Genomic DNA, 230,686 nt, shown 5'->3' with positions numbered 1-230,686 from the left:
AGATCGCCTGATCCGCCTCGTCCCAGACAAAGTCGTATTCGCTGCTCTTGCCGGCGGCGATGATCTCGAAGCCCAGCGTCTGGGCCCAGGTCACCAGGCCGATCAACAGACTCGGTTGATCACCGTCCAGTGGAGTGAACAGGCGACCATGGCGGTTGCCCAGGCGGGTCAGGTAGGGACCGACCACCGATTCGGTTTCCTTGGTGGCGATACCCACGTGCTTGCCGGCCTTGAGTGCACTGGCCGCGTGGGTGGCACCGGCGTTTGGTATACCAGTACTTTCCACCAGGATGTCGAAATCCAGGTGCTTGACCACTTCGAGATCGCCACAGGCGACAAACTTGCCTGCCTGCCAGGCGTCGCTTGCCTCGTCCTGTGTTTGGCATACCGCGATCTGCGAGGCCGGAATACCGGCCTTCTCGAACGCCTGGGCGGCCGTCTCGGCGCTAATGTCCACCGCGATACGTGCGTTCATGCCGGGCATCTGCTGGGCCTGACGGAGGATGCCGCGACCGAAATCGCCAGCGCCCGCGACGCATGCCTCGACGGTGGTGGCGGTATCAAAGTGGTGAAGGTAGTTCATGGTCGTAGAGCGTCTCCGTGCTGGCCTGGCCCACCGCTGGCGCGTTGCCGGGGGCTGCCTGAGCGGGTTGAAGGCCTCGGTCTGGAAGGATCGGGCGGGATCAAGATGCAGAGAAATGTAGTGGTATACCATTTTGATGGTCAAACGATTGGGACATAGACCTTGGTCGCATAAGGCAAAAGATGTGCGTTATATCATTGAATAACAACGAATAAATGTAGTGAGATAAACCGCGTAAATGTTTGCCCGTCAAAAAACGGTATGCCATTCTTTAGGCATCGAAGACCATGACGGCAATAACGATGGACGAAGCGGCAGTGGACGCACGCGAAGGACTGGTGGAGAAGGTCGCCAACTACCTGCGTGAACATATCGTGATGGATCACTTCCAGCCCGGACAGCGGCTGCCCGAGCGCAAGCTGGCCGAAGAACTGGACGTCTCGCGCACCCCCATGCGCGAGGCGTTCAAGATCCTCGCAGCAGAAGGGTTGGTGGTCATCTCCCCGCGACGGGGTGCGGTGGTCGCCGACGTCAGCCCCCAGGACGTGCAGGAAAAGGCCTACGTGCTGAGCGTACTGGAGCAGTCAGCCGCGGAGCTCTGCTGCGCCAATGCCAGCGACGATGACATTGCCGAGCTGCAGGCGTTGCACTTCGAGATGAAGGCCGCCTTCCTGCGTCGTGACCGCCAGAACTACTTTCGCCTGAACCAGGCGATCCACAACCGCATCGTCTCGCTCTCCGGCAACAACTCCCTGATCGAGATCCACGCCACCCTGAGCCGACAGCTCTACCGCGTGCGCTATCTCTCCAACCTGAAAAACGAGAAGTGGTCCGTGGCCATGGATGAGCACGAAGCCATCATGGCCGCCCTGGAAGCCCGCGACGGCAAGCAGGTGGGCAACGAACTGCGCAACCACCTCGGCAAGACCTGGATGAAGTACGCCAACCCCGCACCCAAGGACCAGCCCCTCGCCGATGTCGACACCGAGAGCGGCTAGTAGGTGAGCCAGGTGCGGCAGGCGACGCCGGCCAGCCAAGGGCGTGATAGCGAGACACTGATGGGCAGGATGCAGAGCAGGTGAGGTAATGACGCTTAACGGATATCGAGCGAAGGGGAGGGGCCGGCTGACTCCGTCCATCAGCCGAGCCAAGAAGATACGTCCGCTTCGAGCCTTTGCGGTCAGAGAGTGATTAGCCGTCAATCGGCGGGCGGAAATTGCTGCTTTTGGTGGAGGACGCGCAGAATCCTGATATCTGAGCCTACCAACTGATAGGAAATCAGAAGCGATACTTCCGTTAGGATTAGCAAGCGACCAGGTATACCTTGGCGCTCTACGCCGAGTAGCGGTTGCAGCACCAGCAGTTCTGCCCTTTCCTCGATCAGGTCATCAGTCCGTTCGGCAACCACAGGATTGAACTGGTAGAGGAAGTCGAAAATGGCTTCACGCCTTGTCAGACCCTCTTCTTCCCTTGGAATCGCCGATTACCGGGGCAAGGTCACGGGCGCGGATCCGTGACTTTCGTTCTGCCATCCGGGATTTTGCGGTTTCATGATCGACAAAGGTCGCTGCACCGGCTTCGAGCCTGTCAAATGCTCGCTTGACCTGAAGCGATAACCAGTCATGGTGTGAGGTTGCTTGGCGCTGTTGCTCGGCGAGTTGTTCTGCCAATTCCCTGCAGGCGCCACTGAGCGTACGCCCCTGGCTCTCTGCCATCTGCTGGGCTAGGCGCTTTGTCTCTTCATCGATACGAAACTGTATACGGGTATCCATCTGAAGCCTCGCAGCTCATTCTGACGTATTCACGTATATTGGCTCGTTTTGGTGCTCAGTATGGCAACCCAGGCCCGTTTGCTGCGGTGGGTGTGAAGACGCCTCCTGGTAGCGTTACCTCACAGGCGCGCCGAGTCGTTCCCGTCAATTGCGGCAAGGTTCGGTGGTGGATCAAAAACGCATCGCGGTTACCTGGCGCCGAGCTGAACAAGCTATACCACCCATCCGCCATATGCGAGTGATTGCTTGCTCGCGCTGGGCAGGGCAGTCGTATCAGCTTCAAATCTCTATCCCCGAATTTTATTCGAGCAAGTGCTTTCAAAAAGCAGTTTCCGAAATTCAACAGTTTGTAAGACTTAAGCCAAAAAACGCGTAAATTCGTTCCCATTCCTCACATCTTTTGTCTATTCTGCTGCTAATGGCCAACGCCAAGCTATAAACAGTGCCGCTACGAGCCCGAAAACAACGATCACGCGCAGGGATAGGAAAGCCGACGATGGCCAAGGGATGACCAGCCAACGCTAATCTGACGTTCAATGCGGGCGCCTTACCGCCTGTATGGCAGCGTGCTGCCGTTTCGGTTACCCGCCCTAAATTCCTTCCGTACTCGTGATCGCACAGCGGCAATCGCCGCCTGGGTGGTCATGTCGTGTGGCCGCCGTGGCGGTAGCGTGCCTGGTCGGTAGTTTATAGGTGACGGGGAGGTGTGCCTTTCGACTGGCGATATGCCTTCGCCGTTTCTCTGGGTGCAGTATTCATTCGTGTATACGAAATAAAACACAGGATTTACAGGCACGCTCGAAGTGATGTATCAGAGCGCGTGTTTATTGCGAACAGGCGCTATAAAGTTACGAAAAATCAATGGCTTTGCAATCACGACAGAGCGATTTTGGGCATGCGCGCTTTGAACATAAGCATGCACGTTTTATCCCGGGTTACTCCGCCGTTAAGTGAGAAAGTTACGGAAGAATGCAAAGGTATAGGCTGCAATCTTGGCAGGTTCGTGCGGAAGAAAAAAGAGCATTCCGTTGAATAAAAAAATGTTAGGCGTAATGACGACCCATCGCAGGCAGATTAAGGTAGGGTATGAGTTATATAATCGCATTTGTATCCTTTTCTGAATCCGGAAAGGACTTTCCTGTTCAGTGCTTTCGTACAGATTTGAGAGCCGGTGACGAGGTTGTGGTGCGGAGAACTGATGGAAAATTAAGAATAGCTACTATTTCTCAACTTCAATACTTGAACTGGGAATGTAACGGAAGAATTGAATGCAGAAGGGCAGAAGCTTCACTAGATGAAACAGGAAATATTAACCCTCCTAAAGGCTCCCCACTGCACGTAGGTATATCAACGCTAGACGCATTTACTAAGTCCCTGAAGGCTTCAGGTTGGTTGCCAATAAAATCTCGCCAAAAAATGTATAGAGCGGTTTTTGCTTTTGTTAATAAAAGCAGCATTTCTTATATTTTCACAAGAAAAAATGGCATAGATATTCAGGTAATCCCCAAAGTTAATGGGAACCCAGTAAAACCATATAGCTATTATGAAGGCTCCCTCGGTGATGGAAGGGTAGTTCGACATTCCCTGGCTCACACCAGATTTAACTTATTAGAGGGCGTACTTCGTTTCGCGAATAGTTTTCAAAATAACGAAGAACACTTGGATCGTTATTTTGTTCCTCAAGGTTCTAGGGACAAAAGAACAGTAGAATTGAAGCAAAAAGCCAAAGAAAGGAAAGCTTCTAAGAACGAAATGTTAGATATCTACGATGCGTGCTCGGACGGGAGTGGAGGTCCTGCTTATTTAGGTGATGGAGTCTGGATAGGTTCTGGTGGAAGCTTGCATGACTGGGGTAGGTAGTACGCCTAACAAGGCCATTAAATTCGCTCCCTTCGGTCGCCGGACGCTCGCAAGCTCGCGCCGTTTATGGCGGCGTTAAATTTAAAAAAGGAAGTTTGTGTCCATGCTCCCAGTTCAGACCATTGAAGAGCTAATTAGCGAGTCCTACGTCAGTGCTATTGTCGCTCGGTCTGGCTTTGTTCCAAATTCGATATCAAAGGATTTTGGTATTGATCTTGAAGTTCGCACTATTGCTTCCTATGGAAACAAGCGTATTGATATGGGCGCATTTCTTTCGCTGCAGCTTAAAGCAAGCGTAAATTGGTCTCTGGAAGATGACTATGTTGTCTACGATATGGAAGCCGATGCATTCAATCGACTTGTTTTTAGGCGGGACCAGTCAGTTTTGCCATGTGCTTTGGTTTTGTGCTGTCTACCAGATGATAAATCTTTGTGGATGGCTGCGTGTGAAGACGAGTTGACTATAAAAAAATGCTGTTATTATTACTTCGTCGAGGGGCCTGAATCTCCCAACTCAAGCTCGAAGCGTATTAGAATACCTAGAGATCAATTGCTTACGCCGGAATCATTGCTGGGCCTTAAAGACAAGCTACTCATGGGAGCTGTCTCATGATTCGCTCGGGCAATACTAATGTGGAGAATATAGATCGAGTTAGGTTGTTTGACCTAAAAAACTACCTTTATAGAAAAGGGTGGAAGCAATATGCAACTAACGGCGAAAAATGGCAGCTCTTCAAGCTTGATGTGGATGCGGATCAATCGCTGGAGCTTATCCTTCCAAGCAGCGAATCATTTATTGATTTTAGAGAGCGTGTTCAACAATCGATAGAAGCTCTTTCTCAGATTGAAGATAAGCCAGTATCTGAAATACTTTCAGGATTGATAGTTGAAAATTCCGATTCAGTGAAGCTGCGGCTTCAAGTCCCTGATTCTGTCAGCTCGTTGCCTATTGATGACGCTTCTAAGCATATTAAGGCAATTAGAAATCTTTTTTTATATTCTGGCTGCTCTGAAATAAAAAGCTTTCCTCATTTTGAACAGTCCTTACCAGCCGCTCAAGGGTATCTTGGCGACTTTGAATTTTGCCATACTTTCCGAGGAAGCTTTGGATTTGAAGTGTCTAGTACAATTATAAAAGAAAAAGAGGATCGAGACCTATTTGAGCTTCCAGTAAATAGACGTATTGTTGAAAGGATAGCTAGGGGCCTATTAGCTCTCGAAAGTGCAGTTCGTAATGATGATCCCGATATCCTGATTTCCTCCTACGAAAGAGCACTAAATTCTCGTATGTGTGATGCATTAGCTCAAATTGGTCTTGGTGGAGAGCTTAAATTTGGCGTGGACATTGATTGGGCCACCATATTAGAACCGTCTGAGGATGTCGTTTCGTTCCGCAGCGCAGCTGTAGGAGAAGCTCACGTTAGCATGCTCAGCTATGCATCCGAAAAATTGAAGATTGTCGAGCCAACAGCGCAGCAAATATCTGGGCGAGTAGTTAATTTACATTGTATTGCGAACCCCTCGGAGGGGAGTGCGAGACGGACAGTAGCTATTAAAGTTGATCATTCAGATTATGGCCTGATTGAGGTTCGTTTGGCACTGGGTCCTGACTCCTATTTGAAGGCTTTAAAAGCACATTCCGAGGGGAGCGAGTTGGTAGCGTCCGGTCTGTTACAAAGGAAAGGCAACACCTGGAGTTTGGACGCAATAACTTCGGTCCAAGAAGGCCAACAATCTAACAAGTGAATGAAGCCGACCAATTTTCCGCTGCCGCTCACAATTGGCGGCTTATTCAAAGCGCTAATGGGATATCTATGTTAGGAACATTTGATGATCTGAAGGCTAAAGTCGATGAGTATTGTTCATGCTACCGACATCCGAAGATGGGCGATTTAAGCTCCGGCCCTCTTTACGATTTGTTTCCAGAGCGAGAGGGAGGTGCATTGAAAGCGAAGTGTTGTTGGAACGACACTTGGCCAAGTAATGGTAAAGCTGGAATCTATGCATTTCTTGATGATGATGGTCGCGTTGTATATATAGGAAAATCTTCAATGAAGAGTTCTGTGAGTGCTCGGCTGAATTCGTATTGCCAGTACGGCCAAAATAAAAAGTGTAAATTGAAGCACGACCACTGGAAAGTACAGCCACGCTACGTTTGGATTGTTGGTGTCCCCAACGAAACGTCATTCGAGGCTGCCGCTCTTGAAGAGTTCTTGATTCGAGAAATTGTAACCTCGTGCAATGTGAATGGGGTTTCAGCGTCCCCCTAAAAAATCGCGCAAGGCGGATGGCTTTCAGCCGCCTCTTCGCTCAGCGTTAAATGGTAATAAATTTCAATCTCAAGGGGTGAACATGAGAGAAGTAATAATCACAGACCTAACAAGATTTTCCACAGATGAGAATGTCTGCACTGCTGTTATTGATGTGAATACAGGTGAATGTTTACGGCCAATGCCTTACTTAAAAAGCGCGACTTGCCAAGAGCTAGGCATTCATCCAGGCGCAATTCTAAAAGGGAACCTAAATTTAAAGCCCAATAGTGAAAATCCCCACGTAGAGGACGCAAGCTATTCAAATCTTATGTTTCACGGAGCGTGTAGCGGTGAGAAATTCCTTCAAGTTTTAGAGACTTCATTAAGTGATTCAGTATCTGAAGGTTTTGGTGTCGACTTCGGAAATAATCAGAAATATATCCCGCACGATCAAGTAGCGAACTGTTCGATAATCACCATTAAAATCTCACCGAATCAGTTAAGTATCCATGAAGATCGGTATAAGCCGGGGAAAATTAAAGCTACATTCACAGACAGTAGTGGCCATATGTACAGCTATCTATCGATTACCGATAGAGGTTTTCATGACTATGCTAAAGAGCACCAGAATGATGGTAAGCTTCATGAAGTAACTGAGTTAATCAAAGAGCAGGAATCTGTATATCTGCGAATAGGTTTAAGTAGAATCTGGGCTGTTGGTGACAGAAATGGATTCTGGCTTCAAGTGAACGGAATCTATACGTTTCCTAAATTTCATGAGGAAATAAGAAGCTATGGATAGTGCGATTGACATCTATACAATTGGATTCACAAAAAAGAGTGCTGAAACATTCTTCAATTTTATAAAGCAGTTTAACGTAAAGACTCTAATTGATGTTCGCTTAAATAATGTTTCTCAACTTGCTGGTTTTGCTAAAAGAGATGACTTGAAATTCTTTTTGAATGAACTGTGCGGTACAGAATATATTCACTCACCTGAACTAGCACCAACTAAAGATATTTTAAATGCTTACAAGAAAGGCGATATGCCTTGGGAGGTATACGAGGATAAATTTCTAAATTTGATGGGGCAGAGGAATGTTGAGAAATTGATAAAGCCAGCATTGCTTGACCACGGCTGTTTACTATGCAGTGAGCATGAGCCTCACCTTTGTCATAGAAGACTTGTAGTTGAATATCTTAATCAACATTCAGACTTAGACTTAAAAGTTGAGCATTTGTACTAATGGCTACCGTATTAATTCTTTATCCGAAGCTTTTTAATTGCTACTCGAAGTTCTCGAGAAAAGTCAAAAAAATAACCTCGAGTCTTAGCGGAGCCACATTGATATATCCATCCGATCCAAAAGGTTTAATTGCAAAGCTCTGTGCCGAAACCTCAGAGACGATGGAAAGTAAGGAGCTTTCTAGCTGGACTCCTGACGACATAACTCATGCAATTGTTTTTGACGATGGTGAAGAGTTCATAGAAGAAACAGCACAATTAAAAGAAAGCGGAAAGCCATTAAGGATTGTTGGTATCTCTATAACAAGGGTTATAAATATCAAAGTTGAGACGGAATACCAGTCAGAGAAAAGCACCCCGAGTTATGAGTACATAGGAAGGGGGTCTTATTGGGGAAATCCTTACTCTATGTATGAGGAGGGGGATGATCGTGAAGAAGTTATAAGAAAATACAAATATGACTTTGATTATGAGAAATTCCCAAATAAAGAAAAGTCTGAAGTGTATAAATTAGCAGGAAAGCGTTTGGGCTGCTTTTGTAAGCCACAAGCCTGTCATGGTGACGTTCTTGCTGATTTTCTAAATTCGTGGGATGACGGCAAGTAAGCGCTTAACAAGACGCTGCTGTCGGACAAATTTTCCGATGCGCTCCAAATTTTCCGCAGAGCGCGGCGTTAGATATCTATATATGCATCACTAGAACCTTGCTATCGCCAAGTCGAGTGCGGCGACTAATTCATCTCGTATGTGTTCTACAGAGCCTATGGGTGTTTTTAGAACCCTGGCAGGCAATGATTAGATTTGTTGTACAAGGATCAACAGTGCTGCGCTGTCGAGGGCCACTGTTGGCTTAGGGAGGGTCAACTTTCGTACTTTTAGAAAAATATTTGCGCCCAAAGGGTGCGGCGCTTAGGGTGGTCAACGCTGAGAGGGTGTTGCTCGGTATGAGAAGGTAGGGGTACACCCTTTTCGTCGACGCGCTGGGGTTAGCGTACACGTCAAGCAGGGGCATTAGAATGTCTTGTACTTTTCGGCGAAGCACCCATGCTCAGCGACAGCATCGTTGTAAGCTTTGATAGCGTTGCTGTTTTCCCTCTGCCATTGTTCGGCTTCGCTCTCGGCGAACTTTTCCTCCAGTGCTTTCTCTCGCGTAGCCGAGATTTTGGCCTTCAGACGCGCGGTCTTTTCGCTCAAATCACTGTTGGTGCTGAGGTTTGTGGCTTTTTTAAGAACTCTCTGATCAGATCGCCTTCGCATCGTCGTGTCTCCTTTTTCGGTAACACCATCAATATGGTTAGCCGTATGGGCGTTGGCAACTACTGTAGTGAGGTTGGCTTGGAGAAGGGGGCACTTCAGTTGCGCTCAGTAACCGCATCTTTCCATCCTCTTGATTGCGCTCTGACAAACAAGGCGGGACGAAGGTGAGAATCCTACTCTGGTGTGTTGCCGTGCTGTTGCTCGTGTTGATGCTGCTGAGCGGTGCAGGGTTCTTGCATGGCTCGCTGGAGTTGTTTCCGACCGAGGAGCAGCAGCGTCAGGTTCGATGGGTCTACGGGGCGGCGTTTGTGGGCTTCGCCTTGCTCGAACTCCTGGTCGCGGTATGGCTTTGGAGGGAGAGAAGAGTGAGAAGGGCTGTTCGCCGTTAGTTGGCGATGGTTGGTTTCAGATCACGTCCATAAAAAAGCCGGGGCTCGATGCCCCGGCTTTTTCATTTTGCTTGCGGCGATACGTTTTTTGCCGCTTAGCCTTTTACCGCGTACTGCCAGCTCGGGCCGAGTTCGGCGAAGTCGAGCAGGATTTCCGCTGACTCCTCGACCTCGGCGCGGTCGACGGGCTGTTCCTCTTCCGTCTCTTCGTCAGCGAGGTCTGCGTCGTCGCCGCTTTCGCGGGCGTCGCCCCATTCCTCGAGGATGTCGAGGCCGAGGGCTTCGCGGCGCTCGTTTTCGAGTGCCAGCATTTCGGCGTCCTGGGCGTCGGCTTCACGCTGACGCTGCTCGCGGTTCAGGCTGACGCTGGTGTGCTGCTCGCGCAGACGGCTCGCTAGCTCTGCCCGCTGTTCCAGGTAGTGGAAGTTGGGGTGCTCGTCGGCACGCTGCTGGTGGCGGGCGCGCAGGTCCTTCAGGTACTGGCGCGGGGTGCCGTAGCTGCGGTACTGGACGTCGCGTACGGTGTCCCAGGGCAGGGCGTTGTCCAGCGCACTCTCGCCGATGATCTCGGGGTCGAGCAGGCTCGGGTACATGATGTCCGGCTTCACGCCGCGGTTCTGGGTGCTCTCGCCAGAGATGCGGTAGAACTTGGCGCGGGTCAGCTTGATCTGGCCGTAGCTCAGGTCATTAAGGGTCTGCACCGTGCCCTTGCCGAAGGTGTTGGAGCCGACGATCAGGCCGCGACCGTAGTCCTGGATGGCACCGGCGAAGATCTCCGAGGCCGAGGCGGACAGGCGGTTGACCAGCACCACCAGAGGGCCGTCATACAGGGTGCCGCTGTCGGTGTCGCCGTACAGGCTGATGCGGCCACGGGCGTCACGTACCTGCACGGTGGGGCCACGGTCGATGAACAGGCCGATCATCGAGTTGGCTTCCTGCAGCGCGCCGCCGCCGTTGTTGCGCAGGTCCAGCACGATGCCCTCGATGCCTTCGGCCTTGAGTTTCTCGACCTCGGCGGCGACGTCACGGGTGGTGGAGCGGTAGTTTTCCTCGCCGGCCTGCCAGGCGTCGAAGTCGACATAGAAGGCGGGCACCTCGATCACGCCGACCTTGTGCACGCCGTCTTCGCGCTGGATCTCGATGACCTCGCTGCTGGCCGCCTGATCCTCGAGCTTGACGGTGTCACGGGTGATGTCGACCACGGTGGAGCGGGTCATGTCCACGGCTTCGCCGGGCACCACCTCGAGGCGTACCTCGGAGCCCTTGGGCCCACGAATCAGTTCGACCACGTCGTCTAAGCGCATGCCGACCACGTTGACGATGTCTTCGCCTTCCTGGCCGACGCCGATGATGCGGTCGGCGGGCTTGAGCGCGCCGTCCTTCTCGGCCGGGCCACCGGGCACCAGGCTCGCGACCTTGACGTACTCGCCGTCGGCCTGGAGCAGGGCACCGATGCCCTCGAGCGAGAGGCGCATCTGGATGTCGAAGGACTCACCCTGGCGCGGCGACAGGTATTCGGTGTGGGGGTCCACGGTGCCGGTGGCGGCGGCCATGATCAGCCCGAACACGTCCTCGGCGTTGGTCTGCTCGAGGCGATGCTTCTGGGTCTCGTAGCGCTCGCGCAGGGTGTCGATGACCTCGTCGTCTTCCTGGCCGCTGATCGACAGCGTCAGGGCGGCGTTGGCCAGGCGCTTGCGCCACAAGTCGTCGAGGCTCGCCTGGGAGGCGGCCCAGGCGGCGTCCTCGCGGTCGAGTTCGAGGCGGCCTTCGCCGTTGAAGCTCATGTCGAGGTGGTCGATCTCGTCGAGCATCCACGTAAGGCGCGCCTCGGCACGATCGTGGTAGCGCTCGTAGAGGTCGTAGGCCCGCTCCAGGGAGCCTTCGAGCATTGCCTCGTCCATGCCGGTACGCAGATCAGCGAACTCATCCACGTCGTCCTGCACGAAGTAGGCACGCTGGCCGTCCAGCACGTCCAGATAACGCTGGAAGGCGCGGTTGGACCATTGGTCGTCCAGCCTCACGTCCGCGTAGTGGCCGTAGCGTAGTGATTCGGCCACCTCCATGGCCGCCTGACGCTGGTCGTCGCCGGGCGTGGGAGTAGCCAGCGCCGTAGGGGCCGCGATCAGCAGGGACAGCGCCAGGGCGCGACCCGCAGACTCAATCAGGCTCATCAATGAAGCACTCCAGGATTCGTGTACACTCGTCGGTCTGACACCGACTCGGTCGGCGGGTCCCTTGGACCGGATTCGCATTGTAGCAGCTTGATGTCAATCCTTGACCCTTGCCGTTGTGCGACATTTAGGGTCAATCCTTGAACCACACTATCATGCAACAGAGGACGCCCATGTCACAGGAGTGCTTGCCAAAGGATGATGCCGGATGCGCCAAAAGGCTCAGTCGGCTGCTTGAGTTTCTTCACCGTTCCCCCAGCCCTTGGCACGCCACCGCGAACATGGCTCAGCGGCTCGAGGACGCCGGCTACCGTCGTCTGTTGGAGACCGATAGCTGGGATTTGGTTCCCGGTGACCGCTTCTACGTGACCCGCAACGATTCTTCGATTATCGCCGTCAACCTGCCGAAGGGCCAGCCGGTCACCAGTCTGCGCATGGTCGGCGCCCATACCGACAGCCCCAATCTCAGGCTGAAGACCCACGCCGGCCAGACCTCGGCGGGCTGGCTGCAGCTTGGCGTGCAGGTCTACGGCGGGGCACTGCTCGCGCCCTGGTTCGACCGTGACCTGGGCCTGGCCGGGCGTCTGCATGTCCGTCACGCCGATGGGCGGGTCGAGGGCGTGCTGCTCAACGTCGCCGAGGCCATCGCCATCATCCCGAGCCTGGCCATCCACCTGGATCGTGAAGCCAACGACGGCAAGGCGATGAATGCCCAGACCCAGATGGCGCCGGTGGTGCTGCAGGGCGGCAAGGACGACGACCTCGATCGCCTGCTGCTGGCCTGGCTGGAGCAGGAGCACGGTCTGACCGGGGTGAAGGTGCTGGACTTCGAGCTGGGCTTCTATGATCTGCAGCCGCCGTCGCTGGTGGGCGTGGGCAAGGAACTGATCGCCAGCGCCCGCCTGGACAACCTGCTGTCCTGCTTTATTGGCCTGGAAGCGATGCTCGACGCCGACGGCGAACAGGGCATGGTGCTGGTCGCCAATGACCACGAAGAAGTGGGTAGCGCCAGCGCCTGTGGCGCCCAGGGCCCGTTCCTCGCCGACGTGCTCAAGCGGGTGAATGGCCAGGTGGGCGAGGGCACCGAGGAAGGCTATATCCGCCTGATCCAGTCCTCGCGGATGATCTCCTGCGACAACGCCCATGCGCTGCACCCGAACTTCAAGGACAAGCACGACGCCCAGCACGGCCCGAGCCTCAACGCAGGCCCGGTGATCAAGACCAACGCCAACCAGCGCTACGCCACCAACAGCGCCACGGCGGCGATGTTCCGTGACCTGTGCGAGAAGGTAGAGGTGCCGGTGCAGACCTTTATTACCCGGGCGGACATGGGCTGCGGCAGCACCATCGGCCCCATCACCGCAACGGAGCTTGGCGTGCCGACGCTGGACGTGGGGGTGCCCCAGTGGGCGATGCACTCGATCCGCGAGACCGCCGGCAGCCAGGACGTGGAACACCTGACTCGGGCACTGACGGCCTTCTTCAACAGCGCCGAACTGGTGTAGGGCCAGCGCTCGCAGCGCTTGCTGAAAGACTGAAACGACGATAACAGAGCGCCTGGCGGGCAACCGCCAGGCGCTCTGTTTTTTCTGCGTCGGTGTTGAACCGTTGCATTGGAAGGCACAACGAAAAGGCCCGTCGATCGATGATCGACGGGCCTTTCGGTATCTGGTGGCTACGCCCTGACTCGAACAGGGGACCCCATCATTATGAGTGATGTGCTCTAACCAACTGAGCTACGTAGCCTTTGGATGGCGCCGTATTCTACGGATTGCCGACTTGTTGTCAAGCGCTTGGGTTGCGGCAATGGCCCCGATGCTGGCCTTGGTGATGGCCCCGATGACGGCTCTGGTGACGGCCCCGGGGACGGCGACGCCAGCGCAGCGCGCTGGAAAGCCGGCTACCACCAGTGTGCCGTGTAGCGCGAGTTCTGTGCTGGCGTGACGGAGGCCGCTGGAAAGGGCGCTACCGCCATGTGCTCGTCAAGTGCGCCAAGTGTTTGAAAAGACGTGCTTCCCGCAACCTGGCACGGGATTTGCCCCGTATATAAGGGAAACAACAACAGGCGATCTGGATGGCCTGGCGCGCAGGCTTTGAGTCGGCTTCTGGCCTTGGCCGTACCGAGGGCAGGCCGCCTCCAGATCAGGGGATCACGCCGGTGGCGAGATCCAGGACCACGACAGGGGAGTCGTTGCCGATGGAGCCCATCGAAACCTTCTACGACGTGATGCGGCGACAGGGGGTCACGCGTCGCTCATTTCTGAAGTTCTGTTCACTGACGGCGGCGGCGCTAGGGCTCGGGCCGGCCTACACCGCCAGGATCGCCCACGCCATGGAGACCAAGCCGCGCACGCCGGTGATCTGGGTGCACGGGCTCGAGTGCACTTGCTGCTCGGAGTCGTTTATCCGTTCGGCCCATCCGCTGGTCAAGGACGTGGTGCTGTCGATGATCTCGCTGGACTACGACGACACCCTGATGGCGGCGGCGGGGCATCAGGCCGAGGCAGCCCTGGCCGACACCATCGAGCGCTACAAGGGCAACTACATCCTGGCGGTGGAGGGCAACCCGCCGCTCAATGAGGACGGCATGTTCTGCATCGTCGGTGGGCGGCCCTTCGTCGACCAGCTGCGCGAGACCGCAGAACACGCCAAGGCGGTGATCTCCTGGGGCTCCTGTGCAAGCCACGGCTGTGTCCAGGCGGCGCGCCCCAACCCCACCCGGGCGACCCCGGTGCACAAGGTCATCACCGACAAGCCGATCATCAAGGTGCCGGGCTGTCCGCCGATCGCCGAGGTCATGACCGGGGTCATCACCTATATGCTGACCTTCGACCGGCTGCCGGAGCTCGACCGCACCGGCCGGCCCAAGATGTTCTATTCCCAGCGCATCCACGACAAGTGCTACCGCCGGCCACACTTCGACGCCGGCCAGTTCGTCGAGTCCTTCGATGACGAGGGCGCCCGTCGCGGCTACTGCCTGTACAAGGTGGGCTGCAAGGGCCCGACCACCTACAACGCCTGTTCGACCATCCGCTGGAACGAGGGCGTGAGCTTCCCGATCCAGGCCGGCCACGGCTGTATCGGCTGCTCCGAAGACGGCTTCTGGGACAAGGGCTCCTGGTACGCCCGGCTGCAGGACGTGCACCAGTTCGGCATCGAGGCCAACGCCGACCAGATTGGCGGCGCCGTGGCCACCGGGGTGGGCGGTGCGGTGGCGGTCCACGCCGCCGTCAGCGCCTTGAAACGGGCGCAGGTCAAGCGCCAGTCGTCAGCCAACAGGGAGGAAGCCTGATGACGCAGATCAACACCCCTAACGGGTTCAATCTGGACAGAAGCGGACGGCGTATCGTCGTCGACCCGGTGACCCGCATCGAGGGGCATATGCGCTGCGAGGTCAACGTGGATGACAACAACATCATCCGCAACGCGGTGTCCACCGGCACCATGTGGCGCGGGCTCGAGGTCATCCTCAAGGGCCGTGACCCGCGCGACGCCTGGGCCTTTGTCGAGCGCATCTGCGGCGTCTGCACCGGCTGTCATGCGCTGGCGTCGGTGCGCGCGGTTGAGGACGCCCTCGACATCCGCATCCCGCGCAACGCCCACCTGATCCGCGAGATGATGGCCAAGGTGCTGCAGTGGCATGACCACGTGGTGCACTTCTATCACCTGCACGCGCTGGACTGGGTCAACCCGGTCAACGCGCTGCGGGCCGACCCGCGGGCGACCTCGCAACTGCAGCAGTTGACCGGCCCCAACCATCCGCTGTCGTCGCCGGGCTATTTTCGCGACGTCCAGAATCGCCTGAAGACCTTTATCGAGTCGGGGCAGCTCGGGCTTTTCAAGAACGGCTACTGGGACAATCCCGCCTATCGGCTGTCGCCGGAGGCGGACCTGATGGCGACCGCTCACTATCTCGAGGCGCTGGACCTGCAGAAGGAGATCGTCAAGGTCCACACCGTGTTCGGCGGCAAGAACCCCCACCCCAACTACATGGTCGGCGGGGTGCCCTGTGCCATCAATATCGATGGCGATCTGGCGGCCGGGGCGCCACTCAACATGGAGCGGCTCAACTTCGTGCGTGCGCGGATGGAGGAAGCCTTCGCCTTCTCCAGGAACGTCTATATTCCCGACGTCATCGCCATCGCCAGCTTCTACAAGGGCTGGTTGTACGGCGGGGGACTGTCCGCCACCAACGTGATGGACTACGGCGACTACTCCAAGGTCAACTACGACAAGTCCACCGACCAGCTCAAGGGCGGCGCCATCCTTGGCGGCAACTGGAACGAGATCCACGAGGTGGACCCCACCGACCCCGAGCAGATCCAGGAATTCGTGACCCACTCCTGGTACCGCTACGCCGACGAGTCCCGTGGCCTGCACCCCTGGGACGGCGAGACCGAGCACCACTACGAACTGGGCCAGGGCACCGTCGGCACCCGCACCCGGATCGAGGAGATCGACGAGGCCGCCAAGTACTCCTGGATCAAGTCGCCACGCTGGCGTGGCCACGCCATGGAGGTGGGGCCGCTGTCGCGCTACATCCTCAATTACGCCCAGGGCAATGACTTCGTGATCGACCAGGTGGACTCGTCGCTGGCTGCCCTGAACCAGCTCGCCGGCACCCGCCTGACCCCGAAGCAGGCGCTGCCGACCACCATCGGCCGTACCCTGGCCCGTGCCCTGGAAGCTCACTACTGCGCGTCCATGATGCTCGATGACTGGCATGAGCTGATCGCCAACATCCGCGCCGGCGACCTGGCCACCGCCAATATCGAGAAGTGGGACCCGGCGTCCTGGCCCCAGGAGGCTCGCGGTGTCGGCATGGTCGCCGCACCCCGGGGCATGAACGGCCACTGGATCCGCATCAAGGATGGCAAGATCGAGAACTACCAGTGCATCGTGCCGACCACCTGGAACGGCAGCCCGCGGGACCCGGAGGGCAACATCGGCGCCTTCGAGGCGTCACTGCTGAATACGCCCATGGAGCGGCCGGATGAGCCGGTGGAGATCCTGCGCACGCTGCATTCCTTCGATCCGTGCCTGGCCTGTTCCACCCACGTGATGAGCGAAGACGGTGAAGAGCTGTCTCGCGTCACCGTCAGATAGCCGGGGGAGGGTGTCTCATGTCCCATGACTCGAAAGCGTCACCTGCTGCAACGGCCAGTCCGGAGGACCCTCAGGCTGGCAAGCTCGGCCCCGGGGAGGAACGGGTGCTGCCTTCCTCGGTCAAGCAGACGTCTGTCTACGTCTACGAGGCGCCGCTGCGGCTGTGGCACTGGACCAATGCGGCGGCCATCCTGGTGTTGATCGTCACCGGCTACTTTATCGGCAAGCCGCTGCCGACGGTGTCAGGTGAGGCCAGCGATCACTTCGTGATGGGCTATATCCGCTTTGCCCACTTCACCGCAGGCTACATCCTGGCGATCGGTTTTCTGTTTCGCTTCTACTGGTCGCTAGTCGGTAATCACCACGCCAAGCAGCTGTTTCGCTTGCCGCTGCATCGTGGCCAGTGGTGGCGTGAGGTGTGGTTCGAGCTTCGCTGGTACCTGTTTCTGGAGAAGCGCCCGCGCAAGTATGTGGGCCACAACCCGCTGGCACAGTTGGCGATGTTCATCTTCATCACCCTCGGCACCCTGTTCATGATCGTGACCGGAATGGCGCTCTACGCCGAAGGTGCCCTGCGCGGCAGTTGGCAGGACACGCTGTTCGGCTGGGTCATCCCGCTGGTGGGCCAGAGCCTGGACGTGCATACCCTGCATCGTCTCGGCATGTGGGTGATGATCACCTTCATCATCATCCATGTGTATGTGGCGATACGCGAAGACATCATGTCCCGCCAGAGCATCGTCTCGACCATGATCTCAGGGGAGCGCACCTTCAAGGACGACGACCCTTTGTAGTGAGTTGTCGTTGCTCGCCGTGACTTGTCATTGCTCGCAGTTGCTCGTTAGCCCTGTCGTTGAAGGGCGTAAGCGCTGACCGTTGGCGCCGGAGGCTTCACCGAGAATATCAGGTGAGGTCTCCGGCGCTTTTTGTTGGCGTTCAGGGAGGGTGGCGAGGCGTGTGCATAGGCCGGTGGGAGAGGTGTCGTGGTCGAGCATTAATCAGGTAATCACAAGTCACCTTTTGAAGCATTATTGCCTGGTGTTTTATGAGAAAGATTCTCTTTGAATCGGCGGTTATTGGACTTTTGTAGGGCCATATACCATATGGCTGTGCCGAAACGATGGGCATGTTTTTTATTGAAAGGTTGCGGCGTTATTCTGCGGAAATGGTCGGGATTTTCTTCAGGTCGTCGTGGGTATGTGCATGTAAGTGGCTGTTTTAATGTAAAAAATAGATTTCGTATATGCCATGGATGGCAGATGGAAGCGTTTTCGGCAGTTTTTTGGCAGCCTGTTTTTCATCGTCTTGTTTTTCGGTGCCTTGTTTGTCGTTGTCTTGTTTTTCGGTGTCTTTTTTACGGTGAGCAAGGCGCTTCGTCGCTAGCCTTTGGCTTTCATGCTGCATCTTGATGTTTTGATGGCGAATGCACCCAGGAATCATACGAAGAGCGAGCCGCTGAAAGAGGCGAAGAAAGGTCAAGGAACGAGCGAAGAACGAGACGCAGGATAAAGCCAACCAAAGTAGCGCAGGCAGATATTCGGCGCAGCGAAGGAGCCGGCATGAATACGGATGATCACGAGGCGACACCATCGATTCTGGTGCTGGGTATCGGCAATGTGCTGTGGGCCGACGAGGGGTTCGGAGTCCGCGCAGTGGAGGCGCTTCACCAGCGCTATACGTTTGCCGAGGAGGTGACCGTGATGGACGGCGGCACCCAGGGACTCTACCTGCTGCCCTACGTGCAGTCCTGCGAGTGCCTGCTGATCATCGATGCCATCGACTACGGCCTGGCCCCGGGCAGTGTGCATGTGGTGCGCGATGACGCGGTGCCGAGCTTCATGGGCGCCAAGAAGATGTCGCTGCACCAGACCGGCTTTCAGGAGGTGCTGGCGGCGGCGCAGCTACTCGGCTGGCAGCCACAGCGGGTGATGCTGGTGGGTGTTCAGCCCTCGGTGCTGGACGATTATGGCGGCTCGCTGCGACCGGAGATCGCCGCGCGAATCGACGAGGTGATCCGCCTGGTGGTCGATGAGCTGGCGTCCTGGGGCGCCAGGCCTGAGCTTCGCTCCCAACAGAGCCCCGAACACGGCTCTCAACACAGCCCCGGACACAGCCGCGATCACCAGGCCCCCATCGCCGAACTGGCGCCTTCGGCGCTCGCCCTTCACCACTACGAAAACCTGCGTCCCTCGCCGCGCGAGGCCTGCCGTGTGGGTGATCCGCGCTTTCTGGCGAGGGACATTGGCCATCCTGACGGGGCGCACGGCGACCCGTCTCGCGAGGCGGGAAGCGAGCAGGATGGTGTAGCCGAAAGCCCTGCAAAGGAGTAGCCGCGATATGTGCATTGGCATTCCCATGCGGGTGCTTGAGGCCAGCGGGACGCTCGCCATTTGTGTCAGCGACGGGGCAGAGGATCGACAAGAGGTCGATATTTCCCTGGTCGAGGCGGTGAGCCCCGGCGATTGGCTGCTGGTATTTCTGGGAGCGGCGCGCCGGGTGCTGGAGGCCGATGAGGCGCTGCGCATCAGCGACGCGCTAAGGGCCATGGCCATGGCGGCCGAGGGAGGGACGGTCGAGGCGGGACTGTTTGCAGACCTGGAGCAGGGCGAACCCCGCCTGCCGCCGCATCTGGAGGCGGCGCGCAAGGCGGGTGCCTCCACCGGCTGAGTACGCCACGGGTCACAAAGAAAGCGGGTGATCGACAACACAAGCGAGTGAGCGACAAGGGAGTCACGCCAATGACGGGGCCATTGCACCGGCTGATCAATGAACTGGACTATCCCTGCCTCGCCGGGGAGGAACTGGCGGCCTTCGTGACGGGGCCAGGCGCCCGGGTGCTGTTTCTCAGTGGCGATCCGGCCACCAACCTCGAGACCAACGATGTGGCCGCCATTCTGCCGGAGTTGGTCAAGGCCTTCCCGGGGCGGTTTGAGCCCGCGGTGGTGGATCGCGCGGAAGAAGACGCCACCCGCGAACGCTTTCAGGTGTGGCCGGTGCCTTCACTGCTGTTTTTCCAGGACGGGCGGATGACCGGTGTGATCTCGAAGGTGCGCGACTGGGACGACTACCTGGGCGAGATCCACGCCATTCTTCAAGGGACGTCTGCCAGCGCCAATATCATCGCTCGCGACGGGAGTGTTCGAACATGACCCAGGGATTCATGCCGTCATCGCCGGGTATCGGGCCTGGCAGCCAGCCCGAGGAGGCCGTGCTCGATTACCTGCCGATGCCATCGGGAATGAGCACCTTTCAGCCGAGCTTTCCCGAGGTGGAGGACCCCGAGCGCATCCGGCCGGCGCTGGATGCCCTCAGCGCTCTGGCCTACAGGGCCGCCCAGTGGACGCCGGAGGGCGGCAACCTGGTGGTCGAGCTGCCGTCGCTCGATGCCGAGAATCGCAAGGCGCTGGCCGATGCGCTCGGCGAGGGTGAGGTCGCGATCAAGGTCGGTGGCAAGAATGCTGTCGAGATTCAGGAGTCGGTCTTCGCCGGTCTGTGGCGGGTGACGTCCCGGGATGTGGATCACGCCACGGGCAGTGTGCGTGAGCATATCGAGATCGGCGTGGTGCCCCTGGCGGTGGTGCAATGCCGCCAGCAGCGCATCTTCTGCCCGCCGGAGGCCGGCCAGGGTGTGGTCAACGGGCCCTTTATCGTCTCGGAGCTGATCGAGCGCTGCGAGGAGCGTGTCCCGGGTGGCGAGCCTTATGCCATCAACCTGTCGCTGTTGCCCCATACCCCGGAGGATCTGGCCTATCTGGACGAGGCGCTGGGTCGGGGCGAGGTCACCATCCTGTCGCGGGGCTACGGCAACTGTCGTATCGACAGCACCGCCCTCGATCACGTCTGGCGGGTGCGCTACTTCAATTCCCAGGACTCGCTGATTCTGGACGTCATCGAAGTCTCCGATGTGCCCGAGGTGGCCTGCGCGGCGGCCGAAGACATCGCCGATTCGGTGATTCGACTCAAGCAGGTAGTGGAGGCGATGGCGTGACGGCACGATTCGAAGGTTCGTTTCTCGGAGACCTGGCGCGCCTGGACGACGACGCCCGGCTCGAGTGCAAGATCTGCTGGTACTGCTATGACCCGGCCGTCGGTGACACCGTCCGTCAGGTCGAGCCGGGGACGCCGTTCTCGGCGCTGCCCCAGGACTGGCGCTGCCCCCAGTGTGACGGTGAGCGCAACCAGTTTATGGTGCTGGATGATCGGCAGGGCGTAGGGGGGGCGTCCGCCGCGTCCGCCGCACTCGCCACACCCGCCGGGGCTGCGACGGCGGATATGGGCGCCGTCAAGCGACTGGTCGAGACCTTTCGCGAGATCCAGACCACCGGCATGAAGGATTCCCCCTTCAACAATCTGTCGCTGCACGTCGAGGCGGTGGGGTTTATCCCCTGGGAGGGTGGGCTGCTGGGCATCCTGGTCGCGCCCTGGCTGATGAATCTGGTGGTGATCCCAGATCCCGATGACGACGCCCAGCGCCTGCGTCCCGGTGACAAGCGGGTCTACTCCTTTGCCTCCGGCGACTACGAATTCATCTTCAATACCCGGGTGCCGGTGGGCGCCTTCCTGGCCTGTTCGCTGTTTTCCGACATGAGCGAGTTTGCAAGCCAGGCCTACGCCACCGAGGTGGCTCGTGCCGCCATGGAGGCGCTGTTTGATCCCGCCAACCGCGCCGAGACGGATCGCCACGCCGATATCGCCGCGCTGAGCGTGGCCGGGGAGGAGGGTATCGCCGGGGCAGATGCTGACGCTGACGCGGAGGCTGAAAGCACCGCGGCGCCCTCGGCCGACCCCGAACCCCTAGGCGACGATGGTGAAGCTGGCGTAAGCCAGTGGTCTCCCCCGGCGCCTGGGCTCGAGTCACGGCGAGACTTCCTGACCGGGCGCACGTCGAGCACCGCTGCCGGCACCAAAGCCGCCCCCAGCAGTGCAGCGTCCTTGGATTCTGCGTCAGGGGACGAGGACGAGTCGTCATGATGCCGACGCTGATCATCAGTCACGGCCAGGGCCACAACCCCGGGGGGGAGCCCGGGTTTCGCGTGAGTCAGCGAGGACGGATGCCGACCCAGTGGCTGATCGATCGAAATCGTCACGAGGCGATGACCATGGTGGGGTGTCTGTACAACCTGTGCGCCGCCGCCCAGAGCGCTGCGGCGGCCAAGGCCATGGACCTGCCGCTTGCCCCTGACTGCCACCGTCATATCCAGCTCGAGACCCTGCGCGAGCATGGCCTGGTCATGCTGCGGGACTGGCCGGGGGTGCTGGGCATGGCGATGGACGCCGACTCCCTGAAGGGGCTGGCGGGGCTTTCGCTGTCCAGTCTGAATGTGCTGGAGGCGCGGGTGTTCGCCGGGTCGGCCGAGCGCGCCCTGGAGGATATCGAGGCGTGGCTCGAGCGAGCGCCGAGTCGGCCCGCCGAGGTGCTGCGACAGGTCGCCAACTGGCCGCGGGAGTTCGGGAGAATCGCCGTGGCGGACGACCCTACCTTCGTGGGGCGCGTGGGCGGGCATGCGTCGCTAAGCGGCGTCATCGCGAGGGATGGTTGGAGCCTGTATGCGCGGATGCTGGCGCGGGTGGTGGAGGTGGCGCAGTTGATACTTGCGCTGCGCGCCGGCGCTGGCAACTGCACCGCTGGGGAAAGCAGCGATGCCGGCAAGCCACGCTGCGGGCGCGCCGCCGATGGCAGTGGCTGGGCCGAGGCCGCCCGGGGACGTCTGGTGCATCGGGTGGCGTGCCGGGACGACCGGGTCGTCGACTACCACATCATCACCCCGACCGACGCCATGCTCGACGGTGCTGTCGGCCCCGATGGCGAGCGGCAACAGGGCTTCCTTTCCCGCTTGCTGGAATCCGCCCACGGCCAGGGCGAGTGCCGTGGCTACAGTCATGGCCTCAGTGATGGCGACAACCGGGCCCGGCAGCGGGTGGCGATGGCGCTGAGCTGTGCCGATCCCTGTCTGCCGGTGGTGTGGCAGGAGTCGAGTGAAGGACTGTACCAGGCGCCTTCGCAGGCGCCATGCCGGAAGGCAGGGCCGCCCAAGGGGAGGTCATCATGCACGAATTGAGCCTGTGTCAAAGCATCGTCGAGCTGATCGAGGAGCAGGCCAGCGTCCAGGCGTTCGAGAAGGTGACCCGGGTGTGTCTCGAGATAGGGGCCTTGTCCTGCGTCGAGCCCGAGGCCCTGGCGTTCGGTTTCGATCTGTCCACCCGTGGCTCCGTCGCCGAAGGGGCGACGCTGGATATCGTCAACATACCGGCCACGGCCTGGTGTTTCGGTTGCAATCGCACGGTGGATATTGCCCAGCGTGGCGACGATTGCCCCCTGTGTTCCAGCGCCCGTCTGCACGTGACCGGCGGAGAGGAACTTCGCGTCAAGGAACTGGAGGTTGTCTGATGTGTACCGTCTGCGGATGCGCCGAAAGCGGTGACCAGAGTCACGCCCATCATCACGAGCACGAGCATGCTCATCCCCACGAGCACGAGCACGCTCACTCCCATGCTCACCCCCACACTCACTCCCATGCTCACCCCCACACTCACTCCCATGCTCACCCCCACACTCACTCCCATGCTCACCCTCATTCGCACGAGCACGAGCACGAGCACGAGCACGAGCACGACCACGCCCACGCCCACTCTCATGATCATGTGCGCGCCCATGATCATTCCCATGACCACGGCGACCACACTGGCGCTGCCGAGCCGGATGCCTCGCCGCATCTGGACTGTGGCGCAGGGCCTGCCGGGGTCGAGGTGGCGGGGATGTCGCAACGCCGTCTGGTAGAGATCGAGACCAACATCCTGGCCCGTAACGATGCCATCGCCGAGGGCAATCGGCGGCGCCTCGAGGCCGACGGTGTGCTGGCGCTGAATCTGGTGTCGAGCCCGGGTTCCGGCAAGACCACGCTGCTGGTGGATACCATCCGTCGGCTTGGCGCCGAGGGGGTGGGGGTGATCGAGGGCGACCAGCAGACCGCCAATGACGCCCGGCGCATTCGCGAGACCGGGGTGCCGGCGCTGCAGGTCAATACCGGCAAGGGCTGCCATCTCGACGCCTCCATGGTCGAACGGGCGCTGCCCCAGGTAAGTCCGCCCGGGCTTGGCCTGTTGTTTATCGAGAATGTGGGCAACCTGGTGTGTCCGGCGGGCTTCGATCTGGGCGAGGACGCCAAGGTGGTGATCCTGTCGGTGACCGAAGGCGAGGACAAGCCGCTCAAGTACCCGCACATGTTCGCCGCCGCCTCACTGATGCTGCTGAGCAAGGTCGATCTGGCGCCCCATGTCGACTTCGACATGGACGCCTGCGAAGCCTACGCCCGTCGGATCAATCCCGAACTGGAGATCCTGCGGCTGTCGGCCACCAGCGGTGAGGGCATGGACGCCTGGCTCGACTGGATCGACGCACGCCGTGAGGCGCTCAGGCAGCGCGCCTTGAGCCGGGCGCGTCAGCACCTTGCCATGCTCGAGCAGCGCTAGGGGTCGCCATGTCCACCTTGGTCGAGGGTCCGCTGTTCGATGGACGGGGTGTTGCCGCCGAGTCGCTGCCCAGTGTGCTGGTGGTCGGTGTCGCCAGCGAGCGAATCGACTCGCTCGAGGGCGTCACGCAAGGGCGCCTGGAGTGCCTAAGGGCGACGCACTGGGAAGAGGCTCGGGCGCTGCTGGTGTCCGAGTGGATCGGGCTGGTGATTGTCGAGCTTGCACCTGAGGGCGACGCCGCCAGGGGCACGGGGTTGTCCCCTGACGGTGGCTGGGCCAGGGAACTGGCCCATCGCTGGCCCGAGGTGCAGTGTCTGGTGATCGCCGATCATGGGCCCACCTCGGTCGGTGACTGGCCCAAGGCGTTTCACCTGCTTTGTCGCCGTAGTCCGGTTGAGGTGGTGGCGCGAACCATCGATGTCGCCCTGCGTCAGTACCAGCTCGAGCGGGAGTGTCGGCGGCTGCGCGCGGAGCGTGCCCTGTACCAGCCGACCGTTCAGGCGCGGCTGGCGGCCCACCGCCGGCGGATGCGCGAGGCGGGGGGCTTCGAGACGATCATCCGGGCGCCGGGGTCGCCGCTGGAGCCGCTGTGCGACATGGCGGCGCGCATCGCCGGCTTCGACGTGCCGGTCCTGGTGACAGGAGAGAGCGGCACCGGCAAGGAGTTGATGGCCCGGGCGATCCACGCCAGCAGCCTGCGTTCGGAGATGCCTTTCTACGCGCTGGACTGCGGCGCGGTGACCGATGAACTGCTGGAGAGCGAGCTGTTCGGCCACTGCAAGGGGGCCTTCACCGGAGCGAGTTCAAGCCGCGTCGGACTGCTGGAGCGGGCCCACGAGGGCACCCTGCTGCTGGACGAGATCGGTGACACCTCCAGCGCCTTTCAGCTGCGCCTGTTGCGCTTTCTGCAAGAGGGAGAGGTGCGCCCGGTGGGGACCAACGAGGTGCGTCAGCTGGATGTTCGGGTCATCGCCGCGACCAACCGGGATCTGATGGCCGAGGTGGCGGCGGGGCGCTTCCGTGAGGACCTCTACCATCGCCTGACGGTCGCCCCGGTTCAGTTGCCACCGCTGCGCGAGCGCGCCTGTGATATCGCGGCCCTGGCCGAGGTGCTGCTGGCGCGGATCGCTTCCCGCCACGGGGTCAGGGTCGGCGGCTTCACCGATGCGGCGATGGCGTGTCTGTGCGCCTACGCCTGGCCCGGCAATGTTCGCGAGCTGGAAAACCAGATCACCCGCATGGTGATGCTGGCGACCGGCGAGAAGCTTGGCGTCGAACTGCTGGCACCGCACCTGCGAACCGATGAATGGCGTCAGCAGCCAGTCGAGCGGTGCCAGGACCTGCCTGAGCCGCCGAAAGCGAATACGACAGCCGATCCGGTCGAGGATGACGAGGACGCCGGCACCCTGCGCGAACGGGTCGAGCGCCTGGAGGCGAGCTGCCTGGCCCGGGCGCTCGAGCGTCATGGCGGCAACAAGTCGCGTACCGCCAGTGAACTGGGGCTATCGCGCATCGGCCTGAGGGCCAAGCTGCAACGCTACGGGATCGGCGAGGCGGCCGGCGATCCCGAATAGGCCGAGATTCGAATCGGCCCGGAGCAGACCACCATCAGCGTGTCAGCACCGCATCAGCAGATGCGCGGTAGCTGCTCTCCCACCAGCATGTCGACGATGCGCTGGCCGCCAAAGCCGGTGCGCAGCGTCACCCGTCCCGGTTTGCCGTCAAGCGCCTGACCGATGATCGCGGCTTCCTTTCCCAGCGGATGCCCGCGCAGGGCGGCCAGGGCCGCCTCGGCCTGAGCCGCGGGCACCACCGCCACCAGCTTGCCTTCGTTGGCCAGGTACAGTGGGTCCAGCCCCAGAATCTCGCACATCCCCCGGACCTCCTTGCGCAGCGGCAGGGCCAGGTCGTCGAGCTCGATGGCAAGCCTGGAGGCCTCGGCCATCTCGTTGAGCACCGTGGCGACGCCGCCCCGGGTGGCGTCACGCAGGCAGCGTGTGTCGGGGGCGGCGGCCAGCAGCGCCTCGATCAGGCCATTGAGGGAGGCGCAGTCGCTCTCCAGGTCGGTGTCCAGCGACAGGTCGCCACGGGCCGCCAGGATGGCGGCACCGTGATCGCCGAGCCAGCCGTTGACGATGATCACGTCGTCGGCCTGGATGCGCTCGATACCGAGCTTACGCTCGGCGGGAATGACGCCGATGCCGGTGGTGGTGATGAAGACGCCGTCGCAGGCCCCGCGCTCGACCACCTTGGTGTCACCGGTGACGATCTCGACGCCGGCCTCGCGGGCCGCAGTAGCCATGGAGCGGGCGATGCGCCTCAGGTCATCGATCGGCAGGCCTTCTTCCAGGATCACCGCGCAGGACAGGTAGCGGGGATGGGCGCCCCCCACGGCCAGGTCGTTGACGGTGCCGCACACCGCCAGCTTGCCGATGTCACCACCGGGAAAGAACAGCGGGTCGACCACGAAGCCGTCGGTGGTCATGGCCAGCCGGTCGCCCAGGCATGCCAGCTCGGCCAGCTCCAGCCGCGCCTGGTCCTCGAGCACCTCGGGAAGCGCGGTGAATTCCCTGACGAAGACGTCATCGATCAGGTCCTTCATGGCCTTGCCGCCGCCTCCGTGGGCCTGGGTCACCGCGCGGGCGGCAAGGGTGGGAAGCTGTCGTCGCGTCGTATCGCTCATGATTCGGCCTGGCTTGTGCTGTGGTTCGGGCTATCGACGTTGCCCCCGCCGTATTGATAGTAGGCAGCGCAGGCGCCTTCGCTGGAGACCATCAGCGCGCCCCGGGGTTGATCCGGTGTGCAACGCTTGCCGAACAGCTCGCACTGCCAGGGCTTGAGGTTGCCGGTGAGCACGTTACCACAGCGGCAGTTGTCCGGGTCGGCCACCTGCTGATTGGGCACGGCGAACTTGCGTTCGGCATCGAAGGCACCATAGGCGTCCTTGATCTGGACACCTGACTCGGCGATCGATCCAAGCCCGCGCCACTCGCAGCTCTCGCGGGGCTCGTAGACCCGATGGAAGGCCTCCAGCGCGGTGAGGTTGCCGTCGCTGGTCACCAGACGCTGGTACTGGTTCTCGACCTCGGCGCGGCCATCGTGAAGCTGGCGAACGACCATCAGCAGCGACTGCAGGATATCCAGGGGCTCGAAGCCGGAGACCACCACCGGGCAGCCGTAACGCTCGGCGATGAAGCGGTAGGGGTCGGTGCCGATGATCATCGACACGTGTCCCGGCCCGAGGAAGCCATCCAGGCGATGGTCAGGATTGTCGAGGATCGCCTGTAACGTCGGGATGATGGTGATGTGGTTGCAGAACACCGAGAAGTTGCTGACCCCTTCGCGCTCGGCCTGGGCGATGGTCAGGGCGGTGGAGGGAATGGTGGTCTCGAAGCCCAGGCCAAAGAACACCACTTCCCGATCCGGATGCTTGCGCGCCAGTGCCAGGGCGTCGGTGGGAGAGTAGACGATGCGCACGTCGGCGCCGTCGGCCTTGGCCTGCATCAGGCTCTTGCGTGAGCCGGGAACCCGGATGGCGTCGCCGAAGGTGGCGAGGATCACCTCGGGACGCTCGGCGATGGCGACGCAGTCATCGACGCGACCCATCGGCAGCACGCACACCGGGCAGCCGGGGCCGTGAATCAGCTCCAGTTCCGGCGGCAGCATGGCCTCCAGCCCATAGTGGAAGATCGCGTGGGTGTGGCCGCCACAGACCTCCATGATGCGCACCGGGCCGCCGCGCTGCTCGGCCAGGCGGGCGACCAGGGTGGTGATGTGTTCGAGGATCTGCCGGGCGCGGGCGTGATCGCGGAATTCGTCGATGAATTTCATGAAGAGACCTCCTGGTCGCCGGTCAAGGTCAGAGCGTCGAACTCGTGGGTGTCGCCCAGTTCGTCCAGCAGCTCGAGGGTGCGCGCCGCAGCCTCGGCGTCGATACGGTTCAGGGCGAAGCCCACATGGACCAGTACCCAGTCGCCCACGCAGCGTTCGGGCGGGTGGTCGTCATCGACGATGCAGGCGATGTTGATCTGGCGTCGGACCCCGCTCACGTCCACCGTGGCGAGCCGCGCGTCGGCGTCATCGAGGGAAATGATCTGTCCTGGAATTCCCAGACACATGGGCGGTCTCCTGTGCGTTATTGGATGCTGTGGTGGCGGTAATGACAGTGGCAATGGAGGGAACGGTTGTTGTTGTCGAGATCGTCGAGATCGTCGAGATCGTTGAGGTTGCCGAGGTCGGACGATCCGACGCCTGGTCGGAGGCCAGCGGATGCCGCCGCGCCGCCGCGATCAGCGCCTGGCCCAGGGCGATGCCGCCGTCGTTGGCCGGCACCTGGCGGTGGGTCAGCACCCGAACAGGCAGGGGTGCGAGGCACTTAAGCGTCAGTTCCAGCAGGGTGCGGTTGTGAAAGCAGCCGCCGCTCAGCGCGACGGTCTTGACGTTGCGCGTGCTGGAGAGGCGTCGGGCATTGTCGTTAGAGACTTCGTCGAGTGTGTCGTCCTGCATGTCGCCATCGACGTCGCCCAGCATCTCGCCAATGACCTCGCCAAGCCCCTTGGCCAGTCCCAGATGAAAGCGCGCCGCGATCAGCGTGGCGTCCTTGCCGGCGGCCAGGTCGTCAAACAGCGCCGTCCACATCGGTGCCGGATCGAGAGTCCGGTGACCGCCTTGCGCCCGGTGAAGGGCGAAGGGATAGGGCGCAAGGGCGCCAGAGGTGCGTGACGTAGGCGGCGGGGTTTGAGTCAGCGCGCGGGCGGCCAGGGCTTCCAGTGCCATGGCCGCTTCGCCTTCGTGGTGCTGGCGATCGAAGCACAGCTCCAGGGCGGCGGCGACGGCGTCGAACAGGCGCCCGCAGGAGGAGGCGAGGGGGCTGTTGAGCCCGGCCTCGATCATCCCGCTGAGGGTGTCGATCGGCTTCTGCTGCAGTCGCTTCAGTACGCCAAGGTTTGGGTGGCGGCGCTTGAGGGCGGCCACGCCGGGACCGGCGATGAGCTGCGCCAAGAGGTTGCGCCAGGGCTCGCGGGAGGCGGCGCCAGCCCCCGGCATGGCCACGGACTTGAGCGAGCCCAACCGCTGGCAATGGCGATAATCCGCCAGCAGGAACTCACCGCCCCACAGGCCGCCATCCTCGCCAAGGCCCAGGCCGTCCAGGGCGATACCCAGTACCGGAGCGGCGTCGCGAGGATAGCCGTTGTCGGCCAGACAGGCGGCGATATGGGCGTGGTGATGGCCAATGGCATCGAGTGGCAGGCCGGCGTCGTCGGCCATTCGCCGAGCCATGTCACTGGTACGGTAGTCCGGGTGAGTATCGCAGGCCAGCCAGGTGGGACGGTGGTCATAAAGCGCCAGGAAGTCGTCGAGGTTGCGTTCGTAGTCGTCGAGGGTGGCGGCGTCGTCCAGGTCACCCTGATGCGGGGACAGGATTGCGCGCTGGCCATCCACCAGGCAGAAGGTGGCCTTCTGTTGCGGACCCAGGGCAAGCCCCGGCGAGATGTCCTCGAAGCCAGGCGGCAGCGGCAGCGATGCCGGGGCGTAGCCCCTGGCACGACGCAGCATGCGCACCTTGCCGGCGGCCAGCTGTACCAGGCTATCGTCGATACGCCGGGCGATGGCGCGGTTGTGGGTGAGGGCATGACTGGCGATCGTCGACAGGCTGTCGCCGAGTCCGCCATCGTCGATCAGCTGGGGCTCCCCGGAGACGTTGCCGCTGGTCATCACGATGGGAAAGGGCAGCCGCTGGCACAGCAGCACGTGCAAGGGGGTCGATGGCAGCATCACGCCGAGCCGGTCGAGTCCCGGGGCCAGGGCCTCGGCGAGTGGCCGGCCTGTACCCTCGTCGCGGCGCCGCTCGAGCAGCACGATGGGCGCGGCGGCTGAGCAGAGTGCCTGTTGTTCGAGCTCATCGAGCCGGCAATAACGCCTGACCATCTCCAGGTCTTTTGCCATCAACGCCAGCGGGCGTGTGGGGCGATGCTTGAGTCGTCGCAGGCGCTCGAGGGCCTCGGTGCTGGTGGCGTCGCAGGCAAGCTGGTAACCGCCGAGTCCCTTGATGGCGAGGATCTGGCCCTGGCGGATCAGCGCGGCGGCCTGGTCGATGGGAGCCTCAATGGCGGGGGTGGTGTGAGCGTCGATGGCGTCTTCGCCCGCCAGCCAGGGCCCGCCGTCCAGCGCCACCAGACGCACCTGGGGCCCGCAGGCCGGACAGGCGATGGGTTCGGCATGGAAGCGACGGTCGCCGGGATCCAGATATTCGGCGCGACAGCACTCGCATAGCGCAAAGTCAGCCATGGTGGTGGCCGCCCGGTCGTAGGGCATGTCACGAATGATCGACAGGCGCGGGCCACAGTGGGTGCAGTTGGTCAGGGCGTAACCGGAGCGTCGCTGGTGCTGGCTCAGTATTTCTTCTGTGCAGGCTGCGCAGATGGCGGCGTCCACGGCGATATCGGTGCGCGTTGCGCCCTCGAGACTATCGACGATGGTGAAGCCGACTCGGTGCAGCGGCGCCAGGCCCGAGCGAACCTCGATGTCGGTGATCTGTGCCAGTGGGGGCGGGTCGCGCTTGAGTTGTTCGATCAGGCTCTCGAGGCGTTCACTGGGGCCGGTTGCCCGGATCAGCACGCCTTCACCGTCGTTGAGCACCTCACCGACCAGCGCTAGCCGGTTGGCCAGTTGCCATACCGTCGGACGAAACCCCACACCCTGCACACAGCCGCGGACCCGGATTTCTACCGTGGTCTCTGGGGTGCATGGCGGTGTCGTGGGGGGGTGAATGGTCATGACGTCCAGCGGTGAAGAAAAGACCTGCCTGACTATTTCACAGCTATCGCAAGCCAAACTTGAGCTGTGACAACCTTCTACGACCACCATACCCCTCCCCGGGGAAGCCTCCGTGGCGCTTCTGTGCTGGTGTGCGCGGATGTGCCGCTTTCCTGACCCATCGTCAGATTGCCCTGGCGCTGCATTGCCGACTTGGCATTGGACGAGTACTGTATAAAATAACAGTATTCGGTATATTGGCGTCCGCCCGCTAAGGCCAGGGCGTGGACCTGAAACCTGGACCAGAAATCTGGGTTAGAAATCTGAGCCGGGCTGGAGTATCTAGCGGTCCAGGAGCGCAGGTCGGCAGCGAACGCCCGCAGCGAACGCCAGCAGCAAACGCCAGCAGAGAAGGTCGGCAGAGCAGGCTAGTTGAGCAGACCAAGAGCGGAGCGGGACAGGAGCGGGAGAGGAGCGATGAAGGCAGCAGACAACCAGGCCCGTGACAACGCAAGTGATGACCTCTCGCGCTTGATGCAGCGAGGCAGCGTCTGGCGGGCGCGGCGACAGTGGCACCGTGATCAGCCGGAGGGCGACACGAGGCGCGGGATATCCACCGGGGTGGAGGCCCTGGACGAGGTGCTCGGCGGTGGCTGGCCCCGGGGAGAGCTGCTGGAACTGCTGCTGGATCGAGCGGGTTGCGGCGAGATTCGTCTATTGCTTCCGCTGATGCATAGCTGCGAGCGGGTGGTGTGGTTCGACCCACCCTGGCAGCCTCATGCGGCGGCCCTGGCGGCGGCGGGCCTGGATCTGTCGCGTCTGGTCATCGTGCGTACCCGCCATCCCAGGCAGCGGCTGTGGGCCATGGAGCAGGCATTGAAGAGTGGCTGCTGCGATCTGGTGCTGGGCTGGTTCGCCGCGGTGCAGGGGCAATGGCTGCGGCGGCTGCAGCTCGCCGTGGCGGCAGGAGGCGGCCATGGCGCGCTGATGCGACCGGCCGACTTCGCCAAGCAAGGGTCAGTGGCCCCCTGGCGACTGCGGCTGTCGGCTCCTGACCAGAGCAGCGGTGACGAGACGGCACCCTTGTCGCGCCGCCTCAAGGTCCATGCCTTCAAGCGCAAGGGGGCCATGCCAGCCAGGGCCATCGATATCACCCTGGCTGACTCTAGGCTGTCGCCCCCGTGCCCGCGGCCGACTTCGCTGCCGTGCGCACCCAGTGGGGAACGTCGATCCCGCCCCGTGTTCCTCGTCTCCGAGCGCAAGGGCGCGGGGCGATCATGAAGGGGCTGTGGCTATGCCTTCACTGTCCGCAGCTTGGGCTGGAGGTGCTGAGCGCCGGCGATGACGGACCCCTCGCGTTGCTGTGCGAGGACGGGGAGCGTATCGCCCTGGTCTCGGCCGGGGCCTGGCAGGCCGGTGTGCGGCCGGGCATGACGATCAATGCCGCACTGTGTCTGGAGCCAGGACTCCGGCTGTTGACGCCGGATCCTGAGGTGAGCCGACGTCGTCTCGAAGGGCTGGCGCTATGGTGTGCCCGCTTCAGCGCCCGGGTCAGTCTCGAGCCGACGGGGGAGAACGCCGCGTCCTGGGGCGTGGTGATGGAGATCGCCTCGATGCTCGACTACTTCGGTGGACTCGAGGGACTGTGGCGGCGCTTGCACGAAGAATTGGCGACCCTGGAGCTTGAGGTGTCCAGTGCCACCGGGCATACCCCGCTGGCCGCCTGCCTGCTGGCCCGGACGGGGGACTATTGTGGTCAGGGCGAGGCGGAGCATATGGCCAGGCTCGGCAGGCTTCGCCTCGACCGGCTGGGGCTGTCCGCACGCCAGCAGTCGCGCCTCAAGGGACTCGGGTTTACGCACCTCAACGACCTGCTTGTGCTGCCGCCAGCCTCGCTGGCCTCGCGCCTGGGGACAGACCTGCGGCGCTACCTTCAGCGCTTGACCGGCGAGGTCGCCGATCCCCCGCCGGTATTCGCGCCACCACCGCGCTTCGATCGTGAGCGGGAGCTGGTCCATGAGATCGAGCTGGCCGCCGGCATCGTGTTTCCCCTGCGGCGCCTGCTGGCGGAGCTCGAGGGCTTTCTCAAGGTGCGTTGCGTCAAGGCATTGTCGCTGACCTTGACCCTGTATCACCGGGAAGGGGCCCAGCACCTCAGCGTGGGGCACGCCGGGGGCGAGCAGGCGGCGGAGGCCTGGCTCGAGCTGTGCCGGCTGCGCCTGGAATCAGTGGTACTGGACGCGCCGGTGTTACGCCTGCGCCTGGAGGTCAGCGAGGTAGCTAGCCTGCAAGAGGTGGCAACGGACCTGTTTCAGGCGGCGCCGCCCAGAGACACCCCCGAGGCGCTGTTCAGCCGGTTGCGTTCTCGTCTCGGTGATGGCGCCGTGTTGCAGCCCATGGCGCTGGAGGATCATCGCCCCGAACGGGCCTCCCGCTTGGTAGCGCAGCCGGGGACCGCCCGTAGGCCCCCGGCTGAAACCCGGACCGCCAACCATCCGGCCTGGCTGCTGGAACACCCCGAGCCGCTGACGCCGGCGACTCTCGAGCGTCTGGTCTGGGTCGCCGGGCCCGAGCGACTGGCCAGCGGCTGGTGGGATGACGCCCCGGCGCGACGTGACTATCACGTGGCCTGCTGGCCGGACGGTCGCCACGGCTGGGTCTTTCGCGACGCCGAGTCGCAATGGTGGTTGCATGGCTGGTTCGGTTGAGCGTGTCGGCGAGCCACCTGACGCTGCCGAAGTCGCCCCGGCCCCTGGCTACGCTGAGCTACATTGCCTGTCCAACTTCACCTTTCTCAAGGGCGCGTCTCACCCCCATGAGCTGGTCGCCCGCGCCGCCGAGCTTGGCTATCGCGCCCTGGCGATCACCGACGAGTGCTCGGTGGCCGGCATCGTGCGCGCCTGGGAGGCTGCCCGAGACCACCGGCTCGCGCTGATCGTCGGTGCCGAGTTTCGCCTGGCCGACGAGGTCGTGGTCGTGCTGGCCGAGAACCGCTGCGGCTACGCCAGCCTGTGCCGGCTGATCACCCTGGGCCGTCGCCGTGCGCCCAAGGGCAGCTATCGTCTCGACTGGGAGGACCTGGAGGCGCTCGAGGACTGTCTGCTGCTGTACCTGCCGGGCAACGACGACGCCCGGACTCGGGAGAGAATGGACGGGCTGAAGCAACGCTTCGACGGGCGCTGCTGGGTGGTGGTCCAGCGCCACTTTCTGGCAAACGAGGAGGAGCGATTGACAAGGCGGATGAGGCTGGCGAGTGCCGCAGGCCTGCCGCTGGTCGCCAGCGGTGGCGTCCTGATGCACCAGCCGAGCCGCAAGCGATTGCAGGACGTGCTGACCGCACTTCGGCATCGCACCAGCGTGCAGCGCGCCGGTTTTCTGCTCGAGCCCAACGCCGAGCACTGCCTGCGACCCCTGTCGCGGCTGGCGCAGTGTTTCGCGCCTGCGCTGCTCGAACAAAGCCTGCGTATCGCCGAGCGCTGTCGCTTCGACCCCGGTGAGCTGCGCTACGAGTACCCCGAGGAACTGGTCCCCGACGGCCATACGCCGTCGTCCTGGCTGGCGCACAAGGTGCGCCAGGGCGAGCGGCTACGCTTCCCGGAGGGTACGCCTTCGGATATCGCCGAGCAGATCGCCCGCGAGCTTGAGCTGATCGCAAGGATGGCCTACGAGCCGTTCTTTCTGACCATCGAGGACATCGTCGCCTTCGCCCGCCGTCAGGGCATCCTGTGTCAGGGGCGTGGCTCGGCGGCCAATTCGGTGGTCTGTTACTGCCTGTTTATCACCGAGGTGGACCCGCGTCAGGTGCAGCTGCTGTTCGAACGCTTTATTTCCGAGGAGCGCGACGAGCCGCCGGATATCGACGTGGACTTCGAGCACGAGCGCCGCGAGGAGGTGATCCAGTACATCTATCGGCGCTACGGCCGCGAGCGGGCCGGGCTTGCCGCCACCGTGATCAGCTACCGCCCCAGAAGTGCACTGAAGGACGTTGGGCGGGCGCTGGGGCTGCAACCTGGCTACCTGGCCTGGCTCGCCAGTCGGCTGGATCGACGCGAGGGCGAGGGCGCCTGGCTCGAGGCGCTCAAGCAGACGGTGGGGGAGACGGTAGGCGCGGGAGGTGAAGAGGGCGCCTCCACCGCCGTCCCGGAACTGCTGCGCCATCTGGTCGAACTGGTGGAGCAGCTATTGGGCTTTCCGCGACACCTGTCTCAGCACGTGGGGGGCTTCGTGATATCGCGAGGGCCGCTGCACGAGCTGGTGCCGGTGGAGAACGCCGCGATGGAAGGGCGCACCCTGATCCAGTGGAACAAGGACGACCTGGAAAGCCTGGGGCTGCTCAAGGTCGACGTGCTGGCGCTGGGTATGCTGACCGCCATTCGCAAGACCCTGGCGCTGCTGTCTGACGGAGGCGAACACCGGGACGACGACAGGCGCTGCTACGAGAGCACGGGCGAGAGCGAGGGCGAGCATCAAGCGATGGCCATGTCCCGGGTGCCCCGGGATGATCCTGAGGTCTACGCCATGCTCAGTCGCGGGGACAGCGTCGGCGTCTTCCAGGTGGAGAGCCGTGCCCAGATGAACATGCTGCCGCGCTTGAAGCCCCGCAACTACTGCGACCTGGTGATCGAGATCGCCATCGTTCGTCCGGGGCCGATCCAGGGCGACATGGTGCATCCCTACCTGCGGCGTCGCGACGGCATCGAGGAGGTCAGCTATCCCAGCGACGAGGTCAGGGGCGTGCTCGAGCGGACCCTGGGGGTGCCGATCTTCCAGGAGCAGGTGATCAAGCTGGCCATGGTGGCGGCGGGCTATTCCGGTGGCGAGGCCGACCAGTTGCGGCGGGCCATGGCGGCCTGGCGACGGGCCGGCACCATCGCCGAGCACCAGCAGCGGCTGACCGACGGGCTGCGTGCCAGGGGCTACAGCGATGAGTTTGCCAACGCTATCTGCCGCCAGATCGAGGGCTTTGGCCAGTACGGCTTCCCCGAGTCCCACGCGGCCAGCTTTGCCCACCTGGTGTACGTCTCGGCCTGGCTCAAGTGTCACCACCCCGCGGCCTTCTGCTGTGGCCTGCTCAATAGCCAGCCGATGGGCTTCTATAGTCCCTCACAGCTGGTGCAGGATGCCCGTCGTCACGACGTCGAGGTGCGTCCGGTGGACATCAATGCCAGCCACTGGGACGCCACCCTGGAGCCGGACGGTGCCCTGCGACTGGGCTTTCGCCTGGTCAAGGGGCTGGGGCGTGGTGCCATCGACTGCCTGCTGGCGAGGCGTCCGGCCAACGGCTATGCCAGCGTCGCCGAGGCCAGGCGTCGCGCGCCGATGTCGGCCCGCGAGTGGGAAGCGCTGGCGGCGGCCGGGGCGCTGTCGAGCCTCGGCGGCCATCGCTACCAGGCACGCTGGAACCTGCTGGCGCCGGATCCGGCACTGGCGCTGGGCGAGACCGATATCCTCGACGACACCACCCCAGAGCTGGCGCCCCCCAGCGAGCAGGCCGACCTCGAGGAGGACTTTCGCCATCTGGGGCTGAGCCTTGCCCGCCATCCCATGGCGTTGCTGCGCGAGCAGGCCGCCATGGGGCGGCAAGGACTGGCGCGTTGCCTCAAGGCCACTGAGCTTGCCGAGCTGGACCACGGCCATCTGGTCCAGGTAGCGGGGCTGGTGACCACCCGCCAGCGGCCGGGCACCACCTCCGGGGTCACCTTCGTGACCCTGGAAGACGAGACCGGCAACGTCAACGTGGTGGTGTGGAAGGATACCGCCAAGGCCCAGCGCCAGGCGCTGTTGAACGCTCGGCTGTTGAAGGTCACTGGCCATCTGGAGCGCGAGGGCAGCGTGATCCATGTGATCGCCGGACGGCTCGAGGACTTGAGCGGCTTGTGGGCCGAACTCGGCGTGCCCTCGCGGGATTTCCGCTAGGGCTTGTCTGAAAAGTGCCTGCGCTCGGTAATACGGCGTTAAAAATCGGATCAACATGCTCATTTACACCCCGTAAACTGCGCTGTCTCACCGATTTTTGCCTTGTCTAACCTTCGCTCGTCGACTTTTCGGACAGCGCCTAGGGCTTAATCGAAAAGTATGCTGCCATCGTGGTCGAGTTGGACGCAGCCCTCACGGTGATTTTGGCGCGCTTGCTGCCAGCCAGCGGAAGGAGCGCTTGAGAAAGCCTTCCGCGTCATGCTCGATGATCTCGCCGTGGGCCATGATGATCCGAGCGGGCCGCCAGGAGAGCAGGGTGCGCAGATGTTCGCTTGCCAGGTAGCGTCGGCCGAGGAAGCTCAGTCGCCACTCCAGCGGCATCCTGCCATCCGGCGCCAGGATGCCCGAGAGCCTGGCCAGTCGACGCTGCAAGGGCGTCAGGGAAGCTGGGGGCAGATTGCCGATCAGATCGGCCACGATCAGGCTGCGGCTGGAACGATGCAGGAACACCGCTTCCTGCATGCGCGATGAGCCGGTGAACAGGCACTGGTCGATATCGTCACCCCAGTAGCGGTTGGGCGTGCCATCCAGGGTGCTTTCGAACACCAGGTCGCCGCGCTTGGCGATGACTTCCCGGGTGCCGAAACTGCGAGCCATCGGGTAGGCCATCTGCCATTCGCGCATGAACAGGTGGTGACAATGGTTGGGAGCGATCAGGTAGTGAACCTGGCCCAACTCGTCGAGGGCGTCACGCAGTGGCTCGGTCAGCGGGACGGGGCTGTGGACCCACAGCCGGTCGCCGCTCAGGCGTACCACCACCATGCGTGTCGGATAGGGCAGCAGCTTGCCTCTGATGACGGGCCCATCGGCTATCCATAGCTCAGGCGCCATTGCCTTGAGCGGTGGAGAATCGTTCGAGAGTGTCACGCTCTTGTTCCTGCGCTTGATGACATCTCTCGAATATAACCTCTTTGCGATAGAGTTGCTGCATGTGACTGGCATGTAAACGACAACACCGAGGCATGCCTCGGTGTTGACACAGGAAACGTGATGTTACGTCGGACGCTGCGGTGAGCCTCAGACGTTGAAGCGGAAGTGCACCACGTCGCCGTCCTTGAGCACGTAGTCCTTGCCTTCCAGGCGCCACTTGCCGGCGTCCTTGGCACCCTGCTCGCCGTTCAGGCTGACGAAGTCGTCATAGGCCACCACTTCGGCGCGGATGAAGCCTTTCTGGAAGTCGGTGTGGATGACGCCGGCGCCTTCCGGGGCGGTGGCGCCGACCTTGACGGTCCAGGCACGTACTTCCTTGACCCCCGCGGTGAAGTAGGTCTGCAGACCCAGCAGGGCGTAGCCGGCGCGGATCACCCGGTCGAGGCCAGGCTCTTCCATGCCCATCTCGGCCAGGAACATCTCGCGTTCCTCGTCATCGAGTTCGGCGATCTCGGCTTCCAGCTGGTTGCACACGGGAACCACCACGGCGCCCTCGGCCTCGGCGATGCCCTTGACCACGTCGAGGTAGGGGTTGTTGTCGAAGCCATCCTCGTTGACGTTGGCGATGTACATGGTCGGCTTCAGGGTCAGGAAACCGAAGCTCTTGATCTGCTTCTTCTCGTCATCGCTCAGATCGAAGCTGCGCAGCGGCTGGCCTTCGGCCAGGTGCGGCTGGATCTTGTCGAGCACCGCCTTGGTGGCAATGGCGTCCTTGTCGCCGCCCTTGACCACGCGAACCAGGCGCTGGATGGCCTTCTCCACGGTGTCGAGGTCGGCCAGGGCCAGCTCCAGGTTGATGGTCTCGATATCCGCCGACGGGTCGACCTGGTTGGCCACGTGGATGACGTTGTCGTTGTCGAAGCAGCGCACCACGTGGGCGATGGCCTGGGTCTCGCGGATATTGGCGAGGAACTGGTTGCCGAGACCTTCACCCTTGGAGGCACCGGCGACCAGGCCGGCGATATCGACGAATTCCATGGTGGTGGGCACCACCTTCTGCGGCTTGACGATCTCGGCGAGCTTGTCGAGGCGCGGGTCCGGCATGGGGACGATGCCGACATTGGGCTCGATGGTGCAGAACGGGAAGTTCTCTGCATCGATGCCGGACTTGGTCAGGGCGTTGAAGAGGGTGGACTTGCCGACGTTGGGCAGACCAACGATGCCGCAGTTGAATCCCATGGGTGGTTCCTGAAGGCGTGAAGTGAAAGAAGTCGGCGCACAGTGTATGACGTCGGGCCAGGCGGGGACAGCCCGGGCGGTGCAACCACCTGCTGCCCCGGTTGGCGCCCGCCGGGTCAGGCAGAGTGGCTGTGCAGGCGGTTCATGGCCTTGGCCCAGTCGCCGGATAGCGCCTGGGGCAATGTCGCCAGGCACTCGATCAGGGCGCCGTCGATGGCCTCGCGCTCGGTCTTGCCGGGGCGGCCCAGCACGTAGTTGGTGACCAGCTTGGCGCTGCCGGGATGACCGATGCCGATGCGCGCACGATGGAAGGACTTGTCGTTGCCCAGGGCGCTGATGATGTCGCGCAGGCCATTGTGGCCGCCGTGGCCGCCGCCCTGCTTGTAGCGCGCGCTGCCGGGGGGCAGGTCGAGCTCGTCGTGGGCGATGAGCATCTCGTCGGGGGCCAGCTTGAAGAAGTTGGCCAGCGCCGCCACCGAGGCACCCGAGCGGTTCATGTAGGTAGTCGGCACCAGCAGGTGCAGGTCGCTGCCTTCGACAAAGGCCTTGGCGTAGAGGCCGAGAAACTTCTTCTCCGGGCGCAGCTCGGCGCTGGACTGACGCGCGACTTCCTCCACCAGCCAGGCGCCGGCGTTGTGACGCGTCGCCTCGTACTGGGTGCCAGGGTTGGCAAGGCCGATCAGCGCCTTGATCCTTGTCATGGTGGTCTCTCCGGTCAGCGGTGCGGGGCAAGCGCTTTGCTCAGGGCCTTGGCGACGAGGCCATGGGCAAAGCCCTCGGAAACGAAAAGGGCCACCGCAGTGGCCCCTGAATCCGGCAGAAAAGGATTACTCCTTGTCGCCTTCTTCGTCTTCGTCCTTGGCTTCGTCCTTCGCTTCCTCGGCGGCAGCTTCTTCGCTGGCCTCGGCGGCGGCGGCTTCTTCCTCGGCGATTTCTTCCTCGGTCTGCATGACCTTGGCCTTGGTCACGTTGACGATGGCCTGGTCGTGCTCTTCACCGTGGCTCAGCTCGACGATGGTCACGCCAGCCGGAACCTTGAGGTCGGACAGGTGCAGGGTGCTGCCGATCTCGAGGTCAGCGATGTTGACCTCGAGGTAGTCGGGCAGGTCCTTCGGCAGGCAGCTGATCTCGACTTCGTTGGCCAGCTGGTGCAGTTCACCGTCCTGCTCCTTGATCGCCTTGGACTCGTCCTGACCGACCACGTGCAGCGGAACGCGCATGGTGATCTCGTGAGTCGCATCGACGCGCAGGAAGTCGGCGTGGGTCACCAGCGGCTTGTACGGGTGACGCTGAAGGTCACGCACCACGACCTGCTGGGACTTGCCGTCAACCTCAAGGTTGATGACGGAAGAGAAGAAGGCTTCGTCTTCCAGCGCCTTGTAGAACGCAGTCTTGTCGACGGCGATCGGCTGCGGCGTCTTTTCACCACCGTAGATGATGGCGGGGACTTGCTGGTTCGCACGACGCAGGCGGCGGCTCGCACCTTTCCCAAGGTCGTTACGAACATTGGCGGTAAGTTTGTAGTCAGACATGAAATTGCCTCTTGGCTAAAGTAAGGAAGCCACCGAGCCCGCGACCAGACCTCGGTGGTTCCAGATGCCCCGGTTGTCGGGGCGCGTTTCCCGCGCGATATGTCGCTTAGTGGAACATCGCGCTGACGGATTCCTCGTTGCTGACGCGGCGGATCGCTTCGGCGATCAGGCCGGCCACGCTGAGCTGGCGGATACGTCCGCTGCGACGCGCGGTGTCGGACAGCGGGATGGTGTCGGCCACCACCACTTCGTCCAGCACCGACTCGGAGATGTTGTCCACCGCAGGGCCCGACAGGATCGGGTGGGTGGCGTAGGCGACCACGCGCTTGGCGCCGTGTTCCTTGAGCGCTTCGCCCGCCTTGCACAGGGTGCCGGCGGTATCGATCATGTCGTCCACGACCACGCAGGTGCGGTCCTGGATATCACCGATGATGTGCATCACCTGGGCCTGGTTGGCCTGGGGGCGACGCTTGTCGATGATCGCCAGGTCAGCGTTGAGCTGCTTGGCGATGGCACGGGCACGGACCACGCCGCCGACATCGGGGGAGACCACGACCAGGTCGTCGTAGTTCTGACGCTCGATGTCGTCGAGCAGGATCGGCGAGCCGTAGACGTTGTCCACGGGCACGTCGAAGAAGCCCTGGATCTGGTCGGCGTGCAGGTCCATGGTCATGACCCGGTCGACGCCGGCCTTTACCATCATGTCGGCCACGATCTTGGCCGAGATCGGCACCCGGGCGGAGCGCACGCGGCGATCCTGGCGGGCGTAGCCGAAGTAGGGCACCACCGCAGTGATACGGGTGGCCGAGGCCCGGCGCAGGGCGTCAACCATCAGGATCAGTTCCATCAGGTTGTCGTTGGTCGGTGCACAGGTGGACTGCAGGATAAAGACATCCTTGCCGCGCACGTTCTCGTTGATCTCGACCGCGACCTCGCCATCGCTGAACTGGCCGACCGTGGCATTACCCAGTCGGCTGTCCAGGCTCTCGGCGACCTTACGGGCGAGTTCGGGGTTGGCATTCCCGGCGAAAACCATCAATTTTGACACGCGCAGCCACCTTTGCTGTGTTGGGTCTTCAGTGTGAGCCTGGGGGAGTGAGTCCAGGACTCAGAAGGAAGTTGGCTGGGGTAGGAGGATTCGAACCTCCGCATGGCGATACCAAAAACCGCTGCCTTACCGCTTGGCTATACCCCAGCATACGTCCTGCCTCACGCGGGCAGGGCGTCGAGGAGAGGCGATCGATTCAGGCCCAGGGCCTTGAAGGCGTGCCAGGTCGGCTGTTGGCATCGGACCTCGTCCAGCAATTGGACGGCCTCGGCCTCCGACTCCAGACGGGCAAAAACGCACGCGCCGGTACCCGTCAACATTGACGGCGCCCGGGCGTTGAGCCAGTCCAGGGCACGAGCCACCTCAGCATAGGCTTGCCTGACGGTGTCCTCGCAATCGTTGCGCCAGCTTGACGCTCCCCCCTTGAGTGCGCGCGCCATGGTAATGGCGGGGGTGTCCCGTGTCAATTCCGGCGCAGTGAACACGGCAGGGGTGGAGACCGCCACACCCGGGTGCACGACCACGAACCAGGGGGTGTCGAGTGCCACCGGAACAAGGCGTTCACCGACGCCTTCCGCCCAGGCGGCCTGGCCGTGGACGAATACCGGCACATCGGCGCCCAGCGTCAGGCCCAGTTCGGCCAGACGCCGGGTCGTCAGTCCCAGGCCCCACAGATGATTCAGCCCGACCAGCACGCTGGCGGCGTCGCTGCTGCCACCGCCCAGACCACCACCCATGGGCAGACGCTTGGTGACGCCTAGATCGGCACCGAGCGCGCAGCCGGTCTCGCGCTTGAGCAGGTCGGCGGCCCGCCATAGCAGGTTGGCCTCGCGGGGTACGCCCTCGAGACGGTCTGTCAGGGTTATCTCACCGTCCAGGCGCAGGCGCAGGTGGATATCGTCACCGTGGTCGAGGAACTGGAACAGCGTCTGCAGCTCGTGGTAGCCGTCGTCGCGACGGCCGACGATATGCAGCATGCGATTGAGCTTGGCCGGCGCCGGCAACGTCAGGGTCTGCTGCGCGCTGGCATCGGTAGAGAAAGAGGTGTCGGGCATGGGGGAGTCTATAAAGGGTGCTGTCCAGGGATCGGCTGAGCGAAGTGATGGCGATCGGTGGCTGGGGGCGGCGCCTGCCATCGGCGATCGGGATCGATGATGGCTCTCGTTGCTTCTCTCTATAGGGAGCTTGCTGCAAGTAGCACGTCGACAGGAGGCAGAGGGCGATGGTGCTTCATTTTACCCGGGAGACAGGCTCCCGCCATCTGGGGCGGGAGCCGGCGCGACTACTGTTCCAGTGGCTGCCACTGGTTCACCACCAGGGTGGCGCGCAGGTCGTCATAGGTCATCACCAGCCGGTTGGGTAGCCAGGTGCCGTTCACATCCTTCCAGCCGCGGTAGTCGATCTCCCAGCCGTCCTGTTCAAGTGAAGCGGGGAAGCCGAGTTCGTCGTCGGTCATCTCGAAGTCACTGTCGTCGGCGGGCAGGCCGCGGACCCAGTCGGTGAGGCTCGAGACCGGCAGCGACCAGCCCAGGCGCTGTTCCATCAGGGCTTCCGGGCTGTCGGCCTCGAAGCGACCCTCGCTGGTGGTCAGCGAGACGCGACCGTCGCGTCCTTCCAGGGTACTGCGGCCGGCGCCCATGGGGCCGGTGACCAGCAGGCGATAGTGGTAGGGGGTCTGGCGCCAGTCGAGGTTGGCGCTGGTGGATTCCTGCGGAGTGCGCAGGCCCACCTTTCCGGTCAGGTTCCAGGAGGTGAAGGCTTCCACCTGTTCGGTCTGGGCTTCCCAGTCACCGGCCTGGCGCTCCTGGCGCGGCTCGGTGACGCTCTGGGAGGTGGCGCAGCCGGCCAGCAGGCCGAGCCCCAGGGCGGCGGCGGTCAGGCGAAAACAAGACATCATCGCGGGGTCCTTGCGGGTAGTGGTCGTGGTGTCGGGGCGGTCAAGGCGCTGTTGCCGTTGGCTCAGGCCTGATTTCGGGGCGCCGATCGAGGAGATCGACGATCAGCGGGCGCTCGGGGAAGCGTTGCTGGGCTTCTTGCAACAGCTCGCGTGCGCGCTGCTTCTGGCCCAGGTCCCACAGCACCTCGATCAGGTGGGCGGCGACCTCCTGGTCGGCGATCTCGCGCCAGGCGCGCTCGATCCAGGGTAGCGCAACCTCCGGTTTGCCCTCACGGTAGGCGACCCAGCCCAGGCTGTCGAGGATGGCGGGGTTGTCCGGCGAGAGTTCGTAGGCCCGCTGGATCAGTCGCCTGGCCTCGTCGAGGTCATCCGGATCGCCGGCATCGGCCAGTGTGTAGCCGAGGGCATTGAGCGCCACGGCGTTGTCCGGCTGCTGTTCGACCAGGGTGCGCAGATCCTGTTCGGAGGTGTCCAGGTCGCCTTCGCTCCAGGCACGCATGGCGCGGAAGTAGCGCAGGTCGCCATCCTCGGGGCTACGTGCCAGCTCGCGGTTGAGCAGCGCCTCGGCCTCGGGCTCGAGACCTTGCTGGTCGAGCAGTTGCACTTCGGTGATGACCAGGCCGGTATAGGCGTCGTCGTGACGCAGCCGCTCGACCCGTAGAAAGGCCCGGGCGTCCAGCAGCCGGTCGGCCTCGATCAGCATGCTGGCCGCGCGCTGTCGCGACAGCAGGAAGTCAGGGCCCGGCGGTACCCGGCGATAGTAGAGCAGGGCGTTGTCGACCTCGTCTTCCTGCTCGGCGATGCTGCCAAGCAATAGATAGAGGGCGCTGGGTGCCTGGGGATCATCGACCAGCGGCAGCAGCAGCCGGCGCGCCGGGTCGTGGTGGCCTTCTTCCAGATAGAGCTGGGCCAGGCCGACCCGCAAGAGGGGGTTGTCGCCACGGGTCTCGAGCAGGGTGTCGGTGCTGCTCTCGGCCGACACCAGGTTGCCCAGGCGAATGTCGGCCCGCGCCATCAACAACAGAAAGCGGGGGTCGCCGGGAGAGAGGTTGAGGCCGCGTTTGGCCGCCAGGCGGGCCTGGTGGTACTTGCCGGCGTCCAGGGCGATGCGTGATTCGGCGAGAATTCGCTGGGGGTTATCGCGACTGTTGTTTCCCAGTGCGGCAATTCGTCGCTGGGCGCCCTCATGATCCCCCTGGGCCGAGTCGGTCAGGGCCAGCGCCAGGCGCAGGTCGTCTTTCCTCGACTCTGGGAGTGTGGGCTCGTCGAGCGCCTGTTCGAGGGTGGCGGCGAGCGCCACCGGATCGCCGCCACTGGACAGGGCGGTATCGACGAAGCGCGTGATGTCGGTGCCGTCATCGGCCGCGATCAGCCGCTGTTTCAGGGCTTCGTCCCAGTTGCCGCGTCCACCGGCGAGGTTGCCCAGGATCTGGGCGGCCACCGGCGCCTCGGGCGCCAGCTCCTGCCAGCGGCGCGCGGCGCGTTCGATCAGGGCGGTGTCATCGGTGAAGCGTGAAGCCAGGGTCGCGCGTTCGACTAGGGCAGCGGAGTGATAGCGCTCGGCTGCCTTGAGGTAGCCTTCGGTGGCGCGTCGATAGTCGCCCCGCTGACCGGCCATTTCGGCAATCAGCAGCGTCGACAGGCCGTCGGCATCGAGTCCACGGGTGATCGGTGGAGCACCGGCCATGGGGTCAGCCTGTGACGCGCTGCCTGGGCTGTAGGAAAAGCTCTGACAGCCGGCGAGCCACGCCGTCAGTGACAGGGTGGCCAGAGTGCAGGTCAGCTTTCCGTGGCGCGCGTTCGGGGGCATTGAGGCGTCATCTTCTCCATGAGAATTCTCAGCATAACGGCTTGGAGAGTCTTGGCAAAGGTCAATGCCCGGGGGAGCGAGGTCAGAGCTGCCTATGGTAGGATATGCGCCTTGCAGGAGCGGCCTGGTTGGCCACTCCGGACATCATCTGATGAAGACGTCGAACGCATGACCCTGCTTGCCCTTGGCATCAACCATCGAACCGCGGCCGTCGAGGTGCGCGAAAAGGTGGCCTTTGGCCCCTCGCAACTCACCCGGGCGCTCTCCGAGCTGCGCGCGCTGCCGAGTGTGCATGAGGCTGCGGTGCTGTCGACCTGCAATCGCACCGAGCTTTATTGCGTGACCGAGTCGAGCGGGGAGAGCGAGGTGCTCGACTGGTTGAGCCGGTTTCATGCATTGCCCCGCGAGGACCTGCTGCACTGCGCCTACCACTATCTGGAAGGTGACGCCGCGCGCCATCTGATGCGCGTCGCCGTGGGTCTCGATTCCATGGTGCTGGGCGAACCCCAGATCCTGGGCCAGCTCAAGGACGCTTACCAGGCGGCCAGGGACGCCAGCGGGCTAGGTGGGGAGCTGGAGCGGCTCTTCCAGCATACCTTCGCGGTGGCCAAGCAGGTGCGCACCGAGACCGCCATCGGCGAGAACCCTGTTTCCGTGGCCTACGCGGCGGTCAGTCTGGCCAGTCGAATCTTCGACGATTTCTCGCGCGCCAGGGCGCTGTTGATCGGTGCCGGCGAGACCATCGAGCTGGTGGCGCGCCACCTGCATGAAGCCGGGGTGCACCAGTTGACGGTGGCCAACCGCACCCGCGAGCGGGCCAGTGCCCTGGCCGGCAGCCTGGGCGGTCAGGCCATCAGCCTCGACGAGATCCCCGTCGCCCTGGAAAAGGCCGACATCGTCATTTCGTCCACCGCGGCGCCCTTGCCGATTCTTGGCAAGGGCATGGTCGAGCGGGCGCTCAAGCGTCGCCGCCACCGTCCGGTGTTCATGGTCGATATCGCCGTGCCGCGCGACATCGAGCCAGAGGTCGGCGAGCTCAGCGACATCTTCCTTTATACCGTCGATGACCTGCACGAGGTCATCGAGGAAAACCGACGTCACCGCCAGGTGGCGGCGGACCAGGCCGAGGCGCTGATCGAGCACGGCGTGGCCCACTGGCACAAGGAACGCCGGGTGCGCGGGGCCGGCGAGGTGATCCGCGACGTGCGTGCCAAGGGTGAACGGCTGCGTGACGAGGCCCAGACCCAGGCGCTGGAGCGCCTGGCCAAGGGGGAGGATCCCGAGGCCGTGGTGCGTCGCCTGGCCCACCAGTTGACCAACCGCCTGATGCATCAGCCCACCCTGGCCCTGCGTGGTGCCGCCGCCGATGAGCGCCAGGACCTGCTCGAGGCTGCCGTCGAACTGCTGTTGGGCGAGCCCGAGTCCCGGAACTAGCCGGGCCTGGCTTGACCGCAATGCGCCTTCTTACATGATTTCAAGGATTTGCCGATGAAAGCTTCTCTGCGTGAGCGCCTCGATGCCTTCGTCGACCGCTTCGAGGAACTCTCTGCCCTGTTGTCGGAGCCCGACGTGATCAGCGATCAGCCACGTTTTCGCGACTACTCCCGCGAATACGCCGAGCTCGAGTCGCTGGTCGACGCCTGGCGCCGCTATCGTGGCGTCGAGGAAGACGTGGCCACCGCAGAGCAGATGGCCGAGGACGCCGACGCCGACATGCGCGAGCTTGCCCAGATGGAGCGCGAAGAGGGCTTGGCCAAGCTCGAGGAGCTGGAGGCCGAACTCAAGCGTCTGCTGGTGCCCAAGGATCCCGATGATGGGCGTAACGTCTTTCTCGAGGTGCGCGCGGGAACCGGCGGTGACGAAGCGGCGCTGTTCGCCGGCGACCTGTTTCGCATGTACTCGCGCTACGCCGAGAACCAGGGCTGGAAGGTCGAGGTGGTCAGTGCCAGCCACGGCGAGCAGGGCGGCTACAAGGAGATCATCTCTCGGGTGAAGGGCGAGGGCGTCTACGCCCGGCTCAAGTTCGAGTCCGGTGCCCATCGCGTTCAGCGGGTTCCCGCCACCGAATCCCAGGGCCGCATCCATACCTCGGCCTGCACCGTGGCGGTGATGCCCGAGGCCGACGAGGTCAGCGACATCGACATCAACCCGGCCGACCTGCGGGTGGACACCTTTCGCTCCAGCGGCGCCGGCGGTCAGCACGTCAACACCACCGACTCGGCAATCCGCATCACCCACCTGCCCAGCGGTGTGGTGGTGGAGTGTCAGGAAGAGCGCAGCCAGCACAAGAACCGGGCCAAGGCGATGTCGCTGCTGGCGGCGCGGCTAAAGCAGTCGGCCCAGGACAGCCAGCGCCAGGAACAGGCCGACGCCCGTCGCTCGCTGGTGGGCTCCGGCGATCGCAGCGAGCGCATACGTACCTACAACTTCCCCCAGGGGCGGATCACCGACCATCGCATCAACCTGACCCTGTACAAGCTCAACGAGGTGGTCACCGGCGACGGCCTCGACGAGGTCATCGACCCGCTGATCCACGAGTACCAGGCGGAGCAGCTAGCCGCTCTGCAACAGGACGGCTGATGCGCTGTGATGTGCTGATCGCCCGGGCGACCCGCCGCCTCGAGGCCGCCGGCAGCCCGACGCCGCGACTCGACGCCGAGGTGCTGGCCATGGCGGCGATGAAGGTCGATCGCACCTGGCTCTACACCTGGGGCGACAAGCCCATGTCGACGCTGGCCCGGGCCCGCTTCGAGGCCTGGGTGGCGGCGCGTGCCCAGGGCATGCCGGTGGCCTACCTGACCGGTGAACGCGAATTCTGGGGGCTGGCCCTGGCGACCTCGCCCAGCACCCTGATTCCCCGGCCCGATACCGAGACCCTGGTGGAGGCCGCGCTGGCCCGGGCCGATACCAAGCCCGATGCCAGGAGCGACGCCCACACCGGCGCCTTGCTCGACCTGGGCACCGGCACGGGCGCCATCGCCCTGGCGTTTGCCAGCGAGCGCCCCGGCTGGCGGGTCGAGGGCGTCGATCTGTCCCCTGAGGCGGTGGCGCTGGCGCGGCGCAATGCCGAGCGACATGGTCTGGCGGTACGATTTCGCCAGAGCGACTGGTTCGATGCGCTCGATGACGAGCGCTTCGACCTGATCGTGGCCAACCCGCCCTATATCGACCCGCAGGATCCTCACCTGGGGCAGGGCGATGTGCGCTTCGAGCCAAGCTCGGCGCTGGTGGCCGCCGACCATGGCCTGGCCGATCTGTTTGCCATCGCCGAGCGCGCTCGGAGCTTCCTCCAGCCGGGCGGCTGGCTGTTGATGGAGCACGGCTACGAGCAGGCCGAGCGGGTGCGAGAGCATCTTGAAGCGCTGGGCTATGTTCGCTGCGACAGCGTGCATGACCTGGGGGGCCACCCTCGGGTGACGCTGGGGCAGTGGGGCATGCAACGTTGAAGCCGGGACTGGAGTCTGTTGGGGGCATGTGATACTGATTATCAGTAAAATGTTTTGCCACCAAGCGATTGGGCGCGAGAGATTGTCGTGAAATGCTTTGCGACCAGGCCTTTTTGGTCGATTCTTTCCTTGCGTGCCCCTCGCCGTCAGACCAGCGTTCAGGACCACAATGAAAACCAAGAACCGCTCCCTCGACCGTATCGATCTGAAGATTCTGCGTTGCCTGCAGGAAAACGCCCGGGTGTCCTACGTGGACCTCGCCGCCCAGGTGGGCTTGTCCACCACGCCGTGCCTGGAACGCGTCAAGCGCCTCGAGCGCTCCGGGGTGATCCGTGGCTACAAGGCGATCCTCAACCCGCGCATGCTCAAGGCCAATCTGCTGGTGTTCGTCGAGATCAGTCTGGAGACCCAGTCCCCGGCGGTGTTCGACGAGTTCCGTCGAGCCGTGTCGAAGCTGCCGCAGATCCAGGAGTGCCACCTGGTGTCCGGGCAGTTCGACTATATTCTCAAGTGCAGAATTCCCGAGATGTCCGCCTATCGTCAGCTACTTGGCGACGTGGTGCTGACCCTGCCCGGGGTCAAGGAATCCAAGAGCTACGTGGTGATGGAAGAAGTGAAGGAAGATTTTGCCCTGCACGTGCCGGATATCGAAGAGTTCGAGGACAAGTGAGTTTTCATGAATGACCAGGACCTGCTGCGTTACAGCCGCCAGATCATGCTTCCCCAAGTGGACATCGACGGCCAGGAGCGCTTGCTGGCGTCGCGCGCACTGATCGTCGGTGCCGGTGGCCTGGGCTCGCCGGTGGCGCTGTACCTGGCCGCCGCCGGAGTCGGACAGCTGACCATCGCCGACGCCGATATGGTCGAGATCTCCAACCTGCAGCGCCAGATCGCCCACCAGGAGCAGGACCTGGGACGCAACAAGGCCCTGTCGGCCGCCGAGTCTGCCATCGCCCTCAATGCAAGCTGCCGGGTCAGCGCCATCGAGCGCCATCTGGACGCCGAGGGGCTGGTCCAGGCGGCGCGGGAGGCGGACGTCATCCTCGACTGCACCGATCGCTTTTCCAGCCGCTACGCCATCAATGCCGCCAGCGTCGCCGCCGGGGTGCCGCTGGTCTCCGGCGCTGCGATCCGCTTTTCCGGGCAGTTGGCGGTGTTCGACCCGCGTGACGAGGCGAGCCCCTGCTACGCCTGCCTGTATCCGCCGGATGACCAGGGTGACGAGGCCCTGTCCTGCGCCGAGAGTGGCGTCATCTCGCCGCTGGTGGGGCTGATCGGCTGCTTCCAGGCGCTGGAGGCGGTCAAGCTGTTGTCCGGGGCCGGCACGCCCCACCGGGGGCTTGCCACCTTCGACGGCCTGAGTGGTGAATGGCGTCACTATCGGCTGGGGCGCGATCCACGCTGTCCTGCCTGCGCAGACCGAGGGCGGTCCGGCGGAGCAAGCGCGTGAGCCGGCAGAGCCCGGTCACCGACTTCGATATTCGTCTATTGCGGGTGTTCAAGGCGGTGGCCGAGTGCGGTGGATTTTCCGCCGCCGAGAACGAGCTTGGCATCAGTCGTTCGGCCATCAGCCTGCATATGGGCGACCTGGAAAAGCGCCTGGGGCTCAAGCTTTGTCGGCGGGGGCGGGGCGGCTTCGCCCTGACCGAGGAAGGACGGGAGGTGCTGGAAGGGGCCCGTCGTCTGCTGTCGGGACTGGAAGCCTTTCGCACCGAGGTCAATGCGCTGCACCACAGCCTGCGCGGCGAACTCAATATCGGCATCACCGATACCCTGGTCAGCTCACCCGAGATGCGTATCACCCATGCCCTGGCAAGCCTCAAGGCCCAGGGCCCAGAGGTGCGCATCAACATGCACATGGACCCTCCCGGCGAGATCGCCCGCGGGGTGCTCGACGGACGCCTGCATGTCGGTGTCGTTCCGGCGGTCAACCTGCCTGCCAGCGTCGATAGCCAGGCGCTCTACAGCGAACGCTCCGGGCTTTACTGTGGCCGGGGGCATCCGCTGTTTGCCGAGCCATCGACGGCGCTGGTGGCGCTGGGCGGATGGCAGGCGCTGGGGCAGTGGGACGCCGTGGTACCGTCCTATCCGCTGTCGGAAGCCGGCCGTGAGCGCCATGTCGGGCTCAAGCCCAGTGCCACCGCCTCCGACCGGGAAGGCGCGGCCTTTCTTATCCTGACCGGGGCCTACATCGGCTATCTGCCGGATCACCACGCCAATCTCTGGGTCGCGCAGGGTAGGCTGCGCGAGCTGTGCTCCGAGAGTGCCGCCTACGAGACGCCGTTCGTCGCCATCACCCGCCGTGACCGCCGCCCGCATCGGGTGCTGGAAGCCTTTCTGGCGGCGCTGGGGAAGAGCGATGCGAGTGTGTCAGGCGACTGATGGCGCCTCCTGGATCTTTGATCAAACCGCCAACGTCTTCGCTTCGCTGACATGATGTCTCGCTTATACTCTTGGCGATGAAACGAGAGACTGACGCTCTGTCATTGCTCTGCGTTGAGTTTTCCACGTCTGGCATCTTGGATTCGAGCGCTTCCGGGCGAGCCGGCTTACGTTCGAAGCGTGAGCGTCGCCAAGGCGACTTCTATCGAGCGGGATGCGTGACGTGAAGTGTTGATGTTGGTGCGTCAGCCGCTTTAGGTATCGAATCGCTGACGTTGAAGTCAGGAATTTAGTGTTATTGGATACTTGACGCCTGGTGGCGAGAAAGTGGCACACTGTCGGTGTCACCTTCATGCGAAGGTGCGAGATTCAATAACAACAAGCGCATTGCGCAACCAATACGGACTCTCTATGACAGATTCCTCCACGTCCGAGGCCGCCTCCTGGTACCGCGATTCCGTCCGGGTCGAGCTGTTGCCGACACCCAGGCTAGAGGGCGACGTTCGCGCTGACGTCTGCGTGATCGGGGCCGGGGTGACGGGCTGTTCGGCGGCGCTGCATCTGGCCGAGCAAGGCTACAAGGTGGTGGTGCTGGAAGCCCATGACGTCGGCCATGGCGCCTCCGGTCGCAGCGGCGGCCAGATCCTGCCCGGGCTAGGTACCGACATGGACACCGTGGAACAGGCGCTTGGCCTGTCGGCGGCCCGCGATATCTGGGAAATGAGCCGCGAAGCGGTGCGCCTGACCGCACAGCTGGTCGAGCGTCACGCCATTCCCTGCGACCTTGCCTGGGGCTACCTGCACGCGGCGGTCAAGCCGCGCCATGTGCGCGAGTTGCGCGCCTTCCAGGAGACCATGGCGCACAAGTACGACTACCAGGCGCTTGAATGGCGCGAGGGCGAGTCGCTGCGCGAACATGTGGTCACCGACGCCTACCCGGCGGCCCTGTGGGAGGCCGAGGGCGGGCACCTGCATCCGCTCAACTATACCCTCGGCTTGGCCAGGGCCGCCCAGCAGGCGGGGGCGATCTTCCACTCGCACAGCCCGGTCACCGCGGTGACCAAAGGCGAGCCTGCCCGGGTGAAGACCGCCGGCGGAGAGGTCACCGCCGATAGTGTGGTGGTGGCGACCAACGCCTACGGCATCGACCTGCTGCCGGAGATGCGCGGGCGCATCATGCGCTGTGCCAACTACATGATCGCCACCGAGCCGATGAGCGAGCAGCAGGCGGCCCAGGTGCTGCCGAAGAATGACGCCCTGGCCGATGCCAATTTTGTGCTCGACTACTATCGGCTGTCGGCGGATCGACGCCTGATCTATGGCGGTGAAGTCAGCTACGACGGGCGCCCGCCCAAGGGGCTCGAGGCGCGCATCGACGGCAAGATCCGGCGCCTGTTCAAGGTGCTCGATGATGTCGAGATCGCCTACCGTTGGGGCGGTGACGTGGCCATCACGCTCAATCGCGCCCCTGACTTCGGCAGACTGGCCGCCAACCTCTACTATGCGCAAGGCTACTCCGGTCATGGCATGGCCATGGCGGGACTGGCCGGCAAGTTGCTGGCCGAGACCATTGCTGGGCAGAGCGAGCGCTTCGACGTCTTTGCCGCCATGCCCCATCGTCGCTTCCCCGGCGGTCGCCTGTTGAGAACACCGCTGTTGCTGCTGGCCACCCACTTCTACAAGCTTCGCGATCGGCTGTGAGCTGCCGACAAAGACGAGGAATGCCCCTATGACCGAGACCTCCACCGCCGAGCGCCACTCACAGCGCCGGGATGAGCCCCATGATGGCGCACGCCCGGGCGTCGCTGCCGCCGGCTCCGAGCGGACCGCCTCCGCGATCCACATGCAGGGCCTGCACAAGCGCTTCGGTGCCAGTACGGTGGCACTCGATGGCGTCGATCTGACCATCGAGGCCGGCGAGTTCTTTACCCTGCTGGGCCCATCGGGCTGTGGCAAGACCACGCTGCTGCGCATCCTGGCGGGTCTGGAAGACGCCGATCAGGGACGCCTGACCATCGGTGAGCGCGACGTCACCGAGGTGGCGCCGCACCATCGCAGCGTCAATACCGTGTTTCAGTCCTACGCGCTGTTTCCCCACCTGTCGGTGCGCGACAACCTGGCCTTCGGCCTCAAGATGCGCGGTGTCGATCGTGCCGAGCGCGAGGCACGGGTCGAGCGCATCGCCCAGTTCATCCAGTTGGGCGATCTGATCGATCGGCGCATCGATCAGCTCTCCGGCGGACAGCGTCAGCGCATCGCCCTGGCCCGGGCGCTGGTCTGCGAGCCCGACGTACTGCTGCTGGACGAGCCGCTGTCGGCGCTCGACGCCGGCCTTCGCAGCCAGCTACAGGTCGAATTGCTGAGGGTACAGAAGCGCCTGGGCATGACCTTCGTCTTCGTGACCCATGATCAGGACGAGGCCATGGTGATGTCCGACCGCATCGCCGTGCTCAATGGCGGGACCATCCAGCAGGTGGGGCCTCCTCGAGAGGTCTACGAGCGCCCGATCAATGCCTTCGTCGCCCGTTTCATGGGCCATGCCAACCTCTATCCGATCAGCGCCCGCCAGGGCCAGCGCGTGACCACCGAGCTTGGCGAGCTGGAGCTCGAGCCCGATCTCGACACGCCACAGCAGGGAGGCGGTGAGCTGTTGCTGATTCGCCCCGAGACGCTGGACGTGCGTCTGGGGCGTCATCAAGGGGTGAACCACCTGGTCGGGCGGATCACCGAACGGCTCTATCGTGGTAGCCACGCCGAGTTCCGTCTCGCGGTCGGTGACACCACCCTGCAGGCCACCATCAACAATCGCGGGCGCCGACTGCCCGAGGTCGGCGACGAGGTGACCCTGGTGGTCGCCCCGGAAGACCTCGTCACCGTGGCCAACTGAGGGGGCATGTCATGACCGATACCGCTGTCCTCGGACGCAGCCAGGGCATGGTCAGAGAAGCGCGCCATCTTCTCTTTACCGTGACACCCGGCGCGGCCTGGATCATCGTCTTTCTGGTGCTGCCCAGCGCCTACCTGATGGGCGTGGCCTTCATGACCAACGGGCCCTACGGCCTGCCGCAGATGCCGCTGTCGCTGGATTCGTTCAAGCAGCTTGCCGGCTTTGGCTTTCTGGGCTGGAGCCCGGGCAACCTCTACACCCTGTTGAGGTCGCTGTGGCAGACCCTGGTGGCGACCGGCCTGGTCGTTATCGTGGCCTATCCGATCGCCTACTACATCACCACCTGCCGGGCGAAATGGCGGCCGATCATGCTGCTGCTGGTGGTGGTGCCGTCCTGGACCAATCAGGTCATCCGTACCTTCGGCTGGATGAATCTGCTGGCGCCGGGTACGCCGCTTTCCAGCGTCGCCGAGTCGCTGGGGCTGATCGCCCCCAACATGGGGCTCTACCCGTCCAACTTCGCGGTGACCCTGGGGCTGGTCTACAACTTCCTGCCGTTCATGGTGCTGCCGCTGTACGCCGCCTTCGAGAAGCTCGACACCGCCCAGGTGGAGGCCGCCCAGGACCTCTACGCCACCCCGGTGAAGGCGTTCTGGCACGCGGTCTTTCCCCAGACCTTGCCGGGGCTGCTCGCCGGGATCGTGCTGGTGGCGATTCCGGCCTTCGGCATGTACGTGATTCCGGAACTGCTGGGCGGCGGCAAGGCGTTGATGCTCGGCAATCTGGTGGCCAACCAGTTCTCCGGTGGGTCGAACTGGCCGCTGGGCGCCGCCGGCGCCATCCTGATGCTGCTGGCGACCTTCGCCGGACTCTATGCCATGCGCCGGATCGGCAAGCGACTCGGCGGCGGTGAGGAGGTGGTGATATGAGAAAGCGCACACTCAAGCGAGGTCTGAGTGCCTTCTGGTGGCTGACCCTGGTATTTCTTTACCTGCCGCTGGCGGTGGTGGTGCTGTTCTCCTTCAACGCCGCCAACAGCGCGGCCAGCATGACCGGGCTGTCGCTGCGCTGGTACCACCAGCTGTTCGCCAATGACCAGATCATGAGCGCCTTCGGCAACACCCTGGTGCTGGCGCTGACGTCCTCGCTGATCGCCCTGCTGATCGGCTGCTTGATCGGTTATGGCATGTATCGCCACCGTCACCGCAAGCTGGGCTGGCTGATCGTGCTGATCTATCTGCCGATCGTGCTGCCGGATATCGTCTTCGGTATCTCGGAGATGGCCTTCTTCGTCAAGGTGAATGAGCTGACCGGGCTCCTGGGGCCGGGGCTGGGCACCATGATCATCGCCCACGTCACCTTCCAGATTCCGTTCGTCGCGCTGATCGTCTACTCGCGCTTCGTGGGTCTGGACCCGTCCTTGTTCGAGGCGGCCAAGGACCTGTATGCCTCGCCCTTGAAGCGGGTGGTGCACTTCATGCTGCCGACCATCAAGCCGGCGTTGATATCGGCCTTCTTTCTCTCCTTTACCCTGTCGGTGGATGACTTCGTCATCAGCTTCTTCACCTCCGGCCCGGAGAGCGCGACCCTGCCGATCTATATCTGGGGCGCGATCAAGAAGGGGGTGTCACCGGAGATCAACGCCATCGCCACACTGATGATCGCGGCGGTGGCGCTGGCCGCCCTGGCAAGCCTCGTCGTCAATCGGCGCAAGGCATGACGCCTGTGCCATCGGCGGACACAGAGGCGATCTCGGAACAGATCGATCAACACCTGACGTACCCGGACAAGACCAAGCAATACAAGGAGAAAGCAACGATGCTCAACAAGACTCGCAGCGCCCTGGGCCTCGCCGTGGCCGCCGCCATGCTCGCAGGCGTCGCCCAGGCTGAAGAGGGCAAGCTGTACCTGTTCAACTGGACCGAGTACATGGACCCCGAGATCATCGAGGCCTTCGAGGAAAAGTATGACGTCGAGGTGGTGACCAACTACTTCAACTCGAACCCGGAGATGATCGCCAAGCTCAATGCCGGTGGCACCTCCCAGTACGACATCGTGGTGCCGTCGAACTACTACATTCCGCGGATGATCGAGACCGGCCTGATCCAGAAGCTCGACCGCTCGCAGATTCCGAACTTCGACAACCTGATGGCGCAGTTCAAGGATCCGAGCTTCGATCCCGGTGCCGAGTACTCCGCCGCCTACCAGTGGGGGACCACGGGCCTTGTCTACAACACCGAGACCTTCCCCGATGCGCCCAAGAGCTGGTCGTTGCTGTTCGACCCCGAGGTCAACGGCGACTATCCGTTCTCGATGATCCAGGATGGTCAGGTCGCCACCGGCAGCGCCTGCGCCTACCTGGGCGCGAACTTCGACTGCAGCGGCCTGGATGACCTGAAGAATGCCGCCAGACTGCTGATCGAGACCAAGAATCGCGACAACTTCTCGGGCTTCACCGACGGCACACCGACCCTGCAGCAGCTGGCCCGGGGCGTCACCCACGTGGGCATGTCCTTCAACGGCGACTACCTGTACTTCAAGGATGAGGACCCGGAGACCTTCGAACATCTGGACTTCGTGATTCCCGACGAAGGCGCCGAGATGTGGGTCGACTCCATGGTCATCCCCTCCGAGGCACCCAACCCGGAGCTCGCGCACAAGTTCATCGACTTTATCCTGGACGCCGAGATCGGTGCCCAGCTGTCGAACTACAACTACTACGCCAGCCCCAACGAGGCGGCGCGCCCGCATCTCGACGAGGTGCTGACCCAGCCGCCGACCCAGCCCAGCGAAGAGGACATGGCGCGGCTTGTCTTCACCCCCAGCCTGTCCGGTCAGCAACTGCAGACCTTTCAGCAACTGTGGTCAGAGGTAAAGGCTCGGTGAAGGGATTGGCCCAGGGGCGTTGATGCGCCCCGGGCCGCCCTGCAAGGAAAGAGCCCCGGCGATGTCGGGGCTCGGCCACCGAGTGAGACACTCACGTAACGGAACACTCTCATGAGTAACCGCCAGGAAAGCCCAGCGCTCAGCGACTGGTTCAAGCAGTACGGCATCACCGAGGTCGAGTGCCTGGTCACCGACCTTACCGGCATCCTCAAGGGCAAGATCATGCCCGCGGGCAAGTACCTCAACGGCGGACGACCGCGCCTGCCGGACTCCATCTTTATCCAGACCGTCACCGGGGGCTATCCCGACGATGACGACATCCGCTTCTGGAATCCTGCCGAGCGGGACATGGAGCTGGTGCCTGACCCCAACGCCGTCTTCCTGGTGCCTTGGGCCGACGATCCTACCGCCCAGATCATCCACGACTGCCACTATCTGAGCGGCGAGCCGGTGGAGCTGGCGCCGCGCTATGTGCTCAAGCGGGTGCTGGAGCTGTACCAGGCACGTGGCTGGGTCCCGGTGGTGGCACCGGAGGTGGAGTTCTTCCTGGTCAAGACCAACACCGACTCCGACTACCCGCTGGAGCCGCCGGTGGGGCGCACCGGTCGCCAGGAAAGCAGCCGCCAGAGTTTCTCCATCGATGCGGTCAACGAGTTCGATCCGCTGTTCGAGGAGATGTACGACTACTGCGAGGCGATGAACCTGGATCTGGATACCCTGATCCACGAAGAGGGCGCCGGGCAGATGGAGGTCAACTTCCAGCACGGTGATCCGCTGGCGCTGGCCGACCAGGTGGTGCTGTTCAAGCGGGTGCTGCGCGAGACCGCGTTGCGCCACGGCATGTACGGCACCTTCATGGCCAAGCCCATGGCCAATGAGCCGGGCAGCTCGATGCACATTCACCAGAGCCTGATCGACCCGGCCAGCGGACAAAATCTGTTTGCCGGCGAGGATGGCCAGCCCAGCCGTCTGTTCCACCACTTCATCGGCGGCCTGCAGCGCTACCTGCCCTCGGCGATGCCACTGCTGGCCCCCAACGTCAACTCCTACCGGCGGCTGCTGCGTACCGAGACCTCGGGCTCGGCGCCGATCAACGTCGAGTGGGGCATGGACAACCGTACCGTGGGCCTGCGCGTGCCGGTCTCCGGGCCCGAGGCCACCCGGGTCGAGAACCGACTGGCCGGTGCCGACGCCAATCCCTACCTGGTCATGGCGGCGTCACTCGCCTGTGGTTACCTCGGCATGCTCGGCCAGGTGGAGCCACGCCCGCCCATGGTCGGCTCGGCCTGGTCCGGCGGCAACAAGCTGCCCGACGATATCGGACCGGCGCTGGACCTGCTGCACGAGTGTGACGCCCTGGCAGGTATCCTCGGCGAGCGCTTTACCAACAGCTACCTGGCGGTAAAGCGGGCCGAGCACCGTGAGTACTTTCAGGTGATTTCGTCCTGGGAGCGTGAGCACCTGCTGCTGCGGGTGTGAGCCGCCGCTTTGGAGGACGTCCTGGGGTGGCGCAAGCCTGAGAAGGTGGCGCGAAGCTCAGAGAGTGGCGTAGGCCTGAGAAGGTGACGCGATCCCGAGAAGGTGGCGCAAGCCCGAGACGGTGGCATGAGGCACCATCAGCGAGCCAGGCCAGGTGCCTGGCTCGCTGCGTTGTAGAGCTATGGCGTCGGTGCGTGGTGGTGATTATTCCATGTCTTTATCTTGAAGATGTCTCCTTCCGCCGCGTAGAATGCGGTCTAGTGTTGAATAAAATAACCGCTTTGGGAGTCCGTCATGTCCAGCCGTTCCACCGCTACCGATCCCCGTGGAGGGGCCGCCGAGGTCCAGCATGCCGCGTCCTGGTATGCCGCCTCGGCCAATGCCTCACCCCAGCGCCCGGCCCTCGAGGGTGAGGTGAGCTGTGATGTCTGCGTGGTCGGGGCCGGCTTCACCGGCATCTCCGCCGCGCTCCATCTGGCGGAGCAGGGGCTCAAGGTGGTGGTACTGGAGGCGGCCAGGGTCGGTTACGGCGCCTCGGGCCGCAACGGCGGTCAGATCGTCAACAGCTACAGCCGCGACATGGACGTGATCGAGGACAAGTACGGCGCCGACACCGCGCGTGCCCTCGGCGACATGGCCTTCGAGGGCAATCGCATCATCCGTGAGCGCATCGCCCGCTACGACATCCAGTGCGACCTGCGTGAAGGCAACCTGTTCGCCGCCTGCAACGAGCGCCAGCTCAAGGGGCTGCGCGAGCATCAGGCGCTGTGGCAGCGCTACGGCCACGACGGGCTGGAGCTGTTGGAAGGCGACGCCTGTCGCCGCGAGGTGGGCAGCGATCGCTACACCGGCGCCCTGGTGGACCACTCCGGCGGTCACCTGCATCCGCTCAACCTGGTACTGGGCCAGGCGGCGGCGCTGGAATCCCTGGGCGGTGTGATCTTCGAGCAGAGCCCGGTGGAGTCGCTGGTGCACGGCCAGCCGGTGGTACTGAAGAGCCGCAACGGCAGCGTTCGCGCCGAGCGTGTGGTGATGGCGGGCAACGCCTACATGAGCGGCGTGATGCCGGAGCTCGAGGCCAAGTCGATGCCCTGCGGCACCCAGATCATCACCACCGAGCCGCTCGGCGAGGACCTGGCCCGGGAGCTTCTGCCCAACAACATGGCGGTGGAAGACTGCAACTATCTGCTCGACTATTTCCGCCTGACCCGCGACAACCGCCTGATCTACGGCGGGGGAGTCAACTACGGCGGCGAGGACCCCCAGGACATCGAGGCGGTCATTCGTCCCAAGATGGAAAAGACCTTCCCGATGCTCAAGACGGTCAAGGTGGACTACGCCTGGAGCGGGACCTTCCTGATGACCCTCAACCGACTGCCCCAGTTCGGGGTGATCAATGACAACGTCTACTACGCCCAGGGCTACTCCGGTCATGGCGTGACCTGCACCCACCTGGCCGGTCGCCTGATCAGCGAGGTGATGACCGGCCGTGACGAGCGCTTCGATGCCTTCGCCGGCCTTCCGCACCTGCCGTTTCCTGGCGGCCGCATGCTCAGGGTGCCGCTGTCCGCCATCGGTGCCTGGTACTACCAGACCCGGGACAAGCTGGGTATCTAGCCGCTGGTCGGTGTCACGGGGCCTTGCCATAGGCCGCTGCCACAGGCCGTTGCCACTGATAGTGCGGGCAGCGGGATCGCTCCGTGACCCGCGCTCCCGGCTTGTGAGCCCCATTAGCACGTCTCCCCCAACGCCTCGCTGCCTCCGGCAGCGAGGCGTTGTGATGTGTGGGCAGGGGGACTGCCAATGGCATGAGAGGCGAGGGCAGCAGCGCCCGTCGTCGCCGATTGGGGGCACCTTCGTCGGTGAGTTGCGACAGCCTCACAAACAACTTGCAAGTGGCTCCATGATGCTTCGAACGCTGTTCGATAACGGCTAGGATAGTGTCATCGCATCGCCAAGACATCTGCCGTGGCGCCTCTCGCACGCTAAGCGAGCGCTCTGGCGGAGCAAGGAGAACAGCATGAGCAAGTCGATCATCGTCGGTTCCACCCTCGCGGTCTTTGGCCTTGGTGGCCTGGCATTTGGCGCCTGGCAGGTGCAGCAGGCGCCCCAGGGGCCGCAGTTCGCCGATATTACCGCCGTCACGCCGGTTACCGAGACCGTCTCCACGCCGCGAGAGGTCTGCGAGAACGTTCAGGTGACACGCCAGGCGCCGACCCGGGACCCGCACAGTATTCTGGGCAGCGCTGCCGGTGCGGTGGTCGGTGGCCTGGTGGGCAACCAGATCGGCGGTGGCAGCGGCCGCAAGATCGCCACCGTGGCCGGTGCCATCGGCGGTGGCTTCGCCGGACGCGAAGTGCAGCGTCGGGTCGAGGCCGGCCAGACCTATACCACCACCGAACAGCGGTGCCACACCGTCAACGACACCCGTGAAAAGACCCTGGGCTACGACGTGGCCTGGGAGTATGACGGCGTGCGTCAGGTGGCGCGTCTGGAGCAGGTCCCCGACGGCGAGCGTGTGCTGATCGAGCAGGGTCAGCCCCAGTGGGACGTGGTCCGGGGTGCCCCCGACAAGTCCTGATAGAGCCCTGATAGAGTTCTGACGGGAACCTGGTTCCGGTCTTCAGCCTTCGGGTAAACACCCAGCCCCCGTCAACCGGTATCTTTCGATGCTGGCTGGCGGGGGCTGTTGTCGTCGCTGTAGTTGTGAACCTGAACGTGAACGAGGGCGAGGGCGAGGGCAGGGGCGCTGGTGCCGGGCGCCCTACAGATCGCTGTTGGTCTTGTTGACCACCTTGCCGAGGGCGTCGATGGGCTTGCTGGAGGGGTACTTGTAGGAGGCGAAGCGCACCGCCAGCACGGATAGGGCCAGCAGGAAGATGCCGCCGCACAGGTACAAGAGACCGGCGTCGGGCTTGGGGTGGTGGGAAATGTCACCGATCAGGTAGCGGGTCAGGGCGGTGATGGCGACGTACAACAGGAAGCGAATCGGCAGGTGATTGGTTTTGAAGTAGATGCCCACCATGGCGCCCAGCTCAAGATAGATGAATAGCAGCAGGATGTCGTCGACGCTGGCGTGGCCACTGGTCAGCATGTCGAGGAAGGCGACCACCGAGGCCCAGGCGATCATCCCGCCGATGACGAAGAGTCCCAGGTAGTGAAAGCCTTCCACGAGCAGGTTGCCGATGGTATCGGCGTGATGGTGCATCTTGTCACGGCTGGTGCGAGCCCATTTCACAGGCGATTCCTCATCGGTGTGGTGGCGTCTTTCACGCTAGCCCGGTGTGGTAGGCGTGACAAGCCGATACTCCGTTGGTTCAGGGCGGTTTGTTGACGCAGTCACGCGGATTGCGCCGCTTTTCGCCGGCATACTGAAACGCCGCCGTATCGACAAGGAGCCCGTCGATGGTGACGACGCTGCCCCAGGCCTTCTTTCGCAACTTTATCGGTCCCTCGCCGGACTGGTACAAGACCGCCATCCTGGTCTGCCTTGTGATCAATCCGCTGGTCTACGCCTGGTCTGGGGGATTCGTCGCGGGATGGCTGTTGCTGGTCGAGTTTATCTTCACCCTGACCATGGCGCTGAAGTGCTATCCGTTGCAGCCTGGTGGGCTGCTGGCACTGGAAGCGGTGGCCATCGGCATGACCGGCCCCGACAGTGTGATGCACGAGGTGGCGCTCAACCTGGATGTCCTGCTGTTGCTGGTGTTCATGGTGGCGGGCATCACCTTCATGAAGCAGCTGTTGCTCAAGGCGTTCACACGCCTGCTGATCGGCGTCACGTCCAAGCGTCTGCTGTCGCTGTGCTTCTGCGTGACGACGGCAGCGCTCTCCGCCTTTCTGGACGCCTTGACGGTGATCGCTGTAGTGATCAGCGTGACGGTGGGTTTCTACGCCATCTATCATCGGGTGGCGTCGATGAAGGGGCAGCACGACGATCATGACCACAGCGATGATAGCGGGCTTCCCGAGGTCAACCACCAGGACCTGATCGACTATCGTCGCTTTCTGCGCTCGCTGCTGCTCCACGCCGCCATGGGGACCGCGCTTGGCGGTGTCATGACCATGGTCGGTGAGCCCCAGAACCTGATCATCGCCGAGCAGGCTGGCTGGGGCTTTGGTGAATTTGTGCTGCGCATGGCGCCTGTCACTCTGCCGGTGCTGGTGGCAGGCCTTGCCACCTGCCTGCTGGTGGAAAGCCTGCGCTGCTTCGGTTACGGCCAGCGTCTACCGGCCAAGGTACGCGCCATCCTGGTCGAGCACGATCGCCAGGAGCGGGCAGGCCAGTCGCTGATCGAGGTGGCCAGGTTATGGGTGCAGGCGGCGGTGCTGGTCTGGCTGGTGGTGGCACTGGCTCGCCACGAGGCGTCGGTGGGGCTGATCGGGCTTGCCGTCATCGTCCTGGCCAGCGCCTTTCTCGGCGTCACCGAGGAGCACGCCCTTGGCAAGGCCTTCGAGGAAGCCTTGCCCTTCACCGCCTTGCTGGTTGTGTTCTTCGCGGTGGTGGCGGTGATCATCGAGCAGGATCTGTTTGCACCGGTGATCGAGCTGGTGCTGTCACGCCAAGGCAGTGAGCAGCTGGGCCTGGTGTACGTGACCAATGGTCTGCTGTCGATGGTCTCGGACAACGTCTTCGTCGGCACCGTCTACATCAGCGAAATTCGCTCGGCCTTAAGCGCTGCGCGCATCGGCGCCGAGCAGTTCGACCTGCTGGCCGTGGCGGTGGCCTGCGGAACCAATCTGCCGTCGGTGGCGATGCCCAATGGTCAGGCCGCCTTCCTGTTTTTGCTGACCTCGGCGGTGGCACCGCTGATTCGCCTTTCCTACGGCCGCATGGTGTGGATGGCCGCCCCCTATACCCTAGCACTCAGCCTGGTGGGGTTTGTGTGCGTACGCTACGTGCTGGTGCCTGCCAATCAGGCGATGCAGGCCATGGGGTGGCTGTAGGGTTGGTGTGCTCGCAGATCCAGGTTGCGTCAAGCCTGGCGCAGGTCTCCTTGAAGGACCTTCTTCTCCGCCACCAGCGGTGCGCTCTTCTGATCGAAGGCATGAAAGTGGTCGGTGTCCAGATGCCATCTGAAGGCGTCTTCGTCGCGGTAGAGCTCGTAGAGGACGAAGGTGTTCTCGTTCCGTAGTCGAACCACATCGAAGCGCTGGCAGTGACGTTCCTTTTCCAGGCTATCCGAGGCTTGGCGCAGCAGTAGTGCCTCGAGGCGATCGGCACACCCTTGCTGCGGGGTAAAACGGACAATGACGGCGTGCACGCTGAATGTCTCCTGACTGGGGTGGATGAGGGCGGTGACTGATGAGAGTGGGGTGGATGCGCGTTGGTGTCGGCTGCTCGGTGCCGACACCCGTCTCCTTGTCGATGTGACGCTACTGAGGGTCGTCGGCGCCATGCGCTGGCTTGTCAGCTAGCGCACGCCCTCTGAATTTCTTCCACAGGCGGCTGCGATAGCGCTTCCAGGCCGGGATCTGAGACGCGATGGTCAGCACGATCACGGCGATCAGCAGTAGCGACACCGGTCGTTCGAAGAATCCCAGCAGGCTGCCCTCGGACACCATCAGGGCGCGGCGAAGGTTTTCATCCGCCATCGGGCCCAGAATGACGCCGATGACCAACGGCGAAATCGGATAGTCCATCTCTCCCAGGACGTAGGCGGCGATGCCGATCGGCACCATCAGGTAGAGATTCAGCAGGCTGAGGCCCAGCGCGTAGGACCCGATAACCGACAGCACCGCGACAATCGGCAGAAAGATCGACGAGGGTACCCGCAGCACCTTGATGACGTGCTTGGCCAGAAACATGCCGTTGATCCACATGGCCAGGGAGGCGAGGGCGATGATGGCGGTGAGCTCGACCAGGAAGTTGGGCTGGGTGATGGCGATCATCGGACCCGGGTTCAGGCCGTGCAGCATCAACGCGCCAAGCAGCATCACCGCCGGCGGGCTACCTGGAATGCCGAGGGTCGTCAGAGGAATGAGCGCACCACCAATACAGGCATTGTTGGCCGTTTCCGACGAGACCAGGCCGGCAGGTTCGCCCTTGCCGAAGCGTTCAGGGTGGGCAGAGGAGTTCTGGGCGGTGCCGTAGGACACCCAGCCGGCGATATCCTCGCCGACGCCGGGGACGGCACCGATACCCACGCCGATGAACGCCGAGCGGATGACGTGGCGCAGATTGCGGAAGACCGCACGGAATTCGGGCAGCACGCGCTTGACGGGCTGGGGACTGCCGAGGGCTACCCTGTCGCGCAGGGTGCGAATGATCTGCGGGATCGCAAAGGCGCCGATCAACACCGGAACGACCTCGATGCCACCGTCCAGCTCCGGCAGGCCGAAGGTGAACCTGGGGAAGAACTGAAGCTGGTCGCGACCGATCGTCGATAGCGCAAGGCCCAGCAGTCCGGCGATCCATCCCTTGTAGACCAGGTCCTTGCTCGTCAGGGTGCCGCTGATGATGATGCCGAAGAGCGCCAGAAGAAAGAATTCATAGGACGTGAACTGCAGTGCAGCCTCGGAGATCAGCGGTGCCAGGGCGATCAGCGCGACCATGCCGATCAGGGTGCCGATAAAGGACGCGGTGGTGGTCATGCCGAGCGCCTTGCCGCCTTCCCCCCGTTGGGCCATGGGGTAGCCGTCCATGGCGGTGGCGGCGCCTGCCGCGGTGCCGGGGATATTGATGAGAATGGCCGGGTAGGACCCACCGTAGACCGCCCCTACGTACATGGCGATCAGCGAGATCAGTGCCGTCTGAAGGTCCATCGAATAGGTCAGCGTGGTCAGCAGGGCGACCCCGAGCGTCGCGGTCAGGCCGGGAAGCGCCCCGAAGATGATACCCAGGAAGCTCGACCCCAGCAGTAGCGCCACCATCGCGGGGTTGGTAAGGATCTGCCAGATGGCGTGCGCGAATACCGAAAGCTGCGCGATAAAGTCCATGCGAGTGTCTCCTTAACCTTGGGCCGTCAGCTGGCTTACGAGGGCTTGCATGGTGTCTATCACCAGACCTTCCACCGGGAGTGGTACCAGCAGGAAGAAACGGAAGATCGGTACCAGCACCAGGGGAACGCCAATGCTGACCAGCACGACGGTGCGCAGTTTCCTGCATTCGCTAGGCGCATGGCGCAGCAACCACCAGGCGATGGTGGCGACTGTCAGAAGCGTGGCGATAGCTACCAGATCCAGGGCGTACTGCTGAGATGTTGGCCGATGGCTCAGTAGTGTAATGAGCACGCAAGCGATGACGGCGCCGACCAGTGTCAGGGGAATGAGAGCCACCTTTTCGATATAGAAAGGTGTGATGAAGAGAAAGAGGAAGAGGGCGCTGGCCAGTGCAAAATCGACGCTGGGAACGAACGAGTAAACGTACAGACCGATAAAGGCCATGATCACGGCCACACGACAGGAAGCAGATGCTGGAAAGGACGCCTTCGATCGGCCCTTCGAGGCGCTCTCTCTACGTCTGGCGCCGCCATCGAGGATGGCGCGTCGCAGCAACAGCAGCGACACCAACCCCAGGGTGACGGCGATCGACAGGGGGAACAGCGCGGGGGAAACGTACCAGGCGTTGGTGACACCGCCGTAGCTGTCGGTCATGGGGAAGGTGAGGGATTTTGCGAGCATGGCGAATGCCAGCAGCAGCAGTGCCAGGCTCGTGAAGAAATCGCGGCGTCGCCGCTGGATGAGTTCGTCGTTCCCCGAGAAAGCGGCGCCTGCCTGATTCTCGGGTTCAGGGAGCTGTTTGCTGTCAACCATGATGTGTCCAGTGAACCTGATGTTCTACGAGGTATTGACGTGGCCCGGAAAATGCCCGGAGGCAACGATTGCCTCCGGGCCTTCGGTTATCGGGAACGAAGAAGTCGAGATCAGGGCCTTGGAATATTCAATTCCTCCGGATTGATGGAAGCAGACTCCAGGTCATACAGCGTCCATGAGAAGAGGGACTCGAGCCGAGAGAATTCCTCCGAGGCTTCTTCTCCCGTCTTGCCGGACAACTGGAAGTAGTTGTCCTCTGCCCACTGTTTTACCGCGTCGGTTTCCAGTGCCTGCTCGAACGCCTGTTCAAGGGTCTCCTTGACCTCCTCCGGGGCATCGTCGCGGACGGCAAAACCGATGGTCTGTCGAATAGGCAGATATTCCTTCAACTGCGGATAGCTGTCGAAGGCAGAGGGGATTTCACCGGTTCCCTCGATGTCGACCGGGCTATCGGTCAACACCGCCAGGGGCCGAAGTCGATTGGCCGCAATCAGTTGCTGCTGCTCGGCAAGAGAGGTGATGACCACGCTGACTTCACCCGTGATGGCGGCGTTCTGGCCCGGCGCGGAACCCGGGTAGGGAATGAAGTTGAGATCTGCCCCCGTGCCTTTCTCGAAGGCGAGCAGATTGAGGTGATGAACGGAGCCCGAGCCCCCCGCGGCTGCCTTGATGGTGACGTCGCCGCTGGAGGCCGCCTCCACCAGTTCTTCCAGGGTGGTATAGGACGAATTGCTGCCCACGGAGATCAGGTCCGGCGATCCCCCGATGATGAAGGGGTACCAGCTGTCGAAGGTATTTTCCCAGCCGCCCTGGACCGCCGCGGCGACATTGGATTCGGACAGACCTGCCAACGTATAGCCGTCGGCAGGCTGGTTGCTGACATGGCTCATGCCGATGGAGCCGGCGACACCGCCCGGTTTGTTGACCACGTTGATGCGCCTTGGAAGGAAGGCATTCATTTCTGCACTGACGACCCGGTTTGCGACATCGGTGCCGCCGCCGGCCGACCACACGACCACATTGGTGATGTCGCGTTCGGGGTAGTCCGCGGCGGCTGCGTGAAAGGAGAGACCCATGAGCAGGGCGATTGCTGGCGTGACATGACGTTTCATTTGGCTTCCTCGTCGCTTGTTGTTGTGCCGGTCGCCCGGGTGGCTGACGCGGTCTGGTCTTGACCGGCTTTGTGCATGTGTTAATGTATACGTTAACGAGTTGGTCGTCAAACGCTGGTGAAAGGGCCACGGAAACAGTCCCTCGGAACATCGAAATCCCGGAACAACAAGAAGACTGACCAACGCAAGAACAGAACAACGAGACCCAGGAACAACATGATCGAACTCGAAGCGCTGGACTATAGCGGTGGCGACTTGAGTCGGCCCGAATGCGTGCTGACACATTCGAGTGGCCTGCTGATGACCGCAGACTGGACCGACAGCGGTGGCGTGGCGATCTTCCGCCATGCAGATCGCGCGCCGGCCCTTCGCATCCTGTCGAACCAGCAGGGCTTCCAGCTTCGTCCCAACGGTATTGCTCTGGAAGACGACGGCGGTGTGATCGCGACCCATCTGGGCGAAGACCAGGGGGGCGTCTTTCGGCTGCACGTCGACGGCGCCCTGGAGCCATTGGTGACCGAGATCGACGGTGTCGCCCTGCCTCCCACCAACTTCGTTCATCGAGACGGCGCCGGTCGCCTCTGGATCACCGTCAGTACCCGTCAGCAGCCCCGCGCCAAGGGATACAGCGCGGCGGTGGCCGACGGTTTTATTGCTCTGGCCAACGCCGATGGCAGTGACGCCAGAATCGTCGCCGATGGCCTGGGTTACACCAACGAGTGCGCCCTGCACCCCGATGGCCGGTGGCTCTACGTCAATGAAACCTTTGCCCGCCGGCTGAGCCGTTTTTCCGTGGAGGAAAAGGGACGACTCGGCGAGCGCCAGACCGTCTGTGAGTTCGGCCCTGGCACCTTCCCCGATGGTGTGACCTTCGATGTCGAAGGCGGGGCCTGGATCACCAGTATCGTCAGCAATCGGGTCATCCGGGTCTCGCCGACCGGGGAGCAGAGTGTCGTGCTGGAAGACAGCGACGAGGCCTATCTCAAGCAAGTGGAGGAGGCGTTTGACGCCGGTCGGATGGGTCGCCCTCACCTGGATGGCGTCGTCAGTCGTCGACTCGGTCACGTATCGAGCCTGGCATTTGGCGGCAGCGACCTCGATCGGGCTTACCTTGGCTGCCTGCTGGGGGACCGCCTTGCCTCGTTTCAGGCGCCAGTGCGCGGCGTGGCGCCGATACATTGGCGTGCTCCCTTGACCCGATTGCGTTCGGCACTCGCCGGCGCCGATGCCTGACTTCTTCAAGTAACAACCAACAATAGCGAGAGGCTGTCAAATGACCAACAAGACCCACTTTTCCATCGCTGTCTTTCCCGGTGACGGCATTGGCCAGGAAATCATGAAGCCGTGCGTCACGCTGCTGGAGGCAGCCATGGCGCGGGTCGGGGGCGTATCGGCGAGCTTCGAGGAGCTGCCTGCCGGTGCCGCCCACTTCAGGGATACAGGGGAGTCGCTTCCCGAGGCCTCGTTGAAGCGTGCCGATGAAGCCGATGCGATCCTGCTGGGTGCCATGGGGCTGCCGGACGTTCGCTATCCGGATGGCACCGAGATCTCGCCACAGATCGACTTCCGCTTCCGTTTCGGCCTGTACGCCGGGGTCAGGCCGGTGCGCACCATCGCCGGGCTTCAGCCGATGCTCAATAACCCCAGCGCCCACGAACTCGACTTCGTGATCGTGCGGGAATCCACCGAGGGCCTGTTTGCGTCTCACGGCAGGGGCGAGATCAAGGGAGACGAGGAAGCGCGCGATACCCTGGTCATCACCCGGGATGTGAGTCAGCGACTGTTCGACTTCACCCTGGCGCTGGGCCAAAGCCGCCAGGCCCAGGGGGGGAAGGGCAGGGTGACCTGTGTCGACAAGGCCAATGTGTTCAAGTCCTTTGCCTTCTTCCGCAAGATCTTCGACGAGCGGGCCGAGGCGCATCCGCAGCTCGACTGCGACCACATGTACGTGGACGCGGCGGCGCTCAACATGGTCACCAGGCCCTGGGATCTCGACGTGATGGTCACCGAGAACATGTTCGGCGACATACTGTCCGACCTGGGCGCCGGTCTGATCGGTGGCATGGGTTACGCGCCTTCCGCGGACATCGGCGATGATCACGCGGTCTTTCAGCCATGCCATGGCAGTGCGCCGGATATCGCTGGCAAGGGCCTCGCCAATCCAACGGCCATGGTGCTGTCCGGTGTGATGATGCTGGAGTGGCTGGGAGAGAAGCACGACTGTGAGCCGGCGCTGAAGGCAGGCAAGTTGCTGCGAGAAGCCGTGGACGCTGCCTTTGCCACTGGCACCCTGGTGACCTGCGAGCTGGGCGGGGATGCCGGTACGACCGCGGTGTTCGAGGCAGTCATGGCCCAGTTGGTCGAGCTTCCGATCCAGTAGCTTTTGATGGTTGGGTGGTGCGCCGCTCACAATGGCAGGTCGCAGGAGGTAGGTTGTTGATGGAAAAGCTAAGGGTCGCAGCGGTTGGCGCCGGATACTTCAGCCAGTTTCAATATGACGCCTGGTCACGCATCTCCGAGGTTCAGGTGGTGGGCGTGTGTGATCAAGACACCTCACGTGCTCGGGAGGTGGCCAAGCGTCATGGGGGCTGGGAGGTCTACTCGGATGTCCTGGCGATGCTGGAGGAAGCGCGCGCCGACGTGCTGGATATCATCACGCCGCCCTCTTCACACCTGGCCTTGATCCGCCTGGCGGCGGAGCGCGGGGTGAACGTGATCTGCCAGAAGCCGTTCTGCAAAAGCCTGGAGGAGGCGCGCCAAGCCGCCGCCCTGGCCGAGCAAGCCGGGATTGAGCTGATCGTTCATGAAAACGTCCGGTTTCAGCCCTGGTACGAGGAGCTCCAGCGGCAGATCGCCGCGGGCAGGCTGGGACAGATCTATCAGGCGACGTTTCGGCTGCGCCCGGGAGATGGACAGGGGCCGGAGGCCTATCTGGAGAGGCAGCCGTACTTTCAGAAGATGGAGCGGTTTCTGATCCACGAGACCGGGATACATTGGATCGACACTTTTCGCTATCTCTTCGGCGAGGTGTCCGCTGTCTATGCCGAACTGAGGCGCCTCAACCCTGCTATCGCCGGTGAGGATGCGGGGCATGTCATCATGGAGTGTGCCGGTGGGGTTCGCGCCGTTCTGGATGGCAACCGCCTGTCCGATCATTGCGCCGAAAACCGGCGGCTGACCATGGGCGAAATGACCATCGAAGGAAGCGAGGGTGTGCTGGTGCTGAGAGGCGATGGCACCCTGGGTTACAGAAGGCACGGGGAGAATCTGTGGCAGGATATCGACTATGAGTGGGTGGATCACGGTTTTGGCGGGGACTGCGTGTATCGGTTCAGCCGCCATGTGGTGGACGGCCTGATGGGGCGGTCGAGGTTGGCAAATACCGCGTCTGACTATCTCGCCAACATGAACATCGAAGAGGCTGTCTACACCTCTGCCAGAGAAGGCAGGCGGCTTCGTGTGTCCAGTGACGTCTGTGGAAGCTGAGGATTTGCAGCGATGAACTCAAGAGACACGTCTTCTCGATCCGTGCCGGCGAGCAGGGGCGAGGGGCCTCCGGGGGACAAGCTGTCGCTGCCGGAAAAGGCGTACTACGAGATAAAGCGTCGGATACTCGACAACGAGTTTTCCTCGGGATCCTTCCGCCTCGAGAAGGAGTTGGCGGAACTGCTCGACATGAGCCGGACGCCCGTGCGAGAGGCAATGATTCGGCTGGCCAATGAAGGGCTGGTGGAAATCAGGCCGCGCCACGGTATGCGAGTGTTGCCGGTGTCGGCCGAGGATATGGTCGAGATATACGATGTGTTGACGGCGCTCGAGACCCAGGCGGTCGAGTTGCTGGCACGACGTGGATTGTCCGACGAAGAGCTCGGCCAGTTGATGGATGCGGTGGATGAAATGGACGATGCCCTGGCCGATGACGACCTGACCCGGTGGGCAGCGGCGGACGAGCGATTCCATCTGCTGCTGGTGGAGTTGTGCGGCAATCGCCGCATCGCCACTATCGTCAACACCTATTGGGATCAGTCCCACCGTGTGCGCATGTTGACCCTGGGACTACGGCCACGGCCGACGTCATCGAACAACGACCATCGGGCCGTTGTCCAGGCCATTCAGAATGGTGACGTCATCGCCGCCAGGGACCATCACCGGGAGCACCGGGTAAATAGCGGCAGGATGCTGGTGGAGCTACTCGACAAGTACGGTCTTTCTTCGATCTAGGCGTGTGTCGCGATACGAAAACCGGGAGCGCATTGCGCTCCCGGTTTCGTTACACCAGCGCGTAGCCCAGCGCCACGAAGCCGAGGCTGGTGACGGTTGCCCCGATCAGGGTGTAGGGCAGCTGGGTCAGGGCGTGCTGCATCGGCAGGACGCCGCTGCCCTGAGATGACAGTACCGAGGAGTCCGAGAAGAAGCAGGCGTGGCTGCCGAAGCTCGAGGCGGACAGCAGGGCGCCCACCACCAGTGGCATCGACACCTCCATATGGGCGGCCATCGGGATCACGATGGGGATCGAGATCACGAACACGCCCCAGGACGATCCGGTGGCGAACACCACCACCGCCATGGAGATGAAGACGATGGCCGGCAGTAGCGCCGGGGTGATGTAGGGCGCCAGGGCGTCGATCATGAACTGGGTCATGCCGAGCTGGTCGTTGACCTCCTTGAGCACGAAGCCAACGGCGACGATGGCCAGCGGCAGCATCATGGTGCGAAAGCCGTCCATGATCGAGTCCATCAGGCTCGAGAAGGTGGATAGGCGCTGCACCAGGAACAGCACGATGGTGAACAGGGTGGCGGCGATGACGCCCTTGAGCAGGTCGATCTCGAAGTAGGCGCTGGCGCCGATCAGCACCGCCATCGGGGCGACGAAGTTGAACAGGCCAAGCCAGGGGTTGCCACGCGGGGTGTCGTCGCCAAGCGGCTCATCCGGGGCGCCGTCGGGAATCGTCTGGCCGGCGCGGGCGCGGGCCTCGGCGGTCTTCATCGGGCCAAGGTCAGGCACGATGCTCATGGCCACCAGAAAGACCAGGCCCATGGCGACCCAGCCATACAGCATGTAGGGAATCGACTGGATGTACAGCCACATGCCGGGGCCATCAGTGGCGCCGTTGGTTTCCAGCAGCTCGGCAAAGTACACCGCCCAGGTCGAGATCGGCACCAGGACGCAGATCGGGGCGGCGGTGGAGTCGACGATATAGGCAAGCTTTTCCCGCGATACGCCGAAACGGTCGGTCAACCGCTTCATCGCCGCCGAGGTCGCCAGCGCATTCAGGTAGTCGTCGATGAAGATCAGGAGTCCCAGTACCGCAGTGCACAGCAGTGACTGACGGCGGGTCTTGACCAGGCGGCTCATGAAGTGGCTGAAGCTCAGGGTGCAGCCGGACTTCTCGAGCATGGCGATAAAGCCACCCATCAGGCCGCATACCAGGATCAGCCAGGCGATGGTCTCGTTCATCATGACCGACAGCGAGACGTCGGCCAGGGCACCGATATAGTCGCTCGGCTCGATCAGGATAAGCCCGGACAGCGCGCCGATTGCCAGGGCCTCCAGGGTCCTGTGGGTGGCAATCGCCACCACCAGCACGATAAGCGAAGGCACCAGGCTGATCCAGCCGAAGGGGGTGCCGGCTTCGTGGTGGAAGGTCAGGCCGGCCACCAGGGCAATAAGTCCTGCGACCATGGCAAAGGTGCGACCCTTGCCTTTCTGGCTGGGCTTGCCTGGGGCGAAGGGATGGGTGGACGGTGCGTTGGTCTGGGTCATGGCGTCACCTCCAGTGCGAGGCCTGGATCGATGACAAGGGGCGTTGTGGTTGTCATGAGGGGGCTACCCGTGATTGCTGTGAGTTATATCGGGTGTGGCTCAGGGCGTGTCTGAAAAGTGCCTGCGCTCGGTAATACGGCGTTAAAAACCGGATCAACATGCTCATTTACTGCTAGTAAACTGCGCTGTCTCACCGATTTTTGCCTTGTCTAACCTTCGCTCGTCGACTTTTCGGACGGGGCCCAGTGGTCTTGCGGTCTTGCGGTCTTGCGGTCTAGCGTTCGTGCCGGGCGAGCGCACAGGGCGTCCCTGCCCGGTACGGGAGTCCGGGGCGATAGCGTCGTGATTTCCCGCGCTCAGACGTGGCGCAGGTACCAGTCGTACTCCAGGCGACTGACGCTTTGCATGGCCAGTTCGCGCTCGGCGCGACGGTTGGCCAGAAACACCTTGAGAAACGCCTGGCCGAAGGCTTCCCCGAGGGGTTCGCTGTGCTCCAGCAGGTCGAGGGCCTTTGACCAGCTGTTGGTCAGGGTGGGCTCGTACTGGCGGTAGGCGTTACCAGTGACGGACTCCCCCGGCGAGACAGCGGTTTCCAGACCGTGACAGACCGAGGCCAGCAGGGTGGCCAGCAGCAGATAGGGGTTGGCATCGGCTCCGGCTACTCGATGTTCTACCCGGCGGGCGGCGTTGGCTCCAGAGGGGATCCGCAGTGCCACCGAGCGGTTATCGTAGCCCCAGGTCGGCGTCATCGGCACATAGAGGCCGGGCTGGAAACGTCGGAAGGAGTTCAGGTTGGGCGCGAACAGCGCCATCGAAGCAGGCATCAGCTCCATCAGGCCGCCGATGGCGTGACGCAAGGCAGGGGTCCCCAGCGGGTCACCATCGCTGTCGGCGAAGACATTGTCGCCGCTTTCGTCGATCAGGCTCATGTGGACGTGCATGCCGTTGCCGGCCTCGCCGCCGTAGAGCTTGGCCATGAAGGTGGCCTCGAAGCCGTGGCGCAATGCCACGCCCTTGATCAGGCGCTTGAGCAGCACCGCGCTGTCGCAGGCCTTCATCACGTCATCGCCGTGGATCAGGTTGATCTCGAACTGCCCAGGAGCGCATTCCTTGAGCGCGGTGTCCAGCGGCAGTTGCTGTAGCTGGGCGGCGGCGTGCACCTCCTCGAGGAAGTCGGCGTACTCGTCGAGTTCGTTGATCGAATACAGCTGGCTATCGCTCGCCCGCTCGCCGCTGGCCGGGGAACGGCAGGGCTGGGCCATACCCATCTCGTCGCGTTGGCGATCGACCAGATAGAATTCGAGCTCCAGCGCGACCACCGCCTTGAGGCCGCGCTCTGCCAGTCGCTCGACCTGGCGCGCCAGCACGTTGCGGGGATCGGCGAAGAAGGGGCCGTCCTGGTCATCGCGCATGTTCATCAGCAGTTGCGCCTGGCGTCCCTTGCGCTGCCAGGGCGTGACCATCAGGGTGCCGGGAATGGGGCGGCAGACCTGATCGCGATCGCCGATGTCGAGCCCCAGCCCGGTTTCCTCGACGGTATTGCCGGTGATGTCGAGGGCGAACACTGAGCCGGGGAGCTGGATGCCGCTTGCGTAGGCCTTTTCGAGGTTGTCACGGGGGATGCGCTTGCCGCGCAGCACGCCGTTCATGTCGCTGATCAGCAGGTCTACGCTGTCGACCTCGGGATGTCGGGCCAGAAAGTCGCGAGCTTCGTCGACGCTGGGGGTGCCCATGCTGTCACCTTTTGTTGGTTCGTTGTGATGTGGCTAGTGTTTCGCTGACCGGGCCATGGTGTCAAATTATTTACGCGTAGAGGTGAGGGGTTTGTCGAGGTGTCGAGTGGTCTTTTGTTTTATCTAAGTCTGTAAAAACAAGTAGTTGGTAGTCTTTCTGTCAAGATTTCCGGCGCCGGGCTTGGCAAGAAAATCCGACCAAGGTATGTTGAGGAAACCATAACAACGGATAGAGCTGCGAGGAGTTCGATGAACATTCGTCCGCTGGTTGGCGTCATCGCCTGCCGTCGAGAGGTCGAGGGTCACCCGGCCCACATGGTGACCGACAAGTATCTGCGCGCCCTGCGTGACTACGGTCTTGAACCGATCATGCTGCCGGTATGGCAAGGGCAGGGCCAGGAAGATGCCCGGGCGCTGCTGGCGCGCCTCGATGGACTGGTGCTGACCGGCAGCTACACCAACGTACTGCCCGAGCGCTACGGTGCTGAACGCGAACCGGAGAATACCCGGGACGACGTGGATCGCGACGCCGCCGCCATGAGCTGGGTGCCGCTGGCGCTGGAGCAGCAATTGCCGCTCCTGGGCATCTGCCGGGGATTTCAGGAGCTCAACGTGGCCTTCGGCGGCAGCCTGCACCAGGCGGTGCAGCGGGTGCCGGGGCGGCTCGATCACCGCGAGCCGGAGGGTGAAAAGGCCGAGCAGTATGCGCCGGTACACGACCTCGAGATCCAGCCAGGTGGCCGTCTGGCCGCGCTTTACCCCGAGGCCGGCGCGCGGGTCAACTCGCTGCACCAGCAGGGTGTCGATCGACTTGGTGAGGGGCTGCGCGTCGAGGCGCTGGCGCCGGACGGGCTGGTGGAGGCCATCTCGGTGGCTGACGCGCCGGGGTTCACCCTGGCGGTGCAGTGGCATCCGGAGTGGGAGCCCCAGTCCCATCCGCTGTATGACGCCATCTTCAAGGGCTTTGCTGCTGCCTGTGCGACGCACTAGGGCTTGTCTGAAAAGTGCCTGCACTCGGTAATACGGCGTTAAAAATCGGATCAAAATGCTCATTTACACCCCGTAAACTGCGCTTTCTCACCGATTTTTGCCTTGTCTAACCTTCGCTCGTCGACTTTTCGGACAGCGCCTAATGTCCTGGGCGTCGGCGTCGTGCCGAGTTGGGCAATGACGTCAGCCAGGCGGTGTGTTTGACGCTGAGTTCTGCCTGCTTCGATGAATACTGTGCCGACTTACCACTGTCGGTGGGGAAAAGCTGTCCGCTGCCTCGACAGGCATAGAGATCCTTCTATGCTCAAACGGTGAGGATCGCCCCTGATGCTCGCAGTTGGATGCCCCCTCTCAAGGAATCGAAGGAGAAGACCATGGTGATCAAGCGTTCGTCTTTGATGCTGGTGCTTGCGGGTTCGCTGCTGTCTCTGAGCGCGGCGACGGCCCTAGCGGAGTCTAGTGCCCAGGATGAGCATCGCCAGGAAATGGAAGAGCAGGCGGCCAGTTCTCAGCCCGGTGAAGGCATGATGGATCAGACCAACGAGACCTTGCTGGAAGGGTCCGCCGCGGCTACCGAGAAGCGTCAGCAAATGCTCGAGGGCACTTCGGACCCGGGCAATGCCGAGGGCAAGATGGATGGCTACAACGCCGAACTGCTCGAAGGCAGTGCGGCCGCCACCGAAAAACGTCAGGAGATGATGAAAGAGCAGGAGTAAGCCTGCGACGGGGTCATCGCCCCAGGTCTCCTGGCGACCCATCACTCAGCAGATGGCAGCGGTGCCGTAGTCACAGGGTCACCACGTCGTGCTGGCACCCTTTGTCAACGTCGTCACAACACCTGAAGTCGTCCCAACGAAAGCGCCGCCCCAGGAGGGCGGCGCTGTCGTTGTGATGGTAGTGGTAGCGGAAGTCGGCACGCTGGACGGAGCGGGCGCTGGCTCGCCAGCGCCCGGAGGCGCTCAGGCGCTGGCGTCGCTGGCCGTCGCTACCTTCGTTGCCGCGGTCGCGCGCTGGCCCAGGGTGAACAGCACCGCGGTCAGGGTGGCGACGCCTCCCGCCAGGCCCAGCCACCAGGGCAGGCCGAAACCGGTGCCGAGTGCGCCGAACAGCAGCGCCACGATGCCGACCAGCATGGCGTAGGGTAGCTGCGTCCTGACGTGGTCGATCAGATCACAGCCGCTGGCCATGGCCGCAAGCAGGGTGGTCTCGGCCAGCGGCGAGCAATGATCGCCCCACACCGCGCCGGCCAGTACTCCCGCCACCGAGGCGTACAGCAGCGGCATGCCTTCGGCGGTGCCGGCCATGCCATTGTGCTCGAGTACGGCCCAGGCCAGCGGTACCACCAGCGGCATCATGATGCCCATGACACCCCATGACGAACCGGTGGCGAAGGCGGTGAAGCCGGCCAGGCCGAAGATCACCGCCGGCATCCACTGCGGTGACAGGCTATCGCCCAGCACCGTGACCAGAAAGTCACTGGTGTGCAGGTCCTCGTTCACGCTCGCCAGTGCCCAGGCCATCATCAGGATGGTGATGGGCAGCAGCATCGACTTGACGCCCTCGAACCAGTAGTGGGCGGTTTCGGTCATGCTCATCAGTCGTTGCACCTGGGTCATGATCACCGCCGTCACGCAGGCCGCGAGCGAACCCCACATCATGGCGCTGAAGGAGTCGCCCTCGCCGAAGATGTCGCGCAGTTGATGGTCACCGCCGCCGAGGGCAGCGAGACCGGTGGCGTAGATCCCGCCCAGGGTGATCGCCACCAGCACGATCATCGGTATCACCGCGTTCAGCGCCCGGGTCGGAATGCCTTCCTTGGTGGGGATGTCGGCTTCCTCGACGATGGCTTCCCGGCTGCTCATTGCCTGGCGGGCGCCGGGCTCGGACAGTGCCTTGCGCTCGGCGGTGAGCATGGGGCCGAAGTCACGACCGCTCCAGGCCACCAGGAAGACGAAGGCGAGCGCCAGGATCGGATAGGCGTTGTAGGGAATGGCGTTGACGAACACCGAGTAGGCGGACTCGTTCCAGTCGTCGATGGCATCCATCGCCTCGCTGATCAGGCCGACCTGGAAGCCGATCCAGGTGGTCACCAGCATGATCGCGGACACCGGTGCGGCGGTACTGTCCACCAGGTAGGCCAGCTTGGCCCGCGAGATCCTCACGCGGTCGGTGATATGGCGCATGGTGTTGCCGACGATCAGGGCATTGGCGTAGTCGTCGAAGAAGATGGCCAGACCCAAAAGTGCGGTGGAATTCTGCGCCTGGCGTCGTCCACGGATCACTCGCGCGATGCGCTCGGCGATGCCGCGGGTGCCGCCGTTGCGCGAGATGATGCCGACCATGCCGCCGATCAGCAGGCAGAACAGCACGATCGACATATGGTCGCTGTCGCTGGCGGCGGACAGCACGTGGACGTTGACCGAGTCACCGAAGGCGCCGAGCAGGGCGCCGGCGTTCATGCCGTGAAGCACCCAGCCGCCGAGCAACAGCCCGGCAAACAGCGCCAGGATGACCTGGCGGAAGGCCAGCGCCAGGGTGATGGCGGTCAGGGCAGGCAGCAGCGAGAGCCAGGCGGGAACAGGGTCGAGTTCGAGGGTGGCGGCGGGGGTGTTGGAGGCGTCGTAAAGCGACAGGGTGCGTGGGCCGTCGGTGACGGTCAGGCTGAGCGTCGCGACCCCGTCGGCGTCGACCTCGAGCGGATGGCGGCGAGTGCCGTCGTCGATGTGCCAGGGGCGGTCGGGATCAAGCCCGCTGGCCTGGACGTCGGTGGCGACCCCTTCGAGCAGGATGTCCGGGCCGCTCAGCTGGGGTGCTGCCTGGACGGTGGAAAGGCTCGCCCACAGCAGCAAGAGCGACAGCAAGAGCAAAGGCACGCATCGGGTTTTTCGCCGGCCCGTCGGCGAAGGACATGGTGGTTTCATGGTGGCCCCGGTTGTTGTTGGAAGGTGTGGAGAGCGCCGTTTGGCGTCAATGAAAGTTGGTCGTTTGGCCGTTTGTTGTCAATTTTTTTTGTGGCTAAAAATAAAAAATATCGACATTGTGCGATGGTCGTAGACTAATAATCAGTGACTTATGGTTTTTTTCTGAGGAAATTCTGCGCTAGGCTTGGCTTTCACGAGAAGGGTGGTTATGTTGAGTAAACCATAACAAATCAACTCACCAATATCGGGAGACTTGGCCATGACCTCGCCAGGCGCCGCACGGCTCAAAGAGCTCGATCGCGAACACCATCTGCACCCCTTCACCGACTTCAAGGCGCTCGGGGAGGAAGGCAGTCGTATCATCGTTGACGCCGGGGGGGTCTACATCCAGGACGCGGATGGGCATCGCATCCTCGATGGCATGGCGGGACTCTGGTGCGTCAACCTCGGCTATGGGCGTCAGGAGCTGGTGGACGCCGCCAGCGAGCAGCTCACCCAGCTGCCGTACTACAACAATTTCTTCAAGACCACCCATCCACCGGCGGTGGAGCTTGCCGAGACCCTGTGTCGACTGGCACCGGCGCACATGAATCGGGTGTTCTTCACCGGTTCCGGCTCCGAGGCCAACGACACCGTGCTGCGGATGGTGCGTCGCTACTGGGCGCTCAAGGGCCAGCCAGAAAAGCAGTGGATCATCGGTCGCGAAAACGGCTATCACGGCTCCACCGTGGCCGGCATGAGCCTGGGCGGCATGGCGCCGATGCATGAACAGGGTGGTCCCTGTGTGCCGGGTATTACCCACATCCGTCAGCCTTACTGGTTCGGCGAAGGGCGTGATCAGACCCCGGAGGCCTTCGGTCGTGCCTGCGCCGAGGCGCTCGAGGCGCGTATCCAGGAGCTGGGGTCCGACAAGGTCGCGGCCTTTATCGCCGAGCCGGTACAGGGTGCCGGCGGCGCCATCATTCCCCCGGACAGCTACTGGCCGGCGATCAAGGAGGTGCTCGAGCGCCACCAGATCCTGCTGGTGGTCGACGAGGTGATCTGTGGTTTCGGCCGTCTGGGCGAGTGGTTCGGCAGCGTCCACTACGACCTCAAGCCCGACCTGATGCCGATCGCCAAGGGGCTGTCCTCCGGCTACCTGCCGATCGGTGGGGTGCTGGTCGGTGATCGTGTCGCCGAGACGCTGATCGACGAGGGTGGCGAGTTCTACCACGGCTTCACCTACTCGGGGCATCCGGTGTGCGCCGCGGTAGCGCTCAAGAACCTTGAGTTGATGCAGGCCGAAGGCGTGGTCGAGCGGGTGCGTGATGATCTGGGGCCTTACCTGGCGACGCGCTGGAAGTCCCTGGAGTCCCACCCGCTGATCGGCGAGGCGCGCTCGCTGGGTCTGATCGGCGCCCTGGAGATCGTCGCTGACAAGGACAGCGGCAAGCGATTCGACAAGTCGCTGGCGGTGGGCAACCTGTGTCGCGATATCTGCTTCGAGACAGGCCTGGTGATGCGCTCGGTGGGAGACACCATGGTCATTTCACCGCCCCTGGTGATCAGCCACGTTGAAATCGACGAACTGGTGCGTCTGGCCCGGGAGGCGCTGGACGAGACGCTGCGCCGGCTGACCGCCCAGGGCGTCGAGATCACCGCCACCGAGGAGGCTGATGCATGAGTCGTCCCCTCGACAAGGCCGGCTGGCAGGCCCTGGCCGACACCCTGACGGCGCGGCTGGAAACCCGCGCCTATATCGATGATCGCTTCCTTGATGCCGCCAGCGGCGAGACCTTCGAGACCATCAACCCCGCCACGGGGGAAGTGCTGGCACGGGTCGCAAGCTGTGATCAGGCCGATGCCGAGCTGGCGGTTGCCCACGCCCGGCGCGCCTTCGATGGTGGTGAATGGTCGCGCCTGGCGCCGACCCGGCGCAAGCGGGTGCTGCTGCGGCTGGCCGAGCTGATGGAGGCCCACCGCGACGAACTGGCGCTACTCGACACTCTGGACATGGGCAAGCCGATCTCCAGTGCACTGGGTGACATGGCCGGCGCCATCGGTGCGATGCGTCACCAGGCCGAATCCATCGACAAGCTCTACGGCGAGGTCGCGCCCACCGGCGAAGAGGCGCTCGCGCTGGTGCTGCGCGAGCCGATCGGGGTGGTGGCGTCCATCGTGCCCTGGAACTTCCCGATGATGATGACCGCCTGGAAGATCGCACCGGCCCTGGCCGCCGGCAACAGCGTCATCCTCAAACCGTCGGAGAAGTCGCCACTGTCGGCGCTGCGGCTGGCTGCCCTGGCCCAGGAGGCCGGCCTGCCACGCGGCGTGCTGCAGGTGTTGCCGGGCTATGGTCACACCGTGGGCAAGGCGCTGGCGCTGTCGATGGACGTCGACTGCCTGGCCTTCACCGGCTCCACCGCGGTCGGCAAGCAGCTGATGCAGTACGCCGGTCAGTCGAACCTCAAGCGGGTCTATCTGGAGTGCGGTGGCAAGAGCCCCAATCTGGTATTTGCCGACTGCAGGAATCTCGCTCAGGTGGCGCACCACGCGGCGGAGGCGATCTTCCATAACCAGGGGGAGGTGTGTATCGCCGGTTCGCGGCTGCTGGTCGAGAACAGTGTGCGCGAGGCCTTTATCGAGCACCTGCTGGCGGCGGCCGAGTCGATGCAGCCGGGGGATCCTCTGGACCCGTCGAGCTTCATGGGGGCGATTGTCGATGCGACCCAGCACCGCCGCATCCTCGACTTCATTCGCCAGGGGCAGGAAGAAGGCGGACGGCTGCGTGCCGGCGGCGAGGCGCTCGACGGGCCGGGGCTGTTCATCCAGCCGACGGTGTTCGACGGTGTCACCGAGGACATGACGATCGGGCGTGAAGAGATCTTTGGCCCGGTGCTGTCGGTGTTCGGCTTCGACAGCGAAGAGCAGGCCATCGCCCTGGCCAACGACTCGGTCTATGGGCTGGCTGCCGGGGTGTGGAGTCAGGACGTCGACCGCATCATGCGGGTCAGTCGTCGTCTGCAGTCGGGCCAGGTGTTCGTCAACAACTGGGCAGGCGGGGACCAGAGCGTGCCCTTCGGCGGGGTCAAGCAGTCCGGCAATGGCCGCGACAAGTCGCACCACTCGCTGGCCGAATACACCGAACTCAAGAGCGTCTGGATCGCCTTGAACTAGACTCCCGGTCCGATGTCATCAACGCGCACTGATGGGAGATGACTCCCTGATTGGCCACGCCTTGCGTGGCCTTTTTTGTGGTTTGCAGGGCGGGCAGTGCCGAAGGGTAGGGGGCTGTCAGTGTCCGAGCGACGCTACTAGAAGGCTCGCGCTGGGGTGGTGCAGCTGACCAGCCGGCAGGCACTGGGTAGGCGCCGGGGTTGCGGAGATCTTGCCTTGGGGCGCCGCTAAGCCGACGCCACGGTACTCGCCGCTCGCTAGAAGGCTCGCGCCGGGGTGGTGCAGCTGACCAGCCGACAGAGGGTCTCGCTAGGGTTGCGAAAGCGGTGGGGTACATTGGTGTCGAAGTAGTACGCCTCGCCGGCACCCAGCACCCGGGTCTCGGCACCGATGGTGATCTCGATCTCGCCCTCGAGCACCACCCCGGCTTCCTCGCCCTGGTGGGTGATCATCTCGCGGCCGGTATCGGTGCCCGGGGGGTAGGTCTCGATCAGAAACGACAGGGCGCGTGACTCGCGGCTGGCGCCCACCAGCTTGAACACCACGTCGCCGCTGCCCATGTCGGTCAGTTCGTCGGCGCTGTAGAACACCTGGTTCTTGCTCTCCAGATCCATGGTGAAGAAGTCGCCGACGCTCATCGGGATGGCGTCGAGGATCTTTTTCAGCGAGCTGACCGAGGGGCTGACCTTGCCCTGTTCGATCAGCGACAGGCTGGAATGGGTTACCCCGCAGCGCTTGGCCAGCTCGCGCTGGGAGATGTTGCGCAGGTTTCGCAGGGCCCTCAGGCGGGTACCGACATCGTCCGACATCGCGGGTTCCTTGGGTAAAGCCAGTGGAAGCCGGCGATGGCGCTGCCATCGCCGGTGGTCGCCGTAGCGCCCATCAGCACAGGGCGTCGAGCTTTTCCTTGAGCAGGGCGTTGACCTGCTGGGGGTTGGCGGTGCCGCGTGAGGCCTTCATCACCTGGCCGACAAAGTAGCCGATCATCTTGCCGCGCTTGTCGGGCTCGGCGTCACGGTACTGGGCCACCTGGGCCGGACTATCGCTGATCACCTGGTCGACCATGGCCTCGATGGCGCCGGTGTCGGTGACCTGCTTCAGGCCCTTGGCCTCGATGATGGCGTCGGCGCTTTCGCCTTCACCGTTCCACAGCGCCTGGAACACCTGCTTGGCGGCCTTGCCGTTGATGGTCGAGTCGATCACTCGCTTGACCAGGCCGCCGAGCTGCTCGGCGCTGACCGGGCTGTCGGAGATGTCCAGTCCGTCACGGTTGAGCGCGCCGGACAGCTCGCCCTGGACCCAGTTGGCGGCCTGCTTGGCGTCGCCACAGATGTCCTTGACCTGCTCGAAGTACTCGGCCATCTCGCGGCTGGCCGACAGCACCCCGGCGTCGTAGGCGGACAGTCCCAGCTCGCTCTGGAAGCGCGCGCGCTTCTCGGCGGGCAGCTCGGGAAGACTCTCGCGCAGGTGCTCGACGTAGGCGCAGTCGAGCACCACCGGCAGCAGGTCGGGGCAGGGGAAGTAGCGGTAGTCGTTGGCTTCTTCCTTGGTCCGCATGCTGCGGGTCTCGTCGGCCTCGGGGTCGTAAAGGCGGGTTTCCTGCACCACCTTGCCGCCGTCCTCGATCAGCTCGATCTGACGCTCGACCTCGTAGGCGATGGCGCGCTCGACGAAGCGGAAGGAGTTGACGTTCTTGATCTCGGCGCGGGTGCCGAATTCCTGCTGTCCCTTGGGTCTGACCGAGACGTTGACGTCACAGCGCATCGAGCCTTCGGCCATGTTGCCGTCGGAGATGCCAAGGTAGGTGACGATGGAGTGGATCGCCTTGAGGTAGGCCGCCGCCTCCTTGGCCGAGCGCATGTCCGGCTCCGAGACGATCTCCAGCAGCGGCGTGCCGGCACGGTTCAGGTCGATGCCGGTCATGCCGTGGAAGTCTTCGTGCAGCGACTTGCCGGCGTCTTCCTCGAGGTGGGCGTGGTGCACCCGGATGATCTTGTTCTCGCCGTCCTCCAGGCAGATCTCCACTTCGCCGGCGCCGACGATGGGATGGTACATCTGGCTGGTCTGATAGCCCTTGGGCAGGTCGGCGTAGAAGTAGTTCTTGCGATCGAACACCGATACCTCGGGGATCTCGGCATGGATGCCGAGGCCGAATTTCAACGCCATCGCCACCGCCTGTTCGTTGAGCACGGGCAGCACGCCGGGCAGGCCCAGATCAACGGCATTGGCCTGGGTGTTGGGCTCGGCACCGAAGGCGGTGGAGGAGCCGGAAAAGATCTTGGAGCGGGTCGCGAGCTGGACGTGCACCTCGAGACCAATGACGGTTTCCCACTGCATCAGGAGTTCTCCTCGGTCATCTCGGGACGCTTCAAATGCCAGTCGGTGGTCTGCTGGAACTGGTGTGCCACGTTGAGCAGACGGGTCTCGGCGAAGTGGGTGCCGAGAATCTGCAGGCCCACCGGGCGCTTGCCGGCGAAGCCCGCCGGAACGCTGATGCCGGGGATGCCCGCCAGGTTGACGGCGATGGTGTAGATGTCCTGCAGGTACATCGAGACCGGGTCCTTCTGGGCGCCCAGGTCGAAGGCCGGGGTCGGCGCGGCGGGGCCCATCAGCACATCGACCTCTTCGAAGGCGTCGAGGAAGTCCTGTCGAATCAGTCGGCGAACCTGCTGGGCCTTCTTGTAGTAGGCGTCGAAGAAGCCTTCGGACAGGGTGTGGGTGCCGATCAGGATGCGTCGCTTGACCTCCTCGCCGAAGCCCTCCGCGCGGGAGCGCTTGTACAGATCGATGAGGTCCTCGGGGTTGTCGCAGCGATGGCCGAAGCGCACGCCGTCGTAGCGCGACAGGTTGGAGGAGGCCTCCGCCGGCGCGATCACGTAGTAGGCCGGGATGGCGTAGGCGGTGTGGGGCAGGCTGACCTCGCGCACGCTGGCGCCGAGCGATTCGTAGACCTTGATCGCTTCGCCGATGGCCTGGTTGACGCCGGCATCGAGGCCGTCGCCGAAGTATTCCTTGGGCAGGCCGATCTTGAGGCCGGACAGCGGCGCGCTGAGCTCCTCGGTGTAGTCGGGAACACCGCGGGCCACGCTGGTGGAGTCGCGCACGTCATGGCCGGCGATGACGTTGAGCAGGTGGGCGCAGTCTTCGGCGCTGCGGGCCATGGGGCCGCCCTGATCGAGGCTCGAGGCGTAGGCGATCATGCCGTAGCGCGAGACCCGGCCATAGGTCGGCTTGAGCCCGGTGATGCCGCAGAAGGCTGCCGGCTGGCGGATCGAGCCGCCGGTATCGGTACCCAGTGCCGACGGCACCAGGCCGGCGGCGACCGCGGCGGCGCTGCCGCCGGAGGAGCCGCCGGGGACGGCGTCAAGATCCCAGGGGTTCTTGACCGGGCCATAGAAGCTCGACTCGTTGGAGGAGCCCATGGCGAATTCGTCCATGTTGGTCTTGCCCAGGCTGACCGTGCCGGCGGCCTTGAGCTTTTCCACCACGGTGGCGTCGTAGGGGGCGACGAAGTTGTCGAGCATCTTCGAGCCGCAGCTGGTCTTGACCCCCTGGGTGCAGAAGATGTCCTTGAGTGCCAGCGGCACGCCGGTCAGGCGGCCGGCTTCGCCGCGGGCGCGGGCCTGGTCGGCGGCTTCGGCGGCCTCGAGAGCCTGGTCGGCGGTGACGCTGACGAAGCTGTTGAGTGTGCCGTCGAGGCGGTCGATGCGTCCGAGCAGATCCTGGGTCAGCTCGCGACTGGAGATCTCGCCGGCGTCGAGCGCCTGGCTGATCTCGGTCAGTGTCCTGTCATGCATGGGCCTGGCTCCCTGTATGCGTGAATCCAATGTCGAGAAGGGTGGGGCGCGGGGTCACTCGACGACCCGCGGCACCAGGTACAGGCCATTCTCGACCTGGGGAGCGCAGCGCTGGAAGTGCTCGCGCTGGTCGTTCTCGGTGACCTCGTCGGCGCGCAGGCGCTGGGTGGCATCGAGGGGGTGAGCCAGCGGGGCGACGCCTTCGGTGTCGAGCGCCTGGAGCTGATCGACCATCTCCAGGATCCGGCCGAGATCGTCGTGATAGTGGGCTGCGTCATTCTCAGAAAGGTCGATCCGGGCCAGGTGAGCGGCACGGAGGACCTCGGCGTGTTCAAGCGCCATGATCAATTCCTCGACGGAAGGGGTCCATGAAATGACCGCAGAAGGTACCACATTCGCGCGTCGTCGGGCAGGTCTTGCCGGTCAAGGGAGACGCGCATCACGCTTGCCGCTAGGGGGGGTCAGTGATACCGTTTGCGTCCGCACAGGGTTTCCGGTCTGCACTAGGTATCTTTATCCATGTTCAAACGTTTACGAGGTGTGTTTTCCAGCGATCTGTCGATCGACCTGGGGACGGCCAATACGCTCATCTATGTGCGTCATCGCGGGATCGTCCTGGATGAACCCTCCGTGGTCGCGATTCGGCAGTCCGGCAACATGCGCAGCGTTGCTGCGGTCGGCGCCGATGCCAAGCGCATGCTGGGCCGCACCCCCGGAAACATCACCGCCATTCGTCCGATGAAGGACGGCGTCATCGCCGACTTCACCGTGACCGAGCAGATGCTCCAGTACTTTATCCGCAAGGTGCATCAGAGCACCTTCCTGACGCCGAGCCCCCGGGTCCTGGTGTGCGTTCCCTGCATGTCCACGCAGGTCGAGCGTCGCGCCATCAAGGAGTCCGCCGAGGGCGCCGGTGCCCGTGAAGTCTTCCTGATCGAGGAACCCATGGCCGCGGCCATCGGGGCCGGGCTGCCGGTGGAAGAGGCGCAGGGTTCGATGGTTGTCGACATCGGTGGTGGTACCTCCGAGATCGCTATCATCTCGCTCAATGGCGTGGTCTATTCCGAGTCCATCCGCATCGGCGGCGATCGTTTCGACGAGGCCATCAGTTCCTATGTACGGCGCCACTATGGCAGCCTGATCGGCGAAGCCACCGCCGAGCGCATCAAGGAAGAGATCGGCTGTGCCTATCCGGGCGGCGAGCTGCGCGAAATCGACGTGCGCGGTCGCAACCTGGCCGAAGGCATTCCGCGCAGCTTCACCCTCAATTCCCACGAGATCCTTGACGCCCTGCAGGAGCCGCTGGGCTCCATCGTGTCGGCGGTCAAGAGCGCCCTGGAACAGTCACCGCCCGAGCTTGCATCAGACATCGCCGAGCGCGGCCTGGTGCTGACCGGTGGTGGCGCGCTGCTGCGTGATCTGGACAAGCTGATCGCCGAGGAGACCGGCCTGCCGGTGGTGGTCGCCGATGACCCGCTCACTTGCGTGGCACGTGGTGGCGGCAAGGCGCTGGAGATGATCGATCAGCACACCTTCGAGCTGCTCTCCAGCGACTGACGACGTCTGGCCCAGGACCTCCAGGGAGTCGGCCTATCAAACCGCTGTTCTCGCATGGCTCCGTGCCCGGGTACCGCATGCTGTTGTGTGCGGTGCTCGCGGGCGGGCTGATGTTTGTCGATACCCACTTCACCCGAATGGAATCGGTGCGTGCCCAGTTGTCGACGCTGGTGGCGCCGATCCAGTGGGCCGTCAGTCTGCCCAGTGACGTGCTCAACTGGGGCGCCCTGGCGCTGTCCGAGCAACGCTCGCTGGTGGAAGAGAACGCGCGACTGCGCGAGCAGCTGCTGACCCTGTCCCATCGGGTACAGCGCATGGCCAGCCTGACCGCCGAGAACGTGCGCCTGCGCGAGCTGCTCGACGCCGCCCGGGATCACGAGGTGCCTTACCTCACCGCCGAACTGCTGTCGCTGGATCCCGACCCCTTCACCCACCAGATGGTGATCGATCGTGGCCGCCGCGATGGCGTCTATGTCGGCCAGCCGGTGATGGACTCCTCCGGTATCGCCGGTCAGGTCAGCGAGCTTTCCGCCTACTCGAGCCGCGTGCTGATGCTTACCGATGCCAGTCACGCCTTGCCGATCCAGGTCAATCGCAACGGGCTTCGCTTCATCATCCAGGGTACCGGCAGCTACGACGCGCTGAAGGTGCTGCACGTGCCGGATACCGCCGACATTCGCGTCGGTGACCTGCTGATGAGCTCCGGCCTGGCCGGACGCTTTCCTGCGGGTTATCCGGTGGCCAGGGTCAGCGACGTCAGTCACGATCCTGGCGAGCCCTTCGCCACGGTCAGCGCCGCTCCCGTCGCCCAGTTGCAGCGCTCGCGTCACTTCCTTCTGCTGTTTCCGCCGGAGCCTGCGCTCGACGTCTCGCGAGGACGCTGGCACCCGGAACTGGACCCCGAGGCCGTCGAGGCAGCCCGCCGCCTGGGTGAGCTGTTGACGCCCCCCGAGCAAGACGAGGAGGACGACTGATGGCCGCTACCCCTCGCGTCAGCCTGGTGTGGGTATGGTTGACCCTGTCTCTGGCGCTGTGTCTGCAGGTCATGCCCATGGCCGACGGCTGGCAGGTCTGGCGGCCCGACTGGCTGGGCCTGATGCTGTTGTACTGGTGCATGGCACAGCCCGACCGGGTGGGCGTCTTTCATGGTTTCGTGCTGGGCCTGCTGCTGGACCTCATCGAAGGAGCGCCGCTCGGGCAGAGCGCACTGACGCTGTCGTTGCTGGCCTTCCTCTCGGCGCTGGTATATCCCCGCTTCAGGACCTACTCGCTGCTCCAGCAGGCGGTACTGATCTTCGTCCTGCTGGGACTGGTGCAGTTGGTGGAACAGTGGCTGCGTACCCTGTTCGGCCCGTTTTCCATGCATCTGTCGTTTCTGATGCCATCGTTGATCGGGGCGGCGCTGTGGCCTTGGCTGGCGACCCTGTTCAAGGCCATCGGCCGGCGTTCCGCCAAGACCTGAATCCCTCATGACCTGAGCCCCCACGAAAGCGTTGGAGACGCAAGCGATGAGTGAGCCCCTCGATGCTGATGTGAATTCCCCGGTGCTGCGCCTGGCCTCTGCCTCGCCCCGGCGGCGTGAGCTGCTGGCGAGCATCGGTGTGGCGGTGGAGATCGCGCCGGTGGATATCGACGAGACGCCGCATCCTGGTGAAGCAGCCCGGGATTACGTCGCCCGCCTGGCCCGGGCCAAGGCCGTGGCTGGGGCTGGGGCTGGGGCTGGGGCAGAAGCCGAGACCGAGGCCTGGCGTGAGACGGGCCTCGACTTGCCGGTGCTGGGCTCCGACACGTCGGTGGTGCGCGACGGCGAGATTCTCGGCAAGCCTGTCGACGCCGAGGACGCCTTTGTCATGCTGCGCTCGCTGTCCGGGCGCTGGCATCAGGTGATGACCTCGGTGGCGGTCAGCGGACCCGCCGGGGTGCTCGAGGCAACGGTCGTCAGCGATGTGCTGATGCGTGAGCTCCAGGACGACGAGATTCGCGCCTACTGGCGCACCGGTGAGCCTGCCGACAAGGCAGGCGGTTACGCCATCCAGGGGCTCGCCTCGATCTTCGTCGAGCGCGTCGAAGGCAGCTATTCCGCGGTGGTGGGGCTGCCGCTCTACGAGACGGCGAGCCTGCTGCGCCGACAGCGCGTGCCTGTGTGGAACGGCGCTTTATTGTGACGGTGTCGTGAGGGTGGCGTGAAGGTGTAGTGGCGCCGCCGCTCGACGAGACGGCAAGCCGCCCGCTGGGCCACCGGCAGGCGTGTGCTGCTTCAGTCGAGCCGGACGGGAGGTCCGGCGCCAGCGCCATCGCAACCGCCGGCGGCTATGTCATAATGGCGCGAGACATCAAAGGACAAGGACTGCCGAATGAGTGGTGAAGTACTCATCAACCTGACGCCCATGGAAACCCGCGTGGCCGTGGTGGAGAACGGCGTGCTGCAGGAGGCCTTCATCGAGAGGGCCAGGCGTCGTGGCATCGTCGGCAATATCTACCAGGGCAAGGTGGTGAGGGTACTGCCCGGCATGCAGGCGGCCTTTGTCGATATTGGCCTGTCTCGTGCAGCCTTCATTCACGCCCACGATGTCGGTGAGCACAGCGCCAACGGTGATGACCAGCCGTCCATCTCGCAGCTCTTGCATGAAGGCCAGTCGCTGGTGGTTCAGGTCACCAAGGACCCCATCGGCTCCAAGGGCGCTCGCCTGACCACCCACTTGTCGGTACCGTCGCGCTACCTGGTGTACATGCCGGACTCGCCTCATAACGGCGTGTCCCAGCGCATCGAGGACGAGACCGAGCGCGAGCGCCTGCGCGGTCTGGTAGAGGAAGCCGCGGCCGAGCAGCAGATCGAGGTCACCGGTGGCTTTATCGTGCGCACCGCCGCCGAGGGCGTGACGCTCGAGGAGATGGTCGCCGACATGCACTTCCTGCTGCGGCTGTGGCGCAAGGTCAGCGAACGCCGGCTGACCGCGCCGGCGCCCAGCGTCATCTACGACGATCTGCCGTTGTTCATGCGCACCCTGCGCGACGTCATGCGCGACGATATCGAGAAGGTGCGCATCGACTCCCGCGAAAACCACGTCAAGCTGGTCGAGTTCGCCGAGGAGTTCATGCCCTCGGCGGTGGGACGCATCGAACACTACGCCGGCGAGCGACCGATCTTCGACCTGTACAGCGTCGAGGACGAGATCCAGAAGGCGCTGGCGCGCAAGGTCCAGCTCAAGTCCGGCGGCTATCTGGTGATCGACCCCACCGAGGCGATGACCACCATCGACGTCAACACCGGCGCCTACGTGGGTCACCGCAACCTCGAAGAAACCATCTTCAAGACCAACCTCGAGGCAGCCACCGCCATCGCCCGTCAACTGCGTCTGCGCAATCTCGGCGGCATCATCATCATCGACTTCATCGACATGGTGGACACCGAGCACCAGCGCCAGGTGCTGAGGATGCTCGAGAAGTCGCTGGAACGGGATCACGCCAAGACCAAATGCACCGGCGTCACCGAGCTCGGGCTGGTGCAGCTGACCCGCAAACGCACCCGTGAAAGCCTCGAGCAGACCCTGTGCGAGCCGTGTCCTTCCTGCCAGGGCAGGGGCACCCTCAAGACGCCGGAATCGGTGTGCTACGAGATCTTTCGCGAGATCCTGCGTGAAGAGCGCGCCTACAACGCCGAAACCTACGCGGTGCTGGCCTCCCAGGCGGTGGTGGACCGACTGCTCGACGAGGAGTCGGCCGCGGTCGCTGATCTCGAGGAATTTATCGGCAAGACCATTCGTTTTCAGGTCGAGACCCACTATTCCCAGGAGCAGTACGACATCGTGCTGATGTGATCCGATGAGGCCGATCCGCCTGCTGACTCGCTGGTTGTTGACGCTGGTGGCGGTAGTGCTGGCGATGGCCGCGCTGCTGTCGCTGGTGCTGCGCGTGTCGTTGGGCCAGGTCGATCGCCTCGAGGATCGACTGGTCGAGATGATAGCGTCGCGTTTCGAGGCGGAGACCCATCTGGTGAGTCTCGAAGGCAGTCTGCACGGCCTCGACCCCGGCTTGACCCTGGACGGGCTGCGACTCGAGGCCGAAGACGCCACGGGCAGCTATCCGTTGTTGCAGGTCGAGCGCGGTGAAGTGCGCCTGGACACCCTGGCGAGCCTCGACGAGGGGCTGCCGGTGGTCGACAAGGCCCACTTCCAGGGCGTCACCCTCCACCTTTATCAGGACCGCGAACGTCGCTGGCTGTGGCCACAGCCGGCGCGCATCCCCCCCGAATTGATGCCCGAAGGGCAGTTTGACCTCGAGCGTCTGGACTTCTGGGTCGGCGTCATGCTGCGCCAACGTGCCTGGGTCGATGACCTGCGCGTGGTGCTTCACGGGCGCCGCGAGGTCACCACCCTGCATGCGCCGCGGCTGTTGATGACCGGCGATGAGATGCGCACCCATATCGAGGGTGAGGTATTCATCGAGGATCGCGACGCCGAGGCCATGGAGATCGTCATGGCCTTGACGCCGGGCAGTCGTGAGGCGAGCAATTTCAGCGCCGCCCTGCAGGGCACCATGCAGCTCGACAGCTTGACCGGCTTGTCACGACTGATCGGCATCGAGGACGTGCTGCGTTTCGACGAGGCCAGCGGGGACGCCACCGTCTGGGCGCGCTGGGACAATGGGCGCCTGGCGGATGTGCGCCTCGATGTACTGGCGCCGCGCCTGGCGCTCAATCAGCGCGAAGAGATGGCGACAGCGGTCGCCCAGGAGATGGGCGAGGGCTCGCCTGGTGGCATCGTGCTCAATGGGGCCGAATTGCGCGGTCAGTGGCTGAGACGCGACGTCGATGACTGGGAGGCCTGGTTCGAGGGTGACGCCGAAGACGTGAGCTGGACCGGAGACGACGGCGAAACCGCGCCGGAAGGTGGCGCCTTGCCCCAGTACTGGCACGTGGCAAGCCGCGAAAACGGCTGGTGGGCCAACGCCAGCGGCTTCGAGTTGGGCGCACTGGCGCAGTGGCGTGAGCGTCTGCGCCTGCCTGAGGGCCTGGCCCGGGCGGTGGACGCCTTGAAGCCCCGCGGTCAGGTGACCGGGCTGGGCTTTGGCAGGCTCGATGACGAATGGCGTGCTCGGGTCAGCGCGCTGGGGGTCGAGGTCGACCCCTGGGAGAGTGCGCCCGGCGGCGGCCCGCTGGATGTCTGGGTGGAAGCCGACGGCACCCGTGGTCGAGTGGACTTCGTCGACGCTGGCCAGGCATCGATGCATTTCCCTGAGCTGTTTGCCGCCCCCATGCAGCTCGACTACGCCACCGGCGAGGTGATCTGGTCCTACGACGGGCCGCGCAGCTTCGTCAGTGGACGCGACCTCAAGGTCGGCTGGCGCGACGCCCAGGTGGAAGGGGGCTTTGGTCTGGCCATCGCCGCCGATCGTCGCGGGGGCTTCGGTCTTGAGCTGGACATGCGCGACGTCAACGCCCGGGATATCGCCTTGAGCGAGTGGTTGCCGATGCCGCTGTTGCGCAACGATGTGGACGCCGAACTCGCGGACTGGCTGGCCAGTGGTCTGGCCGGACGGGTGCCCCAGGGGCAGCTGCGCCTGCACGTGCCGCTGCGTGAGCAGGACGACCTCGACAGCGAGAAGCTCGACAGCAGTCTCAGCCTGGATCTGGATATCGTCGAGGGGCGGGTGCCCTACGCCGAAGGCTGGCCGGCGCTTAGCAACGTCAGCGGCCACCTGTCCGTCGAGGATGACAGTCTGGAGGCGCGCGTCGACCATGCCGAGAGCCAGGGCGTGAAGACCGAAGGCGCCAGCGTCAAACTGGCCGACGAGGTCCTCAGCGTCGAAGGGCCGCTGTCGGCGTCGCTGACGCAGTTGCTGGCATTTCTTGAAGAGATGCCGGTGGAGGGCGCCGAGGCCGCCAGTAACTGGCGCGGCGAGGGTAGTGTGACTGGCCAGTTGTCGCTGTCGCTGCCGATGGCCGACCCGGACGCCCTGGACCTGAAGGTCGAGGCCGACGCCCGGGCGTCGAGGGTCGTGCATCAGGGCACCGAGCTCGAGTTCGAGAACGTCAGCGGCCCCCTGACCTGGTCCCAGCAGGGCGAAGAAGGTGGATTGTCCGGTCGTCTTGAGGGCCAGGTGCTCGGTGGTAGCGTGGCGGCCGACCTTCAGGGCCGCAACGATAGCGTGGCGCTGTCCGGACGCGCCGAAGCGCCGGCGCTGCTGGACTGGGCGGGACTCGAGCCTGGGGTACTGCTGTCGGGCTCCTTCCCCTGGCAAGGCCGGCTTGAGCTCGATGCCCAGCGTCTGTCGCTGGAAAGCACCCTGGAGGGGCTGTCGATCGCACTACCGGCACCGCTGGGCAAGCGTGCCTCCCAGACGGTACCGCTCAAGCTGGACCTGAGCCTCGGCGATTCTCCGGTGTTGAGCGGCCAGTACGGGCGCGATGTCGGCGCCCGTTGGCGCGCCGCCGGGCCCGGCGGCAGCCAGGGTCAGCTGTGGGTCGGTCGGGCGGCACCTGGCGCTTGGCCCGGTGAGCCGGGCTGGTCGGTGCTGGCCTATCTGCAGCGACTCGATCTGGGCGCCTGGGCCGACGCCCTGAAGCCCTTGGCCGGTGCCATGCCGGAAGGCGGCTCCAGTGGCGGCGGCGGGGCGGGACTGTCACGCCTGGAGGCCCGCACCGACTGCCTGAGCGACGGCGATCGTTGTCTGGGCACGCTGACCATCGACGCCAGTCCCCGCTTCAGCCGAGGCGCCAGGCAGTGGCAGGCGGCGCTTGGCGGAAGCCTGGTCGACGGCCAGGTGACCTACCGCCCGGGTGTTGCACAGCCACTGGTGCTCGATCTCGATCGACTGGTGCTGGACAGCTTGATTCCCGAGAGCGGGCAAACGGCGGTTCAGGGTGCCGAGTCCGGCTCTTTGTTCGGTGAGCTTGAAGTCACCAGCGCGCCTGCGGCCTTCCCGCAGCGAGTGCGCGAGCTGCCCGACGGACGTCTCACCATCGACGATATCGTGTACCAGGGCAATCGGGTCGGGCCCTTCAACGGCGCATGGCGTTCCAGCAGTGATCGGCTGTCGGTCGAGCCGGTATCCCTCACCCTGGGCGAGGTCACGGCAGAAGGGTCGCTGGTATGGGAGGCCTCCGGTAGTCAGGCCAGCCTGACGCGCTCGCGACTGGCGCTCACCGGTGGCGATCCCGGGACCGCGCTGGCGGCGCTCGGGCAGGACGTGGCGGTACACGCTGAAAGACTCGACGTGGACAGTCAGCTGGCCTGGCCGGGGGCCCCCTGGCAGTTTGCGCTGGCCCGATCACGCGGTAGCCTGAACGTCGATATGGTCGACGGGACCTTTGCCAATATCAGCTCGCCCTCGGCCAAGGTGGTGGGACTGCTCAACGTCGACAACCTGCTGCGGCGCCTGCGTCTGGATTTCTCGGACGTCACCGGTGAGGGTACCGCCTTCGACCGTGTCAGTGGTGCCGCGACCCTGTATGGTGGAGTGTTGGAAACCGAAGGGCCGATTCGTATCGATGGCCCCGCCACCGACTTTACCCTGGACGGCTCCGCCGACCTGGCGCGACGTCAGCTCGACCTGATGCTCGGCGTGACCGTGCCGGTCAGCAACAACCTGCCGCTGGCAGCCGTGGCCGTCGGGGCGCCCGTCGTGGGCGGTGCCCTGTTTGTGGCCGACAAGCTGTTCGGCGACGTCATCGACCGGGTGACGCGAATTCACTATCTGGTGCAGGGTCCCTGGACCTCGCCCCGGATCACTCTGGAAAGTGCTCAATGACATCTCAAGCTGCATCCTTCGATGAGGCCGTGGCCACCCTGTTGACCCCGGGAGGCCTCGATCTCGGCGGTCTCGACACGGGTCTCCGGCACGCTCTGGGCCCTGGCATCGACTACGCCGATCTGTACTTTCAGCGGACCTGGCAAGAGGGCTGGGTGCTGGAGGACGGCGAGGTCAAGGAAGCCAGCTACAACATCGACGGTGGCGTCGGGGTGCGCGCCATGGCCGGCGAGAAGACCGGCTTCGCCTACTCCAACCAGATCAACGCCGATGCCCTGGCCGAGACGGGCCGTACCGCTTCGGGCATCGTGCGCAGCGGTGCCACCCTGACCCAGGCGCCACGCATCCAGGTCAGTGCCGAGCCGCGCTACGCGGGCATCGACCCGCTGTCAGGGCTGTCGGCCGAAGACAAGGTCGCCATGCTCAAGCTGGCCGACCGAGTGGCCCGGGCTGCCGACCCCAGCGTGTCCCAGGTCAGCGCCTCGCTGTCCGGCGTCTACGAAGTGGTACTGGTCAGCGCCAGTGACGGCACCGTCGCCGCCGACGTGCGCCCGCTGGTGAGGCTCAATGTCAGTGTCATCGCGGTCAAGAACGGCCGGCGTGAACGCGGCAGCGCCGGTGGTGGCGGCCGCTACCCCATGGCGAGGCTGCGCGACGAAGGCGTCGCCGAGACCTACGCCAGGGACGCGGTGCGTCAGGCGCTGGTCAACCTGGAGGCGACCGATGCCCCCGCCGGACAGATGCCGGTGGTGCTGGGGGCCGGCTGGCCCGGCATCCTGCTGCACGAGGCGGTGGGCCATGGCCTCGAGGGCGACTTCAATCGCAAGGGCAGCTCGGCCTTCGCCGGTCGTATCGGCGAGCGGGTGGCGTCGCCCGGCGTTACCGTGGTCGACGACGGCACGCTGATGGATCGCCGTGGTTCGATGTCGGTGGACGACGAGGGCACCCCCAGCCAATGCACCACCCTGATCGAGGACGGCATCCTTACCGGGTACATGCAGGACAAGCTGAACGCCCGCTTGATGGGCATGGCGCCCACCGGTAACGCCCGTCGCGAATCCTTCGCCCATATGCCGATGCCGCGCATGACCAATACCTACATGCGCGCCGGCATGGACGACCCCCAGGACATCATCAAGAGCGTCTCGCGCGGGCTTTACGCGGTCAGCTTCGGCGGCGGCCAGGTGGACATCACCTCGGGCAAGTTCGTGTTCTCGGCCAGCGAAGCCTACTTGATCGAGGACGGTCGAATCACCGCGCCGGTCAAGGGAGCGACGCTGATCGGCAACGGCCCCGAAGCCATGGGCCAGGTCTCGATGATCGGCCACGACATGGAACTGGACACCGGTATCGGGGTGTGCGGCAAGGAAGGACAGGGGGTGCCGGTGGGCGTCGGTCAGCCGACCCTCAAGCTTGACGAGTTGACCGTGGGTGGCACCCAATCCTGATACAGCCGAGGCAAGCTAGCTGATCGACAAGGCGGCGCCGACGGAGGTGTCGGCGCCAAGGCGGAGCATGCAGGACCTAGGCACTTTTCAGAAAAGCCCTAGGGCGGTGGCGGTAACGCCGTCGAGCGCAGTCACTCGTCAGACTGGCCCTCGAGCCCGGCGGTTAGATCCCTGCGGTATCACGCAATAGCTTGTAAAGCCGCTTGGCGTTGGTGGGGGGCTTGTTCTGCTCGCGCTCCTTGCGGGCGTTGCGGATCAGCTGACGCAGCGCCTGGCGATCGGCCTGGGGATAGTCTTCGAGGAAGGGTTCGACGGCGTCATCACCTTCTTCGATCAGGCGATCACGCCACTTTTCCAGGCGCAGGAAGGCATGGTCGCGCTGGACCTGGGCCTTCTCGATGTCGTCGAAGACCGCCTGGATGGCCTCCAGGTCTTCCTTGCGCATCAGCTTGCCGACGTACTGCATATGGCGGCGTCTGGCCTCGCGGGCACGAATGCGGTCGGTCTCGTCGATGGCGCGAAGCAGATCGTCCGACAGCGGGAAGCGGGCGCGCTCCTCGGGCTTCATCGCGATGAAGCGCTCGCCCAGCGCCTGCAGCTCGTGCATCTCCCGCTTGAGCTGGGACTTGCTGGGGCGATCGTCGGGGGAAAGGTCATCCTGGGTCATACCGGGTCCCTGGTGAAGGCATCGGGGAAAATCGAAAAGGCGGTGGTCGCGCCGGGCGCGACGTCCGCGAAAGTATACCAGCCTGTGGCGCCCGAGGCGCCGCAGGATGACAGTCTCAGCCGACCCCTATGGTCGGACAAGGAGTACAAGATGACACAGGCGTTTGATGCCAGAGCCCAGCAGGCGGTGCTGGAAAGTCGTGCCGAGACCGCGCTCGAGCTTGCTCGGCGACTGGGTGCGGATGCCTGCGAGGTCGGCGCCAGCGTCGATCAGGGCACCGGTGTAAGCGTGCGCGAGGGCGATGTGGAGTCGGTGGAGCTGTCCCGCGATCAGGGCATCGCCGTCACCGTCTATCTGGGCAAGCGCAAGGGCAGCGCCTCGTCCACCGATGCCAGCGACGCCTCGATCAAGAGCGTGGTCGAGAAGGCCATCGCCATCGCCCGCTACACCGGCGAGGATCCTGCCTCCGGGCTTGCCGACGCCGAGCTGATGGCGACCGAGTTGCCGGATCTCGACGTCCATCACCCCTGGACGCTGGACACGGACAAGGCGATAGAGCTGGCGCTTGCCTGCGAGGCGGCGGGCCTGGCCGAGCCGGGTATCCGCAGCTCCGACGGCGCCAGCCTGTCGAGCGGCGAGGGCGTTCGCGTCTACGCCAACAGCCATGGTTTTCTCGGCAGCCAGCGCGGCAGCCGTCACTCGCTTTCCTGCCTGCTGATCGCCGAGGACGCATCCGGCATGCAGCGGGACTACGACTACACCAGCGCCCGGGATCCACGGGCGCTGCGTGACCCGGCGGAGGTCGGCCGCAGCGCCGCCGAGCGTACGCTACAGCGCCTCGGGGGGCAGCGCCCCCAGACCGGGCGTTTTCCTGTGATGTTCGACCCGACCCTGGCAAGCGGCCTGATCGGCCACCTGATGTCGGCCCTGGCCGGCGGCGCCATCTACCGCGACGCCTCCTTCCTGTGTGGCCGCCTGGGTGAGACTCTGTTTCCCGAGTGGTTCAGCCTCGCCGAGCAGCCGATGCTGGTGGGTGGCATGGCCAGCAGTCCGTTCGACGGCGACGGCGTCCAGACCCGCAACAATCGCTTTATCGAGCAGGGGCGTCTGGCCAGCTACATGCTGTCGGCCTACAGCGCGCGTCGGCTCGGCATGCAGACCACCGCCAACGCCGGCGGGGCACGCAACCTGCGCCTCGAAGCACCGCTGGAAAGCCGCGAGGCGCTGCTCTCGAAGATGGATCGGGGCGTACTGGTCACGGAGCTGATGGGGCAGGGCGTCAACGGCGTCACCGGTGACTATTCCCGCGGTGCGGCCGGTTTCTGGGTCGAGAACGGCCAGATTCAGCATCCCGTCGAGGAGTTCACCATCGCCGGCAACCTGGCAGGCATGTTCCAGGGTCTGGTGGGACTGGGGGATGATATCGATACCCGTGGCAGCATCCACAGCGGTAGCTGGTTGATCGATGAGATGACCATCGCCGGTAGCTGACAGTCTCTGGAAACGTCAATTCACTGCTTACTGAGTAGTGAGACCTGCGGCGGCCCTCGGGGCCGCCGTTTTCATGCCGTTGAGTCCTTCGTGCCGCGAAGACGCTATGCTGAGCCAGAGGCAGGGCTCTGGCCGCCAGGGCTCGCGACCGACAATCGGGGTGCGGGGATGACAATGAAGCGGTTTTCCTGGCTGCTGCTGGCAATGGCAGGCAGCCTGGTCTCGAACGCAGTGGCAGCGACCGCAGAGGCCACCGAGCCATCCAGCTCGGACGGTGCGGTCAATCTGGATACCTATGTGCGGGCGCAGACCGACACCCACTTCCAGAACTATGCCGATGACGGCTATTTTGGCAGCCTGCGCCATGACCGCGCGCCGTTGCCGGTGGACGCCGAGGTGGTTCGGGTCAATCGGGATATCCTGCACAGCGTCGGCGTCTTCGATCTGGCCTCACCGGTGACCTTCACCGCCCCGGCCAGCGCCACCCGACTGCAGTCCATGCAGGTGGTCAACCAGGACCACTACACCCCGATGATGTCCTACGGTGGACGCGAGATCGTGCTGGATGAAGAGAGCGTCGGTTCGCGCTATGCCCTGGTCATGTTCCGTACCCAGGTGGACGCCGACTCGAGCGCGGACATCGCCGAAGCCAACGCGCTGCAGGATGCCATCGAGTGGTCCCAGGATGACGCGGGAGAGCTGTCATTGCCCGAGTGGGATATGGAGCGACTGAGCGAGGTAAGAGAGGCGGTGCTTGGTCTGTCGCCCTTTATCTCCGGCAGCCACGGCATGTTTGGCGCCGAGGACAGCGTCGACCCGGTGCGGCATCTGTGGGGGACGGCCGCGGGTTGGCTGGGCCAGCCCATCGAGGACGCCTACTACGTCACTGTCAGCCCGCTTCACAATGATGGCGAGACGCCTCAGGTGCTGATTCTGCCGGTGGACGTGCCGGTCACCGGGTTCTGGTCGGTGACCGTCTACGATGCCAGAGGGCGTCTGATCGAGGGCGCCGACGGGGCGCACTCCTTGACCAGTGTCGAGGCCGACGCCAACGAGGATGGTTCGGTAACCCTCCACTTTGGCGGCGACCCCCAGGCACCCAACCATCTGGCGATCGCCCCGGGATGGACGTATACCTTACGCTTCTACCGCCCGGCCGAAGCCCTGATCAAGGGCGATTGGCTGCCACCGTCGCCGACCCCGGTGGGGCTACCAGTGCCGGGCTCCGGCTAGATATAAAGCTCGGGCTGGATACAAAAAGAGGAACGTCCATCCCTGTGGATGGACGCTGTCACCTACACCTGCTGCGCTTCTACCGCCCGGGCTAGCCCTGAGACGCCTTGAGCGCCTGGTCCAGGTCCGCCATCAGATCGTCGACATGCTCGATGCCGACAGACAGGCGCACCATGTCCGCGGTGACCCCGGCGGCGGCCAGTTCCTCGTCATTGAGCTGGCGATGGGTGGTCACCGCCGGAATCGCCGAGCAGGTCTTGGCGTCACCGATATTGACCAGTCGAAGGATCAGCCCGAGCGCGTCGTAGAAGCGCACCCCGGCGTCTCGTCCGCCCTTGATGCCGAAGCTCAAGATGCCGGAGGCCTGGCCGTTCATGTAGCGCTTGGCCAGCTCGTGGTCCTTGTGATGTGAAAGGCCAGCGTACTTGACCCAGGACACCGCCTCGTGGCCCTCGAGGTACTCGGCGATAGTCTGGGTGTTGGCACAGATGCGCTCGATACGCAGCGCCAGTGTCTCGAGACCCTGCAGCAGATTCCAGGCGGCCTGGGCGCTGAGGGCCGCCCCCATGTTGCGCAGTGGCACGACCCGGGCGCGGGCGATAAAGGCCGCGTCGCCGACGTCTCGGGTATAGCTGATGCCGTGATAGGAGGGGTCGGGCTCGTTGAGCAGCGCAAAGCGTTCGGCATGGCTGGCCCAGGGGAAGCGACCGGAATCGACGATCACGCCACCCACGGTGGTGCCGTGGCCACCGATATACTTGGTCGCGGAGTGCACCACGATATCGGCGCCGTGTTCGATCGGTCGCCACAGGAAGGGCGTGGCCACGGTGTTGTCGACGATCAGCGGGACACCGTTGTCGTGGGCCACCTGGGCGAGTGCGGCGATGTCCACCACACTGCCCGAAGGGTTGCCGATACTTTCGCAGAACACCGCCTTGGTACGCTCATCGATGCGATCGGCGATGCCGGCGAGGTCGTCCTTGTCGGCGAAGCGGACCTCGATGCCCTGGCGCGGCAGGGTGTGGGCAAAGAGGTTGTAGGTACCGCCGTAGAGTTCGCTGATCGAGACGATATTGTCGCCGCTTTCGGCAAGCGTCTGGATGGTATAGGTAATGGCGGCCATGCCGGAGGCCACCGCCAGGCCAGCGATACCACCTTCCAGGGCGGCCACGCGATTTTCCAGCACCGCGCAGGTGGGGTTCATGATGCGCGAATAGATGTTGCCCTCGACCTTGAGATCGAACAGGTCGGCGGCATGCTGGGCATCATCGAAGGAAAACGATGTGGTCTGGTGGATCGGGACCGCGACAGAGTGCTGGTCGTCAGGGGCGTAGCCGTGGTGCAGGGCGAGGGTTTCGCGTTTCATGGCAGTTCCTTTGATGGCGGTTCCTGGTCGGTCAGGGGAGCGCCTGGTGGCGTCTTGGGGTCGGGTCTGACAGCCTAAGCCGCGGCGGCCGAGGCCTCAATCAGCAAAAGGTGCTGGACCGGCAATGGGCCCGACCGGGGCGCACGATAAAGACACGACACGGGAGCGACAGCGTGGACACACCCTCCAGCGACGCAATCGAGATCTCGGGCATCGACACCGTGGAGGCGGCGCGGCTCTTCGCCACGGCGGCTCACGGCGCCATCGGTCAGCGGCGCAAGTACCTGGACACCCCCTACATCGAGCATCCGGCCGCTGTGGCCGCGCTGGTCAGCCGCCACTGCCCCGGCGACCCCGCCATGGTTGCCGCCGCCTGGTTGCACGATGTACTGGAGGACACCCAGGTGACGGCCCAGACACTGGGCGACAACTTCGGGGAAGAGGTGACCGCGCTGGTGTTGGCGCTAAGCGATCTCGAAGGGCCTGAGGTGGGTAACCGCGCCGTGCGCAAGCGCTTGGCGCTGGAGCGTCTGGCACAGGCCGGCGCCCGCGCCCAGACCATCAAGTACGCCGACTTGATCCACAACACCGGCTCTATCGTCGAGCATGACCCGGGATTTGCACGCCTCTACCTGAAGGAAAAGCGAGCCCTGCTCGAGGCCATGACCGAGGGGGAGGCCGGCCTTCGTCGCTTGGCCTGGGAAGTGCTTGAGCAGGCCGAGGCCCGTCTTCGACAGCGCCGACAACCGGGAGAGAGCCCCACCGGCAGGTGAGGCTCCTGGTTTATCCCGCCCTTCAATCCGAGCCCTTTCGGACCGGCCTAGAAACGCAGACCCAGGGCCAGCCCCCCGAGTACGTAGCAGAACAGGGTGATCAGGGCGACGCCGATCACGTTGAGCACGATCCCGCCACGGGCCATCTGCGAGATGGTGACGGCGCCGGAGCCGAACACGATGGCATTGGGCGGCGTGCCCACCGGCAGCATGAAGGCGCAGGTCGCGGCGAAGGCGGCAGGTATCAGCAGCGTCATGGCGTCGGCGCCAATGCCGACGGCGACCCCGCCCAGCACCGGGATGAAGGTCGCGGCGGTGGCAGTGTTGGAGGTGATCTCGGTAAGAAACAGCACGATGGTAGTCACCGCCACCACCAGCGCCACCATCGGCAGCGCTCCCAGCGCGCTGACCTGCTCGCCGAACCAGCCGTCGAGCCCTGACGCCGCCACCGCGCTGGCCAGCGACAGACCGCCGCCGAACAGCAGCAGTACGCCCCAGGGCAGGCCATCCTCGGCGTCCTGCCAGTCCAGCACCATGTCGCCCTTGGCGTTGCCCGGCAGGAAAAACAGCACGATACCGGCGCCGATGGCGATGGCGGTGTCATTCAAGGCGTCAAGGAACGAAAACCAGTCGCCGATCAGCGGCAGGCTGGCGATCAGCCCCGGCACCACCCACAGAAAGGCCGCGCCGGCGAACACGAACATCACCATGCGTTCGCCCTGGCCGAGCGGTCCCAGGTGATCGAGCTGGTCTTCGATCATCGCCTTGCCGCCGGGAATCTCATCGAGCTTGAAGCGATAGAGCACCCGGGTCATGAGTACCCAGCCGATCAGGATAAAGGTCAGCGCCAGGGGCAGACCGACCATCATCCACTGCAGGAACCCGATGTCCCGCCCCAGTTCATCGGCGGCGTAGCCGGCGACGATGGCGTTGGGGGGAGAACCCAGCAGGGTGCCGAGCCCGCCCATGGACGCCGACCAGGCGATGGCCAGTACCAGGCAGACACCGAAGCTGCGGATGTTGTCATCCTTGATGATGTCCGAGACGCGGCCGCCCTTGTGCAGGTCTTCTCCGACTGCGTCACTGTCCTGTGAGCTCGAGCGTTCCACCACCAGGGTCAGCACCGAAAGCGCAATCGGCAGCATCATCAGGGTGGTGGCGGTGTTGGACACCCACATGGACAGAAAACCGGTGGCCAGCATCATGCCGAGCACGATACGACGAGGTTCGACCCCGACGCGATGCAGGGTGGTCAGGGCGATACGCCGGTGCAGTTGCCACTTTTCCATGGCGATGGCGATCAGGAAGCCACCGAGAAACAGAAACACGATGGAGCTGGCGTAGGGAGCGGTGGCCTCGGACACCGAGCGTTCGGTCAGCATGGGAATCAATACGATGGGCAGCAGCGAGGTGACCGACAGCGGAATCGCCTCGGTCATCCACCAGATCGCCATCAGGGTGCCGATGGCGGCCACCCAGCGGGCATCTGGCGACATCGACTCGGCACCCCCAAGGGCCACCCAGACCATGGCCGCACCGGCCAGCCCGAAGGCGCGCAACGACCAGATCAGCCGAGGCGAGCGTCCGCCGCTGTCGCTGTCAACGTCCTGTTGTTGTGTAAGTGACTCTGCCATGGGGCCTCCCGCCGATCGCGAAGATGGATGTGACACTGCGGTGATGTACCGCCATCTCAGCGTAGACGAGGGCCAGGGACGCCGAGTTTGAGGGCCGACGTCGGCGAACAGGATGGAGCGAACCGGCACAGCCTGATCGGTCATCCTCTCGGGCGGGGACCGGGTGGCGAGAGGCGAGAGGCGAGAAGCGAAAGACGAAAGACGAAAGACGAAAGACGAAAGACGAAAGACGAAAGACGAAAGACGAAAGACGAAAGACGAAAGACGAAAGACGAAAGACGAAAGACGAAAGACGGGGCGAGAGACTAAAGACGAGAGGTGAGAGACGAGAAGCGAGAGGCTGTCTGCGGACCTCAGACAATGGCGTCGAAAGGGGCCTTTGGGGTGACGTCATCGAGCCGATGGTAACTGGCCAGCAGGCGGCGGCTGACGCGAACATTGTTGTGAAGCCGCTGTCTGTCGTCATTGGACGTCGACGCCTCGCCTTGGCGCTCGAGACAGGCTTCGGCCCGATCCAGCAGCTCGCCAAGCTGGGCGGGTGTAAAGTCGTGGCCCGATGATGTCCGTTGCGAGGCAGGCAGGGAGGCGTCCTGCGGCAGCAGTTCCAGGATGCGGTGGTACTGGCTATGCAGCAGACGATGGAGGGCGCGGGCGAGGTCCTGTGACAGGTCGGCCTGAAGGCCTTCGGTAGCGACCTTGTCGTCAAGTTCCAGCAGTGCCGGTACACGGGGATCGACGCCGTGGATGGCGTGTTCGTCTTCGGGGTGCTTCAGCGTCAGGGGTATCAGCATGCGGTAGAGATGAAGGCGGTCGCGCTCCAGCGATTTGCGCGTGGCGTCGGCTTCCTGGCTCAGGCGGTTGAACTTGACCTGGGCGCCGAGGGCGTTGATCTGACTGACCGAACGGGAATAGCCGATCACCAGCGCGCTGACGAGACCCAACGAGAACAGCGATACCGCTGCACCCCCATTGACGTCGTCGCGACTGTCCAGCAGCCAGTAGCTCAGAGCGGCGCTGGCGATGACGATCACCAGTGCCACCCAGGTATTGGTGCGCGTTGATTCCTTCCTGCTGTGCATCCTTGCCCCCCGCCCCCAGCCTCCCGGAGGTGCCTTTTGTCGGGCACACCGGGAAAGGCTGGGCGCTGTCTGTCGCTCCCTGGTTCGCCACGATGGGCGAACCTGACTGGGGCCAGCCTAGCAGCGGGTCAGCGTCGGCGAAACGCCTGTCGACTCAGTGGTCGATGTAGACATAGTGCTGCCAGCCGAGCATGCGCAACAGCACCTTGCGCATGATGGCGACGTGGTGAAAGTGCTCGGTGTAGACCGCTGCCTGGGCGCCGATGCCCAGCGGCATGTCCGGCATATCCTGGCCCGGGGCGAGCTTCAGGGTCACCAGCGCCGGGGCGTCGGTCCTGGCGAAGGCGTCGGCGCCCAGCAGTCGATCACCGGCGGCGACCTGGGACTCGGCGATGGCCGGCAGCACCTCGATGACTTCGGCGGCGAACACCTGGCCCGGCAGGGCGGTGAAGGTCAGTTCGGCCTCGTCGCCTGGCTGGATGCGGTTGAGCGCCTGCTGGCGGAAGGCGCCGGTAAAGCGGCCGGGTTCGTCATGCACGAAGACCCCCAGTGGCTTCAGCGGCAACGGTACCGCCATCATTCCCGGGCGCACCGCGAGCTGTGTCAGAAAGCCGTCCGTGGGTGCGCGGATGACCGTGTTTTGCAGATCATATTGTGCCTCGGCCAGTTGGGCGCGCTTGGCGACGACCAGCGGGTCCTCGTCATCGCCGTCGGGGCGCTGTTCGGCGCGGGCCCGCTCGAGGGCGGCCTCGGCCTGGGCGACACGTGCAGCCGCGGTCTGGGCGTTCTGGGAGGCTTCGTCGATCTGCTGACGGCTGAAGGCCGAGGAGGCGGCCTGATAACGTGCCAGGGTCCGACTGGCCTGATCTCTATCGGCCTGGGCCGCCACCAGGTTGGCCTCGGCCTCGGCAACGCCGGCGCTGCGACTGTCGGAATTGCGCAGGGCGTCTTCGAGCTCCGCCGTCAGCCGCTCTACCCGGGACTCGAACTGGGTGGCGTCCAGGATGAACAGCGGGGTACCGGCCTCGACCAGGGTGTTGGGGTCGACCTCGACGGAGCTGACCCGGGCCCGGACCTCGGATACCAGCGGCGTCACCGCGTAGGCCTGGCGAACCTGGCGGGTAAAGGGATGGTTGTAGTTCATCAGCAGCACCAGGGTCGCGACCACGATGATGCCGCCGAGTACCGCAGTGGGGACCGTCCACTTGTTGAGCGGGATGCGGAAGATCTTGAACACGGCGATACACAGCGCCGCATAGGTCAGCACGATAAGCAGATCCATCAGTCCTGACCTCCCTGGGTATTGCCGGACGTAGATTGGGCGCGAGCCGGTTGCTCGGCCTTGAGCGACGGCGCTGAGGCCTCCTGGGCGTCGAGCCGCTGGCGCAGGTGGTCGAGTTCGAGGCGTAACTCGTCAATCTCGCTGCGCTCTCTCGCCTGTTCTTCCTCGATCTGCTTGAAGCCCCAGCCGCGATCCGGCCGGTAGAGGGTGGCCCAGATCCACAGGAAGGGCCACAGCACATGCAGGGTGAACAGGCTGACCCAGCCGGCGACGTGGATCGCGTCCTGGTGCGGATGGTCGCGCTTCTTGGCGATACCGTAGGGGATGTCGTGGATGACGATGACACCGTAGAACAGGGTCAACACCACGAAGCACAGGATGCCGAGGGCAAAGTAGTTCAGCATGCAATGACCTTTTTTCGCGGACCTGCGCAACGTGCGAGGTCGATTTCAATCATGGAACATGCATGTAACGATAGCAGGATCGAGCCCAGACAAAGCCAACGGATGCTTAGGCGGCGTCAACGGGACACAAGGGCGTGTCGAGGCTAGGGCGTATCGAAGCTAGGGCCAGGGGCCGAGCCGACAGGAGAAAGGTCAAGAAGAATGCTGGACCTGCGGTCGAATGAAGTGTGCTCGCTCGACGGGTCCGAAAAGATGGTGCGGATGGGGAGACTCGAACTCCCACGCGCTAAGGCACTAGAACCTAAATCTAGCGTGTCTACCAATTCCACCACATCCGCACGCGGGGTAGGCGGGGCATATTTTACGTTGCCGGCCTGGCAAGTCAAACACTTCCGTGAGGTGCGCTCGCTTCGATCGAGTCAGGGCCCCGCTATCCGCCCGGACGCTGCGAGCGGCTCGGGGGCGGGGCTGAGGCTTGTGAGGTCGAGCTATGGCAGCGAAAGATGATCGGCGGCTTGATCGGCCAGTGCCCGATGGTCGCTGCCATCGAGGCGAGGAATGATGCCGAGGCAGGGCCCCGGCAGTCTGGCTTTCAGGTGATCGAGGTTGTCCCGGTAGAGGGTTTCATCTTCGGCGAAGCCGGGATCGACAAGGTTGCCGATCCAGCCGGCGCAAGTGACGCCATCTGCCTTGAGGGCTTCGGCGGTCAGCAGGGCGTGGTTCAGGCAGCCGAGTTTCAGTCCCACCACCAGGATCACCGGAAGCTGAAGGCGTGTGGCGAGCCCCGCCAGGTCCTCCTGGTCGTTGAGCGGGACCCGATAACCGCCGGCTCCCTCGACCAGGATCAGATCACGGGGGAGCTCAAGGCTTCCCCCCAGCGTGTGGCAGAGCCTGTCGAGGGACAGGTCCACGCCGGCATAGCGAGCCGCCAGGTGTGGCGCGATGGGGGGCGCGAAGGCGAAGGGATTGATGTCGTCATAGGGTACAGACGGCACGCTCTGGGCCTGCAGGGTCAGGGCGTCGATATTGCGCAGGCCCTCGGCGGTGGACTCACACCCCGAGGCGATCGGTTTGAGGCCGAGGGTGGTCTGGCCCTGGCGGCGTGCCAGGGCCAGCAGGCCGGAGCTTGCCAGGGTCTTGCCGGCGTCGGTGTCGGTGCCGGTCACAAAGTAGCTTGGCATGGCGAGTGCGGGATCCTGTGCTGCAAGTTTGGTGGCGGTGAAACGACGATGGGGCACCTTACTCAGGGGCGCGGTGGTCAGGCGTCAGCGATCGAGAATCAACGTCAGCCGCTGGTAGGTCACCGGTAGTCCTTCGGGTCTGCGCAGGTGTTCGTAGCGGGCCCGCGCCTGTCTTATATCCTGACGGCTCAGCCGGGCGCCGGGACGGGCGACCTGGGCGCCGACGCCCTTGACCGAGGCCATCACGGCGTCCAGGTCCGGGTAGTAGAAGCGCTCGGCACGTTGCTCGAAGGCGGTGGCGGCCCAGCGGCGGGAAAGCACCGCGCGCCGGTGGTCGTCCAGGCTTGCGAAGTCCAGCACTCCACTGGCCTTGCCCGGTTGACGCCAGACCTGGCCGATCTCTGCCAGGGTGCCGGGCAGCAGGGTGTTGAGTACCGCCCGTCCCCCAGGTGCCAGGACGCGATGGAGTTCCGCCAGCACCTGCTCCAGGTCGGGACACCACTGGATGGCCAGATTGGATATCGCCAGGTCGAGACTGGCATCGGCCAGCGGCAGCGCCTGGGCGTCGGCGCAGACCCAGGCGCACGCCGTGGCACGCGGATGAGGTGATGCCTCTTGGCGAGCCTGTGCCAGCATCGCCGCGGACAGATCCAGCCCCAGCACGCTGGCGTCAGGGTAGCGCTGGGCTACTCCCCGGGTCAGGTCGCCGGGCCCGCAACCCAGATCGAGGATCCGTTCGGCGTGATCTGGCAGGTGGGGCCACAGCGTCTCGGCCATTGCCATCTGGGCGCGTGCCAGTTCTCGGTAGCGCGGGGCCGCCCGCGAGAACGCCCGGGCGACCCGTCGCTGCCAGTCACCGGGTGTGGCATCGGGCGCTACGGAGACGCCAGCCTGGGCCGGCGTGGCGGTGTCGCTGGAGCGTGCGGGCTCGAGCTGGCGCTGCACAAGCGGAGCGTTCATGGCGTCACCTCGTCAAACCCCTGGACTTCGCGGTCGGCATCGATAGCTGCGCGGTCACCATAGTGAGCCCCGCGACGGCTGGTGGGTGCCTTTCCTTCATCTAGCATGCGCAAGGCGTGTCGCTGAATCGCCTCGGCCAGACGGGCCGGCTGGCTCAGCATCGGGCAGTGTCCGGCGCCTTCGATCCGCTCGTCCATGGCCGCGCGTACGGCAGGGGCCAGCAGGGGGTCCGTGGCACCGCACAGGGACGTGACGGGGACGGGAGTTGCATTATCCGGCGCTTGGCCTGAGACATGGCCTGGCACGCCGCCAAGCAGGTCACCGATATCGGCGCCTGCCAGGGTGGCGAGGCCCTGCTCCAGGGTGGCGTGATCGGCGCCGATGTCAGGCGTCAGCAGGCTGCGCAGCCGGCGCAGGGCGTCACGGGGCGTGGGCTCGCCGGACAGCTGCCAGCGCAGGAAATGCTCTCTGGCCCTGGTCGGGTCGCGGCGGAAGGCTGCGCGAAAATCAGCCAGCGCCGTCGTTGTCACCCCGTTCGGGTGACAGAAGGTCGGGCCCATGCCGAGCAGCACCAGGCCATCGGGGGCGGGCAGGTGCCGGGTCAGCGCGGCGGCCTGCAACGCACCGAGCGACCAGCCCACCCAGATGACCGGCTCGCCGTCGCGGGACGACAGGGAAGGGCCCATGGCCTTCGCCAGCGCCTGAAGGCCAGAGGACGGGTGTGCCTGCTGCTGGAAAAGCCCCGTGTCTGCGTCTGAGGCGTCTGCGTCCGAGGCACCTGCGTCTGCAAGCGCGGGCCTGCCGCCCATGCCGGGCCAGTCGATGGCCTCCACCGTCACCGAGGTCCCCCAATGGCTCGCCAGCGGTGACCAGATTCTGGCGTCGATGGCCCAACCGGACAGCAGTACCAGCCGGATCATCGGGATGCCCCTGCGCAGGTGGCCGACTCCTGCTTCTGGCACGTCAAGAGCGCCTCGAGCAGACGGTCGATGTCGTGGTCGTCATGGGCGGCGCTCAGGGTGACACGCAGCCTCGAGGCACCGGCGGGGACCGTCGGCGGGCGAATGGCACCCACCCGGATGCCAGCGTCCTCGAGGGTCCTGGCCCAGTCCAGGGTGCGCTGCTCATCGCCGAGCAGGATCGGCTGGATGGGGGTGGCCGACGCCATCAGCGGCAGCTTCAGGCTGGTGGCCTCGCGGCGGAATCGCGCGATCAGCCCATCGAGATGGCGGCGACGCTCGGGTTCGCTGGCCACTATCTCGAGAGACTGTAGCGTCGCCGCCGCCACCGGCGGGGGCAGGGCGGTGGTGTAGATGTAAGGGCGGGCGAACTGGATCAGATGCTCGATCAGGGCGTCATCGCCGGCGACGAAGGCACCGGCGGTGCCGAGCGCCTTGCCCAGGGTGCCGACCAGCACGGGGACCCGCTCGCAGCCGAGTCGTCGCCCGACGCTACCGTCGCCGTTTTCGCCCAGCACGCCGATGCCATGAGCATCGTCGATCATCAGCCAGGCGCCGTGGCGCCGGCTGAGTTCGGCCAGGCCGTCGATGTCGGCGCAGTCCCCGTCCATGCTGAAGACCCCGTCGCTGATGACCAGGCGGCGGCTGGCGTCCGGGGCCCGATCCAGCAGGCGCGCCAGGTCATCAAGGTCGTTGTGGTGATAGCGCCGTGAGCGGGCGCCGGACAGCCGGGCACCGTCGATCAGGGAGGCGTGATTCAGCCGGTCCTGCAGAAGATGCACGCCGCTGTCACAGAGCGCCTGTATCACCCCCAGGTTGGCCATGTAGCCGGTGGAGAACAGCAGCGCCCGGGGGCGTCCGGTGAGGCGTGCCAGGGCTTCTTCGAGTGCCTCGTGCACCGTGCTGTGTCCGGTGACCAGATGTGAGGCACGGGCCCCGGCGCCGAAGCGCCGCGCACCATCGGCGGCGGCCTCGGCCAGACGCGGGTCAGCGGCCAGACCGAGATAGTCATTGCCGGCCATGTCGAGTCGCTGCGCCTCCTGCCGATGGACACGGCGCTGGCGCCAGCGATGCGCCTCGTGGCGTGCCTGGGCACTCTGGCGCAGGTGGGAATGCCAGTCTGCGCTCATGGAGTGGGCTCCCGGCGGGGACGCACCGCACTAGCGCAGGGCTGGCAGCGGGCGCACATGGGGCTAGACCGCAGCGTCATAGAACTGGGCGCTGCTGGCTTCCCTGGCCTGGCGCTCGATCTGCCGGGCCAGGACCTGTTCGCGTTCGTCGTCACTGGCACAGGTGTCGCGACGTTCCGGATGCAGGCCAAGCTTGTCGAACAGCGCGCGGTCACGCTCGACCTGTGGGTTGCCGGTGGTCAGCAGGGTGTCGCCGTAGAAGATCGAGTTGGCGCCGGCCATGAAGGCCAGTGCCTGGGTCGACTCGTCCATTTGCTCCCGCCCGGCGGACAGTCGCACGTGGCTCTTCGGCATCATGATGCGGGCCACCGCGATGGCGCGCAGGTACTCGATGGGGTCCAGGTCCTCGACGTCCTCCAGGGGCGTGCCGGGGACCTTGACCAGCATGTTGATCGGTACCGACTCCGGGTGCGGTGACAGGTTGGCCAGCTGCCTGAGCAGCCCCGCGCGATCGCGAGCGGTCTCGCCCATGCCGAGGATGCCGCCGGAGCAGATCTTCATGCCGGCCTGGCGCACATTGCCCAGGGTGTCGAGGCGATCGGCGTAGCTGCGCGTGGTAATGATCTCGCCGTAGTACTCAGGCGAGGTATCCAGATTGTGGTTGTAGTAGTCGAGGCCGGCGTCGGCCAGCTGGTGGGCCTGGGCTTCGTCGACCATGCCAAGGGTCATGCAGGTCTCGAGCCCCAGCGCCTTGACCCTTTTCACCATTTCGATGACCACCTCGAGATCCCGCTGGCGCGGGCTGCGCCAGGCGGCGCCCATGCAGAAACGGCTGGCACCGGCATCGAGTGCGGACTTAGCCTGCTCCACCACCTTTTCGATCTCGAGCAGCTTCTCCTTGTCCAGGCCGGTGTTGTAGTGGCCAGACTGAGGACAGTACTTGCAGTCCTCGGGGCAGGCGCCGGTCTTGATCGACAACAGGGTCGAGACTTGAACGGCGTTGGCATCGAAGTGCTGGCGGTGGACGCACTGGGCCTTGAACAGCAGATCATTGAAGGGCAGGGCGAACAGCGCTTCGATCTCATCGAGCGTCCAGTCGTGACGGGGGGCGGCATCGGCGGCTAGGGTGGAAACTGTGGACGTCGAGTCGGCAGACATGGGTGTCTCGCTATGGTCAACTTTTTAAAATCGGATTGGTTGACGACAAGGATAAGTGGTATGGCGAAGCTGTCAACCTGCCTGATCGGCAAGGTTGACCATGGCGTGGCGAAACTGATGGCGGATCGCTGCCTGTTCTGCCTGGCGACCCTGGCGCCAGGGCCAGGGCCAGGGTCAGGAGAAGGGTCAAGATCGGGGCTCGCGGCGATTGCTGCGCCGGGTCCTGTGTCCGTCCTGCTGTGTGATCCCTGCCGCCGAGGGCTTGACCTCAATCGTTGTCCCTGCGAGGGCTGTGGCGAACCCTTGCCCGAGCACCGCTGGCGGCGTCCGGCGGGTGAACGCCTGTGCGGTCGCTGCCTGGTGGAGCCCTTAAGCTTCCATGAGGTGCGGACGCCGCTGATCTACCGCGACGAGATCAGACGTCTCGTCCAGCGCTTCAAGGCCGAGGCCCATCTGCCCAGCGCCCAGTTGCTGGTCGCACTGTTTCTCGAGGCATCGCTCGTGGGCGAGAATGGCGTGCCTGACGCTCTGATCGGGGTGCCGCGTCATCCCGCGAGGGCCAGGCGCTTTGGCTTCGATCAGGGCCAGTGGCTGGCCTGCGAGCTGGGGCGTCGGCTCGGCGTGCCGGTGAGGAGGGCCTGGCGGCGTCGCGATGATCGCCCCCAGCATGAGCTCGGTTCGCGGGCCCGTCGTCGCATCGCGTCGGGCATGTTTGGTATCGCGTCAGGGCTGCCTCGGCACGTGGCGCTGGTCGATGACGTCATGACCACCGGGGCCACCCTTGAGCGGCTGGCGCAGGCCTGTCGCCGGGCGGGGGCGCGCCGGGTGGACGCCTGGGCGCTGGCGAGGACGCCGCCACCCTGGCTCTGTTAAGCTCGGCGCCTCTCGCCTCGTTTGATATTTGTGCTTTTACCCGGAGCCCCCATGACCACGACCCCCACGCCCTTCAGTGAACTTTCTCCGCAGCGCGTGGTGGAGGCGATCGAATCACTGGGCTTGTGGCTGCCCGGCGAGCCCTTTGCGCTCAACAGCTACGAGAACCGCGTCTATCTGGTCCAGGACGATGACCGCAAGCGTTGGGTGGCCAAGTTCTACCGCCCTGATCGGTTGAGCGATGAGGCCATCGGCGAGGAGCACGCCTTCCTGCGTGAGCTCGACGATGCCGGGGTGCCGGTGGCGGCCCCCTGGCGCAACGACGCTGGCGAGAGTCTGCACCGGGCGGGGGGCTACCGCGTGGCGCTGTTTCCCCACCTGCCCGGCCAGGCGCCTGAGCTCGAGAACCCCGACCATCTGTTCGCCCTGGGTGAGCTGATAGGACGCGTCCACGAGGTGGGCCGGCGCGGCGAGTTCGCCCATCGCTGTCGGCAGGAGCCCCGCGCCATGGCCGAGCAGGCTCGTCGCACGGTACTCGAGAGTCCCTGGTTGAGCGAGCGTCAGCGCAAGGCCTACGAGCGCATCTCGCAGCAGTTGATCGAGGCGCTGGCACCACCCGCGGGTGTCAGCGCACCCATGCAGAGGGTTCACGGCGACTGCCACATCGGCAATATGCTGGGGCGGGAGGATCGCTTTGCGCTGGTCGATTTCGACGACGCGATGATGGCGCCGGCGGTACAGGACCTGTGGATGCTGTTCACCGCCCAGGGGCCGGAGGAAAGGGCGATGCAGCTATCGGAGGTGATCGAGGGCTACGAGCAGGTGATCGATTTCGATCGCCAGCAGCTCGCCCTGATCGAACCGCTTCGCGCCTTGAGGTTGATGCGCCATAGCGCCTGGGTGGTGGCGCGCTGGAACGATCCGGCCTTTCCCCGGGCGTTTCCCTGGGTCGCCGACGCCGGCTACTGGGACGAGCACATCCGCCAGCTGGAGCATCAACGCCTGGCCCTGGCGGATTCCGAGCGCTGGCTGGCGGGTGGCTGACAGATGGGGTCTGGCGGACGCCGTGTGCTGTCCGCCATAGGTGCCGCTACTCGGACGGAGTGGTCTGGCTCGACGGGGTGGCCTGCTTGGTTTCGGTGTCGGCGTCTTCGCCACGACGTTCGGCGTTAAGCTGCGCAGACGGATTGGGCATCTGCTCGATGGCCAGCGGTTCGGTCAGTTCCAGCTGAAACACGCGGTCGGCGTCCAGGCGGCAGCCGCCGTCATCGCAGGCGGCGATGCCGAACTGGCCATCCTCGTCATAGGCGCCGGCGATGAGTTCGCCGGAGTAGATGTGGCTTTCGCCGCCATCGGTCTCGACGCAGGTGAGGGCCTCGGTGGTGATACGCAGGCGTTGGCCATCGCGCTTGGCGTCGCCGACCAGCACGCAGTAGTGGGGCAGGTCGGTGCGTCCCTCGGCATCGGCGGCGGGCTTGAGCATGACATCATCGAGCCGCTGTCCGGCGGAGTCGAGGTCGATGCCTTCGATAATGCTGACGTTGATGCGTGCCTGGGCGGGTAGCTCCAGGCTGTCCGCCATAGCGGGCGTCATGCTGGTCAGGGCGCTGAAGGTCAGAATGGCGACGAGGGGCGTGCTGGGCCGGGCAAGCAGGCGGCGAAGGGCAGGCATTGGCGATTCTCGCGATATGGCTGGCGAAATGCGGGCAACAGGACGGGTAGCTGCATGGAGGCATGCCACCGACAGTGTCGCCTGGCACATGGACAACCTGATGACGATAGCACAGGGCTGTCGGGTGGACAGCTATCGCTCTCGTTGCGCGACACTCTGTCACGTACCTCGTCGCGACGGTGGCGGCAATCTCCCAATAGGCGTTGGCAACGGGCTTTTGCCGCGGGCTGTGGCAAGCTCGGGTGTCGCGCCGATTTCTCGCCAATGATGGGGGGGGACGTTGGGCAAAAACGCCAGGCGAACTGCGGAAGGCGACACGCTGCGGTAGACTATCGCTCACGCAATGCAAAAGCTATACTTCAAAAATTCTTTGTACAGGTTTTGTGGAGCCAGGCGGGCCGCCTGGTGTTCGCCCGAGCCGACGACTCCCCTGAAGGGCTGGATCATGACTGACGAACTCGCCAATCACTATCGACACATCATTGAGGAACTGGGCGAAGACCCGGAGCGAGAAGGGTTGGTGGATACGCCCAAGCGTGCTGCCAAGGCCATGCAGTTTCTCAACCGCGGCTACACCCAGTCGCTGGAAGAGATCGTCAATGGTGCGGTGTTTTCGTCCGAGACCGACGAGATGGTGTTGGTCAAGGACATCGAGCTGTACTCCATGTGCGAGCATCACTTGCTGCCCTTCATCGGCAAGTGCCATATCGCCTACCTGCCCAACGGCAAGGTGCTGGGACTGTCCAAGTTTGCCCGGATCGTCGACATGTACGCCCGCCGCATGCAGATCCAGGAGAATCTGACCCGTCAGATCGCCGATGCCGTGCTGCAGGTCACCGATGCCCGGGGCGTGGCCGTGGTGGTGGAGGCGCGACACCTGTGCATGATGATGCGAGGGGTCGAAAAGCAGAATTCCAGCATGACGTCCTCGGTGATGCTGGGGGCCTTCCGCGAGAAGCCGAGCACCCGTCAGGAGTTCCTGACGTTGGTCAACAGCCGCTGAGGAGCCGGTTCTACGGCCGCCGCACGAAGCGCTGAAGCCGATGCTTTTCGTTTACCGCTTTCAAGCATGACGCACGGGAGGGGCCATGTCCCTGCATGTACTGGGTGACCAGCACCTGGATCACGACCTTGCCACCATCCGCATCAAGAACCTGCGGTTGAGGACCTTCATCGGCATCAAGGAGGAGGAGATCCTCAATCGCCAGGACGTGGTGATCAATGCGGTGATCCGCTACCGCGCCGACAAGGCGGTGGCGTTCAATCATATCGAACAGGCGCTCAACTACCGCACCATCACCAAGCAGGTGATCGCGCTGGTGGAGGAGAACCGCTTTCAGCTGCTGGAGCGGATGACCCGCGAAGTGCTGGACCTGATCATGAGTCACGAGCAGGTGCTGACCACCCAGGTGGAGATCGACAAGCCCCATGCGCTGCGCTTTGCCGACTCGGTATCGATCACGCTGTCGGCCTCGAGGGCGCCGCGGGATCAGGATTCGGTGAGTTGAGGCGACGGCTTCGAGTTGGCGATCGGCCAGCGGAACGCTTAGCATGAAAGCTATATCGTCGTCGCGCAGTCGCTGAAGCGTCGTCGCCAGTCAATGCAGTTTTCCGTCAAGCCCGAGCCAGGAGCCTTCATGAAAGCCCTTAACGACATGCCGCTGTTTCGCCCCTTTGCCTATATCGACGGAAGCTGGGTGGCGGCCGACAGCGGGGAGCAGATCGACATCGTCAATCCGGCCAGTGGCGAGACCATCGCCCAGGTGCCTCGTCTGGGTCGCGCCGAGACCGAGGCGGCGATCGACGCGGCCGACGCCGCCCTGCCGGCCTGGCGCGCGCTGACGGCCCAGGAGCGGGCAGACATCCTGATGAAGTGGTACGAGCTGATGCTCGAACATCAGGACGAGCTGGCCACCATCATGACCCTCGAACAGGGCAAGCCGCTCAAGGAAGCCGCCGGCGAGATCGTCTACGCCGCCAGTTTCCTGCGCTGGTTCGCCGAGGAAGGACGCCGGGTCTACGGTGAGACCATTCCGGCGGCCAAGGCCAACCAGCGTATCGTGGTGACCAAGCAGCCGGTGGGTGTCTGCGGCGCCATCACGCCCTGGAACTTCCCCGCCGCCATGATCACCCGCAAGGCTGGCGCGGCCCTGGCGGCAGGCTGCACCATCGTGGTCAAGCCGGCCAGTCAGACCCCGCTGTCGGCCACCGCGCTTGCGCTGCTTGCCGAGCGCGCCGGGGTACCGCGTGGGGTGTTCAACGTGGTGCCGGGGTCGGCCAGCGAGATCGCCGCGGCCCTGACCGAATCGCCGGTGGTGCGCAAGATCACCTTCACCGGTTCCACCGAGGTGGGGCGTACCCTGATGTCCCAGGCGGCCCAGCATATCCAGAAGATCTCGCTGGAGCTTGGCGGCAACGCACCGTTCATTGTGTTCGAGGACGCCGATCTGGACGCGGCGGTGGACGGCGCCATGGCTGCCAAGTTCCGCAATGCCGGCCAGACCTGCGTGTGTACCAATCGCTTCCTGGTGCAGTCCAGCGTCATCAACGCCTTCAGCGAGAAGCTGGCGGTGGCCATGAACAGCGAACTGACGGTCGGCGACGGCACCACCGAGGGTGTCAACATCGGACCGCTGATCGACGACAAGGCGGTGGGCAAGGTCAACGAGCATGTCCAGGACGCGGTAGACAAGGGTGCCGAGCTGTGGATCGGTGGCCACCCCCATCCGCTGGGTGGCAACTACTTCACGCCGACCCTGGTCAGCGGTGCCACCAGCGAGATGAAGGTGGCCCGGGAAGAGACCTTCGGTCCGCTGGCGGCGGTATTCCCCTTCGATGACGAGGAGGACGCCATCGAACTGGCCAACGACACCGAGTTCGGTCTGGCGGCCTACTTCTACTCGAAGGACCTGGGCCGGGTGTGGCGAGTGGCCGACGCCCTCGAGTACGGCATGGTCGGCATCAATACCGGCCTGATCTCCAACGCCGCGGCGCCCTTCGGTGGGGTCAAGGCCTCCGGCCTCGGTCGCGAAGGCGGGCACCAGGGCCTGGCCGAGTTCCTCGAGACCAAGTACCTGTGCATCGACCTCGGCGAGTAAGCCTCAGACTGCCGCCATCCTGCAGGTGGCGGCAGCGCGCTCAGCGATAGCACACACACAAGGGCCCCGACGCATGCGTCGGGGCCCTTGTCGTAGATTGGCGCTTAGATTGGCGCTTAGATTGGCGCGTAGATTGGCGGGCGGCTCCTGGGTGGGCCAGAACCGGCGGGGCCTGGGGCCCCGCCGTGCCGCCACGCGACCGCGTCAGTGGCGGAAGTGGCGCATACCGGTAAACACCATGGCGATGCCGGCCTCGTTGGCGGCGTCGATGACCTCCTGGTCACGCATGGAGCCGCCGGGCTGGATCACCGCGGTGATGCCGGCGCTGGCGGCGGCGTCGATGCCGTCACGGAAGGGGAAGAAGGCGTCGCTGGCCATCACCGAGCCGGGCACCGAGAGGCCTTCGTCGGCGGCCTTGATGCCGGCGATGCGGGCCGAGTAGACACGGCTCATCTGGCCGGCGCCGACGCCGATGGTCTGGCCTTCCTTGACGTAGACGATGGCGTTGGACTTGACGAACTTGGCGACCTTCCAGGCGAAGGCCAGGTCACGCATCTCCTGCTCCGAGGGCACGCGCTCGGAGACCACTGTCAGGTCGTCGCGGGTGACCGTGCCCAGGTCGCGGTCCTGGACCAGCAGACCGCCGGTGACGCGCTTGAGGTCGTGGGCCGGTGCCATCTGACCGGGCCAGTTGGCGCTGACGTCGAGCAGGCGCACGTTCTTCTTCTCGGCGACGATGGCCTGGGCCTCGTCGCTGACCCCGGGGGCGATGATCACCTCGACGAACTGACGATCGATGATGGCGCGGGCGGTGTCGGCGTCCAGCGGCACGTTGAAGGCGATGATGCCGCCAAAGGCGCTGGTGGGATCGGTGGCGAAGGCCTTGTCGTAGGCCGCAAGAGCGCTCTCGCCCACGGCCACGCCGCAGGGGTTGGCGTGCTTGACGATGACACAGGCGGTGTCGTCGAAGCTCTTGACGCACTCGAGCGCGGCGTCGGTGTCGGCCACGTTGTTGAACGACAGCGGCTTGCCCTGCAGGGTGACGGCGGTGGAGACGCTGGGTTCGCTGGCGCCTTCTTCCACGTAGAACGCCGCCTGCTGGTGGGGGTTCTCGCCGTAACGCATGGACTGCTTCTTGGTCAGCTGCAGGTTGTAGGTGCGCGGGAAACCGTCCTCTGCGCCCTCGACCCGACGGCCAAGATAGTCGGCGATGGCACCGTCGTAGCCGGCGGTGTGTTCAAAGGCCTTGACCGCCAGGTCGAAGCGGGTGGCCTGGGCCAGCGCGCCGCCGTTGTCACGCATCTCTGCGATCACCCGGTCGTAGTCGTCGGCGTTGACCACGATGCTGGTGTAGGCATGATTCTTGGCGCAGGCGCGCACCATGGTGGGGCCGCCGATGTCGATGTTCTCGATGGCGTCTTCCAGGCTGCAGTCAGGACGCGCCACGGTGGCGGCAAAGGGGTAGAGGTTGACCACCACCATGTCGATGGGCGCGATGTCATGCTCGGCCATGACCTCGTCGTCCTGGCCGCGACGCCCGAGGATGCCGCCGTGGATCCTGGGGTGCAGGGTCTTGACACGGCCATCCATGATCTCGGGAAACCCGGTGTGCTCGGACACCTCGGTGACGGCGATGGCGTTGTCGGCCAGCAGGCGGTAGGTGCCGCCGGTGGACAGCAATTCGACGCCCATGTCGGCGAGGGCGCGGGCGAGGTCGACGATACCGGTCTTGTCCGACACGCTGATCAGGGCGCGACGAACGGCGAGAGAGGAGGGCTGGGCCATGGAGATGTCTCTGTTGCGAAGGGAAGCGAAGGGCGCCTTGGCGCAGAAAAGGGAGCCGTGGGCTCCCTTGGGGTCGGGTCAGATCAGTTCGTAGTGCTTGAGCTTCTTGCGCAGGGTGCCACGGTTGAGTCCGAGCATCTCTGCGGCACGGGTCTGGTTGCCGTTGGTGTAGACGAGCACCGACGACAGCAGAGGCGCCTCGACCTCGGCCATCACCATGGCGTGGAGGTCGGTGACGGTGCCGCCGTCGAGATGGTCGAAGTAGCGTTCCATGGCGGCGAACACGGCCTCGCGCAGGGGACGTTCGTCACTGGCCTGCGGTGCGGAGGGTGCCAGGCCGTCGAGGCCACGCTGAGAGGTGTCGAGTTTGGAGGCGGACACCGACTGGTCGATGGGTTGCTGGCTGGTCATGCGGCACGGGTTCCATGGTGTGCCACGGCCCTGGCCACGCGCTCGGGGGCGCTGGCGGGGTCGTGACGAAAGAGTTCGTCGATAAAGTCGCGCTGGGCCTGGGTCGAGGTCAGGCCGTTGAAGGTGGCCTTGAGCTGGCGACGGCCATCGTCGTCGAGGCGTCGATCGCTGGACAGGTACCAACCCAGATGCTTGCGCGCGATGCGCACGCCCATATGGTCACCGTAGAAGGCGTGCAGGGCATCGAGGTGAGAGCCGAGGACGTCGCGTCGTTCCGCGTCGGAAGGCGCCGGCAGGATTTCGCCATGGCGCAGATAGTGGCTGATCTCGCGGAAGATCCAGGGGTTGCCCTGGGCGCCTCGACCCACCATAACCGCATCCGCACCAGTATAGTCGAGTACGCGCCGAGCCTTTTCGGGAGACGTGATATCGCCGTTGGCAAAGACCGGGATGCTGACCCTTGATGCTACCTCGGCGATGGTCTCGTACTCGGCTTCGCCCTGATAGCGTTGCTGGCGATGACGGCCGTGGACGGCCAGCGCCTGGATGCCGGCATCTTCCGCCAGCCGGGCGATGCGCACCGCGTTGTTGGACTCGGCGCACCAGCCGGTGCGGATCTTCAGGGTCACCGGCACGTCGACGGCGGCCACCACCGCATCGAGGATCTCCGCCACCAGCGCCTCGTCCCGCAGCAGGGCAGAGCCCGCGGCCTTGTTGCAGACCTTCTTGGCCGGACAGCCCATGTTGATGTCGATGATCTCGGCGCCCTGTTCGGCGTTGAGGCGGGCGGCGGTGGCCAGCATCTCGGCGTCGCCGCCGGCGATCTGCACCGCCCTGGGACCGGGTTCGCCCCGGTGGTCCATGCGCAGGCGCGACTTGCGGGTGTGCCACAGGCTGGGATCGGAGGTGACCATCTCGCCCACCACCAGTCCCGCGCCCAGGCGACGACAGAGCGCGCGGAAGGGGCGGTCGGTGACCCCGGCCATGGGCGCAAGGATCACCGGGCCGGCCAGCTGATGCGGGCCAATGCAGGTGGTGATGCCTGAATCTTGCTGTTGCACCATGGGGGATCTGGGATCGTGGTCTGACATGGGAGCTGCCGTCGTTCCGGGGCTGCATATCATACGCCTCGAAGCACCGTTGGTGAAGGCGTGTTCGAGACGTTTTAATGCGAAAGGCTGCCCGGTGACAGCCTCTCGTGGCGCGATGTTCAGTCCTTGGTGGGGCGCCGGCCGCTAAGCCGCACCCAGCCTTCACGGACTTCCGGCTCGTCCATGAAAAGTCCCTCGTGGCGGTAGGCGTCGATCACCTCGTCGGCCTGGGCCTCGAGGATGCCAGACAGCGCCAGGCGACCACCGTCGGCGACATGGCCGGCGATGGTCGGGGCCAGTTCCACCAGCGGGCCGGCCAGGATATTGGCCACCACCAGGGTGAAGCGCTCCTCGCCCATCTGCTCCGGGTAGCGCAACGTCAGGCGCGACTCGTCGATGGCGTTGCGCTCGGCGTTGTCACGACTGGCGCTGAGCGCCTGCGGGTCGATGTCGGTGCCGATGGCTCGGGCGGCACCCAGCTTGAGTGCGGCGATGGCAAGGATGCCGGAGCCACAGCCGACGTCGAGCAGTTCGATGCCGTCGAGTTCGCCGTCGAGCGCCAGCCCATCGAGCCACTCGAGACACAGTGCGGTGGTGGGGTGGGTGCCGGTACCGAAGGCCAGGCCCGGGTCCAGATGCAGATTGACCGCGTCATCCTCGGGCGGCTGGTGCCAGCTCGGCACGATCCACAGTCGCTGACCCATGCGCAGGGGCTCGAAGCTGTCCATCCACTCGCGCTCCCAGTCGCGGTCATCGATCAGCTCGTGCTCGATGACCGGGCAGGGCTCGCCGGGCAGGGATTCGGCCCAGGCGGCAGACAGCCGCTCGAGCATGTCCGCCAGACCGTCGAGGTCATCGTAGAGACCGGTGAGAATGGTCTGGTCCCACAGTGGGGTGGTGCCCCGGTCCGGCTCGAACACCGGATCGTCGTGGGCGTCCTGCAGGGTGATCGCGGTGGCGCCTTCGGCCAGCAGCAGTTCCTCCAGCAGTTCCGCCTGCTGTGGTGGGACCTCGGCCTTGAGTTGAAGCCAGGGCATGGCGGTATTCCTCTTCGGTCTGGTGCAACGTCAACGGGGCGGCCTGGGCCGCCCCGTTGTCACGCTCTTGGTGCAAAGCCGCCGTGCTACTGCGCGAGCTTCTTCTCGAGGTAGTGAATATTGACGCCACCCTGCTGGAAGTAGCCGTCGCGCACCAGGTCCTTGTGCAGGTCGGTGTTGGTCTTGATGCCTTCCACCAGCAGCTCGTCCAGGGCGTTGCGCATGCGCGTCAGCGAGGTCTCGCGGTCGGCGCCCCAGGTGATCAGCTTGCCGATCAGCGAGTCGTAGTGGGGCGGCACCGTGTAGCCGGTGTACAGGTGGGAGTCCATGCGCACGCCGAGACCGCCCGGAGGATGGTACAGCGTGACCTTGCCCGGAGAAGGCATGAAGGTGCGAGGATCCTCGGCGTTGATGCGGCACTCGAAGGCGTGGCCGTTGAGCTCGACATCTTCCTGGCGGATCGACAGCGGCAGGCCGGAGGCGATGCGCAGCTGCTCGCGCACGATATCCACGCCGGTGACCATCTCGGTGACCGGGTGCTCCACCTGGACGCGGGTGTTCATCTCGATGAAGAAGAACTCACCGTCCTCGTAGAGGAACTCGAAGGTGCCGGCGCCGCGATAGCCGATTTCCACGCAGGCTTCGCGACAGGCTTCCAGCACCTTGGCGCGGGCGTCCGGATCCAGGCCCGGCGCGGGTGCTTCTTCCAGCACCTTCTGGTGGCGGCGCTGCAGCGAGCAGTCGCGGTCATACAGGTGGATGGCATTGCCCTGGCCGTCGGCCAGCACCTGAACCTCGACGTGACGCGGCTTCTCGAGGAACTTCTCCATGTACACGGTGCCGTCGCCGAAGGCCGAGTGGGCCTCGGTGCGGGTTACCGTGACCGCGGAGATCAGGTGGGCTTCGGTGTGCACCACGCGCATGCCACGTCCGCCGCCGCCGGCGGCGGCCTTGATGATCACCGGGTAGCCGATGCGCCGGGCGGTGGCCAGCAGCTCGCCTTCATCGTCGCCCAGCGGCCCGTCGGAGCCTGGCACCGTGGGCACGCCGGCCTTCTTCATCGCTTCGATGGCGCTGACCTTGTCGCCCATCAGGCGAATGGTCTCGGCGCGCGGGCCGATGAAGGTGAAGCCGGAACGCTCGACCTGCTCGGCAAAGTCGGCATTCTCGGAGAGGAAGCCGTAGCCGGGGTGGATGGCGCTGGCGTCGGTCACCTCGGCCGCGCTGATCAGCGAGGGGATATTGAGGTAGGACTGGGCCGAGGAAGCGGGGCCGATGCACACCGCCTCATCGGCGAGCCGCACGTGCATCAGTTCGCGGTCGGCCTTGGAGTGGACCGCAACCGTCTTGATCCCGAGCTCCTTGCAGGCCCGCAGGATGCGAAGAGCGATCTCGCCGCGGTTGGCGATAAGAACCTTGTCCAACATGGTGGTGTCCGCCGAAAGTGAATGATCAGGGAAGACGCAAGTCTTCTCAGGAGATGACAACCAGGGGCTGGTCGAACTCGACGGGCTCGCCGTCCTCGACCATGAAGGCCTCGATCACGCCGTCACGATCGGCTTCGATCTGGTTCATCATCTTCATCGCTTCGACGATGCAGATGGTGTCACCCTTGCGCACGCTGGCGCCGACTTCCACGAAAGGCTTGGCGCCGGGTGCCGGGGAGCGGTAGAAGGTGCCGACCATCGGCGAGACCACGGCCTGGCCCTGGTAGCTCGGGCCGCTGTCGGCGCTGGGTGCGGGAGCTTCGGCCGGGGCCTGGGCAGGTGCGGCCGCCGGTGCAGCGGGTGCGCCCCAGGGTTGGGCGGCGGGTGCCGGCTGCCAGCTGCCACCCTGCGGATGACGGCTGATGCGGACCGATTCTTCACCTTCCTGGATCTCGATTTCGCTGATGTTGGACTCTTCCAGCAGTTCAATCAGCTTCTTGACCTTACGAATATCCATGACGTTGTCTCGATCGTGTGAAGTGTCTACCGGGCGCTGTAAACCCGGTCCAAGTCGTTAGAGATCGCGGCAAGATGGCGGCTCTTGGCGTCTCTATCGTGTCAGAATTCAGAGTAGTGCGGAGTTTGCCGAAAATTGCGAAGGTTGTCCAGCGAGGCCGAACGCTGTTCGCTGTCACCTTCACCCGCTGGTGGTAGCCGCCTGGGCGCCGTCGAGGGCGCGGCTGACTGCGGCGATATGGCCGGCCAGGGCAGCGGCGTCGAGTTCGCCCTGGATACGTGCCTGACGAAGCTCCTGGTCCCCGTCGAAGAACAGAAGACTCGGTGGGCCGAACAGACCCAGATGGTCGAGCACCTCACGACTCACGGCGTTGGTGTCGGTCACATCGACGTCGATCCAGCGGAAGCCGGCGAGGGCCTCGCGTACCCGGGGGTCGGGAAACACCTCGCGCTCCATCACCTTGCAGGAAATGCACCATTCGGCGGTGACGTTGACGAAGGCGGGGGTCGTGGACTCGGCCAGGGCCGCCTGAAGCTGGCCCAGGCTCTCGACGATGCGATCGGGATGGGCCGCCTCGATAGAGCTGCTCGTCGCGCTCATGGGGCCGGCGGCCAGGGGGCGAAGGGGATCGCCACCGCCACGGGCGGCGCCGATGACCAGTGCGATGCCCCACACCAGCAGCACGATACCGGCGCCCTGGCGGACCCGCGGCCAGCCCGGTGTACTCGCCAGATCGAGGGCGCCGAGGGCCAGCGCCGTGCCGATGGCCAGGCCCGCCCACAAGAGCAGGGTGACCGGGGCCGGGATCAGGCGTTCGATCAGCCAGACGGCGACGCCCAGCAGCAGCACACCGAAGGCGATCTTGACCCCGTTCATCCAGGCGCCCGAGCGAGGCAGCAGGGTGGTGCCGAAGCCGCCGACCAGTAACAGCGGGACGCCCATACCCAGCGCCAGGGCCAGCAGCGCCGCGCCACCGATGACGGCGTCACCGGTGGAGGAAATGAATACCAGGGCGCCGGCCAGCGGTGCCGACACGCAGGGCGAGACAACCAGCACCGACAGCGCGCCGGCCAGCGCCAGACCCAGGGGGCCGCTGCGCTGGGCGCGTGCTTGCCAGGCATCGATGCGTGAGCCGAGCCCCGAGGACAGACGTAGATTGAAGACCCCGAACATGGCCAGTGCGAACAGGGTGAAGAGGGCGGCGAACACGATCAGTACCGGGGCCGACTGCAGCCGCGCCTGAAGGTTGAGCCCCGCGCCGAACAGACCCATCAGGACGCCGACCAGGGCGTAGGTGGCGGCCATGCCGGCGACGTAGCTTGCCGAGAGCGCAAAGGCGCGGGGGCGGCTGGGGTTCTGACCGACGATGATCGACGACAGGATCGGAATCATCGGCAGCACGCAGGGGGTAAAGGTCAGCCCGAGGCCGGCCACAAAGAACAGTCCGAGCATCAACGGCAGGCTGGCGTCCTGCATCAGGGCGCGGAAGCGGCCGTCTTCGCTGAGCGGAGCTGCATCGACAGAGGCGGTAGGGAGGCTGCCCGCTTGCTGGCTCGTGGGCGGCTGTCCGGCGAGGTCCGCTGCGGTAGCCTGGGCTGTGTTGTCGTTGGCCGTCTGGCCGTCCTCCAGAGCGTCGGCAAAGGCGGCGGGGGGCTCACTCTGGGCGGCGGCCAGCTCAAGGCGTTCCGGGGGGTAGCACAGACCGGCGTCGGCGCAGCCCTGGAACGTCAGGGCGATGTCCAGTGGCCCCTGACGGGTGTCGGCCAGCGGGGCACTGAACACCACCTGATCGTAGAAGACGTTGACGTCGCCGAGAAATTCGTCGGTCTTGGCCTCCCCGGGCGGTAGCGACAGCTCACCCAGGGCGTCCGGTTCGCCTGGCAGTTCCAACGAGAAGCGGTGACGATAGAGATAGTAGCCGTCGGCATTCTGCATGCCGATATAGAGCCGATCGCCGTCGTGCCAGGCGCTGGCGGTAAAGGCCTCGTTCACCGGCAGAAACTCGGCGCTGCTCGACGACGAGGAAAAGAACTGGGCCTGGGCCACCCAGGGGGACAGCAGCAGACAGACGAACAGCAAGAGGCGTGTGGCGAAGAACACGTCGAATCCTTGTTGACGATGGGTGTGGAAGACGGGGCAAGGCGTGGCGGGATTCGCCTGCCGTGTCAGACCCCACTGTGTGACCGTGGAAGCGGGGCGGGGTTCCCGCGGACCCTGCGCTATGATCAGATGCAAGCGTATTCTACCACTGGCGCCGGCGCTTTCCCTCATTGGAGGCAGGGCTGGCCGGCCTTTGATGAACGACAAGGAGAGCGAAATGAGCAGTCGTCGACAGCGCGCCGAAAGGCGTCGTCAGGAGCTCGAGAACCCGCAGTACGGATGGATCTGGAAACCGCTCGCCGTGCTGCTGGTGCTTGCCGTGATGGTGGCGGTGGGGCTGGGGATCTGGTGGAGCCTGGCGCCGTCGCGCTTCGACGTGGAGACTGCCACCCAGGAGCAGCGCATCTCCGCGGCGCCGGCGGCCAGAGGCACCGTTACGGTCGCGACCCTGGCCACCCTGATCGATACCTTGCAGGACAAGCCCGGCGGGTACCTGCGAAATGACCTGATGCCGCCGGGACTGCTGCTCGACAATATGCCGTCCTGGGAAACTGGTGTGCTGGTTCAGGCGAGGCTGATGGCCGCCAGCCTGGCGGACTTCGACCCCGGCGCCGGTGAGTCGGTGAATACTCTGATCGCTGCCCTCGAACAGGACGCCGACGATTGGCTGGCCCCGTCCATGGAGGATCACCTGGCCCAGGCGGGGAACTCGGCCCGCGCCTATCTGGCGCGTTTCGACGATGGGGTCGGCGCGTCCTTCGTCGATCAGGGCCAGGGCCTGGCGCTCTATCTGGACGCGGTGCGCCAGCAGTTGGCCTCGTTGCGGGAGCGGCTGTCATCCACGGTCAGCGACAGCGAGCGCTTGAAGGAACTGGGTATCGAAGTGGCACAGGACAGTCGAGTGCCCTGGTACCGCGTCGACAACGTGTTCCACGAGACCCGCGGTCAGACCTGGGCGCTGGGACACCTGCTCGAGGCGCTCGAGCGTGACCAGGCGGATCTGATCGCAAGCGCGGGCCTCGGCGACAGCTACGCCCGTGCGCTGGCCGAGATCGAGCGTATGCAACGTCAGTTCTGGAGCCCGGTGGTGCTGCGCGGCAGTGGCCTCGGCATCTTCGCCAACTATCCGCTGACCATGGCCCATCATCTGAGCCGGCTCGACGGCGCCCTGGCGTCCCTGATCGATGGCCTGGGTGGCGCCGAAGCGGCCCCGGAAGCCGCGACGCCACCGGTGACCGAGGTGACCCGTAGCACCGACGATGAGGAGGCGGCGGAGTCAGCCGGCGTTGAGCAGAGTGATGAGAAGAGTGATGAGCAGGATGGCCAGCAGAGCGACGAGCAGAGTGACCAGCACAGCGACGAGCAGGGCGCTGAAGCCAATAGTGACGAGCAGGACGCCGACGCCAATAGCGGCGAGCAAGGATCCAACCAGCAGCAGCCTGGCGAGCAAAGCGCCGAGTAGCAAGAGCCGAGTCAAGAGCCCCGAGCCGTGAACGGGGCCCAATGACGGGGTGAGAGAGACCGGTTGCCGATTTTCTCCCTCGTCCTTGCCTGAATTTTCGCAAGCTACCATGCCCTCGTTGCCGGGGGCATTTTTTTCTCAGTTTGCTTCGTTCGCCCGGATACTTTTTGCCGCTCCGCGCTTTGGTAATTGGAGGCCTGGCGTCCCCCTGGCTGACGCGCCATGTCGCCAATGACTAGATGCGTCATCTCGGCGCATGAACCGAGGTTGCTGCAGCGATCACCTCGTCGTATCAGGAATCAGTGATCTGTCGCACTGCAATGGTGCGTCTGCGAAGGGCCCATGGTCGCGCTCTTTGCCCACATTCTCGATCCTGGTTTCTCAGTGCTTTTTTCGCACATTTCCAACCTTATGATTTGGCTAAAGAAACACTTTCTCCACGGTAACTGTCCGCTGGCGCCCCCGACGTGTCCTCAAGGAACACGCAATTACAAGCGGAAACAGTCGCTCTCATGCTTCCGGGATACCGATATGGGGTTTGTCAGCCTGTGTACGCCAGGAATTTCGGACTGCCAGGACGGCGCGGCTATGCAATCGTACTGGCATAAATCGCAGTACCTGGCGGCCATCGAGTCTTCGAGCGTCGACGGGTGCTGCGGGCTGTCGGTGGTCGATCGTCTCGCAGAAGACGCAGCCTCGACGGTGACAATAACCATCTGTCTACGCGCAGGGCTTCAGGGATATGCCATCGATATCACCCTGGGGCGGTAGCGTGTCACACGCTCAGGGGGACGATATGGATAAGGTGAATCAGGCACACCAGTGGACAAGGGTCGTGGACGAGTCGCAACGATCGCCCGGCTGGCTGGCGGGTGCCGTCTTCGCAGTGCTGCTTGCGCTGACCGTGAGTGGTTGTGCCTATGCCCCTGGCGGGCATATCGACTACGAGACCGAGGCGCCGGACATCGATCATCTGGTCGACATCCAGGCCATCACCCCGGCATTGGTGGCGAACTTCCGCCAGAACGTCACCGGCGATATCGCCAGCACCATGCCTTCCTACCTCAAGGCCCAGTTGACGGACTACGAGTACCGTGTCGGGCCGGGTGATGTGCTCAACATCACCGTCTATGACCACCCCGAGCTGACCATCCCGGGGGGCGCCGAGCGCAGCCCCGAAGAGACCGGCAAGACGGTACAGCCCGATGGTCGCATCTATTTCCCCTATGTCGGACGTTTCCGAGTGGCCGGGCGGACGGTGGACCAGATACGCCGAACCCTCACCGGCATGTTGTCGAACTACATCACCGAGCCCCAGGTGGACGTCAACGTCGCCGCCTACCATTCCAAGAAGATCTACGTCAGTGGAGCGGTTGCCACCCCCGGCGCCCAGCCGATCACCACGGTCCCGCTGACCCTGGTCGATGCGGTCAGCCAGGCCGGGGGGCCATCGGAGACGGCCAACTGGCACGAGGTGGTACTCAATCGTGATGGCACCAGGGAGGTGCTGTCGCTGTACGCGCTGATGCGCCATGGTGACCAGACCCAGAACCGCCTGCTGCGCGATGGCGACGTGGTGCATATCCCGACCCTGGAGTCCGAGAACGTCGCGGTGCTGGGGCAGGTCAGGAATCCCGGCAATCTGGTGCTGGGCAACGAACGTATCACCCTGACCACCGCCCTGGCGCGAGCCGGCGGCGTCATCGAGACCACCGCCGAACCGTCGGGGATCTTCGTGATTCGTCCCAAGCCGCCGGGCGATGCCAAGCTTGCCACCGTCTATCAGCTTGATATCAGCAACGCCACCTCGCTGACCATGGGCACCCACTTCCCGCTGCAGCCCCAGGACGTGGTCTACGTGACGGCGGCCCCGCTGGCACGCTGGAACAACGTGATCAGTCTGCTGCTGCCGTCGGCACTGCTGCCCGGCACCATCGCCGACACCACTACCCGCATCGGCGAGATCTGATCGGTGCGTTTTGCCAGTGCGCTGGTGCTGTGTCGAGCGAACCTGTGTCGTAGTCCGCTCGGTGCGGCGCTGCTGCAGAGGCGGCTGCCCGCCATGGAGATTCAGTCTGCCGGGCTTTCTGCGGTGCGCGAAGGTGAAGCCGCGCCCGCAGAGGTGCAAGCGCTGGCCAGGGAAGCCGGGCTCGAGTTGAGCGCCCACCGCGCTCGGGTGGCAACGCCCGAGATGATCGCCAATCACGATCTGGTGCTGGTGATGAGTGCGTCCCAGCGCCAGGCGGTCAGCGAACTTGCGCCCTTTGCCACCGGCAAGACCCTGCTGTTTGCCCACTGGCTCGACGGGATCGATATCCCCGACCCCTACCGCAAGAGCCTGGACGCACACCGTCAGGTATTCGTGATGCTTTCCGATGCCGCCGACGCCTGGCACCGAAGGCTCGCGCCATGACCTCGTATCGCCGCGCTCGAGGCCACCGACAGGACCTGCCGTCATGACCCAAATGTCACGCTTGCCTTCCGCTCCCGGCCGCGAGGATATCGACCTCGGGCGCATCCTGGGGCTATTGCTCCGGCACAAGTGGTGGATCCTCGCCGTCACCCTGCTGTTCGGAGCGGCAGGTTATGTGTCCGCCTTGCTCAAGCCACCCATCTACGAGGGCGACGCCCTGGTGCACGTGGAGCGTCGGGCCTCGGTCAGTCCGCTGGGGGACCTGGCCACGGTGATGGGAGAAGAGGAGAACACCTCGGCAGAGGTGCAGATACTGCGGTCTCGCATGGTGCTGGGGCGGGTGGTTGACCGCCTCGCCCTCGACACCCAGGTGTCGCCACGCCGTCTGCCGCTGGTCGGTGACTATCTGGTGCGTGAAGGGGTGACCCGAGAGGACCTGGCTGAGCTGGGCTGGATGACTGCTCCGCTTGGATGGCTCGAGCGGTTGATGCCCGAGGCATGGGATCTGAGCCATCTGGTGTGGGCAGGGGAGTCGCTGCAACTGGCGCGCCTCGAGGTCGCTGACTCCTATCGCGGCGCGGCCTTCCGCCTGGTGGCAGGCCGCGATGCCGGCTATCAGCTATTTGGTCCTGACGGTGATCTGTTGGGTGTCGGTCGTGTCGGCGATACCGCAAGATTCGACGGAGGCGATGTGGTGTTGAGCGTTCGCGAGATGACCGCAGCGCCAGGTGCAGAGTTCAGCCTGTCCAAGCGCCCCCAGGTGTCGGCCATCGATTCGCTGCTGGCTCGCTTGACGGTCACCGAGCAGGGCAGCGGCTCGAGCGCCAGCACCGGCATGTTGCGCCTGACCCTGACCGGCACCGACATCGATCGGGTGCGCGAGTCGCTGGATGTCCTGGCGGAAACCTTCCTGATGCAGAATGTCGAGCGGCAGTCGGCCCAGGCCGACCAGAGCCTGGCCTTTCTCGATGAGCAGGCGGTGGCATTGAAGGCCTCGCTGTCATCGGCGGAAGATCGGCTCAATGCCTATCGCGTCGAGGTGGATAGTATCGACCTGGACTCCGAGGCGGCCTCGGTGGTCGAGCAGTTGATCTCGGTGGAGGAACAGCTCAACACCCTGGATTTCCAGGAAGCCGAACTGGTCCAGAGGTTCACCCGCAATCACCCCACCTATCAGGCGTTGATGCGCCAGCGCGGCATCCTCAACCAGGAGAAGGCCCGACTGGAGGAGCGTGTCAGCGAGATGCCCGAGTCCCAGCAGGAAATCGTGCGCCTGACCCGGGACGTGGAGGTGACCCAGGCGATCTATGTCAATGTGCTTAATCGTGCGCAAGAGGTGGCGGTCGCCAAGGCCGGCACCATCGGCAATGTGCGGGTCATCGACGATGCGTACGTGGATGACGATCCGGTGGCACCCAACGCCGGCCTGATGATGGCCCTGGCCACCGTTATCGGTGCCTTTCTGGCGGTGGCGGTGGTACTGGTGCGTGGCATGCTCAATCGCGGCATCGAGAGCCCGGACCAGCTCGAGGACCTGGGGCTGCCGGTGTACGCCACGGTGCCGCTTTCCGAGTTTCAGCAGCGCCTGGTCAAGCGGGTCAAGTATCGCAGCGACCGGCGCAGTCAGCCGGTGATCAAGGGCCTGCTGGCCCTGACTCAACCGACCGACATGGCCATCGAGGCGTTGCGTGGCCTGCGCACCAGTCTGCACTTCGCGATGATGGAAGCGCCCAACAACTGCCTGATGATCACCGGCCCCAGCCCCGAGATCGGCAAGAGCTTCATCTCGCTGAATCTGGGCGTGATCTGTGCCCAGGCCGGTCAACGGGTGCTGGTCATCGACGCCGACATGCGCAAGGGACACCTGCACAGCGCCTTCGGCGCCAAGGCCGAAAGTGGCCTGTCGGACCTGTTGTCGGACAAGAGCGAGGTGGCCGAGGTCATCCGCCAGACCGAGGTGGAAGGCCTCGACTATCTGTCGCGAGGCGCATGCCCGCCCAATCCTTCGGAACTGCTGATGCGCGAGCGTTTCACCACGCTGATGGAGCAGTTCAGTCGCGACTACGATCTGGTGATCGTCGATACCCCGCCTGTGCTGGCGGTGACCGACGCCGCCATCGTCGGTAACCGGGTGGGCACCAGCCTGCTGGTGACGCGCTTCAAGCTCAACCCGGTCAAGGAGGTCAGGGTGGCGCTCAGGCGCCTGGAGACCTCCAACGTCAGGGTCAAGGGCTGCATCCTCAACGCCATGGACCCCAGCGCCAGGCATGGTTACGGCTATGGTCACTATGTCTATGCCTACCAGTAAGTACGGCAGCGGCGACAACCAGGGACGGTGAGATGCTGACTGATCTGCGCGAACTCTACGGCCTGCTGACTCACCACCAGCGCCGGCAACTGCTGCGGCTGCAGGTGCTGGTGGTGGCGATGGCGCTGTGCGAGCTGCTCAGCGTCGCCTCAATCGCGCCCTTCATGGCGGTAGTGGGCGATCTGGAGCGTCTTGGCGGGGACGGCGTGATGGGCGAGCTCTATCGGGCCAGCGGTGCCGACTCGCCGGAGCGCTTTCTTCTATGGCTTGGGCTGGGGGTGCTGGGCGCGTTGTCGGTCGCCGCGGTGGTGTCGATGGTGACGGTGTGGCGGCTGGCGGTCTACGGCGCCACCGTCGGGGCGGAGCTGGGTTCCCGACTGTTCGCCCACTACATGCACAAGGACTGGCTGTTCCACGCCGGAGGCAGCAGCAGCTATCTGACCAAGCAGATCGCTCAGGAGTGCCAGCGAGTCATGCTGGGCGTCATCGATCCGTTGATGCAGATGAATGCCAAGGTGGTGCTGGCGCTGTTCATGTCGCTGGCCATCCTGATCTACAACCCCGCGGTGGCGCTGTGCGCCATGGCGTTGTTCTCACTGGCCTACCTGCTGCTCTATCACACCGCCCGGCGTCGCCTGATGAGCAACGGCGAGGCGCTGTCGGCGGCCCAGGGCCAGCGCTTTCGGCTGATGGCCGAGGGATTCGGAGGGATCAAGGATCTGTTGCTGCTGGGGCGTCAGACCCAGCTGACCGAGCGTTTCGACCGGGCCAGTCGACGCTTTGCCCGGGCCCAGGGCACCAATCAGGCGCTCAAGCAGGCGCCGCGCTATGCGATGGAGGTGGTGGCCTTCGCCTCGGTGATCCTGCTGTTGTTCTACCTGCTCAAGACCCACCAGGGCGAGATGGCGTCGATGCTGCCGGTACTGGCGGTGTATGCCCTGGCGGGTTTCAAGCTGCTGCCGGCTTTTCAGCATATCTACGCCAGCGTCTCGAGCATCCGCGGGAACCTGCATGCGCTCGAGGAAATTCGCAATGACCTGCGGGCCAGCCATGCCCATGACCAGGCATGCGCCCTTGAGCATGGCGGTGACCCGGCCCAGGGCGGCTCAGCCTTCAAGGCCCGGCGCGAGATTCGCCTCGAGGGGGTCAGCTTTCGCTATCCCGGCGCACGCTCTCCCGCGGTGGACGACGTCAGCCTGGTGATACCGGCCAATAGCGTGATTGGCCTGGTCGGCGCCTCCGGTTCCGGCAAGTCCACCCTGATCGATCTATTGCTGGGACTGATGCAGCCACAGCGAGGGCGCATCAGCGTGGACGGAAAGGTCATCGATGAGGCCAATCGTCGCCAGTGGCAGGACGCGCTGGGTTTCGTCTCCCAACAGCTCTATCTATGCGATGGCAGCATTCGCGACAACGTGGCCTTCGGTCTGGCCCCCGAGTGCATCGACGACGACCGCGTCGAAAGGGCACTTCGGCTCGCCCATCTGGCCGAGTTCGTGGCCGAGCTGCCTCAGGGCATCGAGACCCTGGTCGGCGAGCGCGGTGTCCAGCTTTCCGGGGGACAGCGCCAGCGCATCGGGATCGCTCGGGCGCTCTATCACGAGGCCGAGGTGCTGGTGCTGGATGAGGCGACCAGTGCCCTGGACGGCATCACCGAGCGGCTGATCATGGACGCGATCCACGACTTCGCTGGTCGCAAGACCATCGTGCTGGTCGCCCATCGACTGACCACCGTCATGGCCTGCGAGTGCATCTACATGATGGAGCGTGGACGCCTGGTGGATCAGGGCAGCTACCGGGAGCTGATGTCGCGCAACGAGGTGTTCAAGCGAATGGCGCAGAGCGCCTGAGACGGGACTCCGGTGAAGGGCGCGAGCGAGGGCGCGGATGAAGGCATGGGTGAAGCGCTGGTGAAGCGACGGACGAAGCGCTGGCGAAGTGACGGACGGAGCGCTGGTAAAGCGAACGCGCATCGATAAAGGGAGGCGGGCACCGATGAAGAAGTGCTTCGTGATCGGCGGCGGTGGCCATGCGCGGGTGCTGCTGCATGGACTGCGCGGGCTTGGCTGGCAGGTGGCCGGCTACGTGGCACAGGAGCCCTCGTCGGCCATGCCGGTCCCCTGGCTGGGGCAGGACCGTTGTCGACTGGCGTCGCCGGAAGGCCTGCCAGGCGTCGCCTTCCTGGGGGTCGGCATGGTCACCAGCGCGCCCTGGCGGCGCTCGCTGATCGAGGCCTTTCTGGCGCAGGGATTCGACCTGCCGCCGTTGATCACGCACAACGCCATGGTGCATGACGACGTGAAGCTGGGAGACGGCAGCGTGATACTGGATGGTGCCGTGGTGGTCACCGGCAGTCGTCTGGGACGAGGCTGTCTGATCAACACCCGGGCGGTGGTCGACCACGACTGCGTGCTGGGCGACAACGTCCACGTCGCCTGCGGTGCCACGCTCAGTGGGGGTGTCAGGCTAGGGGCGGACGTGATGATCGGCACCGGAGCCAACCTGATCCAGGGGGTCGAAGTGTGTGCGGGGGCGGTGATCGGCGCCGGCGCCACCGTGGTAGGGGACGTAACGCGCCCTGGAGTGTATCTCGGGACGCCCGCGCGACGACGGCAATGAATGCGCCTGGCCGACACGCATCACCACAAGACGTCACAGCGAAAAGCGCCAGAAGGCGAAAAAATAATTAAAGCAGGTCTACGCAAAAAGCAGGTCTACGCAAACAGGGAAGGCGCTTCTGCCAAGAGGCGCAAGCAGGGGACACGAATGAGTCATTCTGAGGTTGTCGAGACCAGGAGGGTGGCATCGAGCCGCGCCGAGTCACCAGGCGTACAGGTGATCGCCGAAGCCGGCGTCAATCACAATGGGTGCCTGGATACCGCCATGGCGCTGGTGGACGCGGCACGTGAGTGCGGCGCCGATGCCGTCAAGTTTCAGTGGTTCAAGGCGGAGCAACTGGTGACCGCCGACGCCGCCCAGGCAAGCTACCAGCGAAAGGCCTGCCCGGAGGACGGCTCCCAGTACGCCATGCTCAAGCGCCTGGAGCTTGGCCTTGACGATTTTCGGCGATTGGCCCAGTACAGCCGTGACAGTGGCATCGAGTTCCTGGCCAGCCCCTTCGACGAGGACAGCGTCGAGTGGCTGGCGGCGCTGGACGTCGGTTGCTTCAAGGTGGCCTCCGGGGAGTTGACCAATCTGCCGCTGCTTACACGTATCGGCGCCCAAGGCAAACCGGTGCTGTTGTCCACGGGCATGAGTTTCCTGGGGGAAATCGAAGCCGCCTTGGCGACCCTTTCGGCGGCGGGGGCCGGCGACGTTACGGTACTGCACTGCGTCAGTGAATACCCGGCGCCGGTGGATCAGATCAACCTCGCCGCCATGGATACCCTGGCCCAGGCCTTCGGATGCCCGGTCGGCTACTCCGATCATAGCGATGGCATCGATATCGCGCTGGCGGCGGTGGCGCGTGGGGCCGTGGTCATCGAGAAACACCTGACCCTGGATACCACCATGGCGGGGCCGGACCATGCTGCCTCGCTGGATCCTCAGGCCTTCCTGGCGATGGTGACCGCCATTCGTCGTATCGAGCAGGCCCTCGGCGATGGGCGCAAGCGCCCGGCGCCCTGTGAGCAGCCCCAGCGGGAGCTGGTGCGTCGCAGCGTGGTAGCCGGGCGCGATATCGACGCCGGCGAAGTGCTGGCGCAAGGCGATTTGCTGCTCAAGCGGCCTGGCAGCGGTCTGCCGGCCGCCGCACTGCCTCAGTTGATCGGTCGGGTGGCCAGACGCCGTATCGGTCGTGACGCCCTGCTGGACTGGGCGGACCTGACATGATGGCCTGGGCATGAGGGGGACTGGCATGACTCCGAGAAAGATCTGGGTCCTGACCAGCTCTCGAGCGGACTATGGGCTGCTCTACTGGTTGCTTCGGGAAATCGACGAAGACCCTGCGCTGGAACTGATGCTGGTGGCCAGCGGATCGCACCTGTCCACCGAGTTCGGCTCCACGGTCAGCGAGATCGAGCGCGACGGCTTTCGTCTGCATCGACGCCTCGAGATCCTGCTGGCGTCGGACTCGCGCAACGCCATGACCAAGGCCATGGGGCTGGCGCTGTTGAGCGTCGGCGATGCCCTGGTCGAGGACCGGCCCGACCTGGTGGTCCTGCTGGGCGACCGTTTCGAAATCGTGCCGGTGGCGTTGGCGGCGGTCACCCACGGTATCACCCTGGCCCACCTCCACGGGGGCGAGACCAGTCGTGGCGCCCTGGACGAGTACTATCGTCATGCGGTGACCAAGCTGGCCAACCTGCACTTTCCCGCCACCGAGGTCTACCGTCGGCGGATTCTGCAGATGGGGGAAGACCCCGGCCGAGTGTTTGTCCACGGCGCGCCGGGCATCGATCACCTGTACCGCAGCCGCACGCCGACCAGGGCAGTGCTTGCAAGGGCCCTGGACATGCCACTGGACCGACCCACCGCGCTGGTCACCTATCACCCGGTGACCGCGGGTACGGGCGAGGACGTGGAAGCGCTGATCGCGGCCTTGTCGCGTTTCGAGGATCTGGACGTGCTGGTGTGCAAGGCCAACGCCGACTGTCATGGACGCAGCATCAATGCCCGGCTGGCGCGCTGGTGTGCCGAGCGCCCCGAGGCCAGGCGTCTGGTCGACAGTCTGGGACAGCGTCTCTATCACGGCTGTCTCGAGCACATGGATGTGCTGGTGGGCAATTCCTCCAGCGGTCTGATCGAGGCGCCATCCTTCCGTCGGCCGGTGGTCAATGTCGGCAAGCGTCAGGACGGCCGCCTCAAGGCGGCAAACGTGATCAATGTCGAGGCCTCGGAGGAGGCCATCGCCAAGGGCATCGAGACCGCCCTGAGCGAGACCTTCAAGCGTTCGCTGGGTGCTCTGAGCAATCCCTATGACCCCTTCGAGGATGGAGCCGCCTCCCGGCGAATCAAGAACACCTTGAAACGGGTCAAGCTGGATGCCGGCATCCGTGAGAAGTGGTTCTTCGACATCGACGAGGTGTCCCCTCTGGGCGGCACCTCTTCTCCGACCAAAGGCCTGATGGGCTGACCTTCGTCGCTTCGATAACGACCCTAACAACCTTCAGGAAATGAAGATGACACCAGTGTCCGAGGCGGCAATGTCGGTGACGGCGGTGATACCGGCGCGGGGCGGCAGCAAGTCGGTGCCGAGAAAGAACCTGAGGCCGCTCGGCGGACGCCCGCTGCTGGTCTGGTCGATCGAGGTGGCACGGCAGGTGAGGGCGATCGATCGGGTGATCGTGAGTACCGATGATGACGAGATTGCCCAGGTGGCCCGCCGGCATGGCGCCGAGGTGCACCGTCGGTCGGCGCATCTGGCCACCGACGAGGCGCTGGTGATCGACACCATCCGCGAACTGTTCGATGAGCTGAACCAGGGCGGCGAGGCTCCCGAGGTGATGGTGCTGCTGGAGCCCACCTGCCCCTTGCGCAGTGCCGAGGATGTGGCCGAGTGCCTGTCGCGTCTGGTGGTGCAGGGGCTGGACTCGGTGGCCACCTTCAAGGCTGCCGAGGTCAATCCCCATCGTACCTGGCGGCTGGATGCGCGGGGCCGGCCCACCGCCTTTATCGACGGCAGCGATCCCTGGCTGCCGCGACAGGCGCTACCCATGGCCTATCAGCTCAATGGTGCCGTCTATGCCTTCCGTCCCGATCGTCTTCCCCAGGATGGCAAGGCGTTGCTGTTCGGGCGCAGTGGCGCGGTGATCATGCCGGCGGAACGTTCGGTCGACATCGACCGCGAGCACGACTTCGTCATCGTCGAAAGCCTGTTGAGGAGAGCCCGTTGAGGATAGCCCGTTGTATAGCCCGTTGGAGAGTCCGTTGAGCCACCCTGTCGAAGCCTTAGTGACTCCCGCATCTGCCGATGTGCGCCCGGCGATCTTGATCACCGGGGCTACCGGTGGAGTCGGCATGGCCCTGTGCCGCCACCTGAACCGCCGCTTTCGGGTGATCGCTCTGGGGCGTGACGCCAACGCCCTGGCAGAACTGGCCGCAAGCCTTCCCGGTGTCGAGGTCCACTGCCTGGATCTCGCCGGTGGTGAGATCGCAAGTGATATCGCGTCACTGCTGGAGCAATGCGGCGACTTCGGCTATCTGATCAACAATGCCGGCTTCAATCGGCCTGCGCCAGTGGACGCCGACATCGAAGCCGTGCTTCGGCGCTCGCTCGAGGTCAACACCATCGCGCCGGCCATGCTCATGGCGGCGGTGCTGCCCGGCATGCGCCGTCGTGGCTTTGGGCGCATCGTCAATATCACCTCCGGCGCACCGCTCAACTGTTTCGCCGGGCATGCCGCCTACAGCGCCTCCAAGGCGGCGCTGAATGCGCTGACGGTGACCGCCGCCAGAGAGCATCAGGACGTGGATATCAAGATCAACCTGATGAGCCCCGGCCCGGTGCGCAGCAAGATGGCCCCCGAGGCACCGATGGCGCCAGAGGTCTGTCTACCGACCCTGGACCATCTACTGGAACTGCCGGCGGATGGCGCCAGCGGGCGCTTCTTCTGGCTGGGTCACGAGATACCGCTGACGCCGTCCCTCGATGGCATCGACTGGCTGGCGGGGACCGCGCCGGCAGGTTTTGCCCGGCTTTGGCCAGAGGCAGACGAGAGCAGCGGTCTCGACAGCAGTGGCGCGGACGTAAGCAGCAGTGACAGGGAGTGCCGATGAGGCGTATTGGCATGCTGGGCATGAGTCCCGGCAACGGTCACCCGTTTTCGTTTTCCGCCATCCTCAATGGCTACCACGATGAGGCCATGGCCGAGGCGGGCTGGCCGGTGATCCATGACTATCTGGCACGGCGACATCGCTCGGAATTCGGCGTCGGTGATCTGCGTGTCACCCACGCCTGGACCCAGGATCGAGACGTCACCGAGCGGCTATGTCGCGCCTGCCATATCGACGAGGCCGTGGCCGAGCCTGGTGACATGCTGGGGCAGGTGGATGCGGTCATCATCGCCCGTGACGATCCGGCGAGCCACCGCGAACTGGCGGCACCCTTTCTCGAGGCGGGCCTGGCGGTGTTCATCGACAAGCCGCTGACCCTGGATCCGCAGGATCTGGCCTATTTTTCCCCCTACCTGGCAGCAGGGCGCCTGATGTCATGTTCCGGCATGCGCTTTGCCAGCGAACTCGACGCCCTGCGTGCGGCGCCGGGGGCGCTGGGCAACTGGCGCCTGGCCAGGGGCGCCATCGTCAAAGACTGGGAGCGCTACGGGGTTCACCTGCTCGACGCCATCCTGCCGTTGACGGCGGCGACGCCGGTCTCCGTCAGAGCGCTTGGGGCAGGCCACCAGTCCTTCGCCATCACCATGAGTGACGGCAGCCTTTTGAGCATCGATGCGCTCGGCGAGGTGCCGCCGGTATTTCGCATCGAGGTGTTTGGAGATGCCGGCCAGACCAGTGCCGACATCCGCGACAACTTCGGCATGTTTCGTCGCACCCTGTGGGAGTTCTGGCGGATGCTCGAGCAGGGGCCGGATCGTCATCAATGCCAGACCACACTCGCGGTGATCAAGACGTTGATCGCCGGGCGCCTCGCGGCCGAGCGGGGACAGGAGGTACGTCTCGATGCGCTCTGACAATGAGGGTGCAGGCCTCGTACCCGCGCAGGCGTGCACTGTATCGGCGCTGTTCGATCTGAGCGGTCGGGTAGCACTGGTCACCGGGGCCCTGGGCATCCTGGGGCGGCACTTCTGTCGAGGACTCGCCGAATGCGGCGCCTCGCTGGTGGTCGCGGATCTCGACGCTGCCGAGGCCGAGCGCTTCGCCGCCGAGCTTCAGACCGACCACGGTCAGCCTTGCCTCGGACTTGGCTGTGACGTCAGCGACGAGGCCTCGGTCGAGGCCATGGTGGCGCATGCGGTCAAGACGCTGGGAGGCATCGACATCCTGCACAACAATGCGGCGACCAAGGCGCGAGACCTGGAGGCCTTCTTCGCCCCGGCCGAAGACTACACCCTGGCCCAGTGGCGTGACGTCATGGCGGTCAATCTCGACGGTGTCTTTCTGGTGTCGCGAGCGGTAGGCGGGCAGATGATCAAGCAGGGTCGAGGCGGCAGCATCATCCATACCGGTTCCATCTACGGCGAGATGGGCTGCGATCCGCGTATCTACGAGGGCTCGCAGTACCTGGGGGTGGCCATCAACACGCCTCCGGTCTACGCCGCCTCCAAGGCCGGGGTGTCTGGACTGGCGCGTTATCTCGCCACGCTCTGGGCAGGCCACGGTATCCGCGTCAATACCCTGGTACCGGGCGGCATCGAGAGTGGCCAGAATGCTGCCTTCGTCGAGCGCTATTCGGCCAGGGTGCCGCTGGGGCGCATGGGAGCGCCGACCGATCTGGTCGGCGCTCTGATCTTTCTGGCCTCGGATGCCTCCGGCTACGTGACGGGGCAGACGCTTCACGTGGATGGTGGCTTGAGCGCCTGGTAGCACGGCGTCGATGCACGCTGGCCGATGCACGGCATCCGATCAACGCAACCAGCTGAACGGCAGCGAAGGGATTGCCGGAGGTGTGGCAAGGCGGGCCCCATGGCCGCTGCAATATGCGCAGGGAAGGAGTTTCGCTCGATGTTGACCATCGTGATGTACCACTATGTCCGACCGCTGGCCGGGTCGCGCTATCCGCGCCTCAAGGCGTTGGAGCTTGCTGCCTTTCGCGCTCAGCTCGACCATCTCGAGCGGCACTATCGGCCGGTGACGATGGAACAGGTGATCGCCGTCTGGCGCGGCCAGCAGACATTGCCCGAGCAGGCGGTGCTGTTGAGCTTCGACGACGGCTATCGTGATCACCTCGAACATGTGCTGCCGGAACTCGAGCGACGCGGCCTTCAGGGTAGCTTCTTTCCCTGCACCGGTACCCTGCGCGACGGCCTGATCCTCGACGTCAACAAGATCCAGTTCGTGCTGGCCAGCGTCGCTTCCACCGTAGAGTTGCTGCCGGCCCTGGCCAGGGCACTGGACAAGCGTCGCGAGCGTCATGGCCTGGGGACCTACGAGGATATCCATCGCAGGGTCTATCATCGGCTGTCGCGCCAGGGACGCTTCGATGACCCCGATACCCTGTTCTTCAAGCGCCTGCTGCAGCGGGAGTTGCCCTTCGAGGTTCGCCATGACGTCATCGATGAGCTGTTTGCGCGCTTCGTCAGCACGGACCAGCGAGCCTTCGCCGAAATGCTCTATCTGAGCGATGCCGAGGTCCGCCAGCTGCACGAGGCCGGCATGCATATCGGCTGCCACGGGGATCAGCACTTCTGGTTCGACAGCCTGACGCCCGAACAACAGGGCAGGGACCTCGAGGTCAGTCTCGCTCATCTTCGAAACCTGGGGGTGCTCGGCGACGACTGGGTGATGTGCTATCCCTACGGTGGCGTCGACGAAGCGCTGCTGGGTCGTCTACGCCAGCTTGGCTGCGCCGCCGGGCTGACCGTGGCGTCGCGACAGGCCGACCCGGCCCGGGACGACCCCTTGCTGCTGCCGCGCCTGGACACCAATGATCTGCCCAGCCAGGCCGCTGCCTGCCCTGGCGACCCGGCGACCGTCCAGGTTTGATAGCTGACCACATCCTCGTCCACCTCCACGTCTTCCCCATTTGCGCCGAGCCTGGCGCGGCCCCGGCGGTTTGCCGCCAGCCTACCTACCATGCACAGGGATCTTGTCATGACAGCGTGCACGCAGAGCGCGACGACAGCGTCTGTCGCCGCCGGCGACGCCATGATGGCCATGTTGGCCGACCTCACTCCGCTGAATCGGGTGATCTGCTCGAGCGACTACGACGCCACGGTGGCCTACCTGTCCGAGCGCTGGCCGCTCCGGGAACATCGTTTCGAGGTCTCTGACGTCCACAATGGCTGGGTGATTCCGCCCAGGTGGGACGTGCTGGAGGCGGCCATCTACAAGGATGGCGAGTGTATCTATGATGGTCGCTGGCATCCCATGGCGGTGATGGCGCTGTCACTGCCGTTCCGAGGCACGGTCTCGCGAGAAGAACTCAAGTCCCACCTGCATTTTGATCACCGCTACGACGAGCGCATCCCGTTCCATTTTCGCCAGCTATTTACCAGCTGGCAGCGTGACTGGGGGTTCTGCGTGCCACGTCGTCTTGTCGAGCGTCTTGCGCCTGGTGACTACGAGGTGGTGATCGAGACCCGTGAGGCGCCGGGGTATCTGCGCTGCCTGGACTATCACCTGCCGGGTCAGCTCGAGCAGACCATCGTGCTGGGGGCGAACCTGGATCATCCTGGTGTCGCCAACGATGGTCTGTCCGGTGTGGCGGTGGGGCTCGCCGTGTTCGAGGCGCTTGCCGCGCGACCCAGGCGCTTCAGCTATCGACTGGTGCTGGCCCCCGGCATCATGGGCACCGAGTATTATCTTGGGCGGCTTCCCGCCGCCGAGCGCGCTCGACTGTTTGAAGGTGTGATGCTCGAGATGCTGGGCTCGCCCACCATACTCAATCTGCAGCGTTCACGAGGTGCCGGATCGAACATCGAGCAGGCGTTGTCGCGCGTGCTCAGCGAGGGCGGGCACGCCTACCGCGAGGGCGACTTCGAGAGCCTGCTGCTCAACGACGAGTACCTGTGGGAAGCCTACGGCATCCCCATGGCCTCGCTGTCGCGCTATCCCTATCCCGAGTATCACACCGACGCCGATAACCTTGGCTTGATGTCGCCGCAGCGCCTGCTCGAGGCGCGAGACGTGGTGCTCGCCGCCATCGACGATATCGAGTCCTCGCCGCTGATCAAGAAGCGCTTCGAGGGCAACGTCTGCCTGTCGCATCCCCGCCATGACCTCTATGTGGATCCTGGCCAGGTCGCCTTCGGTGACGTGCCGGACGAGTCACGCCGGCGCATGCGCCTGTTGATGGATTCCATCCCGACCCTGACGCGCCCGACCACCGTGCGCCAGCTGGCCAGGGAGGTCGGCCTCGAGGAGAGTGTGGTCCACGACTATCTCAAGCGCTGGCGCGATTGTGGTCTGGTGGAGCTGGTATGAATCGGGCGAGGGAGGAGGTGAGTGGCGAGCGCGCGTATCCGTCTGGGGGGGCAGTGCCGGCGACGAGCACGCAGACGTCGTTTGGCCGAAGCGTCTTTATCTGCTGCAAGCCGCTGCAGTTTCTGACCTGTGCCTCGATCGTTCGTCACTATCGAATCGAGCAGGCGCTGGTGCTGCTGGTGGCCGAAAGCATCGCCGAGTATGACGCCTTCTACGCCTTTGTCGAAGCAAGCCACCATCGCTCACTCTTTGACGAGATACGCCGCGTGCCGACCCAGGCCGCGGCACGCGAGGCGCTGGGCGCCTTGCACTACGACAGTCTGTTCATCGACAACGATCGCACCAGCAAATACCTGCTGCTGGCGCCGCTGAAGACAGGCTGTCTGTGCCTTTACGAGGAGGGGGTCAGCACCTACTTCAGCTCCTATCTCTACGAGATGCCTCTGTCCAGGCGGTTGAAGTGGAGCCTGGTGGCCCTGGTGCGCGGTTGCGGACTGCGTTTCGGAGGCGGTCGCAGGACCGACCTGGTGTTCGTTTCGCGGCCGCGGACCTACGCCCGATTGAATCCACGCCTGGCGCACAAGGCGCGCTATTGCCCGGGGCTCGTCGGCGAGCTGGAGCAAGGCTGGGAGGACTGGCAGGCACTGCTGTCGCCCTGGCTCGACCGGCTGACGTCGGCAACGCCGGCGCTGGTACTGGGTACCTGGGGGGGCGGCGATATCTCCGCCGAGAAGCTTGCCGAGCTCAAGCGACGTCATCCCCTGTTGCTGTTCAAGCCCCATCCCCACGACGGCTGCGCCTGGCTCGATGCTGATATCCAGGTGCTGGAGCAGCCGTGGATTCCCGCCGAGGTGTGGATTCGTCTACTGGCTAGCCGGGTCGACGAACTGGTGGTGTATCACTATTCCTCGTCTTCTGAACTCTACTGCCTGGATCTGCTCGACAGGGTGACCTTCGTCGACCTCAAGGGCGACGTTCATATCCGAAGAGTCTGCGATCTGGCCGTGGGCGATCCCGGTCACGACGACATCGACCATGTGGCGATTGCCTGAGAAGGACGCTGTCCGTCCAGCGCCTGGCCCCCGTGGTAGTCGAACGGCATGCCTGCACGTCAAATGAGTGAGCTTACCGCCGATGGTTCCCATCCCTTATGTCACTTCCGCCTGGGACGTGTACTCCGCCCTGGCGGTGTTCGTGCTCGGTCTGTGGCTTGCCAGAGCGGTGGGGCGAGCCTTCGGGCTGTCTTACATGCTGTGTCTGCCGCTCTATCTCTGGCACACGGCCTTCTGCGTGCTCTACGCCTGGTTCGTCAACGGCGACGGCGGAGATTCCTTGATGTACTACCGGGCGTCGTTGAACGACGGCGTCGAGTTCTCCTTTGGCACCGCCGGGGTGATCGTGTTCACCTCGCTGTTCACCCAGGGGCTGGGGCTGTCGTTTCTGGGGGCCTTTCTGGTGTTCAATCTGGCCGGCTATGTCGGGCTGCTGGCCTTCGCCGGCAGTCTGCATCAGGCCATTGCCGAGCGTGCCCTGGGTATTCGTCTGCTGGCGCTGGCCGTACTCTTTCTGCCCTCGATGCACTACTGGGGCTCCGCCATCGGCAAGGATGCGCTGTCGTTTCTGTCCATGGGGCTTTCGCTGTGGGCGGCGCTTGATCTCAGACGCCGTCACCTGCTGATGGTGGTGGCGGTCATGATCATGCTGGTGGTGCGACCGCACATGGCCGGTATACAGCTGATCGCCTTGGCGGCTGCCTTCTGTCTGCAGCCCGGCGTCGTGCTGTGGCAGCGGCTTTTGCTGGGGACTGCGGCGCTTGCCGGGGCGGCGATCATCGTACCCCTGGCGCTGGATTACGCCGGGGTCGGCAGCGGCTCCGATGCCGATCAGGTGATGAGTTACATCGAATTGCGGCAGAGCTACAACCAGACCGGCGGCGGTGCGGTGGACATCGCCTCCATGAGTCTGCCGATGCAGCTTTTCACCTATATGTTCAGGCCTCTGCCCATGGAAGCCAGCAGTGTGTTCCAGCTGGCGTCCTCGGTGGATAACGTCATCCTGCTGTATCTGATGGTGGTCGGTGGCATCGCCGCCATCACCGGGCGCAATGCGCCTCCCGCCAATCGACTGTTTCTGTGGTTTTACCTGCTGCTGGCCTGGACCATCCTGGCGATGACCACTGCCAATCTGGGCATCGCTGCGCGTCAGAAGTGGATGTTTACCCCGGTGCTTATCTATCTGTTGATGTCCGTCATGGGGCGCCCGCGCCAGACAGCCACCGACGCCGAATCGTCCGGGGGCTCTACGCCGTCTGTCGAAAGCACGCCAAATGGAGTGGCGAGATGATCAAGCGACTGTTGATGGTAGCGAGCTACCCCGAGTCCATCGTCGGGTTTCGCGGTGAGCTGATCAGGGAGATGGTCGCTCGCGGAATCGAGGTCCATGTCGCCGCGCCCGTGGGGGGCAGGGGCGCTACCGGTGACGCCGGCGGTGAGGGTGACGCCGATCGCTCGGCTGCTTCGTCGCGTCTTAAAGCCAGTCTCGAGGCCCTCGGCGCGACGCTGCACGATATCCCGCTTTCGCGCACCGGCATGAATCCGCTGGCCGATCTGAAGACCCTGGTGGCTCTGATGAAATTGATGCTGCGGGTACGCCCCGATGGGCTTTTTGCCTACACGATCAAGCCGGTGGTCTACGGGGCACTGGCTGCCTGGGTGTTGGGGGTGCGCCAGCGCACCCTGCTGGTCACCGGGCTGGGGTACGCCTTTACCGGCACCCAGGAGGGCGCCCAGGGTGGCAACAAGCGCCGCTTGATCAAGGCGCTGGTGCGGCGGTTGTACCGCGTTGCTCTGGGGCGGGCTCATATGGTGCTGTTCCAGAACCCGGATGATCGTCGCCTGTTCATCGAGGAGGGGATTCTCCTTGATACCACGGCGTCCCGGGTGATCAACGGTTCCGGAGTGGATCTGGCGCATTTTTCGCCGGTGGCTCCAGCGACAGAGCCGGTCAGCTTCCTGCTGATCGCTCGGTTGCTGGGTGACAAGGGGGTGCGCGAGTACGCCGAGGCGGCGACGCGTATCCGCCAGCGCCATCCCCAGGTGCGCTTTCGCCTGGCGGGTTGGCTGGACGACAACCCCGACAGCATCGCGGCGCACGAGCTTCAGACGTGGATCGATGACGGCGCCATCGAGTACCTCGGTCGACCCGATGATGTCCGTCCGGCCATCGCCGAATGCAGCGTCTATGTGCTGCCGTCCTATCGCGAGGGGACCCCGAGAACGGTGCTCGAGGCCATGGCCCTGGGGCGTGCGGTGGTGACCACCGACGCGCCGGGATGCCGCGAGACCGTCGCGCCGGGGGTCAACGGTTATCTGGTGGAGGTGAAAGACGTCGACGCCCTGTGCCTGGCGTTGCAACGCTATCTGCAAACGCCGGCGCTGATCGTCCAGCACGGCCAGGCCTCCCGCGCTCGCGCCGAGGAGCGCTACGACGTGCACCGCGTCAATCACAGCATCCTCGACGCCATGGGGGTCGAGACGGCGTCGTCCTGCCCGGCAGGGCTCGACCCCAGCGTGGTGAGATGATGATGGCCAAGCGTTGTCTGGATGTGCTGGTGGCCGCCTCGTTGCTGGTCCTGCTATTCCCCTTGATGCTCGGCATCTGGGGACTCGTCCGGCTGAGGCTTGGCAAGCCGGCCTTTTTCTTTCAGTGGCGCCCTGGGCTGCATGGCCGTCCCTACCGCTTGATCAAGTTCAGGACCCTCGCCCAGCGCTGTGACGAGCAGGGACGCACGCTGCCCGACGAGCAGCGCATGACGACGCTCGGGGGCTGGCTGCGGGCGTCCAGCCTGGACGAGCTGCCCGAGCTCTGGAACGTGCTGAAAGGCGAGATGAGTCTGGTCGGGCCACGCCCGCTGCTGATGGAGTACCTGCCGCTGTATGACCGGGACCAGGCACGTCGCCACGAGGTACGACCGGGGATTACGGGCTGGGCCCAGGTCAACGGCAGGAACGCGCTTTCCTGGCGCGAGCGCTTCCAGCTTGACGTCTGGTACGTGGACCACCACAGCCTGGCGCTCGATATCCGGATACTGGCCATGACGGTCGTCAAGGTGCTGCGCCGCGAGGGTATCAGTGGCCAAGGAAGCGTCACCATGAAGCCCTTTCGAGGCAATGAATGACGCCCCGGGATACCGACTCGGTGGCCGCGGTCTTGCCGCAACGGGGCTGGCTGACAGCGCTCAGACGTCATCGCTTGCTGTCCCAGGTGTTGCTGGTAGCCGGTGGCACGGCGGGGGCACAGGCGCTGAGTCTGGCCTTTGCGCCACTCATCACCCGTCTGTTCAGCCCTGACGCCTTCGGCCTGGCCGGTTCCTTCAGCGCCCTGGTCAGTGTCGTCGCGCCGCTGGCGGCCCTGACCTACCCGGTCGCCATGGTGTTGCCGCCGCGCGACGAAGACGCCCGGGGGCTGGCCCGACTCAGCATGGGGTTGGCGGTGCTGCTGGCGCTGGCCGCCGTGGCGGCGCTCACTGTGCTGCAACCACTGCTGGATCGGCATCTCGATCCGAGGCTTGCCGCCATGCTGATCTGGCTGCTGCCTGTGGCCATGCTGCTGGCGGCCATGCAACAGGTCATGCAGCAGTGGCTGATTCGGCGCCAGCGGTTCGGGGTGACGGCCAAGGTGGCGATGATCCATGCCCTGGTCCTCAACCTGGCCAAGGCGACCGGCGGAGTGCTGCATCCGGTCGGGGTGACGCTGGTGCTTGTCACCGCTGCCGCCAGTGGGCTTAACGCCTTGCTGCTGTGGTGGGCAGACCGGCGACTCGGTGATGGTCTGGTCGGCGGGGGCCGGGGCGCCCCATGGCGGGAACTGGCGCGTCGCCACCGTGACTTTCCCTTGTATCGCGCACCCCAGGTGACGCTCAACGCCTTGTCGCAGTCGTTGCCGGTGTTGTTGCTGGCGGGATTCTTCGGTACCGCAGCCGCTGGGCACTACAGCCTGGCGGCCTCGGTACTGGCCGCGCCCATGGTGCTGCTGGCGAAGTCGGTCAACGACGTCTTCTATCCCCATGTGGCCTCGGCGGTCAACCGCGGCGAGCCGATTACTGCGTCACTGGCGAAGACCACCCTGGTGATGGCGGCGGTGGGGCTCGTCCCCTTTGGTGCCATGGTGGTGCTGGGGCCCTGGCTGTTTGCTCTGCTGTTCGGTGACCCCTGGTGGCAGGCGGGCGAGTACGCACGCTGGATGGCGGTCTGGCTGTACTTTGCCTTTCTCAACAAGCCCAGTGTGGCCTCCATCGCCAGTCTGGGCCTGCAGCGTGGTTTTCTGATCTACGAGGTACTCAGCGTGCTCGGCCGTGTGGCCGCGCTGTATGTGGGGTTTCGGGTGTATCACAGCGATCTCGTTGCGGTGGTGGCCTTCTCTCTGGTCGGCGCCATGCTCAATCTGGCGCTGGTCGGTGTGACCCTGTTGCGGGCAAGACGGCGTGACCAGGGATTGATCAAGACGTGAGAGCGCTTCTGTGCAAGGGATTATCGTATGACAGGATTTCAGCGAGCCTTCGACAGGACGGAGAAGCTGGGGTGGCGATGCGCTCTGGGGGTGGTCGACCGCCTGTCGCCGCGTCTGGCGACAAGGCTGGTGCACCGGCGAGAGTACGGGCAGCGACTCGAACTCGACGATCCCAGGGATTTCAATGACAAGCTGCAGTGGCTCAAGCTTTACGGTGATCGTCGAGGGCTTTCGCGCTGCGCCGACAAGTACGCCGTCCGACAGTTCGCCGCCGAGCGAGGCTGCGCCGTTGCCCTCAGTCGACTGATCGGCCTCTACGAAAGTGTCGATGCGATCGTCTGGGAGGAACTGCCGGCGCGCTTCGCGCTGAAGTGTACCCACGGTTGCGGCTACAACGTGATCATCGACGACAAGCGCAAGGCGGACGAGCGAGCGGTGAAGCGACGGCTGCAGCGTTGGCTGAAGGAGCGCTACGCCCGACGCTATCTGGAGTATCACTACGACGCCATTCCCCCGAGAGTGCTGGCCGAGGAGTACATCGAGACCGCTACCGGGGGAGTGCCCGTGGACTACAAGGTCTACTGCTTTCATGGCCGCCCTTGCGTGGTGCTGGTATGCACCGACAGGGGAGGCGACATGCGTTTCGACTTCCATGATCCGGCTTGGCAACGGCTCGAGCTGAATGACCGGCAGCATCAGAGCGCCGCTGGCGTGGCCCGTCCTCGAGCGCTCGACGAGATGCTCGAACTGGCCGAGCGGCTGTCGCGGGGTTTTGTCTTCGTCCGGGTCGACTTCTATGAGCGGCAAGGGCGGGCGGTGCTCGGTGAGATGACGTTCACACCCGGGGCGAACGTATCACGGCGCTACAACGCCTACGGACAGCGCTACCTGGGCGACCTGATCGATCTGACGCAGGTGGGCCGGCGCTGCCGACACGACCGCGAAGTAACGGCAGGGCGGTCATTGAGCTTCAACGGAACCGTGCAAGGAGCGGACAATGGCGGTCATGAATGAGTGGATGGGCGCGGCCAAGTCCCGCCTGTGGACGTTGGGGATGTTGGGGCTGGATGCCTTCTCCAACGAGCAGGCGACGCGACTGATGCACCAACGCAAGACCCGGCGTCGCCTTGACCTTCGAACCCCCAGGCGCTTCGACGAGAAGCTTCAGTGGCTCAAGCTGTTTCATCGTGACCCGCTGATGGCCAGGTGCGCCGACAAGCTCGGGCTGCACGATTACGCGAGCTCAAGAGGCCAGGGTGCGATTCTCAATGATCTGCTGGGCGTCTATCGCAGTGTCGACGAGATCGACTGGGAAGCCCTGCCAGACGCCTTCGTGCTGAAGTGCAATCACGGCTGCGGCTACAACATCCTGGTGCACGACAAGTCGACCCTGGAAAGGCGCAAGGCCAGCCAGGATCTGTCGCGCTGGATGACCGAACGCTATGGGCGTCGCAAGCTCGAGTATCACTACGATCAGATCGTGCCGCGGATCTTTGCCGAGCGCCTGCTGGACAGCGGCGGGAGGGACGCGCCCCTAGACTACAAGGTCTACTGCTTCAACGGCGAGCCGTTGGTGGTGCTGCTGTGCGCCTCGGACAAGTGGCAGACTCGCTACGCCTATTTCGATCGAGACTGGGGGCCGCTTGAGCTGATGGCTGCCAAGGTGCCGATCATCACCGACACCGCCGATCTGGCCCGTCCAGCTTGTCTTGAACCACTGCTCGAGTCCGCCCGCGCCTTGGCCGAGCCTTTTGCGTTCGTGCGTGTGGACTTCTACATCGAGCACGGCCGTCCCGTTCTCGGTGAGATGACCTTTACGCCCTCGGCCAACATGGACAATGGCTACAGCGATGAAGGGCTCGATTACCTTGGCTCGCTGCTTCGGCTTCCGCAGGAGCGCCCAGCAGGGCGATCCGACGGTGGCAAGGTCGCGGCTCCCAGGTAAGTCAGGGCCGAACCGTCAGGAGGGAAACCTATGCAGGTCTCGGTGGTGATACCGACCTACAATAGCGCCGCTTTCGTCGAGCGAGCCCTGCTGTCCGTGGTAAGCCAGACCGAAGGGTTGAGCCACGAGATCCTGCTGGTGGACGACTGTTCGGATGATCGTGAGGCGCTCTCGCGGCTGGTGCAGCGATACGAAGCCGTCAGGCTGATCGAGAAGCCTGCCAGGTCCAACGCCGCCGTGTCCCGCAACCGGGGACTCGAGGAGAGCCGTGGGGCTTTCGTCTTCTTTCTGGACTCCGATGATGCACTGGCACCAGAGGCACTCAAGCGCCGCATGGCCATGCACTGCGATAGCGGCGCCGGCGTCATCTTTGGTAACTATCTCGCGCGCCTCGCCGACGCCTCCCGCCTGAGCGCGTCGCGACTTCCGGCCTACCGCGGCGGCGACATGCGTCACTACCTGTTCGTGGAGCGTGGAGACGTGCGTTCTTCCACCCTGTCGCTGTGCAAGGCCTTTTGGCAGGGGACGCGCTTCGATGACGCGACGCGCAAGCATCAGGACTGGGTCTTCGCCATTCGCGCCTTTCACCAGGGCGAGCGTCTACTGTTCGACCCGCAGCCGACCGCAGTCATGGACGTGACGCGCCAGGGCCGCATGAGCTCCAGCGCCAATCTGGATGCCAGTCGTTACGTGGTCAAGCGCTACCTGTGTCAGGACCATCATCGCAACGCCTTTTCCCGACGCCAGTGGTTGTCCAGCCTGAGCAGACGAGACCTTACCGCCTGCCGCTTTCAGGTGGAGATATTCACCCCTGGAAACTGGCGCGAGCGGCGGGATCTCGCGCTATTTCGATTGGCCAGTCACCCAGTGCTGATCGGAGCTGCCTCCGCGCTGTTGACGTTGGCGCTCAGGTTGCGACGCCTGGGCTCCCGATCGGGCGCGATGCAGCGTTAAGTCTCCCTTGAGACGCCATCGTGCTCGTTCAAGCCCGCCCGACCATTGGTCATGCTCGAACGAAGAGCAAAGGAAAAGGACGCCATGCAAAGCCCTGTTCGCAGCCCTGTTCGAAGCGCTATTCGAAGTCCTATGCAAAAGATTGCCTTGTTTCTGCCGTCGCTGCGGGGTGGCGGCGCGGAGCGGGTCATGGTGCTGCTTGCCAATGGCTTCGTTGCGGCCGGGCATGATGTGGACCTGGTCACCGCCAGCGACGAGAACGTCTACCAGGCGGAGATCGCCCCCGGCATACACCACGTCAGCCTGGGCGCCTCCAGGGTCGCCAGCAGTCTGCCTGCGCTGGTGCGCTATCTAAAGCGCGAGCGGCCCGCTGCCCTGTTGTCGGCGATGGGCCACGCCAACGTGGTGGCGGTGGCGGCGCGGGCGCTGGCCCGCCTCGACTGTCGACTGGTGGTGACCGAGCACACCAACTATTTTGCAGTGACCGCCAGAAACACCGGATTCAATGCCCGGGTGATGCGGCGGCTGATGCGCCATGCCTATCTGCGAGCCGACGCCGTGGTAGCGGTCTCCCAAGGTGTCGCCGATGACCTGGCCAGAGGCCTGGCGCTGGACCCTTCTCGGATCGAGGTCATCTTCAATCCCATCGTCGACAAGCGGCTGGTGCAGCTCGCCGAGTCGTCGGTGGAGGAGATCGGCGAAGTCGGCATCGTCGCGGTGGGACGCTTGATCGAGCAGAAGGGTTTCGACGTGCTGATCGATGCTCTGGCACGCCTGCGTCAGCGCCATGAGCACCGTGAGGTGCGACTGACGATTCTCGGCGAAGGACCGCTGCGAGAGACGCTGCTTGACCAGGCGCATCGTCTCGGGGTGGCAGACGCCGTATCGCTGCCCGGGTTCGTCGACAATCCTTTTGTGTACATGCGCAAGGCCCGGGTCTTCGCGTTGTCGTCCTACGCCGAGGGGTTGCCTAGCGTGCTGATCCAGGCGATGGCCTGTGGCACCCCGGTGGTAGCGACTGACTGCCCCTCGGGCCCTCAGGAAATTCTCGAGGGCGGGCGCTGGGGGCGGCTGATTCCCATGGGCGACAGCGAAGCGCTTGCAGACGCGCTCGAGGAAGTGCTGGCGCGTGACGAGCATCCACCGGTTTACCAGCGCGCCGCCGACTTTGGCGCCGAACTGGCCGTCGAGCGCTACCTTGTTCGCCTGAACAGCGGCGTATCGTCGATGGCGTCGCAGGGCTGAGTTCTGGTGCGCCTGCGCAAGGCTCTGTGCTCGGGCCATCCGCGGCAAATCTCGGCCACCGCCATTTCCGTGGCACCTCTGCGTTTTCCCTGAGCGACTGCGTTGTTGTCGCTTTCTTGCCCATCACAGGATGTGTCTGCCCATGTCTGTGCGCGTACTTCATGTCATCACCGGACTCGGTACCGGTGGCGCGGAGCGAAATCTCTACAATCTGCTGGCCGCAGGCGTCAGTGCCCCGGACGAGGTCGCAGTGATCGCCCTGATGGACGAGGGTAGCTACGGGCCACGTATTCGCGAGCTGGGCATCGAGGTCCATGCTCTTGGCATGCGCCAGGGAATTCCCGCGCCCTGGACCCTGCCTCGTCTGGGTGCTCTGGTGCGACGTTTCGCCCCTGACGTCATTCAGGGCTGGATGTACCACGGCAACCTCATGGTCAGCATGGCGGCTCGCCTGTGCCGCCAGCGGCCGGCGGTGAGCTGGAACGTGCGCCAGTGCCTCTACCAGATCGAGCGCCACAAACCATTGACCCGGTGGGCCATTCGCGCCAACCGACGGCTCTCGGGCGGGCCCGGGGCGATCGTCTTCAACAGTCGCCTGTCTCGGCGGCAGCATCGCGACTTCGGCTTCCGCGATGACGCAGCACTGGTCATTCCCAACGGCTTCGATACCGCCGCCGTGGCGCCGGATTCGGCCAGCCGGCAACACGTGCGGAAGCGTCTGGGCTTTAACGATGAACAATGGGTGGTGGGGCATGTGGCCCGATGCCACCCGATCAAGGATCATCCCAATCTGTTGCGGGCCTGCGTCACCGTCGCCGAACGAATGCCTCAGGCGCGCTTTCTGGTGGTCGGTCGTGGCGTCGATTTCGATGCGCCGGAGCTGGCGGGCATCGTGCCGGACGAGTACCGCTCGCGCTTCTTGCTGACGGGTGAGCGAGACGACGTGGGCGAGCTGATGCAGGCGATGGATGTGTTCTGTCAGAGTTCATGGCTCGAGGCCTTCCCCAATGCCCTTGCGGAGGCCATGGCCTGCGAACTGAGCTGTGTGGCGACCGACGTCGGTGACAGCGACTACATCCTCGGTACCAGCGGACGCATCGTGCCACCACGAGATAGCCAGGCCCTCGCCCGGGCCTTGCTGGAAGCCTTGAACGAACCTGCCGACAGGCGCCGGGAACGGGGACGAGAGGCAAGAGAGCGCATCGTGAGCGAGTTCGGTCTTGCTCAGGTGGTTGAGCAGTATCGGCAGTTGTACCAGCGGATCGGCTTTCCGGCGCAGGTTGGTAGTCTGCCGTCTGCACCGTCCTCAGAAGCATCGTCCGAACCAGTTTCCGAAACAGTTTCCGAACCAGCTTCTGGACCATCGACTCGACCATGAGTCACGCCACGTGCGCTGAGTGGGAGCGAGTTTACGACAGCGTCCCATCTCCTTAGGCTCTGTCCGAAAAGTCGGCGAGCGAAGGTTAGACAAGGCAAAAATCGGTGAGACAGCGCAGTTTACAGGGTGTAAATGAGCATGTTGATACGATTTTTAACGCCGTATTACCGAGCGTAGGCACTTTTCAGACAAGCCCTAGCCGGTGGTACCCCGACAAGACCTCCGTAGAGAAAAGCCCCTATGCTCAATGGCCCCTTCGCACCCTGGCCCTGCTTCGATGAAGGCGACGCCGAGGCGGTATCGCGCGTGCTGCTCAGTCAACGCGTCAATTACTGGACCGGCGACGAGGGCCGCGAGTTCGAGCGCGAATTCGCCGCCTGGACAGGCGCCCACCACGCTGTCGCCGTAGCCAACGGCACCCTGGCGCTGGATCTGGCGCTTCATGCCCTGGATATCGGACCAGGGCACGAGGTGATCGTGACCCCCAGGACCTTCCTGGCGTCGGTGTCGGCCATCGTCAATGCGGGCGCTACCCCGGTGTTTGCCGACATCGAGCGTGACTCTCAGAACCTGTCGGTCGCCAGCGTCGAGGAGTGCCTGAGCCCACGCACCCGCGCCATCGTCGCCGTCCATCTGGCGGGCTGGCCCTGTGACATGGATGCCCTCGGTGAACTGGCGCAGACCTTTGGTCTTTCGATCATCGAGGACTGCGCCCAGGCACACGGTGCGCGCTATCGTGGCCGCAGCGTCGGCACCTTCGGTGATGTGGCGGCCTGGTCATTCTGTCAGGACAAGATCATGACCACCGGCGGGGAAGGGGGCATGGTCACCACCGACGACCCTGGGCTGCACCGGCGTATGTGGGCCTACAAGGACCACGGCAAGAGCTGGGAAGCGGTCCATGAGCGGGCCCACCCGCCGGGGTTCCGCTGGCTGCACGACAGTTTCGGTACCAACTGGCGGATGACCGAGATGCAGGCGGTGTTGGGAAGACGCCAGCTCGCGCGCATGGCTCAGTGGAGTCAGCGCCGCCGCGCCAATCTTTACGCCATTCTCGACGCCGCAGATCGCTGTCCGGGACTGCGGGCTCCGCGTCCGCCCGAACACATCGTCCATGCCGGCTACAAGGCCTATGTGTTTGTCCGTCCCGAACGCCTGGCCGAGGGCTGGAGCCGCGACGCCATCATGCAGTGTCTCAATGCCCAGGGAGTGCCCTGTTTCAGTGGCAGCTGCTCCGAGGTCTACCGGGAACGCGCCTTCGACAACACTCCCTGGCGCCCGTCGCGGCCGTTGCCGGTGGCCAGGGAACTGGGAGAGACCAGCCTGATGCTGCTGATCCATCCGACCCTGACCGAGGAACAGATGGACAAGACCTGTCGGGTGCTCGAGGAGGTCATGGCGCGGGCAACGCAGCCTGCACTCTGTCCCGAGTGACGTTGTCGCTGTGGGGCTGTCGACGTCAGTCTGTTGAGCCTGTGGAACCTGTTGAGCGTGGCCGCGGCTACGCCTCTGGAAAAACCGCAATGGGCAGGGCCTTCGGGTCCTGCCCATTGCGTTTCTGGGGCACCAATTTCGCTGTCTGCCGGGCACCTATTGCGCCTGCACCGCCGCAGCGATTGGCCAGGCGGCAGCGGAAGGAAGGAAGGAAGGAAGGGAGGCAAGGCGATGGCCGCTGCAGATGCCCCAGGCGTGGCTACGGGCGCTAGAGGCGCCGATACAGATGCCCAGGCGTAGCTAAGGATGCTAGAGGCGCAGATACAGATGTCCCCAGGCGTAGTGACAAAGGCTAGAGGCGCAGATCCGCCGCGCCCTTGGGCAGCAGATACTTGAGGTCATACAGCACGTGTTCCGGCTTGCCCCAGCCGCGGATTCGCTCGACCCCGATATCACGGAATTCGTGGTGAGCGACGGCGATGATGACGGCGTCGTAGGCGCCGGGTTCCGGTTCGTCGACAGGGCGAAGGCCAAAGGCGGCCACCGCCTCGTCACGGTCCACGTGGGGGTCGAGCACGTCCACCGCCACGTTGAACTCGCGCAGCTCGTCGATGATATCGATGACACGGGTATTGCGCAGGTCCGGGCAGTTCTCCTTGAACGTCAGGCCCATGATCAGTACCCGGGCATCCTGCACATGGATGCGTCGCTTGGCCAGGCACTTGATCAACTGATTGGCCACGTAGGCGCCCATGCCGTCATTGATACGCCGGCCGGACAGGATGACCTCGGGATGGTAGCCAACCTGCTGCGCCTTGTGGGTCAGATAGTAGGGGTCCACGCCGATGCAGTGCCCGCCCACCAGGCCAGGACGGAAGGGCAAGAAGTTCCATTTGGTGCCGGCGGCTTCCAGCACCTCTTCGGTGTCGATGCCCAGACGCTCGAAGATGATGGACAGCTCGTTGATCAAGGCGATGTTGACGTCGCGCTGGGTATTCTCGATGACCTTGGCGGCCTCGGCCACGGTTATCGAGCTGGCTCGGAAGGTGCCGGCGGTGATGACCGAGGCGTAGAGCTCATCGACGAAGTTGGCGCTGGCCGGCGTCGAGCCGGAGGTCACCTTGCGGATGTTGGTGACCCGATGCTCGCGATCACCGGGATTGATGCGCTCCGGGCTGTAGCCGGCGAAGAAGTCGCGGTTGTAGCGCAACCCGGACAGCTTCTCGATGACCGGGATGCACTCGTCCTCGGTGGCGCCAGGATAGACCGTCGACTCGAAGATCACGATATCACCCTTGGCAATCACCCTGCCCACCGTGGCACTGGCCCCCAGCAACGGTGTCAGGTCGGGATTGTGCTGGGCGTCGATCGGGGTGGGGACCGTGACGATGTAGACATTGGCGTCGGCCAGCCTGGCCGGCTGATAGGTGAAACTCAGCAGCGGCGCCAGGTTCAGCTCGCCTGGTGTCACTTCTCGCGTGGTATCGATACCGTCGTGCAACTGAGCGATACGCTCGGCACTGATATCGAAGCCCAGAGTGGGGTAGCGCTTGCCGAATTCGACCGCCAGCGGCAGGCCGACATAGCCAAGCCCGATGACCGCGATGCGTGCCTTGTCCAGCGTCAGTGAATGTTCCATGGGGGCCTCGTGTCAGCAGAACCTGGGGGATCGGCGCTAGAGTGGCTTTGCCGCAAGCGCAAGGGGGGCAGGACTGGGGTCTGCGGCGCCAGCGAGTCGTCGTGTCGGTGAGGCTGGCTGGGCCATGTGCTGGCGCCAGACAAGATCGGCGATACCCCCGGTAGGGCTGTAACCGGTGGGCGGCAGGCGCAGCAGTTCCCTCACGCGCTCGAGTTCAGCGCTGTCCAGTGCCGAGCGCAGTTGCTCCAGGTAGGGGGCCAGTTGCGACCAGGACCAGTAGCCTTCGTTGGCGGTCATGATCCGAGGGTGCTCCGAGGGCTGGTCGTTCTGTCCGATCAGCAACTCCTCGTAGAGCTTTTCGCCGGGACGTAGTTGGGTGAAGACGATGTCGATCTCGCCATGGGGGTTGTCGGCCGTGCGAGGCTCCAGCCCCGACAGCCGAATCATCTGCCTGGCGAGATCGAGAATCTTCACCGGTTGCCCCATGTCCAGCACGAACACGTCTCCCCCCTGGCCCATGGCGCCTGCCTGGATGACCAGTTGCGCCGCTTCCGGGATGGTCATGAAGTAGCGGGTGATCTCGGGATGGGTCACGGTGACCGGGCCACCTTGTTGAATCTGGCGCCGGAACAGGGGAATCACCGAGCCGGAGGAACCCAGCACGTTGCCGAAGCGCACCATGCAGAAGCGGGTGGTCGACGATTGCTCGGCCAGCGCCTGACAGACCAGCTCGGCGAGGCGCTTGCTGGTGCCCATGACGTTGGTGGGGCGCACCGCCTTGTCGCTGGAAATCAGCACAAAGGTCGATACCCCGCTGTCGATGGCCGCTCGCGCAGCGGCCAGGGTGCCAAAGGTATTGTTCTTGAGGCTTTCGACCATGTTGTGCTCGACCATGGGCACATGCTTGTAGGCGGCGGCATGGTAGATGGTGTCCACCTTGAAGCCCTGCAGGATGATGCGAAGACGTTTCTGATCCTGGATCGTGCCGAGAAATGGCTTCAGCTCAACAGCAAGGCCCAGGCTGTCCAGGAACCCCAGAAGCTCCTGTTCGATCTGGTACAGCGAGTACTCGCAGCTATCGAAGAGCAGCAGTTGGCGTGGACGTTGAGCCAGTATCTGTCGGCACAATTCCGACCCGATCGAGCCGCCGGCACCGGTCACCATGACCACCTGGTCGCGGATATTGGCGTCCATCAGATCCTGTCGCGGGGGAACCGCGTCACGGCCCAGCAGTTCTTCGACACTGACGTCACGAATATCTTCGATCTTCGCTCTGCCCTGCACCACATCATCCAGGCGTGGAATGGTCTGGATCGTGATATTGAGGGGTTCCAGTGACGCCACTATCTCCTGGCGACGTCTACGTCTGGCACTGGGAATGGCGAGCAGGATCTTTTCGATGTTTAGGCGCTCGACCAGCTCTGCAATATGACGAGGAGAGTGGACCTCGAGACCTTCGACATGGGTACCCTCCATGCCGCGCCAGTCATCGACGAAGGCCACCGGGAGGTAGTCACTTCCCTGGCGAAGAGAGGCCACCAGCTTGCAGCCTGCAGAGCCCGCACCATAGATAAGCACCCTGGGCTTGTCCTTCATCAGACGATGCTGGTAGAGGCTTCTCAGGGCAAAACGGGTGCCGCCGGTCAGCAGCAGGCTGAGCAGGAAATAGTCGAAAAGGACACCTGCAGGAAGCGGGGAGAATATCGCGCGGCCAAGCAGGTCAAGCACCAGCGTCGAGGTGGCGACGCCAATGAACAGGGTCACGATAGCGCGGCTTCCGACGTATCTGAGTACGGCGCGATAGAGGCCTAGCTTGATAAAGACGACCAGGGAAATCGCCGTGACAAGTACATTCAAGGCGTAGGCGGAAGGGGCGCGCACAAAGGCGCCAAAAAGCCCGTTGATGGCCATGGATACGACGAGGCTGGTCTCGATAAGCATGATATCGGCGACGAGCTGAAATATCCTTTTCTTGCGACGAGGGAGTCGCAAGGCGGCTTCGATAAAGTTGCCCATGGTAGGGATCCCCTGCTTGGAAAATCGTCCATATTTTAGGATTTTGTTTGGACGACTGTGCTGTTTCCTCGTTGTCTGGATTGGCTTTACGACGTGCTATTCCTTTCCTGCATCATATCTGCATTGAAATATTTCACCAGCGTCAAAAACTCCCATTGGTTGATGGTTTTGATAATTGGTCAGAGAGATTTAGAGAAGTCATTTCCATGCGTGAAATTAGTGGTGTACCTATGATGTGAGGGTATGAAACGAGTCACGTCATGGCGGCGAAATTTTTAGATGCCCAAGGGAAATGTGTTCCTCCTCCATTGAAGTCAATGCAAAGGTGTTGATAATGGCGGGTATGCAGGGGTTTCGTAAGATTTACTGTGCAGGAAGTTAAAAAGTGTGCAGTTGTAGTCTGGTGAAGGGAGGGGGAACGCGGTTGATTGATACGGCAAATATTATTAGAGACTTTGCCGTAGAGCATTAGATATTGATCAGTCGTCGGACTAGTGAAGCCCTGTTGGTGTTCGGTTCAGGGCGTCTACAGTACGGCGGTCAAACGTGGCGAGAGTGCCGTGGACGGATCTTGCCAGCACCATGGGAGTAGGGAACAGATGAAGGTGCTTGTTACCGGGATGGCAGGGTTCATCGGCTCGACGCTGGCCGCACGTCTGGCCCGTGACGGGCTTGAGGTAGTCGGTGTGGACAACCTCAATGACTACTACGACGTGTCCTTGAAGAAAGCGCGGCTGGCACGTCTCGAAAAGCTGCAGAACGTACGTTTCGTGCGGCTGGATCTGGCCGATCGCGAGGGTGTCGACCGGCTGTTTGCCGACGAGCGCTTCGATCGTGTCGTGCACCTGGCGGCACAGGCGGGGGTAAGGTACTCCTTGACCCATCCCCACGCCTACGTGGATGCCAACCTGGTGGGGCATCTCAATGTGCTCGAAGGATGCCGGCACCAGCAGGTAGAGCACCTGCTCTATGCCTCGTCCAGCTCTGTCTACGGCATGAATCAGGTGGTGCCCTTCGCCACACGCGACAATGTCGACCATCCTGTCAGCCTCTACGCCGCGACCAAGAAGGCCAACGAGCTGATGGCGCACACCTACTCCCACCTGTATGGACTGCCGACCACCGGACTCAGGTTCTTCACCGTCTACGGCCCCTGGGGGCGACCGGACATGGCGATGTTCCTGTTCACCAAGGCGATCCTCGAAGGTCGTCCGATCGACGTCTACAACCACGGGGAGATGTCGCGGGACTTTACCTATGTGGACGACATCGTCGAGGGCATCGTGCGCTTGCTGGAAGTGGTCCCCAGCGTGGACCCCGACGCCGGCGTGGTCGACGACTCACCGGATCGCAGCAGTGCACCCTACGCGCTTTACAACATCGGACACGGTAGCCCGGTGGGGCTGATGGACTTTATCCACGCCATCGAGGCGGCACTGGGGCGCAAGGCCGAGTACAACTTCCTGCCGATGCAACCGGGCGATGTTCCTCGGACCTGGGCCGACACCACTGCACTGTATCGCGCTACCGGCTATCAGCCGCGCATCGGGGTCGAGGAGGGCGCGGCTCGATTCGTGGACTGGTATCGCTCCTATCATGGCATCGTCGCCTGAGCCATGCGCACGCCGCCGGGTGTGGCAAGGCACTATCGAGGATGGCCGGCGCAGTCCTCGTCGGCGATCCAGGGGCTGGCACTGTTCGTCTTCCTGTCCAGTCTGCTGACGCTACCCTGGGCGTATCGGTTCACCGGAATGCTGCTGGTGTCACTGGCGGCGATGGCGGTGCTGGTGCGGCGCAGCCTTCCCCGGGACGCCGAGTCCCTTGCATGGGTGGCAATGCTGGCGCTTTTCGGTTTTCAGCTGGTGTTGGACGCGGGGCGTAGCGGGCCGCCCCTGGCGCGTTATAGCGTGCCGTCACTGCCCTGGTGGCCCTGGCTTGGGCTGCTTTTGTTATTGGCATGGCGTGCCAGGCCTCCCTCGCTTTACTGGTGGTGGCGTGGGATTACCCTGGGGGCGGTGCTATCCGGGCTGAAGGCGCTGTATGACCGACTGATCGAGGATGAGCGTCGGGCTGGAGATCTGATCAACGCCATTCCCTTTGGTAATCTCAGCCTGGTGCTCGGGGTGCTCAGCCTGGTGTGGTGGCTCGACAACGTCAGTGAAGGGCGGCGCGGCCTGTTCCTCTGGTGGGCGGCGCTGGGAGCGGTGATGGGGCTGCTTGGCTCGCTGCTGTCCGGCACCCGGGGCGGCTGGCTGACCCTGCCGCTGGTGATGCTGGTGCTGGTCCTGCGTCACGGCCGGCGGGCGCGCCTCTATTGGTCGACGCTTACACCCCGCCGGCGCTTCGCCATCCGGATGACCGCCACCCTGGCGATCGGCGTGGCGACCCTGGTGGCACTGCCTCGGCTGTGGGCACTGGCCGAGGATATCGTCCTGCTATGGCGCCAGGGGGCCGTCGACACCAACGCGGGCTTGCGCTGGCATCTGTGGGGCATCGCTGGCGAGGCGTTCGCAGCCAGGCCCCTCTGGGGCTGGGGAGAGGATGGTCTGGTCGCCTGGCTCGAGACACTGGTCGCGGCGGGCCGGCTGCCCGAGGGCATGGCCGGAATCGGGTTCCAGCTTCACAGTGACGTGCTGGACACCGCCGCTCGACGTGGCCTTGCGGGGGTGGCGCTGCTGCTGCTGTTCTATGGGATTCCGTTGGCGAGCTTTGTGCGTCGCCTCGATCATGGCGATGGCCAGTGTCGTGTGCTCGCCCTGTCCGGCGCGCTGATCGTGGTGATGTATGCGGGGTTCGGCCTGACCCAGACGATGTTTCGTGACCCCCATACCTTCAGCGCCTATCTGGTGATGTGCACCGCCTGCTTTGCCCTGCTGAGAACGCGAGGCTGAACTACCGGGCGCTCGAGGACCGCAGCAGCAGCCGTTGATGCGCAGGCGGAAGAGCGCAGCGTCCAGCCCGCCAGACAGGCACAGTAACAGGCACAGCAAAAAAGCCGCCCGAATCCGGGCGGCTTTTTTTGACGCTTCCCCAGGACCAGGCGTGGCCTGGGGAAGCAACCGTCGCTGGCGCGTCTGCGCCGATGCTCAGGCCTTGGTGTAGGCGGCGGCGGACTTTTCGATGGCCTTGCGGGCGGCCTCGACACCTTCCCAGGATTCCACCTTGACCCACTTGCCCTTCTCGAGATCCTTGTAGTTCTCGAAGAAGTGGGCGATCTGCTGACGCAGCAGCTCGGGCAGATCGGTGACCTCCTGAACATCGTCGTAGAGGCTGGACAGCTTGGGGTGCGGGACGCACACCAGCTTGGCGTCTTCGCCGGCTTCGTCGGTCATGTTGAGGATGCCCACCGGACGGGCGCGGATGACACTGCCGGGTGCGACGGGGTAGGGGGTGACCACCAGGGCATCCAGGGGGTCGCCGTCGTCTGCCAGGGTGTGCGGAATGAAGCCGTAGTTGGCCGGGTAGAACATCGGCGTCGCCATGAAGCGGTCGACGAGCAGGGCACCCATGTCCTTGTCAATTTCGTACTTCACCGGGGCGTGATTGGCGGGAATCTCGATGGCGACGAAGAGGTCGTTGGGGAGTTCCTTGCCGGCGGGGATGTTGTCGAAGTTCATGCTCGCGTCCTTCGTTGGGCGGATGTCCGCCTGGGCGGCGGAAAAAAATCCGTCGGATTATACGAACCCCGTGACGGGATTACCAATATGGTGGGCGTATCTTGACGCGCTGCAACAAGGCGCGCAAGACAACCATGGGACGAGACGGCGGGGTGAGGTGCCACCAAAGCACAGTAAACAAAGCCAAAGGCGACTTGTCAGGCATATCAGGGATTCGGTGTGTATCATACCGCCGGTGAAGGCGTCGGCCCCCTGGCCCACGTCTTGTCGCGTCATCAACGCTGGAGTCACAGGAGGTGATCTTGGCCACCGCACGTCTCGCTCTGAGTTATGGGCAAGCCTTTGTGGCGCCCGAACGCCATCGGCAGCGCAGTTCGATGTCGGTGCGCCTGCCGGAAGAGGGCGAGCCCAAGGGCGCCTGCGCGCTGATCAGCGATTCAGCCTCAGGCCATGCCCTGGCCAAGCAGGCGGGAGATCTCAGCGTGCGCGGATTTCTCAACGACTACTACGCGACTCCGGCGCACTGGACCATCAAGGCGTCGGCCCAGCGAGTGATGCGTGCGCTCAACGCCTGGTGTCATGGCATGACCCGCCAGATGGAGGACGGCAGCTATGTGTCCTCGTTGTCGACGGTGGTGTTCAAGGACCGTGGCGCGCACCTCTTTCATGTAGGTGACACCCTGGTGTTTCGGCTTCGGGGAGCCGAGTTCGAGCAGTTGAGCCGCGACCACGTCACCGACCTGGGGGGCTATCGCTACCCGGCCAGGGCGCTGGGCATGGATGTCGGCATCGACATCGACTATTCGGAGTGGCCGCTGAAGCAGGGGGACATCTTTCTGTTCACCACCCAAGGGGTGCGTGGGACCCTGATGCCCTCCGACTATGTGCGGCTGATTCGCGAAGATGCCAGTGACCTGGACGCGGCCTGTGAGCGCCTGGCCGAGGCGGCAAGCTCCAGGGCTCGTGAGCGGGGCTACGGCAGTGACCCCTTCTGCTTTCAACTGGTCCGGGTGGATGAACTGCCTGATGCGGCCAGCGACGCTCCCAGTCGGCTGTACGGGGATCTGCCGATTCCCCCCGAGCTTGCCGTGGGTGACCAGATCGACGGACTGGTGGTGGAAGCGGTGATGTCACGCACCGCCCACTCACGGGTCTACCGGGTGCGCGATGTGGATACCGAGCGGGTCTGTGTGCTCAAGGCGCCAAGTCCTGAACTGTCCAATCGAAACGCCTACCTGGAGCACTTCCTGCTTCAGCAGTGGGTGGTGGAGAGGGTTCACTCGCCCTTCGTGGTCAGCGTGGTCGAGCCTTCCCGGTCCCGCCGCCATCTCTACTACCTGATGCGGTACGTCGATGGCATGACCTTGAGCGAGTGGGTCGCGCGCTATCCGCGTGCCAGTCTCGGTCAACGACTCGACATCGCGCTGCAGCTGGGCAAGGCGCTGCAGGCGCTGCACCACCGTGACCTGATTCACCAGCAGGTTCATCCAGACAACGTCTTGATCGATGATCAGGGGCGGGTGGTACTGACCGACTTCAGCGCCTGCCATCTGCGCGATGTCGATGGTCACCGGCGATCCCGCCGGCTGGTGGCCCAGGTGGGGCTCAATGAACACAGTGCGCCCGAGTATGCCCTCGATGATGAGGTCGGCCGGCGCAGTGACCAGTACGCCCTGGCGTCCACGGTGTACTGGTTGATCAGCGGACGTCTGCCCTACGCGGTGCCGACCCATCAGCTGCGCAGTCATACCGATCTCGAGCAGTTGAGCTACCGTAGCGTGCGTCATTACCGGCCAGACGTCAGCGCGGAGCTAGACGAGGCCTTGAAACGCGCCCTGGACCCGCAGCGATCGCTGCGTTTTCGGCGCCTGTCGGAATTTCTCTATAGCGTGCGGCCTGGCCGCCAGCAGGTGTCTGAAGCCCCCAGTCGTTCGATCCGTGCCTGGAAGGAACCCGCCAACCTGTGGCAGGCCATCGCCGGGTTGTTGCTGGTGTTGTTGATCCTGTCCTGGTGGCTACGCTAGGGCTTGCCTGAAAAGTGCCTGCGCTCGTCGACTTATCGGAGAAAGCCTGGGGCTTTGGTGATCCGCGAGACGGGCCCGTTGGTCTTCCTGGCACGCCCTGCGTCGTCAAACGAAAAGCCCCGAGGCCAGGCCTCGGGGCTTTTTTCATGCCGGCGTCGCGTCGGCTGCGTCTCGGTCGCGGGGCGTGCGTGATGCAGCGCCGGGCCGCAGCGAGCTGTGGCGCGTCTATGCTACAGACTGAGTTACAGGCTGAATTCCGGCAGACGCTTTTCCACCCGCGCGAGCTTGAGGCGCGCCATCTTCGGCAGGCCGTTCTCGAAGGGAGGGAAGTCCTCGCCCTGGATCAGCGGTGCCAGGTAGGCACGGCCGGCGTCGCTGATACCGAAGCCATCCTCGCGGATGTACTCGCGCGGCATGAACTTCTCACGGTTGGCCACATCGGCCAGCGGCGCCGCCTCGATCTCCCAGCGGTAGGGGTTGTCGCTGACGCGCTTGATCGCCGGCATCTGGGCGTTGTGCCCCTCGAGCGCCAGTTCCACCGCCTTGACGCCCACCGCGTAGGCCTGCTCGACGTCGGTCTTGGCGCCAAGGTGGCGCGCGGCGCGCTGCAGGTAGTCGGCAACCGCCCAGTGGTACTTGTAGCCCAGGTCCTGCTTGACCATGCCGGCCAGGGTCGGGGCCACGCCGCCGAGCTGGCGGTGTCCGAAGGCGTCGGTGTTACCCGAGTCGGCGAGGAAGGTGCCGTCCTCGTAGCGTGCGCCCTCGGAAACCACGATCACGCAGTAGCCGTAGTTCTTGACCGCGTATTCCACACGCTCCATCACCTGGCGACGGTCGAAGGGAATCTCGGGGAAGATCACCAGGTGGGGTGGCTCACCCTCGCCCTGGCCGGCCAGGCCACCGGCACCGGCGATCCAGCCGGCGTGGCGACCCATGACCTCGAGCACGAACACCTTGGTGGAGGTGGCGCACATGGAGGCGATGTCCATGGAGGCCTCGAGGGTCGAGGTGGCGATGTACTTGGCCACGCTGCCGAAACCCGGGCTGTTGTCGGTGATCGGCAGGTCGTTGTCCACGGTCTTGGGCACGTGGATGGCGGTCAGCGGGTAGCCCATCTTCTCGGACAGCTGCGAGACCTTGAGGCAGGTGTCGGCGCTGTCGCCGCCGCCGTTGTAGAAGAAGTAGCGGATATCGTGAGCCTTGAACACCTCGATCAGGCGCTCGTACTGGGTGCGATGGCTCTCGATGTCCTTGAGCTTGTAGCGACAGGAACCGAAGGCACCGCCGGGCGTGTGGCGCAGGGCGGCGATGGTGTCATCGGACTCCTGGCTTACGTCGATCAGGTCCTCGGTCAGGGCGCCGATGATGCCGTTGTGGCCGGCGTAGACCTTGCCGATGCGATCACTGTTCTGGCGGCAGGTCTCGATGACGCCGCAGGCGCTGGCGTTGATCACGGCGGTGACGCCGCCGGACTGGGCGTAGAAGGCGTTGTGCTGGGCCATGGGGCGTGGGGCTCCTGGTTCTGGATCGTGAATACGGTGAAACGAACAACGTCCCCACGCGGCGTGGCGAAGGGAAAGGATCGGTGGGCGCGTCGCGGTCGGCCAGGCCTTCGTCGGGAAGGGCTTCGCGGACTAAAGCCTTCGCGGACTAAAGCCATCGTGTGGCAAGCCATCGCGTGGCAACCATCGCCGGGACAGCGCCGGAACATGGTCGGCGATTCTAGCCCATCGGCCTGGTGCCTGCATCCGACCGGCATGCCCCGGCGCAGCCGAACGCCGACGTCGAAGTAAAACAGTGGGCGATCGGCAACAGCGACGAGGGCGTGACGCCGCCTCTGGAGGCCTTTGTCGGGGCATGCTAGGCTGCCGCCAACCTTGAGTGCCGTTGTCTGCCGGGGGCGCCGTGCGCGTCGACTCGGGGACGGGGCAGCAGCAGCGCACCGGAGGCGCCATGCATCTTCATATCGTCGGTATCTGCGGCACCTTCATGGGCAGCCTGGCGCTGTTGGCGCGGGAGCTTGGCCACCAGGTCAGCGGCTCGGATGCCAGCGTCTATCCCCCCATGAGCACCCAGCTGGAAACGGCCGGCATCGCCCTGATGCGCGGTTACGCCGCCGACAATCTGACGACGACACCGGACCTGGTGGTGATCGGCAACGCCCTGTCGCGGGGCAACCCTGAAGTCGAGGCGGTGCTCGATCGTGGCCTGCCCTACGTGTCCGGTGCCCAGTGGCTGGCCGAGCACGTGCTGCCGGGGCGCCCGGTGATCGCGGTGGCGGGCACCCACGGCAAGACCACCACGGCCAGCCTGACCGCCTGGCTGCTCGAAAGCGCTGGGCTGGCCCCTGGCTTTCTGATCGGCGGGGTGCCGAGGAACTTTGGCGTATCGGCGCGACTGGGCGGCGAGCAGGCGCCCTTTGTGGTGGAGGCCGACGAGTACGACACCGCCTTCTTCGACAAGCGCTCCAAGTTCGTGCACTACCGCCCGCTGGTCGCCATCCTCAACAACCTCGAGTATGACCACGCGGACATCTTTCCCGACCTGGCTGCCATCGAACGCCAGTTTCATCACCTGGTACGTACGGTGCCCGGGCGTGGCCAGTTGCTGGTGGCGGACGACGCGCCGGCGCTGGACCGGGTGCTGGCCCAGGGCGCATGGACACCGGTGTCGCGCATGGGGCAGCAGCAGGACTCGGCCTGGCGCATCGAGCTAGAGCGTGACGATGCCAGTCGTTTCAGGGTGATCCAGCAGCGGCCGGACGGGGTCGACGAGGACGCAGTGGTCGACTGGGGGTTGACCGGAGACTACAACGCCCGCAATGCCCTGGCCGCCCTGGCCGCCGCCAGCGTGTTCGGCGTGGATCTGGCGCGCGGCGCCGCTGCGCTGTCGCGTTTCGAGACGCCCAAGCGTCGCCAGGAGGTGCGCGGCGAGGTCGGCGGCGTCCAGGTGATCGACGACTTTGCCCATCATCCCACCGCCATCGCGGCGACGCTGTCCGGGCTGCGCGCTTCGACCCAGCGCGGTCGCCTGCTGGCGGTGATCGAGCCGCGTTCCAACACCATGCGTCTGGGCACCCTGCGCGATCGCCTGGCGGACAGCGTGGCCCAGGCCGATCAGGTCTGGTGGTACCAGCCCGAGGGGCTGGACTGGTCGGTGGAGGCGCTGGTCGAGGCCTCGCCGATACCGGCGCACCGTCGTGGCGAGATCGATGCGCTGGTCGCCGATCTGGTGGCACAGGCGCGTCCTTATGATCGTATCGTGGTGATGTCCAACGGCGGCTTCGGCGGCATCCACGAGCGCCTGCTCGAGGCGCTGGAGGCCGCCCATGGCTGAAGGCTTCAAGTCCCCTGTGACCGTGGCCCTGACCGGCGCCTCCGGCGCCCAGTACGGGCTGAGGCTGATCGAGGCGCTGGTGTCGGCGGGGCACGAGGTGTGGGTGATGATCTCCAAGGCCGCGCATCTGGTCATCGCCACCGAGACCGAGGCCTCTTTGCCGCCACGTCCAGCGCTGCTGGCCGAGGCGCTCAGCGAGCGGTTCTCGGCGGCCGAGGGCCAGATCCGCTGCTTTGGCCGTGAGGACTGGATGGCCCCGGTGGCGTCGGGCTCCGGCGCCAGCAGTGCCATGGTGATCTGCCCGTGCTCGACGGGAACGCTGTCGGCGGTGGCCTGTGGCGCCAGCAACAATCTGATCGAGCGCGCCGCCGATGTGGCGCTAAAGGAACGCCGCCGCCTGGTGCTGGTGCCCCGGGAGACGCCATTCTCGGCGATTCACCTGGAGCACATGCTCAGTCTGACCCGTATGGGGGCGGTGGTGTTGCCCGCAGCACCCGGCTTCTACCACCAGCCGCAGAGCATCGATGATCTGATCGACTTCATCGTGGCGCGCATCCTCAATCAGCTGGGTATCGATCATCAGCTTATGCCAAGGTGGGGCGAGGGGTCCTCCGGGTCCACCGTCGGCGACTGAGTGCGTAGCTGGCATCGTCATCACAAGACACCATCATCACCTGGCATCATCATCACCTCGCGCCGTCAGACACCTCTCCAGCGCTGCTCGGGATAAGGAAATCCATGCCCAGTCTGTCCGTTCTCTCTGTGTTCGTTCCGACCTTCTTTCTGGTCTCGCTGACGCCAGGCATGTGCATGACCCTGGCCATGGTGCTGGGCATGACCCAGGGGGTGAAGCGGGCGCTGTGGATGATGCTGGGGGAGCTGGTTGGCGTGGGGCTGGTGGCCTTCTCCGCCGGTGCGGGGGTGGCGGCACTGATGCTCAAGCTGCCGGCGCTGTTTGCCTTGTTCAAGTGGCTGGGCGGGGCCTACCTGGTCTATCTGGGGTGGCTGATGTGGCGCTCACGGGGGCGCATGGCGATCCCTGACAATCTTGAGGATACCGCGCCGCCGAAGCGACGGGAGCTGGCCATGCAGGGCTTTGTCACTGCGGTCGCCAACCCCAAGGGCTGGGCCTTTTTCGTGGCATTGCTGCCGCCCTTTATCGATCCGGCGCGGCCGGTGCTGACCCAGTTGGCGGGGTTGATCCTGGTGATCCTGAGTCTCGAGTTCACCTGCCTTCTGCTGTACGCCAGTGGTGGCAAGAGCCTGCGTCACCTGCTCGCACGTGGGGGCAGTGTACGGTTGCTCAACCGCATCGCCGGGACCTTGATGATTGGTGTGGGCCTGTGGCTGGCGCTGGGCTAGGGCCTGGCTGAAAAGTGCCGGCACTCATCGATGTCTGGACAAGGCCCCGGGCCCGCCTTGCGAGAGGTGTCGGTTCGGGGGCGTGTCACTGTCCTATACCGGCGGCAGCCACAGGATGCGTGCGCTGACCAGGGCCAGCGAGGCAAGCAGCAGCGCCGGTAATGGACACGGCGTCAGGGCCGTCCGGTCCCGCCTGAGCCAGGCCAGTTGAACCATGGCGCAGACCACCAGGCCAAGCAGGGCTCCCCCGACGAGATCGCTCAGCCAGTGCACGCCCAGCACGATGCGTGACAATGCCATGGGCACGACGATGGCGATCGCCACCCAGTAGGGCCAGAAGCGTTGGCGGCGTGGCAGCGTCTGGGCGATAAAGGCGGCCGCCATGCCGTACAGGACCACCGCCGTCGAGGTGTGGGCGCTGGGATAGGACAGAGAGTGGGCGAGATAGTCAGGGGCATCCGGACGAAGGCGGCCGATCACCTCCTTGCCCAGGGTGTTGAGCGTGGCGATGGCCATCAGTCCAGCGCTCACGAGGCCCAGTGCCGCCCAGTGACGGCGGCTGGCCAGCCACACCAGCCAGGGCAGTGCCAATGCCGCCACGCCGAGGGTATCTCCCGCCTCGGCCAGTGTCTCGGACAGCGCCAGAAGTCCGGGTAGCTCGAGCCCGCCGATCAAGGCGTGAAGCCGCGTATCCATCATCAGCGGTCCGTCTGCCTGGAGCACGACCAGCGTCCAGGCGCTCAGCGCGGTCAGTGCACCCAGGAGCAACAGCCAACTGGCCAGGGGAGGCTCTTCCTCGTGGTGGGGGGCCAGGGCCTGCCACAGGCGCCTCCCGCCGGGCAGGTGATGGCTGACCCAGGCGAAGCTACGGTACAGCAGGCCCTGAGGCGAGGCGTGGTGGCGGACCAGCGAGAACAGCAGCGCCAGCACCGCCACGGTGACGCCGAGCGCTGTCAGCCAGGGGTGCAGGTCGTCCGGCAATGCCAGCCACTGTTGCCAGGTTCGACCCAGCAGATAACCGGGCAGGATGTAGGCCGGTGCCCACAGCAGGGCGGAGCCAAGATTGGCCCAGGTGAAGGTCGTCGGCGGCATGCGCAGAATGCCCGCCACCAGCGGCACGATGGGGCGGACCGGTCCGACGAATCGCCCCAGCAGCACCGAAAGAGGACCATGACGCTGGAAGAATCGTGCACCCCGGGCCAGCCACTCGGGGTGATGCGACAGCGGCCACATGGCGGTGACCTGCTCACGGTAGCGATAGCCGATGGCGTAGCTGGCGCCGTCTCCCACCACGGCACCGGCAAAGGCACAGGCGATGACCCAGCCAACCGCGATGTCGTAGTGGCCGGCCAGGGAGGCGGCGGCGGTGATCAGAACGACGCCGGGCACCACCACGCCGATCAGGGCAAGCGACTCCACCAGCGCGATGGTAAAGATCAGCAGCAGCAGCAGTCCGGGCGAAGGCGCCCACTGAATCAACCAGTCCCCGGCATTTCCCACCCTGTTCTCCTTTGCGTTGGGCCGTCGTGATGTTTCGGCATTCTGCCACAGTCAGGGTGGTCAGGAGCGACCGGGTGGGAGGGGAGTGACGGCCAGTGCCTCGCTGCGGCGAGCCAGTCGCTGCTCGAAATGCTGCCAGGGTTCCTTGGCGTTCAGGGCGCAGAGCCGTGAGCGTAAGGTCAAGGGGCCGATGTCCGACAGGCGAACCTCGGACAGCGCCTGTTCCAGTCGCTTGATCACCAGCATGGCACCGCTTTCGGTGGTGTTGGGCAGTACCAGCCAGAAGGTGTCGTGGGATTCTCGTCCCAGAATATCGTGGTCACGGCAGTGAAGGCGTACCGCCTGGCACAGTTGGTCGAGTTGCGTTAGCTGAGTGCGAGAGCCGTACTGCTCACTGGCGATTTCCAGTTGTGGCAGGTGCAGGATCACCACCGCCAGCCGCTGGTCCAGATGCTGGGCGCGCTCGAACTCCCCGTTCAGGCGCTCGTGCAGGGTGGCGCGATTGATCGCATCGCAGTCGACGTCGCTGGGGTCGGTGGCCCGGTTCAGGTCGCGCTGACGCAGGTATTCCCAGCCGGCCAGGGAGGTGACCGCAAGGAAGGTCAGCAGAAACTTGATTTGATCGAGGCTTGGCGAAGACTGGCCGACCACCATGAGCCAGATAGGCATGACGGCCAGCGCCAGCACCAGAGCAGGGCCGAAGGGCAGTACCAGCAGGATCAGGGTGATAGGTACGCTGATCCAGAAGGCGTCGAACGATGCCTGCAGCACCGTCTGGTCATAAAGGGCGAGGCAGCCGCACAGCAGCAGCAGATAGTTCGAGACGCGCGAGGCTCTTCTGGTATCGAAGACCGTGATCACGGCCATCAGGCAACTCAGGGACGCCGGCAGCAGGATGCTCTCGTATTGCCCCAGCAGATAGTGCCACAGGGCCAGTGACGCCAACAGCAAGGTCCCCATGACATCGGCACAGACACGCCAGGAACGGACCCACTGGGGTGGCTCGATCATGCGTCGTCCTCCACCACCTGGGTGACAGGGCACTGCTTGTCCAGGGCCGCCAGCACCATGGGCAGGTTGTCCAGATTGGCAATCGATACGGTGCGTACCGTGATCGGCACGGCGATGTCTTCCAGCAGTTCCTGGCGTCGTTGCCTGGCCTGCACGGCGTCTCGACTGGTCAGCATGACGGCGACGGTACGTCCGTTTAGCCGATAGGCGTTCTCGAACCGCTTGATGCGTGTGCAGATGTCCTGGGCGACCCGCCACAGAGAACGTCCATGGATCTGGATCACCACCAGTTCGGCGTGGACGCCGTCACGGGTGGCGCGGCTGTTTTCCCGAGCCAGGTCGCGTTCCAGCTGGCTGGCCGACCACAGCGGCAGTCCGGGCGCCAGACGGGCTCTCCTGCGCATCAGGCGTTGCGAATGTCCGCCCGGCAGCGCACGTCCGATCGCAAGAAAGCACAGGCACAGCAAGAGCGCGCCAGCCAGGCCCCAATGGTGAAGGCTCATCTGGGTGATCAGGCTCCACCAGCTTATCCCGGCAAGGCTGGCGTTGAGTATCAGCATCCACTGGGGTTGGGGCAGGATCAACAGGAAAGGCCAGGCCCACAGCCAGGCACCGTTGGCGTCGGGCGAGAGTATCACCAGGGCGGCAAGCAGCACGCTGGCCACCACCAGCCAGGCGCGGTAGGCATGGCGGCGGTGGCTGAACTCGATGACGATGCCGGTGATCCCGAGCCATAGCGCGGCCAGACCAAGCAGCGTGGTGTCCAGCGCCCGCGCCGAGGTCGCCGCGCAAAGGGCCAGCAGTGCGGCCGCGGCGAACAGGTTCAGCTTGAACAGGCCGACTTTGTACTTGTTCCGCATGCTGTCTTAATATGATCCTTTCTGTGGTTCACGATCCGCATCACGTCCGCGTTGTCATCCCGGTGCAAGCCTTCTTTCTTTGCCCGGAGACCTCGTTCTACCAGGAGACTCGTTTCACCGTGTCCGACTCATCCGCCAATGCCACCGCCGAGTGCGTCGCCGATATCGACGCCTACATGACCGCCATGGGCCAGGCGGCCCGTGTTGCTGCCACCGATATGCGTCGCCTGCCACCCGCGCGCAAGAACCAGGCGCTCAAGGCGATGGCTCAGGCGCTGGACGCGTCTCGTCAAGAGATCCTGTCGGCCAATCGGCAGGATCTGGCGCGCGGTCGCGACAAGGGGCTCGACGAGGCTCTGCTTGATCGCCTTGCCCTGGATGACGGCCGCATCGACGCCATGATCGAGGGCCTGACCCAGGTCGCTGCCTTGCCCGACCCTGTCGGTGAGATCGATGGCCTGAGCACTCGGCCCAGCGGCATCCAGGTCGGCATGATGCGCGTGCCCCTGGGTGTCATCGGTATCATCTACGAATCTCGCCCCAACGTCACCATGGAAGCCGCCAGCCTGTGCCTGAAATCGGGCAATGCCTGCATTCTGCGCGGGGGCTCCGAGGCCAGCGCGTCCAACCAGGCGCTGGCCCGCTGCATTGCCTCTGGGCTGGCCGAAGCCGGACTGCCACAGGGCGCCGTGCAACTGGTGGCGACCACCGACCGTGCCGCCGTGGGTCGCTTGATCAGCATGGACGAATTTGTCGATGTGATCATTCCCCGTGGTGGCAAATCGTTGATCGAGCGTATTTCGCGTGAGGCCAGGGTGCCGGTGATCAAGCATCTGGACGGCATCTGTCACGTCTACGTGGACGCCGCCGCCGACCTGGACAAGGCCCGTGCCATCGCGGTCAACGCCAAGACCCATCGCTACGGCGTGTGCAACGCCATGGAAACGCTGTTGGTGAACGCACAGGTGGCGCAGGCCCTGCTGCCGACCCTGGCCGCTGACTACGCGGAAAAGGGCGTCGAGGTGAGGGGGTGTGCCCGCGCCCGGGCGATCGTCGATCACTGGCTCACGGCGAGTGACGAGGACTGGGCCACCGAGTACCTTGCGCCGGTGCTGTCGGTCAGGGTAGTCGATGACATCGACGAGGCCATGGCGCATATCGAGCGCTACAGCTCGCGTCACACCGAGTCCATCGTCACCGAGAACTACAGCCTGGCACGCCGCTTTCTGGCAGAGGTCGACTCGAGTTCGGTCATGGTCAACGCCTCGACCCGGTTTGCCGATGGCTTCGAATACGGGCTCGGTGCGGAGATCGGCATCTCCACCGACCGACTGCATGCCCGGGGGCCGGTGGGGCTCGAGGGGCTGACCACGCGCAAGTATGTGGTCTTCGGCGATGGCCAGATTCGACAGTGAGTGGCGCCGTTCGCTTTGACGTCGAGGGCCGTCCTGCGCACATCGGCATGCTTGGCGGCACCTTCGATCCCGTCCATCTAGGCCACCTGCGCACCGCGCTTGAGCTTCGCGCTGCGCTGTCGCTCGATGGCGTGCACATGATCCCCGCGGCTCAGCCTCCGTTGCGCGATCGGCCCCAGGTCACCGCCGAAAAACGGCTCGAGCTGTTGCGCCTGGGAATCGGCGATACCCCGGGGCTGGCGGCGGACCCCTGCGAGCTGGAACGGGAGGGCCCGTCGTTCAGCGTGCAGACGCTCGAGTCCCTGCGTGAGCGCTACGGCCACGAGGCGCGCATCGTCATGGCCCTTGGTCACGACGCCTTTCTCAAGCTGGCGAACTGGCACAACCCGGAAAGGATCTTCGCGCTTGCCCATCTGGTGGTGGTCGAACGCCCCGATCACGAAGCGCCCTTGCCCGAAGCGCTTCAGGCGCTGATCGAGGGGCGTGAGGTCGAGCATGGCGATGCCCTGATGGCCAAGCCCCAGGGCCGACTACTGCGCCTGTCGCTGCCGTCGCGGATGGCGATCTCGGCCACCTTCGTCAGGCATAGCCTGATGCAGGGAAAGAGCGTGCGCTACCTGCTGCCGCCGGCAGTGGAAGAGCGCATCCAGGCGCAACACCTGTACCGCGCGGTCTGAGCGCGGCAGCCAAGGCAACACGGTCCGAGAAATTCGATCAGGCGCTGGATTGGCGCTGCCACTCGGCTTCCCAACAGGTACAATGGGAGGTCGATGACTACCCAGTGATGAGGGGCTATGCAGATTGAAGCATTGAAGGCGCTCGTGATCGAGTCGCTTGACGATATCAAGGCCAAGGACGTCGAGGTGCTCGACGTGTCTCGGCTGACCAGCGTGACCGATTGGATGGTGGTGGCGAGCGGGACCTCGACACGACATGTGTCGGCGCTGGCCAACAGCGTCATTACCAACGCCAAGGACAATGGCGTTCAGCCGTTGGGCGTCGAGGGTGAAAACGGGTCGGACTGGGTGCTGGTCGATCTCGGCGGCGTGGTGGTCCACGTGATGATGCCGGACACCCGTGCGCTGTACGACCTGGAGCGACTGTGGTCGGACCTTCCCAGCGATGCACCGGCATCAGAGGAAGAGGCCAAGGCATGAAGGTCCGCCTGTTGGCGGTGGGAACACGCATGCCAGGCTGGGTGATCGACGGTGTCGAAGAGTACCGCAAGCGTCTGCCGCGGGATTTTCGCCTGGAGGTCGAAGAGATCGCCCCGGGCCATCGCGGCAAGAACGCGGATACCGCGCGTGCCGTGGCCCAGGAAGCCGAGCGCATCGAGGCACGCCTCAAGGGTGATGAGCATCTGGTGGCGCTGGAGGTGCTCGGCAAGCCCTGGACCACCGAGCGGCTGGCCGATGAGGCCGATCAGTGGCGTCATGCCGGGCGTGATGTGGTGCTGCTGGTGGGTGGCCCGGATGGCCTGGCCCCGACGCTGTCGGCCCGCGCCCACCAGCGCTGGTCGCTGTCACCCTTGACCCTTCCCCATCCACTGGTGCGGCTGGTGCTGGCCGAGCAGCTCTACCGTGCCTGGACCCTGATGGTGGGACACCCCTACCACCGATGATGGCTCCTGCGTCAGACAAGGATTGCCTCTCGCATGCGTAAGCGTCGCGAAACCCTCAAGAACCCCGAGAACGCGCTGCGCATCTTTCGTGTGCGTGCGACGCTTGCCGGGGTGGTCGTGGTACTGCTGTCCGGCCTGCTGGTGGGACGGTTGTGCTATCTGCAGATCGTCCAGCACGAGGTCTACAGCACCCGATCCGAGAAGAACCGGGTGAGGGTGGAGCCGCTGCCCCCGACCCGCGGGCTGATCTACGACCGCAACGGCCAATTGCTGGCCGAAAATCGTCCCACCTACAACCTGACCCTGGTGCGTGAGCGGGTCGATGATCTCGATGCCACCCTGGAGCTGCTGGTCGAGCTGCTGGATCTGCCGGACGAAGAGGTGGACGCCTTCAAGGTGCGTTCACGCCAGCGTCAGCGTCCCTACCAGCCGGCGCTGTTGATGAGTGATCTGACCGAGTCGCAGATCGCCAGGCTTGCGGTCAATCGCCACCGCTTGCCGGGAGTGGAGGTGCAGGCCCAGCTGCTGCGCTTCTATCCCGACGCCGAGATCATGTCCCATGCGCTTGGCTACGTGGGCAGGATCAACGCCGAAGAACTCGAGAGCCTGGATCCGGGCAACTACGCCGGTACCCACTTTATCGGCAAGACCGGGGTGGAGCGCTTCTACGAGGATCAATTGCACGGTCGTGCGGGACTGAGAAAGGTCGAGACCAACGCCCGTGGGCGGGTGCTGCGTGAGCTGGGGCACACCGACCCCGAGCCGGGGCAGGACCTGACCCTGACCCTGGACATGGACATGCAGCAGCTCGCTGTGGATCTGCTCGATGGTCGGCGCGGCGCCATCGTCGCCATTGCGCCCCAGACCGGCGAAATTCTGGCGATGGCCTCGGTGCCTGGATTCGACACCAACCAGTTTGTCACCGGCATCGACGTCAAGTCCTACCGCGGGCTGCAGAGCGATATCGATCTGCCGCTGTTCGACCGGGCAACCCGGGGCAGCTATCCGGCGGGGTCGACGATCAAGCCGTTCATGGCCATGGCCGGGTTGATCGAAGGGGCCGTTACCCCGGACGAAGTCATCTACGACCCGGGCTACTATCAGCTGCCCAATGACGATCGGCGCTACCGCAACTGGCTGCGCTGGGGGCATGGGCGGGTGAATCTCGAGCGAGCCCTGGCGGTGTCCAACAACACCTATTTCTATTCATTGGCCCACGAGCTCGGCATCGATCGTATCGACGAGAACCTGGGGGCCTTTGGCTTCGGCACCCGGGTCGCCGCCGACGTGGCCGGGCAGGGGGATGGTCTGCTGCCATCCAGAGACTGGAAGAAGGCACGCTTCAATCAGCCCTGGTATCCCGGTGAGACGCTGTCGGTGGGTATCGGCCAGGGGTATCTGCAGATCACGCCGCTGCAGTTGGCGGCCGCGACCGCCGTGCTCGCCAATCGCGGCCACTGGGTGCGCCCGCGGCTTGCCAAGCGCATCGGCGACCAGCCGGTGCCGGTGGATCTGCCCGACACGCCGCCAGATATCGAGGCCCCCGAGAACTACTGGACCCGGGTCTTCAACGGCATGGAAAAGGTGTTGTCCGGGCGCGAGGGCACGGCACGGCGCACCGGGGCAGGCCTTCAGTATCGCATGGCCGGCAAGTCGGGTACCGCCCAGGTGTTCTCGCTGGGGCAGAACCAGAAGTACAACGCCGCTGAACTGCGGGAGCGTCTGCGCGACCATGCGCTGTTCATGGCCTTTGCGCCGGTGGAGGACCCTCAAATCGCCATTTCGGTCATCGTCGAGAACGCCGGTGGCGGGTCGACCCACGCCGCGGGGCTGGCTCGGGCCATGGCCGATGCCTGGATTCTCGACCACAACGCCGGTCGTCCGCGCACCGACGAGACCGCCGCCGAGGAGGAAGACTGATGGCCATCGATTTTGTGCGCTCGTTGCGCGGCCACCCGGTGCGTCCCCCGGCCAGCGGTATCGCCCGACGCACCTCGTTCTGGCAAAGGATGCACGTCGATCCCTGGTTGCTCGGCATGCTGCTGGTGCTGATGTGCAGTGGCCTGGCGGTGCTCTACAGCGCCAGTGGCGAGAACGTTCACGTGGTCACCGCCCAGGCGATTCGCTTCGGCGTGGCCTGGGCGGTCATGCTGGTGCTGGCGCAGTTTTCGCCGGCGACGCTGATGCGCTGGGCGTTGCCGGCCTACCTGGCCGGCCTGGTGATGCTGGTGGCGGTGGAGATCCTCGGTGACGTCGGCATGGGCGCTCAGCGCTGGCTGGTGATTCCCGGCGTGGTGCGCTTTCAGCCCTCCGAGATGATGAAGATCGCCATGCCGATGATGGTGGCGGCCTGGCTCAGTCGCCACGAGCTGCCACCCAATTGGCGCGCGCTGGCCGGTTGCGCGCTGCTGATCGCTCTGCCGGTGGGCCTGATCGCCCGCCAGCCGGACCTTGGCACCTCGCTGCTGGTGGCGGCAGCGGCGGTCTTCGTGATCCTGCTGGCGGGGCTGTCCTGGCGCTTTATCGGTGTCATGGTGGCGCTGGCGGGGGCAGCGCTGCCGCTGTTGTGGATGAACATGCACAACTATCAGCGCCAGCGCGTGCTGACCTTTCTCGATCCCGAAAGCGACCCGCTGGGCGCCGGCTGGAACATTATCCAGTCGACCACCGCCATCGGCAGCGGGGGCGTCTGGGGCAAGGGCTGGCTCGAAGGCACCCAGTCGCAGCTCGAGTTCCTGCCGGAGCGGCACACCGACTTTATCGTGGCCGTGCTGGGCGAGGAATTCGGGCTGGTCGGCATGCTGGCCTTCCTGCTGCTTTACCTGCTGATCGTCGCACGTGGACTGTGGCTGGCGGGCGCCGCCCAGGATACCTTCGGCAGATTGCTGGGAGGCGGCATCATGCTGACCTTCTTTATCTACGTCTTCGTCAATATCGGCATGGTCAGCGGCATTCTGCCGGTGGTCGGCGTACCGCTGCCCCTGGTGAGCTACGGGGGGACGTCCAGCGTGACCTTGATGGCCGGTTTCGGTATTCTCATGGCGGTCAATGCACATCGCCGGTTGCTGCCACGCTAGGCGCTGTCCGAAAAGTCGACGAGCGAAGGTTAGACAAGGCAAAAATCGGTGAGAAAGCGCAGTTTACGGGGTGTAAATGAGCATTTTGATCCGATTTTTAACGCCGTATTACCGAGCGCAGGCACTTTTCAGACAAGCCCTAGGGGCTGGCGACCAGGCTAACGGGAGCCCAGAGAGAGGCGGCGACAGTGGCCACGGTGGGGCCGGCGAGCGAAGCGCTTGCCGGCTTTGCAGGGGCGGCGGCGCCTGCGGGTTCCCCAAGGGAGAAGATCGATGACAGTACCCCTGGTCCAGGGAAGGAAAGGCCTCGGCGCGGCGTTGTGTGGGCTTCTGGCCTCGCTGTCGCTGTCGCTGGCGGCCCAGGCGCAGGATTTCGCCTCGCCGGAGGTCGACGCGATGATGGATCGGCTCGAGCGCCAGGGCGTCTCGCGCCAGTGGCTGGAGCGCGCCATGGCCAGGGCAGAGTTCCAGCCGTCGGTGCTCGAGGCCATGAGCGGTGCCGCCGAGCATCACCTGACCTGGGAGCGCTATCGTGGCATCTTCCTCGGTGAAGAGCGCATCAACGAGGGCGCGGCATTCATCGAGGCCCATCGTGACGCCTTCGATCGCGCTGAAGCGCGTTATGGTGTGCCACCGGAGGTGATCGCCGCGATTATCGGCGTCGAGACCCGCTACGGGCGTATCACCGGTGATCATCGGGTGCTCGATTCGCTGTCCACGCTGGCCTTTCATCATCCCCGGCGCGGTGAGTTCTTCGAGGGGGAGCTCGAGGCCTTTCTCGACATTGCCTACCAGCAGAACGTCGATCCCGGAGCCTTGAAGGGCTCCTACGCCGGTGCCATGGGCTATCCCCAGTTCATTCCCACCAGCTACCAGGCCTACGCGGTCGACTTCAACGACGACGGCCAGCGCAACCTGTGGACCGATCCGGTGGATGCCATCGGCAGTGTGGCCAACTATTTCGCCGAGCACCGCTGGCAGGCGGGTGGCACCCTGTACTGGGAGGCCGAAGGCCCCAGCTCGGTGCCGTCCTCGATTCGCTTCAACCGCACCGATCCGCCCTACGCCCGTGTTGCCGAACTGGAAGCCCAGGGCATCCAGCCGGTGGAGCCGCTGCCGGGGGATGCCAAGGTGGTGCCGCTGGCTTTGGACATGGAAGACGGCAGCACCCACTACCGCCTGGGTGGGGCCAACTTCTACGTGATCACCCGCTATAACCACAGCCACCTCTACGCCATGGCGGTCACGGAACTGTCGGAGGCCATCGCCGAGGTGCGCTCGCTGGGAAAGCCCCAGTGGTGGCATGCCCTGGACACGGAGGTGAGTTCATGACCCTGCGCGCGCCCTTGTTGCCGACCCTGTCGCTGCTGGTGGCCCTGACCGGTTGTGCCGGCGGTGGCGGGACCGCCCCGGAGACCACTCAGCAGGCGGCCGCGACGCCTCAGGATTCGCGGGCGACGGCGGGTGGGCGCTATGCCATGAGCGGCGACGCCTATCCCGAGACGCCGCCGGACGTCAGTCAGGTGCCGGACGCGGTGCCGCGCGACGAGCCACGCTCACGCGCCGGCAACCGCTCGACCTATGAGGTGTGGGGCAAGACCTACCATGTGCTGGATGACCCGAGTGGCTATCAGCGCGAGGGTACCGCTTCCTGGTACGGTCAGAAGTTCCACGGCTACGCGACCTCCAACGGCGAGATCTATGACATGTACAAGATGACGGCGGCGCACAAGTCGCTGCCGTTACCGACCTTCGCCCGGGTGACCAACCTGGACAACGGGCGGTCGGTGATCGTGCGAGTCAACGATCGCGGCCCCTTCCACGACGACCGCGAGATCGATCTGTCCTACGCAGCGGCCGCGCGGCTCGATATTCTCGACCATGGCACGGGCCGGGTGCGGGTCAGCGTGATCGATCCCGATCAGTGGCAGGCCAGTCGCGGCGCAGGTGCGTCGAGCGACTCGGTCAGCGGGGGTGTGCGCGCCGCGCCAGTCAGCGCTGCGGCCAGTACTGGGACCAGAACTACGGCCAGTACCACAGCCAGTACTACAGCCAGTACTACAGCCCGTGCTGCACCCAATGCGGCGCCCAGCGCGCCGTCCGCCGCGTCGCCGGCAGCAGGCCAGAGCGCCCCGCAGGCGCCCGCGGCCGGGACTCCCGGCATCTATATTCAAGTGGCAGCCCTGGGATCGGCGGACAGCGCCCGAGACCTCAAGGCGGATCTGGAGACGCGGTTGAATCAGCAGGTGCGTGTGGCCAGCGCCGCCGGTCTGCACAAGGTGCAGGTCGGGCCGCTGGCGAGCCGCGGGCAGGCGGAGCCGGTCCGCGAACGCTTGCGCCAGGCGGGATTCGCGCAGACCTTTGTCGTCGATGCTCGCTAGGTGTCGACGAAGTGCAGCCGACGCCTCGCTGATCGTCCGGCCGGTCGATGCCGGCGGTTCCAGTGAGGCCGGCTGTTGGAAGCATTGTGCGGTGGCCCTGATCACCGCTTTCCCTGATTGTTGTAACGAGACATTTCACCATGATCGCTAAGTCATCCTTTACTCGCCGCTGGTTGCCCGTGGCCTTTGTATGTGCGGCCCTGGTGGCACCCCTGACGAGTGCTCAGCAGCCCGACTCGCCGACACCGGACGTGCCAGAGCCCCAGGTCATGATCCCGGCACCGCCTCAGCTGGCGGCCAAGTCCTGGATCCTGATCGACGCCAACAGCGGACGAGTCCTGGCCGAGCACAATTCTGACCAGCGCCTGCCGCCGGCCAGCCTGACCAAGCTGATGACGGCGTACCTGGTCGAACGTGAACTTGATCGGGGCAACATCCAGCCCGACGACATGGTGCCGATCAGCGAGAAGGCCTGGCGTACCGGCGGCTCGAAGATGTTTGTCGAGGTCGGTACTCGTGTCTCCGTCGAGGAACTGCTCCACGGTATCGTCATCGTCTCCGGCAATGACGCCAGCGTCGCCATGTCCGAGTATCTGGCCGGCGGCGAGGACCCCTTTGCCGACCTGATGAACCAGCACGCCACCCAGCTGGGCATGGAGAACACCCACTACGAGAACGCTACCGGGCTGCCGTCGGAGAATCACTACTCCTCGGCTCGGGATCTGATGCGTCTGGCCAGGCACATCATTCTGGACTACCCGGAACACTACGCCATCTACAGCCAGAAGCACTTCACCTACAACGGCATCGAACAGGCCAACCGCAACCGTCTGTTGTGGCGCGACCCCAGCGTCGACGGCCTCAAGACCGGCTGGACCGAAGAGGCCGGCTACTGCCTGGTGTCCTCGGGCCAGCGTGATGACATGCGGTTGATCTCGGTGGTGATGGGGACCAGCTCCGAAGAAGCCCGCGCCCAGGAAACCCAGAAGCTTTTGAGCTATGGCTTCCGCTACTACGAGACGCTGAAACTGTATGATCGTGGCGCCGTACTCAATACGCCGCGGGTGTGGGAAGGCAGCACCAACGAGCTCAAGGTGGGCGTCGACAATGGCGTCTACATGACCGTGCCGCGCAACCGCAATGACGAGCTCACCGCGCGCCTGGACATCGACAGTGGCTTGACCGCACCCATCGCCGCCGGCCAGCGGGTCGGCACCATGGAGGTGCGCCTCGGGGACGAGGTGGTCGGCGAGCGTGACCTGGTGGCGCTGGAAGCGGTAGAGCAGGGTGGGCTGTTCAAGCGCATGATCGACAAGGTCCAGCGCTTCTTCAGCGACCTGGTCGGCGGCTGGTTCGACTGATCGTCCCTGTGGTGCGGCCCTGGCGTCAATGCGCGCCCTGTGGTCGCCGTGACGCCGGCCGAGGTGAGCCGCCTCGGCCGGCGTCCTTGGTCGTGATGCCAAGGTTGAGTAGAATACTCGGGTATCCATTGTAAGGGGCATCGGATGAACGACAGGACCTTTCGCGATCTGCGCACCCAGGCAGGGCCGGATCCGGCGGATGTCACCATCACCTTTCCCTGCGACTATCCGATCAAGGTGGTCGGAGATGCTGCCGAGGACTTCGCCGCCACCGTCAGCCAGATCGTGCATCGCCATGATCCTACCTTCGAGGGCAGCAGCCTCGAGGTGGTCGACAGTCGCAACGGGCGCTTCCAGTCGGTGCGGTTGACCATGCGCGCCACCGGTGAAGCCCAGCTCAAGGCGCTGTTCGACGAACTCAAGGCCACAGGCCGCGTGCACATGGTGGTGTGATGGAGGCGATCGACGTCTATCATCTGGGGCTCAAGCCCTATCGGCCAGTGTGGCAGGCGATGCGCGAACTGACCGACACCCGAGATGGCGATACGCCTGACCAGATCTGGGTGGTCCAGCACCCGCCGGTGTTCACCCAGGGCCAGGCAGGCAAGCCCGAGCATCTGTTGATGCCGGGCGAGATCCCGGTGGTGGAGACCGATCGCGGCGGGCAGGTGACCTACCACGGCCCGGGTCAGCTTGTGCTGTACCCGCTGATCGATGTCAAGCGTGCCAGACTGGGGGTCCGAGACCTCGTCAGTGCGCTGGAAGACAGCGTGGTCGATGCCCTGGGCGAGCATGGTATCGAGGCAAGCGCCCGGCCTGACGCGCCTGGCGTGTACGTCGGTGAACGCAAGATTGCCTCGTTGGGGTTGAGGATTCGACGGGGTGCCAGTTTTCATGGCATCGCGGTCAATCTCGAGGTCGATCTCACGCCATTTTCGTTTATCAACCCATGTGGCTACGCTGGACTCGAGATGACCCGGCTGGCCGATCTGGTCTCTTCGAGGCTGGACATGGAAGCCGAAGCGCGTCGGCTATTGCGCACGCTGGCGACGCGACTGGGACAACGCGAACTGATCGAGCGCCCCGGCTTGCCGGGAGTGCTCGACGCCCACAATTTTGACTGATCGCACAGGGCACGCCGAAGGCCGTCACAGCAACGTGTCTCCCGAGCGATCCTCACAGGACAGTGAAATGACAGACAGTTCCGCCATCCAGGCGGCGGCCGCCGCCGCCAAGGCCAAGAAGAACGCCCGCAGCGAAAGGGGAGTGAAGCTTCGCGGCGCCGACAAGGTGGCGCGGATCCCGGTCAAGGTGATCCCCACGGAGGAGATTCCGCGCAAGCCGGACTGGCTCAGGGTACGCATGCCGGTGTCCAAGGAAGTCACCCGTATCAAGGAGACCCTGCGACGTCATGGCCTGCACACCGTCTGCGAGGAAGCCTCATGCCCCAACCTGGGCGAGTGCTTCAACGGCGGTACCGCCACCTTCATGATCATGGGCGATATCTGTACCCGCCGCTGCCCGTTCTGTGATGTGGCTCACGGGCGTCCCAACGCCCTGAACGAGCGCGAGCCGCGCGAACTGGCCGAGGCCATCGCCGAGATGCGCCTGAACTATGTGGTGGTGACCTCCGTCGACCGTGACGATCTGCGTGACGGCGGTGCCCAGCACTTCGTCGACTGCATCCGCGAGATTCGTCGTGATAGCCCGAGCATCGAGATCGAGGTACTGGTGCCGGACTTTCGTGGTCGCATGGAGGTGGCGCTGGACATCCTCGAGACCACGCCGCCCGACGTCTTCAACCACAACCTGGAGACGGTGCCGAGTCTGTATCGCAAGGTGCGGCCGGGGGCCGACTATCAGTGGTCGCTGGACCTGCTCAAGGGCTACAAGGCCCGCCGTCCCGAAGTGATGACCAAGTCTGGCTTGATGCTGGGTGTCGGCGAGACCGACGAGCAGGTCATCGAGGTGATGCGCGACCTGCGTGCCCACGACGTGGATATGCTGACCCTGGGGCAGTACATGCAGCCGTCTCGCAATCACCTGCCGGTGGATCGCTGGGTGCCGCCGTCCACGTTCGACTGGTTCGCCGAGCAGGGGCGCGCCATGGGCTTCACCCACGTGGCTTCCGGCCCGTTGGTGCGCTCGTCCTACCATGCCGATCAGCAGGCACACGGTATCGAAGTGAAGTAGAGCGAAAGCGGTATTTCAGCTACCCACAACGCCCGGCATTGCCGGGCGTTGTGTTTTTGAGCGTACCCGCTCTACAGTGAATCTCCTACACGATGTGCAGCTCCGAAAGGAGGGGGCTTCGCAGTACCTGCATTATTGCGCTATATTGCACTGCAACAAGTGCGCAGACGCAAGGATCGCCTGCTGCGCATCACGCAACCCTGGGAGCCTATATGAATGCGTTGATGCCAAGCGCCACCGCGCCCCTGTTCGCGCTGGCGGAACCCTTTGCTCCACTGTTCGACCCCTTCGGCTTCGGCCGTGCCGCGGCCGACTACTGGCGTGACAGCGTCGAGCGCAGCATCCTCTACTGGGATGTCATGCGCCAGCGCGGCAACGAATACCTCGAACATATCGAGAAGACCCGCCCCACCGTACTTGGCTTCGATACCGACATCGTGATGGAAGGCGAGACCCTGCCTCGCCCCGTCAACTATGAGCTTTTGCGCGTGCACCCGCCCGAGGGTGTAGAGACCGATGAACTGGCACGCCCCTTCGTGGTGGTCGACCCGCGCGCCGGGCATGGCCCGGGTATCGGTGGCTTCAAGCCCGACAGCGAGATCGGTATCGCACTGCGCGCCGGCCATCCCTGCTACTTCATCGCCTTCATGCCCTATCCCGTCCCGGGGCAGCGGGTCGAGGACGTGGTTGAAGCCGAGGTCACCTTCCTGCGCCACGTCGCGGAGCTGCATCCCGATAGCGAAAAACCGATGGTCGTGGGCAACTGTCAGGCGGGCTGGCAGATCATGATGGCGGCAGCGCTCGAGCCCGAGCTGTTCGGACCGATCCTGATCGCCGGTGCACCGCTGTCCTACTGGGCCGGGGAGCGCGGCAAGGCGCCGATGCGCTATACCGGCGGCATGACCGGCGGCAGCTGGGCCACCCATATGCTCTCGGACATGGGCGATGGCCTGTTCGACGGGGCCTGGCTGGTGCAGAACTTCGAACGCCTCAATCCGGCCAACACCTGGTGGGACAAGCAGTACAACCTGTACGCCCATGTCGATACCGAAGCCGATCGCTATCTTCAGTTCGAGCGCTGGTGGGGCGGCCATGTGGTGCTGGGTGGAGAAGAGATCCAGTACATCGTCGACAACCTGTTTGTCGGCAATCGCCTGTCCACGGCCCAGCTTGTGACGTCCGACGGGCGCCGTATCGATCTTCGCAACGTGCGCTCCCCGGTGGTGGTGTTCTGCTCACAAGGTGATGACATCACGCCGCCGCCTCAGGCGCTTGGCTGGGTGCGTGATCTCTACGACGGCGTCGACGACATCATCGCCAACGAGCAGACCATCGTCTACTGCGTCCATGACAAGACCGGCCACCTCGGCATCTTCGTTTCCGGCAGCGTCTCGCGCAAGGAACACGCCGAGTTCACCGCCAACATGGACTACATCGACGTGCTGCCGCCGGGGCTCTACGAGACCACGGTGTCCAAGGCCAGCGAGCGGCCCGACGCCGAATTGATCGAGCGGGACTACCTGCTGGAGTTCTCTACCCGGGACCTCGACGACCTGAATCAGGTGGTCAAGCATAGCCCCGAGGACGAGCTGCGTTTCGCCACGGTGGCCAGGGTCTCGGAGATCAATCTGGGGCTCTATCGTCAGTTCCTGCAACCCTGGATTCGTGCCGTGTCGACACCCGAGTCGGCTCGCTGGATGCGCAAGATGCACCCCAATCGCATGGGCTATCGCCTGCTGTCCGATCGTAATCCGATGATGTCGTCGTTGCCGGTGATGGCGGAGTCGGTGCGCAAGCATCGTCATGAACTCGGTGATGACAACATCTTCCGAGTGTATGAGGACATCGGGTCGAGCCTGATCTCGCGGAGTCTGGATGCCTGGCGGGTACTGCGCGATCGCGCCCTCGAGAAGGCCTTCCTTGACCTCTATGGTCAGCCGCTGTTGCAGTCGCTGGTGGGGCTGAAAGGCGCCGTGGAGGGTGAGCGTCAGGTGCCTGGCTCCGAGCCGGAGCGTCGTCGCTTTATCCAGCGTCGCCAGCAGGAGGTGCGCGAGCAGGTGGCGCAAGGCGGCGCCCACGAGGCCGTGATGCGCTCGGTGATCTTCGTGCTGGGTGGTGCTCCTGCTACCGATGGCCGCAATTTCCGCCGCCTGCAGGCGTCACGCAGCGAGCTTGAGCCGGAGCTGCGGCTGGAAGACTTCAAGCATCTGATGCGCGATCAGTTCTTTATCCTGAAGCAGGATCGTGAGGCTGCGCTGGAGGCCATTCCCGAGCTGCTCAAGGGGCTCGATGCCAAGACGATCGACGGCCATATCGAGCATATCGAGCATGTACTGGCGGCCAGCGGTGAGCTCAGCGAGCACGCCGCCGCTCGTTTCGAGCGTATCAAGGCGCTGTTTGGCAAGGCCCGTCCGGCAACGCGTCGTACGGCCCGCCGCAGTGGTGGGGCCAGTGGTAACAGCAGCGCCAAGACGTCGCCGGCTAGCGGCACGTCAGCCAAGCGCGGCACTCGTCAATCTGCAAGCGAAGCTTCCCGCGTCGAAGGGCAGGCCCAGGCCGCGCCCAAGGCCGACGCCGAGCCTGCTGATGCGCCTACGGCAAAGGCCCAGGCGAGGACCGAGGCGAAGCCGGCTGCCGAAGCGAAGCCTGAAACTAAACCTGAGGCGAAGCCCGAGCCCAAGCCTGCGGTTGACGCTAAAACCGAGGCCAAGCCCGAGACCAAGCCCGAGTCCAAGCCGGCGGCTGAAACTAAACCTGAGGCCAAGCCCGAGACCAAGTCCGAGGCCAAACCGGCGGCTGACGCTAAAACTGAGGCCAAACCTGAGGCCAAGCCTGAGGTCGAGACCAAGCCTGTGGCTGAGGCCGAGCCCAAGGCTGCCCAGGCCGCCACGCCAGCCTCTCGCGAGGGAGGCAATGACGCCGAGAAGGCGCCTGCAGCGACCCGTCGGCGCAGCACTGGATCGCCCCGAGGGCAGCGGCGCAAGCGCTAGTCAAGCGCCTGACCGCCTTCGATGATCGAGTGTGAGACATCGACCATTCCGCTTGCCCCTGCTTCGTGCAGGGGCAAGTCGGTTCTGAGGGGCGGCTTGTCGGCCGTCGAGGTAAGGGCTAGTCTCTTGGCGATGTCAGGTGGACGCCAGGGCGTCAGTCGTGGGGAAACGGCTGGGCATGCGTCTAGCCTGCCTGGGGCTCGAACCGATGTGACTGGCGCGACGTTCGGCGCTGGGTTAGGGTAAGCGCATTTTTCCCGTCCACCATCGGCGGGAGTGGCACATACTGGCGTTCGCCAAGGAGCGCGGCGCCCTGACTACTGTGGAGTACTATGGGCAAGTCTCTGGTCATCGTCGAGTCGCCCGCCAAGGCGAAGACGATCAACAAGTACCTCGGCAACGAGTTCATCGTGAAGTCGAGCGTGGGTCACATCCGTGATCTTCCGACCAGCGGCTCTGGCAAGGCGGCTTCCGATCCCAAGGAGCGGGCTCGCCAGGCGGCCGCGACGCGCAAGATGTCGGCTGAGGAAAAGGCGGTCTACAAGCAGCAGAAGGCGCATAGCCAGCTGATACGACGCATGGGTATCGACCCTGACCATGGCTGGCAGGCCAACTACGAGATCCTGCCGGGCAAGGAAAAGGTCGTGGCCGAGCTCAAGAAGCTGGCGGAGAAAGCCGACACCGTCTATCTCGCGACCGATCTGGACCGCGAAGGGGAAGCCATCGCCTGGCACCTTCGCGAGACCATCGGTGGGGACGAGCAACGCTATCGCCGGGTGGTGTTCAACGAGATCACCAAGAATGCCATCCAGGAAGCCTTCACCGACCCCGGTCAGCTGAACATGCCCAGGGTCGAGGCCCAGCAGGCTCGCCGCTTCCTCGATCGTGTGGTGGGCTTCATGCTGTCGCCGCTGCTGTGGGCCAAGGTAGCCCGCGGGCTCTCGGCCGGTCGTGTCCAGTCGGTGGCCATGCGCCTGATCAGCGAGCGCGAAAGCGAGATTCGCGCCTTCGTGCCCGAGGAATTCTGGGACGTTCATGCCGACCTGGTGACGCCGGACGGCGAGGCCATCCGCTTCGAGCTGGTACGTCAGGATGGCAAGACGTTCAGGCCCACCAGCGAGAGCGAGACCCTCGAGCGCATCGCTGCGCTGCGCAAGGCCAGTCTTGCGATCACCTCGCGGGAAGACAAGCCGACCCGGTCCAAGCCCAACGCCCCCTTCATCACCTCGACGCTGCAGCAGGCCGCCAGTGGCCGGCTGGGGTTCTCGGTGAAGAAGACCATGACCCTGGCCCAGCGGCTCTACGAGGCGGGCTACATCACCTATATGCGTACCGACTCGACCAACCTGTCCCGCGAGGCAGTGGAGAGCGTGCGTGACTATATCGGTGAGGAGTTCGGCGATCGCTACCTGCCCGAAGCCCCTAACCGCTATTCCAGCAAGGAAGGCGCCCAGGAGGCTCACGAAGCCATCCGGCCGTCCGAGGTGTCCCGTCGCTCGACCGACCTGGCGGGCATGGAGCGGGATGCCGAGCGCTTGTACGAACTGATCTGGCGGCAGTTTGTCGCCTGCCAGATGACCCCGGCGGAATACCTGTCGTCGACCCTGAGCGTGGTGGTGGACGGCTACGAGCTCAAGGCCAAGGGCCGGGTGCTCAAGTTCGATGGCTACACCCGAGTGATGACCCCCATGGGGCGCAAGGAAGAGGATCAGGCGCTGCCGGATCTGGGCGAGGGCACCCCGATGCACCTCGACGCGCTGGACCCCAGGCAGCACTTCACCAAGCCGCCGGCCCGTTACACCGAAGCCAGCCTGGTCAAGGAGCTGGAGAAGCGCGGCATCGGTCGCCCCTCGACCTACGCCGCCATCATCTCCACCATCCAGGATCGTGGTTACGTCAAGCTCGAGAACCGACGGTTCTACGCCGAGAAGCTGGGCGACATCGTCACCGAGCGACTCAAGGAGTCGTTCCCCGACCTGATGGACTACTCCTTCACCGCGCGCATGGAGGATAGCCTCGACGAGATCGCCGAGGGCGAGCGTAGCTGGCGTGAGCTGCTTGACGCCTTCTATCAGGAGTTTCGCGGGGAGCTGGCCAAGGCCGAGAGCGACGAGGGGATGCGGCCAAATCAGCCGGTACCCACCGATATCGACTGCCCCACCTGCGGGCGCAAGATGCAGATTCGTACCGCCTCGACTGGTGTCTTCCTCGGCTGCAGCGGCTACAACCTGCCGCCCAAGGAGCGCTGCAAGACCACCATCGACCTGCTGCCGGGTGAAGAAGCTGTCGCCGCCGATGCCGGCGAAGAAGCCGAGACCGATGCCCTGCGCGCCAAGGAACGCTGTCCGGTGTGTTCCACCGCCATGGACAGCTACCTGATCGATGAAGGGCGCAAGCTGCATATCTGCGGTAACAGCCCCGACTGTGACGGCTACAAGATCGAACAGGGCAAGTTCCGCATCAAGGGCTACGACGGCCCGGTCATCGAGTGTGACAAGTGCGGCTCCGAGATGCAGCTCAAGTCCGGGCGCTTCGGCAAGTACTTCGGCTGCACCAGTGGCAGCTGCAAGAATACCCGCAAGCTGTTGCGCAACGGTGAAGTAGCTCCGCCCAAGATGGATCCGATTCCCATGCCGGAACTGGCCTGCCAGAAGGTGGAAGACCACTACGTGCTGCGCGATGGCGCCAGCGGGCTGTTCCTGGCCGCCAGCAAGTTCCCGAAGAACCGGGAGACCCGTCCGCCTCTGGTCAAGGAACTGAAGCCCCACGCCGCCGAGCTGCCGGAGAAGTACCACTACCTGCTCGATGCGCCGGACCAGGATCCGGATGGGCGCCCGGCTCAGATTCGTTTCTCGCGCAAGCTCAAGGAGCAGTTCGTGATGACCGACGGCGACAATGGCAAGGCCAGTGGCTGGAAGGCGAGCTGGGACGGTAACAAGTGGGTGGTGGAGGACAAGCGCAAGTGACACCGCGGGCCCGCACCAATCAGTTGTTGTATCAGGCGCAGTTGCTGCTGGACGTGGCGCCGGGTGATGACGAGCACCAGGGCGCCAGAAAGAGGGCCAGCGAGGAGGGCGCCCTGGCGTTGTTCGAGCTGGCGATCGACGCCCTGCTGCGCGACGTCTGCGAGCACGCTCATCTGGCGGAACATGACTGGCGAAGCCTGTTGCTGGGTGATGACCCACCCGCCGTGGCCGAGGTTCATCGGCTACGTGAGCTGGCCCGCGACGGCAGCAGTTGGCTATACCGTGTCATCGGTCATCTCGAGGCGCTGCATGGCGATGAAGGTGCGAGTCGACCTCGCTCGCCGGCATTGTCCGGGGTAATTGCCGTGGACCGGCAGGCGGATCTGGGGCAGGAATTGCAGCATTGCCTCGAGGCGGCCAAGGTCGAGATCGCCGCCTTACGCCAGACCAGTGAGGAATGGTAAAGGCAGAGTGTCGTCGGCCGGCGACGCTTCTGTGCGCCGTCATTTGATAGCTGCGACAGAGCTCGTTTGCCTGCCGTGAAATCGGCCAGGTTCCGCGTGAAGTTCCGCAGAATCGGGATTACACTGCGTCACAGATGTTTTCGTTTATTCACAGTGAGTTTATCCATGTTCGCCCAGAGTCAACGTCGCCGTTTCATCCAAATGATACTTGGTGCCATGCTGCTACTCCCTCTGGGTGTCAGTGCCAGCATGGACATGGTGGAGGACCAGCTTCGCCGTGCCATTGTCCCGGACTCCTCCAGCGAGATCTGGGTCCTGATCGATAACCAGGAGTCTCGCCTGACGGTGTATCGCGGGGGGGTGGAGCTGGCTCGATACTCACCGATTTCGGTCGGTAGAGGGGGCGCCAAGTCCCAGCGGGTCATGGGCGACAAGACCACGCCAAGAGGCGAGTTCCACGTTAATCGCTTCAACTTCGACAGCAAGTTCGACATCTTCATCGGCCTGGACTATCCGACGCCCACCCACGCCAGGATGGCGCTGGAGACGGGGCTGTACAGTCAGCAGGATTACGACGACTATTTCGACTACTATCGCCGGCATCGTAGCCCGCCCCAGCAGACGATCCTGGGCGGTTATATCGGCATACACGGAGTCGGCGATGGAGACATGGACATCCATCGCAACTTTGACTGGACCAACGGATGTGTCGCCGTGACCAATCATGAAATTCGGGAACTTTCCGGCTTGATTGATGTTGGCACTCGCGTCGTCATCCGCTAGTCTTTAGGGGCGCAAGGGACGTTCAAGACTATGGACAAGCGCCGTTGTGTATTATAAAACAGCGTTTGACTCCTGTGCTTAGCAGCACAAGTCGCTGCAAGAAAGGCCTGCCTTTGCAGGAAGCCTGATGGATACATACCCTGATCGGGTATGTTACTGTCACCAACGCAGTACCAAGGAAGACTCAAGGAGAACACCATGACTCTGAAGACTACCCTGAAGCTGACCGCCGCCGCCGCTTCTCTGGCCGTTCTGGCTGGCTGTGCTTCTTCCAGCGCTCTGGAAGAAGTCCGCATGACCGCTGAGTCCGCTCAGGCCGACGCTGCAGAAGCTCGCAGCATCGCCACTCAGGCTCAGAACACTGCCAACCAGGCACAGCGTGACGCTCAAGCGGCCCTGCAGCTGTCTCAGCAGAACCGCGAAGAGATGAACCGCATGTTCGAGCGCTCCATGCGCAAGTAATCGTTTCGCATCCCGTTCGCGGGATTGACCGACAGGACGTCAGGGTTTCATCGAAATCAGGTCGTCCAGGTCATGAAACGATAGGCTGAGGCCCCACCGAAAGGTGGGGCCTCAGTCGTTTGTGGCGTGTGATCATTGCATGACGATTGATGGTGGGCGGGAGCTGCCAGCCAATCGTCTGACCGCTGCCTGTTCCTTCATCTGACGGCTGCCTGTCTGGCTGCCTGTCCTGTCGCTTGTCTCCTGACGGCTGCCTCTCCTCTGCCTGACGGCTGCCTGTCCTGTCGCTTGTCTCCTGACGGCTGCCTCTCCTCTGCCTGACGGCTGCCTGTCCTGTCGCTTGTCTCCTGACGGCTGACTCTCCTCTGCCTGACGGCTGCCTGTCCTGTCGCTTGCCGCCTGACGGCTGCCTCTCCTCTGCCTGACGGCTGACTGCTGCGGATGCATCGCTTGAGCTGGATCATGGTGTCGCCACCATGCCGGCGAGGCCCCCGCTGGAAATGTTGGCGCCAAAAAAAGGCGCCCCTGTCGGGGCGCCGTGCACGTCACGTGCTTGATGTGGTGCCTGTGGTCGCCGGTTCAGCCTTCGTGGCTGACCTGTCCCAGCAGGGCAGGCTCGTCGGCGATCAACTCGATATGGTCATAGAGGCTGCCAGGCAGCGGCTTGGGTTCTGCCGGGGTGGTGGTCTGCATGGCGACCGGAAGGCCGCTGGGCGTCTCCATGGCGCTACGCAGGCGCGCAAAGTCGACATCGTAGTCCTTGTCCTTGACGGCGGCCTCGACCTCCTCGATAGCGGCGGTCATGTCCTCGATCGGCGCGCCTTCTTCTTCGTCGAGGTAGGGGTAGGCCTGGACATAGAGGTGCTCGTCGGACCAGCCGAGCTTCAGCGGTTCGTTGACCAGTCGGACACGGGTGCCCACCGCGACTTGATCGAACAGATTCTCGACATCGTCGGGCAGCATGCGGATGCAGCCGTGGGTGACGCGCATGCCGACGCCCTCGGGCTTGTTGGTGCCGTGGATCAGGTAGCCGGGGATGCCCAGGCGCATCTTGCGCGTGCCCATGGGGTTGTCGGGTCCGGGCGGCACCACGCCGGGCAAGGGGTCGCCGGCCTCGGCGTGTTCGCGGCGAATGGAGGCAGGAGGATACCAGGACGGATTCTTGACCATCTGGGTGATGGTGGTGGAGCCCAGCGGCGTCTTCCAGTCCATGCGGCCCACGGCGATCGGGTAGGTCTGCACCGTACGCGGCTCGCCTTCCTTGGCCGGCGGGTAGTAGTAGAGGCGCATCTCGGCCACGTTGACCACGATGCCGTTGCGCGGTGCATCGGGCAGGATGAACTGGGCCGGGATGGTCACTTCGGTACCCTCGCCGGGATACCAGATGCTGATGTCGGGGTTGGCGCGGGTGATGGCGTTGAAGCCGATGCCGTGCTCGTGTCCGATATCGATGAGGGTGTCTTCCTCGTCGGCTTCGACGGTGTAGACCTCACCGATCAGGTCGCCTTCTTCGGGCAGCAGGTAGTGGCCCCGGGGCAGGTCGTCGGCCGCCGCCAGAGGTGCCGCCAGCGCGCCCACAACGCCACACAGGGTGGCGAGGCGGACGAGTGGCCGGCGAAGTGAAGTCGAAGTCATTGCAGCAGTCTCGATAATGGGTGAAAGCCGGGGATCACCCGGCCGGAATTTGCGGTGTCCTATGTACATAGATTGCCCGCTAATGCGGCGTTGCGCCAGTCCCTTGCAAGGGATGGCTCAGGCCGCCTGAGTCTTTCGATTGAGTTGGTCCAGCAGCGCCTCGACGGCCTCGAAGCGGGTCTCCTCGACGGCCATATCGGCCTGGAAGCGCAGGGTGTCGGCGCCCTCCAGTCGATAGCGTTCCGGCGCCCCCTGGATCAGCCCCACCAGCGTCAGTGGATCCACCGCGGTCTGGCCGCCGAACAGGACGCGCCCGCGCTCGGCGCCCGCTTCCAGGCGCACGATACCGAGCCTTTCGGCACGCTGCCTGAGGCGGGTCTGGCGCAGCAGCGTCTTGACCGGGGCGGGCAGCAGCCCGAAGCGATCGATCATCTCCACGCGCAGTTCCTTGAGCTCGGCCTCGTTGTCGGCGTTGGCGATGCGCTTGTACATCACCAGACGCTGCTGGACATCGGGGAGATAGTCGTCGGGAATCAGCGCCGGCAGGTTGAGGCTGATCTCGACGCCTTCCTGCAGCGGCGCCTCGATATTCGGAGTGCGGCCTTCACGGATGGCCTTCACCGCCCGGTCGAGCATCTCCATATAGAGGCTGTAGCCCACCGCTTCCATCTGGCCGCTCTGTTCGTCGCCCAGCAGTTCGCCGGCGCCGCGGATTTCCATGTCGTGGCTGGCCAGGGTGAAACCAGCGCCCAGGTCCTCGGCCTGGCCGATCGCCTCGAGGCGCTTGACCGCATCTCGGGTGATCGAGCGAGGCGGCGGCGCCAGCAGGTAGGCGTAGGCCTGGTGGTGGCTGCGGCCTACCCGGCCGCGCAGCTGGTGGAGCTGGGCCAGTCCGAACTTGTCGGCACGCTCGATGATGATGGTGTTGGCGCTGGGCACGTCGATGCCGGTCTCGATGATGGTCGAGCACACCAGCACGTTGAAGCGCTTGTGATAGAAGTCGGACATCACCCGTTCCAGCGAGCGCTCGGGCAGCTGCCCATGGGCCACCGCGACGCGGGCGTCGGGCACCAGTTCGCGGACCTTCTCGGCGGCGCTCTCGATGGTCTTGACCTCGTTGTGCAGGTAGTAGACCTGGCCGCCACGCAGGATCTCGCGCAGGATCGCCTCCTTTATCACGGCTTCTTCGCGCTGCTGGACGAAGGTCTTCACCGACAGGCGTCTGGCCGGTGGGGTGGCGATGATCGACAGGTCGCGGATACCGCTCATGGCCATGTTGAGCGTGCGCGGGATCGGTGTGGCGGTCATGGTCAGTACGTCGACCTCGGCACGCAGGGTCTTGAGTCTTTCCTTCTGGGACACGCCGAAGCGATGCTCTTCATCGATGATGACCAGCCCCAGCTCGGGGAAGTCGAGTTTCCGAGACAACAGCTTGTGGGTGCCGATGACGATATCGACCTTGCCTTCGCGAACGCGCTTGAGGGTGTCTGTCTGGCTACCGCTGCTGGTGAAGCGGGACAACAGCTCGATATCCACTGCGGTATCGGCGAAGCGGTCGCGGAAGTTCTCGAAATGCTGGCGGGCGAGCAGGGTGGTCGGCACCAGCACCACCACCTGGCGCCCGGACTGTACCGCAAGAAAGGCGGCACGCATGGCGACCTCGGTCTTGCCGAAGCCGACGTCGCCGCAGACGACACGGTCCATCGGGCGCGGTGCGGTCATGTCCTGGATCACCGCCTGGATGGTGACCCGCTGATCCGGCGTCTCCTCGAACGGGAAGTTGGCGACGAAGCGAGCGTACTCTTCATCCGGGGCGGCACAGGCGAAGCCTTCCCGGGCCTCGCGGCGGGCATAGATGTCGAGCAGCTCGGCGGCGGTATCGCGGATCTTCTCGGCGGCCTTGCGCTTGGCCTTTTCCCACTGTTCCGAGCCCAGTCGATGCAGCGGTGCCAGTTCATCGTCGGCACCGGCGTAGCGGGAAATAAGGTGCAGGCTGTCCACCGGCACGTAGAGCTTGGCGCCGTCGGCGTACTCGAGGCTGACGAATTCGGCCGCCTGGCCGCCGGCTTCCAGCGTTTCCAGCCCGCGGTAGCGGCCGACGCCGTGGGACTGGTGGACCACCGGGGCGCCGACCTTGAGTTCGGAAAGATGGCGTACGGCGAGTTCGTTGTCGTCGGTGGCCTTGGCCTGGCGGCGGGTCTGGCGCACGATCTCGCCGAACAGTTCCGTCTCGGTGATCACACTGACCGCGGGGGAGCCGAGCGACAGACCGCTGGAGAGCTGCCCCTCGGCGATGGCCAGGCGAGAGCTGCCGGCGAGGAAGTCGGAAAATCCGTCCGCGGCGTCCAGTGCACCGGTAGCGGGGGCCAGGGTCTCCTCCAGCGCTTCCCGACGCCCACGGGACTCGGCCACGAACAGCACCCGGCGCTCTGCGTGCTCGTTCAGAAAGCCTCTGAGCGCCGCCAGCGGATCCTTTGCCCTGGCATTGATCGCCACCTGGGGGGCGTCGCTGGCATCCGAGGGATGGGCGTGGGGATGCTCGCTGTCTGCCGTCAGCTCGACCCTGGGGTGGGTCTTGATCAGCCCGAACAGTTCCGCTTCCGGGATGAAGGCACGGTGGGGCGGCAGCAGGGGGCGGGTCGGATCGACGCCGAGATTTTCGTAGCGGCTGGTGATCGCCTGCCAGTGGTGCTCGGCGGCTTCGCGGCAGCCGGACATCAGGGCGACGCGGGTATCCGCGGGAAGATGGTCGAACAGTGAAGCGGTGGCCTCGAAGAACAACGGCAGATACTGCTCGAGTCCGGGTGAGGGGATGCCCTTCAGCGCATCGACATAAAGCGGGCACTGGCGTGGGTCGACGTCGAACAGGGTCTCGAAGCCTTCACGAAAGCAGGCGATGGCCGAGCGTGACAGCGAATACTCGTGCGCCGGCAGCAGGTCGATCCGCTCGACCTTGTCGAGGCTGCGCTGGGTGTCGGGGTCGAAGCTCCTGAGGGTGTCGATCTCGTCGTCGAACAGGTCGATGCGAAGCGGATGGTCGCTGCCCATGGGAAAGAGATCGATCAGGGCGCCACGCAGGGCGTATTCACCCGGCTCGAAGACGGTCTCCACCGCCCGGTAGCCCGCCCGTGACAGCTGTTCGCGGAAGGTCTCCCGTTGCAGGGTGGCGCCGACCTCCAGGGTCAGCACCCGTCCGGCGATATAGTCCACGGGCGGCAGACGCTGCATCAGGGTATTGATCGGTACCAGCACGATGCCGTGCACACCATCCTGCAGATGCCGGAGGGTGCGCAGCCGCGACGAGACGATGTCCTGATGGGGCGAAAAGCTGTCGTAGGGCAGCGTCTCCCAGTCGGGGAAGGGCAGTACCGGCACGTCGGCATAGAAGGCCAGTTCGTTCTCGAGCCTCAGTGCCTCGGCGGTATCCTGGGTAATCACCAGCAGTGGCGCGTCGGCAGCCAGGCGCGAAAGCGCCAGGGCGCTGGCGCTGCCGGCGGGCGTGGTGAGGTACAGGGTGTCACGGGCGCCCTGGGGATGCGGCGGATCGAGCGGCGAAAAGGTAGGCATAGAGGATGTCGTTTCGCTGGCGTTCAGAGGTCGAGCAGGCATCATACCAGCCCGATCTCGCTCATGTAGTCAAACCGCGATTTGTGTAACGGGCCTACAGGAGGTGCGACCATACAGTCATTGCCCCTTTCAAGGGGGGGGCTGATAATACGCTCGTTTCCCCATCAGACTTAGAGGTCTCTCGTGAGCCAGCAACCCGATATCGTCTTCCAGCAATGGCACGACAACCAGGCCGTGGCCGAGCAGATGATCCCGCTGATCGGCAGCCTGTATCGTCGCAATAACGTGGTCACCACCATGTTCGGACGTTCGCTGTTCAACCGCAGCGTCATCCGCATCCTCAAGGACCATCGTTTCGTCAGGAAGATCGAAGGTACCGAGTTGTCGGTGCAGGATACCTTCCCGCTGGTGCAGGCGATGACCCAGCTGAATCTGGGGCCGGCTCACGTCGATGTGGGCAAGCTGGGTGTGGCATTCAAGAAGCAGGGCGGTGGCGATGCGCTGGCGTTCATGCGCGAGCAGCTGGCCGAGATCGTCGACTGTCACGATCCTGACGCCGGCAATGGCGAGCCCAAGGACGTTGTGCTCTACGGCTTCGGCCGGATCGGCCGGATCCTGGCCCGCGTGCTGATCGAGAAGGCCGGTGGCGGCAACCTGCTGCGCCTCAAGGCCATCGTGGTGCGCGGTCGTGGCGATATCGCCAAGGATCTGGAAAAGCGCGCCAGCCTGCTGCGTCGTGACAGCGTTCACGGTCCCTTCGACGGCACCATCAGCGTGTGCCCGGAGACCCGCACCCTGACCGCCAACGGCAACGTGATCCAGGTCATCTACGCCGATTCGCCGAGCGATGTCGACTACACCGCCTACGGCATCAACAACGCCGTGGTGGTCGACAACACCGGTATCTGGCGCGACGAGGCTGGCCTCGGTCAGCACCTGGAGTGCAAGGGCGTGTCCAAGGCGCTGCTGACCGCCCCGGGCAAGGGCGACCTGAAAAACATCGTCTATGGCATCAATCATGGCGACATCACCCAGGATGATCGCATCATCTCCGCGGCGTCCTGCACCACCAACGCCATCGTGCCGGTATTGAAGGTGATGAACGACGAATACGGCATCGAGCATGGCCACGTCGAGACCGTTCACTCCTACACCAACGATCAGAACCTGATCGACAACTACCACAAGGGTGACCGTCGCGGACGCAGCGCACCGCTGAACATGGTGCTGACCGAGACCGGTGCCGCCAAGGCGGTTTCCAAGGCACTGCCGGAGCTGGGTGGCAAGCTGACCGGCAACGCCATCCGCGTGCCGACGCCCAATGTGTCGATGGCGATCCTCAACCTGTCGCTCGAGCGCGAGACCGACGCCGAGTCGCTCAACGACTACCTGCGCCGCATGTCCATCGACTCGGCCTTCCAGAAGCAGATCGACTTCGTCGACTCGCCGGAGGTGGTCTCCACCGACTTCGTCGGCAACCGTCACGCCGGCATCGTCGACGCCAAGGCGACCATCGCCCAGGGCCGCCACGCGGTGGTCTATGTGTGGTACGACAACGAGTTCGGCTACAGCTGCCAGGTGATTCGTATCCTGCAGCAGATCTCCAACGTGGCCTTCTGTAAGCTGCCGCGTCACGCCTAGTCCGTGCCGAGCGGGGCGAGAGTCTCGCGTTGAGGTAGCTCGAATACCCCTTGCCAACCTTGTTTGGCAAGGGGTTTTTCTGTTTGGGATGGAAGCGGTTTTGCAGAATCACGCAGTTCTGCGACGTTCGATCATGTGGTCAATCCACTGGCTTGTCTTTATAATGCTGGGGATTTTTCGGGGTGGTTCGATGTCGCCTCGGCGTGACTGGTGATGCGTGGCTTATAACAAGAATTCCTCTCATTTCCACCGAACCTCCGTCCATTATCTACGATCCATCAACTGGGCGAGTCTATGATCGAAGTCAAGAAAGGCCTGGATCTCCCCATCACGGGAGCGCCGGAGCAGCGTATCGAGGATGCGCGACCGGTGCGCCACGTGGCGCTCCTGGGGACCGACTATATCGGCATGAAGCCGACCATGGAGGTCAAGGAGGGGGACAAGGTCAAGCTGGGCCAATTACTGTTCACCGACAAGAAGATCGAGGGCGTGCGCTTTACCTCGCCGGCCTCGGGTGAAGTAGTGGCGATCAATCGCGGGGAAAAGCGCAGGCTTCTGTCGGTGGTGATCGAGGTCGACGACAGCGCCGAGGCCGAGTCCTTCACGGCCCATGGCCGCGATGCGCTCGAGTCCCTCGAGCGTCAGACCGTGGTCGACCAACTGGTGGAGTCCGGTCTGTGGACCGCGCTGCGCACTCGCCCGTTCTCGCGTACCCCGGCGCCCGACGCCGTACCCACCGATATCTTCGTCACCGCCATCGACACCCAGCCGCTGGCCGCCGATCCGTCGCTGGTCATCAACGAGCAGGCCGAGGCGTTCGAGGACGGCCTCAAGGTGCTGGGTCGACTGACCGAGGGCAAGGTGTTCCTGTGCACCGCCACCGATGCCCAGATTCCGGGCACCAAGGTCAAGGGCGTCCACCACGAGAGCTTTGCCGGTCCCCATCCGGCGGGCCTGGTCGGTACCCACATTCACTTCCTGTCCCCGGTGTCGCTGCAGCGTCGCGTCTGGCACATCGGCTACCAGGACGTGATCGCCTTCGGCAAGCTGTTCAGTGAAGGCAAGCTGGACCTGAGCCGGGTGGTCGCCGTGGGCGGCCCGCGTGCCGAGCGTCCGCGTCTGGTGCGTACCCGTGTGGGTGCCAGCACTGACGAACTGCTGGATCACGAGATCAAGTCTGCCGATGACACCCGCGTCATCAGCGGAGGCGTGTTCTCCGGCTTCACCGCCGAAGGCAGCCTGCGCTACCTGGGCCGCTTCCACAACCAGATCACCCTGCTGGAAGAGGGTAACAAGCGTGCCTTCATGGGCTGGTTGTCGCCGGGTGCCAATCGTCACTCGGTACTGGGTATCTACCTGTCGAGCCTGAAGGGCCTGCGCAACTATGCGCCGACCACCTCGACCAATGGTTCCGAGCGCGCCATGGTGCCGGTGGGTGCGTATGAAAAGGTGATGCCGCTGGACATCATGCCCACGCAGCTCTTGCGTTCGCTGATCGTCGGCGACATCGAGTCGGCGATGGAGCTCGGCTGCCTCGAGCTGGATGAAGAAGACCTGGCGCTGTGCACCTATGTGTGCCCGGGCAAGTATGAGTACGGTCCCATCCTGCGTGACAACCTCACCATGATCGAGAAAGAGGCCTGATGATGGGTATTCGACAGACACTCGACAATCTCGAGCCGCACTTTCACAAGGGTGGCAAGTACGAGAAGTTCTATCCGCTGTACGAGGCGGTGGACACTATCTTCTATGCGCCTCCCAGCGTGACCAAGACCACGGCTCACGTGCGTGACGGCATCGACCTCAAGCGCATGATGATCACGGTGTGGTTCTGCACCTTCCCGGCCATGTTCTTCGGCATGTGGAACGCTGGCTGGCAGGCCAACGAGGCCATCGCCGCGGGTTACGACTCCATGGGCGGCTGGCGCGAGATGATCCTGCTGACCTTCGCCGGTGGCCACGACGCCGGCAGCCTGTGGTCCAACTTCGTGCTGGGCGCCACCTACTTCCTCCCGATCTACCTGGTGACCTTCGTCATCGGTGGCTTCTGGGAAGTGCTGTTCGCGATCAAGCGCGGCCACGAGGTCAACGAAGGCTTCTTCGTCACCTCCGTGCTCTACGCCCTGATCCTGCCGGCCACCATCCCGCTGTGGCAGGTGGCGCTCGGCATCACCTTCGGTGTGGTGATCGGCAAGGAAATCTTCGGTGGTACCGGCAAGAACTTCCTCAACCCGGCGCTGACCGGTCGTGCCTTCCTGTACTTCGCCTATCCGGCGCAGATCTCCGGTGATGCCGTATGGGTCGCCGCCGACGGCTTTACCGGCGCGACGCCGCTGTCCACCGCCTACCAGAGCGGTATGGCCGCACTGCAGGACCAGTACAGCTGGTGGGACGCCTTCCTTGGCTTCATTCCCGGCTCCGTGGGTGAGACCTCGACGCTTGCCATCCTGATCGGGGCGGTGGTGCTGATCGGCATGAAGATCGCCTCGTGGCGGATCGTTGCCGGCGTGTTCCTCGGCATGGTAGCGATGAGCTCCATTCTCAACCTGATCGGCTCCGACACCAACGCCATGTTCGCCATGCCCTGGTACTGGCACCTGGTGGTGGGTGGCTTCGCCTTCGGCATGGTGTTCATGGCCACCGATCCCGTGTCGGCGTCCATGACCAACCCGGGTCGCTTCATCTTCGGCGCCCTGATCGGTGTGATGACGGTACTGATCCGTGTGGTCAACCCGGCCTTCCCCGAGGGCATCATGCTGGCGATCCTGTTCGCCAACCTGTTCGCGCCGCTCATCGATCACTTCTTTGTTCAGGCCAACATCAAGCGTCGCGCCAAGCGCACCGCTGTCGTGGCCGAGGAGACCGCCTGATGGCACAAGGTAACAACTCCATCAAGAAGATCCTGACGGTCGCCTTCTCCCTGTGTATCGTCTGCTCGATCATCGTGTCGACGGCGGCGGTGGGACTCAAGGCGCGCCAGGAGCGCAACCAGGAGCTGGACCGCAAGTCCAACATCCTGGCCGTGGCCGACCTGTACGAACCGGGCATGGACGTCGGCAAGGAGTTCTCCCAGGCGGTCACCGCCAAGGTCGTCGATCTGGACACCGGGGAGTACACCGATGAGGTCGATCCCGAGACCTATGACGGCTTCCAGGCCGCCAAGGATCCGGCCCAGTCGCGCACCCTGTCCGGGGAGAAGGACATCGCCGGTCTCGGCCGTCAGGAGCAGTTCTCCACCATCTATCTGGTCGGTGACGAGAACAACCCCGAGCAGATCGTGCTGCCGATTCGTGGCCAGGGCCTGTGGGGCCTGATGCGCGGCTACCTGTCTGTGCAGGGTGACGGCAACACCATCGGCGGGATCACCTTCTATTCCCACGCCGAGACACCTGGCCTGGGTGGCGAGGTCGACAACCCGCGCTGGAAGGCGCAGTGGGAAGGCAAGGAAATCTACGCCTCGAGCGACACCATGGAGCCGGCCATCCAGCTGGTGAAGGGTGGTGCCAGCGAGTCCACCGAGGTCGACGCCCTGTCCGGCGCGTCTCTGACCAGCCGCGGCGTGACCAAGCTGGTGCAATTCTGGCTGAGCGAGGAAGGCTTCGGTCACTACCTGGCGCGCTTCCGCGATGGCGTGGACAGCCAGGCCAGCGCCGACGCCAGCCCCTCTGACGACAGCGAAGGAGCCTGACGATGTCTGCACCGACTCCCAAGGGCGTCATCCTGACGCCGATCTTCAAGAACAACCCCATCGCCCTGCAGATCCTCGGTATCTGTTCGGCGCTGGCGGTGACCTCGAGCCTCAGCGTCTCGCTGGTCATGAGTCTGGCCGTGATCTTCGTGACGGCGTTCTCGAGCATGTTCGTCTCGCTGATCCGCAATCACATTCCGTCCTCCATCCGTATCATCGTGCAGATGACCATCATCGCCTCGTTGGTGATCGTGGTGGACCAGATCCTCAAGGCCTTTGCCTATGAGATGTCCAAGCAGCTGTCGGTATTCGTCGGTCTGATCATCACCAACTGCATCGTGATGGGCCGCGCCGAAGGCTTTGCCATGACCAACACCCCGACGCTGTCGTTCCTCGACGGTGTCGGCAACGGTCTGGGCTACGGCTTCATCCTGATGACCGTCGGCTTCTTCCGCGAGCTGTTCGGCTCCGGCAGCCTGTTCGGCGTGACCATCCTGGAAACCGTGCAGAACGGTGGCTGGTACGTGCCCAACGGCCTGCTGCTGCTGCCGCCGTCCGCCTTCTTCATCATCGGTCTGATCATCTGGGTGCTGCGCAGCCTCAACCCGGAGCAGGTCGAGGACAACGAGTTCGTGATGAAGGAAAACACCCAGCCGAAGGAGGCCGTGTAACATGGAACACTATCTGAGCCTTTTCGTTGCCTCGGTGTTCGTGGAGAACATGGCACTGGCGTTCTTCCTGGGCATGTGTACCTTCATGGCCGTGTCCAAGAAGGTATCCTCGGCCATCGGTCTGGGCATCGCGGTGGTAGCGGTACTGACCATCACCGTGCCGGTGAACAACCTGATCCTCGAGTATCTGCTGGCGGAAGGCGCGCTGTCCTGGACCGGCATCGCCGGCGCCGAGAACATCGACCTGTCGTTCCTGGGTCTGCTGTCCTACATCGGCGTCATCGCCGCACTGGTGCAGATCCTCGAGATGTTCCTCGACAAGTTCGTGCCGGCGCTCTACAACGCCCTCGGCGTGTTCCTGCCGCTGATCACCGTGAACTGCGCCATCCTCGGTGGCACCCTGTTCATGGTCGAGCGCAGCTACAACTTCGGTGAGTCCGTGGTCTATGGCCTGGGCGCCGGTGTCGGCTGGGCGCTGGCGATCACCGCCCTGGCCGGTATCCGCGAAAAACTGAAGTACAGCGATGTGCCCGCTTCCCTGCAGGGACTGGGCATCACCTTCATCACCGTGGGTCTGATGTCCCTGGGCTTCATGTCCTTCTCCGGCATCCAGCTCTGAGTGCCCTGCACCGGGGGCTCTAGCCCTCGGTGCAGGCCCTAACCCTAGCAATAGGAAACCGACATGGTTGATACAACAGTCATCGTGCTCGGCGTCGTCATGTTCACCATCATCGTCATCAGTCTGACGGCGGTGATCCTGGCGGCCCGCTCCAAGCTCGTGAGCTCGGGCGATGTGACCATCGAGATCAATGACGATCCCGAGAACACCCTGACCACCCAGGCCGGCGGCAAGCTGCTCAACACCCTGGCGGCCAATGGCATCTTCCTGTCCTCCGCCTGTGGCGGCGGCGGCTCTTGCGCCCAGTGCAAGTGCCGGGTCGAGGAGGGCGGCGGCTCGATCCTGCCCACCGAGGAAAGCCACTTCACCCTGCGCGAGAAGAAGGTCGGCTGGCGTCTGTCCTGTCAGGTACCGGTCAAGCAGGACATGAAGATCCAGGTCCCCGAGGAAGTGTTCGGCGTCAAGAAGTGGGAATGCGAGGTCATCGAGAACCCCAACGTCGCCACCTTCATCAAGGAGCTGAACCTGAAGCTGCCGGAAGGCGAGGAAGTGGCCTTCCGTGCCGGCGGCTACGTGCAGCTGGTGGCACCGGCCTACGACATCAAGTTCTCCGACTTCGATATCGAGGAAGAGTACCGCGGCGACTGGGAGAAATTCGGTCTGTTCGACGTCTCGCACAAGAACACCGAAGAGGTCATTCGTGCCTACTCCATGGCCAACTATCCGGAAGAGAAGGGTATTCTCAAGTTCAACATCCGGATCGCGACGCCTCCGCCCAACTCCAGCCACCCGCCTGGCCTGATGTCCACCTACGTCTTCAGCCTGAAGCCGGGTGACAAGGTCACGGTGATGGGGCCGTTTGGTGAGTTCTTCGCCAAGGATACCGACGCCGAGATGGTCTTCATCGGCGGTGGTGCTGGCATGGCGCCGATGCGCAGCCACATCTTCGACCAGCTGAAGCGTCTGAACAGCGAGCGCAAGATGACCTTCTGGTACGGCGCACGCTCCTGGCGCGAGACCTTCTACAACGAAGAGTACGACAAGCTGGCCGAGGAGCATGAGAACTTCGACTGGCACCTGGCGCTGTCCGACCCCCAGCCGGAAGACAACTGGGAAGGGCCGACCGGGTTCATCCACAACGTGCTCTACGACATGTACCTCAAGGACCATCCGGCTCCCGAGGACTGCGAGTACTACATGTGCGGGCCGCCCATGATGAACGCCTCCGTCATCAAGATGCTGCTGGATCTCGGCGTCGAGCCCGAGAACATCATGCTGGATGACTTCGGCGGCTGATCACGCGCCTGTCCGTGTGCCCAAGGGCACCTTGCGAGCCCCGCCCCGTGCGGGGCTCGTTGGTTTGTGCGCCTTGTGATTTTGCCGCGAGAGGAGTTCTGGCATAATTGTCGCGCCGACTCGAGAATGCCCCGCGGACTCTCCTGGGAGGACACGGGACCTTGTCGAGTCGGTACCTTCAACGCCTCGGGCGTATGGCGACGGCCATTCGTTGTTCCGCCCAGGGATATCTCTTGTCCAACCGCTGTCCAATGGGAGAAAGGCAGGCGATGGTGTTCGCGACAAAGTGTTCGCGAGAAAGTGACCAGAGCTATCCTGCCCCATCCAGCGAGGAGTCCATCATGACCATCTACCTTATCGTTTTCGGTGCCATGCTGCTGATCATCGGCGCCATGGCGATCGGTGTCATTCTTGGCCGCAAGCCCATCGCCGGCTCCTGCGGCGGGCTCAACCAGCTTGGCCTGAAGGACGGCTGCGAGATCTGCGGCGGCAAGGATGAGGTGTGCGAGGAAGAATCGAAGAAGCGCGCCACCAGTCAGCGCCGCCAATCCGACGAGAATCGCGGACTGGACCTGGGCTACGACGCGACTCGTCGCTGAGCGGCAGCATCGACGCCCCCTGACCATGACGGCGCCTCTCGAGGCGCCGTCCTCATGATAAGCAGTGCCCGGCATCTCACATCCGGGTCGGTTTCCAGGAGAAGGAAGACACGATGGCAGTCCACAACTATGACGTGGTGGTGATCGGCACCGGGCCCGCCGGCGAGAGCGCAGCGATCAATGCGGCCAAGCATGGCAAGCGGGTCGCGGTGGTCGAAAAGCAGGCGCGGGTCGGCGGCAATTGCACCCACTGGGGCACCATCCCTTCCAAGGCGCTGCGTCATCAGGTCCGCCAGATCATGTCGTTCAACACCAACAGCATGTTCCGGGATATCGGCGAGCCGCGCTGGTTCTCGTTCCCCAAGGTGCGTGAACGCTCCCGGGTGACCATCGATCAGCAGGTGTCCATGCGCACCAACTTCTACGCGCGCAATCGCATCGACCTGTATCACGGGATCGCACGCTTCAAGGACGAACACACCCTGATGGTAAGGGGCAGTGGAGAAAACCAGGAAGAACTGGTAGCGGACAAGGTGATCATCGCCACCGGCTCACGGCCCTATCGTCCGGCGGACATCGATTTTCGCCACCCTCGTATCTACTGCTCCGATACCATTCTTGGTCTGCAGCACACCCCGCGTACCCTGATCATCTTCGGCGCCGGCGTCATCGGCTGTGAGTACGCCTCGATCTTCTCCGGGCTCGGACTCAAGGTGGATCTGATCAACAACCGCGGCAGCCTCTTGTCCTTCCTCGATGACGAGATCAGCGATGCGCTGTCCTACCATCTGCGCAAGCATGGTGTGTTGATCCGCCACAACGAGGAGTACGAGCGCGTCGAGGGTGACGAACACGGCGTCACGGTGCATCTGAAGTCGGGCAAGCGGCTGCGCGCCGACGCCTTCCTGTGGGCCAACGGCCGCACCGGCAATACCGACCAGCTGGGCCTCGAGAACATCGGTCTCACCGCCAACGGCCGCGGTCAGCTGCAGGTCGACGAGCACTATCGTACGGCGCTGCCCCACATTTACGCAGCCGGAGACGTGGTCGGCTGGCCGAGTCTCGCCAGCGCTGCCTACGATCAGGGACTGAACGCCTGCGACGAGCTGCTGGACCGGGAATTCCGCTACGTCACCGAGGTGCCCACCGGGATCTACACCATCCCCGAGATCAGCTCCTTTGGTCGCACCGAGCGCGAGTTGACCGAGGCCAAGGTGCCCTACGAGGTCGGCCATGCCTTCTTCAAGGACACCGCCCGCGCCCAGATCACCGGCGATACCGTCGGCATGCTCAAGATCCTGTTCGATCAGGATACCCTGGAGATCTACGGCATCCACTGCTTCGGCGACCAGGCCTCGGAGATCGTCCATATCGGCCAGGCGATCATGCAGCAGGAAGGGGAGGCGAATACGCTGAAGTACTTCGTCAACACCACCTTCAACTATCCGACCATGGCCGAGGCCTACCGGGTGGCCGCCCAGAATGGCCTCAACCGGGTGTTCTGAGCCGGCCAGCACGACCGACAAGAAAGGTGCCCTTGGGCACCTTTCTTGTCTGGGGTCCGACTATTGGCGCCTGCTGTGGGAGCCTCGGTAGCGCTGGGATCGGCGCTCTACGATATCCGATATCGGGGCGCTTGCTGGATCCGGTGCCTGAGCGCTAGGCTCTATCCGAAAAGTCGACGAGCGCAGGCACTTTTAGACAAGCCCTAGGCGCTGTCCGAAAAGTCGACGAGCGAAGGTTAGACAAGGCAAAAATCGGTGAGAAAGCGCAGTTTACGGGGTGTAAATGAGCATTTTGATCCGATTTTTAACGCCGTATTACCGAGCGCAGGCACTTTTAGACAAGCCCTAGTGCTGGCCGCTCTCGTGGGCAAAGCAAGGCGGCGAGGAGGGCAGGGCGTCTTCCTGATCTTCCTGGTGCAATGCCTCGAGCAGGCGCTGGCGCAGCTCGGGCAGATGGGTGCTGTCGACATCGCGTGCCGCGGTCACCAGCGTCAAGCGGCCACGCCGGGCCAGGCGCATCAGCGGATACAGCCGGTCGGGGTGGTCGCGTAGCTCGCCGCGATAGCGAATCTCGAAGACCCTGGAACTGATCTCCTCAAGCTGATACTGGCGTCGCAGGGCATTGCTGGGTGAGGCCTCCCGGTACCACTCGGTAAGCGCCAGGGACTCGCGGCTGCGCCCCCTGGGCCACAGGCGGTCGACCAGTACTCGGGCGCCGTCGTCGGGCTCGGGCGCCTGGTAGACGCCCTTGAACACGATGTCGTAGCTCATCGAGCTCCTCCTTGCTGTTCGTTCAGCGCCTCCCTGGCGCCTTGCTGCCATGGCCCGTCAAGCGAAGCCGCACGCCTGAGCGCTTCTCGAGCCCCTTTGTCATCGCCTTGGGACGCCAGGGTGAGACCCAGGTTCAACCAGGCCGGCGCCAGAGACGGATCGTTTGCGACAGCGCTGCGCCAGGCGTCGATGGCCGCGTCAGGCTGGCCCGCCGCATGGTAGGCGTTGGCCAGCGCGAAGTGCCCCATGGCCTCCTCGGGAAAGCGATCGACCAGAGCTTGCCAGGCCGGCAGGCTTTGCTCGGGCCCCTGGACCCGTTCGAAGTCCGAGGTGGCCTGGATGGCCGCCTCCGGTGCAATCGTCACCGGCAGCTCTCCTGGCGTCAGTGCCACGAAGGCCCAGCGCTCGGAACGTTGCCAGGTGGCGTCGAAACGCCCGAAATCGGTGGCATCCTGACGGGTGACGCCGGTGCGCAGCAATACCTCTTCGCTCTCGAGATCGTAGCCGTTGACCACCGCGAAGTGCCACAGCGGGAAGGCCGGCAGCGACAGGTTCTGCAGTACCACCACCGCGCGGCCAGCATCGACCTCTTCGAGCAGCGAGGCGAAGCGCGGCGCCAGAGTGAACGGGATTCGCCCGTGCCGGCGACTGGCGGCCAGCATCTCGGGTTGGAAGCTGCCCTTGCGGCTGGGCACGTAGATTTCGGGGATCAGTTGATCGACGCCGACGTCGACCCCTGCATGGTTGAGCACCATGGCCAGTGTGGCCGGGCCGCACTGGTAGTCACGCTGGGGGTGAAAGGGGACGTCTTCGAGGAGCTGGCGTTGGGGCAGCGTAGCGGTGACGCTGTGGTCCAGTTCGGGGGCGCTGGCACAGGCCGTGAGCCACATCACCAACGAAAGAGCGCCCGCCAGGCGGGCGCTCGAGACGAATGAGCGCATCACGCGCATGTCCTTAGCGGGTGAACGGGTAGACGTCGGTCAGACCCAGGATGTCGGTGACCAGCAGGATGACGAAGACCGCGAACAGCACGCCAATGACGCTGGCGCCGGCGGGCATCTGGTCGAGCTGGTCGGCCATCTGCTGAGCTTCGGCGTCGGACAGGGCGGCTACGCGGTCCTCGACCTCACCGGGATCGACGCCCTGGAGTTCGAGTTGCTGGCGTACGTCATCGCGGGCCAGTACCTGATGGATGCGTTCTCGGGCGTCCTGGCTCTGCTGGGAGGCCAGCACGTCGTTGGTCGAGGCCAGCGGGACCGAGGTGGCGGCCCCGGCGCTGGCGGCACCCAGGGTCAGGCACAGCATCAGAACAGTACACAGCAAGCGGCGCAGTCGTGAAGTCATGGGGGCTTCCTTGTTGATGGTGTCGGGAATTGTTCGATCCTTGGTGATGGCGACATGCATCCAGTGGCATCCTGCCCGCCGGATGCGTTGGCGACAACAGGAGTATAACGAAGGTGGTACAGGAATTTCATGCAGGTTGTTGGTTTCTCTAGCCCAGGCGGATGCAATTGCGTCCTTGATGCTTGGCCTGGTAGAGCGCCTGGTCGGCCCGCCGGTACAGGGTGGAGAAGTCGTCATCGGCGTGGCTTGAGACGGCGATGCCGATACTGACCGTAAGGTTGGCGCCGGCCGCCGGTTGGGTCAGGTCGAAGTGCTCGGTTTCGTGGCGAATTCGCTCGCCGACGGTTTCGGCGTTGCGGGCGTCCGCCTGGGGCATCAGCAGGGCGAACTCGTCGCCCCCCAGACGCGCCGCTAGATCGCTGCGCCTGGCCACGCGCTTGAGCATCTCGCCGAAGGACTTCAATACCTTGTCGCCGGTGGGGTGGCCGTAGCCGTCATTGATGCGTTTGAAGTTGTCCAGATCCAGCAGCATCAGCGCCACTGGACTATCCGCCGGGCGCCGAAGGGCCAGCAGGTGGGGGGCCTGGTCGAGCCACTGGCGACGATTGTAGAGCTGGGTGAGGTCGTCGGTCATCGCCAGATAGCGCAGCGCGTTGCTGTGGCGTTCCAGGCGCAGCAGGGCGACAAACAGCACCGTGCCGACCATCAGTACCAGTGCCGTCAGGATGGTGGCCACCAATGCCAGGCGTCGATCGAGCTTGCGCTGGTGCGACTCGGTCTCCATCAGATAGATGGCCAGCTCATCGATGGTCGAAGCGAGCCCCGGCAAGGTGTCGGCGATGTCTGCGGTGGTGTCGGAGAGAGGTGACGGAGCGATCAGGTTGATCGAGTGCTCGGCACGTTGCAGGTAGCCGACCACGCTGTCCCTCTGGGAGGTGGGCAGCCGCGTGGCGGTGCCCGCCAGCGTCCGCAGACGGTGTTGGAGGGTATCGGCCACTTGCGTGAGCTCGTGAGCCCGGGGCGAGTTGTCGATGCCGGCAAACTGCTTGAGTGAAGCGATGCTCGCCACATTTTCCTGAGACCGTGCCGTTTCGATGATGAGGGCGTCGCGGACAACGCCCATGGGCTGGCGCACCTGGCTCAGGTAGCCGAGCAACAGCAGGGCGCTGGCGGTCGAAAGCAAGGTGACGCCGGCGGCCAGAACCAGCGGGAAGACACGGGGCATGATGGGGGCACTCGCGGTCGCTGGCGACCAGACGCGCTGGGCGCCCAAGGGGTAATGATGCAGGTGCTTGCCCTATTCTATGCGCAGAGTACCCGCAGTGCGGGGTCATACCCCCATTGGCCGGGCTGACCTATCCCATCCTGGCGTCACAGGGGTGACGCCAGGCCACATCACGCGAGAGCAAGGAAGACGAATCGTCGGCTACGGCGCCACGCGATAGGACCAGGCCATTTCTGCCAGCAGTCCACGACCGCCAGCGAGGGTCAGCGCCAGGTCCTGAATGCCCTGTTCCAGCGGCAGGTCCGCTGCGCCCTTGATCGACAGGTCCAGGCGTTGGGCGAACATCAGAAGCTTGTGCAGACGCTTGAGTGGCAGGCGACGGATGGCTTCCTGGTAGGCGGGGCGCCGACGGTCGAAGATCGGAGGCTTCTGGGCCTTGCAGGCGTGCTCGAAGCTCTGGCCCTGGTCCAGGTGCTGATGCAGCGACAGCAGGGTGCGAATCTCGCGGGTCAGGGCCCACAGGATGATCGGTGGCTCGGTACCCTCGGCGGCCAGTCCCGCGAGGATACGCAGGACGCGCTCGCGCTCGGCTTTCAGGCAGGCATCGACCAGAGTGAAGACGTCGTAGCGGGCACTGTTCTCGACCCCTCCGGCGACGTCACGGGGGGATACCTGAGCGCCGGGAGGAAGCATCAAGGCCAGCTTCTGCAGTTCCTGGTCGGCGGCCAGAAGGTTGCCCTCGGTGCGTTCACCCAGCAGCCGGGCGGCGTCCAGCGACATCGACAGACCGTGGCGCTGGGCGCGGTCCCTCAGCCAGAAACCCAGGCGGGAAGGGTCGACCGGCCACACCGGAACGAACAGCCCCAGCTTGTCGAGCGCCTTGAACCAGGCGCTCTTCTGCTCGCGGGCGTCGAGCTTGGCGCAGCTGACCAGCAGGATGTTGTCGCTGCCCTGTGCCTGTTCGGCGTACTCCTTGAGTGCCTTGCCGCCTTCCTGCCCCGGCTTGGCGCTGCCCAGACGCAGCTCGATCAACTTGCGCGAGGCGAACAGCGACAGGCTCGCCGCGGACTCGGTGAGGCGGCCCCAGGCGAAGTTGGCCTCGACGTGGAGCACCTCACGTTCCTCGACGCCCGACTCGCGCGCACGTGCCCGGACCTGGTCGCAGGCCTCCATGTGCTGCAGAGGCTCATCACCGGCGACGATGATGACAGGGGGCACGGACTTCGAAAGCGCGTCCGGCAGCTTGTCGGCAAAGACCTTCATGGGTGAATCAGACTTCCTCGATGGCGCGCAGTCGGTCGATCATCTGGCGTACGGCCTCGCGGCGGGCGTTTTCCAGGGCATCGGCGCGTAGCTCATCCTGGGACAGCAGGTTGTCGTCGGTGATCGAGAACTCTTCGAGCACCTCCACCGCCTGGCGATCGGCCAGGTAGGCGCCATCGCTTGCGCGCTGGATCGAGTAGGGAATCCGCAGCACCAGTTGCTGGTCCTGAGAGCCGGTGTCGAGCACGCCGACCTGACGGATGCTGACGTCTTCGCCACCCAGGTTGAGACGCAGCGACGCGGTCTCGTCGACGCGGGTGCCGAGGCTTTCCAGACGCTTGGTCAACTGCTCGGCGAAGGGGGTGTCGGCACCGTCGAGCGCCAGGCTGTCCAGGGACAGCACCTCGCCGCCGACGCCGCGCAGGTGGAAGCCGCAGCCCGCGAGCAGCAGGGCGGCGCCGGAGGCCAGGGTCAGACCAAGGAAGTGACGACGCTGCATGGGAACTCCTTGTCCAGCGTGAGGGAAAAACCGAAGGCACAGCCTTCGGCATCATGTCCTGGTATCACCGACAGACTGAAGCGGCGGGTGAGACGCCCGCCGCGAGCTGTCAGTTGGCGACGATGTTGACCAGCTTGCCCGGCACCACGATCACCTTGCGCAGGGTCTTGCCGTCGGTATGGCGCTGGACGTTGTCGTTGGCCAGTGCCAGCGCTTCGACGGCGGCCTTGTCGGCGTCGGCGGGCACCTCGAGGCGCGCGCGCAGCTTGCCGTTGACCTGCACCACCAGCTCGATGCTGTCGCGCGCCAGGGCGCTTTCGTCGAACGCCGGCCAGGTGGCATCGATGACCGCGCCGTCATGGCCCAGTGAGCGCCACAGTGCGTGGCAGGCGTGGGGCGTGATCGGTGCCAGCAGCAGCACGCAGGCCTCGATCGCCTCGCGGCTGACCGCCAGGCCCTGAGGGCTGGTATCGCCGAACTTGGCGATGGCGTTGGTCAGCTCCATCACCGCGGCGATGGCGGTGTTGAAGGTGGTGCGGCGGCCGATGTCGTCGCCGGCCTTCTTGATCGTCTCGTGGGTCTTGCGGCGCAGTTCGCGCTGGGCGTCGTCGAGCGAGGCGATGGCGGCGGCATCCAGTGCTGCCGGCGTGCCGGCCTCCAGATGCTCGGCGACCAGACGCCACAGCCGCTTGAGGAAGCGGTGGGCGCCCTCGACGCCGGAGTCGGACCACTCCAGTGACTGCTCCGGGGGCGCGGCGAACATCATGAACAGGCGCACGGTGTCGGCACCGAAGCGATCGATCATGGCCTGGGGGTCGACGCCGTTGTTCTTGGACTTCGACATCTTCTCGATGCCGCCCATCTCCACCGGCTGGCCATCGCTGATCAGGGTGGCGCTGAGCGGGCGTCCCTTGTCGTCACGCTTGACCTCGACGTCGGCCGGGTTGAACCACTCCTTGCCGCCGTTGGCTTCGGGGCGGTAGAAGGTCTCGGCGATCACCATGCCCTGGGTCAGCAGGCGCTGGAACGGCTCGTCGGAGTCGACCAGGCCGAAGTCGCGCATCAGCTTGTGGAAGAAGCGGGCGTAGAGCAGGTGGAGGATGGCGTGCTCGATGCCACCGATGTACAGATCCACCGGCAGCCAGTAGTTGGCACGCTCATCCAGCATGGCCTCCGGGTTGTCGGCGCAGCAGAAGCGCGCGTAGTACCAGGAGGACTCCATGAAGGTATCGAAGGTGTCGGTCTCGCGGGTCCAGCCATCGCCCAGATCGCTGAACGCCGGCATCTTCTTGAGCGGCGAGCCGGAAGCGTCCACGGTGACCTCCAGCGGCAGCGCCACCGGCAGCTCGTCGTCGGTGAGCGGCACGGTCTGGCCCTCGGGGCCGTACTTGACCGGAATCGGCGCGCCCCAGTAGCGCTGGCGGGCCACGCCCCAGTCGCGCAGGCGGTAGTTGGTCTTGACCTCGCCGTGGCCGTCGCGCTCGAGGCGGCTGGCGATGGCGTCGAAGGCCGCCTGGAAGTCGAGGCCGTCAAACTCGCCGGAGTTGATCAGGCTGCCGTGCTCGACCCAGGCGCCCTGGGACAGGTCCGGGGCCTGGCCATCGGCGTCGGCGATCACCGCGCGGATCGGGAGTTCATACTTGGTGGCGAACTCCCAGTCACGCTGGTCGTGGCCGGGCACCGCCATCACCGCACCGGTGCCGTATTCCATCAACACGAAGTTGGCGACATACACCGGCACACGGTCGCCGGTCAGCGGGTGGATGGCCTCGAAGCCGGTGGCCATGCCGCGTTTTTCCATGGTCGCAAGCTCGGCTTCCGAGGTGCCGCCGTGGGAGCACTCCTCGAGGAAGGCGGCGAGTTCGGGCTTGCCCTCGGCGGCCTTGATCGCCAGCGGGTGGCCGGCGGCCACCGCCACGTAGGTCACCCCCATCAGGGTGTCGGGGCGGGTGGTGTAGACCCTGAGCGGCTCGTCGCCATCGACGTCGAAGGCCAGCTCGACCCCCTTGGACTTGCCGATCCAGTTGCGCTGCATGGTCTTGACCTGCTCGGGCCACTCGACCTTGTCCAGATCCGCCAGCAGCTCATCGGCGTAGTCGGTGATCTTCAAGAACCACAGCGGGATTTCCTTGCGCTCCACCGGCGCACCGGAGCGCCAGCCACAGCCGTCGATGACCTGCTCGTTGGCCAGTACGGTCTGATCCACCGGGTCCCAGTTGACGGTGGACATCTTCTTGTAGACCAGGCCTTTTTCCACCAGCTTGGTGAAGAACCACTGCTCCCAGCGGTAATAGTCGCTGTCGCAGGTGGCGAACTCACGATCCCAGTCATAGGCAAAGCCCAGCGCCTTGAGCTGGGCACGCATGTAGTCGATGTTCTCGTAGGTCCACTTGGCCGGCGGTACCTGGTTCTTGATCGCGGCGTTTTCCGCCGGCATGCCGAAAGCGTCCCAGCCCATCGGCTGCATCACGTTCTTGCCCTGCATGCGCTGGAAGCGGCTGACCACGTCGCCGATGGTGTAGTTGCGTACATGCCCCATGTGCAGCTTGCCGCTGGGGTAGGGGAACATCGACAGGCAGTAGAATTTCTCGCGATCCTGATCCTCGATCGCCTTGAAACACTGGTTTTCATTCCAGAACTGCTGGGCGTCGTGTTCGATTTCGTGGGGCTTGTACTGGGCGTCCATCGCGGTCTTCGAGTACCTTGCAATCAAGGCGCGCCCAAGGCGGCGCGCAGGGTATGGGTATCGTCCGGCGGCAGGGTTGTGCAGAATCAAGGTTGATGCGGCCCTGTCACCGGCGCGGCAATGATGCCCGCAAGGATACCCCAGCAGCCCGGGGTCCGGCTATGGTGGGCCGCCAGTGTTCCGTTCGGGTTACCCCGAGCGGTCCTTGTCTGCATCAAGGAGGACACCGTCATGAGTGATCAACATTCTTCGTCCGGCGAACATCGTCTGCGCGACGGCTATGAGCGGGTACTGGCCCGGCTCAAGGAAGGGGCCGAGGACCTCACCTGGGACAATCTGCAGAAGGATCTCGACGACGCCGTGGAGTTCGAGGCGGAGCTCGAGGAGTACACCAAGGACGAACTGGCGCTGCTGAGGGCCTGGGTCGAGCGTGATCTCAAGGACATGCGCCGCTACCTGGCTGCCGGCGGCGAGGGCGTGGCCAGCTGGCTCGGCATCGACCTGACCATCCTGTCGCGCAAGGTGGTCGACTCGCTCTTGTCGATCGCCGATCGCAGCGTGATCGAGCGCGAGCAGCTCGAGGACGACCTTGAGGCCTCCCGTGCCGACTACACCGCCGGCGAACTGGCGGCGCCGGGACGCATGTCCTGCGTGCACTGCGACGCCGTGGTCGAATTGCACGGGGTCAAGCGCATCGAGCCCTGCCATCAATGCGGCCATCGCTACTTTGGACGTGTCGGCTGACGTCCGCCGACCGCGCCGTCGGCGCAATATCAGGTGGCAATCGTCTGGCGTGCGGCTCAGGCCGAGACGGCCTGGGCCAGGCAGGCGATCGCCACCAGCACCAGCGCCGACATGACCAGAGCGTAGTGTAGATTGTGCTTCATCATGCGATAGCCACTGATCCCGTAGCGCCCCTGCAGTGACAGGTTGATGCCCGACAGCGGGCCGACGGCGGTGCCCACGCCCCAGGACGCCAGGGCGACGAAACCGAACAGGGTCTGGTGGGGGCCATCCAGATCCAGCATCGAGGCCAGCACCGAGATGCCGATGATCGGGTGCAACCCGGCAATGGCGCTGGCAACGATGGCGACATAACTCAGCATGGCGGGCCCCACGCCAAAGTCGGCAAACAGTGTCCAGTCACCGTTGGTGGCGGCGGCGACCAGGATCGAGAGTCCCTTGGTCAGAAGTCCCGCACACAGAAACAGGGTGATTTCGCCGCGCATGCCCGGCAGTCGGTAGTGAAGGTGGCGAACAAGGCGTTCTCGGGTCGCTGCAGCGCCCCTGGCCAGGTTGGCGGCCAGCGCCAGCATCGGCATCAGGAAGGTGATGATGCTGACGATGGTCAGAGACGGTGTGATGACGTAGTGAAACACCATCACCAGTCCGGCCACGCTGGCCGGCATCAGCAGACTGCGGGGGGACAGTGAAAAGCCGGGGACCTCGCTGACGTCGAAGCGGCGTGACAGTTCGAACACGCTGTAGAGGCCGCCGGCAAAGGCCAGCGGCAGTCCGGCGGCCAGCACCGTGGTGTATTCAAGCGATGGAGCCAGGGAGACCGCCACGCCCATGGCGGCGAAGAACGGCGACCACATGGCGGCGCTGGAAAGCCCTCGGTTGAGCCCCAGTAGTTGAACGTCGAGCAGACGACCGCGGCGTTCCAGGCGATCGCCGACCATGAAGACCGCGGACAGGTTGAGGATGGCCCCGAGCAGCTGCACCCCCAGCCAGGTCCCGGCCAGACCTCGGCGCCCGGTCACCGGTTCGCTGTTCGGTGGCCCCTCCGAGGGGCGCCCGATCAAGGCGATAAAGCTCACCCCTACCAGCATGGCCACCACGAAGGCGTTGCCATCGAGCAAGGTGGTGATGTCGGGGGTGGCGTCGAAGCCCACCACCGCCAACGCCAGAAAGGCAAGCCCCAGCACCGCCAGCACGCCGGCCTGCCACTGATTGCGCCGGGGAATGTCCGGCCACATCAGCAGGCTGGCGGCCCACAAGGGCAGGCTGACGCTCCAGCTCGGCAGCCCGTCGAGGCCCAGGCCCGCGATCTGCGCCAGCAGGCCCGCCAGCGTCAGTGCGCCGGCCAGGCGGTGTCGCGGTGGAGGGAGAGGCATGCGAGTCATTACAGACGTCCCTGTGGTGGTGCGCTCAAGGCGAGGCGGGGTTTGCCACGGCTTCCTGGTCGAGGCATTCGAGCAGCGAGCGGGCGGCGTTGGACAGGGTGCGGTCGCGGTGCACCAGGTAGCCGAGCGGGCGCTGTATGGCAGGCTCCTCGAGGGCCAGCCGGACCAGTCTTTCGCTGGCGATGTCCCGCTCGACCATGGGGTCGGGCAACAGACTCCAGCCAAGCCCGGCCGAGGCCATCATCTTGAGGGTTTCCAGATAGTTGGTCGACTGTCCCACCCGCGGCGCCAGACCGTGCCTGGCCAGCCGCTCGAGGATCAGCTGGCGGGTGAAGGTCAGTGGCCCCGGCAACAGGGCGTCATGCTCGCACAGGGTCGCCAGGGTTACGCGGCTCTCCCGGGCGAGCGGATGCTCCGGGGCGGCAACGAAGGTCATGTCGTCGACCCACACTCTGGTGGCACGAAGCTGAGGGTCGGGGTGGGCCGACAGGGTCACCAGGGCCACCTCGATATCGCCGTCCAGCACGCCCTGGTAGGCCTGCTCGGAGTCGAGAAAGCGCAGGTCTAGGCGCACCTCCGGATAGCGCTTGACGTAGCTGCCCAACACCGGCGGCAGCCGGTGCAGTCCGATATGATGGCTGGTGGCCAGGGTCAACTCGCCGCTGACCTCGTCGCTCAGGTTGCTCAGGGCCCGGCGGCTGTCGTCGACCATGACCAGGATCTGGCGTGCCCGCGGCAGCAGCAGCCGTCCGGCTTCGGTCAGACTGACGCGGCGGCCGATACGGTCGAACAGGCGGGCGCGCGTCAGCGCCTCCAGGCTGGCGATACGCTTGCTGACGGCCGGCTGGGTGAGGTGAAGCTGTTCCGCCGCGCGGGAGAAGCTGCCGCTGTCGGCCACGGCGAGAAAGGCCTGCAGGCTCTGGGTATCCATGGCGGTGCTCCCGGGGCGGATGACGAGGGAAAGTGGCGACGATTTGCCGGGTAATGATGTATTCCACTTGGGAATCGTTTGAATAAATAACATGAATTGATTTTATTGGCGAGTGGCGCGACACTCGACCTATCCCATCCCCGGGCAAGGCCCGCGGGACCGGCAAACGACCGTTTTCGATCAATCGAGAGGGGCGGCTTCAGAACGACCGACAGGCCCACCGCCAGCGTGGCGCCTGGAGCCAAGCCCCCGGAGGAGACACCGCATGGCAGGCCAGACACTCTACGACAAGTTGTGGCGGCAGCACCTGGTCAAGGAGCGCGATGATGGCACCGCGCTGATCTATATCGATCGTCAACTGCTGCACGAGGTGACCTCGCCCCAGGCCTTTGAAGGTCTGCGTCTGGCCGGGCGCAAGCCGTGGCGGCTGGACGCCAACCTGGCGACGCCGGACCACAACGTACCGACCACCGTGAAGGAACGTTCCGAGGGCAACAGCGGGATCAAGGATCCGGTATCACTGATCCAGGTGCAGACGCTTGATGATAACTGCGAGGCCTTCGGTATCGAGGAGTTTCGCATCAATGACCCGCGCCAGGGCATCGTCCACGTGGTCGGCCCCGAGCAGGGTGCGACGCTGCCGGGCATGACCGTGGTGTGTGGTGACTCCCATACCGCTACCCACGGCGCCTTTGCCGCCTTGGCCCATGGCATCGGCACCTCCGAGGTCGAGCACGTGCTGGCCACCCAGTGTCTGCTGGCGCAGAAGATGAAGAACATGCAGGTGCGCGTCGAAGGCGAGCTGGGCGAGGGCGTCACCGCCAAGGACGTGGTGCTGGCGATCATCGGCGAGATCGGTACCGCCGGTGGCACCGGCTACGCCATCGAGTTTGCCGGCAGCGCCATCGAGAGCCTGTCGATGGAAGGTCGCATGACGGTGTGCAACATGGCCATCGAGGCCGGAGCCCGGGTCGGCCTGATCGCGGTGGACGACACCACCATCGAGTATCTGGCCGAGCGCCCCTTCGCCCCCAGCGGCGAGCAGTGGGACGCCGCCGTGGCCGACTGGCGCGAGCTGGTCTCCGATGCCGACGCCGTGTTCGACAAGGTGGTGACGCTGGACGCCGCGTCCATCGAGCCTCAGGTCAGCTGGGGCACAAGCCCCGAGATGGTCACCGGTGTCAGCGGTGAGGTCCCGGATCCCGCCGAGGCCGATGACGACACCGCGCGCACCGGCATCACCCGGGCGCTTGAGTACATGGGGCTGTCACCGCGCCAGAAGATCACCGATATCCGCCTCGACAAGGTGTTCATCGGGTCCTGCACCAACTCACGCATCGAAGATCTGCGTGAGGCGGCCAAGGTGGCCCGTGGTCGCAAGGTCGCCGACAGCATCCAGCTGGCGATGGTCGTCCCGGGCTCCGGTCTGGTGAAGCGTCAGGCCGAGGAGGAAGGGCTCCACAAGGTGTTCATCGAGGCCGGCTTCGAGTGGCGTGAGCCCGGCTGCTCCATGTGTCTGGCGATGAACGCCGACAAGCTCGGTGCCGGTGAGCACTGCGCCTCCACCTCCAACCGCAACTTCGAGGGGCGTCAGGGTTACGGTGGTCGCACCCACCTGGTCAGCCCTGCCATGGCCGCCGCTGCCGCCATCGCCGGCCACTTCGTCGATGTGCGCCAGTTTGATTCCACCACCGCTCGCCAGGAGGCCTGAGCCATGCAAAAGTTCGAACGCCTCGAGGGTCTGGTCGCGCCGATGGATCGGGCCAACGTCGACACCGACCTGATCATCCCCAAGCAGTTCCTGAAGTCGATCAAGCGTACCGGCTTCGGCGTCAACCTGTTCGATGAACTGCGCTACCTCGACGAGGGTCAGCCCGGTCAGGACGTCAGCCAGCGCCCGTTGAACCCGGATTTCGTACTCAATCAGCCGCGTTATCAGGGTGCCCAGGTGCTGCTAGCACGGCGCAACTTCGGCTGCGGCAGTTCCCGTGAGCACGCGCCCTGGGCGCTGGAGGACTTCGGCTTCCGCGCGGTCATCGCGCCGAGTTTCGCCGATATCTTCTACAACAATGCCTTCAAGAACGGCATCCTGCTGATTACCCTGCCTGAAGAGCAGGTCGACCGGCTGTTCGCCGAGGTCGAGGCCAACGAGGGCTACCGTCTCGATATCGACCTCGAGCACCAGCGTGTGGTGACCCCTGGCGGCGAGATCCTCGAGTTCGAGGTGGACGCCTTCCGCAAGCACTGCCTGCTTGAAGGCCTCGACGATATCGGCATCACCCTAAAGGACGAGGCCGCTATCGCCGATTTCGAGGCGCGTCATCGCACCGCTCGCCCTTGGCTGTTCCGCGAGCCGGCCAAGGCGTAGACCTGTCTCTCATCGACAGCTGGCCCCGCCCGATGGCGGGGCTTACGATTCTCTCGATCTTCATCTTTCTGCCAGTTTTCAGGAACCCCATCTCATGACCCGCAAGATTCTTGTCCTTCCCGGTGACGGCATCGGGCCCGAGATCACCGCCCAGGCCAGCCGCGTGCTCGAGGCGCTCAAGGCCAAGGGGCTCGACGTGGACGTGGAGGAAGCGCTGGTAGGCGGCGGCGCCTATGACGTCCACGGCGTGCCCTTGCCCGAGGAGACCCTGGCCAAGGCGCGTGCGGCGGACGCCATCCTGCTGGGGGCCGTAGGCGGCCCCCAGTGGGACACCATCGAGGACCTTTCCAAGCGACCCGAGAAGGGGCTTCTGGGGCTGCGCAAGGAGCTGGGGCTGTTCGGCAACCTGCGCCCGGCCATCCTGTATCCGCAGCTGGCGGAGGCCTCGACCCTCAAGCCCGAGGTGGTGTCCGGGCTCGATATCATGATCGTGCGCGAGCTGACCGGCGGTATCTACTTCGGCCAGCCTCGCGGCGTCGAGGAGCGTGACGGTGAGCGCGTCGGCTTCAACACCTACGTCTACAGCGAGAGCGAGATCGAGCGCATCGGCCGGGTGGCCTTCGAGATGGCGCGCAAGCGTGACAAGAAGCTTTGCAGCGTCGACAAGGCCAACGTACTGGAGGTCACCATCCTGTGGCGCGAGGTGATGGAGCGGCTGTCCGCCGAGTACCCGGACGTGGAGCTGTCGCACATGTACGTGGACAACGCCGCCATGCAGCTGGTGCGCGCGCCCAAGCAGTTCGACGTGGTGGTGACCGGCAACATGTTCGGGGACATCCTGTCCGACGCCGCCGCCATGTTGACTGGCTCCATCGGCATGCTGCCGTCGGCCTCGCTCAACGAAAGCGGCCAGGGCATGTACGAGCCTTGCCACGGCAGCGCCCCGGATATCGCTGGTCAGGGTATCGCCAATCCGCTGGCCACTATCCTTTCGGTGGCGATGATGCTGCGCTATTCGCTCAACGAGCCGGCCATGGCCGAGCGCATAGAGGCTGCGGTGGGCAAGGTGCTGGATCAGGGCCTGCGCACCGCCGACATCGCCTATCCGGGTACCCGCCAGGTGTCCACCAGTGAGATGGGGGATGCGGTGCTGGCGGCGCTTTAACGCCTTTGTTAATGGTGCTGGCGCCCGGCAATCGGGCGTCGCTTATCCTGACTGTGCCGGTGGCATCTGAAAGGTGCTGCCGGTTTCTGTATAATGATTGCCTCACTCGATTTCTGGAGGACTTCACATGTTGAAAGTCGGTTTCGTCGGTTGGCGTGGCATGGTGGGTTCCGTGCTCATGCAGCGGATGGTGGAAGATGGAGATTTCAACGGCATCGAGCCGGTCTTCTTCACCACCTCCCAGGTCGGTCAGGCCGGCCCCGACGTGGGTGTGGACGTGCCTCCGCTGAAGGACGCCTTCGACATCGAAGCGCTCAAGGCGCTGGACGTGATCATCACCTGCCAGGGCGGCGACTACACCAAGAAGGTCTATGAAGACCTGCGCGGTGCCGGCTGGAAGGGCTACTGGATCGACGCTGCCAGCACGCTGCGCATGAGCGATGACGCCACCATCGTGCTCGACCCGGTCAACCGCAAGGTGATCGACGCTCAGCTCGACGCCGGTGCGCGCACCTTCGTCGGCGGCAACTGCACCGTCAGCCTGATGCTGATGGGCCTCGGGGGCTTGTTCGAGGCGGACATGATCGAGTGGATGACCTCCATGACGTATCAGGCCGCATCCGGCTCCGGCGCCAAGCACATGCGCGAGCTGCTCAACCAGATGGGCGGCCTGCGTGACAGCGTGGCAAGCGAGCTCAAGGATCCGGCCAGCGCCATCCTCGACATCGACCGCAAGGTCACCGAGGCGATGCGTACTGGCGCCATCCCCACCGACAACTTCGGTGCGCCGCTCGCCGGCAGCCTGCTGCCGTGGATCGATTCCAAGCTGGATAACGGTCAGAGCCGCGAGGAATGGAAGGGCTACGTCGAGACCAACAAGATTCTCGGTCGCCAGGACAGCCCGGTCCCCATCGACGGCCTGTGCGTGCGTATCGGCGCCATGCGCTCTCACAGTCAGGCGTTCACCATCAAGCTCAAGCAGGATGTGCCGCTCGACGAGATCGAGGAGCGTATCGCCAGCCACAATGAGTGGGTCAAGGTCATCCCCAATGACAAGGACGCCACCATCGATGGGCTGACGCCGACCGCTGCCACCGGCACCCTGAGCATCCCGGTGGGTCGTCTGCGCAAGCTGAACATGGGCGGTGAGTACCTCAGCGCCTTCAGCGTCGGTGACCAGCTTTTGTGGGGCGCCGCCGAGCCGCTCAAGCGCATGCTCAAGGTACTGCGCGAGCGCTAAGGCCTAAGTACTATCGGTTCGTCGGGGCGCCTTTTGGGCGCCCCGACGTCGTTCAGGGCCTCTGATGTGCGGGCCCATCGCGTTATTTACATGATCGATCAGCACCGGAGCAGGGCGCTTGGGCAAGACCACCGTTCGTTCATTCGTCAGGCGATTGCGCAGGCGGCCGGATGGGCCAGACGTTGCCAATCCCTGGCGCAAGAAACCATTGGCCGACAACCTGACGGCCTATCTCGAGCTGATGCTGGAACACGCCAGGGAAACGACCGCCGCTGGACGGCCCAGGTTGCTGCTGGTGGCCGAAGCACTGGGCTTCAAGGGCGGTGGCGAGACCGGAATCCCATTGTCGAGCCCAGCACTACTGCGTTCTTGTAAGCATCCCTTTATCGAGACGCTGAAACCGCACCTCGCCCTGGTACCGGAGGGCGGCAGCGAAGCCACTGCCACCATCGCCTGGGAGTGCTTCGCACGTCTTGGGCTGACGCCGCTGGTGTGGAACGCCTTTCCCTTCCACCCCCATCAAATAGCGCGGACGCACAGCAATCGGGCGCCACGTGTAGCAGAGCTGCACGAAGGCATCGACTGGCTCAGGCGGCTGGATCAGCTGGTCGCTAGCCACTCGACGCCGACGATGGTGGCTGGGGTAGGGAGAAAGGGCACCCTGGCCGCCCAGGCTGCCTTTCCCGAGCGCGAGGTCGTCGCCCTGCGTCACCCTTCCTACGGCGGCAAGGCCGAGTTCGAGCGCGGCCTCAGGCTGCTGATGAGTCGGCTGGATACTGCCGACCATGCTCGCTAGAAAGCGCTCCCGAAGCGGACCGCTCGGTTGACCTGCTTGCAGGGCGTGGTCTAACTGTGTGTCAGTCACAATTCGAAAGGTCGATGAGCCAAGGCACTTCTGGTTCACGCCTTAGATATCGGCAGGGATCGTCGTATCCTCCAGCAGAGTGCGCAAATCCTCGTTGATCGTTGGAGCCATCTCGCTATCGAGAGAGGTCTGCGCCGTTATCGGCGAGGGACTCGGATCATCGGCCAAGATGGGAGTGATGGCGAGGTCAGTGAGTTTGCCAGCGCTCTCGCTGTCATCGAGTAGCTCGGCGATATCGAGTGGCTCGGCGATATCGAGTGGCTCGGCTGCGGGAGTGTCCTGGTTTGATCGTCCCTTCACCGGCGAGTCATCGTTGATGCGCACGAGCAGCTCACCCAGGGCGCTGTCGCCGTCGCTGTCGGTGATCCGGTAGCCAAAGCTTAGATCCAGATTGTCCTCGATATTGACCCCACCATGGTCCAGCGGGCGAGCCAGGGTGACGCGGTAGGTACCGTCCTCCACGTCCAGCAGCTCGACGTGAAGTGCTGTCCTGCCATCGGCGTCGAGTCCGGTCAGCTGCTTGCCCTCAGCGCCTGGCTGCCAGTCGATCCTTGTGCCACCGGACCGGATATCAGGAAGGTTGTGGGTTTCCCAGACAACGTCGCCGGCGCCGTCGTCTCCAAAGTCGTAGCCGAGGTTGCCCATGGCGACGGTTGCTTCGCCGGGTATGTCGCCGATTCCACCAGGCTCGCCCCCCGGCAGGCCATCCTCATCGAGCAAGGCAAGTGGCGATGAGGTTGCAAGGTCACCATCACTCAAGGGCGTCGTTGGGCGATCGTCAGACAGTAGTGCTGCATTGACGCTGATGCGACCCTCGCTTGCCACGCTATCGCCATCACCATCGGTGGTGACAATCTGAAAGACCAGCTCTGTGTCTGAGGTGATGTTGGGGCTCGCGTCCAGGGTGAAACTGCCGTCCGAGTTGACCGTCAGGCTTCCCTGTGGAGTAAAGATGCGTTGATCCAGGTCGAATTCGGTGGTGCTGCCGGCCAGGGTCACCTTGGTGGAACCGACGCCATCGGCGCCGCCCCGCTGGCGCCAGAAGCCGGTCACGTTGTCGCCAGCGTCCACGGCGACGGGGGAATCGATGGTATTTGTCGGGGAGTCATCGTCAACCACGATGCCTACCCTGGCAGATGCTTGATTGTTCTGGCTGTCGCGAATGGTGTACTTGACCGAGAAGGCCAGATCATCCTCGTTACCTGTGATGGGATGATCCAGTGGCGCGCGCAGGGCAAGGCGATAGGCCCCGGTATCGATATCGGTAACGGTCAGGTGCAAGACGGTCTGGCCGTCCAGGGTCCTGGCTGCCAGGGTCTTGCCGCTGGGTGAAACAACGTAGTGTAGCGCTTCGCCCTGGGACGACAGGCTCGGCAGGCCGCTGGACGACCACGAGAAGGGAGCGAAATCTGCCGCTCCCAGGCTGCCAAAGCTGTAGGGGATGGTGCCGGTGACCACCGTCGCAGACCCGCCAAGGTCGCTCGGGCCTTCGAGATTACCGCCGGGAAGTCCATCCTCATCCACGCTGGCGACCGTACTGATATCGTCTTCTTCCTCGAACGGGGGCGACAGGATGGGCACGGCAACGAAACTATCCAAGCCAGATTTCATGGTAAAAATCCTTGCCGGTAAGTGATGAAGGGTGTTTGCAGGGAATCCGACGCTCTGGCGAATATGAAGAGTATGCTGAAGGAAGAATCCCCGCACCCAGTCGCCTGCTTCTATCCTCATGGGCAGGGGTGGCTATTGGTTAGGGGAGGGATGCTTTGGTAGTAATACAATCAGTGGTATAGGCAGACGTCAGAAGCAAAAATGTCAAGAATGAGAGGTTTTTATGTCATTGTCGTAAGAGGGATCGATAGCGACGGGTGTGACAATGTACTAGAGGAAAAAGCATCGATCTCGTACATCGCGCCTTGTCTTGAAGACCGAAAGCCGGAGGCTGCTGGCTACATTCAACGCGGTCATGCCCAGACTCGAGGAGAAATCGATTGCGGCCGTGTCGAAGAAGCGGAGGTTGCTTCAGCTCTGGGGGTGCGAATTGGAGAGCTACGTCTGAATCCTGAAGACCGAGGTTATTCACCTGAATCCGTTCGCCACGATGGAACCGTCGCAGCAGGCTTGCATCCAGTGCACCCATGGTGACAACCACGAACGCCTCATGCGGAAACGAAAAGCCTGAACCCTGTACACAACAGGACTCAGGCTTTGAGCGCCGGCTGAACGAGATGGCCAGCCATTGTGGGTCTGGTCATACTTGTCGACGCTATTTTCAGTTCTTTCCAATGCTTGCCATCGGGTTGTTGTCAGTGGGTGGGCGGCGGGCCGCCCATCCCGTTTTCCCTCCGTTGCCCTAGGGCTTGTCTGAAAAGTGCCTGCGCTCGGTAATACGGCGTTAAAAATCGGATCAAAATGCTCATTTACACCCCGTAAACTGCGCTTTCTCACCGATTTTTGCCTTGTCTAACCTTCGCTCGTCGACTTTTCGGACAGCGCCTAGTCGACCTTCAACTGGCCATCGTCGAGCAGGTTCTGCAGGAAGGTGTCCCCATCTGCTCCCATCTGAACGCCGATCAGAACGACCACCTGGTCAGCGTTGCCGCCTCCGGCGGCGAGGTTACCCTCGCTGCTGATGGACAGCACGGTGTCGTCTCCGTCCTGGTTGGCCTGCAGGTAGTCTGCGAGGTTGTTCTCGTCGGCACCCTGGAGAAGGTCGGCAAGATCGAGCCGATCGGCATCGGCATCGACGCCAAACTCGCCGACGGTGAAGTCGGTCACGGTATCCCGTGCCGGCGTGGCCGCGCTACCGGCATCATCCAGCCCCCAGGCAAAGACATCGGCTCCGGAACCACCGGTCAACTGATCGTTATCGCCACCACCGATCAGCAGATCGCTATCACTACCACCGAGTAGTAGATCGTTTCCGCCGCCGCCGATCAGAATGTCGTCGCCCGCCCCACCGGATAGCTGATCGTCACCACCATCGCTGCGCGATCCGCTGGCCAAGGCATCGACATTGTCCCGGATAAAGGCGGCCGTCTCATCCCTGGTGGGCTCGGCGCCATTCTGCGTGGTCAGGTAGTCGACCAGTCCGACAAAGCCACTTCCGCTCTCTCCTCCGACACCCGCCGGGTTGATCTCGTCGCCAAAAATTACGTCGTCGCCGGCACCGCCGGCCAGAACGTCATCGCCGAGATCCGCCGGCTGATCGAAGGACGAGCCACCGTCCAGCGCCGTTGCAAACTCCTCGGGGGTGCCAATCATGGACACCTCACCGGCTGGCACAAGCTGGTCGTCTGTGTAGCTTTGAAGATCGAGTGAGATATCCTGAACGTACAAGGTGAAGAACTCCCCTCTAGCGTTCTCCACCTCGAACTGTAGCCTATAGGTTCCTCCTTCCAGCCCGTTGGCCACAATCTGATTAGTACTATTGTTGATATTGCCCGAGCGAAATCTTAACCCCGTGGCAACGGCATCCCAGCCTCCCTCATCATTTTGCGTCTGCAGCTCCCAGGAGAAGTTGTCGTTTATATTTCCTTCCTGTTCCAGGTCGTTTGCGGTGTCGGTCACGAAGTTAAATGACACGCTATAGAACTGGTTGACACCGGCAGGTTCATTCACGACGAAAGCGTCACTGGTGACGATCGTGCTGCCATCACCCGTGCCATTGTCCCGAATGCGTAGATAGGTGCCGATCGAGCTACTGTCGATGGTCACTCCACCATCAGCCGTCTGCAGCGCCCAACTATCGATGGATGCGAGTCTTCCCGTGTCTCCCGTATTAAAGGTGGCAAGAAATTCCGCATCGCCTACCGATGTACCGGCATCCAGGGGAGTGGGCACCATCTTCAACCCACCACTTGAGGTGTTGTCAAGAACCTTCAATACCTCAAGGTTGGCGTCGTCGCCTACCCCGATCGCCTCTACCCGACTGATAGCGGCCAGCGGATCGTATCCTTCGAGAGAGTTGACAATATCACCTAGGGTGGTGACGTTTCCTTCCCCTGTATCAGTGACGCCAATATTTCCGTTCGCGTTATGAGAAACGGGGTCTCCATCGGACATGAAGTAGGCAACGTTGTTGAAGCCCTCCTGACTGACAGACGTCATCCAATCGTTGGCGACAACAAAGGCTTGCTCATAGTTGGTTCCAGAAATAACCCCTCTGCTATCCAGGTAGGCATTGATGTCGTCCAGATCCGCTACTGACAGATCATTGAACTCGATCGAGTTGGCCACCTTTCCAGCGAACGTCACGATCTGGGCATTGATCGATCCTTCGAAAGAAGCCAGTTCGGTAAGCTGGGCTCGTAGCGCTTCGATGGCCACCTTGAAGCGTGATTGTCCGTTTTCCAGAAACTGCCCCATGCTTGGTGACACGTCTAGAATAAAGGACACATTGTGGTTCTGCGCAGGTTCGAGCACGGTATGGGTACCGCCGGCATCACCGAGAATGACGTCGTCACCATTGCCACCGGTGGTGCTGTCATCGCCGCTGCCGCCGACGAGTAGCTGGTCACCATCCGGCAAAGCCAGCGCCAGAGTACCGTCGGCTGTATCGCCGTCGTTATCCGTTACGGCCAGTGGCAATGCCAGTGTCGGTGAATCCTCCGCTTCGGCGTAGACAAAGTCCCCTACAGAAAATGGCCGGGTGCCATCCAAACCGCGATACTCGATCGCTTCAAAAGCCTCGCTGGTCGTAAGCACCAGCTGAGCACCGACGGGAATGCTTCTCACGTTGATGGTACCATCGGCATTTTCCTCAATCGTCACCGACGAGGTGATGTCATTGCCGGCACTATCCAGGAAGCGAACATCGCTCCTAGAAAGGTCCAGCACCTGACCGCTGACGGCAACCGGATGTCCGCTCGTGTCGGTGCCATCAGCAGCTGAAGAAATGGCCCTGATCTCGATATCGGCAAAAGTTGCTTCTGTATTGATAAACTGGCGGATATAGGTAATTCCGCGATGGTTATCCCAGCTTGCTTCGGTGTTGGTAAAACGGAGGTTGTCAACGAAATCGAGTCGAACCGACTCGTTGAAGCCCGTCAGGTCATCGTGGCCCGCAGCCAGCTGTGTATCCCCGTCAGTTCGCAGCCAGGACGCATGAGGCCCATTGTAAGTCCAGGCGGATGCCACAACATCGGCTGCTCCCTCGGTTCCCTCAAAGCCGACGAAGCGATGCCCGGATCCGGAACCATTGTCTCCGAACTCAAACACAATGTGTTTGCTGCCGTCACTGATTTGCGTGCTGGTACCGTCAAATGCTCGGATTCCATCATCGAGGACCTCTACCTCGTAGGTAGAACCATCCGCCGCCAAACTCACCTCGAACGCCACGTCACCTCCAGCGGTCTTGGCCTGCAGCGTCTTGCCATCACCGCTCAATTGGTAGGTCAGGCTCTCGCCATTAGACGTGAGCAGCATCCCGCCACTGGCACTCTTGACCTCCGCCCCGTTCAGTCCGGCACCAAATTGCACGGACTTGATGCCATCGGCTCCCGCAATATCGCCAAAGTTGACTGTGCCTGAGGCCAGCAGCCCATCCTGGGCATCGGATGCATGGGGCGTATCGTCATCGACCACCACCGAAAGGAAGCCATTTGCCTGGCTGCCATCGGCATCGGTAATAGTGTAGCCAGCGAAGAAACCGAGATCGTTCTCGCCATTGCCCGGGGAGTGCTCGAGCGGCTGGTGCAGCGTCACCTGATAGGTGCCCGAGGCCTGGTCGGTCAGGGTGATGGTGATTACCTGCTCGGTGCCGCCACTACCATCGCTGGCAAAACCGACAATGGTGCTGCCAGCGTTGCCAAGCGTGAACGTTATCGCACGACCATCCGCGGTCTCGAGATCGGATGGCAGGCCGGCAAGACGCCAGGTGAAGGCACCGTTGGCTGCAGGACCATCGGTGCCAAAGCTGTATCCTAAGGTGCCACTGGCGACGGTGTTCTCGCCTGCCACGTCACCGACGCCACCGGCGATGCCGCCAGGCAGGCCATCTTCGTCAACGACAGCAGTGGGGTTGGTGGTGGTTGGGTCACCATCGCTATCGGGGGTGGTGGGACCAGTGCCGCCATCGGCGACTGCGACATTGAGGCTACCGCCGACCGTGCTGCCGTCACCGTCGGTGGCGGTATAGTCGATGGTGGCGTTGCCGACGAAGTCGGGGTTGGGCGTGAAGGTCAGGGTACCGTCGGGGTTGACCGCAACGGTGCCGACAGCCGCGCCGCCCTGGACCGTGGCGCTGGTGATGCCGCCGGAGCCATCGGCGCCGAACTGGTCGTTGCCGAGCACGTCGACAGTGACGGAACCGTCATTGTCGGTGGTAGCCACGTCGGCGTTGGCCACCGGCGTGTCGTCATCGACCGTGATATCGATACTGCCGGAGGCGCTGTCACCGACGCTGTCGGTGATGGTGTAGCCGACGCTGAAGTTGATGTCGCTCTCGACACCGGGGTGGGAATGATCCAGTGGCTTGGCCAGCACCACCTTGTAGTTGCCGTTGGCAACGTCGGTGAGCTGGACGGAGATGACACGGCTACCCGTGTTGTCAAAGCCGACCAGCGAACGACCATTGCTGCTCAGCGACCAGG

Annotated in this window: 194 protein-coding genes and 3 tRNA genes (1 of these 197 cut by a window edge); 125 read left to right on the top strand and 72 right to left on the bottom strand. The window is 64.1% G+C overall.

Annotation, left to right across the window (positions count from 1 at the left end):
* On the bottom strand, positions 1-583 hold the start of the coding sequence (locus EBB56_RS08405; RefSeq protein ID WP_124803873.1) for an NAD(P)H-dependent oxidoreductase. It extends 827 nt beyond the left edge of the window; the window shows 583 of its 1,410 coding nt (coding positions 1-583); the start codon lies at positions 581-583; the stop codon falls past the left edge of the window.
* A 287-nt stretch (positions 584-870) separates the two neighbouring features.
* Between EBB56_RS08405 and EBB56_RS08400 the strand changes: the two genes are divergently transcribed.
* The gene (locus EBB56_RS08400) at positions 871-1,581 is read left to right on the top strand and encodes a GntR family transcriptional regulator (RefSeq protein ID WP_260425316.1); all 711 of its coding nucleotides are present in this window, start codon (positions 871-873) and stop codon (positions 1,579-1,581) included.
* A 200-nt stretch (positions 1,582-1,781) separates the two neighbouring features.
* Here the strand turns inward: EBB56_RS08400 and EBB56_RS08395 are convergent, their stop codons facing one another.
* Together EBB56_RS08395 and EBB56_RS08390 are read right to left on the bottom strand one after the other, a co-directional pair.
* Positions 1,782-2,021, bottom strand: a complete 240-nt coding sequence (locus EBB56_RS08395; RefSeq protein ID WP_409360204.1) for a type II toxin-antitoxin system RelE/ParE family toxin — start codon at positions 2,019-2,021, stop codon at positions 1,782-1,784.
* Between the two features lie 4 nt (positions 2,022-2,025).
* Complete coding sequence (locus tag EBB56_RS08390; RefSeq protein WP_124803871.1) at positions 2,026-2,355, bottom strand: damage-inducible protein J; 330 nt, start codon at positions 2,353-2,355, stop codon at positions 2,026-2,028.
* A gap of 1,086 nt (positions 2,356-3,441) precedes the next feature.
* On the opposite strand from EBB56_RS08390, the gene EBB56_RS08385 reads away from it, so the two are divergent.
* The 7 genes from EBB56_RS08385 (at position 3,442) to EBB56_RS08355 (ending at position 8,319) form a co-directional block, all read left to right on the top strand.
* The gene (locus EBB56_RS08385) at positions 3,442-4,215 is read left to right on the top strand and encodes a hypothetical protein (protein ID WP_124803869.1); all 774 of its coding nucleotides are present in this window, start codon (positions 3,442-3,444) and stop codon (positions 4,213-4,215) included.
* A gap of 103 nt (positions 4,216-4,318) precedes the next feature.
* Complete coding sequence (locus tag EBB56_RS08380; protein ID WP_124803867.1) at positions 4,319-4,828, top strand: DUF4365 domain-containing protein; 510 nt, start codon at positions 4,319-4,321, stop codon at positions 4,826-4,828.
* Positions 4,825-5,961, top strand: coding sequence for a hypothetical protein (locus tag EBB56_RS08375; protein ID WP_124803865.1), 1,137 nt, complete (start codon positions 4,825-4,827; stop codon positions 5,959-5,961). Before EBB56_RS08380 ends, EBB56_RS08375 begins: the two co-directional genes overlap by 4 nt.
* Positions 5,962-6,029: 68 nt before the next feature.
* Positions 6,030-6,485, top strand: a complete 456-nt coding sequence (locus EBB56_RS22330; RefSeq protein WP_409360203.1) for a GIY-YIG nuclease family protein — start codon at positions 6,030-6,032, stop codon at positions 6,483-6,485.
* Positions 6,463-7,269 (top strand): dual OB domain-containing protein, encoded by an 807-nt coding sequence (locus tag EBB56_RS08365; protein ID WP_260425314.1) that lies wholly within the window; start codon positions 6,463-6,465, stop codon positions 7,267-7,269. The genes EBB56_RS22330 and EBB56_RS08365 overlap by 23 nt, the downstream gene beginning before the upstream one ends.
* Positions 7,262-7,714: a DUF488 family protein gene (locus tag EBB56_RS08360; RefSeq protein ID WP_260425313.1), complete on the top strand. Its 453-nt coding sequence runs from the start codon at positions 7,262-7,264 to the stop codon at positions 7,712-7,714. The genes EBB56_RS08365 and EBB56_RS08360 overlap by 8 nt, the downstream gene beginning before the upstream one ends.
* On the top strand, positions 7,714-8,319 hold the full coding sequence (locus tag EBB56_RS08355; protein ID WP_124803859.1) for a DUF4326 domain-containing protein: 606 nt from the start codon (positions 7,714-7,716) through the stop codon (positions 8,317-8,319). Before EBB56_RS08360 ends, EBB56_RS08355 begins: the two co-directional genes overlap by 1 nt.
* A 405-nt stretch (positions 8,320-8,724) precedes the next feature.
* Here the strand turns inward: EBB56_RS08355 and EBB56_RS08350 are convergent, their stop codons facing one another.
* Both EBB56_RS08350 and EBB56_RS08345 read right to left on the bottom strand, forming a co-directional pair.
* Positions 8,725-8,970: a type II toxin-antitoxin system CcdA family antitoxin gene (locus EBB56_RS08350; protein WP_124803857.1), complete on the bottom strand. Its 246-nt coding sequence runs from the start codon at positions 8,968-8,970 to the stop codon at positions 8,725-8,727.
* A 484-nt stretch (positions 8,971-9,454) separates the two neighbouring features.
* The gene (locus tag EBB56_RS08345; RefSeq protein ID WP_124803855.1) at positions 9,455-11,530 is read right to left on the bottom strand and encodes a carboxy terminal-processing peptidase; all 2,076 of its coding nucleotides are present in this window, start codon (positions 11,528-11,530) and stop codon (positions 9,455-9,457) included.
* A 173-nt stretch (positions 11,531-11,703) separates the two neighbouring features.
* Between EBB56_RS08345 and EBB56_RS08340 the strand changes: the two genes are divergently transcribed.
* Positions 11,704-13,035 (top strand): M18 family aminopeptidase, encoded by a 1,332-nt coding sequence (locus EBB56_RS08340; protein WP_108448921.1) that lies wholly within the window; start codon positions 11,704-11,706, stop codon positions 13,033-13,035.
* A gap of 164 nt (positions 13,036-13,199) precedes the next feature.
* Here the strand turns inward: EBB56_RS08340 and EBB56_RS08335 are convergent.
* Positions 13,200-13,276, bottom strand: a tRNA-Met gene (locus tag EBB56_RS08335).
* A gap of 451 nt (positions 13,277-13,727) precedes the next feature.
* On the opposite strand from EBB56_RS08335, the gene EBB56_RS08330 reads away from it, so the two are divergent.
* From EBB56_RS08330 to cybH, 3 genes are read left to right on the top strand one after another with little or no spacing between them, the layout of a single operon-like run.
* Positions 13,728-14,822: a hydrogenase small subunit gene (locus tag EBB56_RS08330; protein WP_124803853.1), complete on the top strand. Its 1,095-nt coding sequence runs from the start codon at positions 13,728-13,730 to the stop codon at positions 14,820-14,822.
* Positions 14,822-16,636 (top strand): nickel-dependent hydrogenase large subunit, encoded by a 1,815-nt coding sequence (locus tag EBB56_RS08325; RefSeq protein WP_045994043.1) that lies wholly within the window; start codon positions 14,822-14,824, stop codon positions 16,634-16,636. Before EBB56_RS08330 ends, EBB56_RS08325 begins: the two co-directional genes overlap by 1 nt.
* Positions 16,637-16,653: 17 nt before the next feature.
* The gene (cybH, locus tag EBB56_RS08320) at positions 16,654-17,430 is read left to right on the top strand and encodes a Ni/Fe-hydrogenase, b-type cytochrome subunit (protein WP_124803851.1); all 777 of its coding nucleotides are present in this window, start codon (positions 16,654-16,656) and stop codon (positions 17,428-17,430) included.
* Between the two features lie 424 nt (positions 17,431-17,854).
* On the opposite strand, the gene EBB56_RS08315 is transcribed toward cybH, so the two are convergent.
* On the bottom strand, positions 17,855-18,040 hold the full coding sequence (locus EBB56_RS08315; protein WP_124803849.1) for a hypothetical protein: 186 nt from the start codon (positions 18,038-18,040) through the stop codon (positions 17,855-17,857).
* 155 nt (positions 18,041-18,195) lie between these two features.
* Between EBB56_RS08315 and EBB56_RS08310 the strand changes: the two genes are divergently transcribed.
* From EBB56_RS08310 to EBB56_RS08270, 9 genes are all read left to right on the top strand, one after another.
* On the top strand, positions 18,196-18,966 hold the full coding sequence (locus EBB56_RS08310; protein ID WP_124803847.1) for a HyaD/HybD family hydrogenase maturation endopeptidase: 771 nt from the start codon (positions 18,196-18,198) through the stop codon (positions 18,964-18,966).
* 7 nt (positions 18,967-18,973) lie between these two features.
* Positions 18,974-19,303, top strand: a complete 330-nt coding sequence (locus EBB56_RS08305) for a HypC/HybG/HupF family hydrogenase formation chaperone (protein WP_124803845.1) — start codon at positions 18,974-18,976, stop codon at positions 19,301-19,303.
* 71 nt (positions 19,304-19,374) lie between these two features.
* Positions 19,375-19,785, top strand: coding sequence for a hydrogenase (locus EBB56_RS08300; RefSeq protein ID WP_124803843.1), 411 nt, complete (start codon positions 19,375-19,377; stop codon positions 19,783-19,785).
* The gene (locus EBB56_RS08295; protein WP_124803841.1) at positions 19,782-20,624 is read left to right on the top strand and encodes a hydrogenase expression/formation protein; all 843 of its coding nucleotides are present in this window, start codon (positions 19,782-19,784) and stop codon (positions 20,622-20,624) included. The genes EBB56_RS08300 and EBB56_RS08295 overlap by 4 nt, the downstream gene beginning before the upstream one ends.
* On the top strand, positions 20,621-21,607 hold the full coding sequence (gene hybE / locus EBB56_RS08290) for a [NiFe]-hydrogenase assembly chaperone HybE (protein WP_124803839.1): 987 nt from the start codon (positions 20,621-20,623) through the stop codon (positions 21,605-21,607). The genes EBB56_RS08295 and hybE overlap by 4 nt, the downstream gene beginning before the upstream one ends.
* Positions 21,604-22,695, top strand: a complete 1,092-nt coding sequence (locus tag EBB56_RS08285) for an uptake hydrogenase HoxC (RefSeq protein WP_124803837.1) — start codon at positions 21,604-21,606, stop codon at positions 22,693-22,695. The genes hybE and EBB56_RS08285 overlap by 4 nt, the downstream gene beginning before the upstream one ends.
* Positions 22,683-23,024, top strand: coding sequence for a hydrogenase maturation nickel metallochaperone HypA (gene hypA, locus EBB56_RS08280; RefSeq protein ID WP_108132930.1), 342 nt, complete (start codon positions 22,683-22,685; stop codon positions 23,022-23,024). The genes EBB56_RS08285 and hypA overlap by 13 nt, the downstream gene beginning before the upstream one ends.
* On the top strand, positions 23,024-24,106 hold the full coding sequence (gene hypB, locus EBB56_RS08275) for a hydrogenase nickel incorporation protein HypB (protein ID WP_124803835.1): 1,083 nt from the start codon (positions 23,024-23,026) through the stop codon (positions 24,104-24,106). The genes hypA and hypB overlap by 1 nt, the downstream gene beginning before the upstream one ends.
* 8 nt (positions 24,107-24,114) lie before the next feature.
* Positions 24,115-25,680 carry a sigma-54-dependent Fis family transcriptional regulator gene (locus tag EBB56_RS08270; protein WP_124803833.1) on the top strand — a complete coding sequence of 522 codons (1,566 nt, stop codon included), beginning with the start codon at positions 24,115-24,117 and terminating at the stop codon, positions 25,678-25,680.
* Between the two features lie 53 nt (positions 25,681-25,733).
* Here EBB56_RS08270 and hypE read toward each other — a convergent pair whose 3' ends face one another.
* The 4 genes from hypE to hypF are packed head-to-tail and all read right to left on the bottom strand — an operon-like array spanning position 25,734 to position 30,883.
* Positions 25,734-26,789, bottom strand: coding sequence for a hydrogenase expression/formation protein HypE (hypE, locus tag EBB56_RS08265; RefSeq protein ID WP_124803831.1), 1,056 nt, complete (start codon positions 26,787-26,789; stop codon positions 25,734-25,736).
* Positions 26,786-27,937 (bottom strand): hydrogenase formation protein HypD, encoded by a 1,152-nt coding sequence (gene hypD / locus EBB56_RS08260; protein WP_124803829.1) that lies wholly within the window; start codon positions 27,935-27,937, stop codon positions 26,786-26,788. The genes hypE and hypD overlap by 4 nt, the downstream gene beginning before the upstream one ends.
* Complete coding sequence (locus EBB56_RS08255; RefSeq protein WP_045994052.1) at positions 27,934-28,224, bottom strand: HypC/HybG/HupF family hydrogenase formation chaperone; 291 nt, start codon at positions 28,222-28,224, stop codon at positions 27,934-27,936. Before EBB56_RS08255 ends, hypD begins: the two co-directional genes overlap by 4 nt.
* The gene (hypF, locus tag EBB56_RS08250) at positions 28,184-30,883 is read right to left on the bottom strand and encodes a carbamoyltransferase HypF (RefSeq protein WP_124803827.1); all 2,700 of its coding nucleotides are present in this window, start codon (positions 30,881-30,883) and stop codon (positions 28,184-28,186) included. The genes EBB56_RS08255 and hypF overlap by 41 nt, the downstream gene beginning before the upstream one ends.
* 456 nt (positions 30,884-31,339) lie before the next feature.
* Between hypF and imuA the strand changes: the two genes are divergently transcribed.
* Genes imuA through EBB56_RS08235 form a run of 3 tightly spaced genes read left to right on the top strand, consistent with a single transcriptional unit; the run spans position 31,340 to position 36,778 of the window.
* Positions 31,340-32,143, top strand: coding sequence for a translesion DNA synthesis-associated protein ImuA (gene imuA, locus EBB56_RS08245; RefSeq protein ID WP_124803825.1), 804 nt, complete (start codon positions 31,340-31,342; stop codon positions 32,141-32,143).
* Entirely contained in the window at positions 32,140-33,570 is a 1,431-nt protein-coding gene (locus tag EBB56_RS08240) for a DNA polymerase Y family protein (RefSeq protein WP_124803823.1), read from the top strand. Before imuA ends, EBB56_RS08240 begins: the two co-directional genes overlap by 4 nt.
* Positions 33,554-36,778: an error-prone DNA polymerase gene (locus EBB56_RS08235; RefSeq protein ID WP_124803821.1), complete on the top strand. Its 3,225-nt coding sequence runs from the start codon at positions 33,554-33,556 to the stop codon at positions 36,776-36,778. The genes EBB56_RS08240 and EBB56_RS08235 overlap by 17 nt, the downstream gene beginning before the upstream one ends.
* A gap of 192 nt (positions 36,779-36,970) precedes the next feature.
* Here EBB56_RS08235 and EBB56_RS08230 read toward each other — a convergent pair whose 3' ends face one another.
* From EBB56_RS08230 to EBB56_RS08190, 9 genes are all read right to left on the bottom strand, one after another.
* Positions 36,971-37,705: a DUF4336 domain-containing protein gene (locus EBB56_RS08230; RefSeq protein ID WP_221621160.1), complete on the bottom strand. Its 735-nt coding sequence runs from the start codon at positions 37,703-37,705 to the stop codon at positions 36,971-36,973.
* A 150-nt stretch (positions 37,706-37,855) separates the two neighbouring features.
* On the bottom strand, positions 37,856-38,947 hold the full coding sequence (ychF, locus tag EBB56_RS08225) for a redox-regulated ATPase YchF (protein ID WP_124803819.1): 1,092 nt from the start codon (positions 38,945-38,947) through the stop codon (positions 37,856-37,858).
* Between the two features lie 116 nt (positions 38,948-39,063).
* The gene (pth, locus tag EBB56_RS08220) at positions 39,064-39,648 is read right to left on the bottom strand and encodes an aminoacyl-tRNA hydrolase (RefSeq protein WP_108132918.1); all 585 of its coding nucleotides are present in this window, start codon (positions 39,646-39,648) and stop codon (positions 39,064-39,066) included.
* A gap of 126 nt (positions 39,649-39,774) precedes the next feature.
* Positions 39,775-40,479, bottom strand: a complete 705-nt coding sequence (locus EBB56_RS08215) for a 50S ribosomal protein L25/general stress protein Ctc (protein ID WP_124803817.1) — start codon at positions 40,477-40,479, stop codon at positions 39,775-39,777.
* Positions 40,480-40,585: 106 nt separating this feature from the next.
* Entirely contained in the window at positions 40,586-41,527 is a 942-nt protein-coding gene (locus EBB56_RS08210; protein WP_181248623.1) for a ribose-phosphate pyrophosphokinase, read from the bottom strand.
* Between the two features lie 72 nt (positions 41,528-41,599).
* A tRNA-Gln gene (locus EBB56_RS08205) sits at positions 41,600-41,674 on the bottom strand.
* A 14-nt stretch (positions 41,675-41,688) separates the two neighbouring features.
* Positions 41,689-42,582 (bottom strand): 4-(cytidine 5'-diphospho)-2-C-methyl-D-erythritol kinase, encoded by an 894-nt coding sequence (gene ispE, locus EBB56_RS08200; RefSeq protein ID WP_124803815.1) that lies wholly within the window; start codon positions 42,580-42,582, stop codon positions 41,689-41,691.
* Between the two features lie 227 nt (positions 42,583-42,809).
* Entirely contained in the window at positions 42,810-43,424 is a 615-nt protein-coding gene (lolB, locus tag EBB56_RS08195) for a lipoprotein insertase outer membrane protein LolB (protein WP_108132915.1), read from the bottom strand.
* Positions 43,425-43,464: 40 nt separating this feature from the next.
* Complete coding sequence (locus EBB56_RS08190; RefSeq protein ID WP_260425312.1) at positions 43,465-45,234, bottom strand: tetratricopeptide repeat protein; 1,770 nt, start codon at positions 45,232-45,234, stop codon at positions 43,465-43,467.
* A 168-nt stretch (positions 45,235-45,402) separates the two neighbouring features.
* Here EBB56_RS08190 and hemA point away from each other — a divergent pair, with 168 nt between their 5' ends.
* The 14 genes from hemA to EBB56_RS08120 all read left to right on the top strand — a co-directional run bounded on the left by hemA (position 45,403) and on the right by EBB56_RS08120 (position 60,895).
* Entirely contained in the window at positions 45,403-46,668 is a 1,266-nt protein-coding gene (gene hemA / locus EBB56_RS08185; protein WP_045995161.1) for a glutamyl-tRNA reductase, read from the top strand.
* 54 nt (positions 46,669-46,722) lie between these two features.
* A complete protein-coding gene (gene prfA, locus EBB56_RS08180) occupies positions 46,723-47,814 on the top strand; it encodes a peptide chain release factor 1 (RefSeq protein ID WP_124803813.1) in 1,092 nt (363 codons plus the stop codon).
* Positions 47,814-48,680, top strand: a complete 867-nt coding sequence (gene prmC, locus EBB56_RS08175) for a peptide chain release factor N(5)-glutamine methyltransferase (RefSeq protein WP_124803811.1) — start codon at positions 47,814-47,816, stop codon at positions 48,678-48,680. Before prfA ends, prmC begins: the two co-directional genes overlap by 1 nt.
* Positions 48,681-48,849: 169 nt before the next feature.
* On the top strand, positions 48,850-49,350 hold the full coding sequence (locus EBB56_RS08170; protein ID WP_045995158.1) for an Lrp/AsnC ligand binding domain-containing protein: 501 nt from the start codon (positions 48,850-48,852) through the stop codon (positions 49,348-49,350).
* Positions 49,351-49,356: 6 nt separating this feature from the next.
* A complete protein-coding gene (locus EBB56_RS08165; RefSeq protein WP_108448944.1) occupies positions 49,357-50,130 on the top strand; it encodes a molybdopterin-synthase adenylyltransferase MoeB in 774 nt (257 codons plus the stop codon).
* Positions 50,127-51,062, top strand: a complete 936-nt coding sequence (locus EBB56_RS08160) for a LysR family transcriptional regulator (protein ID WP_260425311.1) — start codon at positions 50,127-50,129, stop codon at positions 51,060-51,062. Before EBB56_RS08165 ends, EBB56_RS08160 begins: the two co-directional genes overlap by 4 nt.
* Before the next feature lie 411 nt (positions 51,063-51,473).
* Positions 51,474-52,763: an FAD-binding oxidoreductase gene (locus EBB56_RS08155; RefSeq protein ID WP_108448959.1), complete on the top strand. Its 1,290-nt coding sequence runs from the start codon at positions 51,474-51,476 to the stop codon at positions 52,761-52,763.
* A gap of 28 nt (positions 52,764-52,791) precedes the next feature.
* Positions 52,792-53,949 (top strand): ABC transporter ATP-binding protein, encoded by a 1,158-nt coding sequence (locus tag EBB56_RS08150; RefSeq protein ID WP_124803807.1) that lies wholly within the window; start codon positions 52,792-52,794, stop codon positions 53,947-53,949.
* 11 nt (positions 53,950-53,960) lie between these two features.
* Positions 53,961-54,878, top strand: coding sequence for an ABC transporter permease (locus EBB56_RS08145; protein WP_052704560.1), 918 nt, complete (start codon positions 53,961-53,963; stop codon positions 54,876-54,878).
* Positions 54,875-55,669 carry an ABC transporter permease gene (locus tag EBB56_RS08140; RefSeq protein ID WP_124803805.1) on the top strand — a complete coding sequence of 265 codons (795 nt, stop codon included), beginning with the start codon at positions 54,875-54,877 and terminating at the stop codon, positions 55,667-55,669. The genes EBB56_RS08145 and EBB56_RS08140 overlap by 4 nt, the downstream gene beginning before the upstream one ends.
* Before the next feature lie 98 nt (positions 55,670-55,767).
* Positions 55,768-56,835, top strand: a complete 1,068-nt coding sequence (locus EBB56_RS08135; RefSeq protein WP_124803803.1) for a PotD/PotF family extracellular solute-binding protein — start codon at positions 55,768-55,770, stop codon at positions 56,833-56,835.
* Between the two features lie 111 nt (positions 56,836-56,946).
* Positions 56,947-58,314 carry a glutamine synthetase family protein gene (locus EBB56_RS08130; protein WP_124803801.1) on the top strand — a complete coding sequence of 456 codons (1,368 nt, stop codon included), beginning with the start codon at positions 56,947-56,949 and terminating at the stop codon, positions 58,312-58,314.
* A 294-nt stretch (positions 58,315-58,608) separates the two neighbouring features.
* Positions 58,609-59,931, top strand: coding sequence for an FAD-binding oxidoreductase (locus EBB56_RS08125; RefSeq protein ID WP_045995152.1), 1,323 nt, complete (start codon positions 58,609-58,611; stop codon positions 59,929-59,931).
* Between the two features lie 403 nt (positions 59,932-60,334).
* Positions 60,335-60,895: a glycine zipper 2TM domain-containing protein gene (locus EBB56_RS08120; RefSeq protein WP_124803800.1), complete on the top strand. Its 561-nt coding sequence runs from the start codon at positions 60,335-60,337 to the stop codon at positions 60,893-60,895.
* Between the two features lie 183 nt (positions 60,896-61,078).
* Here the strand turns inward: EBB56_RS08120 and EBB56_RS08115 are convergent, their stop codons facing one another.
* On the bottom strand, positions 61,079-61,552 hold the full coding sequence (locus EBB56_RS08115; RefSeq protein ID WP_197037120.1) for a phosphate-starvation-inducible protein PsiE: 474 nt from the start codon (positions 61,550-61,552) through the stop codon (positions 61,079-61,081).
* 167 nt (positions 61,553-61,719) lie between these two features.
* Between EBB56_RS08115 and nhaB the strand changes: the two genes are divergently transcribed.
* Positions 61,720-63,261, top strand: coding sequence for a sodium/proton antiporter NhaB (gene nhaB, locus EBB56_RS08110; protein WP_124803798.1), 1,542 nt, complete (start codon positions 61,720-61,722; stop codon positions 63,259-63,261).
* A 29-nt stretch (positions 63,262-63,290) separates the two neighbouring features.
* On the opposite strand, the gene EBB56_RS08105 is transcribed toward nhaB, so the two are convergent.
* From EBB56_RS08105 to EBB56_RS08090, 4 genes are all read right to left on the bottom strand, one after another.
* A complete protein-coding gene (locus EBB56_RS08105; RefSeq protein WP_185696405.1) occupies positions 63,291-63,578 on the bottom strand; it encodes a putative quinol monooxygenase in 288 nt (95 codons plus the stop codon).
* Positions 63,579-63,690: 112 nt separating this feature from the next.
* A complete protein-coding gene (locus EBB56_RS08100; RefSeq protein ID WP_124803794.1) occupies positions 63,691-65,253 on the bottom strand; it encodes a tripartite tricarboxylate transporter permease in 1,563 nt (520 codons plus the stop codon).
* A gap of 12 nt (positions 65,254-65,265) precedes the next feature.
* Positions 65,266-66,069 carry a tripartite tricarboxylate transporter TctB family protein gene (locus tag EBB56_RS08095; RefSeq protein ID WP_124803792.1) on the bottom strand — a complete coding sequence of 268 codons (804 nt, stop codon included), beginning with the start codon at positions 66,067-66,069 and terminating at the stop codon, positions 65,266-65,268.
* A gap of 110 nt (positions 66,070-66,179) precedes the next feature.
* Positions 66,180-67,181: a tripartite tricarboxylate transporter substrate binding protein gene (locus EBB56_RS08090; protein WP_124803790.1), complete on the bottom strand. Its 1,002-nt coding sequence runs from the start codon at positions 67,179-67,181 to the stop codon at positions 66,180-66,182.
* Between the two features lie 216 nt (positions 67,182-67,397).
* Between EBB56_RS08090 and EBB56_RS08085 the strand changes: the two genes are divergently transcribed.
* From EBB56_RS08085 to EBB56_RS08070, 4 genes are read left to right on the top strand one after another with little or no spacing between them, the layout of a single operon-like run.
* The gene (locus EBB56_RS08085; protein WP_045994497.1) at positions 67,398-68,414 is read left to right on the top strand and encodes an SMP-30/gluconolactonase/LRE family protein; all 1,017 of its coding nucleotides are present in this window, start codon (positions 67,398-67,400) and stop codon (positions 68,412-68,414) included.
* A 40-nt stretch (positions 68,415-68,454) separates the two neighbouring features.
* Positions 68,455-69,561, top strand: coding sequence for an isocitrate/isopropylmalate dehydrogenase family protein (locus EBB56_RS08080; RefSeq protein ID WP_108448970.1), 1,107 nt, complete (start codon positions 68,455-68,457; stop codon positions 69,559-69,561).
* A 59-nt stretch (positions 69,562-69,620) separates the two neighbouring features.
* Positions 69,621-70,667, top strand: a complete 1,047-nt coding sequence (locus tag EBB56_RS08075) for a Gfo/Idh/MocA family protein (RefSeq protein WP_124804219.1) — start codon at positions 69,621-69,623, stop codon at positions 70,665-70,667.
* 12 nt (positions 70,668-70,679) lie between these two features.
* A complete protein-coding gene (locus EBB56_RS08070) occupies positions 70,680-71,402 on the top strand; it encodes a GntR family transcriptional regulator (RefSeq protein WP_124803788.1) in 723 nt (240 codons plus the stop codon).
* 49 nt (positions 71,403-71,451) lie between these two features.
* On the opposite strand, the gene EBB56_RS08065 is transcribed toward EBB56_RS08070, so the two are convergent.
* A complete protein-coding gene (locus EBB56_RS08065; RefSeq protein ID WP_108132897.1) occupies positions 71,452-72,945 on the bottom strand; it encodes a Na+/H+ antiporter NhaC family protein in 1,494 nt (497 codons plus the stop codon).
* A 356-nt stretch (positions 72,946-73,301) separates the two neighbouring features.
* Positions 73,302-74,678, bottom strand: coding sequence for a glutamine synthetase family protein (locus EBB56_RS08060; RefSeq protein ID WP_108132896.1), 1,377 nt, complete (start codon positions 74,676-74,678; stop codon positions 73,302-73,304).
* Positions 74,679-74,927: 249 nt separating this feature from the next.
* On the opposite strand from EBB56_RS08060, the gene EBB56_RS08055 reads away from it, so the two are divergent.
* Entirely contained in the window at positions 74,928-75,668 is a 741-nt protein-coding gene (locus EBB56_RS08055) for a gamma-glutamyl-gamma-aminobutyrate hydrolase family protein (RefSeq protein WP_124803786.1), read from the top strand.
* A 374-nt stretch (positions 75,669-76,042) separates the two neighbouring features.
* On the top strand, positions 76,043-76,384 hold the full coding sequence (locus EBB56_RS08050; protein WP_124803784.1) for a hypothetical protein: 342 nt from the start codon (positions 76,043-76,045) through the stop codon (positions 76,382-76,384).
* A gap of 243 nt (positions 76,385-76,627) precedes the next feature.
* Here EBB56_RS08050 and EBB56_RS08045 read toward each other — a convergent pair whose 3' ends face one another.
* Positions 76,628-78,541, bottom strand: coding sequence for a Na+/H+ antiporter NhaC family protein (locus EBB56_RS08045; RefSeq protein ID WP_221621158.1), 1,914 nt, complete (start codon positions 78,539-78,541; stop codon positions 76,628-76,630).
* 307 nt (positions 78,542-78,848) lie between these two features.
* Here EBB56_RS08045 and EBB56_RS08040 point away from each other — a divergent pair, with 307 nt between their 5' ends.
* Together EBB56_RS08040 and EBB56_RS08035 are read left to right on the top strand one after the other, a co-directional pair.
* Complete coding sequence (locus EBB56_RS08040) at positions 78,849-80,252, top strand: aspartate aminotransferase family protein (protein ID WP_124803780.1); 1,404 nt, start codon at positions 78,849-78,851, stop codon at positions 80,250-80,252.
* The gene (locus EBB56_RS08035; RefSeq protein ID WP_124803778.1) at positions 80,249-81,745 is read left to right on the top strand and encodes an aldehyde dehydrogenase; all 1,497 of its coding nucleotides are present in this window, start codon (positions 80,249-80,251) and stop codon (positions 81,743-81,745) included. Before EBB56_RS08040 ends, EBB56_RS08035 begins: the two co-directional genes overlap by 4 nt.
* Before the next feature lie 257 nt (positions 81,746-82,002).
* Here the strand turns inward: EBB56_RS08035 and EBB56_RS08030 are convergent, their stop codons facing one another.
* From EBB56_RS08030 to gatC, 4 genes are all read right to left on the bottom strand, one after another.
* On the bottom strand, positions 82,003-82,554 hold the full coding sequence (locus EBB56_RS08030) for a cupin domain-containing protein (RefSeq protein WP_124803776.1): 552 nt from the start codon (positions 82,552-82,554) through the stop codon (positions 82,003-82,005).
* Between the two features lie 73 nt (positions 82,555-82,627).
* A complete protein-coding gene (gene gatB, locus EBB56_RS08025; protein ID WP_124803774.1) occupies positions 82,628-84,082 on the bottom strand; it encodes an Asp-tRNA(Asn)/Glu-tRNA(Gln) amidotransferase subunit GatB in 1,455 nt (484 codons plus the stop codon).
* Complete coding sequence (gatA, locus tag EBB56_RS08020; protein WP_124803772.1) at positions 84,082-85,542, bottom strand: Asp-tRNA(Asn)/Glu-tRNA(Gln) amidotransferase subunit GatA; 1,461 nt, start codon at positions 85,540-85,542, stop codon at positions 84,082-84,084. Before gatA ends, gatB begins: the two co-directional genes overlap by 1 nt.
* Positions 85,543-85,596: 54 nt before the next feature.
* Positions 85,597-85,884, bottom strand: coding sequence for an Asp-tRNA(Asn)/Glu-tRNA(Gln) amidotransferase subunit GatC (gene gatC / locus EBB56_RS08015; protein ID WP_045993051.1), 288 nt, complete (start codon positions 85,882-85,884; stop codon positions 85,597-85,599).
* A 177-nt stretch (positions 85,885-86,061) separates the two neighbouring features.
* Here gatC and EBB56_RS08010 point away from each other — a divergent pair, with 177 nt between their 5' ends.
* The 7 genes from EBB56_RS08010 to tldD all read left to right on the top strand — a co-directional run bounded on the left by EBB56_RS08010 (position 86,062) and on the right by tldD (position 96,296).
* Positions 86,062-87,099: a rod shape-determining protein gene (locus EBB56_RS08010; RefSeq protein WP_045993052.1), complete on the top strand. Its 1,038-nt coding sequence runs from the start codon at positions 86,062-86,064 to the stop codon at positions 87,097-87,099.
* 77 nt (positions 87,100-87,176) lie between these two features.
* Entirely contained in the window at positions 87,177-88,073 is an 897-nt protein-coding gene (gene mreC / locus EBB56_RS08005; RefSeq protein ID WP_045993053.1) for a rod shape-determining protein MreC, read from the top strand.
* Positions 88,073-88,561 carry a rod shape-determining protein MreD gene (mreD, locus tag EBB56_RS08000; protein ID WP_045993054.1) on the top strand — a complete coding sequence of 163 codons (489 nt, stop codon included), beginning with the start codon at positions 88,073-88,075 and terminating at the stop codon, positions 88,559-88,561. The genes mreC and mreD overlap by 1 nt, the downstream gene beginning before the upstream one ends.
* A 46-nt stretch (positions 88,562-88,607) precedes the next feature.
* Positions 88,608-89,264 (top strand): nucleoside triphosphate pyrophosphatase, encoded by a 657-nt coding sequence (locus EBB56_RS07995; protein WP_124803770.1) that lies wholly within the window; start codon positions 88,608-88,610, stop codon positions 89,262-89,264.
* Positions 89,265-89,453: 189 nt separating this feature from the next.
* Entirely contained in the window at positions 89,454-90,917 is a 1,464-nt protein-coding gene (gene rng, locus EBB56_RS07990) for a ribonuclease G (RefSeq protein WP_124803768.1), read from the top strand.
* A 4-nt stretch (positions 90,918-90,921) separates the two neighbouring features.
* Complete coding sequence (locus tag EBB56_RS07985; protein ID WP_124803766.1) at positions 90,922-94,848, top strand: YhdP family protein; 3,927 nt, start codon at positions 90,922-90,924, stop codon at positions 94,846-94,848.
* Positions 94,845-96,296, top strand: coding sequence for a metalloprotease TldD (gene tldD, locus EBB56_RS07980; RefSeq protein WP_124803764.1), 1,452 nt, complete (start codon positions 94,845-94,847; stop codon positions 96,294-96,296). Before EBB56_RS07985 ends, tldD begins: the two co-directional genes overlap by 4 nt.
* A gap of 163 nt (positions 96,297-96,459) precedes the next feature.
* Here tldD and yjgA read toward each other — a convergent pair whose 3' ends face one another.
* Positions 96,460-96,963, bottom strand: coding sequence for a ribosome biogenesis factor YjgA (gene yjgA, locus EBB56_RS07975; RefSeq protein ID WP_045993059.1), 504 nt, complete (start codon positions 96,961-96,963; stop codon positions 96,460-96,462).
* Between the two features lie 150 nt (positions 96,964-97,113).
* Here yjgA and pmbA point away from each other — a divergent pair, with 150 nt between their 5' ends.
* Positions 97,114-98,454: a metalloprotease PmbA gene (gene pmbA / locus EBB56_RS07970; protein WP_124803762.1), complete on the top strand. Its 1,341-nt coding sequence runs from the start codon at positions 97,114-97,116 to the stop codon at positions 98,452-98,454.
* Between the two features lie 168 nt (positions 98,455-98,622).
* Complete coding sequence (locus tag EBB56_RS07965) at positions 98,623-99,687, top strand: DUF1214 domain-containing protein (RefSeq protein WP_124803760.1); 1,065 nt, start codon at positions 98,623-98,625, stop codon at positions 99,685-99,687.
* A 91-nt stretch (positions 99,688-99,778) separates the two neighbouring features.
* Here EBB56_RS07965 and EBB56_RS07960 read toward each other — a convergent pair whose 3' ends face one another.
* Complete coding sequence (locus EBB56_RS07960) at positions 99,779-101,053, bottom strand: O-acetylhomoserine aminocarboxypropyltransferase/cysteine synthase family protein (protein WP_108132884.1); 1,275 nt, start codon at positions 101,051-101,053, stop codon at positions 99,779-99,781.
* Positions 101,054-101,226: 173 nt separating this feature from the next.
* Between EBB56_RS07960 and EBB56_RS07955 the strand changes: the two genes are divergently transcribed.
* Entirely contained in the window at positions 101,227-101,826 is a 600-nt protein-coding gene (locus tag EBB56_RS07955; protein WP_260425310.1) for an HD domain-containing protein, read from the top strand.
* A 47-nt stretch (positions 101,827-101,873) separates the two neighbouring features.
* Here the strand turns inward: EBB56_RS07955 and EBB56_RS07950 are convergent, their stop codons facing one another.
* The 10 genes from EBB56_RS07950 to bioB form a co-directional block, all read right to left on the bottom strand.
* Complete coding sequence (locus EBB56_RS07950; protein WP_045993062.1) at positions 101,874-103,460, bottom strand: SLC13 family permease; 1,587 nt, start codon at positions 103,458-103,460, stop codon at positions 101,874-101,876.
* 353 nt (positions 103,461-103,813) lie between these two features.
* A complete protein-coding gene (locus EBB56_RS07945) occupies positions 103,814-104,539 on the bottom strand; it encodes a hypothetical protein (RefSeq protein WP_124803758.1) in 726 nt (241 codons plus the stop codon).
* Between the two features lie 154 nt (positions 104,540-104,693).
* Positions 104,694-105,821: an HlyD family secretion protein gene (locus EBB56_RS07940; protein ID WP_108132881.1), complete on the bottom strand. Its 1,128-nt coding sequence runs from the start codon at positions 105,819-105,821 to the stop codon at positions 104,694-104,696.
* A complete protein-coding gene (locus tag EBB56_RS22325) occupies positions 105,821-106,225 on the bottom strand; it encodes a DUF3302 domain-containing protein (RefSeq protein ID WP_108448990.1) in 405 nt (134 codons plus the stop codon). Before EBB56_RS22325 ends, EBB56_RS07940 begins: the two co-directional genes overlap by 1 nt.
* A 253-nt stretch (positions 106,226-106,478) precedes the next feature.
* Positions 106,479-106,563: transfer RNA gene (locus EBB56_RS07930), tRNA-Leu, on the bottom strand.
* A 150-nt stretch (positions 106,564-106,713) separates the two neighbouring features.
* A complete protein-coding gene (bioD, locus tag EBB56_RS07925; protein WP_124803756.1) occupies positions 106,714-107,406 on the bottom strand; it encodes a dethiobiotin synthase in 693 nt (230 codons plus the stop codon).
* A gap of 84 nt (positions 107,407-107,490) precedes the next feature.
* A complete protein-coding gene (gene bioC, locus EBB56_RS07920; RefSeq protein ID WP_124803754.1) occupies positions 107,491-108,366 on the bottom strand; it encodes a malonyl-ACP O-methyltransferase BioC in 876 nt (291 codons plus the stop codon).
* A complete protein-coding gene (locus tag EBB56_RS07915; RefSeq protein WP_124803752.1) occupies positions 108,363-109,286 on the bottom strand; it encodes an alpha/beta fold hydrolase in 924 nt (307 codons plus the stop codon). The genes bioC and EBB56_RS07915 overlap by 4 nt, the downstream gene beginning before the upstream one ends.
* Positions 109,283-110,455, bottom strand: coding sequence for an 8-amino-7-oxononanoate synthase (gene bioF, locus EBB56_RS07910; protein WP_124803750.1), 1,173 nt, complete (start codon positions 110,453-110,455; stop codon positions 109,283-109,285). The genes EBB56_RS07915 and bioF overlap by 4 nt, the downstream gene beginning before the upstream one ends.
* 63 nt (positions 110,456-110,518) lie before the next feature.
* Entirely contained in the window at positions 110,519-111,613 is a 1,095-nt protein-coding gene (gene bioB / locus EBB56_RS07905) for a biotin synthase BioB (RefSeq protein ID WP_045993967.1), read from the bottom strand.
* A 60-nt stretch (positions 111,614-111,673) separates the two neighbouring features.
* Here bioB and EBB56_RS07900 point away from each other — a divergent pair, with 60 nt between their 5' ends.
* A complete protein-coding gene (locus EBB56_RS07900; RefSeq protein WP_124803748.1) occupies positions 111,674-112,486 on the top strand; it encodes a ComF family protein in 813 nt (270 codons plus the stop codon).
* 51 nt (positions 112,487-112,537) lie between these two features.
* Positions 112,538-113,530, top strand: a complete 993-nt coding sequence (locus tag EBB56_RS07895; protein WP_124803746.1) for a serine/threonine protein kinase — start codon at positions 112,538-112,540, stop codon at positions 113,528-113,530.
* Between the two features lie 46 nt (positions 113,531-113,576).
* On the opposite strand, the gene EBB56_RS07890 is transcribed toward EBB56_RS07895, so the two are convergent.
* The gene (locus EBB56_RS07890; RefSeq protein ID WP_124803744.1) at positions 113,577-114,158 is read right to left on the bottom strand and encodes a hypothetical protein; all 582 of its coding nucleotides are present in this window, start codon (positions 114,156-114,158) and stop codon (positions 113,577-113,579) included.
* 445 nt (positions 114,159-114,603) lie between these two features.
* On the opposite strand from EBB56_RS07890, the gene folE reads away from it, so the two are divergent.
* From folE to EBB56_RS07875, 3 genes are all read left to right on the top strand, one after another.
* Positions 114,604-115,161: a GTP cyclohydrolase I FolE gene (folE, locus tag EBB56_RS07885; RefSeq protein WP_045993969.1), complete on the top strand. Its 558-nt coding sequence runs from the start codon at positions 114,604-114,606 to the stop codon at positions 115,159-115,161.
* A gap of 85 nt (positions 115,162-115,246) precedes the next feature.
* Positions 115,247-115,666: a dihydroneopterin triphosphate 2'-epimerase gene (gene folX, locus EBB56_RS07880; protein WP_045993970.1), complete on the top strand. Its 420-nt coding sequence runs from the start codon at positions 115,247-115,249 to the stop codon at positions 115,664-115,666.
* A gap of 129 nt (positions 115,667-115,795) precedes the next feature.
* Positions 115,796-117,256 (top strand): NAD-dependent succinate-semialdehyde dehydrogenase, encoded by a 1,461-nt coding sequence (locus EBB56_RS07875; protein ID WP_045993971.1) that lies wholly within the window; start codon positions 115,796-115,798, stop codon positions 117,254-117,256.
* 204 nt (positions 117,257-117,460) lie between these two features.
* Here EBB56_RS07875 and purH read toward each other — a convergent pair whose 3' ends face one another.
* From purH to dsbD, 7 genes are all read right to left on the bottom strand, one after another.
* Positions 117,461-119,041: a bifunctional phosphoribosylaminoimidazolecarboxamide formyltransferase/IMP cyclohydrolase gene (gene purH / locus EBB56_RS07870; RefSeq protein ID WP_124803742.1), complete on the bottom strand. Its 1,581-nt coding sequence runs from the start codon at positions 119,039-119,041 to the stop codon at positions 117,461-117,463.
* A 78-nt stretch (positions 119,042-119,119) separates the two neighbouring features.
* Positions 119,120-119,452 (bottom strand): DNA-binding transcriptional regulator Fis, encoded by a 333-nt coding sequence (fis, locus tag EBB56_RS07865; protein WP_045993973.1) that lies wholly within the window; start codon positions 119,450-119,452, stop codon positions 119,120-119,122.
* A complete protein-coding gene (dusB, locus tag EBB56_RS07860) occupies positions 119,449-120,516 on the bottom strand; it encodes a tRNA dihydrouridine synthase DusB (RefSeq protein WP_083970531.1) in 1,068 nt (355 codons plus the stop codon). The genes fis and dusB overlap by 4 nt, the downstream gene beginning before the upstream one ends.
* Before the next feature lie 146 nt (positions 120,517-120,662).
* Complete coding sequence (gene prmA / locus EBB56_RS07855) at positions 120,663-121,580, bottom strand: 50S ribosomal protein L11 methyltransferase (RefSeq protein ID WP_108132870.1); 918 nt, start codon at positions 121,578-121,580, stop codon at positions 120,663-120,665.
* 86 nt (positions 121,581-121,666) lie between these two features.
* Entirely contained in the window at positions 121,667-123,007 is a 1,341-nt protein-coding gene (gene accC, locus EBB56_RS07850; protein WP_045993975.1) for an acetyl-CoA carboxylase biotin carboxylase subunit, read from the bottom strand.
* Positions 123,008-123,053: 46 nt separating this feature from the next.
* Positions 123,054-123,524: an acetyl-CoA carboxylase biotin carboxyl carrier protein gene (gene accB, locus EBB56_RS07845; protein WP_045993976.1), complete on the bottom strand. Its 471-nt coding sequence runs from the start codon at positions 123,522-123,524 to the stop codon at positions 123,054-123,056.
* A 180-nt stretch (positions 123,525-123,704) separates the two neighbouring features.
* A complete protein-coding gene (gene dsbD / locus EBB56_RS07840) occupies positions 123,705-125,624 on the bottom strand; it encodes a protein-disulfide reductase DsbD (protein WP_260425309.1) in 1,920 nt (639 codons plus the stop codon).
* Between the two features lie 217 nt (positions 125,625-125,841).
* Between dsbD and EBB56_RS07835 the strand changes: the two genes are divergently transcribed.
* From EBB56_RS07835 to EBB56_RS07715, 25 genes are all read left to right on the top strand, one after another.
* Positions 125,842-127,086 (top strand): DUF2333 family protein, encoded by a 1,245-nt coding sequence (locus tag EBB56_RS07835; protein WP_045993978.1) that lies wholly within the window; start codon positions 125,842-125,844, stop codon positions 127,084-127,086.
* A 796-nt stretch (positions 127,087-127,882) separates the two neighbouring features.
* On the top strand, positions 127,883-129,055 hold the full coding sequence (locus tag EBB56_RS07830; protein WP_052704453.1) for a polysaccharide export protein: 1,173 nt from the start codon (positions 127,883-127,885) through the stop codon (positions 129,053-129,055).
* Between the two features lie 3 nt (positions 129,056-129,058).
* The gene (locus tag EBB56_RS07825) at positions 129,059-129,499 is read left to right on the top strand and encodes a low molecular weight protein-tyrosine-phosphatase (protein WP_045993980.1); all 441 of its coding nucleotides are present in this window, start codon (positions 129,059-129,061) and stop codon (positions 129,497-129,499) included.
* Positions 129,500-129,542: 43 nt separating this feature from the next.
* The gene (locus EBB56_RS07820; RefSeq protein WP_124803738.1) at positions 129,543-131,807 is read left to right on the top strand and encodes a polysaccharide biosynthesis tyrosine autokinase; all 2,265 of its coding nucleotides are present in this window, start codon (positions 129,543-129,545) and stop codon (positions 131,805-131,807) included.
* A 32-nt stretch (positions 131,808-131,839) separates the two neighbouring features.
* Positions 131,840-133,657 carry an ABC transporter ATP-binding protein gene (locus EBB56_RS07815; RefSeq protein ID WP_045993982.1) on the top strand — a complete coding sequence of 606 codons (1,818 nt, stop codon included), beginning with the start codon at positions 131,840-131,842 and terminating at the stop codon, positions 133,655-133,657.
* Positions 133,658-133,802: 145 nt separating this feature from the next.
* Complete coding sequence (locus EBB56_RS07810; RefSeq protein WP_124803736.1) at positions 133,803-134,426, top strand: NeuD/PglB/VioB family sugar acetyltransferase; 624 nt, start codon at positions 133,803-133,805, stop codon at positions 134,424-134,426.
* Positions 134,427-134,573: 147 nt separating this feature from the next.
* Positions 134,574-135,638 (top strand): N-acetylneuraminate synthase, encoded by a 1,065-nt coding sequence (gene neuB, locus EBB56_RS07805; protein ID WP_108132863.1) that lies wholly within the window; start codon positions 134,574-134,576, stop codon positions 135,636-135,638.
* A gap of 25 nt (positions 135,639-135,663) precedes the next feature.
* On the top strand, positions 135,664-136,881 hold the full coding sequence (neuC, locus tag EBB56_RS07800) for a UDP-N-acetylglucosamine 2-epimerase (RefSeq protein ID WP_124803734.1): 1,218 nt from the start codon (positions 135,664-135,666) through the stop codon (positions 136,879-136,881).
* Between the two features lie 46 nt (positions 136,882-136,927).
* A complete protein-coding gene (locus EBB56_RS07795) occupies positions 136,928-137,641 on the top strand; it encodes a cytidylyltransferase domain-containing protein (protein ID WP_221621157.1) in 714 nt (237 codons plus the stop codon).
* A gap of 58 nt (positions 137,642-137,699) precedes the next feature.
* Positions 137,700-138,524 (top strand): SDR family oxidoreductase, encoded by an 825-nt coding sequence (locus tag EBB56_RS07790; RefSeq protein ID WP_124803732.1) that lies wholly within the window; start codon positions 137,700-137,702, stop codon positions 138,522-138,524.
* Positions 138,521-139,435 (top strand): Gfo/Idh/MocA family oxidoreductase, encoded by a 915-nt coding sequence (locus tag EBB56_RS07785; RefSeq protein WP_108449004.1) that lies wholly within the window; start codon positions 138,521-138,523, stop codon positions 139,433-139,435. The genes EBB56_RS07790 and EBB56_RS07785 overlap by 4 nt, the downstream gene beginning before the upstream one ends.
* Complete coding sequence (locus tag EBB56_RS07780; RefSeq protein ID WP_108449005.1) at positions 139,425-140,288, top strand: SDR family oxidoreductase; 864 nt, start codon at positions 139,425-139,427, stop codon at positions 140,286-140,288. Before EBB56_RS07785 ends, EBB56_RS07780 begins: the two co-directional genes overlap by 11 nt.
* A 138-nt stretch (positions 140,289-140,426) precedes the next feature.
* Positions 140,427-141,407 carry a polysaccharide deacetylase family protein gene (locus EBB56_RS07775; protein WP_162816463.1) on the top strand — a complete coding sequence of 327 codons (981 nt, stop codon included), beginning with the start codon at positions 140,427-140,429 and terminating at the stop codon, positions 141,405-141,407.
* A 108-nt stretch (positions 141,408-141,515) separates the two neighbouring features.
* The gene (locus EBB56_RS07770) at positions 141,516-142,847 is read left to right on the top strand and encodes a DUF4910 domain-containing protein (RefSeq protein ID WP_162816464.1); all 1,332 of its coding nucleotides are present in this window, start codon (positions 141,516-141,518) and stop codon (positions 142,845-142,847) included.
* A gap of 53 nt (positions 142,848-142,900) precedes the next feature.
* The gene (locus tag EBB56_RS07765; RefSeq protein WP_124803730.1) at positions 142,901-143,899 is read left to right on the top strand and encodes a hypothetical protein; all 999 of its coding nucleotides are present in this window, start codon (positions 142,901-142,903) and stop codon (positions 143,897-143,899) included.
* 82 nt (positions 143,900-143,981) lie between these two features.
* Entirely contained in the window at positions 143,982-145,190 is a 1,209-nt protein-coding gene (locus EBB56_RS07760) for a hypothetical protein (protein ID WP_185696404.1), read from the top strand.
* Positions 145,187-146,428: a glycosyltransferase family 4 protein gene (locus EBB56_RS07755; RefSeq protein WP_124803728.1), complete on the top strand. Its 1,242-nt coding sequence runs from the start codon at positions 145,187-145,189 to the stop codon at positions 146,426-146,428. The genes EBB56_RS07760 and EBB56_RS07755 overlap by 4 nt, the downstream gene beginning before the upstream one ends.
* Positions 146,429-146,430: 2 nt before the next feature.
* A complete protein-coding gene (locus EBB56_RS07750) occupies positions 146,431-147,024 on the top strand; it encodes a sugar transferase (RefSeq protein ID WP_045994001.1) in 594 nt (197 codons plus the stop codon).
* Positions 147,021-148,355: a lipopolysaccharide biosynthesis protein gene (locus tag EBB56_RS07745; RefSeq protein ID WP_124803726.1), complete on the top strand. Its 1,335-nt coding sequence runs from the start codon at positions 147,021-147,023 to the stop codon at positions 148,353-148,355. The genes EBB56_RS07750 and EBB56_RS07745 overlap by 4 nt, the downstream gene beginning before the upstream one ends.
* Before the next feature lie 27 nt (positions 148,356-148,382).
* Positions 148,383-149,369: an ATP-grasp fold amidoligase family protein gene (locus tag EBB56_RS07740; RefSeq protein ID WP_124803724.1), complete on the top strand. Its 987-nt coding sequence runs from the start codon at positions 148,383-148,385 to the stop codon at positions 149,367-149,369.
* Positions 149,353-150,300, top strand: coding sequence for an ATP-grasp fold amidoligase family protein (locus tag EBB56_RS07735; RefSeq protein ID WP_124803722.1), 948 nt, complete (start codon positions 149,353-149,355; stop codon positions 150,298-150,300). Before EBB56_RS07740 ends, EBB56_RS07735 begins: the two co-directional genes overlap by 17 nt.
* A 30-nt stretch (positions 150,301-150,330) precedes the next feature.
* Complete coding sequence (locus EBB56_RS07730) at positions 150,331-151,254, top strand: glycosyltransferase family 2 protein (protein WP_124803720.1); 924 nt, start codon at positions 150,331-150,333, stop codon at positions 151,252-151,254.
* Between the two features lie 132 nt (positions 151,255-151,386).
* Entirely contained in the window at positions 151,387-152,499 is a 1,113-nt protein-coding gene (locus tag EBB56_RS07725; protein WP_124803718.1) for a glycosyltransferase, read from the top strand.
* Positions 152,500-152,641: 142 nt separating this feature from the next.
* Positions 152,642-153,877, top strand: coding sequence for a glycosyltransferase (locus EBB56_RS07720; RefSeq protein WP_185696403.1), 1,236 nt, complete (start codon positions 152,642-152,644; stop codon positions 153,875-153,877).
* Positions 153,878-154,117: 240 nt separating this feature from the next.
* A complete protein-coding gene (locus EBB56_RS07715) occupies positions 154,118-155,311 on the top strand; it encodes a DegT/DnrJ/EryC1/StrS aminotransferase family protein (RefSeq protein WP_124803714.1) in 1,194 nt (397 codons plus the stop codon).
* Between the two features lie 352 nt (positions 155,312-155,663).
* On the opposite strand, the gene tviB is transcribed toward EBB56_RS07715, so the two are convergent.
* Together tviB and EBB56_RS07705 are read right to left on the bottom strand one after the other, a co-directional pair.
* On the bottom strand, positions 155,664-156,950 hold the full coding sequence (gene tviB / locus EBB56_RS07710) for a Vi polysaccharide biosynthesis UDP-N-acetylglucosamine C-6 dehydrogenase TviB (protein ID WP_045993356.1): 1,287 nt from the start codon (positions 156,948-156,950) through the stop codon (positions 155,664-155,666).
* Between the two features lie 36 nt (positions 156,951-156,986).
* Positions 156,987-158,966: a nucleoside-diphosphate sugar epimerase/dehydratase gene (locus tag EBB56_RS07705; RefSeq protein ID WP_124803712.1), complete on the bottom strand. Its 1,980-nt coding sequence runs from the start codon at positions 158,964-158,966 to the stop codon at positions 156,987-156,989.
* Between the two features lie 599 nt (positions 158,967-159,565).
* Between EBB56_RS07705 and EBB56_RS07700 the strand changes: the two genes are divergently transcribed.
* On the top strand, positions 159,566-160,579 hold the full coding sequence (locus EBB56_RS07700; RefSeq protein ID WP_124803710.1) for an NAD-dependent epimerase: 1,014 nt from the start codon (positions 159,566-159,568) through the stop codon (positions 160,577-160,579).
* 3 nt (positions 160,580-160,582) lie between these two features.
* Positions 160,583-161,857, top strand: coding sequence for an O-antigen ligase (locus tag EBB56_RS07695; RefSeq protein ID WP_124803708.1), 1,275 nt, complete (start codon positions 160,583-160,585; stop codon positions 161,855-161,857).
* Between the two features lie 195 nt (positions 161,858-162,052).
* Here EBB56_RS07695 and ppa read toward each other — a convergent pair whose 3' ends face one another.
* Complete coding sequence (ppa, locus tag EBB56_RS07690) at positions 162,053-162,583, bottom strand: inorganic diphosphatase (RefSeq protein WP_045993354.1); 531 nt, start codon at positions 162,581-162,583, stop codon at positions 162,053-162,055.
* A 302-nt stretch (positions 162,584-162,885) separates the two neighbouring features.
* Here ppa and EBB56_RS07685 point away from each other — a divergent pair, with 302 nt between their 5' ends.
* Positions 162,886-164,607 (top strand): bifunctional protein-serine/threonine kinase/phosphatase, encoded by a 1,722-nt coding sequence (locus EBB56_RS07685; protein ID WP_124803706.1) that lies wholly within the window; start codon positions 162,886-162,888, stop codon positions 164,605-164,607.
* A gap of 242 nt (positions 164,608-164,849) precedes the next feature.
* Here EBB56_RS07685 and EBB56_RS07680 read toward each other — a convergent pair whose 3' ends face one another.
* Positions 164,850-166,109, bottom strand: coding sequence for a 6-phosphofructokinase (locus EBB56_RS07680; RefSeq protein ID WP_124803704.1), 1,260 nt, complete (start codon positions 166,107-166,109; stop codon positions 164,850-164,852).
* Between the two features lie 451 nt (positions 166,110-166,560).
* On the opposite strand from EBB56_RS07680, the gene mpl reads away from it, so the two are divergent.
* The 3 genes from mpl to EBB56_RS07665 all read left to right on the top strand — a co-directional run bounded on the left by mpl (position 166,561) and on the right by EBB56_RS07665 (position 169,305).
* Positions 166,561-167,943, top strand: coding sequence for a UDP-N-acetylmuramate:L-alanyl-gamma-D-glutamyl-meso-diaminopimelate ligase (mpl, locus tag EBB56_RS07675; RefSeq protein ID WP_108132844.1), 1,383 nt, complete (start codon positions 166,561-166,563; stop codon positions 167,941-167,943).
* Positions 167,936-168,577, top strand: coding sequence for a flavin prenyltransferase UbiX (locus EBB56_RS07670; RefSeq protein ID WP_124803702.1), 642 nt, complete (start codon positions 167,936-167,938; stop codon positions 168,575-168,577). Before mpl ends, EBB56_RS07670 begins: the two co-directional genes overlap by 8 nt.
* A 104-nt stretch (positions 168,578-168,681) precedes the next feature.
* Positions 168,682-169,305: a LysE family translocator gene (locus EBB56_RS07665; RefSeq protein WP_045994175.1), complete on the top strand. Its 624-nt coding sequence runs from the start codon at positions 168,682-168,684 to the stop codon at positions 169,303-169,305.
* 93 nt (positions 169,306-169,398) lie between these two features.
* Here the strand turns inward: EBB56_RS07665 and EBB56_RS07660 are convergent, their stop codons facing one another.
* From EBB56_RS07660 to EBB56_RS07650, 3 genes are read right to left on the bottom strand one after another with little or no spacing between them, the layout of a single operon-like run.
* Positions 169,399-170,805 (bottom strand): bifunctional DedA family/phosphatase PAP2 family protein, encoded by a 1,407-nt coding sequence (locus EBB56_RS07660; protein ID WP_124803700.1) that lies wholly within the window; start codon positions 170,803-170,805, stop codon positions 169,399-169,401.
* A gap of 60 nt (positions 170,806-170,865) precedes the next feature.
* A complete protein-coding gene (locus tag EBB56_RS07655; protein ID WP_045994177.1) occupies positions 170,866-171,816 on the bottom strand; it encodes a diguanylate cyclase domain-containing protein in 951 nt (316 codons plus the stop codon).
* A complete protein-coding gene (locus tag EBB56_RS07650; RefSeq protein WP_045994178.1) occupies positions 171,813-172,676 on the bottom strand; it encodes a hypothetical protein in 864 nt (287 codons plus the stop codon). Before EBB56_RS07650 ends, EBB56_RS07655 begins: the two co-directional genes overlap by 4 nt.
* Positions 172,677-172,852: 176 nt before the next feature.
* Between EBB56_RS07650 and EBB56_RS07645 the strand changes: the two genes are divergently transcribed.
* From EBB56_RS07645 to EBB56_RS07565, 17 genes are all read left to right on the top strand, one after another.
* A complete protein-coding gene (locus EBB56_RS07645) occupies positions 172,853-174,091 on the top strand; it encodes a glutamate-5-semialdehyde dehydrogenase (RefSeq protein WP_083970559.1) in 1,239 nt (412 codons plus the stop codon).
* A 47-nt stretch (positions 174,092-174,138) separates the two neighbouring features.
* A complete protein-coding gene (nadD, locus tag EBB56_RS07640) occupies positions 174,139-174,768 on the top strand; it encodes a nicotinate-nucleotide adenylyltransferase (protein ID WP_124804213.1) in 630 nt (209 codons plus the stop codon).
* 117 nt (positions 174,769-174,885) lie between these two features.
* Positions 174,886-175,248: a ribosome silencing factor gene (rsfS, locus tag EBB56_RS07635; RefSeq protein WP_108132840.1), complete on the top strand. Its 363-nt coding sequence runs from the start codon at positions 174,886-174,888 to the stop codon at positions 175,246-175,248.
* Entirely contained in the window at positions 175,245-175,712 is a 468-nt protein-coding gene (gene rlmH / locus EBB56_RS07630; protein ID WP_124803698.1) for a 23S rRNA (pseudouridine(1915)-N(3))-methyltransferase RlmH, read from the top strand. Before rsfS ends, rlmH begins: the two co-directional genes overlap by 4 nt.
* Positions 175,713-175,745: 33 nt before the next feature.
* Positions 175,746-177,632, top strand: a complete 1,887-nt coding sequence (gene mrdA, locus EBB56_RS07625) for a penicillin-binding protein 2 (RefSeq protein ID WP_108448861.1) — start codon at positions 175,746-175,748, stop codon at positions 177,630-177,632.
* Positions 177,632-178,789, top strand: a complete 1,158-nt coding sequence (gene rodA, locus EBB56_RS07620; RefSeq protein ID WP_108132837.1) for a rod shape-determining protein RodA — start codon at positions 177,632-177,634, stop codon at positions 178,787-178,789. Before mrdA ends, rodA begins: the two co-directional genes overlap by 1 nt.
* 273 nt (positions 178,790-179,062) lie before the next feature.
* A complete protein-coding gene (mltB, locus tag EBB56_RS07615) occupies positions 179,063-180,121 on the top strand; it encodes a lytic murein transglycosylase B (RefSeq protein ID WP_124803696.1) in 1,059 nt (352 codons plus the stop codon).
* Positions 180,118-181,170, top strand: a complete 1,053-nt coding sequence (locus tag EBB56_RS07610; RefSeq protein WP_124803694.1) for a septal ring lytic transglycosylase RlpA family protein — start codon at positions 180,118-180,120, stop codon at positions 181,168-181,170. The genes mltB and EBB56_RS07610 overlap by 4 nt, the downstream gene beginning before the upstream one ends.
* A 140-nt stretch (positions 181,171-181,310) precedes the next feature.
* Positions 181,311-182,531, top strand: coding sequence for a D-alanyl-D-alanine carboxypeptidase family protein (locus tag EBB56_RS07605; protein WP_083970391.1), 1,221 nt, complete (start codon positions 181,311-181,313; stop codon positions 182,529-182,531).
* A 144-nt stretch (positions 182,532-182,675) separates the two neighbouring features.
* Positions 182,676-182,984: a YbeD family protein gene (locus tag EBB56_RS07600; RefSeq protein WP_045992676.1), complete on the top strand. Its 309-nt coding sequence runs from the start codon at positions 182,676-182,678 to the stop codon at positions 182,982-182,984.
* Positions 182,984-183,655, top strand: coding sequence for a lipoyl(octanoyl) transferase LipB (gene lipB, locus EBB56_RS07595; RefSeq protein WP_045992675.1), 672 nt, complete (start codon positions 182,984-182,986; stop codon positions 183,653-183,655). Before EBB56_RS07600 ends, lipB begins: the two co-directional genes overlap by 1 nt.
* Positions 183,656-183,722: 67 nt before the next feature.
* Positions 183,723-184,724, top strand: a complete 1,002-nt coding sequence (lipA, locus tag EBB56_RS07590; protein WP_045992674.1) for a lipoyl synthase — start codon at positions 183,723-183,725, stop codon at positions 184,722-184,724.
* Between the two features lie 212 nt (positions 184,725-184,936).
* Positions 184,937-187,714, top strand: coding sequence for a DUF3141 domain-containing protein (locus tag EBB56_RS07585; protein WP_124803692.1), 2,778 nt, complete (start codon positions 184,937-184,939; stop codon positions 187,712-187,714).
* A gap of 332 nt (positions 187,715-188,046) precedes the next feature.
* Positions 188,047-190,680 (top strand): type I DNA topoisomerase, encoded by a 2,634-nt coding sequence (gene topA / locus EBB56_RS07580; protein ID WP_124803690.1) that lies wholly within the window; start codon positions 188,047-188,049, stop codon positions 190,678-190,680.
* Positions 190,677-191,144 carry a DUF6586 family protein gene (locus tag EBB56_RS07575; protein WP_045992672.1) on the top strand — a complete coding sequence of 156 codons (468 nt, stop codon included), beginning with the start codon at positions 190,677-190,679 and terminating at the stop codon, positions 191,142-191,144. The genes topA and EBB56_RS07575 overlap by 4 nt, the downstream gene beginning before the upstream one ends.
* Positions 191,145-191,360: 216 nt before the next feature.
* Positions 191,361-191,927, top strand: a complete 567-nt coding sequence (locus EBB56_RS07570) for a murein L,D-transpeptidase family protein (RefSeq protein WP_231498647.1) — start codon at positions 191,361-191,363, stop codon at positions 191,925-191,927.
* 198 nt (positions 191,928-192,125) lie between these two features.
* Positions 192,126-192,389: an Lpp/OprI family alanine-zipper lipoprotein gene (locus EBB56_RS07565; protein ID WP_045992670.1), complete on the top strand. Its 264-nt coding sequence runs from the start codon at positions 192,126-192,128 to the stop codon at positions 192,387-192,389.
* Positions 192,390-192,968: 579 nt separating this feature from the next.
* Here EBB56_RS07565 and EBB56_RS07560 read toward each other — a convergent pair.
* On the bottom strand, positions 192,969-194,024 hold the full coding sequence (locus EBB56_RS07560; RefSeq protein ID WP_108132833.1) for a L,D-transpeptidase family protein: 1,056 nt from the start codon (positions 194,022-194,024) through the stop codon (positions 192,969-192,971).
* 117 nt (positions 194,025-194,141) lie between these two features.
* The gene (gene mfd, locus EBB56_RS07555) at positions 194,142-197,591 is read right to left on the bottom strand and encodes a transcription-repair coupling factor (RefSeq protein WP_124803688.1); all 3,450 of its coding nucleotides are present in this window, start codon (positions 197,589-197,591) and stop codon (positions 194,142-194,144) included.
* 183 nt (positions 197,592-197,774) lie between these two features.
* On the opposite strand from mfd, the gene EBB56_RS07550 reads away from it, so the two are divergent.
* The 9 genes from EBB56_RS07550 (at position 197,775) to sthA (ending at position 207,610) form a co-directional block, all read left to right on the top strand.
* Complete coding sequence (locus EBB56_RS07550) at positions 197,775-199,232, top strand: glyceraldehyde-3-phosphate dehydrogenase (RefSeq protein ID WP_045992667.1); 1,458 nt, start codon at positions 197,775-197,777, stop codon at positions 199,230-199,232.
* Between the two features lie 294 nt (positions 199,233-199,526).
* A complete protein-coding gene (locus EBB56_RS07545) occupies positions 199,527-200,876 on the top strand; it encodes a Na(+)-translocating NADH-quinone reductase subunit A (RefSeq protein WP_108132831.1) in 1,350 nt (449 codons plus the stop codon).
* Complete coding sequence (locus EBB56_RS07540) at positions 200,876-202,102, top strand: NADH:ubiquinone reductase (Na(+)-transporting) subunit B (protein ID WP_045992665.1); 1,227 nt, start codon at positions 200,876-200,878, stop codon at positions 202,100-202,102. The genes EBB56_RS07545 and EBB56_RS07540 overlap by 1 nt, the downstream gene beginning before the upstream one ends.
* Positions 202,102-202,920 (top strand): Na(+)-translocating NADH-quinone reductase subunit C, encoded by an 819-nt coding sequence (locus EBB56_RS07535; protein WP_108132830.1) that lies wholly within the window; start codon positions 202,102-202,104, stop codon positions 202,918-202,920. Before EBB56_RS07540 ends, EBB56_RS07535 begins: the two co-directional genes overlap by 1 nt.
* A gap of 2 nt (positions 202,921-202,922) precedes the next feature.
* The gene (locus tag EBB56_RS07530; protein WP_045992663.1) at positions 202,923-203,591 is read left to right on the top strand and encodes an NADH:ubiquinone reductase (Na(+)-transporting) subunit D; all 669 of its coding nucleotides are present in this window, start codon (positions 202,923-202,925) and stop codon (positions 203,589-203,591) included.
* Position 203,592: 1 nt separating this feature from the next.
* Positions 203,593-204,210, top strand: coding sequence for an NADH:ubiquinone reductase (Na(+)-transporting) subunit E (gene nqrE, locus EBB56_RS07525; RefSeq protein ID WP_045992662.1), 618 nt, complete (start codon positions 203,593-203,595; stop codon positions 204,208-204,210).
* Positions 204,211-204,273: 63 nt separating this feature from the next.
* A complete protein-coding gene (gene nqrF, locus EBB56_RS07520) occupies positions 204,274-205,506 on the top strand; it encodes an NADH:ubiquinone reductase (Na(+)-transporting) subunit F (protein ID WP_045992661.1) in 1,233 nt (410 codons plus the stop codon).
* Between the two features lie 341 nt (positions 205,507-205,847).
* Positions 205,848-206,105: a (Na+)-NQR maturation NqrM gene (gene nqrM / locus EBB56_RS07515; protein WP_045992660.1), complete on the top strand. Its 258-nt coding sequence runs from the start codon at positions 205,848-205,850 to the stop codon at positions 206,103-206,105.
* Between the two features lie 113 nt (positions 206,106-206,218).
* Positions 206,219-207,610 carry a Si-specific NAD(P)(+) transhydrogenase gene (gene sthA / locus EBB56_RS07510; RefSeq protein WP_045992659.1) on the top strand — a complete coding sequence of 464 codons (1,392 nt, stop codon included), beginning with the start codon at positions 206,219-206,221 and terminating at the stop codon, positions 207,608-207,610.
* Between the two features lie 345 nt (positions 207,611-207,955).
* Here the strand turns inward: sthA and EBB56_RS07505 are convergent, their stop codons facing one another.
* From EBB56_RS07505 to leuS, 7 genes are all read right to left on the bottom strand, one after another.
* Positions 207,956-208,381 (bottom strand): DUF488 domain-containing protein, encoded by a 426-nt coding sequence (locus EBB56_RS07505; protein ID WP_124803686.1) that lies wholly within the window; start codon positions 208,379-208,381, stop codon positions 207,956-207,958.
* On the bottom strand, positions 208,378-209,322 hold the full coding sequence (locus EBB56_RS07500) for a PA2778 family cysteine peptidase (RefSeq protein ID WP_260425308.1): 945 nt from the start codon (positions 209,320-209,322) through the stop codon (positions 208,378-208,380). The genes EBB56_RS07505 and EBB56_RS07500 overlap by 4 nt, the downstream gene beginning before the upstream one ends.
* A gap of 13 nt (positions 209,323-209,335) precedes the next feature.
* Positions 209,336-209,725: a PA2779 family protein gene (locus EBB56_RS07495; RefSeq protein WP_045992681.1), complete on the bottom strand. Its 390-nt coding sequence runs from the start codon at positions 209,723-209,725 to the stop codon at positions 209,336-209,338.
* Positions 209,726-209,873: 148 nt separating this feature from the next.
* Positions 209,874-210,950: a GGDEF domain-containing protein gene (locus EBB56_RS07490; RefSeq protein WP_108448857.1), complete on the bottom strand. Its 1,077-nt coding sequence runs from the start codon at positions 210,948-210,950 to the stop codon at positions 209,874-209,876.
* Between the two features lie 201 nt (positions 210,951-211,151).
* Complete coding sequence (holA, locus tag EBB56_RS07485; protein WP_045992656.1) at positions 211,152-212,213, bottom strand: DNA polymerase III subunit delta; 1,062 nt, start codon at positions 212,211-212,213, stop codon at positions 211,152-211,154.
* Positions 212,214-212,220: 7 nt separating this feature from the next.
* Positions 212,221-212,712, bottom strand: coding sequence for an LPS assembly lipoprotein LptE (lptE, locus tag EBB56_RS07480; RefSeq protein WP_124803682.1), 492 nt, complete (start codon positions 212,710-212,712; stop codon positions 212,221-212,223).
* A gap of 109 nt (positions 212,713-212,821) precedes the next feature.
* Positions 212,822-215,398 (bottom strand): leucine--tRNA ligase, encoded by a 2,577-nt coding sequence (gene leuS / locus EBB56_RS07475; protein WP_124803680.1) that lies wholly within the window; start codon positions 215,396-215,398, stop codon positions 212,822-212,824.
* Positions 215,399-215,629: 231 nt separating this feature from the next.
* On the opposite strand from leuS, the gene EBB56_RS07470 reads away from it, so the two are divergent.
* Positions 215,630-216,142 (top strand): zinc ribbon-containing protein, encoded by a 513-nt coding sequence (locus EBB56_RS07470; protein WP_045992653.1) that lies wholly within the window; start codon positions 215,630-215,632, stop codon positions 216,140-216,142.
* Between the two features lie 56 nt (positions 216,143-216,198).
* On the opposite strand, the gene EBB56_RS07465 is transcribed toward EBB56_RS07470, so the two are convergent.
* Together EBB56_RS07465 and EBB56_RS07460 are read right to left on the bottom strand one after the other, a co-directional pair.
* Positions 216,199-217,524 (bottom strand): hypothetical protein, encoded by a 1,326-nt coding sequence (locus EBB56_RS07465; protein WP_409360202.1) that lies wholly within the window; start codon positions 217,522-217,524, stop codon positions 216,199-216,201.
* Positions 217,525-217,549: 25 nt separating this feature from the next.
* The gene (locus EBB56_RS07460; RefSeq protein ID WP_124803678.1) at positions 217,550-218,455 is read right to left on the bottom strand and encodes a LysR family transcriptional regulator; all 906 of its coding nucleotides are present in this window, start codon (positions 218,453-218,455) and stop codon (positions 217,550-217,552) included.
* Between the two features lie 265 nt (positions 218,456-218,720).
* Between EBB56_RS07460 and leuC the strand changes: the two genes are divergently transcribed.
* The 5 genes from leuC to EBB56_RS07435 all read left to right on the top strand — a co-directional run bounded on the left by leuC (position 218,721) and on the right by EBB56_RS07435 (position 224,024).
* Positions 218,721-220,166 (top strand): 3-isopropylmalate dehydratase large subunit, encoded by a 1,446-nt coding sequence (gene leuC, locus EBB56_RS07455; RefSeq protein WP_045992651.1) that lies wholly within the window; start codon positions 218,721-218,723, stop codon positions 220,164-220,166.
* Between the two features lie 3 nt (positions 220,167-220,169).
* Positions 220,170-220,823: a 3-isopropylmalate dehydratase small subunit gene (leuD, locus tag EBB56_RS07450; protein WP_045992650.1), complete on the top strand. Its 654-nt coding sequence runs from the start codon at positions 220,170-220,172 to the stop codon at positions 220,821-220,823.
* A gap of 94 nt (positions 220,824-220,917) precedes the next feature.
* Positions 220,918-221,988, top strand: coding sequence for a 3-isopropylmalate dehydrogenase (leuB, locus tag EBB56_RS07445; RefSeq protein WP_124803676.1), 1,071 nt, complete (start codon positions 220,918-220,920; stop codon positions 221,986-221,988).
* A 127-nt stretch (positions 221,989-222,115) separates the two neighbouring features.
* Positions 222,116-223,228: an aspartate-semialdehyde dehydrogenase gene (gene asd, locus EBB56_RS07440; protein ID WP_045992648.1), complete on the top strand. Its 1,113-nt coding sequence runs from the start codon at positions 222,116-222,118 to the stop codon at positions 223,226-223,228.
* A gap of 118 nt (positions 223,229-223,346) precedes the next feature.
* Positions 223,347-224,024, top strand: a complete 678-nt coding sequence (locus tag EBB56_RS07435) for a uracil-DNA glycosylase (protein WP_124803674.1) — start codon at positions 223,347-223,349, stop codon at positions 224,022-224,024.
* Positions 224,025-224,135: 111 nt separating this feature from the next.
* Here EBB56_RS07435 and EBB56_RS07430 read toward each other — a convergent pair whose 3' ends face one another.
* Together EBB56_RS07430 and EBB56_RS07420 are read right to left on the bottom strand one after the other, a co-directional pair.
* Positions 224,136-225,704 carry a hypothetical protein gene (locus tag EBB56_RS07430; protein WP_124803672.1) on the bottom strand — a complete coding sequence of 523 codons (1,569 nt, stop codon included), beginning with the start codon at positions 225,702-225,704 and terminating at the stop codon, positions 224,136-224,138.
* An 885-nt stretch (positions 225,705-226,589) separates the two neighbouring features.
* Positions 226,590-230,686: type I secretion C-terminal target domain-containing protein (locus tag EBB56_RS07420; protein ID WP_124803668.1), on the bottom strand; the 4,097-nt coding region annotated here is incomplete at its 5' end.

Origin of the sequence: Halomonas sp. YLB-10 (assembly GCF_003856855.1) — a bacterium.
Lineage (GTDB): Bacteria > Pseudomonadota > Gammaproteobacteria > Pseudomonadales > Halomonadaceae > Halomonas > Halomonas litopenaei.
Note: the sequence above shows the minus strand (reverse complement) of the source record. Positions and strands in the feature narration are given on the sequence as shown.

Bases quoted from the DNA above. Each gene is read 5' to 3' on its own strand.
- EBB56_RS07965 (WP_124803760.1), top strand. From the start codon at position 98,623: ATGACAATGAAGCGGTTTTCCTGGCTGCTGCTGGCAATGGCAGGCAGC.
- holA (WP_045992656.1), bottom strand. From the start codon at position 212,213: ATGAAGGTCTTTGCCGACAAGCTGCCGGACGCGCTTTCGAAGTCCGTG.
- EBB56_RS08270 (WP_124803833.1), top strand. From the start codon at position 24,115: ATGTCCACCTTGGTCGAGGGTCCGCTGTTCGATGGACGGGGTGTTGCC.
- folX (WP_045993970.1), top strand. From the start codon at position 115,247: ATGTCCCTGCATGTACTGGGTGACCAGCACCTGGATCACGACCTTGCC.
- EBB56_RS08170 (WP_045995158.1), top strand. From the start codon at position 48,850: ATGAAAACCAAGAACCGCTCCCTCGACCGTATCGATCTGAAGATTCTG.
- EBB56_RS08145 (WP_052704560.1), top strand. From the start codon at position 53,961: ATGACCGATACCGCTGTCCTCGGACGCAGCCAGGGCATGGTCAGAGAA.
- EBB56_RS07570 (WP_231498647.1), top strand. From the start codon at position 191,361: ATGCTGCTACTCCCTCTGGGTGTCAGTGCCAGCATGGACATGGTGGAG.
- neuC (WP_124803734.1), top strand. From the start codon at position 135,664: ATGACTCCGAGAAAGATCTGGGTCCTGACCAGCTCTCGAGCGGACTAT.
- neuB (WP_108132863.1), top strand. From the start codon at position 134,574: ATGAGTCATTCTGAGGTTGTCGAGACCAGGAGGGTGGCATCGAGCCGC.
- EBB56_RS08235 (WP_124803821.1), top strand. From the start codon at position 33,554: ATGGCTGGTTCGGTTGAGCGTGTCGGCGAGCCACCTGACGCTGCCGAA.
- EBB56_RS08030 (WP_124803776.1), bottom strand. From the start codon at position 82,554: ATGTCGGACGATGTCGGTACCCGCCTGAGGGCCCTGCGAAACCTGCGC.
- gatB (WP_124803774.1), bottom strand. From the start codon at position 84,082: ATGCAGTGGGAAACCGTCATTGGTCTCGAGGTGCACGTCCAGCTCGCG.
- rodA (WP_108132837.1), top strand. From the start codon at position 177,632: ATGGCCATCGATTTTGTGCGCTCGTTGCGCGGCCACCCGGTGCGTCCC.
- EBB56_RS07665 (WP_045994175.1), top strand. From the start codon at position 168,682: ATGCCCAGTCTGTCCGTTCTCTCTGTGTTCGTTCCGACCTTCTTTCTG.
- mpl (WP_108132844.1), top strand. From the start codon at position 166,561: ATGCATCTTCATATCGTCGGTATCTGCGGCACCTTCATGGGCAGCCTG.
- EBB56_RS07610 (WP_124803694.1), top strand. From the start codon at position 180,118: ATGACCCTGCGCGCGCCCTTGTTGCCGACCCTGTCGCTGCTGGTGGCC.
- EBB56_RS07680 (WP_124803704.1), bottom strand. From the start codon at position 166,109: ATGGCCCAGCACAACGCCTTCTACGCCCAGTCCGGCGGCGTCACCGCC.
- EBB56_RS07600 (WP_045992676.1), top strand. From the start codon at position 182,676: ATGAACGACAGGACCTTTCGCGATCTGCGCACCCAGGCAGGGCCGGAT.
- bioB (WP_045993967.1), bottom strand. From the start codon at position 111,613: ATGTCTGCCGACTCGACGTCCACAGTTTCCACCCTAGCCGCCGATGCC.
- EBB56_RS07835 (WP_045993978.1), top strand. From the start codon at position 125,842: ATGAGCAGTCGTCGACAGCGCGCCGAAAGGCGTCGTCAGGAGCTCGAG.
- EBB56_RS08345 (WP_124803855.1), bottom strand. From the start codon at position 11,530: ATGAGCCTGATTGAGTCTGCGGGTCGCGCCCTGGCGCTGTCCCTGCTG.
- pmbA (WP_124803762.1), top strand. From the start codon at position 97,114: ATGACACAGGCGTTTGATGCCAGAGCCCAGCAGGCGGTGCTGGAAAGT.
- nadD (WP_124804213.1), top strand. From the start codon at position 174,139: ATGCTTGGCGGCACCTTCGATCCCGTCCATCTAGGCCACCTGCGCACC.
- topA (WP_124803690.1), top strand. From the start codon at position 188,047: ATGGGCAAGTCTCTGGTCATCGTCGAGTCGCCCGCCAAGGCGAAGACG.
- rsfS (WP_108132840.1), top strand. From the start codon at position 174,886: ATGCAGATTGAAGCATTGAAGGCGCTCGTGATCGAGTCGCTTGACGAT.
- EBB56_RS08325 (WP_045994043.1), top strand. From the start codon at position 14,822: ATGACGCAGATCAACACCCCTAACGGGTTCAATCTGGACAGAAGCGGA.
- EBB56_RS08385 (WP_124803869.1), top strand. From the start codon at position 3,442: ATGAGTTATATAATCGCATTTGTATCCTTTTCTGAATCCGGAAAGGAC.
- gatC (WP_045993051.1), bottom strand. From the start codon at position 85,884: ATGGCGCTTGAACACGCCGAGGTCCTCCGTGCCGCTCACCTGGCCCGG.
- leuB (WP_124803676.1), top strand. From the start codon at position 220,918: ATGACCCGCAAGATTCTTGTCCTTCCCGGTGACGGCATCGGGCCCGAG.
- EBB56_RS08080 (WP_108448970.1), top strand. From the start codon at position 68,455: ATGACCAACAAGACCCACTTTTCCATCGCTGTCTTTCCCGGTGACGGC.
- EBB56_RS07540 (WP_045992665.1), top strand. From the start codon at position 200,876: ATGATGGGTATTCGACAGACACTCGACAATCTCGAGCCGCACTTTCAC.
- EBB56_RS07995 (WP_124803770.1), top strand. From the start codon at position 88,608: ATGAGTGAGCCCCTCGATGCTGATGTGAATTCCCCGGTGCTGCGCCTG.
- EBB56_RS07960 (WP_108132884.1), bottom strand. From the start codon at position 101,053: ATGAAACGCGAAACCCTCGCCCTGCACCACGGCTACGCCCCTGACGAC.
- EBB56_RS08330 (WP_124803853.1), top strand. From the start codon at position 13,728: ATGGAGCCCATCGAAACCTTCTACGACGTGATGCGGCGACAGGGGGTC.
- EBB56_RS08300 (WP_124803843.1), top strand. From the start codon at position 19,375: ATGACGGGGCCATTGCACCGGCTGATCAATGAACTGGACTATCCCTGC.
- EBB56_RS08035 (WP_124803778.1), top strand. From the start codon at position 80,249: ATGAGTCGTCCCCTCGACAAGGCCGGCTGGCAGGCCCTGGCCGACACC.
- EBB56_RS08360 (WP_260425313.1), top strand. From the start codon at position 7,262: ATGGATAGTGCGATTGACATCTATACAATTGGATTCACAAAAAAGAGT.
- EBB56_RS07890 (WP_124803744.1), bottom strand. From the start codon at position 114,158: ATGCCTGCCCTTCGCCGCCTGCTTGCCCGGCCCAGCACGCCCCTCGTC.
- EBB56_RS07940 (WP_108132881.1), bottom strand. From the start codon at position 105,821: ATGGATCTGCTTATCGTGCTGACCTATGCGGCGCTGTGTATCGCCGTG.
- lolB (WP_108132915.1), bottom strand. From the start codon at position 43,424: ATGATGTCTTGTTTTCGCCTGACCGCCGCCGCCCTGGGGCTCGGCCTG.
- EBB56_RS08150 (WP_124803807.1), top strand. From the start codon at position 52,792: ATGACCGAGACCTCCACCGCCGAGCGCCACTCACAGCGCCGGGATGAG.
- EBB56_RS08215 (WP_124803817.1), bottom strand. From the start codon at position 40,479: ATGTCTGACTACAAACTTACCGCCAATGTTCGTAACGACCTTGGGAAA.
- EBB56_RS08010 (WP_045993052.1), top strand. From the start codon at position 86,062: ATGTTCAAACGTTTACGAGGTGTGTTTTCCAGCGATCTGTCGATCGAC.
- EBB56_RS07465 (WP_409360202.1), bottom strand. From the start codon at position 217,524: ATGACTCGCATGCCTCTCCCTCCACCGCGACACCGCCTGGCCGGCGCA.
- EBB56_RS07985 (WP_124803766.1), top strand. From the start codon at position 90,922: ATGAGGCCGATCCGCCTGCTGACTCGCTGGTTGTTGACGCTGGTGGCG.
- EBB56_RS08070 (WP_124803788.1), top strand. From the start codon at position 70,680: ATGAACTCAAGAGACACGTCTTCTCGATCCGTGCCGGCGAGCAGGGGC.
- ppa (WP_045993354.1), bottom strand. From the start codon at position 162,583: ATGAACTTCGACAACATCCCCGCCGGCAAGGAACTCCCCAACGACCTC.
- EBB56_RS07565 (WP_045992670.1), top strand. From the start codon at position 192,126: ATGACTCTGAAGACTACCCTGAAGCTGACCGCCGCCGCCGCTTCTCTG.
- EBB56_RS08050 (WP_124803784.1), top strand. From the start codon at position 76,043: ATGGTGATCAAGCGTTCGTCTTTGATGCTGGTGCTTGCGGGTTCGCTG.
- EBB56_RS07810 (WP_124803736.1), top strand. From the start codon at position 133,803: ATGAAGAAGTGCTTCGTGATCGGCGGCGGTGGCCATGCGCGGGTGCTG.
- EBB56_RS07720 (WP_185696403.1), top strand. From the start codon at position 152,642: ATGTCTGTGCGCGTACTTCATGTCATCACCGGACTCGGTACCGGTGGC.
- EBB56_RS08255 (WP_045994052.1), bottom strand. From the start codon at position 28,224: ATGTGTCTGGGAATTCCAGGACAGATCATTTCCCTCGATGACGCCGAC.
- EBB56_RS07700 (WP_124803710.1), top strand. From the start codon at position 159,566: ATGAAGGTGCTTGTTACCGGGATGGCAGGGTTCATCGGCTCGACGCTG.
- EBB56_RS08060 (WP_108132896.1), bottom strand. From the start codon at position 74,678: ATGGGCACCCCCAGCGTCGACGAAGCTCGCGACTTTCTGGCCCGACAT.
- EBB56_RS07795 (WP_221621157.1), top strand. From the start codon at position 136,928: ATGACACCAGTGTCCGAGGCGGCAATGTCGGTGACGGCGGTGATACCG.
- EBB56_RS08040 (WP_124803780.1), top strand. From the start codon at position 78,849: ATGACCTCGCCAGGCGCCGCACGGCTCAAAGAGCTCGATCGCGAACAC.
- EBB56_RS08095 (WP_124803792.1), bottom strand. From the start codon at position 66,069: ATGGTTGACAGCAAACAGCTCCCTGAACCCGAGAATCAGGCAGGCGCC.
- hypD (WP_124803829.1), bottom strand. From the start codon at position 27,937: ATGAAATTCATCGACGAATTCCGCGATCACGCCCGCGCCCGGCAGATC.
- rng (WP_124803768.1), top strand. From the start codon at position 89,454: ATGAGTGGTGAAGTACTCATCAACCTGACGCCCATGGAAACCCGCGTG.
- prmA (WP_108132870.1), bottom strand. From the start codon at position 121,580: ATGCCCTGGCTTCAACTCAAGGCCGAGGTCCCACCACAGCAGGCGGAA.
- EBB56_RS07815 (WP_045993982.1), top strand. From the start codon at position 131,840: ATGCTGACTGATCTGCGCGAACTCTACGGCCTGCTGACTCACCACCAG.
- accC (WP_045993975.1), bottom strand. From the start codon at position 123,007: ATGTTGGACAAGGTTCTTATCGCCAACCGCGGCGAGATCGCTCTTCGC.
- mfd (WP_124803688.1), bottom strand. From the start codon at position 197,591: ATGCCTACCTTTTCGCCGCTCGATCCGCCGCATCCCCAGGGCGCCCGT.
- EBB56_RS08375 (WP_124803865.1), top strand. From the start codon at position 4,825: ATGATTCGCTCGGGCAATACTAATGTGGAGAATATAGATCGAGTTAGG.
- EBB56_RS07650 (WP_045994178.1), bottom strand. From the start codon at position 172,676: ATGCGGAACAAGTACAAAGTCGGCCTGTTCAAGCTGAACCTGTTCGCC.
- EBB56_RS08365 (WP_260425314.1), top strand. From the start codon at position 6,463: ATGGGGTTTCAGCGTCCCCCTAAAAAATCGCGCAAGGCGGATGGCTTT.
- tldD (WP_124803764.1), top strand. From the start codon at position 94,845: ATGACATCTCAAGCTGCATCCTTCGATGAGGCCGTGGCCACCCTGTTG.
- EBB56_RS08295 (WP_124803841.1), top strand. From the start codon at position 19,782: ATGACCCAGGGATTCATGCCGTCATCGCCGGGTATCGGGCCTGGCAGC.
- EBB56_RS08305 (WP_124803845.1), top strand. From the start codon at position 18,974: ATGTGCATTGGCATTCCCATGCGGGTGCTTGAGGCCAGCGGGACGCTC.
- mreC (WP_045993053.1), top strand. From the start codon at position 87,177: ATGCTGTTGTGTGCGGTGCTCGCGGGCGGGCTGATGTTTGTCGATACC.
- mrdA (WP_108448861.1), top strand. From the start codon at position 175,746: ATGCGTAAGCGTCGCGAAACCCTCAAGAACCCCGAGAACGCGCTGCGC.
- lipA (WP_045992674.1), top strand. From the start codon at position 183,723: ATGACAGACAGTTCCGCCATCCAGGCGGCGGCCGCCGCCGCCAAGGCC.
- EBB56_RS08240 (WP_124803823.1), top strand. From the start codon at position 32,140: ATGAAGGGGCTGTGGCTATGCCTTCACTGTCCGCAGCTTGGGCTGGAG.
- yjgA (WP_045993059.1), bottom strand. From the start codon at position 96,963: ATGACCCAGGATGACCTTTCCCCCGACGATCGCCCCAGCAAGTCCCAG.
- leuD (WP_045992650.1), top strand. From the start codon at position 220,170: ATGCAAAAGTTCGAACGCCTCGAGGGTCTGGTCGCGCCGATGGATCGG.
- gatA (WP_124803772.1), bottom strand. From the start codon at position 85,542: ATGCATGACAGGACACTGACCGAGATCAGCCAGGCGCTCGACGCCGGC.
- ispE (WP_124803815.1), bottom strand. From the start codon at position 42,582: ATGCCCGACACCTCTTTCTCTACCGATGCCAGCGCGCAGCAGACCCTG.
- EBB56_RS07775 (WP_162816463.1), top strand. From the start codon at position 140,427: ATGTTGACCATCGTGATGTACCACTATGTCCGACCGCTGGCCGGGTCG.
- EBB56_RS07460 (WP_124803678.1), bottom strand. From the start codon at position 218,455: ATGGATACCCAGAGCCTGCAGGCCTTTCTCGCCGTGGCCGACAGCGGC.
- bioD (WP_124803756.1), bottom strand. From the start codon at position 107,406: ATGCCAAGCTACTTTGTGACCGGCACCGACACCGACGCCGGCAAGACC.
- hypA (WP_108132930.1), top strand. From the start codon at position 22,683: ATGCACGAATTGAGCCTGTGTCAAAGCATCGTCGAGCTGATCGAGGAG.
- EBB56_RS07605 (WP_083970391.1), top strand. From the start codon at position 181,311: ATGATCGCTAAGTCATCCTTTACTCGCCGCTGGTTGCCCGTGGCCTTT.
- accB (WP_045993976.1), bottom strand. From the start codon at position 123,524: ATGGATATTCGTAAGGTCAAGAAGCTGATTGAACTGCTGGAAGAGTCC.
- purH (WP_124803742.1), bottom strand. From the start codon at position 119,041: ATGGCCCAGCCCTCCTCTCTCGCCGTTCGTCGCGCCCTGATCAGCGTG.
- nqrF (WP_045992661.1), top strand. From the start codon at position 204,274: ATGGTTGATACAACAGTCATCGTGCTCGGCGTCGTCATGTTCACCATC.
- EBB56_RS08140 (WP_124803805.1), top strand. From the start codon at position 54,875: ATGAGAAAGCGCACACTCAAGCGAGGTCTGAGTGCCTTCTGGTGGCTG.
- EBB56_RS07745 (WP_124803726.1), top strand. From the start codon at position 147,021: ATGACGCCCCGGGATACCGACTCGGTGGCCGCGGTCTTGCCGCAACGG.
- EBB56_RS08135 (WP_124803803.1), top strand. From the start codon at position 55,768: ATGCTCAACAAGACTCGCAGCGCCCTGGGCCTCGCCGTGGCCGCCGCC.
- nhaB (WP_124803798.1), top strand. From the start codon at position 61,720: ATGGTGACGACGCTGCCCCAGGCCTTCTTTCGCAACTTTATCGGTCCC.
- hypF (WP_124803827.1), bottom strand. From the start codon at position 30,883: ATGACCATTCACCCCCCCACGACACCGCCATGCACCCCAGAGACCACG.
- EBB56_RS07585 (WP_124803692.1), top strand. From the start codon at position 184,937: ATGAATGCGTTGATGCCAAGCGCCACCGCGCCCCTGTTCGCGCTGGCG.
- leuC (WP_045992651.1), top strand. From the start codon at position 218,721: ATGGCAGGCCAGACACTCTACGACAAGTTGTGGCGGCAGCACCTGGTC.
- EBB56_RS08310 (WP_124803847.1), top strand. From the start codon at position 18,196: ATGAATACGGATGATCACGAGGCGACACCATCGATTCTGGTGCTGGGT.
- EBB56_RS07670 (WP_124803702.1), top strand. From the start codon at position 167,936: ATGGCTGAAGGCTTCAAGTCCCCTGTGACCGTGGCCCTGACCGGCGCC.
- EBB56_RS07895 (WP_124803746.1), top strand. From the start codon at position 112,538: ATGACCACGACCCCCACGCCCTTCAGTGAACTTTCTCCGCAGCGCGTG.
- EBB56_RS07530 (WP_045992663.1), top strand. From the start codon at position 202,923: ATGTCTGCACCGACTCCCAAGGGCGTCATCCTGACGCCGATCTTCAAG.
- imuA (WP_124803825.1), top strand. From the start codon at position 31,340: ATGAAGGCAGCAGACAACCAGGCCCGTGACAACGCAAGTGATGACCTC.
- EBB56_RS08090 (WP_124803790.1), bottom strand. From the start codon at position 67,181: ATGAAACGTCATGTCACGCCAGCAATCGCCCTGCTCATGGGTCTCTCC.
- prfA (WP_124803813.1), top strand. From the start codon at position 46,723: ATGAAAGCTTCTCTGCGTGAGCGCCTCGATGCCTTCGTCGACCGCTTC.
- lptE (WP_124803682.1), bottom strand. From the start codon at position 212,712: ATGCAGCGTCGTCACTTCCTTGGTCTGACCCTGGCCTCCGGCGCCGCC.
- EBB56_RS07430 (WP_124803672.1), bottom strand. From the start codon at position 225,704: ATGAAATCTGGCTTGGATAGTTTCGTTGCCGTGCCCATCCTGTCGCCC.
- EBB56_RS07655 (WP_045994177.1), bottom strand. From the start codon at position 171,816: ATGATCGAGCCACCCCAGTGGGTCCGTTCCTGGCGTGTCTGTGCCGAT.
- EBB56_RS08380 (WP_124803867.1), top strand. From the start codon at position 4,319: ATGCTCCCAGTTCAGACCATTGAAGAGCTAATTAGCGAGTCCTACGTC.
- EBB56_RS07705 (WP_124803712.1), bottom strand. From the start codon at position 158,966: ATGGGCAACTTTATCGAAGCCGCCTTGCGACTCCCTCGTCGCAAGAAA.
- pth (WP_108132918.1), bottom strand. From the start codon at position 39,648: ATGACAAGGATCAAGGCGCTGATCGGCCTTGCCAACCCTGGCACCCAG.
- EBB56_RS08155 (WP_108448959.1), top strand. From the start codon at position 51,474: ATGACAGATTCCTCCACGTCCGAGGCCGCCTCCTGGTACCGCGATTCC.
- EBB56_RS07695 (WP_124803708.1), top strand. From the start codon at position 160,583: ATGCGCACGCCGCCGGGTGTGGCAAGGCACTATCGAGGATGGCCGGCG.
- EBB56_RS22325 (WP_108448990.1), bottom strand. From the start codon at position 106,225: ATGCTGAACTACTTTGCCCTCGGCATCCTGTGCTTCGTGGTGTTGACC.
- nqrM (WP_045992660.1), top strand. From the start codon at position 205,848: ATGACCATCTACCTTATCGTTTTCGGTGCCATGCTGCTGATCATCGGC.
- EBB56_RS08065 (WP_108132897.1), bottom strand. From the start codon at position 72,945: ATGACCCAGACCAACGCACCGTCCACCCATCCCTTCGCCCCAGGCAAG.
- hypE (WP_124803831.1), bottom strand. From the start codon at position 26,789: ATGAGCGATACGACGCGACGACAGCTTCCCACCCTTGCCGCCCGCGCG.
- EBB56_RS07820 (WP_124803738.1), top strand. From the start codon at position 129,543: ATGACCCAAATGTCACGCTTGCCTTCCGCTCCCGGCCGCGAGGATATC.
- EBB56_RS07535 (WP_108132830.1), top strand. From the start codon at position 202,102: ATGGCACAAGGTAACAACTCCATCAAGAAGATCCTGACGGTCGCCTTC.
- EBB56_RS07495 (WP_045992681.1), bottom strand. From the start codon at position 209,725: ATGACTTCACGACTGCGCCGCTTGCTGTGTACTGTTCTGATGCTGTGC.
- EBB56_RS08075 (WP_124804219.1), top strand. From the start codon at position 69,621: ATGGAAAAGCTAAGGGTCGCAGCGGTTGGCGCCGGATACTTCAGCCAG.
- EBB56_RS07780 (WP_108449005.1), top strand. From the start codon at position 139,425: ATGCGCTCTGACAATGAGGGTGCAGGCCTCGTACCCGCGCAGGCGTGC.
- EBB56_RS07645 (WP_083970559.1), top strand. From the start codon at position 172,853: ATGACCGCCATGGGCCAGGCGGCCCGTGTTGCTGCCACCGATATGCGT.
- tviB (WP_045993356.1), bottom strand. From the start codon at position 156,950: ATGGAACATTCACTGACGCTGGACAAGGCACGCATCGCGGTCATCGGG.
- EBB56_RS08340 (WP_108448921.1), top strand. From the start codon at position 11,704: ATGTCACAGGAGTGCTTGCCAAAGGATGATGCCGGATGCGCCAAAAGG.
- hemA (WP_045995161.1), top strand. From the start codon at position 45,403: ATGACCCTGCTTGCCCTTGGCATCAACCATCGAACCGCGGCCGTCGAG.
- EBB56_RS07730 (WP_124803720.1), top strand. From the start codon at position 150,331: ATGCAGGTCTCGGTGGTGATACCGACCTACAATAGCGCCGCTTTCGTC.
- EBB56_RS07750 (WP_045994001.1), top strand. From the start codon at position 146,431: ATGGCCAAGCGTTGTCTGGATGTGCTGGTGGCCGCCTCGTTGCTGGTC.
- EBB56_RS07875 (WP_045993971.1), top strand. From the start codon at position 115,796: ATGAAAGCCCTTAACGACATGCCGCTGTTTCGCCCCTTTGCCTATATC.
- EBB56_RS08390 (WP_124803871.1), bottom strand. From the start codon at position 2,355: ATGGATACCCGTATACAGTTTCGTATCGATGAAGAGACAAAGCGCCTA.
- EBB56_RS07545 (WP_108132831.1), top strand. From the start codon at position 199,527: ATGATCGAAGTCAAGAAAGGCCTGGATCTCCCCATCACGGGAGCGCCG.
- EBB56_RS08190 (WP_260425312.1), bottom strand. From the start codon at position 45,234: ATGCCCCCGAACGCGCGCCACGGAAAGCTGACCTGCACTCTGGCCACC.
- EBB56_RS08315 (WP_124803849.1), bottom strand. From the start codon at position 18,040: ATGCAGCATGAAAGCCAAAGGCTAGCGACGAAGCGCCTTGCTCACCGT.
- EBB56_RS07490 (WP_108448857.1), bottom strand. From the start codon at position 210,950: ATGCCCCGTGTCTTCCCGCTGGTTCTGGCCGCCGGCGTCACCTTGCTT.
- EBB56_RS08120 (WP_124803800.1), top strand. From the start codon at position 60,335: ATGAGCAAGTCGATCATCGTCGGTTCCACCCTCGCGGTCTTTGGCCTT.
- EBB56_RS07760 (WP_185696404.1), top strand. From the start codon at position 143,982: ATGGTTCCCATCCCTTATGTCACTTCCGCCTGGGACGTGTACTCCGCC.
- EBB56_RS08125 (WP_045995152.1), top strand. From the start codon at position 58,609: ATGTCCAGCCGTTCCACCGCTACCGATCCCCGTGGAGGGGCCGCCGAG.
- fis (WP_045993973.1), bottom strand. From the start codon at position 119,452: ATGACCAGCCAGCAACCCATCGACCAGTCGGTGTCCGCCTCCAAACTC.
- EBB56_RS07560 (WP_108132833.1), bottom strand. From the start codon at position 194,024: ATGACTTCGACTTCACTTCGCCGGCCACTCGTCCGCCTCGCCACCCTG.
- EBB56_RS07505 (WP_124803686.1), bottom strand. From the start codon at position 208,381: ATGAGCTACGACATCGTGTTCAAGGGCGTCTACCAGGCGCCCGAGCCC.
- EBB56_RS07755 (WP_124803728.1), top strand. From the start codon at position 145,187: ATGATCAAGCGACTGTTGATGGTAGCGAGCTACCCCGAGTCCATCGTC.
- EBB56_RS07770 (WP_162816464.1), top strand. From the start codon at position 141,516: ATGACAGCGTGCACGCAGAGCGCGACGACAGCGTCTGTCGCCGCCGGC.
- cybH (WP_124803851.1), top strand. From the start codon at position 16,654: ATGTCCCATGACTCGAAAGCGTCACCTGCTGCAACGGCCAGTCCGGAG.
- nqrE (WP_045992662.1), top strand. From the start codon at position 203,593: ATGGAACACTATCTGAGCCTTTTCGTTGCCTCGGTGTTCGTGGAGAAC.
- ychF (WP_124803819.1), bottom strand. From the start codon at position 38,947: ATGGGATTCAACTGCGGCATCGTTGGTCTGCCCAACGTCGGCAAGTCC.
- EBB56_RS22330 (WP_409360203.1), top strand. From the start codon at position 6,030: ATGTTAGGAACATTTGATGATCTGAAGGCTAAAGTCGATGAGTATTGT.
- bioC (WP_124803754.1), bottom strand. From the start codon at position 108,366: ATGAACGCTCCGCTTGTGCAGCGCCAGCTCGAGCCCGCACGCTCCAGC.
- EBB56_RS08165 (WP_108448944.1), top strand. From the start codon at position 49,357: ATGAATGACCAGGACCTGCTGCGTTACAGCCGCCAGATCATGCTTCCC.
- lipB (WP_045992675.1), top strand. From the start codon at position 182,984: ATGGAGGCGATCGACGTCTATCATCTGGGGCTCAAGCCCTATCGGCCA.
- dusB (WP_083970531.1), bottom strand. From the start codon at position 120,516: ATGGTGCAACAGCAAGATTCAGGCATCACCACCTGCATTGGCCCGCAT.
- EBB56_RS08400 (WP_260425316.1), top strand. From the start codon at position 871: ATGACGGCAATAACGATGGACGAAGCGGCAGTGGACGCACGCGAAGGA.
- EBB56_RS08130 (WP_124803801.1), top strand. From the start codon at position 56,947: ATGAGTAACCGCCAGGAAAGCCCAGCGCTCAGCGACTGGTTCAAGCAG.
- EBB56_RS07735 (WP_124803722.1), top strand. From the start codon at position 149,353: ATGGCGGTCATGAATGAGTGGATGGGCGCGGCCAAGTCCCGCCTGTGG.
- EBB56_RS07915 (WP_124803752.1), bottom strand. From the start codon at position 109,286: ATGATCCGGCTGGTACTGCTGTCCGGTTGGGCCATCGACGCCAGAATC.
- hypB (WP_124803835.1), top strand. From the start codon at position 23,024: ATGTGTACCGTCTGCGGATGCGCCGAAAGCGGTGACCAGAGTCACGCC.
- EBB56_RS07950 (WP_045993062.1), bottom strand. From the start codon at position 103,460: ATGGCAGAGTCACTTACACAACAACAGGACGTTGACAGCGACAGCGGC.
- folE (WP_045993969.1), top strand. From the start codon at position 114,604: ATGACTGACGAACTCGCCAATCACTATCGACACATCATTGAGGAACTG.
- EBB56_RS07715 (WP_124803714.1), top strand. From the start codon at position 154,118: ATGCTCAATGGCCCCTTCGCACCCTGGCCCTGCTTCGATGAAGGCGAC.
- leuS (WP_124803680.1), bottom strand. From the start codon at position 215,398: ATGGACGCCCAGTACAAGCCCCACGAAATCGAACACGACGCCCAGCAG.
- EBB56_RS08085 (WP_045994497.1), top strand. From the start codon at position 67,398: ATGATCGAACTCGAAGCGCTGGACTATAGCGGTGGCGACTTGAGTCGG.
- EBB56_RS07785 (WP_108449004.1), top strand. From the start codon at position 138,521: ATGAGGCGTATTGGCATGCTGGGCATGAGTCCCGGCAACGGTCACCCG.
- EBB56_RS07470 (WP_045992653.1), top strand. From the start codon at position 215,630: ATGAGTGATCAACATTCTTCGTCCGGCGAACATCGTCTGCGCGACGGC.
- EBB56_RS07830 (WP_052704453.1), top strand. From the start codon at position 127,883: ATGGATAAGGTGAATCAGGCACACCAGTGGACAAGGGTCGTGGACGAG.
- bioF (WP_124803750.1), bottom strand. From the start codon at position 110,455: ATGAGCGCAGACTGGCATTCCCACCTGCGCCAGAGTGCCCAGGCACGC.
- EBB56_RS08055 (WP_124803786.1), top strand. From the start codon at position 74,928: ATGAACATTCGTCCGCTGGTTGGCGTCATCGCCTGCCGTCGAGAGGTC.
- mreD (WP_045993054.1), top strand. From the start codon at position 88,073: ATGGCCGCTACCCCTCGCGTCAGCCTGGTGTGGGTATGGTTGACCCTG.
- asd (WP_045992648.1), top strand. From the start codon at position 222,116: ATGTTGAAAGTCGGTTTCGTCGGTTGGCGTGGCATGGTGGGTTCCGTG.
- EBB56_RS08350 (WP_124803857.1), bottom strand. From the start codon at position 8,970: ATGCGAAGGCGATCTGATCAGAGAGTTCTTAAAAAAGCCACAAACCTC.
- EBB56_RS08285 (WP_124803837.1), top strand. From the start codon at position 21,604: ATGATGCCGACGCTGATCATCAGTCACGGCCAGGGCCACAACCCCGGG.
- EBB56_RS07900 (WP_124803748.1), top strand. From the start codon at position 111,674: ATGGCGAAGCTGTCAACCTGCCTGATCGGCAAGGTTGACCATGGCGTG.
- mltB (WP_124803696.1), top strand. From the start codon at position 179,063: ATGACAGTACCCCTGGTCCAGGGAAGGAAAGGCCTCGGCGCGGCGTTG.
- EBB56_RS07945 (WP_124803758.1), bottom strand. From the start codon at position 104,539: ATGCACAGCAGGAAGGAATCAACGCGCACCAATACCTGGGTGGCACTG.
- rlmH (WP_124803698.1), top strand. From the start codon at position 175,245: ATGAAGGTCCGCCTGTTGGCGGTGGGAACACGCATGCCAGGCTGGGTG.
- sthA (WP_045992659.1), top strand. From the start codon at position 206,219: ATGGCAGTCCACAACTATGACGTGGTGGTGATCGGCACCGGGCCCGCC.
- EBB56_RS07500 (WP_260425308.1), bottom strand. From the start codon at position 209,322: ATGCGCTCATTCGTCTCGAGCGCCCGCCTGGCGGGCGCTCTTTCGTTG.
- EBB56_RS07725 (WP_124803718.1), top strand. From the start codon at position 151,387: ATGCAAAAGATTGCCTTGTTTCTGCCGTCGCTGCGGGGTGGCGGCGCG.
- EBB56_RS08355 (WP_124803859.1), top strand. From the start codon at position 7,714: ATGGCTACCGTATTAATTCTTTATCCGAAGCTTTTTAATTGCTACTCG.
- EBB56_RS08100 (WP_124803794.1), bottom strand. From the start codon at position 65,253: ATGGACTTTATCGCGCAGCTTTCGGTATTCGCGCACGCCATCTGGCAG.
- prmC (WP_124803811.1), top strand. From the start codon at position 47,814: ATGCGCTGTGATGTGCTGATCGCCCGGGCGACCCGCCGCCTCGAGGCC.
- EBB56_RS07740 (WP_124803724.1), top strand. From the start codon at position 148,383: ATGACAGGATTTCAGCGAGCCTTCGACAGGACGGAGAAGCTGGGGTGG.